We start from the raw sequence: 164,007 nt of genomic DNA on the forward strand, positions 1-164,007 counted from the left end.
TCGAAGTCGTCGCCGAACTCTTCCAGCGCCTCGAAGTACTGCTCGTCGTTGAGCAGCTGGTACTTCTCGAGGGTGGTCATGCCCGGGTCGATCACCACGTAGCTCTCGAAATAGAGCACGCGCTCGATGTCACGCAGGGTCATGTCCAGCAGCAGACCGATACGGGACGGCAGCGACTTCAGGAACCAGATGTGGGCGACCGGCGAAGCCAGTTCGATGTGGCCCATGCGCTCGCGGCGCACCTTGGCCAGGGCGACTTCCACGCCGCACTTCTCGCAGATCACGCCGCGGTGCTTGAGGCGCTTGTACTTTCCGCACAGGCACTCGTAGTCCTTGACCGGGCCAAAGATCTTGGCGCAGAACAGGCCGTCGCGCTCCGGCTTGAAGGTACGGTAGTTGATGGTCTCCGGCTTCTTCACTTCACCGAACGACCAGGAACGAATCATCTCGGGCGAGGCCAGACCGATACGGATGGCATCGAACTCTTCGAGTTGACCCTGGTTTTTCAACAGATTGAGCAAGTCTTTCAAGGCCTTTCCTCCTCACGGACCGGAGGCGACCGCCGCGCGGTCGCCTCATCTAGGGTCTCGTGTTATTCGGTTTCCAGTTCGATATCGATGCCGAGCGAGCGGATTTCCTTGATCAGTACGTTGAAGGACTCGGGCATGCCGGCCTCCATGCGGTGATCCCCGTCCACGATGTTCTTGTACATCTTGGTCCGGCCGTTCACATCGTCCGACTTCACCGTCAGCATTTCCTGCAGGGTGTAAGCCGCGCCATAGGCCTCCAGTGCCCAGACCTCCATCTCCCCGAAACGCTGACCACCGAACTGCGCCTTACCACCCAGCGGCTGCTGGGTAACCAGGCTGTAGGAACCGGTGGAACGAGCGTGCATCTTGTCGTCCACCAGGTGGTTCAGCTTGAGCATGTACATGTAGCCGACGGTGGTGGTGCGCTCGAAGGCATTGCCGGTGCGGCCGTCGTACAGACGCATCTGGCCGCTCTCCGGCAGATCGGCCAGCTTCAGCATAGCCTTGATCTCGCGCTCCTTGGCACCGTCGAACACCGGCGTGGCCATGGGGACACCGCCGCGCAGGTTCTTCGCCAGGTCGAGGATTTCCTGATCGCTCAGGTCGTCGAGCTTCTCCTGACGGCCACCGATCTCGTTGTAGATCTCGTGCAGGAAGCCACGCAGTTCGGCGACCTTGCGCTGCTCTTCGATCATCACGTTGATCTTCTCGCCCAGGCCCTTGGCCGCGAGGCCCAGGTGGGTTTCGAGGATCTGACCGACGTTCATCCGCGACGGTACGCCCAGCGGGTTCAGCACGATGTCCACCGGCGTACCGTTGGCGTCGTAGGGCATGTCTTCGACCGGCATGATCACCGAGACCACGCCCTTGTTACCGTGACGACCGGCCATCTTGTCGCCCGGCTGGATGCGGCGCTTGATGGCGAGGTAGACCTTGACGATCTTCAGTACGCCCGGCGCCAGGTCATCGCCCTGCTGCAGCTTGCGCTTCTTGTCTTCGAACTTGTCGTCCAGCAGCTGGCGACGGTCGGACAGGTAGGCCTGAGCCTTTTCCAGCTGCTCGTTGTGAGCATCTTCCGCCATGCGCAGCTTGAACCACTGACCGCGCTCGAGGCCGTTCAGGTATTCGTCGGTGATGACGGCACCCTTCTTGACCGCCGGACCGCCTTCGGCGACCTGACCGACCAGCGCCTGACGCAGACGCTCGAAGGTCGCGCCTTCGACGATGCGGAACTCTTCGTTCAGATCCTTGCGGATCTCGTCGAGCTGGGACTTCTCGATGGCCAGGGCGCGGGAGTCGCGCTCGACGCCGTCACGGGTGAAGACCTGGACGTCGATGACGGTACCCTTGGTGCCGGTGGGCACGCGCAGGGAGGTGTCCTTCACGTCGCTGGCCTTCTCGCCGAAGATGGCGCGCAGCAGCTTCTCTTCCGGGGTCAGCTGGGTTTCGCCCTTGGGCGTGACCTTGCCGACCAGGATGTCACCGGCACCGACCTCGGCACCGACGTAGACGATACCGGCCTCGTCCAGCTTGTTCAGCGCAGCCTCACCCACGTTCGGGATGTCGGAGGTGATCTCCTCCGGGCCGAGCTTGGTGTCACGGGCCACACAGGTCAGTTCCTGGATGTGGATGGTGGTGAAGCGGTCTTCCTGGACCACGCGCTCCGACAGACAGATGGAGTCTTCGAAGTTGAAGCCGTTCCAGGGCATGAAGGCCACGCGCATGTTCTGACCCAGTGCCAGCTCGCCCATGTCGGTCGAGGGGCCATCGGCCAGGATGTCGAACTTGGCCACCTGATCACCCTTGCTCACCAGCGGACGCTGGTTGATGCAGGTGTTCTGGTTGGAACGGGTGTACTTGGTCAGGTTGTAGATGTCGACGCCGGCTTCACCGGTCTCGACTTCGTCATCGTTGACGCGTACCACGATACGGCTGGCGTCGACCGAGTCGATCACGCCACCACGACGAGCCACGACGCAGACGCCGGAGTCACGGGCGACGTTGCGCTCCATGCCGGTACCCACCAGCGGCTTGTCCGAACGCAGGGTCGGCACGGCCTGACGCTGCATGTTGGAACCCATCAGCGCGCGGTTGGCGTCGTCGTGTTCGAGGAACGGAATCAGCGAGGCGGCGACGGAGACGACCTGCTTGGGCGAAACGTCCATCAGGGTGACGTCTTCGGGCGCCTTGACGGTGAATTCGTTCAGGTGACGCACGGCGACCAGCTCGTCGATCAGCCGGTTGTTCTCGTCCAGCCCTGCGGAGGCCTGGGCGATCACGTGGTTGGCTTCTTCGATGGCCGACAGGAAGACGATCTCGTCGGTGGCCACGCCGTCCTTGACCATGCGGTACGGGCTCTCGAGGAAGCCGTACTGGTTGGTGCGGGCATAGGCAGCCAGGGAGTTGATCAGACCGATGTTCGGACCTTCCGGCGTTTCGATCGGGCAGACCCGGCCGTAGTGCGTCGGGTGTACGTCACGGACTTCGAAGCCAGCGCGCTCACGGGTCAGACCGCCCGGGCCGAGTGCGGAGACGCGACGCTTGTGGGTGATCTCCGACAGCGGGTTGTTCTGGTCCATGAACTGGGACAGCTGGCTGGAACCGAAGAATTCCTTGATCGCGGCGGCCACCGGCTTGGCATTGATCAGGTCCTGTGGCATCAGGCCTTCGCTCTCGGCCATGGACAGGCGTTCCTTGACGGCACGCTCCACCCGCACCAGGCCCACGCGGAACTGGTTCTCGGCCATCTCGCCGACGCAACGGACACGACGGTTGCCCAGGTGGTCGATGTCGTCGACGATGCCCTTGCCGTTACGGATGTCGACCAGGGTCTTGAGCACGTCGACGATGTCTTCGCGGCTCAGCACGCCCGAGCCTTCGATGGCATCGCGACCGATACGGCGGTTGAACTTCATGCGGCCGACGGCGGACAGGTCGTAACGCTCGGCACTGAAGAACAGGTTGTTGAACAGGGTCTCGGCAGCTTCCTTGGTCGGCGGCTCGCCAGGGCGCATCATCCGGTAGATCTCGACCAGGGCTTCCAGCTGGTTGCCGGTGGAGTCGATCTTCAGGGTATCGGAGATGAACGGACCGCAGTCGATGTCGTTGGTGTACAGCGTCTCGAGCCGCACCACATTGGCCTTGGCCATCTTGGCCAGCATGTCCAGGGTCAGCTCGGTGTTGCACTCGGCGATGATCTCGCCGGTGGACGGGTGCACGATAGCCTTGGCGGTGGTACGGCCAATGACGTAATCGAAGGGCACCTCCAGCTCGGTGATACCGGATTTCTCCAGCTGGTTGATGTGGCGAGCGGTGACGCGACGGCCCTGCTCCACGATCACCTTGCCGGTGTTGTCCTTGATGTCGAAGCTGGCAATGTCGCCACGCAGGCGCTGGGGCACCAGTTCCAGATTCAGGGTTTCGCCCTTGATGTGGAAGACGTTGGTGTCATAGAAGGCGTCCAGCACTTCTTCGGTGCTGTAGCCGAGCGCACGCAGCAGTACCGAGGCCGGCAGCTTGCGGCGACGGTCGATACGGACGAAGACGGCGTCCTTGGGATCGAACTCGAAGTCCAGCCAGGAGCCGCGGTAGGGAATGATGCGCGCCGAGTACAGCAGCTTGCCCGAGCTGTGGGTCTTGCCGCGGTCGTGGTCGAAGAACACGCCCGGGCTGCGGTGCAGCTGGGACACGATGACGCGCTCGGTACCGTTGATGATGAAGGTACCGTTCTCGGTCATCAGGGGGATTTCCCCCATGTAGACTTCCTGCTCCTTGATGTCCTTGATCGCCTTGTTCGACGACTCGCGGTCGAAAATGATCAGGCGAACCTTGACCCGCAGCGGGACGGCGAAGGTCACGCCACGCAGGACGCATTCCTTCACATCGAAAGCCGGCTCGCCCAGGCGATAGCCGACGTATTCCAGGGCCGCGTTGCCGGAATAGCTGATAATCGGGAAAACGGACTTGAAGGCCGCATGCAGGCCGATATCGCGGAACTGGTCTTTGCCTGCGCCCGCCTGCAGGAATTCGCGGTACGAATCCAGTTGGATAGCCAGCAAATAGGGCACGTCCATGACGTGCGGCAACTTGCTAAAGTCCTTGCGGATACGTTTTTTCTCAGTGTATGAGTAAGCCATCAGCGTTCCCCAGCTTGGTCACCAGCTTGTTTGGCCTCTCCGACGGGAGCAGCCGGAAAATCGGGCAAACCCTTGGTCTGCCGCACCCCGAGAGCGAGGTGGATACCGCACGTTTTGCCGGGCGGATATGCTCGCCCTGTACAAAACGGCAAAAGGCCGGTGGCGTTCGCCACCAGCCATCAGCCGAACGTGAGACGTTGCGGCTGTAGACGCAAGAACCGAACTTACTTGAGCTCGACCTTGGCGCCTGCTTCTTCCAGAGACTTCTTGGCAGCCTCGGCTTCCTCTTTGGAAACGCCTTCCTTGACCACGCCCGGGGCGCCGTCAACGACAGCCTTGGCTTCTTTCAGGCCCAGGCCGGTCAGTTCACGAACGACCTTGATCACGTTCACTTTCTTCTCACCGGCTTCGGTCAGCATGATGGTGAACTCGGTCTGCTCTTCGACGACGGCAGCGGCAGCAGCCGGGCCAGCGGCAACGGCGGCAGCGGCGGTCACGCCGAACTTCTCTTCCATCGCCTTGATCAGTTCCACCACTTGCATGACGGACATTTCGGATACGGCGTTGATGATGTCTTCGTTGGTCAGAGCCATGACTCTAGATTCCTATAACAGGGTGCGGCGTCAGGCCGCAAATAATAAGAAAGACTTGCAGGAAACGCAGCACGCGCGATTAGGCGGCGGCAGCTTCCTTTTGGTCGCGAATGGCGGCGAGGGTACGAGCCAGCTTGCTGGTAGCGCCCTGGATAACGCTCATCAGCTGGGACACAGCTTCGTCGTAGGTCGGCAGAGTTGCCAATACGTCGATCTGGTTAGCCGGAATGAGCTTGCCTTCGAACGCGGCGGCCTTGATCTCGAACTTGTCCTGACCCTTGGCGAAATCTTTGAAGATACGGGCGGCAGCGCCCGGATGCTCCTGGGAGAACGCGATCAGGGTCGGGCCCTTGAAGGTGTCGTTGAGGACGTCGAAAGACGTACCTTCAACGGCACGACGCAGCAGGGTGTTACGTACGACACGCACATAGACACCGGCCGCGCGGGCCTCTTTACGGAGTCCGGTCATGGCACCCACAGTCACGCCACGGGCATCGGCCACGACAGCGGACAGGGCACCTTGGGCAGCCTCGTTGACTTCAGCGACGATAGCCTTCTTGTCTTCGAGTTTGATTGCCACGGGTTTAACTCCTGGATGTTACCGTTTCGCCCGATGGACTGGGCGGCGTTTTGGTGTCTGACTCGGTAACCGAATCGGGAGCACCATCTGCGTAGGCTAGGGTTTCCCCGGTTTAAGACCTGCGTCCCCTACGGTCTTGGACAGCCCCCGCCAGGCAGGGACCCCAATCTTGGCGCCGCGCCCGAGGGCACGGCGACTTGTAGCTTGCTTAGGCTTCCAGGGAAGCCTGGTCGATCTGCAGACCCGGGCCCATGGTGGAGCTCAGGGTGATGCGCTTGACGTAGATGCCCTTGGAGGTCGAAGGCTTCAGGCGCTTCAGGTCGGCCAGCAGGGCTTCGACGTTCTGCTTCAGCTTCACGGGCTCGAAATCGATCTTGCCAACGGAAGCGTGGATGATGCCGTTCTTGTCGGTACGGAAACGCACCTGACCAGCCTTGGCATTCTTGACGGCGGTAGCGACGTCCGGGGTCACGGTGCCAACCTTGGGGTTGGGCATCAGGCCGCGCGGGCCGAGCAGCTGGCCCAGCTGACCGACGACGCGCATGGCGTCCGGCGAAGCGATGACCACGTCGTAGTTCAGGTCGCCGGCTTTCATCTCGGCAGCCAGGTCGTCCATGCCGACTTTCTCGGCACCGGCAGCCAGAGCGGCTTCGGCGTTGGCACCCTGGGTGAACACGGCTACGCGAACCGACTTGCCAGTACCGTTGGGCAGCACGGTGGCGCCACGGACGACCTGGTCGGATTTACGCGGATCCACGCCCAGGTTCACGGAGACGTCGACCGACTCCTTGAACTTGATGGTGGACAGCTCGGCCAGCAGGGCCGCGGCTTCTTCGAAGCCGTACTGCTTGCCGGCCTGGATTTTTTCGGCGATCGACTTTTGACGCTTAGTGAGCTTGGCCATTACACGCCCTCCACATTCAGACCCATGCTACGAGCGGAACCGGCGATGGTGCGCACGGCGGCGTCCATATCGGCGGCGGTGAGATCGGCATTCTTGGTCTTGGCGATCTCTTCCAGCTGAGCGCGGGTGACGGTGCCCACTTTCTGGGTGTTCGGGCGAGCGGAACCGCTCTGGATGCCAGCGGCCTTCTTGAGCAGCACGGAAGCCGGGGTGCTCTTGATCTCGAAGGTGAAGCTGCGGTCGCTGTACACGGTGATGATCACCGGGGTGGGCAGACCGGGCTCCATGCCCTGGGTGCGGGCGTTGAACGCCTTGCAGAATTCCATGATGTTGACGCCGTGCTGACCCAGAGCCGGACCGACGGGCGGGCTCGGGTTGGCTTGGGCGGCCTTAACCTGCAGCTTGATGTAAGCCTGAATCTTCTTAGCCATGTGCTACTCCAATGATGGGTTCAGCGCCCCGCGGGGCTCCCCAATTACTTGCTATATCCCAGTGACGACAAAACCCCGCAGCCTGGGCTACGGGGTGAGGGATGCGGACAGCCTAGACCTTTTCGACCTGGCTGAACTCGAGCTCCACGGGGGTGGACCGACCAAAGATCAGTACCGCCACGTGAATACGGCTCTTTTCGTAATTCACTTCTTCGACGACGCCGTTGAAGTCAGCGAACGGACCGTCAACCACGCGAACCGTCTCGCCAGCCTCGAACAGGGTCTTCGGCTTGGGCTTGTCACTGCTATCGGAGACCCGACGCAGGATGGCGTCCGCCTCACGATCGGTGATGGGTGCCGGCTTGTCGGCAGTACCACCGATGAAGCCCATGACCCGAGGGGTATCCTTGACCAGGTGCCAGGTCCCTTCGTTCATTTCCATCTGCACCAGGACGTAGCCCGGGAAAAACTTACGCTCGCTCTTGCGCTTCTGGCCATTGCGCATTTCCACCACTTCTTCGGTGGGCACGAGAATGTCGCCGAACTGGTCTTCCATTTCGTGCAGCTTGACGCGCTCGATCAACGAACGCATGACATGCTTCTCGTAACCCGAGTAGGCATGCACGACGTACCAACGCTTAGCCACGGCGAACCCTTTCAACCAACAATCGTGGAAACCAGCCAACCGAGCAGGGAGTCGAGCCCCCACAACAACAAAGCCATCACGAGCACCACGGCGACCACGATGAGCGTGGTCTGGGTGGTCTCTTGCCGGGTAGGCCAGACAACCTTGCGAATCTCGGTACGGGCGTCTTTCAGCAAGCCGAAGAAGGCCTGCCCCTTGGCGGTCTGCAGTGCGACAAAGGCAGCGATGGCCGCCAGCACCAACAGACCTACCACTCGATACAGGATGGACTGAGCAGCGAAGTAATGATTGGCAACGACGCCGATCACCACCAGAACGACAACCACCAGCCACTTGAGCGCATCGAAGCGCGACTCTTTGGCTTCCGCCTTGATGCTCATTGCATGAATCCTGTAAGGAGTGCCAGATGGGAATCTGGCAGGCCAGGAGGGAATCGAACCCCCAACCTGCGGTTTTGGAGACCGCCGCTCTGCCAATTGAGCTACTGGCCTGTAACTTGAATCAGGCCGACCATTATGCCGGCCTGACAGCCCAAGATCAATCGATTACTCGATGATCTTGGCAACCACGCCGGCGCCGACGGTACGACCGCCTTCACGGATGGCGAAACGCAGACCGTCTTCCATCGCGATCGGAGCGATCAGGGTGACAACCATCTTGATGTTGTCGCCCGGCATTACCATCTCGACGCCTTCCGGCAGTTCGCAGTTACCGGTCACGTCGGTGGTCCGGAAGTAGAACTGCGGACGGTAGCCCTTGAAGAACGGGGTGTGACGACCACCTTCTTCCTTGGACAGCACATACACTTCGCACTCGAACTTGGTGTGCGGCTTGATGGTGCCCGGCTTGGCCAGAACCTGGCCACGCTCCACGTCTTCACGCTTGGTGCCACGCAGCAGCACGCCGACGTTCTCGCCAGCACGGCCTTCGTCCAGCAGCTTGCGGAACATTTCAACGCCGGTGCAGGTGGTCTTGACGGTGGCCTTGATGCCCACGATCTCGACTTCTTCCTGGACCTTGACGATGCCACGCTCGACGCGACCGGTCACCACGGTACCGCGACCGGAGATCGAGAACACGTCTTCGATCGGCATCAGGAACGGCTTGTCGATGGCACGCTCGGGCTCGGGGATGTACGAGTCCAGGGTCTCGACCAGCTTGCGCACGGCGGAGGTACCCATTTCGTTGTCGTCGTTGCCGTTCAGGGCCATCAGCGCGGAGCCGATGACGATCGGGGTGTCGTCGCCCGGGAAGTCGTAGGTGTTCAGCAGATCGCGAACTTCCATCTCGACCAGTTCCAGCAGCTCGGCGTCGTCGACCATGTCGGCCTTGTTCAGGAACACGACGATGTAGGGAACGCCTACCTGACGGGACAGCAGGATGTGCTCGCGGGTCTGCGGCATGGGGCCGTCAGCAGCCGAGCAAACCAGGATCGCGCCATCCATCTGGGCAGCACCGGTGATCATGTTCTTCACGTAGTCGGCGTGGCCGGGGCAGTCGACGTGCGCGTAGTGACGGATCGCCGAGTCGTACTCAACGTGGGAGGTGTTGATGGTGATACCGCGAGCCTTTTCTTCCGGCGCGTTATCGATCTGGTCGAAACCACGAGCGGAACCGCCCCAGGTGTCGGCACAGACTTTGGTCAGCGCAGCGGTCAGGGTGGTCTTGCCATGGTCAACGTGACCGATGGTGCCCACGTTCAGGTGCGGCTTGTTACGTTCAAACTTTTCTTTAGCCATCGACACTCTCTCCCTTCACGAATTGAGCAAAGCAATGCCGCCATTAAAACAAAGGCAGATATTTTCATATCTGCCTTTTAAGATGGAGCTCATGAGCGGATTTGAACCGCTGACCTCACCCTTACCAAGGGTGTGCTCTACCAACTGAGCTACATGAGCGAAACATTTGCCAGTCAAACTGGAGCGGGTAGCGGGAATCGAACCCGCATCATCAGCTTGGAAGGCTGAGGTTCTACCACTGAACTATACCCGCAGAGCCTAAGCGCTCTAGCAATCTGGTGGAGGGGGAAGGATTCGAACCTTCGAAGTCTGCGACGTCAGATTTACAGTCTGATCCCTTTGGCCACTCGGGAACCCCTCCAAAGTGAGGCGGCATTTTCTTCATCTGCCCTCCTCTTGTCAAGGATCTTTTTAAAATCTCCTTAACAATCAGTGCTTTCGCCTCGCACGCTGGCGTTATCAGCGAAAGCGGGCGCAGTTTATGCAACCTGCTGGAACTACGCAACCCCGGAATGCAAAAAAAGCTTAAAAAACAAAGGCCGCCTTGCGGCGGCCTGTGCCTGGAGGCTGGGGCTCCGGTTACAGCTGGGGGCCGGCCGCCAGGATGGCGTCGGACACGCCGGAGAACTTCTTGAAGTTCTCGACGAACTTGCCGGCCAGCTCGCGCGCTGCCGCGTCGTAGGCCGCACCGTCCTGCCAGGTATCACGAGGATTGAGCAGGACGGTGTCCACGCCCGGCACCGCGACCGGGACGTCGAGGTTGATCACCGGCACGTGGCGGGTCTCGGCACCGATCAGGGCACCGCTCTGGATGGCCGCGATCACCGCACGGGTGGTCGGGATGTTGAAGCGCTTGCCGACGCCGTAACCGCCGCCGGTCCAGCCGGTATTGACCAGATAGACCTTGGACCCAAAGCCCTGGATACGCTTGATCAGCAGATCGGCGTATTCGGCGGCCGGGCGCGGGAAGAAGGGAGCGCCGAAGCAGGTGGAGAAGGTGGACTTGATGCCCGGGCCGGAACCCATCTCGGTCGAGCCCACCAGGGCAGTGTAGCCGGACAGGAAGTGATAGGCCGCCTGCTCATTATTAAGGATGGATACCGGCGGGAGCACACCGGTGAGGTCGCAGGTCAGGAAGATGACCGCATTGGGCTCGCCACCCAGGTTGTGCTCGGCGCGCTTGTCGATCAGCTCGCGCGGGTAGGCGGCACGGCTGTTCTGGGTCAGGCTGTCGTCGGCGTAGTTGGGTTCACGGGTCTGCGGATCGAGGACCACGTTCTCCAGCACGGCACCGAACTGGATGGCCTTCCAGATGACCGGCTCGTTCTTCTCGGACAGGTCGATGCACTTGGCGTAGCAGCCGCCCTCCATGTTGAAGACGGTGCCCACGCCCCAGCCGTGCTCGTCATCACCGATGAGGTAGCGGCTCTGGTCGGCGGACAGGGTGGTCTTGCCGGTACCGGACAGACCGAAGAACAGGGTGACATCGCCCTCCTCGCCCACGTTGGCCGCGCAGTGCATCGGCAGCACGTCCTTTTCCGGCAGCAGGAAGTTCTGCACGGAGAACATGGCCTTCTTCATCTCGCCCGCGTAGCGCATGCCGGCGATGAGCACCTTGCGCGCCGCGAAGTTGATGATGACGGTACCGTCGGAATTGGTACCGTCCCGCTCCGGCTCGCAGACGAACTCCGGGGCGTTGAGGATTTCCCAGGCCGGCTTGGACTGGGGGTTGTACTCGGCCGGATTGATGAACAGGCAGCGGCCGAACAGGTTGTGCCAGGCGGTCTCGGTGCGCATGATGACGGGCAGGTAGTGCTCGACGTCGGCGCCTACATGCACGTGGGAGACGAAGTGATCACGCTCGTCCAGGTAGGCACTGACGCGCTCCCACAGAGGAGCGAACTTCTCCTCCGGGAAGGGCCGGTTGATCGGCCCCCAGTGAATGGCAGCGCGCGTGGAGGCTTCCTCGACGATGAAGCGGTCAACCGGCGAACGCCCCGTGCGATGCCCCGTCCTGACGACCAGCGAGCCGTTGGCGGCCAGCTCTCCTTCGCCACGTCGCAGGGACTCTTCCACTAACTGCGCGACGCTGATATCGGTATACACGTTGGCTTTCGTCATTTCGTTCCCCATGGCCCTGGGCCGTTCCTCATGCTTGTAGCTCTTACACGGCAGAACTACACGTTGCGGGATTATGCCAGAAAGCCTTCGGGCAATTGCAACGGCTAGTGGCGGGTATTTCCTGGGGTTTGCGTGCCGCCGCCCGCAAAAATCTGCGCGATATCGGCGGCGTCGAACACCTGCTGCTCATTGCAAAACTGACAATCGACCTGAATTTTCCCCTGCTGTTCATCGAGCAGGCTCTCGACGTCCGCCTGCCCCATGCTGACCAGGGCATTGGCGGCTCGATCGCGCGAACAGCTGCAGTTGAAGGCCACCCCCTGGCCGTCGAACAGGCGTACCGTTTCCTCGTGGAACAGGCGGTGCAGGATCACCGGGTTGTCGAGGCCCAGCAGCTCTTCCGCTGTCAAGGTATCGGCCAGGGTGACCACGTGCTCCCAGCTGTCCTGGCGGGCCTGGGCATCCTTGATGCGCGCCGGCGGAAGCTGCTGCAGCAGCAGGCCGCGGGCGCGACGGCCATCGGCATTCAGCCAGAAGCGGGTGGGCAGCTGCTCGGACGTAGCGAAATAGCCCGACAGGCATTCCGCCAGGTTGGCGCCCTCCAGGGGAACGATGCCCTGGTAACGCTGACCGTGGCGGGGATCTATGGTGAGGGTCAGGATGCCGTCCGGCATCAGCTCGTCCAGGGCTACCGAGGCCGCGATCGCCGCTTCGTCGTAGCGGGCGATACCGCGCACCTCGCGCTCGCTGGAGCACTCGACCATGAGCAGCGGGATGGGACCGCTGGAGCGCGCCTGCAGCACCAGCAGCCCTTCGAACTTCAGGGTGCCGCAGAGCAGGGCCGCCGCCGCCAGCATCTCGCCCAGCAACTGGGCCACCGGCTCCGGATAGGGATGCTTGGCGAGGACCTCGGCGTAGCTGCGATCCAGGGTGGCCAGCTCGCCGCGGACATCGGTTTCGTCGAACAGGAAGCGCTGGGTGAAATCGTGGGAAGTCATGAACTACCTATATAAGGAGGAAGACCGCGAAGGTCGACCGACGCGGCGCAGGCCGGGCCCGCGGGACGGGCCTGGCCGATGGAGGGATCCGGCGAGCGACGACGGATTCAGTCGTTGAACGGGTGGACGTACTCGCGGAACTGGTGGATCTGGCGGCGCTGCTTCTTGGTGGGGCGGCCGTCGGTCTGCAGGCCGAGATTGCCGGCCTTGCGGGCGGCCGTCGCCTGCTCACGGGCGGCGACGCTTTCGGGCGTCTCGGCATAGAGCTGCTGGGCCTCGGGCGCACCGCGCCGGTCCTGGGACAGGGCGACGATCACCACGGTCTTTTCGTCATGACCCTGGCGGATGGTAAGCACATCGCCGACGCGCGGTTCCTTGCTGGGCTTGCAGCGCTCGCCGCGGCACTGGACCTTGCCTCCCTCGAGGGCAGCCTTGGCCAGCGCACGGGTCTTGAAAAAACGTGCCGCCCATAGCCATTTATCAAGGCGCATCCGTTCTTCACTGTGATCTACTGCATGCATCGAATAAAAGGTCTCCTGTCGGGTCCTAGCCTCGTCTCAAGAACTCTAAACCATCAGACCGACGCTGCAAGCGCGCCTCTGGAGAGCCATGACCACATTCTTTCCTTCCGACCTTACCGGGCAGACCCGTTGTGCGGGCTGCCAGCAGTCGGAACCCCTGGGCTTCGACTTCGACTTTGCCTACCAACCCATCGTGGACCTGGGCAAGAGCGCGGTCTTCGCCCGGGAAGCCCTGGTTCGCGGACCGGGCGGCGAGGGCGCGCTGTCGGTGCTCAATCAGGTCACCGACAGCAACCGCTATCGCTTCGACCAGCTGTGCCGCACCAAGGCCATCGCCACCGCAGCGGCGCTGGGCATGCAGGAAAGTCTGTCGATCAACTTCCTGCCCAATGCCGTCTACCGTCCCGAGCTGTGTATCCGCAGCACCCTGGCTGCCGCTCGCGAACACGGCTTTCCCCTGGAGCGGCTGATCTTCGAAACGGTGGAGACGGAGCATGTGTCCAGTAACCACCTGACGCACATCCTGCGCGAGTATCAGCAATTCGGCTTCAAGACCGCCATCGACGACTTCGGCGCCGGGCATTCCGGCCTGACGCTGCTGGCCGACTTCCAGCCGGACCTGATCAAGCTCGACATGGCCCTCATCCGCGACATCGACCGCGACCGGGTGCGCCGTACCATCGTGCGCGGCGTGATCGCCATGTGCAGCGAGTTCGGCACCCAGGTCATCGCCGAGGGCGTGGAAACCGCTGCGGAACGCGATTGCCTGCGTGACCTCGGCATCGAGCTGATGCAGGGCTATCTGTTCGCCAAGCCAGCGTTCAAACAGCTCGTCGATCCGCAACATTTAGGCGGAGGCCATTGATTTCAAGGAGCAGCGATGAGCAAATCTGCCGAACCGGTCATCATCGGCCTGAGCGAGTGGGTGGCACTGCCTGAACTGGGCGTGGTGGGCCTGAGGGCCAAGATCGATACCGGCGCCAGTACCTCGGCGCTGCATGCGACGGAGGTCCAGCCGTTCATGCGCGGCAAGGAGCGCTGGGTGAGGTTCACCGTGCACCTTGGGACGCTCGTCCAGTCCCGCCATCGGCATTGCGAGGCGCCGCTGGTGGCGAAGAAGACCATCCGCAGCTCCAATGGCATCGCCCAGACCCGTTATGTCATCCGTACCCTGCTGGCCCTGGGCGAGTGCCAGTGGCCGGTGGAATTCACCCTGGCCTGCCGCAAGAGCATGCGCTATCGCATGCTGCTCGGGTCCAAGGCCTTGATCGATGGTGGCCTGCTGGTGAATCCGGCCGTCTCCTATGCGCAAGACAAACCCCAGTTGTCCCTTACTCCGGCCTCCGGTGCCCCATGAAAATCGCCGTTCTCTCGCGTAATCCCAATCTCTATTCCACCCGGCGCCTGGTCGAGGCCGGGGTCAGCCGTGGCCACGAGGTGGTCGTGGTCGACACCCTGCGCGCGTACATGAACATCGCCAGCCACAAGCCGCAGATCCACTACCGGGGCAAGCCCCTGGAGGGCTTCGATGCGGTCATCCCGCGGATCGGTGCCTCGGTGACCTTCTATGGTTGCGCGGTACTGCGCCAGTTCGAGATGCAGGGCGTCTTTCCGCTTAACGAGAGCGTGGCCATCAGCCGGTCGCGCGACAAGCTGCGTTCCCTGCAGCTGCTTTCACGCAAGGGCATCGGCCTGCCGGTGACCGGCTTCGCCCACTCGCCGGACGACGTGCCGGACCTCATCCAGATGGTCAACGGCGCGCCCCTGGTGATCAAGGTCCTCGAAGGCACCCAGGGTATCGGCGTGGTGCTGTGCGAGACCGAGAAGGCCGCGGAGTCGGTGATCGAGGCCTTCATGGGCCTGAAGCAGAACATCATGGTCCAGGAGTACATCCGCGAGGCGGGCGGCGCGGACATCCGCTGCTTCGTGGTCGGCGACAAGGTCATCGCCGCGATGAAGCGCCAGGCGGCGCCGGGCGAATTCCGTTCGAACCTGCACCGTGGCGGCACCGCCAGCCTGATCAAGATCACCCCCGAGGAACGCATGACCGCCCTGCGCGCCGCCCGCGCCATGGGCCTGAGCGTGGCCGGGGTGGACATCCTGAGATCCAATCACGGGCCGCTGGTGATGGAGGTCAATTCCTCGCCCGGCCTGGAAGGCATCGAGCAGACCACCGGCAAGGACGTGGCCGGGATCATCATCGAGTACCTGGAGAAGAACGCCGAGCCGGGGCTGACGCGGACCAAGGGCAAGGGTTGAGGTCATTCGGTGTTGGGCTTCGCTGCGCGCAGCCCAACCTACGCACTGGCCTTTAGGGTCCCTCTTATCGCGGCCATGCCGGTGCGCCGTAGCGACCGCTCCTACAGGTTCGATGCAACCCATGGCCGCGATAAGGTAGCGCTCAGCTCGCGCTACGGGGGAGCAGCAGACCCAGGGGCAGCAGCACCCGGGCCTCCACCCCTCCCCCTTCGCGGTTGCGCAGTTCGGCGCTGCCGCCGTGCTGCGCGGCGATGCGCTTGACGATGGCCAGGCCCAGCCCCGAACCGCTGACGGTACGGGCGCGGTTGCCACGGGTGAAGGGATTGAAGATCTCCTGCAGGTCCTTGGGATCGATGCCGGGGCCGCGGTCCATCACGCTGAGGGCGACATAGGGCGCGGTAGCGGATCCCGCGACCTGGCCCACCACTTCGATGCCGCCACCGCCGCCATGGCGCAGGGCGTTTTCCACCAGATTGGTCAGTAGCCGCTTGAAGGAGATGCGACGGACGGGCAGCGGCGGCAGGACGTCCAGCATCAGCCGCACCCGCTCGCTCTCCTGGTTGTAGGGCGCCACCACCTGGCGGGCCAGCTCGTTGATGTTGGTCAGCTCCTGGGGCTCGTCGCGGCCATCGCGGACGAAGGCGAGGAACTGGTCGAGGATGGCGTTCATGTCCTCGATGTCGCGGATCATGTCCTCCGCCTCTTCGCGCTCGGCCGGCGGCATCAGTTCGACGGCCAGGCGCAGCCGGGTCAGGGGCGTGCGCAGGTCGTGGGACACCCCGGCGAGCATGAGCTCGCGCTCCCGCCCGGCCTGCTCGACGTCCTCGGCCATCTGGTTGAAGGCGTGGTAGACGTCCTGGATCTCACTGGGCGCGTCCGTCTCCGGCAGCCGCACGCTGCGCCCCTTGCCCAGCTCGCGCGCGGCGATCACCAGGCGGCGCAGGGGCTGGTTGAGTTGCCGGACGAAGACCCAGGCGGCGCCCACCGAGAGCAGGCCGATGGCGAGGAACCAGCCGAGCACGCTCCAGATATGCTGCCCGCGCAGGGGATGGGCCATCAGCGGGATCTTGATCCAGTCAGGCCCCAGGCTCGGCGCCAGCACCCAGAGCGCCGGACCGTGCTGGACGCGAACCCGCACCTCGGTGTCCTCGCCCAGCTCCTGTTTCATCTGCCGTTCGAAGATCTCGCTGTAGGGCCAGTGGTACTCACCGGCCGGCACGGTTTCCGGCGATTCGTAGCGCAATCCCGCCGCCTGCGCGATGCGTGGCCGCTCGGCGTCCGGGGTGGCCCAGTAGGCCCTGAGGGTCAGCGCCGCGCCATGGCTGTACTGGCGGTCGACCAAGACGTCCTCGTTGAGCAGCAGGTAGACCAGGGTCAAGGCCTTGGAAAACAGTACCGCGAGCAGGACCATCCACAGCGAACGGGCGAAGAAACTCTGGGGAAACCAGCTGGGCGCCTTCATTGGCCGAACTTCCTGAGCCAAACGGCGCGAAAGCCATCACAACCTCCAGCGGTGCCGGGTCCAGATAGACAGCCAGACATGGAAATATTCGGATACATTTGCTCGTCCATTCTTTCCCTTCAACCTGGAGTTCTTTCGTGTCCGACATCTGCCAGACTGGCCTGGACATCGGCTTCGCCTCGCTCAGCTACGCCCAGATCGCCTTTCTCGGCGTGGTGCAGGGTATCACTGAGCTGCTCCCCATTTCGTCCACGGCGCACATGCGGGTGGTACCCGCCCTGCTCGGCTGGCGCGACCCCGGCTCCGCCTTCTCCGCGGCCATGCAGATGGCGGCCCTGGCGGCGGTGATCAGCTATTTCTGGCGCGACGTCAGCGGGGTGACCCGCGGCAGTCTCGCCGCGGTCCGCCAGCGCAACTTCGACAGCCCGGATTTCCTGCTGGCGGTGATGATCGTGCTGGCGACCATTCCCATCTGCATCGCCGGGTTGTTGCTGGCGCCTCTGCTCAATGCCTGTGACTCGCCGCTGCGCGGCCTCAGCGTGATCGGCTATGCCTGCCTGGGCATGGCGGTCCTGCTGGCACTGGCGGAGCGGATCTGCCGGCACAACAGGGACATCTCGCAGATGCGCCTGCGCGATGCCTTGATCGTGGGCATCGCCCAGGTCGGCGCGCTGATTCCGGGCGTGTCCCGTTCGGGCTCGACCCTGACCGCGGCCATGTTCCTCAATCTGCGTCGCGAGGAAGCCGCGCGCTTCTCCTTCCTGCTCGGCCTGCCGGCCATCGCCCTGGCGGGGCTCAAGGAGCTGGTGGTGCTCTGGCACGCACACATCCCGGCGCAGGCCTGGTCGCTGTTGCTGGTGGGGCTGGTGGTGGCGAGCCTGTCGGCCTTCGCCGCGATCTGGGGCCTGATGCGCTTTCTCGAACGCTTCTCGACCTGGCCCTTCATCATCTACCGGGCGCTACTGGGGATCTTCCTGCTGGTGGGCGTGCACCAGGGCCTGTTCGCCTGATACACGGCCGAGCCGGGGCAGGCGCCCCGGCCATCATCCGTCTTACTTGCCGGCGCCGTCCGGCACGAAGACGTAGCCCACGCCCCAGACGGTCTGGATGTAGCGCGGCTTGGACGGGTCGGGCTCGATCATCCGCCGCAGGCGCGAGATCTGGACGTCGATAGAGCGCTCCAGGGCATCCCACTCGCGGCCACGGGCCAGGTTCATCAGCTTGTCGCGGGTCAGCGGCTCGCGGGCGTGGTCGACCAGCGCCTTGAGCACGGCGAATTCGCCAGTGGTGAGCATGTGGGTCTCTTCGCCACGCTTGAGCTCCCGTGTGGCCAGGTGCAGGGCGTAGTCGCCGAAGGTCACCACCTCGTCGGTACCGGCGGGGGCGCCGGGTACCACCGGGGCCTGGCGCCGCAGCACGGCCTTGATACGGGCCACCAGCTCCAACGGGTTGAACGGCTTGGCCAGGTAGTCGTCGGCACCCTGGTCGAGACCCTGGATACGGCTGCCTTCGTCGCCCTTGGCGGTCAGCATGATGATGGGGATGCGATTGCCGCTCTCGCGTAGGCGAGCGCAGGCGGAGAGGCCGTCTTCACCCGGCATCATCAGGTCGAGGACGACCAGGTTGAAGACCTCGCGGGCCAGCAGACGGTCCATCTGCTCGGCGCTTTCGACGGTGCGGACGCGATAACCCTGTTCGGCCAGAAAGCGCTCCAAAAGGCGGCGCAGCCGGGCGTCGTCGTCGACGACCAGGATCTTTTCACCTTCTGGGGCAGCGGTGGTGCTCATAACGTCTCCTTGTGATCTAGCACTGGATTATGCCGTAGGCCATCCGACCGCGGCTTTGGGCCATTGTTAGCAGATTTTGCCCGGCGACGGGCGACGGTGGTGGCGCAGGAAGCGGCGGCGCGACCGGCTCGGGTATACTCCCGCCCGCTTTTTCTTGTGCCAGCCAGGAAGCCCGATGGATATCAATAGCCGTATCGCCGAGGAGCTCGGCGCCCGCCCGCAACAGGTCGCCGCCGCCGTGGCCCTGCTCGACGAAGGGTCCACCGTGCCCTTCATCGCCCGTTACCGCAAGGAAGTCACCGGCAGCCTGGACGACACCCAGCTGCGTCATCTCGAGGAACGGCTGCGCTATCTGCGCGAGCTGGAAGAGCGCCGCTCGGCGGTGCTGGCCAGCATCGAGGAACAGGGCAAGCTGACGCCCGAGCTGGCCCGCGAGATCAACCTGGCCGACACCAAGACCCGCCTGGAAGACCTCTACCTGCCCTACAAGCAGAAGCGCCGCACCAAGGGCCAGATCGCTCTGGAAGCTGGCCTCGGCCCGCTGGCCGAAGCGCTGCTGGGCGATCCGACGCTGACGCCGGAGACCGAGGCGGCCGCCTATGTCGATGCGGACAGGGGCGTGGCCGACGTCAAGGCCGCCCTGGAAGGCGCCAAGTACATCCTGATGGAGCGTTTCGCCGAGGACGCCGATCTGCTGGCACGCCTGCGTGGCGTGCTGCAGCAGGACGCCATCCTCAGCGCCCGCCTGATCCCCGGCAAGGAAACCGAAGGCGCCAAGTTCAGCGATTACTTCGAGCATGACGAAGCCTTCAAGGCGGTACCCTCGCACCGCGCCCTGGCGATCTTCCGCGGGCGCAACGAAGGCATCCTCAGCGCCGCGCTCAAGCTCGGCGAGGAAGGCCCGGGCATCGCCCATCCCTGCGAGGGACTGATCGCCGCGCACTTCGGCCTGAAAAACGAAGGTCGCGCCGCGGACAAGTGGCTGGCCGAGGTGGTGCGCTGGACCTGGAAGGTCAAGCTCTACACCTCCCTGGAAACCGACCTGCTCGGCGAGTTGCGCGAGAAGGCCGAGGAAGAGGCCATCGCGGTGTTCGCCCGCAACCTGCACGATCTGCTGCTGGCCGCCCCGGCCGGTCCGCGCACCACCCTGGCGCTGGACCCGGGTCTGCGTACCGGTTGCAAGGTGGCGGTGGTGGATGCCACCGGCAAGCTGCTGGCCACCGACACCGTCTACCCGCACGCACCGAAGAACCAGTGGGACCAGACCCTGGCCACCCTCGGCGTGCTCTGCACCAAGCACGGCGTCGACCTGATCGCCATCGGCAACGGCACCGCCAGCCGCGAGACCGACAAGCTGGCCGGCGAGCTGATCCGCAAGTATCCCGGCCTGGGCCTGACCAAGGTGATGGTCAGCGAGGCCGGCGCCTCGGTGTATTCCGCCTCGGAACTGGCCGCCCGGGAATTCCCCGAGCTGGACGTCTCCCTGCGCGGCGCCGTGTCCATCGCCCGTCGCCTGCAGGATCCGCTGGCCGAGCTGGTGAAGATCGAGCCCAAGTCCATCGGCGTCGGCCAGTACCAACACGATGTCTCCCAGCTCAAGCTCGCGCGCAGCCTGGACGCTGTGGTGGAAGACTGCGTGAACGCCGTGGGCGTGGATGTGAACACCGCCTCCGCCGCCCTGCTGGCGCGGATCTCCGGTCTGAACGCCACTTTGGCGCAGAACATCGTGCAGTTCCGCGATGCCAATGGCGCCTTCGCCACCCGTGACGCCCTGAAGAAGGTGCCGCGCCTGGGCGACAAGACCTTCGAGCAAGCCGCCGGCTTCCTGCGGGTGATGAGCGGCGCCAATCCGCTGGACGCCTCAGGGGTGCACCCGGAGACCTATCCGCTGGTGCAGCGCATCGCCGCCGACACCGGTCGCGATATCCGTTCGCTGATCGGCGACTCGGGCTTCCTCAAGCGCCTGGATCCGAAGAAATTCACCGACGAGAGCTTCGGCCTGCCGACGGTGACCGACATCCTCAAGGAACTGGACAAGCCTGGTCGTGACCCGCGCCCGGAGTTCAAGACCGCGGTGTTCCAGGATGGCGTGGAAAAGCTCTCCGACCTCAAGCCCGGCATGGTGCTCGAGGGCGTCATCACCAACGTCACCAACTTCGGTGCCTTCGTCGACATCGGCGTGCACCAGGATGGCCTGGTGCACATCAGCGCCCTGTCGGAGAAGTTCGTCAAGGATCCCTACGAGGTGGTCAAGGCCGGCGACATCGTCAAGGTCAAGGTGATGGAAGTGGATGTGCCGCGCAATCGCGTGGGCCTGTCCATGCGCATGGGCGATACTCCCGGCGAGAAGGTCGAGGGCAAGCCCGGCGGTCAGGCCCGCGCTGGCAGCGGCAAGTCCCGCGTCGACAAGGGCGCGCCGCGGCAGACGCAAGCGGCGCCGGCCAATAACGCCATGGCATCGCTGTTCGCCAATGCCAAGCAACTGAGGAAGTGAGCATGAGTGGTTCTCCCGTAGGTAAGGACAGCGCCTTCAGCAGTCTGCTGGGCATGACCATCCACAAGGCCGAGCAGGGCGAGTCCGAGGTGCGCATGAGCGTGCAGGACCAGCTGATCAACCTGCACGGCAAGCTGCATGGCGGCGCCCTCTTCTCGCTGATCGACACCGCCCTGGGCCAGGCCAGCCACAGCCTGTTCGACGGCCGGTCCGGTAGCGTGACCCTGGAGTGCAAGGTCAACTACGTGCGCGGCGTGAGCGAAGGCGAGCTGGTCTGCCATGCCCGGGTGATCCACCCGGGCCGCAAGACCCATGTGCTGGAAGCCAAGGTCCACCAGGGCGACAAACTGATCGCCCTGGCCCAGGCGACCTTCGCCTGTCTATGACCGGCCAGACCGGGTGGTGGCAAGGCGGCGCATATCGCCCTTTGCCATCGCCTGAGCTACGCTGGGAGACAACTGAGCGGGTTGCGGTCTGAGGCTTGAACCCGGACCGCGGCAGTGACTGCTGCGCCCGCGTCGGCCCTGGCCGACCACCCTCATATCAGTCGGTTTCTTCTACCCTGCCCGGGGCGAGTACCGCCAAAGGAAGTTAACTTGAGCGATATCCTGTCCCGCCGCCTGGCGCTGCTCGGCGCCGATTCCACCCTTCTGGCCGCTTGCCTGCACGGCATCGAACGCGAGGCCCTGCGCATCGACGCCCAGGGCGAGCTGTCCCAGCGCCCCCACCCGCGGACGCTGGGCTCGGCCCTGACCCACCCGCAGATCACCACGGACTATTCCGAGGCGCTGCTGGAATTCATCACCCCCACCGGCACCCAAACCCCCGAGGTGCTGGAAGCGCTGGACCGGGTGCACCGCGCCGCGGTGGCCCAGCTCGATGGCGAGCGGATCTGGAGCGGTTCGATGCCCTGCGCCCTGCCGGCCGAGGACCAGATCCCCATCGCCGACTACGGCAGCTCCAACATCGGCCGGCTCAAGCACGTCTATCGCCGCGGCCTGGCGCTGCGCTACAGCCGCACCATGCAGTGCATCGCCGGCATCCACTACAACTTCTCCTTGCCGGAAAAGGCCTGGGAGCTGTTGCGCCAGAGCGAAGGCGATGCGCGCGATGCCCGCGACTACCAGTCGGCGCGCTATATCGCCCTGATCCGCAACTTCCGCCGCTACAGCTGGCTGCTGATGTACCTGTTCGGCGCCTCGCCGGCGCTGGATGTCGGCTTCCTGCGGGGCCGGCCGCACCAGCTGCAGACCCTGGACGAGCGGACCCTGTACCTGCCCTATGCCACCAGCCTGCGCATGAGCGACCTGGGCTACCAGAGCAACGCCCAGGCCAGCCTGACGCCGGACTACAACGACCTGACCACCTACACCGAGAGCCTCAGGCGCGCGGTGGGCACGCCCTATCCGCCCTATGCGGAGATCGGTACCCACCAGGACGGCGAGTGGGTGCAGCTCAACACCAACATCCTGCAGATCGAGAACGAGTACTACGCCACCATCCGCCCGAAGCGGGTCACCCGTAGCGGCGAGCGGCCGGTGCAGGCGCTGATGGCCCGTGGCGTGCAGTACATCGAGGTGCGCTGCCTGGACATCGACCCCTTCCTGCCGCTGGGGATCGACACCACCACCGCCCTCTTCCTCGACGCCTTCCTGCTCTATTGCGCCCTGGAAGGCAGCCCGCCGCTCAACGGCGAGTGCAGCGAATGCACCGACAACTTCGCCAGCGTGGTCCGCGAGGGCCGCAAGCCGGGCCTGCGCCTGCAGCGCCATGGCGCCTCGGTGGCGATGATCGACTGGGCGGCGGAGCTGCTCGACCAGATCGAACGCTGCGCCGAGACCCTGGACGCCAGCCTGGGCGGCGACGCCCATCGCCAGGCGGTGGCGGTGCAGCGGCAGAAGTTCGCCGATGTCAGCCGCACCCCTTCGGCGCGGGTGCTGCAGGAATTGCGCGAGCATGGCGAGAGCTTCGCCGAATTCGGGCTGCGGCAGAGCGAGGCCCATGCGGCCTATTTCGCCAGCCATCCGCTGAGCGACGGCGAGCGGGAAGGCTACACCGAGATGGCCCGGCAGTCGCTGGAAGAGCAGGCGGAGATTGAGGCGGCGCCCCAGGGGGATTTCGATACCTTCGTGGCGGCGTATCAGGCGAGTATTTTGGCGACGATTGGGGTTTAGGGTGATGTAGGTTGGGTTGAGCGAGAGCGAAGCCCAACCCCAACATTGAGGTGCCAAGTGCTAAAGAGCTTGTTGGTGCCCTAGCTGATTATCGTGTTCTGCTGATGGCTTTTGTTTCGCCCACCCGGGCGACTCACTTTTGCCAATCGCGGCAAAAGTAACCAAAAACGCTGTCCCCACGCTTCGGCCCTACGCTTCGCTCCGGGTCCCCTCGCTCCGACGCCGCTCCGGGGGTACGGCACGAAGGGGCCTCCTGCCCCTCGCGCCTTGCTCGGCGTCCTGCCTCGCATTCCCCTCCGCGCCACCTACACTCGGCCTCACTGACGGGGACGGGGCGCCAGCCTGAGGCTTGGGTGTTCACAGGATCTGTAGCGTGGAAAACCGCATAGCGTTTTCCACTGGTGGGCACCGAAGCCATCAGTGGACAAGGCTTTGCCGTTGTCCACGCTACGAGTCGCTTCCTGCTCTTCGAGCAAAACTTTCAGGCTGGCGAATCGCCCCGTTCAGCAGGGCGAACGCCAGTGTCGTGGAGTGGGTCGAGCCGCATGGAGGCGGCGAGAGGCCTAACGGGCCATGGACGGCCCGTGTAGGCCGACCCCGGAGCGACGCTGGCGTGAGCGAAACGTAGCGCAGCGAAGTAACAGCCGTAGGCTGGCCCGAAGGGCGAGCAACGCGAGTCACCCGCAGCGAAGCGAAGGGCCGGATGGTCGGGGCAAGCGTTTTTGGTTACTTTTGTCCGGGGCGCGTAGCCGCGACTGGCAAAAGTGACTCGCCCGAGGGGGCGAAACAAGAACCATCCGAAACTCGGTAATCAGCCAGTGCAGCGATAAGCCAGAACCCAAGCGTTGGGCTTCGACGATAGAGCCGTCTCAGCCCAACCTACGTCCGAGTCCGCTTACAGGCTCTTCTCGAAGATCTTCGAGTTGCGCTGGTAGTTGTACAGCGACGCCCGCGCCGCCGGCAGGCGTTCCACGCCACTGGGTTCGAAACCCCGCTCGCGGAACCAGTGGGCGGTCTTGGTGGTGAGCACGAACAGGGTGCTCAGGCCACGCTCGCGAGCGCGCTGCTCGATACGTTCCAGCAGGGCATCACCGCGGCCGCCGTGGCGGTAGTCGGGATTCACCGCCAGGCAGGCCAGCTCACCCGCCGCCGAGTCGGCGATGGGATAGAGCGCCGCGCAGGCGATGATCAGGCCTTCGCGTTCGACGATGCTGAACTGCTCGATCTCCCGCTCCAGCACCTCGCGCGAGCGACGCACCAGGATGCCCTGCTCTTCCAGCGGGCGGATCAGTTCCATCAGGCCGCCGACGTCGGCGATGGTCGCCTCGCGCAGGGTTTCGAAGGGCTCCTGGGCCACCAGGGTGCCGCTGCCGGCGCGGGTGAAGAGTTCGGTGAGCAGGGCGCCGTCCTCGGCGTAGCCAACGACGTGGCAGCGCCGCACGCCGCCGCGGGTGGCCTGGGCGGCGGCGTCGAGCAGTTCGGCCTGGTAGGAACTGCCCAGACGCGCCAGATGGGTGGGGATCTGCTGCGGACCGATCTCGCGGATCAGGGCGCCGTGTTCGTCCAGCAGGCCCGGCTCGGCGCCATAGAGCACCAGCTTATCGGCGCCCAGGTCGATGGCGGCGCGCATGGCGACGTCTTCGCAGGCCAGGTTGAAGGTCTCGCCGGTGGGGGAATAGCCCAGCGGCGAGAGCAGCACGATGGTGCGTTCGTCGAGCAGCCGGCCGATGCCGCGCCGGTCGATGCGGCGGACTTCGCCGGTGTGGTGGAAGTCGACGCCGTCCTGCACGCCCACCGGGCGCGCGGTGACCAGGTTGCCGCTGGCGACCCGCAGCCGCGAGCCCTGCATGGGCGAGGCGGCCATGTCCATGGACAGCCGCGCCTCGATGGCGCTGCGCAGGCTGCCGACCGCGTCGATCACGGCTTCCAGGGTCGGGCCGTCGGTGATGCGCAGGTCGTTGTAGAAGCGCGGCTCGATGCCGCGGGCGGCCAGGCGCGATTCGATCTGCGGACGCGAGCCGTGCACCAGCACCAGACGCACGCCGAGGCTGTGCAGCAGGACCAGGTCGTGGACGATGTTGCCGAAGTTGGGATGGGCGACGCCATCGCCGGGCAGCATGACGACGAAGGTAGCGTCGCGGTGGGCATTGATGTAGGGCGAAGCGTGGCGGAGCCAGTTGACGTAGTCGTGCATCGAGACGAAGACCCTTGATGAGTAGGCGTGAGGGTGAACGGAGGCAGGCAGGGCGTTCAGCGTCGTCGCAGCACGGGGGTTCCTCGAAGCGGGGCGGATGGGCAGGTGGCGCTAGTAGACCAACGCGAGTTTACAAAAAGTCACGCCGGGCGACCGGGTCTATTCATCAGGTGGCCAGCGTTTCTGCCAGGCAATAATGGCCGATCAGCTGGCGCAGGAGCGCCACGGTGGGCTCGATCCGGTCCAACGCCAGGTGTTCCTCGGGCTGATGGGCGCAGCTGATGTCGCCGGGGCCGAGCACCAGCACCTCCTGGGTGATCGCCTGTAGATAGGGCGCCTCGGTGGCGAAGGCCACGGCATCGGCGCGGTGGCCGGTGAGACGCTCGGCCAGGCGCACCAGCTCGGCTTCGGCCGGCTGCTCGAAGGGCGGCACGGCGGGAAACAGCGGCTGGTAGTCGATCTTCACCCCGAAGCGCTCGGCGACGGGCAGCAGACGCCCGCGGATGACCTGGCGCAGGGCTTCCGGCTGCATGCCCGGCAAGGGGCGCAGGTCGAATTCCAGGGCGCACTGGCCGCAGATGCGGTTGGGATTGTCGCCCCCGTGGATGCACCCGAGGTTGAGGGTCGGCTGGGGTACCAGGAACAGCGGATTGCGGTACTCGCTCTGCCACTGGGCACGCAGGTCGAGCAGCTCGCCCATCACCGCCTGCATGGCCTCCAGGGCGCTGTGGCCCAGCGTCGGGTCGGAGGAATGGCCGCTCTGGCCGAGGATGTCGATGCGCTCCATGAGGATGCCCTTGTGCAGGCGGATCGGTCGCAGCCCGGTCGGCTCGCCGATCACCGCGGCGCGGCCCAGCGGTCGTCCGGCTTCGGCCAGGGCCCGGGCGCCGTCCATGGAGGATTCCTCGTCGCAGGTGGCGAGCACGATCAACGGCTGGCGCAACTGCCGGGGATCCAGCTGGCGCACCGCCTCCAGGATCAGGGCGAAGAAGCCCTTCATGTCGCAGCTGCCGAGGCCGTACCAGCGGTCGTCGGCGTCGCGCAGACGCAGGGGATCGGCCTGCCAGAGGGCGGCGTCATAGGGTACGGTATCGGTATGCCCAGCCAGCACCAGACCGCCCGGCCCGCTGCCCAGGGTGGCGATCAGGTTGAACTTGCCCGGGGTCACCTCCTGGGTCGCAGGCGAAGCCCAGGGCGCCGAACCAGCCGGCCAGGCGGGCGATGACCCCGGCGTTGGACTGGTCCAGCGCCGCCTGGGTGCAGCTCACCGAGCTTTCGGCGATGAGGGTGGCGAACAGAGCTTTCAGCGCGGGCACAGTCATGGATGTCTCCTGGTCACGGCTCCATCATGGCGCCATCCGTCCTGGGATGAAACCTTCATGCGCCCAGGGGCCGGGACGGGCTAAACTAGCGCCCACGTTCTCGCCGTCCGTCGTCATGACGCGCTCGGCACGGAGCCGGACCGTTCTCTTCCGGCGCCAGGATGCTCCAATGGCCAAAGAAACCGAAATCAAGCTGCGCGCCAGCGCGGCGACCCTCGATGCCCTGCGCGCTCACCCCTTGCTCAAGAAGCGTTGCAAGGACGGCTGGCAGCGCCACGAGCTGTCCAACTGCTATTACGACACCGACACCCGCGACCTGGCCCATGCCAAGGTGGCCCTGCGCGTGCGCCGCGACGGCGACCGCTACATCCAGACGCTCAAGAGTCGCGGCCAGAGCGTGGCCGGGCTGTCCGAGCGCAACGAATGGGAATGGCCGCTGAGCGATGCCACCTTGGACACCTCGCGGTTCGACGAAGGCTGCTGGCCCGCGGAGCTGGCCGACCTGGACCTGCGCCGGTTGCAGCCGGTGTTCGATACCGACTTCGTCCGCGACGCGGCGGAAATCGCCTGGGGCCGTGGCAAGGCGCGTACCATCATCGAGGTGGCCCTGGACCAGGGCGAGGTCCGCGCCGGCGAGCAGCGTGAAGCCATCACCGAGGTCGAGCTGGAACTGCGCCAGGGCGAGCCGGCGGCCCTGCTGGAGCTGGCCGAGCAACTGGCCGCCGAGCTGCCGTTGATGCCCTGCGACATCAGCAAGGCCGAGCGCGGCTATCGCCTGCACGATGCGGCGAGCTACACCCTCTATCTCGCCGCACCGGAGCTGGACGCCGAGACGCCCCTGGACGAGGCGGTCGCCCGGCTGGGCTGGCACCTGCTGGCCAGCAGTCAGCGGCTGGCCGAGCAGTATCGCTGGAACGGCCACTGGCGCCTGCTGGTGGACTGGGTGCACCAGCTGATCGACCTGCGCGCCCTGCTCGGCAGCCTCGGCCAGGCCGCGCCGCGCACCACTACCCGCGAGCTGCGGCAGACCCTCGACGAGCTGCTCGCCGACTGGCGGCCGCTGGCGGTGATCGGCCAGGACGACGAAGACGCCCGGCGCCAGGCGCCGCAGCGTTTCGCCAGCGAATTGGAGCAGCCGCGCTGGGGGCTGTTCTCACTGCGCGCCGCCCGCTGGCTGCAGACCCGCGGCTGGACCCAGGGCCGTACCGGCCGGGGCGAACGCCAGGGTACCACGCCCCTAGGCCAGTGGCTGCCGCGCCTGCTCGCCCAGGAGGCGGCCGAGCTGCCGCTGCTGCGCGCCGTCACCGAACCCGAGCTGATCGAGCAGCAGCTGCCACGCCTGGAACGGATGCAGGTCTGGCTGCACCTGGCGCGTGGCTCCCTGGACCTGCCGGAGGCCGACCGGCTGTATGGCGAGCTGGGCAAGCTGGCCCCCCTGAGCGCCCATGGCGACCTCGCCGGGGTGAGCGAGCAGGCCCGGCTGGTCTTCGTGCTGGCGCCCTGGAAAGCCCTGACCTGAGCTGCCGGACGGCAGGAACGATACCCTGGCCACGCCGTCCATCCTGATGGCACAAGGCCGCGAGCGATTCCGCAACGCAAAATCGCTATGCTGGAAAAAACGACCGCTCCAGCGTCCACGGGGGCGGTAGTGGCGTCGCCCGCGGACAGGCTGTCGAATCCGGGCGACCATCCTGTCTAGGAGTCCAGATGTCCGCCATAGCTTCCCCTTCCGCTGATCGTTGGCTCGACCTGGGCGACATCCTGCGCGAGCTGGTTGGCCAGCAGCGCATCGATCAGCAGACCGCCGAGCAGTGCCTGCTGCTGCGCCGCGGCTCGGCCAACCCGCAGCAGCATCCGCTGGAATTCCTCGCCGCGCAGAGCGTCGACGACCTCTCCCGGCCCGGGCGCAAGCTGGACCTGGACAGCCTGACCCGCTGGCTGGCGGAGTACTCGGGCCAGCCCTTCTACCGCATCGACCCACTCAAGGTAGACGTGGCCTCGGTCACTCCGCTGATGTCCTACGCCTTTGCCCAGCGCAACAAGATCCTCGCCGTGGCGGTGAGCCCGGACGAGGTGACGGTGGCCAGCGCCCAGCCCTTCGTGCACAGCTGGGAGAGCAACCTCACCCATGTGCTGCAGCGGCCGATCAAGCGCGTGGTGGCCAGCCCCGCCGACATCACCCGCTACACCCAGGAGTTCTTCCGCCTGGCGCGCTCGGTGACCGGCGCCTCGGCGGTGGAACAGAAGACCAGCGGCGTCGGCAACTTCGAGCAACTGGTCAACCTGGGCGCCAGCGATGGCGAGCCGGATGCCAACGACGCCCACATCGTCAACATCGTCGACTGGCTGTTCCAGTACGCCTTCCAGCAGCGCGCCAGCGATATCCACGTCGAGCCGCGCCGCGAGCAGGGCGCGGTGCGCTTTCGCATCGACGGGGTGCTGCACACCGTCTACCAGTTCCCGGCGCAGGTCACCCTGGCGGTGGTCAGCCGGATCAAGAACCTCGGGCGCATGAACGTCGCCGAGAAGCGCAAGCCCCAGGATGGCCGGATCAAGACGCGCATGGCCGGGGAAAAGGAGGTGGAGCTGCGCCTGTCGACCATGCCCACCGCCTTCGGCGAGAAGCTGGTGATGCGGATCTTCGACCCGGACGTGCTGCTCAAGAGCTTCGACCAGCTGGGCTTTTCCGCCGATGACCTGCGCCGCTGGGCCGGCATGACCGGGCAGCCCAACGGCATCATCCTGGTCACCGGCCCCACCGGCTCGGGCAAGACCACCACGCTGTACACCACCCTCAAGCAGCTGGCCACGCCCGAGGTGAACGTCTGCACCATCGAGGACCCCATCGAGATGGTGGAGGACTCCTTCAACCAGATGCAGGTGCAGCCCAACATCGAGGTGACCTTCGCCAGTGGCGTGCGGGCGCTGATGCGGCAGGACCCGGACATCATCATGATCGGCGAGATCCGCGACCTGGAGACTGCCGAGATGGCCATCCAGGCGGCGCTGACCGGCCACCTGGTGCTGTCCACCCTGCACACCAACGATGCCCCCAGCTCGGTGAGCCGGCTGATCGAACTGGGCGTGCCCTACTACCTGATCCGCGCCACCGTGCTGGGCGTCATGGCCCAGCGCCTGGTGCGGACCCTGTGCCCCGCCTGCAAGACGCCCACCGAGCTGGATCCGGCCGCCTGGCAGGAGCTGACCAAGCCCTGGAACGCGCCGCTGCCCACTGGCGCCATGCAGCCGGTGGGCTGCCCGGAATGTCGCGACACCGGCTACCGCGGTCGTGCCGGGGTATACGAAATCCTCACCCTCTCCGATAGTCTGCGTGAACTGATCACCGCGGATACCGACATCACTGCCCTGCGGCGTCAGGCGTTCAAGGAAGGCATGCGCAGCCTGCGACTGTCCGGCGCGCAAAAGCTCGCCGCCGGTTTCACCACTGTGGAAGAAGTCCTGCGCGTCACCCCCCAGAGCGAACGTTAGCGCCCCAGCAGCCCGCGAGCGGAACAAGGATAGCGAGCCGTGCAGACAACCGTCGTGACTCTTCCGGCCGTGGCGGCCGAGGACGCCGAACAGATCCATCGCCGCCAGGATATCCTGGCGGCCTATGGCCTGCTCGACGACCAGCCGGAGCCGGCCTTCGACGACCTGGTGGAGCTGGCCGCCACCCTGTGCGAGACGCCCATTGCCGCGGTCAATCTGCTCGGCGAACGGCAGCAGCTGTTCAAGGCCGAACGCGGCCTGGGCGTGGCGCAGATTCCCCTGACCCTGTCCTTCTGCCAGCACCTGCATGGGGCCCAGCAGGCGCAGCAGATCGAGGACCTCAGCCAGGACCCGCGCTTCAGCGACAACCCCCTGGTGACCGACCCAGCCGGCCTGAGGTTCTACGCCGGGGCACCGCTGCGCACCGCCGAGGGCATCTTTCTCGGCACCCTCTGTGTCCTCGACTGGCAGCCGCGGGAGCTGAGCACCGCGCGTCTCGACGGACTGGAACGCCTCGCCCGCCAGGTGCTGCGGCTGCTGGAGGCACGGGCGAAGCCGACCGCTGCTCCGGCGAATCGCCTCGACGACGCCCACTATCGCGCCCTGATGGACGTCAATCCGCAGATCATCTGGTTCGCGCGCCCCGACGGCAGCTTCGAGTACGCCAATCGCTACTGGTACCAATACAGTGGCCTGAGCCCCGCCAGCGCGGTCGCCGATCCCGACCTCTGGGCCGCTGCCATCCATCCCGAGCAGCGCCAGGAGCTGCTGCAGCGCTGGCGGGAAGTGCGCCAGCAACGCGTCGCCGGCAGCCTGGAACTGCAGCTGCGCGATGCCCAGGGCCACTATCGCTGGTTCGAAACCCGCACCATGCCCTTCACCAATGCCAGTGGCGAAATCGAACACTGGGTCGGCGTGGCCCAGGACATCGATAGCCGCAAGCGGGCGGAAACGGCGCTGCGGGAAAGCGAGGCCTTCGCCCACCTGCTGCTCGAATCGACCCATGAGGGTTTCTGCGCCCTGGATCGCGACGGCCGCGCCACCCTGTGCAACCGCGCCTTCCGGCAGATGCTCGGGCTGGCCGAGGAGCGCGACATCCTCGGCGAACGCCTGGACGCCCGCCTCAGTTCTGCGCGCAGCGACGACGGCGCCCGGGCCTTGCAACGCGCCGCCAGCGAGGGCACCACCCTGCATTTGTCCGCCGACGCCCTGCTGCGCGAAGACGGCAGCCTGCTGCCAGTGGAATGGCGCGCCCAGCCGCTCTGGCGCGACGGCGAGGTACAGGGTGCCATCTGCACCTTCGTCGACCTCAGCGAAAGGATCCGCAGCCATGATCGCCAGCGCTTCCTGCTGGAACTGGGCGACCTGCTGCACGGGGTGACCCATACCGGCGAAGTGGCCTCGGTGCTGGGCGACAGCCTGGGGCATCTGCTGGCGGTACAGCGCATCGGCTATGCCCGGGTCGGCCGCGACGGCAGTCTGACCATCGACAGCGACTGGCTCGAACAGGGCCGCACCCACCGCCTCAACCTGCCCAGCCTGGGGCACTGGCACACCTCGGCGGTGGAGGAATTGCGCCGCGGCATCATCGTCAGCGTGGAAGACAGTGCTCAGGACCAGCGCCTGGGCGAGATGCGCAGCCTGCTGCTGGAGCATGGCGTGCGCGCCGGCCTGGTGGTGCCCCTGCTCGCCGACGAAAAGCTGGTCGGCCTCTTGTTTCTCTACGCCGATACGCCGCGGCACTGGACCACCGGCGACGTGGCCCTGGTCCGCGAGGTCGCCGAGCGCATCCGCATCGTCATCGAGCGCACCGCGGCGGCCGACGCCCTGCGCCTGGCCGAGCAGCGCATCGCCCTGGCCATGGACGTCGCCGACCTGGGTGTCTGGGACTACGACATCGACCGTGACCTGATCAGCTGGGATACCCGCCTCGCCAATCTGGTCGGCGCCGCCGCGCGACGCAGCACCATGCGCGGCGCGGCCCTGCTGCGCGCCCTGCATCCCGCCGATGCCCCGCGGGTGCGCGCCTACGTGACCGCCGCCATCCAGGGCGGCGGCAATGCCTACGACCTGCGCCTGACCTTTCGGGTCCGCAGCTCGCGCCAGGACGAGCCGGTGTGGCTGAGCATCCGCGGGCGCGAACGCCTGGAACCCGGCGGCCAGCGCCGACTGGTGGGCATCGCCCGCGACATCACCCGTGAGCGGCACGACGCCGATCGCATCAGCGAGACCAATCGCCAGCTGCGCCAGCAGATCGAGGAGCGCCGCGAGGCGGAAGCCCGCCAGCACGCCCTCATCGAACTCGGCGACCGCCTGCGCGAAGGCGATCCGGAAAGTGCCGGGATGGCCGCCGCCCTGGAACTGGTCGGCGCCCGCCTGGGCCTGCGCCGGGTCGGCTATGCCCGGCTCGACGAAGGCCGCGGCACCTTCGTCCTGCAACAGGTCTGGACCCCCAACGGCAGCTTCGACCAGGCCCTGGCCTATCCGCTGCTGGCGCCGGACAGCCTGGGCCAGCAGGACGGCGAGCCGCCGCTGGTCATCGACGACGTCAGCCAGGACCCGCGCGCCCGGGCCAATGCCCAGCGCCTGCTCGACCTGGAGATCGCCGCCCTGGTGGACATCCCGCTCTACGAAGATGGCCGCCTGCGCGCCCTGTTCGTCGCCCATGACCAGCGCGCCCGGCTATGGACGGAAGGCGAGGTGCAGTTCCTGCGCGACGTCACCGACCGGCTCTGGTCGGCGATCTGCCGGCAGCGCTCCCAGGAGGCCCAGCGCGAGAGCGAGGGACGCTTCCGCCTGATGGCCGACAGCGCCCCGGTACTGATCTGGGCCTGCGATGCCGAGGGCCAGCTGCAATTCGTCAACCAGCGCTTCGCCAGCGAATTCGACCTGCACGATGCCGACCTGCACGGCCAGGGCTGGAGCGCCCTGCTGCCGGATGCCGAGTGCCCGGCCTTCGAAGGTGCCTTCCGCCAGGCCATCGCCACCCATAGCGCCCTGCGCGCCGAGGTGCGGGTGCGCAACGCCCAGGGCGAATGGCGCTGGCTGCGCCTGGAAGGTACGCCGCGGCTGGAGCTCGATGGTGAATTCCATGGCCTGGTGGGCTGTGGCGTGGACATCACCGAGGCGCGGCAGACCACCGACCAGCTGGAACAGCGCATCGCCGAACGCACCCAGGAGCTGGGCCACAGCCATGCGCGCCTGATCGCCGAGATCTACGAGCGCGAGCGCACCGAAGAGGCGCTGCGCCAGTCGCAGAAGATGGAAGCCATCGGCCAGCTCACCGGCGGCATCGCCCACGACTTCAACAACATGCTCACCGGCATCGTCGGCGCCCTCGACCTGATCCGCCTGCGCATCGCCAACGGCCGTACCCAGGACCTGGATCGCTATATCAACGCGGCGGTCAATTCGGCCGACCGCGCCGCGGCCCTCACCCATCGCCTGCTGGCCTTCGCCCGCCGGCAGACCCTCGATCCGCAGCCGGTGGACGTGCACCAGCTGGTCGAATCGCTGCAGGACCTGTTGGTGCGCACGGTGGGCGAGAACATCGTCCTGCGCCTGGAGCTCGCTCCCCTCGCCTGGCTCGCCCACAGCGATACCCACCAGCTGGAAAACGCCCTGCTCAACCTGGTGATCAACGGCCGCGACGCCATGCCGGCAGGAGGCGAGCTGTGCATCGCCATCGCCAACCTCAGCCTGGACCACGAGACGGCGGCCCGCGAATCCCTGGCGCCGGGCGACTATGTGCGGCTGAGCGTGGCCGATACCGGAACCGGCATGCCGCCGGAGGTCAAGGCCAAGGCCTTCGAGCCCTTCTTCACCACCAAGCCGGCCGGCCAGGGCACCGGACTCGGCCTGTCGATGATCTACGGCTTCGTCAAGCAGTCCGGTGGCACCGCGCGCATCGACACCGAACCGGGCCAGGGCACCACCATCAGCCTCTACCTGCCGCGGCACCCCGAGGTCGTCACGGCAACCAGCGACCAGCCGACGGCCAAGGTCGCGCCGCGGGCCGAGGCCGGGCAGACCGTCCTGGTGGTCGAGGATGAATATGCCGTGCGCATGATCGTGCTGGAAGTGCTCGCCGAACTGGGCTACACCGCTCTGGAAGCCGGCGATGCCGACAGTGCCCTGCCGATCATCGAGAGCGACCAACGCCTGGACCTGCTCATCAGCGATGTCGGCCTGCCCGGCATGAACGGCCGCCAGCTCGCCGAGATCGCCCGCGGTCGCCGGCCCGAGCTCAAGGTGCTGTTCATCACCGGCTATGCCAAGAACGCCAAGGTGCGCGGGGAATTCCTCGGCGAGAACATGGACATGCTGATCAAGCCCTTCGACATCGATGCCCTGGCGGAGCGCATCCACAGCATGATCCAGGGCTAGGCGAGCGCAGCGGCCTGGAACTCAGGAGGGGGCTTGGCCCTCTATAGGAAACCTCAAGAAGGAGATTTCATCCATGCGCCTGAAGAAGCTTGCTCTGGTTTCCCTGATCGGCCTGCCGCTGCTGGCCGCGACCACTGCCGCCAATGCGGATGCCCGGTTCTGGCGTCATGCCGCGACCCTGGGCGCGACCTCTGGTTCGTTCTATACCACCAGCCGTGACGACCATAAGATCGTCGCCGCCACCCAGGACGATGCCAGCTCCTATCTCGCCAGCAACGGCCAGATCCGCGGCCCCTACCTGGAAGCCGCCCTGCGCGACATGCGCGCCGCTCAGCCGGGCCTGCAGGCCAGCGACAGCGATCTGGCCATGCGTATCCTGACCCAGTAACGGCCAGGCATACCAAGAACCCCGCCGGTCATGCCGTGCGGGGTTCTTCGTTTCTGACCTCGCGAAGCGCGAGGGACGCCTTAGCTTTCGCTGGCCTGGCGATAGCCTTCGGCATCCAGCAGCTTCTCCAGCTCGGCCGCGTCCTGCGGCTTGAGCTTGAAGAACCAGGCGCCATAGGGCTCGCCGTTGACCTGCTCGGGCGCGTCGGCGAGGGCCTCGTTGATGGCGATGACTTCACCGCCCACCGGGGCATAGATGTCCGACGCGGCCTTGACCGACTCCACCACGCCCGCCTGCTCGCCGGCGCCGAGGGTCTTGCCGATCTCCGGCAGTTCGATGAAGACCACATCGCCCAGCGCCTCCTGGGCATGGTCGGAAATGCCGACGGTGACGCTACCATCGGCTTCCAGGCGCGCCCATTCGTGGCTGGCGGCATAACGCAGGTCGGCGGGAATCTGGCTCATGAGGGGTCCTCGGGCTGGCACGGTTAAAACCGAAGGGTAGCCTGCCAAGCCCGAGGACCGCCATCGTCAGCGCCGCTTAATTGGGCCCGATCCGCGTGCAGCTGGTGTTGTCGACGTACTTCTTCAGCGTCGCCCACTGCGGTCGATCCACGCCGTTGATGGGTTCCACCGCCAGGTTGTAGTTGGCCCAGCCTGGTCCGGCGGCCCAGTAGCTGGCCGGGATGCAGTTCTGCTTGAGGTAGGCCAGCATGTTGTCCATGGCCACCAGCCAGCGCGGATCGTCGTCCGGCACGCCGAATTCGCCGATATAGCCCTGCTTGCCGTTCTTCTTCAGCCAGTCGACGAAGGGCTTGACCCTGTTCACCCCGACCTGGGGATCGAAGCCGCTCATGTCCTTGCTGGCGTACTGGCCACCGCCGTCATTGTCGAAATAGACGTGGGCGGAAAAGATCAGCTTGTTGGCCGGATCCTTGAGCGCCAGCAGGGGGTCGTTCCACTGCGGCCAGCGGGCGGCGCTGGACCAGCCATTACCCTCGACGATGATGGGATGCACGTTGTCCACGGTGCGGATGCCATTGATGCCGTGCTGGGCAGCGGTCGGCCAGAAGGCCACGGCGTCGTGGGGCTCGTTCATGATGTCGTAGCCATAGAGCGCCGGATGCTTGCCGAAGCGGTAAGCCAGGCGGTAGGTCACGTCCCAGTAGTTGAAATAGGTGACCTTGCCGGCGCCGATCACCTCGCCGCGATAGCGGGCGTAGTTGTGCAGGTCGAGGATCACCTTGACGTCGTATTTCTGCGCGTAGTTGAGCGTCTGGGTGATCAGGGCGCCGTAGTCCGGGTCCAGCATCGCATTCAGCTTGGGCTGGATGCGTTCCCAGATGATCGGGAAGCGCACCAGCTTGATGCCCTTGGCGCTCCAGTCCTTGAAGTGCTGTTCGCTGGGGAAGACATAGTTGCGATTGTTCATGCCCGGGAGCACCTGGCTGGCGAAGCCGGCACCGGAGAAGTTGAGACCGACCAGTTCGACCGCCTGGGCCGAACCGAACAGCGCGCTGGTCAGGGCCAGGGTACCGGCGAGACGCAGCGAAAGATGGCGCAAGCGCCGGGTAAGGGATTGCATGACTGCACCTGTAGGAAAAGGATAGTCCCCGCCTTCCGCAACCTAGCGGACTCCTGGCGTGGGCGAGCTCGGGCGCCGCATCCTCCTGCGGCGCCGTTTGGTGCGACTTCGTCGTCATTGTTGACGCAGCTATCGGCGTCGACGCCCGCAGCTTTAGCCCCTATTCCCGTTCAAAAACAGTTAGTTACTGATTACTTCACGCCAGATTGCCGGCACTTTTTCACCAGGCTCGACACGCCTGAGCTAACACTTTGAATAAGCGGGACTTTCTGTATCCACGAAAAAACGACCGAAACGGTCAAGCGCACAAAGAGACCAGGCTTCTATCCCGGGTCATTTTGTAACCTTCCAGCCACCGGGCCCGCGGGAGCCTGGACCTTGCCCCGGTTCCAGGCTCGCCCGGAACGTTCTCCTTCACTCGGGCTCTACCCAGCGAGCCCCCGCGAGAGCCCTGCCATGCCCCTTAGCGTGTCCCCGTCGCTTCGCACCCTGAGCCTGACCCTGGCCGCCGCTGCGCTGCTGGGTTGCGGCGAGACCGCCCGTTTGCAGCAGGCAGCCGGCTATGGCCCCACGCCGACGCTGCCGGAGCCCCACGAGACCCTGGTGCCCACCATCAACGTGGCGCCCGCGGTGGGCTGGCCCGAGGGCGGACGACCCACCGCTGCGCCGGGTACCCAGGTCCAGGCCTTCGCCAGCGGCCTCGATCATCCGCGCTGGCTCTATGTGCTGCCCAATGGCGATGTCCTGGTGGCCGAAAGCAACGCACCCAGGCGCGACGGCTTTCCCGGCCTCAAGAACTGGATCGCCGGCCTGTTCATGAAGAAGGCCGGGGCCGCCGTCCCCAGCGCGGATCGCATCACCCTGCTCAGGGACGCCGACGGTGATGGCATCGCCGAAACCCGCAGCGTCTTCGCCGAGCATCTGCACTCGCCGTTCGGCATGGTGCTGGTGGGCAACGACTTCTACGTCGCCACCGCCGATGCCCTGGTGCGCTTCACCTACCGGCCGGGCGCTACCCGCCTGGAAGGCCAGCCGGTCACGGTCACCGAGCTGCCGGCGGGCATCAATCACCACTGGACCAAGAACGTCATCGCCAGTCGCGATGGCAAGAAGCTCTACCTGACCGTCGGCTCCAACAGCAACGTCGGCGAAAATGGCCTGGACATCGAGCAGGGCCGGGCCGCGATCTGGGAGCTGGACCGCGCCACTGGCCAGAAACGGCTGTTCGCCACCGGCCTGCGCAACCCCAACGGCCTGGACTGGGAGCCCACCACCGGCACGCTATGGACGGTGGTCAACGAGCGCGACGAGATCGGTAGCGACCTGGTCCCCGACTATGCCACCTCGGTGCAGGACGGCGGCTTCTACGGCTGGCCCTACAGCTACTGGGGTCAGACCGTGGACCGCCGGGTCCAGCCACCGCGACCGGACCTGGTGGCCAGGGCGCTCACCCCCGACTACGCCCTCGGCACCCATACCGCCTCCCTCGGCGTCGCCTTCGCCAGCGCCGATACCCAGTTGCCGGCAGCGTTCCGCCAGGGCCTGTTCGTCGGTCAGCACGGTTCCTGGAACCGTGATCCCAAGAGCGGCTACAAGGTCATCTTCGTGCCCTTCCAGAACGGCAGGCCCAGCGGGCCGCCGCGCGATCTGCTGACCGGCTTCCTCAACGCCAGGGAAGAAGCCCAGGGCCGCCCGGTCGGCGTGGTCAACGATGGTCGCGGCGCCCTGCTGGTGGCCGATGACGTCGGCAACATCGTCTGGCGGGTGAGCGCCCAGCGGCCCTGAGCGCCGCCTGCGTTAATCCGTCCTTAAGCGCCTCGGCCTAAGCTTGTTCCTGACCATCCCGGGGATGGTCACCGCTCTTGCCGAGGCAGGCCCGGAGCGGTAAAACCGATCCACCGCCTGGGAAACTCCGATGAGAATACTGCTGGCCGAAGACGACATGCTGCTGGGTGACGGGATCCGTGCCGGCCTGGCCCTGGAAGGCGACACGGTCGACTGGGTCACCGATGGCCAGGCCGCCCAGGCCGCGCTGGAAACCGATCCCTTCGACCTGGTGGTGCTCGACATCGGCTTGCCGCGCCGCTCGGGCCTGGAGGTGCTGGCTGCCCTGCGCAAGCGCGGCAATGCCACCCCCGTGCTGATCCTCACCGCGCGCGACAAGGTCACCGACCGGGTCACCGGCCTGGACACCGGCGCCGATGATTACCTGACCAAGCCCTTCGACCTCGACGAACTGCTCGCCCGGGTGCGTGCCCTGACCCGCCGCAGCACCGGCCGGGCCCAGCCGCAGCTGGAGCACAACGAGTTGCGCGTCGATCCGGCGACCCACCGGGTGACCCTGGCCGGCCAGCCGGTCGACCTGGCACCCCGGGAATACGCCCTGCTGCGCCTGCTGCTGGAGAACATGGGCAAGGTGCTCTCGCGCAACCGGCTGGAACAGGCCCTCTACGGCTGGGACGGCGACGTGGAGAGCAATGCCATCGAGGTCCATATCCATCACCTGCGACGCAAGCTCGGCAGTAGCCTGATCCGTACCGTGCGCGGCATCGGCTACGGGATCGACCAGCCCGAACGGCCCGCCTCGTGATCGACGGCCCGGCCAGTTCGCTGCGGCGGCGACTGCTGACCCTGCTGCTCTGCGGGATCTTCGCCTGCTGGCTGATCGCGGCCCTGGTGACCTACCAACTGGTCCTGCGCCAGGTGAATCGCCTGGCGGACGAGGACATGCTCGACTTCGGCTCGGCGGCGCTGCACCTGGCCACCCTGGGCGAGGCGGGCGACCAGGCCCTCTCGCCGGCCTCCCAGGCCCTGGAGCGCAGCCGCTCGGCCATCGCCGACCTGCCGCTGTTCAAACGGCGCAATGCCCTCGGCTATCTGCTGCAGGCGGGCGACCAGCGCCTCGGCACCGCGGGCCCGCCGGCCGGCCTGCTCGATCAGCCGCCCGGCTTCAGCAGCCTGCTGGCCGAGGGTCAGCACTGGCGCGTCCTGCGGCTAAGCAGTGGCGACGGGCGTATCTGGATCTACGAGAATCTCGCCGACCGCCGTGGCGCCACCCACCTGCTGCTCCTGGGCTCGCTGTTTCCCCTCGCCCTGGCCCTGCCGGTACTGGCCGCGCTCATCTGGTTCGGCGTGACCCGCGGCCTCGAGCCCCTGCGCCAGCTGGCCGCGCAGATCAAGCAGCGTTCCGCCCAGCGCCTGGAACCACTGCCGCTGAATCGGGTGCCGCTGGAAGCGGCGGTGCTGGTCGAAGAGATCAACGCCCTGCTGCAGCGCCTGGATGGCGCCCTGGAAGCCGAGCGCCGCCTGACCAGCGATGCCGCTCACGAGATTCGCACGCCGCTCGCCAGCCTGCTGACCCATACCCAGGTGGCCCTGAGATCCAGCGACCCCCAGGCCCATGCCCGCGGCCTGCTGCAGGTGCGGCGCAGCGCCGAACGCATCAGCCAGCTGATGGAGCAGATCCTGCTCCTGGCCCGCCTGGACAGCGGCGCCCTGCAGGAGCAGTTCGTACCCGTCCACCTGGGGCGCCTGGCCGCGGATACCCTCTCCGAACTGGCGCCGCTGGCCATCGACAAGAACATCGACCTGGTACTCGAGGACCAGGATGTCCAGCTGGCCGGCATTCCCACCTGGCTCGGCGTCCTGCTGACCAACCTGGTGGGCAACGCCATCCGCTATACCCCGGGCGACGGCCAGGTGCTGGTCAGGGTCGTGGCGGGTAGCCCCGGCCGGGTGCGGATCGAGGTCTGCGACAGCGGCCCCGGCGTCACGCCGCAGGAGCGGGCGATGATCTTCACCCGCTTCTACCGCAGCGAGAGCGCCGGGCAGAACGTCGGCAGCGGCCTGGGCCTGCCCATCGTCAAGCGCATCGTGGAAATCCATGGGGGCAGCCTGCAGCTGGGCGAGGGCCTGCAGGGACGTGGCCTGGGCGTGTACATCGAGCTGCCCGGCACGGCCTGAAGCCGACGCCTACGACCAAGGCCATCTTTTACCCGGGCCGGCCGAAGGCTTACAGTGACGGGATTCGCCACGCGCGAAGCGAAGTCCCGCTACCTGGAGAGCCCGGCCCATGTCCATGATCCTGTACCACACTCCCGCCTCGCCCTTCGGTCGCAAAGTCGTGGTGATGCTCCACGAGACGGACCTGATCGAGCAGGTGGAAGTGGAAATCGTCCAGCAGACGCCGCTCAATCCCAACCGCGACGTCCTGGATACCAACCCGGCCGGCAAGATCCCCGCCCTGCGCCTGGCCGATGGCACCTGCCTGCACGACAGCCGCGTCATCCTCGACTACCTGGATACCCTGCACGAGCGTGCGCCGCTCATCCCGCGCCAGGGCCCGGAGCGCTGGCGGCGGCTGACCCTGGCCTCGCTGTGCGACGCCATGATGGAAGCCGCGGTGCAGATTCGCTACGAAAGCTTCATGCGCCCGCCGGGCATGCAGTGGAAGCTCTGGCTGGACAACCAGCAGGAAAAGATCGCCCGGGCGCTGGACTATTTCGAGCGCGAGGCCATCGCCGAACTGGACGGAGACTTCGACGTCGCCAACCTGGGCATGGCCTGCCTGCTCGGCTACCTGGATTTCCGCATCCCCACCTGGGCCTGGCGCAGCGACTGCCCGCGCATCGCCGCCTGGTACGCCCGCATCGGCGAGCGCCCCTCGCTGCAGGCGACCCGCCCCTGAGCGACGGCTAAGCCTGCTGCCAGAGCCGTTCCAGATTACGAAAGCCCCACTCTTCCGGGTCTTCCCGGCGGACGATGCGCTCGCCGGCGGGCGCCCGGGCGAGATCCAGCAGCCGCTGCGGCAGGGGCGTGCGCGAGCGGGCGGAGAAGAACACCCGCACCTGCGGCGTGAGCAGACTGTCGGGATGCTGGTCGACGACCACCGCCAGCTGCTCGTTGCTCAGCCGCACCAGGGAGCCGATCGGGTAGATACCCAGGGTCTTGACGAAGGCCTGGAACACCTGGGGATCGAAGTGGCCCCGCCATTCCGCCATGCGCCGGATCGCCTCGGCCGGACTCCAGGCGGTCTTGTAGGGTCGGGTGGAAGAGACGGCATCGTAGACGTCACAGACGGCGGCGATCCGCGCCAGCAGGCTGATGTCCTGGCCGGCCAGGCCGTGGGGATAGCCGCTGCCGTCGAATTTCTCGTGATGGTGCTGGCAGACGTCGATGACCTCCGGCGCCGCGCCCCATTCCTGCAGCAGGGCGACGCCCTGCTCGGGATGCCGCCGCATCACCGCGAACTCGGCGTCGGTCAGCTTGCCGGGCTTGTTGAGCACCGCCAGCGGGGTCTTCATCTTGCCCACGTCATGCAGCAGGCCGGCCTTGCCGGCCAGCAACACCTGGTCCGCCGGCAGCTCCATCTGCCGCGCCACGGCGGTCATCAGGGCGCAGACCGACACGGAATGGATGTAGGTATACTCGTCGGCCGTACGCAGCCGCGTCAGGCTGATCAGGGCCGTGGGATGCCGCAGCACCGACGCCGAAATCTGCTCGACCACCGCCGCCACCTCGCTCAGCTCGATGGCCTGCCCCAGGCGCACGTCCTGGAACAGCCGCGCCACCTCCTGCTTGGCATGGGCACTCACGGCGGCGGCCTGCGCCAACTCCTGCAGGCAACCCGACGGCGAGCCCGCTATGCCGAGCGCCGGCGCGGGGGCATTGGCGGCCACGGGGGCGCTGGCAGTCGGGACCGCCGGTGCCGGCTCCGGTGCCGGCTCCGCTACCTGTGCGGGCGCGGGCGCGGGGTCCTGATCCCGCCCCTTGGTGACATCGATCCATACGGCGCTGACCGCACTGTCCTGGATCTTCTGCAGGTCGCGCGGCTCCTGGAGCAGAAAGCGCGCCTTCCAGAACGGATGGTCGATCCAGCTGCCCTCGAACCCGTGGATGTACATGCCGAGACAGACTTCGGCACTGGTAACCTTCTTGAGCATGGCGTTCACTTCGCAACGTACTGGCAGCAGCCACCCTGGAGCAGATGATCGCAAAATGCCATGTCACGCTAAAGACTATCGCCCCCCGTTCTAGACGAGAGAATCCATGCACCTCCTGACCGGTATCGCCGTCTCCTTCCTGCTCCTGCTGAATACCCTCGTCCTGATCGGCCCGCTGATGCTGTTCGCCCTGATCAAGCTGCTGCCCGTCACCTCGCTGCGGGACGCCTGCTCGCGACTGGTCACGGCCATCGCCGAGCTCTGGGCGGAAATCAACAAGCTCATCTTCGCCCGGCTGACGCCGACGCACTGGGACATCCGCGGCGCCGAGGTGCTCAGGCGCGACAGGTCCTACCTGGTCATCTGCAACCACCAGTCCTGGGTGGACATTCCCGCGCTCATCGAGACCTTCAATGGCAAGGTGCCCTACTTCAAGTTCTTCCTGAAGAAGGAGCTCATCTGGGTGCCCTTCCTCGGCCTGGCCTGGTGGGCGCTGGATTACCCCTTCATGAAGAGGTACACCCGGGCGCAACTTGCCCGCCGCCCGGAGCTCAAGGGTGCGGATCTCGCCATCACCCGCCGCGCCTGCGAAAAGTTTCGCCGCCACCCGGTGACCATCGTCAACTACCTGGAAGGCACCCGCTTCACCGCGGCCAAGCATGCCGAGCAGGGCTCGCCCTATCGCCACTTGCTCAAGCCCAAGGCCGGTGGCATGGCCTTCGTGCTCGCCGCCATGGGCGAGCAGCTGGACACCCTGCTGGACATCACCCTGGTCTATCCGGATGGACGGGTACCCGGCTTCTGGGACCTGCTCTGCGGGCGGGTGAAACGGGTTATCATCGACATCCGCGCGCGCACGCTGGATCCGGCGCGCTGGGCGGGTGACTACAGCGAGGATGCGGAATTTCGCGCCGGCTTCCAGCAGTGGGTCAGCGAGCTCTGGGCAGAAAAGGATCAGCGGATCGAGGCGCTGCTAGATTCCCGCCCGCGTTGAACGAGCGGGGCACCCTGCCGCCCGCCGACAGTCAGAGTGCGGGTAGTCGGCTGTCACGACAAGGACCAACCATGCCCACCCCGACGCTGGATTCCACCACGACCCGCTGGCTGCCCTGGCTGATCGCGGTCGCCTTCTTCATGCAATCGCTGGATGCGACCATCGTCAACACGGCCCTGCCGCGCATGGCCGCCGACCTCGGCGAGAATCCCCTGCGCATGCAGGGGGTGGTGATCGCCTACCTGCTCACCGTCGCCCTGCTGATCCCCGCCTCGGGCTGGATTTCCGACCGCTTCGGTAGCCGGCGCACCTTCTTCACCGCCATCGCCCTGTTCACCTTCGGCTCGCTGCTCTGCGCCCTGGCGCCGAGTCTCAACCTGCTGATCGCCGCCCGGGTGATCCAGGGCCTGGGGGGTTCCTTGATGCTGCCGGTGGGCCGCCTGGTGATCCTACGCGTCTATCCGCGCAGCGAGCTGGTGCGCGTCCTCAGCTTCATCACCATACCCGGCCTGATCGGCCCCCTGGCGGGTCCGGCGCTGGGCGGCTGGCTGGTGGAGGCCGTGTCCTGGCACTGGATCTTCCTGATCAACCTGCCGGTGGGCATCCTCGGCTGTCTGGCCACCCGCCGGCTGCTGCCGGACCTGCGCAGCCCGCTGCCGCAGCGTTTCGACGGCCTGGGCTTCCTGCTCTTCGGCACCTCCATGATCCTCATCAGCGTCGCCCTGGAAGGCCTCGGCGAACTGCACCTGCCCCATGTGCGGGTGGTCCTGCTGCTGATGGGCGGCATGGCCTGCATGGTCGCCTACTGGCTGCGCGCCCTGCACCACGACCAGCCGCTGTTCTCGCCCGAGTTGTTTCGCATCCGCAGCTTCGCGGTGGGGATCTTCGGCAACCTTTTCGCCCGCCTCGGCAGCGGCGCCCTGCCCTTCCTCATTCCGCTGCTGTTCCAGGTAGGCCTCGGCTACTCACCGGCCCAGGCCGGCCTGCTGATGATGCCCCTGGCCCTGTCGGCGATGCTGGCCAAGCCCATCGCCGGCCCGCTGATCGGACGCCTCGGCTATCGCCGCCTGCTGGTGGGCAATACCCTTCTGCTGGGCTGCCTGATCGCCAGTCTCGCCCTGCTGGGGCCATCCACCCCCTTCGTCTGGCTGCTCATCCACCTGGGCATCCTCGGCGCGGTGAACTCCATGCAATTCACCGCCATGAACACCATCACCCTCATCGACCTGCATGACCAGCAGGCCGCCAGTGGCAACAGCCTGCTGTCGGTGGTGATGCAACTGGCCATGAGCTTCGGCGTCGCCTGCGCCGCCGCGCTGCTCGGCGGTTTCCAGGATGACTACGGCGACGCCGAGGTGCTTTCCGCCTTCCGCGCCACCTTCCTTTGCGTCGGTGCCCTGTCGATGCTGGCCGCGGCCATCTTCCTGCAGGCGTCGCGCGAGACTGGTCGCCGGGTCAAGCCGCTGGCCAGCGAGCCCGAGAAGAGCGCTCAGAACGTGGAGTGACGAGGTCGCCCGCGGAGGGCACGACAGAAACGAAAAACCCCGGCCAAGCCGGGGTTTTTCGTGAGCTTCGGGCGACGCCAGGTGTCAGACGACCTGTACGTGCTCTGCCTGCATGCCCTTCTGGCCTTGCACGACTTCGAAGCTGACCTTCTGGCCTTCAGCCAGGGTCTTGAAACCTTTGCCTTCGATCGCGCGGAAGTGCACGAACACGTCCGGACCGCTCTCGGGAGTAATGAAGCCATAGCCTTTGGTTTCGTTGAACCACTTGACGGTACCGTTCTGACGATTCGACATGACGGGTGTTGCTCCTTGGAATAACAGGTTTGTTATAGACAGGTGCTGGCGCGGCAGTGCGTTGCATAGACCAGGCGCCCGGTACTGAGTTGCAAGGAGTAACAAGAATCGAGCAGCAAGGGGTGGACGGGGAGCCTACCGCCTCAGGTCACGATCGACGGCGACCCAAGCAAACACAGTTCTCGAACTCTACGCCATATTTTTCTGGAAAGCGATTACCCTCCGGAGGTCGAAATCGTTTTGGACAGAAGGCGTCGCGAAGCCGCCTGAAAGGTACTGTCGAGGGCTGTTTCGACCGCCCGGGCAGAGCCGGCGAGGCCGTTGCGCAGGCCCCTTCCCGTTGCCCCGGTCACCTCCGGCGACCGGCTGCAATGCACCTGCCCGGGCCCTGAAATCCACCTGCAAGGAATACCGATGAATCTGACCCCTGTGGAACTGCTGATCAGCGATTGCGATGGCGTACTGGTCGACAGCGAGATCCTGGCCGAGCGCGTCGTGCTCGACGGCCTGGCCGCCCATGCGCCCCGCGCCGAACTGGAAGCCCTGCTGCACGGGACCTTCGGCCTGACCACCAAGGACATCTTCGCGCTGGTCGAGCAGCGCTTCGGCATCACCTTGCCGCCCCAGCTGTTCAGCGAGCTGCGCGCCCAGGCGGAGCGCCTGATCGCCACCAGCGTCGAGCCCATTCCCGGGGTGAAACGCGCCCTGGAAAGCATCGACCTGCCCCTGGCGGTCGCCTCCAACAGCCTCAGGCACAGCGTCGAATCCTCGGTGGCACGGGCCGGCCTGGTGGAGCGGGTGGCGGGCAATATCTTCAGCGCCGACATGGTGGCCCAGCCCAAGCCGGCGCCGGATGTCTATCTGCTCGCGGCCAGCACCCTGGGCGTCGCGCCCGAGCGCTGCCTGGTGGTCGAGGACAGCGCGACCGGCGTGCGCGCGGCGCTGGCGGCCGGCATGAGGGTCGTCGGCTTCACCGGCGCCAGCCACATTCCACCGAGCCATGGCGACACCCTGCGCGCCCTGGGGGTGACCGCCCTGATCGCACACATGGACGAGCTACCCGGTACCGTCGCCAAGCTGCGGGCGGCGGCCAGCGGCAGGGCATGAAAAAAGGGGCCTCGCGGCCCCTTCTCTTCAAGCGTCAGCCAGGATCAGGACAGCACCGAGCCGGCCACCTTGGGCAGGGCCACCGGTGCCATGCCGGTCACGGCGTTCCAGGCCGGCTCACTCAGCTGGGTTTCCAGCAGTTGCCGGTGGATGGCCTCGCGGTGCTGTTGCAGCACGATGTCCAGCGCCCGGCTGGGCGCCAGTTCCACGTCGTCGAAGGTGACGATCTGGCCCGGCTCCATGGCCCGCTTGAGCACGCTGTGCTTGAGCAGCCCGATCGGCAGGTGATCCGGGCACTCGGCGATCTTCACGGCTTCGCCGCGCACGCTGTAGCCACCGATGCCGCGCTCGATGATATCGCCGGCCGCCATGGGCTTCTTCATGATGGCGGCGACGCTCAGGGTCGGCGTGGTGGAATTGTTCAGCAGGATCTTGCCACCGGCGATGACGCGGCGCAGGGTTTTGCCCACTTCCAGGGAGCAGAGGTGGAAGGGACGTACCAGCACGTAGTACGGGCCCTTGCCCAGCTTGAAGTACTCGATGGCGCCGGCCTGGTCTTCGTCATGGCGACCGACCACGAAGACACCACCGGCGGAGTAGCCACTGGGGATCACGTAGTCGACGATGGGCTTGCCCAGTTGCTCGGCCATCTGCGCGAGGATGTTGGCGCTGTCCTGCAGGTTGGTCGAATTCAAACCTTCCAGACCCTGACGGGTGATGGTGGCGCCGTAGTTGTTGCCGACCACCACCTGCTCGATCTGCACCTTGGTGCCATCGGTGAAGGACGTGGTCTGGTCGACGCTGGTGCCCTGGCGTGCGGACCAGTAGGCCATGTCTTCCGGCGTCGGGTTGTGGTTCAGGTAGCCCTTCATGTTGCCGTACACCAGCGGCTTGAAGCCCATCTGCACGGCCTCTTCGTGCAGCGCCGCCAGCGAACCCGGCTGGTCGCCCTCGGCCTCGGTCAGGAAGCCCTTGCCCGCCAGGTAGGAACCCGTCGTCACCTGCAGCTCGGCATTGATGGTGATCACCTTGATGCCCGCTTCGAAGGCGCGCTCGATGATCTCGGTGCCGTGGTAGGGGTCGCCGCTGCACTCCACCAGCAGATCGCAATGATCGATGAGGTCCGCCACCGACTGGGTGAGCGCCTCGGTCAGCGGATAGTCGGTGACCGTCGCGATGGGCCGGCGGGTCAGGACGCGGGTGACGGTCATGTCATCATAGTGGCGACTGATCAGCCGGGCCAGGCAACGCGAGATCATGCCGGTACCGACGATGCCGATACGAGTGACAGGGGTTTGGGAGGACATAGGATCGATTCCTTTCAAAGAGAATGTCGGTGGCGAGCGAAGCCACCATGCGAAGTGCCGATCCCAACTACGTGTCCGATCTCTTGCCACTGGAAACGGCTTCCAGCAGAAATTCTAATGACTGGGATCAATCTTTCCGTGCGACTCGAAGCCAAAGCAAAAATTCATGACTTCGCAACAGATAGCGACCAATGGCTGCAGATCGCTACTTTTTTCTTGGCCGTTCGTCGACAGCCTTCTTAACTCGTCGGTTCCGCGCGCTCCGTGCCCACCCCGCCGCGCGCCCAATAGCCGCGGCGAAACAGGTCACGCTCACCCAGGACCAGCAACAACACCAGGAAACCCAGCATGGCCACGCTGATGCTGACGATCAGCTCCAGCAGGCCGACCGGCTTGGGCAACAGGAAACTCAGCAGGGCCACCGCACTGCCGGCGCTGAACCAGCGCAGCAGCAGCGACAGGTGCAGCCCGCCCAGGGAGTGGCGATAGAGCGCCAGCGCCATGAATACGGCCTGCAGGAAGGCACCGGTGGTAAAGGAATAGGCCAGGCCCTGGGCGCCGAATGGCTTGTAGAGACAGGCATCCAGGGCCACGGTGATAAAGGAGCTGGCCAGGGTGGTGTAGAGGAAGGTCCGGGCGCGCTGTTGCGACAGCAGGGCCCGCCCCCACAGCAGGGCCAGGCCCATCCAGGGCAGGCCCAGGGCGTAGGCCACCACCAGGGTCGCGGTCGCCGCGCTCTGCTCGGCGCCAAAGGCGCCGCGCTCGAGCAGCACCTTGACCACCGGCTCCGAGTAGCTGAACAGCACCACCGATGCCGGCACCAGGAACAGCAGGGTGCCGAGCAGCGCCTTGCGCATCAGCACGCTGTACTTGTCGGCATTGCCCTCGTTCCAGCTGCGGGTCAGCTCGGGAAAGATCATTGCCAGGATGGACAGCGCATAGAGCGTGAGCGGAATGGTCACGATGCGGTAGGAGAAGGACAGCATGGTGATGTTGCCCTCCGCCAGCAGCGAGGCGAAGAAGCGCTCCGCCAGCATGCAGCCCTGCTGGGCGCCGGCGGCGAGCAGTACCGGGGCGAAGGTCAGGGCGAAGGGACTGCCCTCGGGCTTCTCGAAGGCGACCGAGCGCTGGCTGAGATAGCCCAGTCGCCGGTGCTGGATAACGATCAGCAGCACCTGGGGCAGCAGCATGCCGGTGAACAGCGCGATGCCGCTCGGCTGCAGGATGACGATGGCCAGGATGGCGCCCAGGTTGAGCATCAGCGTCCGGGTCATCGGCAGGATGAAGATGCGATCCAGGTTGAGCAGCGCGCCCTGGCAATAAAGGACGGCCTGGACGCAGATCAGCAGGGTGCCGACGGCGAAGACCAGCTTGCCGGTCTCGACCTGCTCATCGCTCCAGCCCGGCGCCAGGGCGTGCATCAGCCAAGGACTGGCCAGCACCCCGATCACCGACAGCAATAGGCCGAACAGGCCAATGCGCCAGTAGAGCCAGCGACCCACCTGCTCGTACTGGGCGTTGCAGTTGTCACGGATGCGCTGCAGATAGGGGATCATGGCGTCGCGCAGGGCGAGGCCGAAGAAACTTTCGAAGAACACCGGCAGGATGAGCGCGACGAAGATCAGGTCGGCCTCCCAGCTCACGCCGAATTGGCGGGCGATCAGCAGGTCGCGCAGGAATCCCAGCAGGAAGCTGGCCACGGTGATGGCCAGGATGATGAGTGTCGAACTCACGCCCGCACCTCGGTCGGCACGTATTGGCCACGCGTGGAAATAAGCGGATGACTGAAGATGGCAGGCATGGGCGGTCTCGTTCCGTGAGCCGGAGATAGTCCGGATAAAGGCGGGCAGAACTGCCCGTTTGGTCCAGACTCAGAGACCACCTTCCGCCTTTAAGTTTCCGGGGGCAATTTGAGCGACGCGCAAAAATGTCGAACGATTGGCAAAATGCCATGATGGGGTCGTGGTCAGCCGCCGAGCGGTCGCCCTTGCAATCCTGAGCCAGGCCTACTACTGTATATATAACCAGATACAGAATACGAGGTGACGCATGGCCGTCGAAGTGTTGTATCGCAGCAGCCGAGATCCGGAGCGCCTGTTCATGGATAAAGCCGAAGCCGATCGTCACGACAAGATGCTGGAGTTGGCGGAGTCGCTCGCCAGCGTACTGGACAAGGCCGTTCCCGGTCTTGCCGAGCAGCAGTGCGAAGACCTGGGCCTGTTCATGGCCCGCAACCGGGAGATCTTCGCCCGCGCCTTCCGCAACCAGCCCGATGCGCTGGGCGAGCTGGACCTCCCCAGCTAGCCGGAGGTGGCGACCCTCGGGTAGCCTGGGAAGAGATCTGAGCCGGAGAAAGCCTTTTGTCCCTTCCCATCATCTTCGATACCGATCCTGGCGTGGATGACGCCCAGGCCATCGCCCTGCTGTTCGCCGACCCCGCCTTCGAGGTGGTCGGCCTGACCACCACCTTCGGCAACGTCCCGGTCGCCACGGCCACGCGGAACGCCCTGCTGCTCACCGAGCTGGCCGGGCGCGACACGCCCGTGGCCGCCGGCGTGGCCGAGCCGCTGGTCAAGCCGGCCGGCAACCACGCCCTGCACGTGCATGGCCAGGATGGCCTGGGCAACCAGCAGCTGCCCGCGCCGAGTCAGACGCCCCACGCGGTGGATGCGGCGCGCTTCATCGTCGAGCAGACCCGCCTGCGGCCGGGCGAGATCACCCTGGTGGCGGTCGGGCCGCTGGGCAACCTGGCGCTCGCCCTGGCGCTGGATCCCACGGTCGCCCAGCGTGTGCGCCAGGTGGTGGTGATGGGCGGCGCCATCGTCGAGCCGGGCAATGTCACGCCGGTAGCGGAAGCCAACATCTTCTCCGATCCCCATGCCGCGGCGCGGGTATTCGCCGCGTCCTGGCCACTGACCCTAGTCGGCCTGGATGCCACCCACCGGGCCGTCCTCGACCCGCCACGCCTGCAGCGGATCGCCGCGCAGCAGGGCGCCTTGGGCCAAGTCCTGGCGCGGAGCTACGACTTCTATGCGGACTTCTACCGCAGCGTGAAGGACATCGACGGCTGCCATCCCCATGACAGCTGCGCCCTGGCCTACCTGCGCCGACCCGAGCTGTTCCACACCGCCCGTGGCCATCTCAGCGTGGGCACCGAGGGCCTGGCCGAAGGTCAGACCTTCTTCGCCCCCGAAGGGCGCCTCTATCAGGACGGCCGCTGGTCCGGCAATCCGCTGGCGACGGTCTGCCTGGGCATGGACGGCCCCGCCATGGTCGCCTGGATGGAAGAGGTGCTGACCGCCGGCAAGGCATGAGCCACGCCTGGCTTCACCGAGGCGTGCCGGAGCAGCCGCACCGGCGCCTGCCGTCGCGGCAAACCACCCGGCAAATCGCAGCCATGAAAAAGGCCCCGTGAGGGGCCTTCTTGCTCAGCCGGATCAGTTGACCTTGGGATCCAGTTCGCCGCGCGCATAGCGCTCGAACATGGCGTCCAGGGAGATCGGCTTGATCTTGGAGGCCTGGCCGGCGGTGCCGAAGGCTTCGTAGCGGGCGATGCAGACGTCACGCATGGCGGTCACGGTCTTGGCCAGGTACTTGCGCGGGTCGAATTCGCTGCGGTTCTTGGCCATGAACTCGCGGATGGCACCGGTGGAGGCCAGACGCAGGTCGGTGTCGATGTTGACCTTGCGCACGCCGTACTTGATGCCTTCGACGATCTCCTCGACCGGCACGCCGTAGGTTTCCTTGATGTCACCACCGTACTCGTTGATGATTTTCAGCCACTCCTGGGGCACCGAGCTGGAGCCGTGCATGACCAGGTGGGTATCCGGAATGCGCGCATGGATTTCCTTGATGCGCTGGATCGACAGGGTGTCCCCGGTCGGCGGCTTGGTGAACTTGTAGGCGCCGTGGCTGGTGCCGATGGCGATGGCCAGGGCGTCGACCTTGGTGGCCTTGACGAACTGCGCGGCTTCTTCCGGATCGGTCAGCAGCTGGCTGTGGTCCAGGGTGCCTTCGGCGCCCACGCCATCCTCTTCACCGGCCATGCCGGTTTCCAGGCTGCCCAGGCAACCCAGTTCGCCTTCCACGGACACGCCGCAGGCATGGGCGAAGGCCACGGTCTGCTGGGTGACGCGCACGTTGTAGTCATAGTCGGACGGGGTCTTGCCGTCGGCCTTGAGCGAGCCGTCCATCATCACCGAGGAGAAGCCCAGCTGGATGGAGCGCTGGCAGACGTCGGGGCTGGTGCCGTGGTCCTGGTGCATGACCACCGGGATGTGCGGGAATTCTTCCACGGCGGCCAGGATCAGGTGACGCAGGAAGGGAGCGCCGGCGTACTTGCGGGCACCGGCGGAGGCCTGGACGATGACCGGCGAATCGGTCTTATCGGCAGCTTCCATGATGGCGCGCATCTGCTCGAGGTTGTTGACGTTGAAGGCTGGGACGCCGTAGCCGAATTCGGCGGCGTGATCCAGCAGCTGACGCATGCTGACGAGTGCCATTGGTGATTATCTCCCTACAAAGGCGGTGGTGGCGCCAGCCTGCATGAGCGGCTGGCAGGGTTCAAGCGGCCGACCCCTGGCCGCCCTGGATTAATCGGTTCAGCTGACATTCGCCGCTTCACGGCGTCCGGCAGCCACGACCGATGAGGTCATTGTTGGCGATCCAGTAGACAAGTCCCTGGTCGCCGCGGATATGGAAGGCCACCAGCCCGTCGGTATAGGACTGGCCGTCGGTGGCGGGTTCGCGGTTGAGGTGACGGATCAGGCCATCGCCTTCCAGCTTGAGGTCGACGATGGACTGGCTGCGATCCACGTAGCGCCAATCGAAGGCCGCCTTGGAGTCGCAGACCCAGTGGGTCCAGCCACCGGTCTGCTGACCGGCGCAGCCGGCCAGCAGGGCGACGCTCAGCAGGCCGAGGAGCAGGCTAGGGCCTTTCACCGGGCGCAACCGCTGGCGGGTCGACCGGCGTTGGCGTTGCCGGTGAGCGTATCGACGCGCTCGCCATTCTGCGCCGTGGGCGTGGCCGCCGCGGCGGGCGGCGGCGCGAAGACCGCACAGGCCTGGTCGGCGGAGCCACCGGCGCAACCGGCCAAGGCGAGGACAGCGGAACAGACGAGCAGCGGCGTACGCATGGGGATCACTCCTGGGCGCGTTGCTGGAGGACTTCCACGGCCGGCAACACCTTGCCCTCAACGAATTCGAGGAAGGCGCCACCGCCGGTGGAAATGTAGGAGACCTGCTCGCCGATGCCGTACTTGTCGATGGCGGCCAGGGTGTCGCCACCGCCGGCGATGGAGAAGGCGTCGCTGTCGGCGATGGCCTTGGCCAGGGTGCGGGTGCCCTCGCCGAACTGGTCGAATTCGAAGACGCCCACCGGACCGTTCCAGAGGATGGTCTTGGCCGACTTCAGCAGGTCGGCGAATTGCTGGGCGCTGACCGGGCCGATGTCGAGGATCATGTCGTCGTCGGCCACGTCGTTGATCGACTTGGTGGTGGCCTGGGCGGTCTCGGCGAATTCCTTGGCGACCACCACGTCCACCGGCAGCGGCACGCTGACCTTGGCGGCGATGGCCTTGGCGGTGTCCACCAGGTCGGCTTCGTACAGCGACTTGCCGACCTTGTAGCCGGCCGCGGCGAGGAAGGTATTGGCGATGCCGCCGCCAACGATCAACTGGTCGCAGATCTGCGCCAGGGAGTTGAGCACGTCCAGCTTGGTGGAGACCTTGGAGCCGGCGACGATGGCCGCCATCGGGCGCGCCGGGTTGCCCAGCGCCTTGCCCAGGGCGTCCAGCTCGGCGGCCAGTAGCGGGCCGGCCGCGGCGACCTTGGCGAACTTGGCCACGCCATGGGTCGAGCCCTCGGCGCGGTGGGCGGTGCCGAAGGCGTCCATGACGAAGATGTCGCACAGGGCGGCGTATTTCTTCGCCAGCTCATCGGCGTTCTTCTTCTCGCCCGCGTTGAAGCGCACGTTCTCCAGCAGTACCAGCTGACCGGGCTCGACCTGGACACCGTCCAGGTAGTCCTTCACCAGCGGCACCTCGCGACCCAGGGCCTTGCCCAGGTAGGCGGCCACCGGCGCCAGGCTGTTTTCCTCGCTGAATTCGCCCTCGGTGGGACGGCCCAGGTGCGAGCAGACGATCACCGCGGCGCCCTTCTCCAGGGCCAGCTTGAGGGTCGGCAGGGCGGCGACCAGACGGGCGTCGCTCTTGATCTGGCCTTCCTTCACCGGGACGTTGAGGTCTTCGCGGATCAGGACGCGCTTACCCTTCAGATCGAGGTCGCTCATTTTCAACACGGACATACAGGCAATCCCTTAGTTGTGCTTGTTTCAGGTGGGCTTGGCGATGCGCAGCCAATGGCCGGCGACGTCGAGCATGCGGTTGGCGAAACCCCATTCATTGTCGAACCAGACCAGCAGGTTGACCAGCCGGGGGCCGGACACGCGGGTCTGGCTGCCATCGACGATGGCCGAATGGGGATCGTGGTTGAAATCGCAGGAAGCGTGGGGCAACTCGGTGTAGTCGATCAGCCCGGCCAGGGGGCCGTCCTGCGCGGCGTCGCGCAACAGGGTATTGAGGGCCGTCGCACTGGTGTCCTGGCCGACGATGCAGGTGATGTCGAGGCAGGAGACATTGACCGTGGGGACGCGCACGGCGCGCGCCTGGATGCGTCCGCCCAGTTCCGGCAGCAACCGCTCGATGCCCCGCGCCAGGCCGGTCGCCACCGGGATGATCGACTGGAACGCCGAGCGGGTCCGCCGCAGATCTTCGGCATGGTAGGCGTCGATCACGGGCTGGTCGTTCATGGCCGAGTGGATCGTGGTGATGGAGACGTATTCCAGACCCAGTGTCTCATGCAAAAGTTTCAGCACCGGGACACTGCAGTTGGTGGTACAGGACGCATTCGAGACCAGGGTCTCGTCACCGCGCAGGCTGTGCTGGTTGACGCCATAGACCACAGTGGCGTCCACGTCCGTCTCGCTGACCATGGGCTGGGAGAACAGCACTCGTGGCGCCCCGGCGGCGAGAAAGCGCCCCGCCTCGGCGCGGGTGCTGAAGGCGCCGGAGCACTCCAGCACCAGGTCGACGTCCAGCGCCGGCCAGTCCACCCGCTCCGGTTCGGCCTCGCGGCGAATCTCCAGCGCCTGGTCGCCGATGCGCAGTTGCTCGCCATCCAGCGCCACCCGCCCGGGAAAGCGGCCATGGGTGGAATCGAAGCGCGTCAGGTACTCGAGGCTGGGCCGGTCGGCCAGGTCGTTGAGGGCGACGATGGAAAGGTCCGTCGCCGCGCCACGCTCGTGCAGGGCACGCAGGACGCAGCGACCGATGCGACCGTAGCCATTGAGAGCGAGGCGATAGCGGGCAGAACTCATGCGGGGACGGACTCGAGCGCTAGCGAAAGGTCGATTATGCGGGCGTTCGGCGACGAATGGGAGTCGCCGCGGTAGCGAGCCTGCCGTTCTCACTACAAAAAGGTGCCCTCCTTGGCAGAGCCGAAAAATTTCTGCCGTCTGGCTTGGCGTCGCTGCGGTATTCGGCGCGGATCGCGGTCTGCGCTGGAAGGCCGGAGGTAGTCCTCGCCGCGCGAGGGCTACTCGGGTGCAGACCGCGATACCCGTGGTGTCGCCCATTCGGATCAGGCTTACAGGCTGATAGAGGGCGACCATGACCTGGATCAAAAACCCCACTTATTGTGCTGTAGAAAATAAAAAACACCATATGTAGTATCTTGGCCGAACTTGAGGCCCTAGTCGGACTCAAAGGAAAAGACCCACGCCACCCTGGTCAATGCCGGCTGGCGAGAGGCTTTTCCTTTGCGTTCGCCCCACTACGGACAGGAGTCAGCCATGACCATCACCATCTACAGCAAGCCCGCCTGCGTGCAGTGCAATGCCACCTATCGCGCCCTGGATCGCCAGGGGATCGCCTACCAGGTGGTGGACATCGAGCAGGATGCCCAGGCACGCCAGACCGTGGAATCCCTGGGCTATCGCCAGGTGCCGGTGGTGGTGGCCGGTGACGACCACTGGGCCGGCTTCCGCCCGGACAAGCTCGGCCAACTGGTGGCCTGAGGCCAGGGCCATGGGCGAGCTGCTGTATTTCTCCAGCACCTCGGAGAACACCCACAGATTCGTCGAGAAACTCGGCCTGCCGGCGCGGCGCATCCCCCAGGATCCCGCCGCCGAACCGCTCAAGGCCCGCGAGCCCTACATCCTGGTGCTGCCCACCTATGGTGGCGGCGGCAGCAAGGGCGCGGTGCCCAAGCCGGTCATCCACTTTCTCAACGATCCGCATAACCGCGCCCTGATCCGCGGCGTCATCGCCGCGGGCAACACCAACTTCGGCGAGGGCTACTGCCTGGGTGGACGCATCGTCGCCCAGAAATGCGCGGTGCCCCTGCTCTACCAATTCGAATTGCTCGGGACGACGGAGGACGTCGACCGGGTGCGCACGGGAGTGAACGACTTTTGGCAACGTCAGGCCTGACCCCGACCGGCAGCGAGGCGGATTACCACGCGCTCAATGCCATGCTCAATCTCTACGGTCCCAACGGTGAGTTGCAGTTGGACAAGGATCGCCAGGCGGCGCGCCAGTACTTCCTGCAGCACGTCAACCAGAACACCGTGTTCTTCCATAACCTGGACGAGAAACTCGGCTACCTGGTGGACAAGGGCTACTACGAGGCGGCGGTGCTGGAGCAATACGCCCCGGCCTTCGTCAAGGCGCTGTTCGAGCGCGCCTACGCCTACAAATTCCGCTTCCAGAGCTTCCTCGGCGCCTTCAAGTACTACACCAGCTACACCTTGAAGACCTTCGACGGCCAGCGCTACCTGGAACGCTATGAGGACCGGGTGTGCATGGTCGCCCTGAGCCTGGCGCGCGGTGACGAGCACCTGGCCGAGTCGCTGGTGGACGAGATGATCAGCGGGCGCTTCCAGCCGGCCACCCCGACCTTCCTTAACGCCGGCAAGCGCCAGCGCGGCGAGCTGGTGTCCTGCTTCCTGCTGCGCATCGAGGACAACATGGAGTCCATCGGCCGCGCGGTGAATTCGGCGCTGCAACTCTCCAAGCGCGGCGGCGGCGTGGCCTTCCTGCTGAGCAACGTGCGCGAGGTGGGAGCGCCGATCAAGCGCATCGAGAACCAGTCCTCCGGCATCATCCCGATCATGAAGCTCTTGGAAGACGCCTTCTCCTACGCCAACCAGCTGGGCTCGCGCCAGGGCGCCGGCGCTGTCTATCTCAATGCCCACCACCCGGACATCCTGAGATTCCTCGACACCAAGCGCGAGAATGCCGACGAGAAGATCCGCATCAAGACCCTCTCCCTCGGCGTGGTCATCCCGGACATCACCTTCGAGCTGGCCAAGCGCAACGCCGACATGTACCTGTTCTCGCCCTACGACGTGGAACGGGTCTATGGCGTACCCTTCGCCGACATTAGCGTCAGCGACAAGTACGCCGAGATGGTGGCCGATGCGCGCATCCGCAAGCGCAAGATCAACGCCCGGGAATTCTTCCAGACCCTGGCGGAGATCCAGTTCGAATCCGGCTATCCGTACCTGATGTTCGAAGACACGGTGAATCGCGCCAATCCCATCGCCGGGCGCATCAACATGAGCAACCTCTGCTCGGAGATCCTGCAGGTCAACACCCCCAGCCGCTTCGACGAAGACCTGGGCTACGAGCACATCGGGCAGGACATCTCCTGCAACCTGGGTTCGCTGAACATCGCCCGCACCATGGACTCGCCGAACCTGGGCCGCACCGTGGAAACCGCCATCCGCGGCCTCACCGCGGTCTCGGAGATGAGCGACATTCGCTGCGTGCCCTCGGTGGCCGCCGGCAACGCCGCCTCCCATGCCATCGGCCTGGGCCAGATGAATCTGCACGGCTACCTGGCCCGCGAGCGCATCCACTACGGCTCGGCGGAAGGCCTGGATTTCACCAACCTCTATTTCTACACCGTCACCTACCACGCGGTGCGTGCCTCGAATCGCCTGGCCATCGAGCGTGGCCAGAGCTTCCAGGGTTTCGCCGATTCCAAGTACGCCAGCGGCGAGTATTTCGACCAGTACGTTAACGGCGACTTCACTCCCCGCACCCCGCGGGTGGCCGAGCTGTTCGAGGCGGCCGGCATCCGCCTGCCGACTCGCGAGGACTGGCAGGAACTCAAGGCGTCGGTGATGCAGCACGGCCTGTTCAACCGCAACCTCCAGGCCATTCCGCCCACCGGTTCGATCTCCTACATCAACCATTCCACCTCAAGCATCCATCCCATCGTGGCCAAGGTGGAGATCCGCAAGGAAGGCAAGCTGGGCCGCGTCTACTACCCGGCGCCCTATCTCGCCGACGACAACCAGGAGTTCTACCAGGACGCCTACGAGATCGGCCCGGAAAAGATCATCGACACCTATGCCGAGGCCACCCGCCATGTCGACCAGGGGCTGTCACTGACGCTGTTCTTCCGCGACACCGCCACCACCCGCGACATCAACCGGGCGCAGATCTACGCCTGGAAGAAGGGCATCAAGACGCTCTATTACATCCGCCTGCGCCAGGCCGCCCTGGAAGGCACCGAGGTGCAGGGCTGCGTGTCCTGCAGCCTGTGAGGAAAAGGTCATGAATGCAGCTATGAACGCCCCGCGCCTGAATCGCATCAACGCCATCAACTGGAACCGCCTGCAGGACGAGAAAGACCTGGAGGTGTGGAATCGCCTGACCGGCAACTTCTGGCTGCCGGAAAAGATCCCGCTGTCCAACGACATCCCCTCCTGGGCGACCCTGACGCCCAAGGAGCAGCAGCTGACCATCCGCGTCTTCACCGGCCTGACCCTGCTGGACACCATCCAGAACGCGGTGGGCGCGCCGACCCTGCTGGCCGATGCCATCACCCCCCACGAGGAAGCGGTGATCGCCAACATCGGCTTCATGGAGGCGGTCCATGCGCGCTCCTACAGCTCGATCTTCTCCACCCTCTGCTCGACGCCGGACGTGGACGAGGCCTATCGCTGGAGCGAGGAGAATCCCTATCTGCAGGCCAAGGCCGACCTGATCCTCGCGCGCTACCACGCCGAGGACCCGCTGCTGCGCAAGGTGGCCAGCGTCTTCCTGGAATCCTTCCTCTTCTATTCGGGCTTCTACCTGCCGATGTACTGGTCCAGCCGCGCCAAGCTGACCAACACCGCCGACCTGATCCGCCTGATCATTCGCGACGAGGCGGTGCACGGCTACTACATCGGCTACAAATTCCAGCAGGCCCTGGCCAAGGAAAGCCCGGAGCGCCGTCAGCAGGTCAAGGACTTCGCCTACGAGCTGCTGCAGGACCTCTACGACAACGAGGTGGCCTACACCGAGGACCTCTACGACAGCGTGGGCTGGAGCGAGGACGTGAAGAAATTCCTTCACTACAACGCCAACAAGGCGCTGATGAACCTGGGTTTCGAGGCGCTGTTCCCCAGCAGCATGACCGACGTCAGCCCGGCGATCCTCGCCGCCCTGTCGCCCAGCGCCGACGAGAACCACGACTTCTTCTCCGGCTCGGGTTCGTCCTACGTCATCGGCAAGGCGGTGAGTACCGAGGACGAGGATTGGGATTTCTGAGCCAACCTCCTGCTCCGACCAGCCCCCTCTCCCCTTGGGAGAGGGTTGGGATGAGGGGGCCCCTCGCGACGAAGCCCTCAGTGGAAAAGGCTGCGCCGTTTTCCACGCTACGGCACTGAGCCGGCCGCCTGCTCCGACAAGCCCCCTCTCCCCTTGGGAGAGGGTTGGGGTGAGGGTGCCCCTCGAGACGAAGCCCCCAGTGGAAAAGGCTGCGCCGTTTTCCACGCTACGGCGCTGAGCCGGCCGCCTGCTCCGACACGCCCCCTCTCCCCTGGGAGAGGGTTGGGGTGAGGGGGCCCCTCGCGACGAAGCCCTCAGTGGAAAAGGCTGCGCCGTTTTCCACGCGACGGCACTGATTCTTGATGGCGCCCACTTCAGCGGTCCTGTCCGAAAACGGCCAGTCGCTCCCGCTTGGCGGTGCTAACCTGCCGCCATGAACGCCTTCCCCGACATTCCCGCCTTCGAACGTGCCCGCCTGGCGCGGGACCCGCGCTTCGACGGCCTGTTCTACACTGCGGTGCTCACCACCGGCATCTATTGCCGGCCGGTGTGCCCGGCCCAGCCACCGCGCCCGGAAAACGTTAGCTACTACCCCAGCGCCGCGGCCGCCGAAGCCGCCGGCTATCGCCCCTGCCTCAGGTGCCGCCCGGAACTCTCGCCCGCCGGTGGCCATTGGCAGCGCGGCGATGCCACCCTGGCCCGTGCCCTGCGCTTGATGGACGAAGGCCTGGATGAAGGCGGCCTGCCCGCCCTCGCCGCCCGCCTCGACCTCAGCGAACGCCAGCTGCGCCGGCTGTTCGTCGAGCGTCTGGGCGCCGCGCCCCTGGCGGTGCTGACTACCCGCCGGCTGCTGTTCGCCAAGCAACTGCTCAGCGAGACCCGGCTGCCCATCACCGAGGTGGCCCTGGCCGCCGGCTTCGGCAGTCTGAGACGCTTCAACGATGCCTTCCGCAGCGCCTATGGCCTGGCCCCCAGCCAGCTGCGCAAGGGCCAGGCTGTGGCCTCGCCGGTGCTGGTCCTGCGCCTGGCCTATCGACCGCCCTACGATTTCACCGCCCAGCTGGATTTCCTCCGCGGCCATGCCCTGCCCGGTGTCGAGGTGCTGGACGATTCGAGCTACGCCCGGGTGATAGGCACACCCGAACAGCCGGGCTGGCTGCGCGTCTCGGCCTGGGACGCCGACACGCCGGCACTGCGCCTGGAACTGCACGGCGCCGCCCCAGGCGAGTTGCAGGCCGCGGTGGCGCGTATTCGCCGCATGTTCGACCTGGACGCCGATCCCGAGGTCATCGCCCAGGGCCTCGCCGTCGATCCGACCCTGGCCGAGCTGGTGGCCCGGCGCCCCGGGCTGCGCCTGCCCAGTGGCTGGGACGGCTTCGAGATTGCCGTGCGCGCCGTCATCGGCCAGCAGGTCAGCGTGGTGGCCGCCACCACCATGACCGCCCGGGTGGTGCAGCGCTTCGGCCGCCCCTGGGGCGACCCCGGCCACGCGGCCGGTCGCCCACCGGAGGGCCTGCACCACTTCTTTCCCACGGTGGACGCCCTGGCCGATGCCGCTCTGGAAGAGCTCACCGGCCTCGGCCTGATCCGCGCCCGCGCCGGCACCCTGGGCACCGTGGCACGGGCACTGCGCGCCGGCGAGGTGGACTTCGACACCGGCCGCACCCTGGACGACTTCGCCCGCCGCTGGATCGCCCTCAAGGGCATAGGTCCCTGGACCGCCCAGTACATCGCCCTGCGCGCCCTCGCCCATCCCGACGCCTGCCCGGTGGAAGACCTGGTGCTGCAGAAAAGGCTGGCGCCACCCGGCGAACGTCTCACCGCCAAGGCGCTGTACGCCCGCGCCGAAGCCTGGCGGCCCTGGCGCGCCTATGGGGTCATGCAGGTCTGGCGCGAAGCCACCTGGAAGGCACCCGCCGAGGCGCCTGCCGAACCCGTCCCTACCCGCCTCGCCGAGGAGTCGCCGCGATGATCGCCTATTGCCTGCTGGACAGCCCCATCGGCCCCCTCACCCTGGCCGCCGACGACGACGGCCTGCGCCTGGTGGAGTTTCCTGAGAATCGCTACCTGGCCAAGCGCGATGCCAGCTGGGTCGCCGCCGAGCACCCCATCCTGCAGCGGGCCTGCCAGCAGCTCGGCGAGTATTTCAGCGGGCGTCGCCTGACCTTCGAGCTGCCCCTGGCGCCCCGCGGCACTCCCTTTCAGCTGGAAGTCTGGCAAGCCCTGGCGCGCATTCCCCATGGCCAGACCTGGAGCTACGGCCAGTTGGCCAGCCACCTGGGCCGGCCCCAGGCGATGCGGGCGGTGGGCGCCGCCAATGGCCGCAATCCGCTGCCCATCGTGCTGCCCTGCCACCGGGTGATAGGGGCATCCGGCGCCCTGACCGGCTTTGGCGGTGGCCTGCCGACCAAGCAGTTCCTGCTGGAGTTGGAAGGGGCGCTGCCGCGCAGCGTGGCGCTGTTCTGAAAGGGACGCTGGCAGCGCTACAGCGGTGAACGACCGCTATCGTGGCCATGCCGGTACGCCGTAGCCACCGCCCCTACGGAAACGTCGGTACGCATAGGAGAAGCCGCATCGGCGGACCGCCAGGGCGGCGAGCGCGCCTCGCGGCGACGACCAGAACCCATAACCAACGCCACGCGAAGGCGTGGCGTTGGTCGCTCAGGCGTGCGCTCAGTCCTCGAGCAGCTCGCCGGCCACCGCCAGGACGTTGTCCAGGGTGAAGCCGAAGTGCTCGAACAGCGCGGCCGCCGGGGCGGATTCACCGTAGGTGTGCATGCCGATGATGCGACCGTCGAGACCGACGTACTTGTACCAGAAGTCGGCGATACCGGCCTCGATGGCGATGCGCGCGCCAACTTCCACCGGCAGCACCTGCTGGCGGTACTCGGGGCTCTGGCGGTCGAAGACGCTGGTGCTGGGCATGGAGACCACCCGCACGTTGCGTCCTTCGGCGGTCAGGCGCTCGTAGGCCTGCACCGCCAGGCCGACTTCGGAGCCGGTGGCGATGAAGATCAGCTCGGGTTCGCCGATGCAGTCCTTGAGCACGTAGCCACCGCGAGCGGCATTGCCCAGGGTGGCTTCGTCGCGCACGCTGTGGGCCAGGTTCTGACGCGAGAAGATCAGCGCGCTGGGGCCGTCGCGACGCTCCAGGGCGGCGGTCCAGGCGATGGCGGATTCCACCGCGTCGGCCGGGCGCCAGGTGTCCAGGTTGGGGGTGTAGCGCAGCGAGGCCAACTGCTCCACCGGCTGGTGGGTGGGGCCGTCTTCGCCGAGACCGATGGAGTCGTGGGTGAAGACATAGAGCACCCGCTGCTTCATCAGCGCGGACATCCGCACCGCGTTGCGGGCGTATTCCATGAACATCAGGAAGGTGGCGCCGTAGGGCACCAGGCCGCCGTGCAGGGCGACGCCGTTCATGATGGCGCTCATGCCGAATTCACGCACGCCATAGTGGACGTAGTTGCCGCTGGCGTCTTCGGCGGTGACGCCCTTGGCGCCCTTCCACAGGGTCAGGTTGGAACCGGCCAGGTCGGCGGAGCCGCCGAGCAGCTCGGGCAGCAGCGGACCGAAGAATTGCAGGGCGTTCTGGCTGGCCTTGCGGCTGGCGATGGTCTCGCCCTTGGTGGCGACTTCCTGGATGAAGGCAGCGGCGCGCTCGGCGAAGTCGGCGGGCAGGTCACCGGCCATGCGGCGCTTGAACTCGGCGGCCAGTTCCGGATGGGCGGCGGCGTAGGCGGCGAAACGCTGGTTCCACTCGGCCTCGGCGGCGGCGCCGCGCTCCTTGGCGCTCCACTCGGCATAGATGTCGGCGGGAATCTCGAAGGGCGCATGGGACCAGCCGAGCAGTTCGCGGGCGGCCTGGATCTCGTCGTTGCCCAGCGGCGCGCCGTGGCACTCTTCCTTGCCCTGCTTGTGCGGCGCGCCGTAGCCGATCACCGTCTTGCAGCAGATCAGGGTGGGCTGGTCGCTCTTGCGCGCGGTGTCCAGGGCGGTCCTGATCTCGTCGGCGTCGTGGCCGTCGACGTTGCGGATCACCTGCCAGCCATAGCTCTCGAAGCGCTTGGGGGTGTCGTCGGTGAACCAGCCTTCGACCTCGCCATCGATGGAGATGCCGTTGTCGTCGTAGAAGGCGATCAGCTTGGACAGGCCCAGGGTGCCGGCCAGGGAGCAGGCCTCGTGGGAGACGCCTTCCATCATGCAACCGTCGCCGAGGAAGGCGTAGGTGTGGTGGTCGACGATCCGGTGGCCCTCGCGGTTGAACTGGGCGGCCATGACCTTCTCCGCCAGGGCGAAGCCCACGGCGTTGGCAATGCCCTGGCCCAGCGGCCCGGTGGTGGTCTCGATGCCCGGGGCATAGCCGTACTCGGGGTGGCCCGGGGTCTTGCTGTGCAACTGGCGGAAGTTCTTCAGGTCGTCGATGGACAGGTCGTAACCCGACAGGTGCAGCAACGAATAGATAAGCATGGAGCCATGGCCGTTGGACAGCACGAAGCGGTCACGGTCGGCCCATTGGGGATTGCCAGGGTTGTGCTTGAGCTGATCGTGCCAGAGCACTTCGGCGATGTCGGCCATGCCCATGGGGGCACCGGGGTGGCCGCTGTTGGCTTTTTGCACGGCATCCATGCTGAGGGCGCGGATGGCGTTGGCTCGATCACGACGGCTGGGCATTGCGGTGTCTCCTGGCAGAGGCAGAGCGAAGGGGCCATCATTCTGGCCCAGCCAGGGCACTTCCAGCAATCGACGTTGTCGGCTCAGCCGGCCGGGCAGGCCGTCCCGGGAGCGGCCACGAAGGCGCGGGCGACCGGCTCGATACGCTTGGCCAGCTGCGCCAGCGCCTGGCGATGGGCAGCGACGACCTCGGCATAGGAGGGGCCGGCCGGCTGCTGGATCCGGCTGCCACAGGTGAGTACCCGCTCGCCGCCGGGCTCGGCCAGGCGCAGCGTCCACAGCGCCTCCTGTTGCACCCCGCGCCCCGGCTGGGAGTCGAAGCGTTGCACATCCACCTTGATGCGCAGCACCGGGGCACCGCTGCCCCTGGGTGCATCGCCCAGGTCCAGGGTCCCCAGGTCCTGGGACAGGTCGGCGGACAGCGCACTGCGGATCTCGTCGGCCAGGGGCGCGATCCAGCGTTCGTTTTCCAGCAGGGCGATGTCGTCGCCCTGGCGGATCACCAGTTGCGGCTGGTCCACCTGCGGCGGTACCGACACGCCCTGCAGGGCGAAGCGAAAGGCCGCGGCACGCCCGGCCGCGTCCGGGCCGGCGGCGCTGGTCAGGGTGTGGTAGTTGAGCGGCGCCTTCGAGGAACAGGCGGCCAACAGCAGGGGCAGGGCCAGGCAGGTCAGGCGCTTCATTGCAGTTTTCCTTTGGCGGGATCGCGGGAGCCCGGCTCGAACTTGGGCGCGGGGTCGGTCACCAGGCCGCGGATCAGGGATTCCGGATGGCGGCCGAGGTAGTCGCCGAAGACGCGCAGGGAGCGCGCCATGCGCTGCATTTCCTCGAGCGTCTGGCTCAGGTTCTGCTGCACGGGCGAGTCGGCGCCGAGGCTCTGGCTGGCGCTGCCGGTGAGCTGCTGCACGCCCATCAGGGTGGTGGTCAGCTGCGGCAGGACGCCGGCGTTGAGTTGCTTGAGGGTCCCGCTGAGCTGGGCCAGGCTGGTGTCGAGGTTCTTGCCGATGGAGTCGAAGGGGATCTTGTCGATCTTGTTGACGATGCCGGCCATCTGCTCCTGCAGACGGTCGAAGCTGCCGGTGACGGTGGGGATGACCAGCGGCTGCGCCTTGGGATTGAAGGCCACCTTGGGCGCATTGGGAATGAAGTCGATGGAGATGTAGAGCTGCCCGGTGAGCAGGTTGCCGGTGCGGGCCTGGGCGCGCAGGCCGCGCGCCACCCAGCCGGCGAACAGCTTGCCGTCGCGGTCCTCGGCCTCGAGGCGCTTGCCGACCTCGCCGAGGCGTTGCGGATAGATCACCGCACCGACGATCAGCGAGAAATCGTCCTGCTGGTGGTCGTAATCCGGCGTCAGGGAAACCACCCGGCCGACGTTCAAACCGAGGAATTCCACCGGCGCGCCGGTGGCCAGGCCCCGCAGCGACTGCTGGAATCTCATGCGGATGTAGTGCGGCTCGCCGTCCGGCGGGGCCAGGGCGCTGGTCTGGTCGTCGAACAGGGTGAAATCCTGGTCTTCCTTGGCCTCCTGCGGATCCTTGGGCCATTCGGGGGTGACGAAGGCGATACCGCCCGCCACCACCGTGGCCAGGGACTGGGTATTGAGCTTGAGGCCGGCGGCGCTCAGCGAGACGTCGACCCCGCTGGCGTTCCAGAAGCGGCTGTTGGCGGTGACGAAGCGGTCGTAGGGCGAATCGATGAAGATCTGCGCACTGACGCCCTTGCCGTCCTGGTTGAGATGGAAGGACACCACCCGGCCGACCTGGATGCGCCGGTAATAGACCGGCGAACCCACGTCCAGCGAGCCGATGTCGTCGGCGGTGACGATGAACCTCTTGCCGGAGGCGCCATGGATCAGCGCCGGCGGCTGTTCCAGGCCACGGAAGTCACGCTGCGTCTCGGTGGAACTGCCGATGTCGGCGCCGATGAACGCGCCCGAGACCAGGGTATCCACCCCGGAGACGCCGTTCACGCCGAAGCGCGGCCGCACCACCCAGAAGCGCGCGTCCTTGGTGGCGAAGCCCTCGGCGGACTTTTCCAGGTCGATGGTGGTGATCACCCGATTGCGATCCGGCGCCAGCTGGATGTCGCTGACGGTGCCGATCACCACGTTCTTGTACTTCACCTGGGTCTTGCCGGCTTCCAGGCCCTCGGCGGTGAGAAAGGTCACCGTGATGCTCGGCCCGCGCGAAGCCCAGCTGTGCACCACCATGGACAGCCCGATCAGGGCCGCCACGATGGGCACCAGCCAGATCAGCGATACGCTCCAGCGACTGCGGCGTACCTCGGGGGTAGGCGCCAGGGCGTCGGGTTCATGCCTGTCCGTCATCGTTCACCTCTGCATCCCAGATCAAGCGGGGATCGAAACTCATCGCGGCGAGCATCGTCAGCACCACCACGAAACCAAAGAACACGATACCCAGGCGCGGCGCTGCCGAACTCAGGGCACCGAAATGCACCAGCGCCGAGACCAGGGCCACCACGATCACGTCGAGCATCGACCAGTAGCCGATCAGCTCGACGAAGCGATAGAGCCGGGCGCGCTGGGCGGTGGCCCAGTCGCTGCGCCTCTGGCAGCTCACCAGCAGGGTGCCGAGCACCAGGAACTTGATGGACGGCACCGCCACGCTGGCGATGAAGATGACCAGGGCGACGCCCCAGGAGCCGTTCTCCCAGAATTCGATCACCCCTTCGAGAATGGTGCTCTCCGTGCCGCGGCCCAGGGTACCGGTGAACATCACCGGCAGGGTATTGGCCGGGATATAGAGGATCAGCGCGGCGAGCAGGTAGGCCCAGGTCTTGGCGTAGACATTCGGCTTGCGCCGGTGCAGCGCCGAGCCGCAGCGCGGACAGCCGGCCTTGTGGCGGCGCGGCGCGCTGCAGACGTTGCCGCAGACATGGCACAGGCAGAGGCCGAGTTGGTCGGCCCGCGGCGGCAGCCGGGGCGCGCTCACGACTCGCGCTCCCCGACGGCATCCCACAGCGGATGCAGGTCGCGCTTGGCGATGATCAGCAGCACCACCATCAGCCCGATCATGCCGAACAGACCCAGGCCCACCACCACGTGCAGCAGGCCGGCCAGCTTGATCACCGCCACCAGGGCGCCGAGCACGAAGACCTCGATCATGCTCCAGGGGCGCAGGTAATGCAGGGTCACCATGGCCGTGGCGAAGCCCGGCGCGCGACGACCGGCCTGGGCGAAGCCGAGTACCCACAGCAGCAGCAGGATCTGCAGCAGCGGCACCACGAACAGGGTCATGGCCACCACCAGCGCCATGGGGCCGGCGAAGCCGCTGCTCATGGCAACCACCGATTCCAGCAGCGTCGCCTCGCTGTGCAGGCCGCGGAAGCTCAGCTGCAGGATGGGCCCGACGTTGGCGATGACGAACAGCACCGCCGCGGCGATCGCCAAGGCCAGCAAGCCCTGGATGTCCAGCCGACTGGCGCGGTAGAGCAAGGCGCCGCAGCGCAGGCAATGCGCCCGCTCGCCCGCGGCGAGCGGCTCCAGGCGATGCACCGAATCGCAGTGCTCGCAGATCACCAGGCGCGTACCGGCGGCGGGCGCGGAAGGGGATGATGGCTGGACGGACATGGGCCTACTCGGGTGGCGCTCCTGAAGGGGCTGCACGTTGGACGCGCGTGTCTCGCGGTCGTTACCGCACGACCGCGACGAGCGCAGGCCAAACGGCTCCGGCATCTTACCTTCCTCGACGAAGGTATGCGCGGGTCACCGCGCCGGACAAGTATCAAAACTTTTTGATGCTTTTCTTGCGAGGCCTGGGACGGGTCTCTAGACTAGCGCCCCATGAATCCGCTACGCGTGCCGGCGCTCGGCCAGGAACCAGGAGATACCCTCGCCGCCCTGTGCAAGGCCGGCGGCGATCCCCTGCGCCTGAACGTCCTGCGCGCCCTGCACAGCGCCTCCTTCGGCGTGCTGGAACTGGCGCAGATCTTCGCCACCGGCCAGTCCGGCATCAGCCATCACCTCAAGGTACTGGCCCAGGCCCAGCTGGTGGCCACCCGCCGCGAGGGCAACGCCATCTTCTACCGCCGCGCCCTGCCCCGTCTCGGCAGCCTCGGCGGCGCCCTGCACGCCGCCCTGCTCGAAGAGGTGGACGCCCTGGCCCTACCCAGCGCGGTGCAGACGCGGATCGGCGAGGTGCATGCCCAGCGCGCCGCGGTGAGTCGCGACTTCTTCGCCCGGGTAGCGGAAAAATTCCAGGCCCAGCAGGACCTCATCGCCAGCCTGCCGCAATACCGCGACGGCCTGCTCAGCCTGCTCGATGCCCTGGCCCTGGATCCCCGCGGCTGCGCCCTGGAAGTGGGGCCGGGCGACGGCGCCTTCCTGCCGGACCTGGCGCAGCGCTTCGCCCGGGTGGTGGCGGTGGACAACAGCCCGGCCATGCTCGAGCTGGCGCGCCAGCGCTGCCAGCGCGACGGCCTCGCGCAGGTCGAACTACACCTGGCCGACGCCCTCACCGAGCCGCTGCCGCAGGCCGACTGCGTGATCCTCAACATGGTCCTGCACCATCTCGCCGCCCCGGCGGAGGCCTTGCAGCGCCTGGCGCTGCGCGTGGCCCCGGGCGGCAGCCTGGTGATCACCGACCTCTGCCCCCACGACCAGACCTGGGCGCGCGCCGCCTGTGGCGATCTCTGGCTCGGCTTCGACCAGGACGAACTGGCGCGCTGGGCCCAGGCCGCCGGCCTGCAGGCGGGCGAAAGCCTCTACCTCGGCCTGCGCAACGGCTTTCAGATCCAGGTGCGCCAGTTCGCGCGCCCGGCTCAGGGAAACACCCCGTCATGAGGCCGAGCGGCCAATGGCGGGCGGACCGGACGCCCCCAGGCGTCATGTCCTGCAAGGAAACTGCTGTCTCGACCGGCCTGCGGGCCCCTACCCCTTGGTAATTTAGGAACCATTCGATGAGCGAATATTCCCTGTTCACCTCCGAGTCCGTCTCCGAAGGCCACCCGGACAAGATCGCCGACCAGATCTCCGATGCCGTGCTCGACGCCATCATCACCCAGGACAAGCATGCCCGCGTGGCCTGCGAGACCCTGGTCAAGACCGGCGTCGCCATCGTCGCCGGCGAAGTCACCACCTCCGCCTGGGTCGACCTGGAGCAACTGGTACGCGACGTCATCGTCGACATCGGCTACGACAGCTCCGACGTGGGCTTCGACGGCGCCACCTGCGGCATCGTCAACATCATCGGCAAGCAGTCGGTGGACATCGCCCAGGGCGTCGACCGCAGCAAGCCGGAAGACCAGGGCGCCGGTGACCAGGGCCTGATGTTCGGCTACGCCTGCAACGAGACCGACGTGCTGATGCCCGCGCCCATCACCTTCTCCCACCGCCTGGTGGAGCGCCAGGCCGAGGCGCGCAAGTCGGGCCTGCTGCCCTGGCTGCGTCCGGACGCCAAGTCCCAGGTGACCTGCCGCTACGACGGCGGCAAGGTGGTCGGCATCGACGCCATCGTGCTGTCCACCCAGCACAACCCCGAGGTCAAGTACGCCGACCTGCGCGAAGCCGTGATGGAGCTGATCGTCAAGCACGTCATCCCCGCCGAGCTGCTGCACAAGGACACCCAGTTCCACATCAACCCGACCGGCCAGTTCATCATCGGTGGCCCGGTGGGTGACTGCGGCCTGACCGGCCGCAAGATCATCGTCGACAGCTACGGCGGCATGGCCCGTCACGGCGGTGGCGCCTTCTCCGGCAAGGACCCGTCCAAGGTCGACCGCAGCGCCGCCTACGCCGGTCGCTACGTGGCCAAGAACATCGTCGCCGCCGGCCTCGCCGAGCGTTGCGAGATCCAGGTGTCCTACGCCATCGGCGTGGCCCAGCCCACCTCCATCTCGATCAACACCTTCGGCACCGCCAAGATCAGCGACGAGAAGATCGTGCAGCTGGTGCGCGAGCACTTCGACCTGCGCCCCTACGCCATCACCACCATGCTCGACCTGCTGCACCCGATGTACCGCGCCACCGCGGCCTATGGCCACTTCGGCCGCCATCCGCAGGAAGTCACCGTGGGCGACGACACCTTCACCACCTTCACCTGGGAACGTACCGACCGCGCCGCTGCCCTGCGCGCCGCCGCCGGCCTGTAAGCCACCTCCCGGCAAACAGCCCCGCCACCCCTGGTGCCGGGGCTTTTTTCTGGGTCTGCCAAAGCCATCCCGCCGGTTTCTTGCGCCAGTCCACAGCCTGGCACGGCCGATGCAACCTCTGGACGTCTGGCGGTCAGAATGCCTCGTCGTTTACAGGAGTCTGCTCATCCATGTGGCTGTTCATCACCAACTTCGGCGATTCCTCGGTGATGCTTCCCTGCGCCCTGCTGATCGCGCTCTGGTTGCTCGCCGGCCTGTCCGCGCGGGCAGCGCTGCTCTGGCTGCTGCTGTTTGGTGCGGCGAGTCTCCTCGTGGCCCTGTCCAAGGTCGCCTTCTTCGGCTGGGGCCTGGGCATTCCGCGCCTGGACTTCACCGGCTTCAGCGGGCATTCCATGCTGGTGGGCAGCGTACTGCCGGTGCTCGGCTGGCTGCTGGCCGGCCGCGCACGGCCATCGCTGCGGCTGACCGCCGCCGCCCTGGGTGCCGGCTGCGCGCTGCTCATCGCCGTGTCACGGGTGGTGCTGGGCTATCACTCGGTCTCGGAAGTGGTGACCGGCCTGCCCATCGGCTATGCCGCCAGCGGCAGCCTGCTCTGGCTGCTGCGTGGCCAGCAGGTGCTGCTCAAGCCACGCCAGGCCGCCCTGGGCGCGAGCCTGCTGCTGTTGCCGCTGCTCTTGCTGCATGGCACCAATGCGCCGACGCAACGGGTGCTGGAACGCCTGGCGGTGAAATTCGCCGACGAGCAGAACCCCTGGACCCGCGCCCACCAGCGCGCCGGGGTCGCACCGCTGCAGAACTGAGGCGTGACGCGCAGCGCACGCGAGTGGCGCGGCGCCTGGCTGGCGAATCGCGGAAGGCCTCCTAAACTGGCAGAAGCCCTCTCGAGCTCAGGGTGAACGTCTGGCCTTCCAGCATTTCCTATTGATGTCAGCCCTTGCCGCCGAGTCGTCCGCATGCGCTACTGCGTCTCCCTTTTCTGCTGCCTGGTGCTCCCAGTGCTACCGGCGTCGCACCTGGCCGCGGCGGAGTCCCTGCGGCTCTATACCTGGGAAGGCTACTTCAGCGAAACCCTGCTGCAGCGCTGGGCCAAGGCCAATCCGCCGGTGCAGGAAATCCATTTCGACAGCAGCGACGTGCGCGATGCCACCCTGGCACGTGGCGATGCCGATCTCGACCTGGTGGTGATCAACGAAGTCAGCGCCACCCGCCTCGGCCGGGACGGCCTGCTGACCCGCATCGATCCACGCCGCCTGGCCCACCTGGCCGAGCTCGATCCGCGCTGGCGCCAGAGTTGCGGCGACTACGCCGTGCCCTATGTCTGGGGCACCCTGGGCCTGCTCTATCGCAGCGACCGCCTGGCCAGCGCGCCCGACTCCTGGCAGGCCCTGCTGCAGCCCGAGCCGGCGCTGCAGGGACGCATCGCCATGCTCGAAGACCATGACGACCTGCTGGTGGCACCCCTGATCAGCCTGGGCGCCGCCATCAACAGCGACGACCCCGAGCTGCTCAAGCGCAGCTTCGCCCTGCTCAAGGCCCAGGCGCCGGCGGTACTCACCTATCAGTACGTGGTCAGCGCGCTGCACAATCCGGCCTACAGCGACCGCATCGACCTGGCGTTGGGCTACAGCGGCGACCAGCACCTGCTCAATGCGGCGACTCCCGGCCAGCCCTGGCGCTTCACCACGCCGCGCGAGGGCAGCCTGCTCTGGGTGGACTGCGTGGCGGTGCTCAGCAACTCCCCGCACCAGGCCGCCGCGCAGCGCTTCGTCGACTTCCTCAACGAGCCCCGCAACGCCCTGCTGGCCACCACGGAGCTGCACCTGGCGACGCCCAATGCCGGGGCCGTGCGGCTGCTGCCCGCGGAGCTGCGGCAGGACCCCAGCCTGTTTCCGCCCGCCGAGGTACTCGCTCGCAGCCAGATCTTCAGCGAAGGGCCGCCCGATACCTTCCAGACCCGGCAACGCATCGGTAGCGCCCTGGTAGGCCGGCATGAACCTGAATAGGCGCACCCTGCTGCTGATCCTGCCGGTGGCGCTGCTCTGCTGCCTGACCCTGGTCGCGCTGGGCTATGCGGTACAGCGCGAGGCGGTCATCGGCCTCGAGCGCTCCCGGCTCAACCATGACCTGGCGGCCCTGGAGACCACCTACCGCGAATACGACCATTTCAGCCGCAACCTGCTCTATGCGCTGTCCAACAGCGCGGCCCTGGGCAACTTCCTGCGGCAGACGGACGTGCCCTATCGCAACGAGGCCCTGGGCACCCAGCTGCAGCAGGCGGTCCAACAACTGGCCGGCGAGGACGCACCCAGCCGCATTTCCCTGACCATCGCCCGGCCCGACCTGAGCCTGGCCTACTACTACGAGCGCAGCGACGACCCCTTCGCCCAGTTGGGTACCGCCCAGCGCCAGCTGCTCGAACGCCTGGCCCGGGATCCCCGGGGCACCCTGGAACGTCGCGACTACCTGAGCGACGAGCAGGGGCGGTCCCTGCTGGTGGCAACCACCTCGCTGCTGCCCAGCACCAGCGGGCCACCGCTGCTCGGCCAGCGCGGCCTGGCGATGACCTTGCAGCTGGCGGTGAGTCCGGACCGGGTGGAAGCCCTGCGCCGGACCCTCGAGGACACCTATGGCGCGCCCCTGGAATTCAGCCGCACGCCGCCCGCCCAGACCAGCGGCTTCACGGCGGTCCAGCGCCTGGCGCCCGACCTCCATGTCCAGCTGACCCCGGACCCGCAGCGCCTGAACGCTCAGCTGCACCGCCTGGCCCTCCTCTATTTCGGCGGCGGCCTGTTGGTGACCCTCGCCTGCATCCTGATCCTGCTGGTGCTGATTCGGCGCTACATCACCCGGCCCATCGCGCGGCTCGACAGCCAGCTCACCGAGGTACTGGAAGGCCAGCGCCAGGCGCTGGACGATACCCGCGAGCCCGGCGAGATCGGTCACCTGGGCGCCAACATGAAGCGCCTGCACGACAGCAATCTCGCCATCCTGGCGCAATTGCGCACGGCCTTGCGTACCGATGCCCTCACCCAGATCGGCAATCGCCGCCACTTCCAGTTCATGGGTGAACTCTGGTTCGACGAGCGACCGGACGGTCGTACCATCGCGCTGCTGTACTTCGGCCTCGATCACTTCAAGTCGGTGAATGACCGATTCGGCCACGAGGTGGGCGACGAGCTGCTGCAGGCCGTGGCCCGGCAGGCGCAACGGGTGATAGACACCTACCGCGAACGCAACGAGCTGGTCTTCACCCGCCTGGCTGGCGATGAATTCGCCGTCCTGCTGCGCGGGCCGACGGCGGCCGCCGATGGCCTGGCCCTGGGTGACCAGCTGCAGCGCCTCTACGACAACGGCACCCTGGTCGGTGAACGGCGCTATGCCGTGACCCTCAGCCTCGGCCTGGCCGCCCCGGAAGCCCCCCTGGATCTGGCCGACCTGCTCGCCCAGGCCGATCTGGCGCTGGACCGCGCCAAGGGCGAAGGCGGTAATCGCCTGGTGCATTTCACCCCGGAGCTGGCGGCGCGCCAGCGGCGGCAGGATCAGCTGGACGAGCATCTGCGCCAGCTGAATCCAGACGAGGAATTCCACCTTGTCTACATGCCGGCGGTCGACAGCGCCGGCCAGGTCCGTTCCGCCGAGACCCTGGTGCGCTGGAATTCCCCGCGACTGGGCGCCGTGTCGCCGGCGGAGTTCATTCCCATCGCCGAGCGCCAGGGGCATTTCCGCTGGATCGATCGCTGGGTGGTGGACCAGGCCTGCCGGGAGTATCCGGCGTTGCAGGAGGTGCTCGGCGCCGACCTGGTGCTGTCCATCAACCTGTCGTCCGCGCAACTGGACCAGGCCGATATCGTGCCCTACCTGTGCGAGCGGGTCCGTCACCACAACGTCGATGCGGCACGCCTGGAGCTGGAGTTCACCGAGACCTTCGCCGCCGAACTCAACGAGCGGACCCTGGCGCTGCTGCATGAATTGCGCGCCGCCGGCTTTCGCGTGGCCATCGACGATTTCGGCGTGGGCTACACCTCCATCCAGCAGGTCACCGACTATCCCGCCGACACCATCAAGTTCGATCGGCTCATCGTCGAGCGCCTCAGCCAACCCGGCAACCAGGCCAGCCTGGAGGCCCTCGTCGCCTTCTGCCATGCCCGCGACGCCCAGGTCATCGCCGAAGGGGTGGATAGCGAGCTCAAGCGGGCCTGCCTGCAACAGGCTGGCTGTGACCTGCTGCAGGGCTTCCTGATCTGCCCGCCGCGGCGCCTGGACGAGCTGCGCGACTGGCAACGGCAACGCCAGGGCGATCCTAGCCGGGTCTAGCGCGGACGATCCGGTCGGGGGACTCCTCCCGCCGGATCGCCACACCCCGCAGGCGGCATCTTGGCCTAGAAGTCCAGCGACAGGCCCAGCCCGATCCCCTGCTGATGGCTATCGCCCGCGCCGGCATAGCTGTAGCCGCCCCTGAGGGTGAGCTCGGGGGTCAGCCGCTGCACCACGCCCAGGCTCAGGCGGGTGCGGTCGCTGTCGGGCTGGTAGCCGTCGAGGGTGTAGTCCAGCCCCGGCACGCTGTTCAGACTCATGGTCACGTCACGGGTACCGTCGGCGAATTCCCGCTCGCGCCCCAGGTCGGCGAACAGCGCCGTGGACGGGGTGAATTGCCAGCGGCCCTGCAGCCCCAGGCCCAGCCGCCGCGAGGTGCTCGACTGGTCAGCGAAGGCCAGGGCGGCGGCATCGTTGCCGCGCTCGCGGTAGCCATCCACCTGGACCCGGGCGTAGTCGGCGCTCAGGTAGGGGCTCAGGTGCCAGGGGCTGCTGGCCGCCGCCAGGTCGTACCCGAGGCGCGCCGAGAGGGCACGCAGGTCGCCATCGGTATCGCCACGCTCGCTGCGGGTGGTCGGGCCGAGGGCGAAGCGGCGGCTCAGGTCGTCGTAGTCCAGCCGGCCACCGGTGGCGGTGAGATCGCCCCAGAAGCGTTCGCCCTGGTATTGGGCGAAGGCGCTGAGCAGGTAGCTGTTCAGGCGATAGTCGGAATCGGCGGCGCCAGCCTCCAGATGCTGGCGCGAGACCCCAGCGGCGACGCCGATACGCCAGGCGTCGCTGAGCCGATAGCTGCCGCCCAGGTCCAGGCCATAGCCGTTGCCATCGCCGCCGGCGGTACTGCGCTGGTCGTCGACATCCAGCCGCCGCGCACCGGTATCCACATAGCCCTGCCAGCGCCCCACCGGCTGCCAGGCATGCCAGTCGCCCAGCCAACGCTGGTGCAGGCCATCCTGGTGCGATCTCAGGGAGGACTGCGCCATCTCCGGCAGCAAGGTGACCTCCCAGGGGGCGGCCAGCAGCGAATAGGCGTAGTCGGCGATCAGCCGCTGGCCGGTGATGGTCGGGTGGACGCGGTCGTTGAACAGCAGCTGGCTCGGGTCCGCAGCGGCGGCGCCCAGGCCGTAGGTGGTGTTGCGCGTGCAGTTGTCACCGCTGAAGCAGGTCCCGGTGAGATCCTGCCCGGTCGCCAGGCCGTAGCGCGCCGGATCGGCCACCACCTCGGCGAGCAGCTGCGGCACGTTCAGGCCGATGATCTCGGCATCGATGCCGGCGAGGCGGGCCACCAGTGCCTGGTTGTAGACCTGGCTCAAGGCCGAGCTGGCCGCCTGCTGCGGCGAGCCGGCCAGCGCCGGCGTCCGGCCGATGTCGGGCAACAGCCAGACCATCAAATAGCGCGCCCCGGCCTGTTGCAGGGCGGCGACGCCATCGCCCAGGCGATTGGCCGCCGCCGCGGCGCTGGCCGGCGAGGTGATCAGGCCTTGGAGGAAGTCGTTACCACCCCCGCTGATATAGAACAGGGTGTTGGGATCGAGGCGCAGCCCCTGGCTGGCGAGTCCGGGCAGGTAGCCGTCCCGGGTGCGCAGGGTCAGGCCGCTCACCGCCACCACCGAGCCATTGGTGGCCGTGATGGAATCGCGGATCTGCGCCGTGGTGTAGCCACCGGTAGCCCAGTTGTCGCCATCGGAGAGACCCAGCAGGCGATTGATCACCGCGGTCGAGGCGTCCAGGGTCCGGGCATCGAAACCCAGCTGCTGGCCGAGCAGGATCGACGACACCGGTCCGGTCACCGCGCCACCGGCGGCGCTGTAGCTGGGGCCGACCCGGTTGGTGAATCTGAGACTGGCACCGGTCACGCCGGTATCGGGAAATTGCCCGGCATCCAGCAGGCTGTCGCCGAACACGGTGAAGCCACTGTAGGGATTGGGAGCCGCCTGCACGGTTGCCGCGAGCGCCGTCGCCAGGGCGATAGCCAGCGGCAGGCGTTGCCTGAGAGAGAACGTCATGCCTGCACCTTGATTGTTGTTATCGGAGCACGCGTTGGGCGTGTCGTCTGAAGCTAGACGGTTTTTATGACGTTGTATCTGGTTGTGAACAAAAAAGTACGAGACGTTCGTGGCAGCGCTGAGAGATCTGGTCTAGAGGGGTTGCATGGCGACCGGGACGGCAGGCGTCGCTCGCGCGAGCCTGAAGGTCCGGCCATCTGCTCGAGCAGACGTGGGGAGAGCGCCAGGGGCTGGGCTGTTGAGCTTCGCTGCGCTCAACCCAACCTACGTACGCGAGCAATTTCCCCCTCTCCCCCTGGGAGAGGGCCGGGGTGAAGGAGGCCGCGCCAGGATATTCCGTGAGCCCATGGCTAGCGATCTATCGCGGCCATGGGCCGCTCCTACGTGCCCGCTGTGAGCGTCGGAGCGACCGCAGCGGCGGACCGCCATGGCCGCGCTAGAACGCTGTCGATGGAGGCACGCGGGCAACAAAAAAGCGCCCGAAGGCGCTTTCTTGCGTTACCGAAACGCGATCAGACCTTGGAACGCTCGAAGCGCTTGCGGTCGTTCTCGTTCAGGTACTTCTTGCGCAGGCGGATGGACTTCGGCGTCACTTCCACCAGCTCGTCGTCGGCGATGAATTCCAGCGCCTGCTCCAGGGTGAACTTGATCGGCGGCACCAGGGCGATGACTTCGTCCTTGCCCGAGGCGCGCATGTTGTCCAGCTTCTTGCCCTTGGTGGGGTTGAGCACCAGGTCGTTGTCACGGCTGTTGATGCCGCACAGCTGGCCTTCGTAGATCTCGTCGCCCGGAGCCAGGAACAGCTTGCCGCGGCTCTGCAGGGTTTCCAGCGAGTAGGTCAGGGCGGTACCGGTGGCCATGGACACCAGCACGCCGTTCTGACGGTTGCTCACTTCGCCGGCCTTGATCGGGCCGTAGTGGCTGAAGGTCGAGGTCAGGATGCCGCTGCCCGAGGTCAGGGTCAGGAAGTTGTTGCGGAAGCCGATCAGGCCACGCGCCGGGATGGTGTATTCCAGGCGAATACGGCCCTTGCCGTCGGGGATCATGTTGGTCAGATCGCCCTTGCGCAGACCCATCTGCTCCATCACCGAGCCCTGGTGCTGCTCTTCGATGTCGATGGTGACGTTCTCGTAGGGCTCCTGCTTCTCGCCGTCCTTCTCGATGATCACCACTTCCGGACGGCCTACGGCCATCTCGAAGCCTTCACGGCGCATGTTCTCGATCAGTACCGACAGGTGCAGCTCGCCACGGCCGGAGACCTTGAACTTCTCGGCGGACTCGCCCGGCTCGACGCGCAGGGCCACGTTGTGCAGCAGCTCCTTGTCCAGGCGGTCCTTGATGTTGCGGCTGGTGACGAACTTGCCTTCACGACCGGCGAACGGCGAGTCGTTGACCTGGAAGGTCATGCTCACGGTGGGCTGGTCGACGGTCAGCGGCGGGCGGGCCTCGACGTTCTGCGGGTCGCACAGGGTGTCGGAGATGAACAGCTCGTCCATGCCCGAGACGCAGACGATGTCGCCGGCTTCGGCTTCGGACACTTCCACGCGCTGCAGGCCGGAGTGGCCCATGATCTTGAGGATACGACCGTTGCGCTTGCTGCCGTCGTCGCTGATGGCCACCACCGGGGTGTTGGCCTTGATGCGGCCACGGGCGATGCGGCCGATACCGATCACGCCGAGGAAGCTGTTGTAGTCCAGCTGGGAGATCTGCATCTGGAAGGGACCGTTCACGTCGACCTGGGGCGCCGGAACGTGGTCGACGATGGCCTGGAACAGGGCATCCATGTTGTCGTCCATCTTCTCGTGGTCCATGCCGGCGATGCCGTTCAAGGCACTGGCGTAGACGATCGGGAAGTCCAGCTGCTCATCGGTGGCGCCGAGGTTGTCGAACAGGTCGAAGATCTGGTCGATGACCCAGTCCGGACGCGCGCCGGGACGGTCGATCTTGTTCACCACCACGATGGGACGCAGGCCGGCCTTGAAGGCCTTCTGGGTCACGAAACGGGTCTGCGGCATGGGGCCGTCCTGCGCGTCGACCACCAGCAGCACGGAGTCGACCATCGACATCACGCGCTCCACCTCGCCACCGAAGTCGGCGTGGCCGGGGGTGTCGACGATGTTGATGTTGTAGTCCTTCCACTTCAGCGCGGTGTTCTTGGCCAGGATGGTGATGCCACGCTCCTTTTCCTGGTCGTTGCTGTCCATCACCCGCTCGTTTTCCGCTTCTTTGCGGTCCAGGGTGCCGGACAGGCGCAGCAGCTTGTCGACGAGGGTGGTCTTGCCATGGTCGACGTGCGCGATGATGGCGATGTTGCGTAGATTCTCGATCACAGTGGTGTTCTCGGTATAGAAATGAAGGAGCTTCAGCCAGCAGGCTGACAGCTGGAGATTGCAAGCGCGCGAAACGCGGCCGGCCGTTACGGGACCGGACGGCTAGAAGAGGTCGGGAGGGCGGTGGCGGATACTGCCACCCAGCAGGCCCGGCTGCTTAGGCCGGACGATAAACGCGCACATTGGCGTACCCTTCGGTGAGCAGGTGATGGGCGTGCAGCCGGCTCATCACCCCGCGGTCGCAATAGAGGAGGTACTGGCGCTGCTCGTCCAGTTCCTTGAAACGGCTGTTCAGGGCGAAGAAGGGCATGACCTGCACCTCGTTGCCGGCAAGTTCCAGCGGCGCCTCTTCCTGGGCGTCGGGGTGGCGGATGTCCACCACGATCTGACCTGGCAAGGGCTGTGCCAGCTCCTCGACCTGCACGTCCTTGCCCAGCTCCTCGATCACCTTGTCGACGGTGATGAAGCGGGCGCGCGCCAGGGCGGCATCGAGCACCGCCAGGTCGAACTTGCCTTCCTCGTGCTCCACCCGCATGGCCTTGGCCTTGGTGGTGGGATTCACCGAGATGACGCCGCAGTACTCGGGCATGTGCTTGGCGAAGTCGGCGGTGCCGATGCGTTCGGCGGTGTCGATGATGTCCTGCTTGTGGCTGGCCAGCAGCGGGCGCAGCACCAGGGTATCGGTGGCCTTGTCGATCACCGCCAGGTTGGTCAGGGTCTGGCTGGAAACCTGGGAGACGGCCTCGCCGGTCACCAGCGCCTCGATCTGCAGCTGCTCGGCGATGCGGCTGGCGGCGCGCAGCATCATGCGCTTCAAGATCACGCCCATGTGGCTGTCGTCGCACTGGGTGAGGATCTGCCCTACCACTTCCTCGAAGGGCACGCTGATGAACAGCACGCGCTGGGAGCGACCGAATTTCTCCCACAGATAGTGCGCCACTTCCATCACGCCCAGTTCGTGGGCACGCCCGCCGAGATTGAAGAAGCAGAAGTGGCTGACCATGCCACGCCTCATCATCTGGTAGGCGGCCACGGTGGAATCGAAGCCACCGGACATCAGCACCAGCACCTGCTCCAGGGCACCCAGCGGATAGCCGCCCAGGCCCTCGTGATGCTCGTCGATGATGAACAGCCGCTGGTCGCGGATCTCCAGGCGAACGTTCACCTCGGGATTCTTCAGGGCGATGCCGGCGCCGCCACAGCGCTCGCGCAGGCCACCGCCGACGTAGCGCTCCACGTCCATCGAGGAAAAGTCATGCTTGCCGGCGCGCTTGCAGCGGACCGAGAACACCTTGCCGCGAACCCGCTCGCCGAAGTGGCGCTCGCAGAGCTCGAGGATGGTCTCGAAGTCGCCCAGCGGATACTCGTGCACCTCGAGGAATTGGCCGATGCCGGGGGTGCAGGCCAGGCGCTGCTTCATCTCCGCCAGCAGGCGCGGCTCGCTGACCGCGGTGTCCAGGGTGATGTTGTCCCAGACCCCTTCCACCTGGACGTCCGGATCCAGGTCGCGCAGCACGACACGAATGTTCTTCACCAGCTGGCGAATGAAATTCTTGCGCACCGGGCGACTCTTGATGGTGATTTCCGGAAAGACCTTGATGATGAGCTTCATGAACGGACGGCGGCGGGCGGGAAACGCAAAAGAAAAGGGCGAAGATCATACCTGAAATCCCGCGGCGACTCGAATTCAGCCGACAAAATCACTCCAGGCGCCATTAAGGTGCAAATCTAGATTTAAAAGCACCAAATTGGTGCGCTCATGCGGCATCGGCCAGCCTGAAAACGCCGCGAGAGACGCAAGGAAGCCACTCCTGCCCATTAAGGGGCACTGGCATACAACTTGCTCTCTTGTGAGGCAGCCGCCCCTGAGCCAGCATAGGGCGCTTTTCGTGGAACGCCGGTCACCGACCAGGCAGCACGGGAGCGCCCCTCAAGGGCACAGCTGATACCGGGAGTACCGCCAACCGCTCCCGGCCGAAATTCCTCTGGAGGAAACCATGTCGAAGGCTGTTCAACTGATCAAAGAAAACGACGTGAAGTGGGTAGACCTGCGCTTCACCGACACCAAAGGCAAGCAGCAACACGTCACCATGCCGGCGCGTGACGCGCTGGACGAAGACTTCTTCGCCCACGGCAAGATGTTCGACGGCTCCTCCATCGCCGGCTGGAAAGGCATCGAAGCCTCCGACATGATCCTGCTGCCCGACGACAGCACCGCCGTCCTGGATCCCTTCACCGAAGAGCCGACCCTGATCCTGGTCTGCGACATCATCGAACCCTCGACCATGCAGCCCTACGAGCGCGACCCCCGTGGTATCGCCAAGGCCGCCGAGGAGTACCTGAAGTCCACCGGCATCGGCGACACCGTATTCGTCGGCCCGGAGCCCGAGTTCTTCATCTTCGACGAAGTGAAGTTCAAGTCGGACATCTCCGGCTCCATGTTCAAGATCTTCTCCGAGCAGGCGTCCTGGAACACCGACGCTGACTTCGAGAGCGGCAACAAGGGTCACCGTCCGGGCGTCAAGGGCGGCTACTTCCCGGTTCCGCCGGTCGACCACGACCACGAAATCCGTACCGCCATGTGCAACGCCCTGGAAGAGATGGGCCTGGTCGTGGAAGTCCACCACCACGAAGTGGCGACCGCTGGCCAGAACGAGATCGGTGTGCAGTTCAACACCCTGGTCAAGAAGGCCGACGAGACCCAGACCCTGAAGTACGTCGTGCACAACGTGGCCGATGCCTACGGCAAGACCGCCACCTTCATGCCCAAGCCCCTGTACGGCGACAACGGCTCCGGCATGCACGTGCACATGTCCATCTCCAAGGATGGCAAGAACACCTTCGCCGGCGAAGGCTATGCCGGCCTGTCCGATACCGCCCTGTACTTCATCGGCGGCATCATCAAGCACGGCAAGGCCCTGAACGGCTTCACCAACCCGTCCACCAACAGCTACAAGCGTCTGGTGCCCGGCTTCGAAGCCCCGGTCATGCTGGCCTACTCGGCCCGTAACCGTTCCGCCTCCATCCGTATCCCCTATGTGTCGAGCCCGAAAGCCCGCCGCATCGAGGCCCGCTTCCCGGATCCGGCTGCCAACCCCTACCTGTGCTTCGCCGCGCTGCTGATGGCTGGCCTGGACGGCATCCAGAACAAGATTCACCCCGGCGATGCCGCCGACAAGAACCTGTACGATCTGCCGCCGGAAGAAGGCAAGAAGATCCCGCAGGTCTGCGGCAGCCTGAAGGAAGCCCTGGAAGCCCTGGACGCCGGTCGTGCGTTCCTGACCAAGGGCGGCGTCTTCACCGACGAGTTCATCGATGCCTACATCGAGCTGAAGTCCGAGGAAGAGATCAAGGTCCGTACCTTCGTGCACCCGCTGGAATACGACCTGTACTACAGCGTCTGATCCCGCTGCGGTAATGAAAGAGGCCTCCTTCGGGAGGCCTTTTCTTTGCGCGTGGAAAACCGCCGCGACCGACGCCACCGCGGAGAAGCCGAGCTGCCTACCTGAGCACCCGGCGCGCCTGCTACCCTTGATCCCCATCGCCCGGCCGAGATCCCGCCATGCCTCGCCTGCTTGCCTGCTGTCTGCTCTGCCTCGCCTGCTCCGCCCAGGCCGCGATCTACAAGTCGGTCGATGCCGAAGGCAACACGGTGTTCAGCGACCAGCCCTCGGCCAACGCCAAGCCCGTCCAGGTGGCGCCGACCAACACCGTGGACAATCCGCGCCCGGCCCCCACGACGCCCAGCGCCCCGGCAGCGACGGCACCTGCTGGCCCGGCCTTCAGCCGCCTGGAGGTCAACGTCCCCGACGACGAGGCCATCCGCGCCAACAACGGCACCTTCTCGGTAGGGGTGTCCGTGGAGCCGGCGCTGGGTCCCGGGCAGAACCTGCAACTGCTGGTGGACGGCGCGCCCTATGGCAATCCCGGCCAGAGCACCCGTTTCGGCGTGGCCAACCTGGAGCGCGGTGAGCACCGTTTCGCCGCCCAGGTGGTGTCCGGCAACGGCGAGGTGATCCAGACCAGCGCCGACAAGACCGTCACCGTGCAACGCATCAGCGTCAACAGCCCGGCCCGCTGATGCGTCCCGTGCTCGCCCTGCTGCTGCTCTGCCTGCTGCTGCCCGCCCAGGCGGCGGTCTACAGCTATGTCGACAAGGAAGGCAACCGCGTCTACACCGACCAGCCCCCCAAGGGCGTGAAGGCCGCCAAGGTGCCGGTGACCACCACCAACAACCTCAACCAGCGCGGCCAGCCGACCCTCAAGCTGAGCCCGACGCCGCCGGCGCCCGTCGCGAAGACGCCCAAGGCCGCGCCTTTCCGCTACCAGATGCTGCGCATCCTGGTCCCCGAACCCGACGCCACGGTGATTGACCAGCAGGGGCAGCTCATCGTCAGCCTGGTCAGCGAGCCGGAGCTGCAACCGGGTCACAGCTACCGGCTGTTGCTCGACGACAAGGAAGCCGGCGTCGGCCGCAGCCCGGTGTTCCCCCTCGGCAACCTGGACCGCGGCACCCATAGCCTGGTGGCGGAAATCCTCGCCGCCGACGGCAGCGTGCTGGAGCGCACCCCGGCCCAGCCCTTCCACCTGCGGCGCCCCTCCCTGGAGCAGAAGCGCCAGGCGCATCCCTGCGCGGGCCAGGACTGGGGCAAACGACCGGAATGTCCGCTGGACATGAAACCGCCCGAAGCCAAGAAATCCTGGCTACCCTTCCTGTAGCGCACCCTAATGGTGCGCTTTTCGCGCGCGCACCATCTTGATACAAATCCGCTGGAGCCTTCGGCGTCGCGCGGCGGCTGTTAGTGCACGTTGCAGCTATCTGCCCTAACTCGGGGCGTCTTGGTTTGCTTCTTGCATTTTCCTATCGTCCCTATAGCGCTGTGGCCTCTCATGCCTACCGACGTCATCCACCGACTCCTGCTCGACAACCTCACGACCGCGGTCATCCTGCTGGATGCGGAGCTGCGCCTGGAGTACATGAACCCAGCGGCGGAGATGCTGCTGGCCATCAGCGGTCAGCGCAGCCACGGCCAGTTCATCAGCGAACTCTTCACCGAATCGCCGGAAGCCCTGCAGGCGCTGCGCCAGGCGGTGGACCATGCCCACCCCTTCACCAAGCGCGAGGCCTTGCTGGTCTCCACCTCGGGCAACAGCCTGACGGTGGACTACGCCGTGACGCCGATCCTCGACCGCCACAACACCCTGCTGCTGCTGGAGGTCCATCCGCGCGACCGCCTGCTGCGCATCACCAAGGAAGAGGCGCAGCTGTCCAAGCAGGAAACCACCAAGCTGCTGGTGCGCGGCCTGGCCCACGAGATCAAAAATCCCCTCGGCGGTATCCGCGGCGCGGCGCAGCTGCTGGCCCGCGAGCTGCCGGAAGAGGCGCTCAAGGACTACACCAACGTCATCATCGAGGAAGCGGATCGGCTGCGGAACCTGGTCGACCGCATGCTCGGCTCCAATAAGCTGCCGAAGCTGGCCATCACCAACGTCCACGAGGTCCTCGAACGGGTCTGCAGCCTGGTGGAAGCGGAGAGCCAGGGGCTGATCAACCTGGTGCGCGACTACGATCCGAGCATTCCCGATCTGATGATCGACCGCGAGCAGATGATCCAGGCGGTGCTCAACATCGTGCGCAACGCCATGCAGGCCATCTCCCAGCAGAACGAGCTGCGCCTGGGCCGGGTCACCCTGAGAACCCGCACCCTGCGCCAGTTCACCATCGGCCACCACCGTCATCGCCTGGTGTGCAAGGTGGAGATCACCGACAACGGTCCGGGCATTCCCCAGGATCTGCAGGAAACCATCTTCTACCCCATGGTCAGCGGCCGTCCCGACGGCACCGGCCTGGGGCTCGCCATTACCCAGAACATCATCACCCAGCACCAGGGCCTGATCGAGTGTGAAAGCCATCCCGGCCACACCGCCTTCAGCATCTTCCTGCCGCTGGAATAACGAGGAGCACGCATGAGCCGTTCGGAGACCGTCTGGATCGTCGACGACGACCGTTCCATCCGCTGGGTCCTGGAAAAAGCCCTGCAACAGGAGGGCATGACCACCGTCGCCTTCGACAGCGCCGACAGCGTCATGACCCGCCTCGGTCGCCAGCAGCCGGACGTGGTGATCTCGGACATCCGCATGCCCGGCACCAGCGGCCTGGACCTGCTGTCGCGGATCCGCGAGATGCACCCGCGCCTGCCGATGATCATCATGACCGCCCATTCCGACCTGGACAGCGCCGTGGCGTCCTACCAGGGCGGCGCCTTCGAGTACCTGCCCAAGCCCTTCGACGTCGACGAGGCCGTGGCCCTGGTCAAGCGCGCCGGGCAGCACGCCCAGGAGCAACAGGGCTTCGCCGAGCCGGCGCACCTGACCCGCACCCCCGAGATCATCGGCGAGGCGCCGGCGATGCAGGAGGTGTTCCGCGCCATCGGCCGGCTCTCGCACTCCAACATCACCGTACTGATCAACGGCGAATCCGGTACCGGCAAGGAGCTGGTCGCCCACGCCTTGCATCGCCACAGTCCGCGCGCCGCGGCGCCCTTCATCGCCCTGAACATGGCCGCCATCCCCAAGGACCTGATGGAATCCGAGCTGTTCGGCCACGAGAAAGGTGCCTTCACCGGCGCCGCCGCCCAGCGCCGCGGCCGCTTCGAGCAGGCCGACGGCGGCACCCTGTTCCTCGACGAGATCGGCGACATGCCGGCCGACACCCAGACCCGCCTGCTGCGGGTGCTAGCCGATGGCGAGTTCTATCGGGTCGGCGGCCACACCCCGGTCAAGGTGGACGTGCGCATCATCGCCGCCACCCACCAGAACCTCGAAGGCCTGGTGCGCGAGGGCAAGTTCCGCGAAGACCTGTTCCACCGCCTCAACGTCATCCGCATCCACATCCCGCGGCTGGCCGATCGCCGCGAGGACATCCCCGCCCTCGCCCGCCACTTCCTCGCCCGCGCGGCCCAGGAGCTGGCCGTGGAGCCCAAGACCCTGCGCGGCGAGACCGAGGAATACATGAAGGGCCTGCCCTGGCAGGGCAACGTGCGCCAACTGGAGAACACCTGCCGCTGGATCACGGTGATGGCCTCCAGCCGCGAGGTGCTGATCGACGACCTGCCGCCGGAGCTGCTCAACCAGCCCCAGGACGCCGCCCCCGCCGCCAACTGGGAACAGGCCCTGCGCCAGTGGGCCGACCAGGCCCTCACCCGCGGCCAGTCTAGCCTGCTGGACAATGCCGTGCCGGCCTTCGAACGCATCATGATCGAGACCGCCCTCAAGCACACCGCCGGCCGCCGCCGCGACGCGGCCGTCTTGCTGGGTTGGGGACGCAACACCCTGACGCGCAAGATCAAGGAATTGGGCATGAAGGTAGACGGGCCGGATGAGGAGGGGGAGGACTGAGGGTTCTTTACGGGGCCGTAGGTTGGGCTGAGCGAGAGTGAGGCCCAACGCTTTGTACTATTGGTGCCCTAGCCGGTTACCGAGTTTTGCTGGTACTTCTTGTTTCGCTCTCCCGAGCGACTCACTTTTGCCAGTCGCGGCAAAAGTAAGCAAAAACGCTTGCCCCGACCATCCGGCCTTCCGCTCCGCTCCAGGTCCGCTCACACCAGCGCCGTTCCGGGGTCGGTCCAGATGGGCCGTCCATGGCCCACTGGACCTCTCGCCGCATCCATGCGGCTCGACCCACTCCACGACACTGGCGCTCGCCCTCCTGAACGGGGCAATTCGCCAGCCTGAAAGTTTCGGTTGAAGAACCCGTAGCGTGGACAACGGCGAAGCCTTGTCCACAGGGATCGGCGTTATGCGCCAGTGGAAAACGCTGCGCGGTTTTCCACGCTACAAGAGAAAGTAAATACCGAAGCCTCAGGCTGGCGCCTCCGTCCCCGTCAGTGAGGCCGAGTGTAGGGGTCGCGGAGGGGGATGCGAGGCAGGACGCCGAGCAAGGCGCGAGGGGCAGGAAGCCCCTTCGTGCCGTGCCCCTGGAGCGGCACCGGAGCGAGGGAACCCGGAGCGTAGCGGAGGGCCGAACTGTTGGGGTGCGCTTTCTTTTGCTTACTTTTCTTTGCGCAAACAAAGAAAAGTAAGTCGCCGGCCAGGCGAAACCAGAGACCTCCACAAACTACGATAAGCAGCTAGGGCAGCAATAAACCCAGATAAGCGCTAACTACGTTGGGCTTCGCTAAGGCTCAACCCAACCTACAAAGTCGCCCAAAACCACTCAACTCAAAACTTGGCACACCTCCTGCAATGTCTTAGGTAACTACCCTTTTGGGGACCTCGGTACAGGCAGGCTGGGGAATCCCCTCTTTTCTTCTTGAGGCCATCACTCCGCGTGATGGCCTCTTTTTTTGCGCCGGGAAAACCTGAAAACCCCATCCCAGAGCGGTTTGCAACCCAAAGGAGCACCCTGCTCGCAAGGTGGGAGAGCGAACAGGGCCCGTTCCATCACAAGCAAAGCCACGTTCAGCCCTGGTGCACATCCGCGCGCTTTGCCTGATAACGGGGCATTCTAGGGCGCCAGCGGGACCTCGACCTTGAGCACCCAGTTTTCGCCGTCCTCTATCAAGTGATCGCTGGCCTGCAAGGCACCGCCGACGCCGACCAGCAATACCTTCAGGTCCTGGCCATCCTGACGCACCGTCCAGGAAAAGCTGCCACCCGGTCGCACCACCCGACCCTGGCGCTCGCCACCATCCCACTTCGCTCGCGGCAGGCGCAGGCTGAGCGCACCCTCGGGGCGATAGCGTTCGTAGAACAGCGAGCGGTCGGCGGTGATCAACAATTCGAAGCGGGTTGGGTCCTGCTGCGCGTCCACCCCCAGGATGACCGGGCGGCGGGCCTCGGCCGACCAGGGATCGGGATGGGTGCGCTGGTACACCAGTTGGCCGATGATCATGCCGAACAGGCCGGCGCCCAGCGCCGCCGAGGCCAGCCAAAGCGTCAGGCGCTGGCGCTGGGCGCGCCATTCGGCCTTGAGCAGTTGCGGATCTTCCACTCGCGCCAGTTCGTCCTGGCGCGCCCGGTGTTCGCGCAGCAGCCAATCGACCAAGCGACGGCCGAGACTCATCGCCCTACCCCGCTCGCGACGGCGCGGCGGCCGCGCAGTACCATAGACGCTTTGCCAGGCGCCCTGCCCTTCATGTTCGACATCATCCTCTACCAACCGGAAATTCCGCCCAATACCGGCAACGTCATTCGCCTGTGCGCCATCACCGGCTGCCGCCTGCACCTGATCGAGCCGCTGGGCTTCGCGCTGGACGACAAGAAATTGCGCCGCGCCGGCCTGGACTACCACGAATGGTCCACGGTGCGGACCCACGCCAGTCTTGCGGCCTGTATAGCAGATTTGCAGCCGCCCCGACTGCTGGCCTTCACCACCAAAGCCAGCCATCCCTTCACCGAGATCGCCTATGCGCCGGGCGATGCCCTGCTGTTCGGTCCGGAAAGTCGTGGCCTGCCCGCCGAGGTGCTGGAATCCCTGCCGCCCGAGCAGCGGCTGCGCCTGCCGATGCTGCCCAACCGCCGCAGCCTCAACCTGTCCAACACCGTGGCGGTGGCGGTCTACGAAGGCTGGCGGCAACTGGGCTTCGCCGCACCGCCTGGCTGACCGCCAGAACCTTCCCGCCAGACGCGCCGTCCCATGACCTACAGGCACATCGCCAGACAGTCACGTGAGGCGCACCATGAGCAAGATCGGCAAACCCAGGGTTGAACGCTACGACGCGCCTTCCGGTGGCTGGGGCTCGGCGCGCTCGGTGACCGAGATCGTGCTGCGCGAACGGGTGCCGCTCAAATCCGGCGCCCTGCTGGCCAAGCAGAACAAGCATGGTGGCTTCGCCTGCGTGAGCTGCGCCTGGGCCAAGCCGGGCAAGCCGCATCCGCTGGAGTTCTGCGAGAACGGCGCCAAAGCCACCGCCTGGGAAGTCACCAGCAAGAGATGCGGCCCGGAATTCTTCGCCCAGCATTCGCTGAGCGAATTGCGCGGCTGGCGCGACTATGACCTGGAAGAGGTCGGCCGCCTGACCCATCCGCTGCGCTATGACGCCGCCAGCGACCGTTACCGGCCGGTGAGCTGGGCCGAGGCCTTCGCCGACATCGGCGCCGAACTCAAGGCGCTGGATCCGGACTCGGTGATCTTCTATGCCTCCGGCCGCGCCGCGCTGGAAACCTCCTACCTCTATCAGCTCTATGCCCGCCTGTACGGTACCAATAACCTGCCGGACAGCTCCAACATGTGCCACGAGAGCACCTCGGTGGCGCTGCCCAAGAGCATCGGCGTGACCGTGGGCACCGTCACCCTGAATGATTTCGACCAGGCCGACTGCCTGCTGTTCTTCGGCCAGAATCCCGGCAGCAACAGTCCGCGGATGCTGCACGACCTGCAGGAGGCGCGTAAACGCGGCGCGCCCATCATCACCTTCAACCCCTTGCGCGAGCGCGGCCTGGAAACCTTCGTCAATCCGCAATCGCCGGTGGAAATGCTCACCGACCACCCCACCCAGATCAGCACCCAGTATCACCAGCTCAAGCCCGGTGGTGACATCGCCGCCCTGGCCGGCATGTGCAAGGCGCTGCTGGCCGCCGATGACGAGGCTCGCGAGCAAGGCCGCCCGGCGGTGCTCGACCACGCCTTCATCGCCGAGCACTGCCATGGTTTCGCCGATTTCTGCGAATGGCTGCAGCGCCAGGAATGGCCGCAGCTGGAGCGGCAGTCGGGCCTGACCCGCAGCGCCCTGGAAGCGGCAGCGGCCGTCTATGGTCGCTGCCAGAAGGTCATCGGCATCTACGGCATGGGCCTTACCCAGCACCGCCATGGGGTGGAGACCATCCAGATGCTGGCCAACCTGCTGCTCCTGCGCGGCAACATCGGCAAGCCCGGCGCTGGCATCTGCCCGGTACGTGGCCATTCCAACGTCCAGGGCCAGCGTACCGTAGGTATCACCGAGAAGCCCGAGCTGGCGCCGCTGGACCAGCTTGCCGAGCGTTTCAACTTCACTCCGCCGCAGGATAAGGGCCGCAATACCGTGGAAGCCTGTGAAGGCATCCTCGACGGCTCGGTGAGGGCCTTCATCGGCCTCGGTGGCAACTTCCTGCGCGCCATCCCCGAGACCAGCCTGATGGAGCCAGCCTGGCGGACCCTGCGTCTGTCGGTGCAGATCGCCACCAAGCTCAATCGCAATCACCTGGTGCCAGCGGACAAGACCTACCTGCTGCCCTGCCTCGGCCGGACCGAGATCGATCGCCAGCATGGCGTGGAACAGGCCCACAGCACCGAGGACAGCACCGGCTGCGTCCATGGCTGGCGCGGTGCGGCCGAGCCGCCGGAAGGTGACCTGCTGTCCGAACCGGCCATCGTCGCCGGCCTGGCCAAGGCCACCCTGCCGGAAAACCCCAAGGTGACCTGGGACGCCTGGGTGGCCGACTACGGCCTGATCCGCGACGAGATCGCCCGCTCCTTCCCGGAGATCTTCCACGACTTCAATGCGCGGCTCTGGGAGGTGGGTGGCTTCCACCGGCCGCTGCCCGCCGCCAAGCGCGAATGGAAGACCGAGACCGGCAAGGCCAATCTCATCGTGCCGCGCAGTTTGGAAGAAGACCCGGACATGCCCGCCAGTGGGCGCGACGTCCTGACCCTGATGACGCTGCGCAGCAACGACCAGTTCAACACCACCATCTACGGCTACCACGACCGTTTCCGCGGCGTGAAGGGCACCCGCGCGGTGCTGCTGATGAATCGCAACGACATCGAACGCCTGGGCCTGGCCGAAGGCGACAAGGTGCAGGTATCGACGGTGGCCGACGACGGCGTACGCCGTGAGGTGGGTCCGCTGCGGGTCACGCCCTATAACATCCCGGAAGGCGCCTGCGGCGGCTATTACCCCGAATGCAACGCCCTGATCCCGCTCTGGCACCACGCCGAAGGCAGCAAGGTCCCGGCGGCCAAGGCCATTCCGGTGCGGCTGAACAAGCTGATCGCGGCGAACGACGGTAGCTTCCCGGTGGAGCCGGAGGGGTATGGGGCGAAGTACTAGGGCTGGCTGTAGTCTCGCTTGGACGAGTCCACAGCCTGCCTGTTGGGCTTCGCTGCGCTCAACCCAACCTACGATGAGCTTTCGTAGGTTGGGTTGAGACAGCTCCATCGTCGCAGCCCAACAGGTACACGAATGTCGGGCTTCGCTGCATTCAGCTCAGCCCGACGTTCCCTCACCCAATAGTCATCAGACTCGCATTTCCCCCCGCTGCCGCGGTGTTCACGCTCAGGGCGCGCTCGATGAGCAGGCGCTCCAGCGGGATGGCGGATTCGCCGCGGGCCAGGCCCTGGACGCCGACAATGGGGCCGTTGCGCTTGGCCACCTGCTGGCATACCTGGCGCAACTGGTCGGAATCGCCATGGTGCAGGACGGCTTCGAAAGCGACCTCGTCCTTGCGCCAGTCGGCGGCGCTCTGCACCCGCGCCCGTACCGCCTGCGGCAGGCGATTGAGGGTGGCCTTGTGGCCCTCCTCGACCAGGGCGGTGCTGCCCACCGCCATGACCGCCGCCAGTTGCAGCAGCAGGTCGCTTTCGTCGGCCGCCAGGCACAGCACTCGGCTGCGCGGCAGCAGGCTGTAGCTGTTGCGCTCGCCGGTCGGGCCGGGCAGCAGACGGGTCAGGCCGCTCAAGGATTCCTCGGCGAAGCTCAGGCAGGCCTGCTCCAGCTCGCCCAGGCCTTGCTGCTTGGCCCAGTCCTGCAGGGCGCCCAGGGGGTTGCCGGCCTGCTGGCGCAGGGCGTCACGCACCTGCCATTCCGTCTCGCCGGTGCTGCCCTTGGCCAGGGCCACGGCCGGATCTCCATCGGGACGGGTGCTGAGCAGGCGATAGAGGTACAGCGGGCCGCCCGCCTTGGGGCCGGTACCCGAGAGGCCTTCGCCACCGAAGGGCTGTACCCCGACCACGGCGCCGACCATGTTGCGGTTGACGTAGAGGTTGCCGGCATGGGCGCGCTCCACCACCTTGGCGATGGTCTCGTCGATGCGGGTATGGACGCCGAAGGTCAGGCCGTAGCCGGTGGCGTTGATCTGGTCGATGACCTTGTCCAGGTCCTTGCGGGCGTAGCGCACCACGTGCAGCACCGGACCGAAGACCTCGCGTCCCAGCTCGGCCAGGCTCTCCAGCTCGATCAGGGTGGGCATGACGAAGGTGCCGCGGTGGATGGCATCGCCTTCCACGCGACCGCCCTGGTGCACCCGGCGGCCTTTGCCTTTCAGGGTCTGGACGTGCTTGTCGATGGTGGCCTTGGCCTCGCCGTCGATGACCGGGCCGATGTCGATGGCCAGGTTCTCCGGATTACCCAGCCGGCATTCGGCCATGGCGCCCTTGAGCATCTCCAGCACCCGGTCGGCCACGTCGTCCTGCACGCAGAGCACGCGCAGGGCCGAGCAGCGCTGGCCAGCGCTGTCGAAGGCGGAGGCGACCACATCGGTGACCACCTGCTCGGCCAGCGCCGAGGAGTCGACGATCATGGCGTTCTGGCCGCCGGTCTCGGCGATCAGCGGGATCGGCCGGCCCTGGGCGTCCAGGCGCCCGGCGATGTTGCGCGCCAGGATCTGCGCCACCTCGGTAGAGCCGGTAAACATCACGCCCTTGACCCGCACGTCGTTGACCAGGGCGGCGCCGATGGTGGAACCCTCGCCAGGCAGCAACTGCAGCACGCCTTCGGGGATGCCGGCTTCCAGCAGCAGGCGCACGGCCTGGGCGGCGATCAGCGGGGTCTGCTCGGCCGGCTTGGCCAGCACGGTGTTGCCGGCGGACAGGGCCGCGGCGATCTGGCCGCTGAAGATGGCCAGGGGGAAATTCCAGGGGCTGATGCAGACCACCGGGCCCAGCGGGCGGTGGCTGTCATTGGCGAAGTCGCGACGCACCAGGGCGGCGTAGTAGCGCAGGAAGTCCACAGCCTCGCGTACCTCGGCGATGGCGTTGGCGTAGGTCTTGCCCGCTTCGCGCACCAGCAGGCCCATCAGCGGCTGGATCTGCGCCTCCATCAGCTCGGCGGCGCGATCCAGGGCGGCGGCGCGCTGCTCGGGCGGAGTGGACTGCCAGATCGGCGCGGCGGCCAGGGCTTCTTCCAAAGCGATGTCGACGTCGGCACGGGTAGCGTTGCTCACCTGGCCGACGCGGTCGCGGCGATCCGCCGGATTGAGCACCGGCTGGGGAATCGCCGGCTCACTGGCGCGGCCCAGCAGCGGACGAGCCTCCCAGGCGGTGTTGCCACTGGCCAGCAGGGCCGCCGACAACGAACCCAGGCGGTGTTCGCTGGACAGGTCGAGACCGCTGGAATTGCGGCGCTCGGCGCCGTACAGAGCGCTCGGATGGGGAATGCGCGGGTGCGGCAGACCGATGGCGCCTTCACTGGTGGACTGCTGCTCGATCTGCACCACCGGATCGGCGACCAGTTCGTCGAGGGAGATGGAGTGGTCGGCGATGCGATTGACGAAGGAGGTGTTGGCGCCGTTTTCCAGCAGGCGGCGGACCAGGTAGGCCAGCAGCGTCTCGTGGGTGCCCACCGGGGCGTAGATGCGGCACGGCCGCGCCAGCTTGCCGTCCTTGACGCTACCTACCACCTGCTCGTAGAGCGGCTCGCCCATGCCGTGCAGGCACTGGAATTCGTACTGGCCGGGGTAGTAGTTCTGCCCGCCCAGCTGGTAGATGGCCGCCAGGGTATGGGCGTTGTGGGTGGCGAATTGCGGATAGATGGATTCCGGCGCCGCCAGCAGCTTGCGCGCGCAGGCCAGGTAGGCCACGTCGGTGTAGACCTTGCGGGTGTAGACCGGATAGCCCTCCAGGCCTTCGACCTGGGCACGTTTGATCTCGCTGTCCCAGTAGGCGCCCTTGACCAGGCGGATCATCAGGCGGCGACGGCTGCGCCGGGCCAGGTCGATCAGGTAGTCGATCACCAGCGGGCAGCGCTTCTGGTAGGCCTGGATGACGAAGCCGATGCCATTCCAGCCGGCCAGTTGCGGCTCGAAGGACAGGCGCTCCAGCAGGTCCAGGGAGATTTCCAGGCGATCGGCTTCCTCGGCATCGATGTTCAGGCCGATGTCGTAGCGCTTGGCGAGCAGGGTCAGCTCCAGCAGGCGCGGATAGAGTTCGCTCATCACCCGGTCGTACTGGGCGCGGCTGTAGCGCGGATGCAAGGCCGAGAGCTTGATGGAGATGCCCGGGCCTTCGTAGATGCCGCGGCCATGGGAAGCCTTGCCGATCGAGTGGATGGCCTGCTCGTAGGAGGCCAGGTAGCGGCGGGCATCGGCTTCGGTGAGGGCCGCTTCGCCGAGCATGTCGTAGCTGTAGCGGAAGCCCTTCGCCTCGAACTTGCTGGCGTTGGCCAGGGCCTCGGCGATGGTCTCGCCGGTGACGAACTGCTCGCCCATCAGGCGCATGGCCATGTCCACGCCCTTGCGGATCACCGGCTCGCCGCTCTTGCCGATCAGGCGGTTGAGCGAGCTGGTGAGGCCGGCCTCGTTGTGGGTCGAGACCAGGCGGCCGGTCAGCAGCAGGCCCCAGGTGGCGGCGTTGACGAACAGCGAGGGGCTGTTGCCCAGGTGCGGCTGCCAGTTGCCGGTGCTGATCTTGTCGCGGATCAGGGCATCGCGGGTGCCCTTGTCGGGGATGCGCAGCAGGGCTTCGGCCAGGCACATCAGGGCGACGCCTTCCTGGGACGACAGGGAGAACTCGCGGAGCAGACTCTGCACCATTCCGGAGCGCCCGGTTGCACCCTTGGCGTTGCGCAGCTTCTCGGCGATGCGATGGGCCAGCTCATGGGTGGCCTTGGCCTGGGCCGCGGGCAAGCGCGCCTGTTCCAGCAGCAGTGGCAGCAGCTCTTCTTCCGGACGGCGATAGGCCGCGGTGATGGCCGAGCGCAGCACCGACTGCGGCAGGATGCTCTCGGCGAATTCCAGGAACGGCTGATAGACCGGATCGGCCAGGGCCTCGACGGCTTCGTTGTCGCCCTCGGCCAGGCGCTGGGCGATGCCCTGCAGATCGGCCAGGGTCGCGCCGCTTTCCAGGGTTTCCAGGTAGGTGAAGATGGCCTGCTTGATCAGCCAGTGCGGGGTCCGGTCGATCCGGCGCGCGGCTTCCTTGAGGCGATCGCGGGTGGCTTCGTCGAGCTTTACGCCCAGGGTGGTAGTGGTGGCCATGCGCAGGTCCTCAAGCAAGAAGGCGTCGAAAGTCGGCGCAGCTTAGCGCCGCTCGAAAGAAAAGTGCAACCAAGTGCAACCCATAGCACTCTACCGCCGATCCGGTTGCACCAGGACGGGAGTAACAGATCGCAAAACTATGCAGAGATCAGGCCAAGGGTTGCGACTCGGTTGAACCACGCCAGGCGGCCTGCCGGGCGCCCGGCCAGCCAGGGGCGCGAATCGTTAGCCAGGCAAGTGTTACCCGGCGCCACACCCGGGCAGCGCTCCCTATTGCAGCGAAGGAAAATGCGGCAGCACGAATTCGCCCAATTCCTGGACCACTTCGCTGGCTGGGCGCCGCGAGGGTCTCAGGTTGAGGGCCAGGTGGTTGACGCCGGCGTCCTGTAACTGGCCGAGGTAGTCCACCAGCGCGCGGCGCCCGCAGGAGAGGCCGGCATGGATGGGCCTGGGCGGCTGGGCGGGATCGCTGGCCAGTTCGAAGAACAAGCCCTGGGCGAAGGGCTTGAACAGTTCACGCCCGCCGATCTCGTCGAGCGCTTCGCGCCAGACCCGGGTCAGCGCCGGCACGTGCTCGACGGGTACGAAGTAGTAGAACCAGCCATCGGCCTTGGCGGCGATCCAGTCCACCGTCTGCCGACTGCGCCCGGTGACCAGCGCCGGGATGCGACCGTGCACCGGTTTGGGCACCAGGTCCGCCACGCCCTGCAGGTCCCCGAAGCGCCGGAATTCGCCAAGGGGGAAAGGGGTCTCGCCGGCCAGGCGGAACATCTCGAAGGCATCGCGAAAGCGCTCGCCACGGCGTTCGAATTCGTTCTCCAGGCCGAAGGCCGGGTATTCCACCGGCCGGTCACCCGAGGCCACGCCCAGCACCAGCCGGCCGTCGCTGAGCTGATCGACCGAGGCCGCCATCTTGGCCAGGTGCAGAGGATGCCGCAGGGTGATGACCGCACTGCCGGTGGCCAGGGTCAGGTGCTGGGTGATACCGGCCAGGTAGCCGAGATAGGTGAAGGGCTCGAACACCTGGCCGGCGTCGTTGAAACCGGGATCGTAGAAGGGCACGTCGCGCGCCCAGAGCGCGGCGAAGCCCAGCTGATCGGCCAGCCGCGCCAGCCGGGCATGGTCGCGCAGGGTCGGCAGGGGATCATCGGGATAGCCCTCCAATGGCAACAGGAAACCCAGGGTCAGGCGCCCCGGCGCGAACAGCCGGGAGAAGCCGGGATGCTGGAGAAAGGCACGGCGACGATCCGTGGTGGACATGGGGATTCCTTGCCGGATGAGAACTACGGGTGACCTTCTATGGAGTCTAGCGCCCTTCCAGGGTTCGTCTGGGCTGCATGAGGTGCGCCCGTCCACGGATTGGCTACCCGGGCGAGCGGACCGCGGGTGCCAGGCCCTGGACCTGCAACCGCGGCCAGCGCGCGAGCCAGCCCTTGCTCGCCAAGCGCTGGCGAAAGGCCTCGGGGCGCGGACGCCAGGGATTGAGCGTGAGGTGCAGGGCGAAGAGCCCGGCCTGGGCGAAGGGGCTGATCACCTCGACCTGGCCAGTATCCGTCAGGCGAGCGGCCAGTGACGTCTCCACCTCTACCCAGAATCGCATGGCATCCAGGCTACTAGCGTAGGGGGCGTCATCATTGCGCCTGTGCATTCGCGCCTGATTCTTCACCGACCAGAGCCACCCCGGCGCCTTGAGCGTCAATTCGGCCTCGAGCGCTCGATCGCGCTCGGGCCGGCAATCGGCCGGATCGAAATAGATGACGTCCAGGTCCGCCAGCGACGTCGACCGGGCATAGCCGTGTAACCGATCCCAGACCAGGTTGCGCACGAAGCCGGCCGCCAGCCAGGCATCCGGGAGGCGCAGCTCGGCGAGGATCCGTAGCAGGTGCAGGCGCTCGGTATCCGCCGCCAGCCAGGATTCCAGTGGGGAAAGCAGCGTGGTCATGGCCCGACCAATCAGTCTAAAACGATAAAAATGACCGCCTGGACCCGTTTTCGCAACGTCCATCGGCGTTGATCGCAATAACGGTTATTCCATTCAAGTTTGCCTCGGGGCCGTCGAAACGGTGACGGCTTCGCTTTGACTACCGGCGAGGCCAACAGGACGTGGTGACTGGTCAGGATCTGACCGCCGGCGAGCCTTCATTCCCGAAGACGGCCCCGCACCTCGAAGCTTGCCACTGCCCGTGCCACCCGAGGTGTAGATGTTCCGCAACCTGTCGCTCACGCTCAAGCTGTCATTGCTGCCGGCGGCCGCCCTGCTGGGCCTGCTGCTCTACGTCGCCTACACCTCCGCCCAGCTGGCCGGTAACGACCAACGCCTCGACCAACTGGAAAACCACAGTTATCCGCTGCTGGAAAAGGCCGATGCCGTGCTCTTCCAGTTTTCCCGCCTGCCCGGCCTGTTCAACAGCGCCGTGACCGCCAGCGAGCTGGAAACCCTGGGCGAGGCCCGCAAGGTCGTCGGCGAGATCGACAGTCGCCTGCAGGAAATGGCCGATCTCACCCGGCAGAGCCCGGCGCGCGGTGAAGAGATCACGCGCTGGCGCGAGGGCATCCATCGCTACGGGGACAATGCCCTGAGCGCCTCGGAGCAACTGATCAAGGGCAGCGGCTCCTTCGATACCCTGCGCCCCAGCCTCGACCGCATGGCCTCGGACCTCGCGGCCGCCCAGGCCCTGGGCACCACCCTGCGCAGCCATGCCTATACCGATTTCCAGCACACCCTGGCCCAGGCCCGCGACGAGAACGCCAACACCACGCGGGTCGGCATCTGGCTGAGCCTGCTGCTGGTGGTGCTGCTCGCCGGAGCCGCCGTCCTGACCATCCGCAGCGTGCTGGGCAGCGTGCGCGAGGTGATCACCTCGCTACGCGCCATCGCCCAGGGCGACGGCGACCTGACCCGCCGCCTGCAGGTCGGCTCGCGGGATGAGATCGGCCAGATGACCGCACTGTTCAACGTCTTCCTCGACCGCTTGCAGGACACCATCAAGTCCATCATCGACGCCGCCCACCCCCTGGGCCAGGTGTCCGCCGAGCTCTACCGCCTGACCCAGACGGTGGAAAACAACGCGCGCTCCCAGCACGGCCATACCGATTCCATCGGCCGTGACATCCAGACCATGAACAGCAATCTGCACGAGGTGGCCACGCGCTCGCGCGAAGCCGCCGACCAGGCCGCAGCGGCCGCCGAGCAGTCCGCCGCCGCTCGCACCAGCATCGGCCAGCTGTCGCGCAACATGGGTGAGCTGGACGACAGCGTGCGGCAATCGGCGGAGTCAATGCAGCAGCTGGAACAGGAAACCCGCCAGGTCGGCCTGGTGCTGGACGTGATCAAGTCCATCGCCGAGCAGACCAACCTGCTGGCGCTCAATGCCGCCATCGAGGCCGCGCGCGCCGGCGAGCAGGGACGTGGCTTCGCCGTGGTCGCCGACGAGGTCCGCAACCTGGCGCAGAAGACCGCGCGTTCCACCGCCGAGATCCAGGAGATCATCGAGCGGCTGCAGGGCAATGCCCAGCGCGTGCTGCTGGCCATGCAGGGCAACAATACCAAGGCCCAGGCCAGTGCCAGCAGCTCCAATGCCGCGACCGAGATGCTCGAAGGCATCGCCCAGGCCGTGGCGCGCATCAACGACTACAACGCTCAGATCGCCCTGCTCACCCGCGAGCAACTGAGCCTCTCCGACTCGATCAGCAGCGATACCCATCGCCTGCAGAGCGATACCCAGTCCAGTGCGGACAGCACCACCGCCACCGCCCGCATGGGCGAGCAGCTGGTGGTGGTCGACACCGATCTACGGCAGGCGACCTCGCGCTTCCGCATCTAGCCATCCGCGTACCGATTCTCCCCATACCAAGAAACCCCTTAGGAGCACTTCCATGGCTTTTGCACGTCTGCTCGCCTTCGGCGCAGCCCTCAGCTGCGCGGGATCCGCGCTCGCCCTCGACCAGGGTGACTACCGTTTCAACGGCTTCGGCACCGCCGGCATCACCCACCTGGGTGGCGAAGACGATGGCCGCAGCTTCGGCATCCAGGGCCAGACCAACGACCATTGGCGCGGCGACCAGCTGAGCAAGCTGGGCGGACAATTCCAATACGGCCTGACCGACAAGCTGGACGCCACCCTCCAGGTCACCGCCAAGCCCGAGCAGGACAGCTGGAAGGCCAACCTGGAATGGGCCTACCTCGCGTTCCATGCCACCGACAACCTGACCTTCCGCGCCGGCCGCCTGCGCACCCCGGTGTTCATGTATTCCGAGACCCTCGACGTGGGGCTCACCTACCCCTGGCTGCGCCTGCCCGACGAGGTCTACAGCCAGGTCCAGGTCTCCAACTACGAAGGCGCCGACGCCCTCTGGAGCCTGCCGACCAGCCTCGGCACCCTGAACTTCCAGGTCAGCGGCGGCCAGGCGGTCAATCGCAACTACTTCGTCAACGACGACCTCTACGACATCGACTACAAGCGCATCGCCGCCGCCAACGTCAGCCTGGCGACCAACGACTACGGCACCGTGCGCCTGGCCTACACCGAGTCCAGCATCGACCTGCACTATCCGCTGCTGACCCTGGACGACCAGAAGGGCAAGTTCACCTCCCTCGGCTACCAGTACGACAACGGCACCTGGCTGACCAGCAACGAATGGACCCGCCGCGTCATCGAGGGCGACAACCAGGGCAGCAGCAACGCCTTCTACCTGATGGCCGGCCGCCGCTTCGGCGACTTCCTGGCCCACGTGACCTACTCGCAGCTGGACGAAGAGCGCGCCGGCCGCCAGAGCTCCTGGACCTACGGCCTGAACTACAACATCACCCCCAGCCTGGTGCTCAAGAGCGAATACAAGCGCGTCGACACCACCGGCGGCTACAACGGCACCTTCGTCAAGACCGACAACGAGAGCATCGCCAACGCCATCTACGACCGCACGGGTGGTCGCTTCGGCGCGCCGGCCCGCAACTTCGACGGCGACATCATCAGCATCGGCCTCGACTTCATCTTCTAAGGAATCCGCCCATGAGTTCTTTCCGCCTGCTCACCGGCGCCGCCCTGCTGCTCGGCGCCAGCCTGGTTCACGCCGAAGTCGCCGTGATCGTCAATCCGGGCGCGGCCAAGACGCCCAGCCAGGATGAAGTCGCCAACATCTTCCTGGGCAAGGACAAGTCCCTCAAGGGCGTCGACCAGAAGGACTGGTCGGCGACCAAGGAGACCTTCTATGCCAAGGTCGCCAACAAGAACGAGGCCCAGCTGAAGTCCTATTGGTCCGGCCTGGTGTTCACCGGCAAGGGCCAGCCGCTGCCCAGCGTGGCCGGCGACGCCGCCGTGGTCGCCCAGGTGGCCGGCGAAGCCGATGCCATCGGCTACGTGGACAAGGCCGCGGTGACCGACAAGGTGAAGGTGCTCTTCACCCTGCAGTGATCCGCGCAGCGCCATGAAAAAAGCCGTCTTGCGACGGCTTTTTTCGTTTCCGCGAGGACCTCAGGCGACCGAGGCGATGCGGTTCCCGGCGCTGGCCTTCTCGACCTTGATGGCGACGAACTTGGACGTGGGCGTAAAGCTGCCCTCGCCGTAGCTCTCCAGGGGCACCAGCGGATTGGTCTCCGGGTAGTAGCCGGCGGCCTGGCCGACCGGGATGTCGAACGGCAGCGCGGTGAAGCCGCGGACGCGGCGCTCGAGGCCGTCGTCCCAGAGGGCGACCAGATCCACCTTCTCGCCGGCGGCCACGCACAGGCGATCCAGATCGGCCTGGTTGACGAAGACCACGTCGCGCTGGCCCTTCACGCCGCGATAGCGGTCGTCGAGGCTGTAGATGGTGGTGTTGTACTGGTCGTGGGACCTCATGGTCTGCAGGATCAGGTCCGGCTTGATGCCCTGGCGACGGACCGCGTCCGGCAAGAGGTCGTGCAGCAGCGCATTGGCGGCGAAGTTGGCCTTGCCGGTGGCGGTGTTCCACTCCCGGCGCCCGGCCTTGTTGCCCAGGTAGAAGCCACCGGGCGCTTGCAGCCGGGCATTGAAGTCCTGGAAGCCGGGGATGACGTCGGCGATCAGGTCGCGGATGCGGTCGTAGTCCTCGATCAGCCAGTCCCAGTCCACCGGATGGTTGCCCAGGGTGGCCTTGGCCAGGCCGGCGACGATGGCCGGCTCGGACTTCATCTGCGTCGACAGCGGCTTCAGGATGCCCGCCGAGGCGTGCACCATGCTGAAGCTGTCTTCCACGGTGATGGCCTGCTTGCCGCCCTTCTGCACGTCCATCTCGGTGCGGCCCAGGCAGGGCAGGATCAGCGCCTGCTGGCCGGTCACCAGGTGGCTGCGGTTGAGCTTGGTGGCGATGTGCACGGTCAGGCGGCACTTGCGCAGCGCCTTGTGGGTGCGCGGGGTGTCCGGGGTGGCCTGGGCGAAGTTGCCGCCCAGCCCGATGAACACCTTGGCCTGGCCCTGCTCCATGGCTGCGATGGCCTCCACGGTGTTGTGGCCGCGGTTGCGCGGCGGCTCGAAGGCGAAGCGCTTGGCCAGGGCGTCGCTGAGCCAGGCCGGGGCCTTCTCGTCGATGCCCATGGTGCGGTCGCCCTGGACGTTGCTGTGGCCGCGCACCGGGCAGAGACCAGCGCCGGGCTTGCCGATGTTGCCGCAGAGCAGCTGCAGGTTGGCGATTTCCTGCACCGTGGCCACCGAGTGGCGGTGCTGGGTGACGCCCATGGCCCAGCAGATGATGACCTTCTCGGCCTTCACGTACATGCGCGCGGCCTGCTCGATCTCGTGCAGCGACAGCCCCGACTGGCGCTCGATCAGCTCCCAGGAGGTGGCGTCGACCTGCGCCAGGTAGTCGTCCACGCCCAGGGTGTGGGCGGCGATGAAGTCGTGGTCAAAGACCCGCTTGGCGCCCTTGGCGGCCGCCTCGCGCTCCCATTGCAGCAGATACTTGGCGATGCCGCGCAGGGCCGCCATGTCGCCACCCAGGGCCGGGCGGAAATAGGCGGTGTTGGTCGGCCGCGAATCGTTGGTGAGCATTTCCAGCGGACTTTGCGGGTGCTGGAAGCGCTCCAGGCCGCGCTCCTTGAGCGGGTTGAAGCAGACCACCTGGGCACCGCGCTTCACCGCGTTGCGCAGGGTCTCGATCATGCGCGGGTGGTTGGTGCCGGGGTTCTGGCCGATGACGAAGATGGCGTCGGCCTCGTCCAGGTCGTGATAGGTCACGGTGCCCTTGCCGACGCCGATGCTGCGGCCCAGGCCCACGCCACTGGCCTCGTGGCACATGTTCGAGCAGTCGGGGAAGTTGTTGGTGCCATAGGCACGCACGAACAGCTGATAGAGGAAGGCCGCCTCGTTGCTGGCGCGGCCGGAGGTGTAGAACTCGGCCTCGTCGGGACTGGCCAGGACCTTGAGTTCCTTGGCGATCAGCGCGAAGGCGGCGTCCCAGGCGATGGGCACGTAGCGATCGGTGGCCGCTTCATAGCGCAGCGGCTCGGTCAGCCGGCCCTGGTACTCGAGCCAGTAGTCGCTCTGCTCCAGCAGCGAGGTCACACTGTGGCGGGCGAAGAAGCTGGCGTCGACGCGGCGCTTGGTGGCTTCCCAGTTGACCGCCTTGGCGCCGTTCTCGCAGAACTTCACCAGGCCGTTTTCCGGTGCCTCGCCCCAGGCGCAGCCGGGGCAGTCGAAGCCGTGGTCCTGGTTGGTCTTGAGCAGCGTACGCAGGTTCTTGAAGGCGTTGCCGCTGTCGAGCCAGAAGTGCACCACGCTCTTCAGGGCGCCCCAGCCGGCGGCGGGGCCTTGATAGGGTTTGAAGGACTGCTGAGGTTTGTTCATGGCGATTCCCGTGGGATCAAGGGGCCACCGGTGCCGGGGCATAGACCCGCGGCGGCGACCGGTGTGGCAGGTGGATCAGGTTGAGACGATGGCGGCGCGCCCATTCCACGGCCAGCCCGGTGGGGGCCGACAGGGTGATGAGGGTGGCGAGCCCGGCGCGCACCGCCTTGTGGATGAGTTCGAGGCTGCAGCGGCTGGTGACCACCACGCAGCCTTCGCGCACCGGCTGGCGCTGGCGCAGCAGGGCGCCGATGAGCTTGTCCAGGGCGTTGTGCCGGCCGATGTCCTCGCGGCACAGGGTCAGTTCGCCCTGGCCGTCGATGAACAGCGCGGCATGCACCGCGCCGCTGCGCTGGCCCAGGTCCTGGGCGGCATCGATACGCTGGCGCAGGTCGTGCAGGTGGGCGGCCGGCGGCAGCGGCACCTTGCGCAGCCGATCCAGTTGCGGCAGCGCCTGCTCCAGGGCCTCGACCCCGCACAGGCCGCAACCGCTGGTGCCGGCCAGCTGGCGGCGCTGCTGCTTGAGCGCCCAGAAGGTACGGCTGCTGATCTCGACGTCGACATTCAGGGCTTCGCCGACGCGCCGCACCTGGATGCCATAGATGTCGTCGATGGCGTCGACGATGCCGGCGCTGAGGCTGAAACCGACCACGTAGTCTTCCACGTCGGCCGGCGTCGCCATCATCACCGCATGGCTAATGCCGTTGTAGGCGATGGCCAGCGCCACCTCTTCGGCCAGTGGCTGCTCGCCGCGCACGGCAGGCTGCTCCAGCTCGGCGAAGGCATAGCCGGCGGGCAGCGGGGCGACGGGATCTGGCGAATCCTGGGACATGGCGGAAAACGACCTGCGGCGGTTTGACACAGATCAAAGATTAACCAGCAGGCCCCAGGGCGTCTAATCGCTATGCCCAATGTCTTGATAAGCTCTATCTATCACTCTCGGCATAGAGCGCCTTGATCGCCTGGAAGCAGGCATCGGCGACCGCCAGTCGGGGTTCGGTCCGACGAATGAGCAGCCCCAGGGGGGTCAGGGTGCGGGCGGTAGCGATGGGAATCAACCGGGCATGGGGCGTCAGGCGGTCGAAGCCGCCCGCGAGAGGCACCACGGCGCAGCACAGCCCGGCGTTGACCGCCTGCAGCAGCAGGTAGACGGCATCGGTCTCCAGCACCGGCTGGGGCGTCAGCCCGAGACTGCGAAAGCCATGATCCACCGACTGGCGGAAATGCATGGCGCCGGTGAGCAGGCCCAGCGGCAACCCGGCCACCGCCTGCCAATCCAGCGCCGTCTGGTCGAAGGTGAAATGGCGCTCGTCATAGAGCAGGCCCATGCGGGTCTCGGTCAGGGTGAGACTATCGAAACGCGCCGGGTCCAGGTGCTCCAAGTAGGAGATACCTAGCTCCAGGCGATTGCTGGCCACCGCCTCGAGGATGCGCTCGGTGCTGAGTACCTGCAGCTGGAAATGCAGCTTGGGGTGCAGCTGGCGCAGGTGCTGGAGCAGCGGCATGGGGTCGAAGCTGGCCAGCGGTACCAGGCCGACCCTCAGGGTCCCCACCAGCTGTCCCTGGAAGGCCTGGGCCTCGGCATAGAGGCCGTCGTGGGCGGCCATCAGGGTGCGGGCCCAGGCGAGGATGCGCTGACCGGCCTCGGTGAAGCCCTCGAAACGCTGGCCGCGCCGCACCAGCTCCACGCCCAGCTCGTCCTCCAGGCCGCGCAGGCGCATGGACAGGGTCGGCTGGGTCACATGGCAGCGCGCCGCCGCCTGGCCGAAGTGGCGCGTCTCGTCCAGGGCGATGAGAAAGCGCAGCTGCTTGATATCCACTGGTTACCTCCGGTCGCTCTGCCCCCTCGCCCCCTGGGAGAGGGCGGGGGTGAGGGTGGCAGTCACTGCGGCAGTCGTCACTGCGGCAGTATCTCCCGATAATCCCGCACCGCGTCGAACTCCTCGCTGTCCTTGGGTCCGCGGCGGCTGTCCGGCTCATGGATCGCCAGCAGGTGAGCGACCCCGTAGTCGCGGGCGCTGCGCAGGATCGGCAGATTGTCGTCGATGAACAGGGTGCGCGCCGGATCGAAGGCGAAGTCGGCCTGCAGGGCGTGCCAGAATTGCTGCTCTTCCTTGGGGAAACCGTAGTCGTGGGAGCTGATCAGCCGGTCGAAATAAGGCGCCAGCTCGATACGCTCCAGCTTCAGCGACAGGGAATCGCGATGGGCATTGGTGATCAGCGCCACCCGCTTGCCGGCACGCTGCAGCGCGGCCAGGAAGGTATCGGCGTCCGGCCGCAGGGCGATCAGGTGGGCGATCTCTTCCTTGAGCTCGCGCATGGAAAAGCCCAGCTCGGCGCTCCAGAAGTCCAGGCAGTACCACGTCAACTTGCCCTGGTGGCTGAGGAACAGCGGCTCCAGCTCGGCCTTGGCCAGCGCCAGGGACTGGCCATGGCGCTCGGCATAGCGTTGCGGCAGGTACTCCAGCCAGAAATGGTTGTCGAAGTGCAGGTCGAGCAAGGTGCCGTCCATGTCCAGCAACACGGTGTCGATACGGCTCCAGTCGAGAGGGGTCATGGTGACTCCGGATCATATAACAGGCGGGTTATCATACCCGTCCGCCCAGCCCAGGAGCCGTCCATGCGCCAGAAACCCACTGTCCTCGCCCGGCAGATCGTGGCCAAGAGCCGTCTGTTCACCGTCGAGGAGATGCAGCTGCGCTTCGCCAACGGCGAGGAGCGCACCTACGAGCGCCTGGCCAACAAGGGCACCGGCCATGGCGCGGTGATGGTGGTGGCCCTGCAGGACGCCACCCGCGCCCTGCTCATCGAGGAATACTGCGGCGGCGTGGAAGACTACGAGCTGTCGCTGCCCAAGGGGCTGGTGGAGCCGGGCGAAGAGATCCTCGACGCCGCCAATCGCGAACTCAAGGAAGAAGCCGGCTTCGGCGCCCATCGGCTGGAATACCTCACCGCCCTGTCGCTGAGCCCCGGCTACATGAGCCAGCGCATCCACGTGGTGCTGGCGCGTGACCTCTATCCCGAGCGCCTGCCGGGGGACGAACCCGAACCCATCGAGGTCAGCAGCGTCGACCTGCGCGAGCTGTCGCAACTGGTGCAGGATCCGCGCTTTTCCGAAGGCCGCGCCCTGGCCGCCCTTTACCTGGTGCGCGACCTGCTCACCCAACGCGGAGAATTGCCGGCATGATGGCTCCCGTTTCCATCACCGCGCCCCTGGTGCTCAACGTCATCGACCTGGTGCGCCAGGCCGGCGCGGCCACCCTGCCCTTCTGGCGGCAGAACGTGGCGGTGCGGCAGAAGAGCGACGACTCGCCGGTGACCGCTGCCGACCTCGCCGCCCACCGGGTACTGGCCGAGGGCTTGGCGCGCCTGACGCCGGACGTGCCGGTGCTGTCGGAAGAGGCCTGTGACATCCCCTTCGCGGCGCGCAGCGCCTGGGACGTCTGGTGGGTGGTCGACCCCCTGGATGGCACCAAGGAATTCATCGATGGCAGCGAGGAATTTACCGTCAACGTGGCCCTGGTCGAGCGTGGCCAGGTGATCTTCGGCGTGGTCGGCATCCCGACCCGGGACGTCTGCTTCAGCGGCGGACGCGAACTGGGCGCCTTCCGCATCCAGGGCGAGGATGGCATCGAGATCGGCGTACGCAGCCAGCCGGAAGAGGCGTTCACGGTGGTCGCCAGTCGCCGTCACAGTAGCCCGACCCAGCAGCGGCTGCTGGAGGAACTGGGCAATACGGTAGGCGAACCCAAGCTGGTCAGCGTCGGCAGCTCGCTCAAGTTCTGCCTACTCGCCGAGGGCAAAGCCGACTTCTATCCGCGCCTGGCGCCCACCTCCCAGTGGGACACCGCCGCCGCCCAGGGCGTGCTGGAAGGCGCCGGCGGCGAAGTGCTGACCCTGGACGGCCAGCCGCTCACCTACGAGATGCGCGAGTCCTTCCTCAATCCGCACTTCCTCGCCCTGCCTCGTGACGCGTCCTGGCGGCAGCAGGTGCTGGCGCTCGCCGGTTCGGCCGACGAGGTCTGAGGCTAGATCCGCTGATCGACGGCCGTCGCCCCGCGACGGCTACCCCGCTTCGGTAACCGCTCACCGCTCACACAGGCTCGCGGACAACTTCGACTTGACAGCGTGTTTTTGTGATCACATATTTCATCTCACATAACAAGAAGGAGCCGGTCATGCCCGACGCCCCTATTGCCTTTCCAGCCCTGCGCCAGGTAGCTCGGGCCACGCTGCAGGAACAGGTCTATCGCCAGCTGCGCGAGGCCTTGATGAGCGGTCGCTTCCAACCCGGCCAGAAGCTCACCATTCGCGGCCTGGCCGAAGCCCTGGGCTCCAGCCCCATGCCGGTACGGGAGGCGCTGCAGCGGCTGAGCGCCGAAAACGCCTTCGAGGTCTCGGGTACCGCCCGGCTGCGGGTACCGATGATGACGGTGGCCCGCCTACGCGAGATCCGCGATGCCCGGGTAGCCCTGGAAGGACTGCTGGCGGAACGCTGTATCCAGCGCCTGGAGGTCGGCGATCTCGCGCAGATCGAGGACATCTACCAAGCGATGCAGCAGGCCGTGGATAGCCAGGACGTACCACGCTACCTCTGGACCAATTTCGCGTTCCACCGGCGCATCTACGCAGTGGCCCGTGCCGAACTGATCGTCGCCGCGGTGGAGACCTTCTGGCTGCACATGGGCCCCTGCTTTGCCCTGGTGGCACCCGAGCCGGCCCACCTCGACCGCTCCATGGAAGCCCACGCGCGCATCCTCGCGGCCCTGGAAGCCCGCGATGGCGCCGCGGCCCGGGCCGCGGTAGCGGACGACATCATGCAGGCGGCCGACTCCCTCGGGCGCCTGCTGGCCCAGCGCGAACAGTCCCAGACCCACGGAGGCAAACGCGCATGAGCGTACTTAATCGACTCCTTCCCTACCCCAACCTGCGGGTACTGATCTCCGGCGGTGCCGCTGGCATCGGCGAAGCCCTGGCCGTGGCCTACCTCGAGGCCGGCGCCCAGGTCCATGTCTGCGACGTCAGCGAGAGCGCCCTGGCGGCCTTTCGCGAACGTCACCCCACCGCCCTCGCCACCCGCGCCGATGTCGCCGTGGCTGGCGACGTCGCCCAGGTCTTCGCCGTGCAGCGCGACCGCTGGAACGGCCTCGACGTACTGGTCAACAATGCCGGCATTGCCGGCCCCACCGCCGGGATCGACGAGATCGACGAAGCCGACTGGCAGCGCACCCTGGACATCAACCTCACCGCCCAGTACCGCTTTGCTCACCACGCCGTGCCCCTGCTGCGGGAGTCGCCCCACGGCCACCTGTTGCAGATCGCCTCCGTGGCCGGGCGCCTGGGCTACGCCTGGCGTACCCCCTACGCCGCGACTAAGTGGGCCATCGTCGGCATGATGAAGTCCCTGGCCGCCGAACTGGGCGCCGCCGATATCCGCGTCAACGCCCTGCTCCCGGGCATCGTCGAGGGGCCACGCATGGATGGCGTGATCTGCGCCCGTGCCGAGCAGCTCGGCCTGCCGGAAGCCGAGATGCGCGAGGAGTACCTGAAGAAGATTTCCCTGGGACGCATGGTGACTGCCGAGGATGTCGCCGCCATGGCGCTGTTCCTCTGTTCGCCAGCGGCACGCAACGTCACCGGCCAGGCGATCAGCGTGGACGGCAACGTCGAATACCTCTGAAGCCCCAGCGTTTCCACAACAACAAGCACAGGAAACCCGCGTCATGGCCCAAACTCGCCCCATCATCATCACCTGCGCCGTCACCGGTGCCATCCATACCCCATCCATGTCGCCGCATCTGCCGGTCACTCCCGAGCAGATCGCCGAGGCCGCCCTGGGTGCTGCGGCGGCCGGCGCCGCCATCGTCCACCTGCATGCCCGCGATCCCGAGGATGGCCGACCGGTGCAGGATCCGCAGCTGTTCCGGCGTTTCCTGCCGCGCATCAAGCGGGAAAGCGACGTCATCATCAATCTCACTACCGGCGGCGCGCCGACCATGGGCGTGGAGGAACGCCTGCAACCGGCTCTGCAACTCAAACCGGAGCTGGCGTCGCTGAACATGGGTTCGATGAACTTCGGTCTCTACGAGATGCTCGGTCGCTTCAAGGACTTCCAGCACGCGTGGGAACGTCCCTACCTCGAGGAGAGTGACGACCGTATCTTCCGCAACACCTTCCGCGACATCGCCCATATCCTCGAAGCCTGTCGTGAGAACCACACCCGCTTCGAGATCGAGTGCTACGACATCGGCCACCTCTACACGGCCGCCCACTTCCTTGAGCGCGGGTTGCTGCCGCGCCCCCTGTTCATCCAGTCGGTGTTAGGCCTGCGCGGTGGCATCGGTGGTCATCCCGAGGACCTGATGCAGATGCGCCGCACCGCCGATCGCCTGTTCGGCGCGGACTATCTCTGGTCGGTGCTCGGCGCCGGGCGCAACCAGATACCGCTGGCGACCATGGGCCTGGCCATGGGGGGCAATGCTCGGGTGGGTCTCGAGGACTCGCTGTGGGACGGCCCCGGCAAGCTGGCTGCTTCCAATGCCGACCAGGTCCGGCGCATCCGCACGGTGGTCGAAGCCCTCGGCGGCCGCGTCGCCAGCCCCGACGAAGCCCGTGAACTGCTGGGGCTGAAGGGACGCAACGCCGTCGACTTCTAGCCCGCCCATCAGACCGCGCTTCCCGCAAAACAACAACAGAGAGGGAAACATCATGCGTATCGAGATCGTTGCCGACCTCAAGACCACGCTTGGCGAAGGGCCGCTGTGGGACGTGGAACAGCAGCGCCTGTACTGGCTGGACAGCTTCGACGGCCGCATCCTGCGCTGCACCGCCGACGGCCGCGAACTGCGTGCCTGGGACGTTGGCCAGAAGATCGGCTCCATGGCCCTGCGGCGCGATGGCGACCGCGCCCTGGTGGCGCTGCAGGACGGCGTGCATGACCTGGACCTGGCCAGCGGCGAGCTGACCCTCATCCACGCCCCCGAGCCGCACCTGCCACACAATCGCCTCAACGACGGCAAGGTGGATCGCCAGGGACGCTTCGTCTTCGGCTCCATGGACACCCGCGAGGAAAGCGCCTCGGGCCGGCTCTACCGGCTGGACCCGGACCTGTCGCTGCACGTCCTCGACGAGGGCATCATCTGCTCCAATGGCCCCTGTTGGAGCCCGGACGGCCGTACGCTCTACTTCACTGACACCTGGACCGGCGAGCAGTGGGCCTACGCCTACGACGCCGCCACCGGCGCGGTCGGCCCGCGCCGGACCCGCAATCGCATCGACACCTCAGGCGGCGGCGCCGCGGATGGCGCCACCGTGGATGCCGAGGGCTACCTCTGGCAGGCGCTGGTATATGCCGGCCAGCTGGTGCGCTACGCCCCGGACGGCGAGGTTGACCGGATCATCGAGATGCCGGTGAAGAAGGTCACCAGCGTCATGTTCGGCGGACCCGAGTTGGACGTCCTCTACGTTACTTCCATGGCCCGGCCGCCACTGCCGCGCTTTCCGGGTGACGGCCCATTGCGTGGTGCGCTGTTTGCCGTCCACGGCCTGGGCATTCGCGGCCTAGCGGAGCGACGCTTCGCCGCCTGACGCCCCACCCACCGCTTCCAAACCCTGCAGGTTCTGACAGGGCGCCGAGCTGGCGCCTGGAGCACTCTCATGCCTACCGCACACAAGGTTTCGCTGCGCCAGATCCATCGCTATTCCTGGGTTTCTCTGCTGGTCTGCTGGCTAATCTGGATTCTCAACGCCTATGACCGCGAGATCGTCCTGCGCCTGGGACCGACCATTTCCCAGCACTTCGACCTCAGCCCCGACGACTGGGGCACCATCGCCACCCTGATCATGCTGGCCTTGGCCCTGCTGGACATTCCGGGGGCGATGTGGAGCGATCGCTATGGCGCCGGCTGGAAGCGTGCACGATTCCAGGTCCCCCTGGTGCTGGGCTACACCGCCCTCTCCTTCCTCTCCGGCTTCAAGGCCCTGAGCCACGGCCTGACCAGCTTCGTCGCCCTGCGCATCGGCGTGAACCTGGGCGCCGGCTGGGGTGAACCGGTCGGCGTGAGCAACACCGCGGAATGGTGGCCGGCGGAGCGTCGCGGCTTTGCCCTCGGTGCCCACCACACCGGCTATCCAATCGGTGCACTGCTCAGCGGTCTGGTGGCCAGCTTCGTGCTCAGCACCTTCGGCGAAGACAACTGGCGCTACGTGTTCTTCTTCGCCTTCATCGTTGCCATCCCGCTGATGCTGTTCTGGTCACGCTACTCCACGGCGGAGCGCATCACCGCCCTCTACGTGGACATCGCCGCCAAGGGCCTGACTCCGCCCGAGCTCACGCCGAGCGGCCAGGTCGCCAAGGGCCATGCATGGCGAACCTTCACCGCGACCCTTGGCAACCGCAACATTGCCCTCACCGCCGGCAACACCCTCCTGACCCAGGTGGTGTACATGGGTATCAATATCGTCCTGCCAGCGTACCTGTACAACATCGCCCAGCTGTCGCTGGCCGAGTCCGCCGGGCTCAGCGTGGTGTTCGCCCTCACCGGCATCCTCGGCCAACTGATCTGGCCGACCCTCTCCGATATCATCGGGCGCAAGATCACCCTGATCATCTGCGGCCTGTGGATGGCCGCCAGTGTCGGCGCCTTTTACTTCGCCAGCAGCATCACCCTGATCATCCTGGTGCAACTGCTGTTCGGCCTGGTGGCCAACGCCGTCTGGCCGATCTACTACGCAGTCGCCTCGGATGCTGCCTTGCCGTCGGCCACCTCCACCGCCAACGGCATCATCACCACGGCCATGTTCATCGGCGGCGGCATCGCGCCAGTACTGATGGGCTGGCTGATCAGCGCGGGCGGCGGCTGGAGCAGCCTCGGCGGCTACGTCTCCTGTTTCTTTCTGATGGCCGGTTGCGCCTTGGGGGGCGTGTTCCTGCAATTGGGCACCCAGGCCCCCGCCAGGCCTGAAGCGACGCAGGGGAGCATCGCGCTTCCCTGAAGCTATCCGCGTGAATAGTCCCTGGACCTCGTCTAGGCCACCACCCGCGCCAGCTCCGGCACATCGCCGGACAAGCCCAGGGCACGGCGGACGAACAGCGCCTTGGCCTCGAAATGGCGATCCACCTGCTTGAGCGCGGCGTTGCGCAGCCAGCGCAGCGGCAGGCGGTCGTCCTGGAACAGCCGCTGGAAGCCCTCCATGGCCGCCATCATCGCCAGGTTGTGCGGCATACGGCGGCGTTCGTAGCGTTCCAGCACTCGCTGCTCGGCGATGGATTCACCGCGCGCCTGGGCATGACGCAATTCCTCGGCCAGCACCGCGGCGTCGAGAAAGCCCAGGTTGACGCCCTGGCCGGCCAGCGGATGGATGACGTGGGCGGCATCGCCGATCAGCGCCAGGCCGGGTTCCACGTAGCGCTTGGCGTGCCGCTGGCGCAACGGGATGCACAGCCGCGTGTCGCTGCATTCCACCTGACCCAGACGCTGTTCGAAAGCCTCGCCCAGGGCCTGGCAGAAGGTGGCGTCGTCCATGGCCATCAGCCGCTCGCCCTGCTTGGGCGTGCAGGACCAGACGATGGAGCACCAGTGGGTATCGCCGCCGCGGTCCAGCGGCAGGAAAGCCAGGGGGCCGTCGTCGGTGAATCTCTGCCAGGCGGTGCGCTGGTGCGACTCGGCGCAGCGCACGCTGGTAACGATGGCGTGGTGCAGGTAATCCCACTCGCGGGTCTCCAGCCCGGCCAGGCGGCGCACCGCCGAGGTGGCGCCATCGGCGGCCACCACCAGTGGCGCGCGGATCTGCCGATCCCCGGCCAGTTGCACCAGCCACTGGTCGCCGGAGCGGCGCAGCAATTCCAGCCGTGCCTCCGGCAGGAGCAGGACGTTGGCCGCGGCCAGGCGCTCGAGCAGGGCATCCTGCACCACGCGATTCTCGACGATGTGGCCGAGCACCTCGGCATGCACGCTGGCCGCATCGAAGTGCACGGCGCCGGTGCCGGAGCCGTCCCAGACGTGCATGGCCTGGTAGGGGCTGACACGCCGCGCCAGGATGCCGTCCCAGACACCGAGGCGCTGCAGGATGCGCTGGCTGGCCAGCGACAGGGCGCTGACCCGGGGTTCGAAGGGCAGGTCGCTCTCGACCGCCCCGGGGGTAAGCGGGCCGCGGTCGAGCAGCACCACCGACAGGCCGCTGTCGGCCAGGGCCAGGGCCAGGGCGCTGCCAACCATGCCGGCACCGACGATCACCAGATCCGCATGGGTCAGCATGCTCGTTTCTCCTCGCAGGTCAGGGACGGGTACCCAGGCCCATGGCCTGGCGGGCGAAGGCACTCTTGGCCGGCGGGCACAGCTCCAGGCCGACCAGGCCCAGGTTGCGTCCGGCACTCAGCCAGGGCCGGCTGTTGGAAAACAGCCGGGTGATGCGATCGGAAAAGCCGATGGTCAGTTGCTGGTCCAGGCGCTGGCGCTGCAGATAGTCCTGCAGGACGGCGAAGTCGCCGGGCGCCGTGGCGCTCTCCAGCAGGCATTCGGCCAGGCTGTCGACGTCGCGCAGCGACAGGTTGAAGCCCTGGCCGGCGATGGGATGCAGGCTGTGGGCGGCGTTACCCAGCACCACCAGGTGGGGACGCACCTGCTCGGCGGCCTCCAGCAGGGTCAGCGGATAGGCATGCCGGATACCGACCTGGGTGAAGCTGCCCAGCCGATAGCCCACCGCCTGCTGCAGTTCGGCGAGGAACACGGCCTCCGGCGCCTGCTGCAGCCGCAGGGCCTCGCCGTCGGGCTGGGTCCAGACCAGGGCGCTGCGCTGCCCCGGCAGGGGCAACAGCGCCAGGGGACCATGGGGCGTGAAGCGCTCGAAGGCGCGCCCGCCATGGCCGAGGTTGGTGGAGACGTTGGCGATCAGCGCGGTCTGCTCGTAGAGCGTACGGCGCACCTCGATGCCCAAGGACTCGCGCAACGCCGAGCGGCCGCCATCGGCGACCACTGCCAGGCCGCACTCCAGGGTCGCGCCGTCGTCCAGTTCCAGGCGATAGCCGTCGGCCAGGGCGGTCAGCTGGCGCACCTCGGCCGGGCAGCGCCAGTCCACCACCTCGCGATCCAGCGCCTGCCAGAGCACCTGGCCGATCCAGGCGTTCTCCACCACATAGCCCAGCGCCGGCAGGTTCTCGTCGCGGGCGAGCAACCGGGTCACGCCGAAGCGGCCCTGGTCGGACACCTGGATCTCGCCGATCGCCTCGGCATGCTCGGCCAGGGCGTCCCAAACGCCCAGCCGCTGGTAGATCAGTCGCGAGCCGTAGGACAGCGCCGAGGAGCGGGCGTCGTAGCTGGGCTGGTAGGTATCGCCGGGAGCGAAGGGCTCCACCAGCAGGATGCGCCAGCCGCGCGCCTTGGCGCCGGCCTGCAGGGCCAGCGCCAGGCTGGCACCCACCAGGCCGCCACCGATGATGGCGATATCAGGACGTTGCATGAGCGTTCTCCCGGCGGTCGCGCGCGGCCGCCATCAAGCCTTCGATCTCCGCGGCCGCCTTGGGCAGGCCGGCGGTCAGCACCTCGCAACCGCTGCGCGTCACCAGCACTTCGTCCTCGATGCGGATGCCCAGGCCGCGCCATTTGCGCGGTACCTCGGCATCCGCCGGGATGTACAGGCCGGGCTCCACGGTCAATACCATGCCCGGTTCCAGCATCCGCCACTGGTCGCCGATGCGGTATTCGCCGACATCGTGCACATCCAGTCCGAGCCAATGGCCGGCGCGGTGCATGTAGAAGTCACGGCAGGCGCCGGTGTCGATCAGTTCCTCCAGCTCGCCCTGGAGCAGACCCAGGGCCAGCAGCCCCGCGGTGATCACCCTGACCGTGGCCTCGTGGGGTTCGTTCCAGTGGCGTCCCGGCGCCACGCAGGCGATGGCGGCCTGGTTGGCCTCCAGCACGATGTCGTACAGCTGCCGCTGCTCGGGCGAGAAACGGCCATTGACCGGAAAGGTGCGGGTCACGTCGCTGGCATAGCAGTCCAGCTCGCAACCGGCATCGATCAACACCAGCTCGCCGTCACGCAGGGGGGCATCGTTGGCCTGGTAGTGCATGACGCAGGCATTGGCACCGGCCGCGACGATGGAGCCATAGGCCGCCAGCCGTGCCCCACCCTGGCGGAAGCAGTAGTCCAGCTCCGCCTCCAGGTGATATTCGCGCAGGCCCGGGCGGCAAGCCTGCATGGCGCGCAGGTGGGCGGCGCAGGTCAGCTCGGCGGCGGCCTTGAGCAGCCGCACCTCGGCGGCCGACTTGTACAGCCGGCTGTCGTGCAGCAGGGTATCCAGCGCCAGGAGCTCCCGCGGCGGCGAGGCGCCCTGGTCGGCCTTGGCGCGGATCAGCTCGATCCAGTTGAGCAGTTGCCGCTCGAATTCCGGGTGGGCACCCATGGCGTAGTAGACCCGCTCGCGACCTTCCAGCAGGCCGGGCAGGATGTCGTCCAGGTCGCCGATGGGAAAGGCGTCGTCCGCGCCATAGTCGGCCAGTGCTCCTTCCTGGCCGGCGCGCCGGCCTTCCCAGCGCTCCAGCTCGGCGTCCCGCTCGCGGCAGAACAGCAAGTATTCGCCATGGGCGCGACCCGGAATCAGCACGGCCAGGGCCTCGGGCTCGGGAAAGCCGGTGAGGTACTGGAAATCGCTGTCCTGGCGGTAGGGCTGCTCGATGTCGCGATTGCGCAGGCACACCGGCGCGGCCGGCAGCAAGGCGATGCCGCCATGGCCGATCTCGGCCATCAGCGCGCGCCGGCGCCGGGCGAATTCAGCCTTGTGGATCCGCGGCATGGCCGCTCAGTGCACCACGGGAGCCGGTTCGGGAATGGGGCCGCGACCGTACTCGCCATAGAGCAGCAGGGGCGCCACGCGCAGGTACTCGGTGACTTCCATGAAGTCGTTCTCGCCCTCTTCGCCTTCCTCGGCCGGCTCCTGGATCTGGGCAATGGCGGCCAGGTCCTCGAGCACCTCGCGGGCCTCCCCGGAGACCTCGCCGGTACGCCCCGAGAGACCGAAGCCGGCCAGGAAGCCCTGGCACCACTGGCCGAGGGCCGCGGTACGCTCGGCGAGAGGGACTTCGTCCGGCGGCAGCAGCAGCACCAGGGCCACCTGCTGGCCGGCGAATTCCTGCTGCACCATGCCGAGCAGCCCCGAGAGCGCCGCCTGCAGGCGCTCGCTCGGCGCCCCGCCGAGCAGCTCGCTGGCCGCGGCCAGCCAGTCGTTCTCGTCGAAGCCCGCGCCGCCACAGACCCGCCCGAGCAGGTGACCGTGGAGTTCGGCGGGCGAGACCGGCAGGGCGGCCTCGGCGAGCAGGGTGGCGAAGGCGGCGTAGGCGGATGCTGAGCTGGACATGGCGTCGAGGTGAGGCGCTGGCTAGAATGAAGCCTTATCCTACGCGCTGACCCCGCCGGCGGCCAATCTCGTTGCACCCTTCTGGAGCTGTAGCCCTCATGCGCGAGTCTCGCGACACGCCCCTCGACGCCGATCTGGACGCCCTCGGTGACCGTGTGGAGCGCCTGCTCCTGCGCCTCGAAGAGCTCCAGCGGCAGAATCAGCAATTGCGCCACAGCGAGCGCAGCTGGCGCCAGGAGCGCGCCGAACTGATCGAGAAGAACGAATTGGCCAGATCGAAGGTCGAAGCGATGATTTTACGCCTGAAAGCCTTGGAGCAGGACTCATGAGCATCGAGACCGTGACCGTCCAGATACTGGAAAAGGAATATCGCATCAGTTGTCCCGCCGACGAGCGTGCCAACCTGGAGAGCACCGCGCGCTACCTGGACGGCAAGATGCGCGAGATCCGCGCCAGCGGCAAGGTCATCGGCGCCGACCGCGTGGCCGTGATGGCCGCCCTCAACATCACCCACGAATTGCTGCATCGCCAGGATGACGTCAGCCTGGAGGTGAGCAGCACCCGCGAGCGGGTCAGGGACCTGCTGGATCGCGTTGATCGCGCCCTGATCACCGAACACGACACCACCGCCTGACCGTCCAGCCGGCCGCCCGGCGCGGTGGCCGGGGATAGCCGGGGGTTTGCATCCCGGCTCAGGGGCGTATACTGGAGCTACTCTCTGGTGTGTGCGCCAGTCGGTCATGTCCCCGAGCCGATAAGCAACACCCCGGGGGTTGCTCGTAAGACTGGTGTGCATGTCCGCTACGGCGGAAAGCCTAAAGGTCTACGACTTCTCCCACCTTGAACCAAGGGTTCAAGGGCTACACCGGCAGCGGCATTCCGGAGAGCTCATTTCTTCCATGACCACCCCCTCCTCCCCCGATCTCAGTCGGCCCGCGCTGCGCAAGCTGCTGCGCCAGCGACGTCGCACCCTCACCCCCGTTCAGCAACGCCAGGCCGCCCGCCAGCTCTATCGGCGACTCGCCCAGCACCCGCTGTTTCGGCGTGCCCGGCATATCGCCTTCTATCTGCCCAGCGATGGCGAGATCGATCCACGCCCGCTGCTCGAAGCCGCCCAGCGGCGGGGCAAGGCCACCTACCTGCCGGTACTCTCCCGCTGGCCGCGCACGGCGATGATCTTTCAACGGGTCGGCCGCGGCGAGCCCTGGGTCCGCAATAGATTCGGCATCGCCGAGCCGCGCCCGGACCGGCGCCTGGGGCGGTCGACCTGGGCCCTGGATCTCATCCTGATGCCACTGGTGGGCTTCGACCCCCAGGGCGGACGCCTGGGCATGGGCAAGGGCTTTTACGATCGCAACCTGGCCTATCTGGCCCGCCGGCGGCAGTGGCACAGCCCGCGGCTGATCGGCTGTGCCCACGAGTGTCAGAAGGTGGAGCGCCTGGCGCTGGCGGCCTGGGACGTGCCCATGGCGGCCGTGGTGAGCGATGGCGGCTGGTACGGCCAGCGCGCGGGGAGGGGCTAGCGCACCGGCGGTGTTTCGCTGGTGTAGCGCGCGTATTGCTGCTGGCTCTGGCGCTGCTCCCAGAAGCTCTGGGTATACCCGGTGGTGACGACACCCAGGGTGAAGATCAGGACCAGCACCCACAACAGATCAGGTTTGCGTTTCATCGAATTGGGCCACCCCCTTGCTGGCACCTTTGGGCAGGACAGGACGTCGCCCTGTTATGCTCAGCGCGTACGGTCAGACTTCATCCGGAATGCGCGGCATTCTGCGACAAGCGGTCGCCCCTTGCAATCGACCAGACCCTTTCCTGGAAGCTCCCGGGCTTCCATTCGTCAGGAGACGAAACGTGGCCTGCTGGCTGTTGAAATCCGAGCCGGATGAGTTCTCGCTGCACGACCTGCAACGCCTGGGACAGGCGCGCTGGGACGGCGTGCGCAATTACCAGGCGCGCAACTTCCTGCGCGCCATGGCACCCGACGAGCTGTTCTTCTTCCATCATTCGAGTTGCGCCGAACCGGGCATCGCCGGCATCGGCCGGATCGTCGGCGCGGCCTTCGCCGACCCGACCGCGCTGGACCCCGAGAGTCCCTACCATGCGCCCAAGGCCAGCGCCGACAGCAATCCCTGGACCGCACGCCAGGTCGCCTTCGTCGAGGCCTTTCCCCGGGTGCTGACCTTGCCGCGCCTGCGCGAGCTGCCGGCACTCGCCGACTTCGCCCTGCTGCGCAAGGGCAACCGGCTCTCGGTGATGCCGGTCGGCCCGGCGGAATGGGCAGCGATCATCAGCGCCGCCCGCGTCAGGGCTGGATGATCAGGTTGTTGAACAGCAGGTCTTCCACCAGGGGCTTACCCTCCTCCTGGTTGACCACGCTCTGCACCTGCTTGAGCGCTTCCTGGCGCAGCTTCTCGCGGGCCTCGACCCCCGCCAGGGTCTCGTCGGTCTGCTGGGCGAACAGCATCACCAGCTGGTTGCGGATCAGCGGCTCGTGGAACTCGACCCTTTCCTTGGCCTCCTTGCCGGTCATCATCAGGGCGATGTCGGCCTTGTAGTACTTGAGCTTGGGGCCACTGCCGTAGTTGCCGACCAACGCGGGGGTCAGGTTGTAGAACTCGGTCTTGGGGGCCTCCCCTTCCTTCTTCTCGTCCTTTTTCTCCTCGGCCCAGGCATGCAGCGCCAGGCAGAAGGACAACAAAATGGCAGCGACAGCTTTCACGGCGATTCCTCGAGGGTGGATGGCTGCAGCATAGCCAGCGGGGCTCAAGGGGTCACCTCGAACCTGAGGGTTCCGATCACCTGGCCGACGTCCGTCACCACCTGCACCTGCCAACGGCCGCTCACGTCGCCGGGGAAGTTCTGCTTGTGGGTCCAGGCGCGATAGCCCGCCTCGCGGCCGCCGCTGATATCCAGGGGAATACGATCGACTTCCTGACCGGCATGGCGCCAGACGTGATAGATGCGCTCGTTGAGGCCGCGCGGCGCGTTGATGGCGGTGAAGGCATAGAGTCCCTGGGCGCGCAGCTGGGTGACGCTCAGGCTCTTGACCGCATCGCCCGGCTGGCGCTTGAGGCTGTCGAAGTTGGTGCTCATGCCCATGTCGGTCAGCCACAGGGTGGCCGGCGGCACCCAGGCGCGGCCCAGCCAGCCGAAGGCGCCGATGGCCAGGCACAGGCCCAGCAGGCCCAGCCAGCGCCAGCCCAGGCGCACCCGGAAGGCCACCGCCAGGCTGGGAAAGGACAGCAGCACGGCGACGCCCAGGGCCAGTTCGTAGCTCTGGGTGGTGGTCAGGTGCAGGATGATCGGCAGCGCGGTGAGCAGCACCGCGAACAGGGTCACCGTGTGGTAGCTGAGGAACACCCAGCGCCGCGGCGCCAGGGCCTTGTAGTACAGCGGATCGATGATGGACACCAGGGCGGCGGCGCCGAGCAGTCCGGTGAACAGCGCCTGGCCGCTGTTCCAGGCCGTGGTGATGGCGAAGAACGGCAGGCAGAAGAACAGGCTTTCCTGGTGGATCAGCTGGGTGGCATAGCGCAGCAGCGGCGGCGGGAGTTCCCAGCCGAAGCGCCGACTGACCCAGCCGCGGAGCACGTTTTCCAGCATCAGCCAGACCCAGCTCGCCAGCATCACCACCGCCATCACCGGAGCGAAGCCCTTCTGCCGGTCCACCAGCAGGAAGCTGCAGATCCCCGAGATGAAGCCGGCCAGGGCGATGAGGCGGGGGTAACGCTCGAACAGCGCGGTGACCAGGGTCAGGACGCGGGAATACAGGACTTTCCAGGCAGGCATGGTGACTCGCGAAAAACGGCGGCGAAGACGCGCCACCCTAGGCCCGCAACCCGCGCAGATCAAGGGGAAACCCGGCGCTCGCCGCCACAGGGCGGAAAAGCCTGTACCGGCTGTCATATCCTTGTAATATTCGAAAACGAACCCGGAATGTTCGTTTTCGATTAATACCTATAACAATATCGAGGCTCCCATGCTTGGAATCTTCGCCCCCGCGGCGCATCGCCCGCCGCTGCCCGCCGATCGCATCGACCCCGTCTACCGCCGTCTCCGCTGGCAGATCTTCGCCGGGATCTTCATCGGCTACGCCGGCTACTATCTGCTACGCAAGAACTTCTCACTGGCCATGCCCTACCTGGTGGAGCAAGGCTACAGTCGCGGCGAGCTGGGGGTGGCGCTCTCGGCGGTGGCCATCGCCTACGGCCTGTCAAAGTTCCTCATGGGCCTGGTCTCGGACCGCTCCAATCCCCGTTACTTCCTGCCCGCCGGCCTGGTGCTTTCGGCGCTGGTGATGCTGCTGTTCGGATTCGCGCCCTGGGCCACGTCCAGCGTCACCGTCATGTTCGTGCTGCTGTTCCTCAATGGCTGGTTCCAGGGCATGGGCTGGCCGCCCAGCGGTCGCACCATGGTGCACTGGTGGTCGCAGAAGGAGCGTGGCGGCGTGGTCTCGGTGTGGAACGTCGCCCACAACGTCGGCGGCGGCCTGATCGGTCCGCTGTTCCTGCTCGGCCTGTTCTGGTTCAACGACTGGCACTCGGCCTTCTACGTCCCGGCGGTGGTGGCCCTGGCCGTGGCGGTATTCGCCTTCGTCGCCATGAGAGACACGCCGCAGTCCTGCGGCCTGCCGTCGGTGGAGCACTGGAAGCAGGACTTCCCCGAGGGCTACAGCGAAGGCCACGAGCGCGAATTCTCCACCAAGGAGATCTTCGTCGAGTACGTGCTGAAGAATCGCCTGCTCTGGTACATCGCCCTGGCCAACGTCTTCGTCTACCTGCTGCGCTATGGCGTGCTCGACTGGGCGCCCACCTACCTCAAGGAAGCCAAGCACTTCTCGGTGGACAAGACGTCCTGGGCCTACTTCTTCTACGAGTGGGCGGGCATCCCCGGCACCCTGCTCTGCGGGTGGCTCTCGGACAAGCTGTTCCGCGGCAATCGCGGCGCCACCGGCGTGGTCTTCATGCTCGGCGTGCTGGTCGCCACCCTGGTCTACTGGCTGAACCCGGAAGGCAACCCTGGCGTCGACCTGGCCGCCCTGGTCAGTATCGGCTTCCTGATCTACGGCCCGGTGATGCTGATCGGCCTGCAGGCACTGGAGCTGGTACCCAAGAAAGCCGCCGGTACCGCCGCGGGCTTCACCGGACTGTTCGGCTACCTGGGCGGCTCGGTGGCGGCCAACGCCCTGGTCGGCTACACCGTGGACCACTTCGGCTGGGACGGTGGCTTCATGCTGCTGATCGGCTCCTGCGTGCTGGCCATCGTCTTCCTGGCGCTGACCCTGAGGCATACCGGGATGGTGGCCAAGGCGAGACGCTGAGCCTGGCGGCAACCCCTAGGGTGGATGACGGCGCAGCCTCATCCACCGGGGCTCAAGGTGGAACAAGGTGGAAAACGCTGCGCGGTTTTCCACGCTACAGTCCGGCTGATCGCGGCCCTGGACCGCTCCTAGGATTTAGGCCAGCTGTCGGAGCGGCCGCAGCGGCGGACCTCCATCGCCGCGATTGCCGCTGCTGGCCAGGCTTCCTCACCCCAGCCCCCTCCCAGAGGGAGAGGGGGTGGTCAAGAATGGTGACTGGATGCGTCGCACGGCTGACGGTGCGGCCTCAGCCACCGGCAGCAACCCTGGCAGCACTCGTAGCCTGGATGACGGCACAGCCTCATCCGGGACCAAGCAGGGTGCCAACGGGTGGAAAACGCTGCGCGGTTTTCCACCCTACCTCACTGGGGCCGCTCAGCGCCGGCTGGTGCGGGTGCTGACGTCGACCCAGACGGCCAGGACCAGGATGCCGCCCTTGACGATCATCTGCCAGTAGCTGTCCACGTCGAGCATCGACATGCCGTTGTCCAGGCTGGCGATCACCAGGGCGCCGAGCAGGGCGCCGTAGACGGTGCCCGAGCCGCCGCGCATGGAGGTGCCGCCGATGAAGCAGGCGGCGATGGCGTCCAGTTCGCCCATGGTACCGGCCGACGGCGAGCCGGCGGCCAGGCGGGCGGTGTTGACCAGGCCGGCCAGGGCGCACATCACCCCCATGAGGCCGAAGATACCCAGCTTGATCGCCTGGACGTTGATACCCGAGAGCCGGGTGGCTTCCAGGTTGCTGCCCACCGCGTAGATGCGCCGGCCGAACACCGTCTGGCTGGTGATGTAGCTGAACACCCCGAGCAGCACCAGCAGGATCAGCACCGGCACCGGAATGCCGTCGTAGCGGTTGAGGGTCTGGATGAAGGCCACCAGCACCACGCCGATCACCACCACCCGCAGCACATCGCGCCACAGCGGCGCCAGGCTCAGGTCCAGCGCCTTGCGCTTGCTGCGCTGGCGCCAGGTGAGCACGACGGCCACGGCGAACAGCACGCAGCCCAGCACCACGCCCACCAGCGGCGGCAGGTAGCCCTGGCCGAGGTAGACCAGTTCCGGCGACACCGGGGCGACGGTGACGCCGCCGGTGAGGCCGAGCAGCACGCCGCGAAAGGCCAGCATGCCGCCAAGACCGACGATGAACGACGGTATCCCGCGATAGGCGCTCAGGTAGCCGTTGACCAGGCCGATCAGCAGGCCACCGGCGGCCACCGCCAGCAAGGTGATCGGCAGCGGCACGTGGTAGGTGACGTCGAGTATCGCCGCCACCCCGCCGAGCAGGCCGAGTTGCGAGCCCACCGAGAGGTCGATCTCGCCGGCGATGATCACCAGCACCATGCCGCAGGCGAGGATACCGGTGATGGACATCTGCCGCAGCAGGTTGGACAGGTTGCGCGGGGTGACGAAGCCGCCCTCGGTCTGCCAGCTGAAGAACAGCCAGATCAGGGCCACGGCGATCAGCAGGGCGAGCATCTTGTAACGGGTGAACAGCTGTTTCACGGCGTGCATCAGAAGTGCTCCCGGGCTTGGGCGACCGCCCGTTCGGTGGTGCCCAGGGCGGCGGCCAGTACCCGCTCCTGGGTCAGATTCTCGTTGGGGAAATCGCCGCGCAGCCGGCCTTCGCCGAGCACCAGTACCCGATCGGAGACGCCGAGCACCTCGGCCAGCTCCGAGGAGACCATGACGATGGCCACGCCCTCGGCGGCCAGCAGGCCGATCAGGCGATAGATCTCGAACTTGGCGCCGACGTCGACGCCGCGGGTGGGTTCATCGAGGATCAGCACCTTGGGCCGGGCCAGCAGCATCTTGGAGAGCACCGCCTTCTGCTGGTTACCCCCGGAAAGACCGGTGATGGGCAGGAAGGGGCTGCTGGTCTTGAGTTGCAGCCGGGCGATCTCGGTATCGATGCAGGACAGTTCCGCCTCGCCGTCGATGCGACTGAGATGGGCGAAGCGGTCCAGCACCGTGAGGGTGATGTTCGAGCCCACGCCCAGGTCGGGGATGATGCCCTGGCGCTTGCGATCCTCCGGCACCAGGCAGAGGCCGGCGCGGATGGATTTCAGCGGGGTGCGGGTGTCGATGCGCTGGCCATTGAGCCAGACCTCGCCCTCGTAGCGGCCGTCGTAGGCACCGAAGATGGCCGAGACCAGCTCGGTGCGCCCGGCGCCCACCAGCCCGGCGATGCCGAGGATCTCGCCGCTGCGCACCGCGAAGGAGACGTCGTCGACGCGCTTGCGCTGGGGGTTGTCGACATCCAGGCAGGTGAAGTGGCGCGCCTCGAAGATTACCTCGCCGATCTCGTGGGGGATCTGCGGATAGAGGTTGGTCATGGCGCGGCCGACCATCTGGGTGATGATGCGGTCGATGTCCATCTCGGCCATGGGCGTGGTGGCGATGTGCTTGCCATCGCGGATCACCGTGATGGTGTCGCAGATGGCCGCCACCTCGTCGAGCTTGTGCGAGATGTAGACGCAGGCGACGCCTTGCGCCTTGAGGTCGCGGATGATGTCCAGCAGCACGGCGATCTCGGAGGTGGTGAGCGCCGAGGTCGGTTCGTCGAGGATCAACAGCCGGGCGTTCTTGTTCAGCGCCTTGGCGATCTCCACCAGTTGCTGCAGGCCGCCGCCGTACTGGGACACCGGCAGGGCCACGTTCATGTCCGGCACCTTGAGCCGGCGCATCAGCTCGGCCGAGCGCTGCAGCATGGTGGGGTAGTCCAGCCGCCCGCCGAAGCGGCGTGGCTCGTGGCCCATGAAGATGTTCTCGGCCACCGACAGATCGGGGACCAGGGTCAGTTCCTGGTGGATGATGACGATGCCGGCCGCTTCGGACTCGGCGATGGAATGGGCCTCCAGGGGCCGCCCGTCCCAACGGATCTCGCCTTCCCAGGTACCGTGGGGATAGACCGCCGAGAGCACCTTCATCAGGGTGGACTTGCCGGCGCCGTTCTCGCCGCACAGCCCTACGCATTCGCCCGGACGCACCTTGAGATCGATGCCATCCAGTGCCCGCACCCCGCCAAAGCTCTTGGCGATGCCGTGCATTTCCAGCAGATAGTCGGCCATGGCCGCTCCTCGCCCAGAAGCCGCCCGACGCCAGGCGTCAGGCGGCCAGCCGGTGGCCAGTGGTTATTTGCCGTCGATCTGGGCCTGGGTGTAGAAGCCATCCTTGACCAGCAGGTCGACGTTGGCCTTGGTCAGCTCGGTCGGCGTGAGCAGCAGGGTATCGACCTTCTTGGTGCCGTTGTCGTAGCTGGAGTTGAAGCCCGGCTTCTCGCCGCGCACCAGCTGCACCGACAACTTGGCCGCCTCGGAGGCGATCAGCTTGAGCGGCTTGTAGACGGTCATGGTCTGGGTGCCGGCGATCACCCGCTTGATGGCGGCGAGGTCGGCATCCTGGCCGGACACGGCGACCTTGCCGGCCAGCTTCTGCGCCGCCAGGGCCTGGATGGCGCCACCGGCGGTGGCATCGTTGGAGGCGACGATGCCATCGATCTTGTTGTCGTTGGCGGTCAGGGCGTTCTCGACGATGGCCAGGGCCTCGGTCGGGTTCCACTCCTTGACCCACTGCTGGCCGACGACCTTGACGTCGCCCTTGTCGATGGCCGGCTGCAGGACCTTCATCTGGCCCTGGCGGAGGATCTTGGCGTTGTTGTCGGTGGGAGCGCCGCCGAGCAGGAAGAAGTTGCCCTTGGGCTGGGCCTTGAGCACGCCGCCGGCCTGCATCTCGCCGACCTTCTCGTTGTCGAAGGAGATGTAGGCGTCGATGTCGGCATTGAGGATCAGGCGGTCGTAGGAGATCACCTTGACCCCGGCCTTCTTGGCCTCGGCCACCACGTTGTTCAGCACCGTGGCGTTGAAGGGCACGATGACGATGGCGTCCACCCCGCGCGAGATCAGGTTCTCGATCTGCGACAGCTGGCGCTGCTCGTTGGCGTCGGCGGATTGCACATAGACCTTGGCGCCGAGTTGCTCGGCGGCGGCGACGAAGTAGTCGCGGTCACGGGCCCAGCGCTCCAGGCGCAGGTCGTCGATGGAAAAACCGATCTTGGGATGCTGGGCGTCGGCCTGGGCGAAACCGGTGGTGCAGAGGGCGAGCAGACCTGCGAGCAGGGTGGTCTTGAAGTTCATGATTGCGTCCTTCGTTATTGTTGTTGTGGAGCGATGGAACGGCTCTGAGTGTAACGATTCAGCTCGGTTGCACAAGCGGGCCTGGCCAGCTTTTTTGCGCAGGCCCGCGCAGGGTCATCAGCGATACAGATAGCGATTGACGATGCCTTCGAGCAACTCCTGGCGTCCGCTCACCGGCTGGGGCGCCAGGCCCTGGCTGAAGGTGTGTTCGGCGAGCTGTTCCAGGCTCAGCTGGCCACCCAGGATGCGCTGGCCGAGGGCCTGGTCCCAACCGGCGTAGCGCTCGGCCTTGAAGGTGCCCAGCGGGTCGTCCTGCAACAGCGCCGCGGCGCGCTCCAGGGACAGCGCCAGGGTGTCCATGGCCGCCACGTGGCCGTGGAACAGGTCGACGTCGTCCAGGCTCTGGCGGCGGACCTTGGCGTCGAAGTTGAAGCCGCCGCGGGTGAAGCCGCCACCCTTGAGGATCTCGTAGATGGCCAGGGTCAGCTCTTCCACGCTGTTGGGGAACTGGTCGGTGTCCCAGCCGTTCTGCGGATCGCCGCGGTTGGCGTCGATGCTGCCGAACACGCCCAGGGCCACGGCACTGGCGATCTCGTGCTGGAAGCTATGGCCGGCCAGGGTGGCATGGTTGGCCTCGATGTTGACCTTGATCTCCTTCTCCAGCCCGAATTGCTGCAGGAAGCCGAAGACGGTGGCCACGTCGTAGTCGTACTGGTGCTTGGTCGGCTCCTGGGGCTTGGGCTCGATCAGCAGGTCGCCCTGGAAGCCAATGCGGTGCTTGTGCTCCACCACCATCCGCATGAAGCGACCCAGTTGCTCGCGCTCGCGCTTGAGGTCGGTGTTGAGCAGCGTCTCGTAGCCTTCGCGACCGCCCCAGAGTACGTAGTTCTCGCCGCCCAGGCGGTGGGTGGCGTTCATCGCCGTGCAGACCTGGGTGGCGGCACAGGCGAAGATTTCGGGATTGGGGTTGCTGGCGGCGCCGGCGGCGTAGCGCGGATGGCTGAAGCAGTTGGCGGTGCCCCACAGCAGCTTGACGCCGGTCTCGCTTTGATGGCGCTCCAGCTCATCGACCAGGCGGGCGAAGTTCTCGCGGTATTCGGTAAAGTTGGCGCCCTCGGGGGCGACATCGGTGTCGTGGAAGCAGTAGTAGTCGACGCCCAGCTTGCTGAAGAATTCGAAGGCGGCGGCAGCCTTGGCGCGGGCCTGGTCGAGGGGCTCGCCGGCGGCCTGCCAGGGGCGCTGGAAGGTGCCCTGGCCAAAGACATCGCTACCCGGCCAGACGAAGGTGTGCCAGTAGCAGACGGCCATGCGCAGGTGCTCGCGCATCGGCTTGCCGAGTACCAGGCGGTCGGCTTCATAGTGACGGAAGGCGAGCGGGGAATCGCTGTCGGGACCGGCGTAGCGGACCTTGTCGACATTCGGGAAATAAGCCATCGCGTTGTCCTTGTTCTTATCGTTCGCACCCGGCACGGCGTGCCGGCTTGCCCTGATGGTAGCGCCGCCACCTGGGCTGCCTATTGTGAAAATCACCAGAGCCGAGTGCGATTTTGCCGCTTGAGAGGCCGGCGACGGGGTCGTAGTCTGGAGGCCCGCCCCGCGCGTCCCGCCGGAAGCCCGCCATGCCCAGCCAGCCGCCCGTCCACCGCGTCGCCCTGCTGTTCAACGGCAGCAAGATCTATGACCGGGGCATCCTCGCCGGCATCGGCAACTACCTGAGCGGTACCCGGGCGCGCTGGGACCTGTTCCTCGAGGAAGACTTCCTCTGCCGCCTCAAGGGCATCGAGCGCTGGCAGGGCGATGGCATCATCGCCGACTTCGACGATCCGGCGGTAAGCGCCGCTCTGGCCCACAGCGCGCTGCCGGTGGTGGCTGTGGGTGGCTCCTATGCGGCGGCGGCCAGCTATCCAGCGGGCATTCCCTATGTAGCCACCGACAACGCCGCCCTGGTGCGACTGGCCTACGACCACCTGATCGAATCGGGGCTGACCCGCTTCGCCTGCTTCAGCCTGCCGGCCGCCGACACCAATCGCTGGGCCGGCGAACGCGAGGCGGCCTTCGCCGCCCTGCTCCGCCGCGACGGCCTGCCGGTGGAGATCTATCGTGGCCTGGAGACCAGCGCACCGCTGTGGGATACCGCCGTGGACCAGCTGATCGCCTGGCTGGAGGCGCTGCCCAAGCCGGTGGGCATTCTCGCTGTCACCGATGCCCGGGCGCGGCAACTGCTGCAGGCCTGCCTTACCGCCGGCATCCCGGTACCGGAACAGGTGGCGCTGGTCGGCATCGACAACGACCCCCTGGCGCGCACCCTGACCCGGGTACCCCTGACCTCGGTGATCCAGGGTACCGAGGCCATCGGCCGCGAGGCGGCGCGGCTGCTGCACCAGCGGCTGCACGGGGTGGAGCTGGGGGCGCCGCGGGTGCTGATCCCGCCGGAAGGCATCAATGTCCAGGCCTCCAGCCGGCACCAGGCGGTGCGTCATCCCCAGGTGATGCGCGCCCTGCATTTCATCCGCCAATACGCCTGCCAGGGCATCAAGACCGCCCAGGTGGCCAGCTACGTGGGCATCTCCCGTTCGGCGCTGGAGGCCTCCTTCCGCCGCGAACTGGGCCGCAGCCTGCACGACGAGATCCTCGGCTTCAAACTGGCCGCGGCGGCCCAGGCCCTGCAGGAGGGCGCGCCCAGCCTGGCGGACGTCGCCCGCCGCTGCGGCTTCACCTCGGCGCAGTACCTGCACGCGGTGTTCCGTCGCGAATTCGGCTGCACACCCCGGCAGTACCAGCTGAACCCCAGACCCCTGGCGAGCGCCCATGAAAAAGCCCGTCCGGAGACGGGCTTTCAGGCAACGACTGCGGCTTATTTGCCGACGGTCTGACCCAGGAACCAGGCACGCTCTTCGGCCTGGTCGATCCACTCTTCCAGCAGGCTGGTGGTGGAGACGTCATTGGCGTCGTCGGTCAGGGTGTGGGTGGTGCGCATGTAAGCAGCCAGCGACTGGTTGTCGTCATGCAGCTCGGTCAGCATCTGGTCGGCCGACAGGTCGGTGGCGTCGCTGCTGGCCAGGCGCTTGAGCTGCACCATCTGCTCCAGGGAGCGTACGGTGGGCTGGCCGATCTTGCGGGCGCGCTCGGCGATCAGGTCGGTGATGCCATACAGCTGGGTGGCTTGCTCTTCCAGCAGCAGGTGGTAGTCGCGGAAGTGCGAGCCCTTCATGTGCCAGTGGTAGTTCTTGGTCTTGATGTACAGCGCGAAGACATCGGACAACAGCACGGCCAGGGCTTCGCCTACCGCCTGCTGGTTCTGCAGGGTGGCGTCTTCGCCCTGATGGGCCTTCTGCTTGACGCTGGAAACGGTCTTGAGTTCTTGCTTGGCATTGGCAACGGCCATGAGAGATCTCCTGTCATCGGACGTAAGGGAAAGGGGGGTTCGCCAGGAAGCGGCGAACAGCAACGTCTGTAGAAATCGACCGCACCGGGCGAAAAATCGTTCATCGAATCTGCATATCGCCACCATGGGCAAGACGAATGGTCGCCAGGGTTGCGATTGCGTTTCATTGCCCGCCCTAGAGGCTGCGCCGGACCACGACCGCTTCGCTTGTAGCTAGCCCTGTAGGTAAAACCGTTTGTCAGTTCCAGCGGCAAACCGATCCCGCGGCAGAACCGTCGCTCATCCGCCCCGGTCACCTAAAAGGCAAGGCACACGAAAGGTCGACGAGAGTTCTCCGTCGGCCACGACAAGGTTCTGCACACAGGTACAAGCGTATGACGACGCCCTTCGATCCCGCCCAGGGACACTCCTCGCAGACCAAGGACGGTTCCACGGCAGAGGCCCATCTGCACGACTTGAAAGAGGTCGCCCGAGACACGGTGCAAGACGCCAAGCAGGAAGGTGCCGCGCACTATGAACACTACCGCGACACCGCCGCCGACCAGCTCGGCGCCATCGCCCAAAGTGCCCAGGCGGCCGCTGACGAACTGGAAGACAAGGACACCCTGGGGCTGGCGCACTATGTCAGCGACATGGCGCAGAGCCTGACCGGCCTGGCCGAGGATCTGCGCGGCAAGAGCGCCGAACAGTTGCTGCACCAGGCCGGTACCCTGGCGCGGGACAATCCGGCGCTGTTCCTCACTGGCAGCATCGCCATCGGCTTCGGCCTGTCGCGTTTCCTCAAGGCGTCCAGCCAGCCCGACACCGGCAGCAACACGCGCCTCAGCGACGCGGACCAGGTGCCCTCGCTGACCACGCCCTCGGTAGCGGCGGAAAACGAGTTGGCGGAGCCGGCGGCCGGTGCCGACGTCATCCACACCAATGCCATCCCCAAGGGTGCGGACGTCCATACGCCGACCACCACCCGTAGCGGCGACCCCATCGGCGGCGCGGCGATCAATCCGGCCCGTAGTGACAGCACCCTCAACACCGGCACCTCATCCAGCCAGTTGGATCGACCCACCCTGAGCGGAGGCAAGCAGCCATGATCAACGAGAATCCCACTCCGCGTCCCACCGAGGGCGATACCTCGGTGGTCGGCCTGGTCAAGCAGCTGGTCCACGAGGTACCGGCGCTGTTCACCAAGGAGCTGGCGCTGGCCAAGGCCGAACTGGGTGAATCCCTACGCACCACCAAGGCCGGCGTTGCTGGCGTAGCGGCCGGTGCCATCGTGCTGCTGGCCGGCTTCATCGTGCTGCTGATGGGTGTCGTCTATTTCCTCTCCCAGTACCTCACGCCCTAGGCCGCCGCCCTGCTGGTGGGCGCGGTGGTCATGGTGATCGGCTTCATCATGCTGCAGTCGGGCAAGAAGCAGTTCGAGCCGTCCCACTTCACCCCTGACCGCACCGTCAACAGCCTGCAGAAGGACAAGGACGCCGTACGGAGAGCCGCACAATGAGCATCACCGATCAGATCGACGCGGAGTCCCGCAAGAATCCCGAAGAGCTCGAGCGCGAGATCGACCAGAAGCGCGAGCGCATCGAAGACCTGGTGGGCGCGCTGGAAAGCCGCCTGTCGCCCGGCCAGTTGTTCGACCAGGCGCTCTCCTATACCAAGGGCCACAGTGGTGAATTCGCCCACAACCTGGGCACTACCCTCAAGGCCAATCCGGTGCCCGCGGTGCTGACCTCGGTCGGCTTGCTGTGGCTGGCGCTCGGGCAGAATCGCACGCCGGCACCGGCCACGGCGGGCAGTCCGCTGAAGGACAAGCTGGCGGGCGCCCTGGATTCGGTGACCAGCAGCGCTGGCAATACCCGCGACTCGCTGAACCGGGGCAGCCACGATGTCCGTGACAAGGTGACCGGCCTGGGCGAGACCGTCTCGGCCAAGGCCTCCCAGACCGGCGAGCGGCTGAGCGATACCGCCGCCCAGGCCAAGGACACCCTGACCGACCAGGCGCAGCAACTCAAGGGCACCTTCGATACCCTGTTGCGTGAACAACCCCTGGTGGTCGGCGCGCTCGGCATCGCCCTGGGCGCCCTGCTCGGCGCCGCGCTGCCGCGAACCCAGACCGAGGATCGCGCCCTCGGCAAGCACAGCGACAAGCTGACCGCCAAGGCCAAGCAGGTGGCCAGCAGTGGCTATGAGCAGGTCAAGGCGGCTGGACAGGATGTGGCGAAGGAAGCGCGTCAGGCCAGTCCTGACAATGGCAGCCAGCAGGCGGGCGTAGGGACCGCCCCCAAAAACCTGGGTAACGATCCCGATGCCGGAGTCGAGTCCATGGCGGGTTCGCCGAGGGCAGGCACCGGCAGTACCCTCGGGGCCACTCAGGCAACCGCGGGCATGAATGTCGGCCGTACCGCAGCCAACGGTAATACCCCTGGCGCGGTAGGTGACGAGAGTGGCATGGCCACCCCACCGCGCAACTTCTAGCCAGGCCGGACCGCCGGGGTCAGCCACTGACTCCGGCCCATGAAGCAAAGGCGCCCGGGTCTGCACCAGGGCGCCTTTGCTCGTTTCAGTGCCGCCTCAGTAACCCGGATCCGGATTTTCCTTGGGCTGCTCGGGTCGCTTGCTGTTCTGCGGGCGCTGCTCTTCGCCGCCCTGGTTGAGTTCCTTGTGGGTTTCACCGACCTTGCCGGCGTTTTCCGGCTTGTGGTCGAGATCTTCGCGCTTGGCCATGATTCTCACCTCTTGTGGTTGAACTCGTTAGGCAACGGGACAGGGCCAGGGTGCCCCGCCCGGCTGGATCAACGGGTAGGTGGTGCCATGAACTCGGGTCCTACCGGATCCTTGACGCGTTCGGCGAGGATGGCATCGATGGCCGCCAAATCCTCGCTGTTCAGCCGCCAGCCGAAGGCTTCGTCCAGGCCCTGCAACTGCTCGGGCTTGCGCGCTCCCCAGAGGGCGATGGTCGACCCCTGGTCGAGAATCCAGCGGATGGCCAGGGCCAGCATCGACTTGCCGTGGCGTTCGCGGGCAAAGGCGGTCAGCGCCTCGACCGCGGCCAGATACTGGGCGAAGCGCGGCGCCTGGAACTTGGGATCGCCCTGGCGCAGGTCGTCGCCCTCGAAGCGGGTGTCGGCGTTCATCCGTCCGGACAGCAGGCCACGGCAGAGGGCGCCATAGGCCAGCACCACCAGGCCGTGACGCTGGGCATAGGGCAGCACGTCGGCCTCGATGGCGCGCTCGAAGAGGTTATAGGGCGGCTGCACAGTGGAAGGATTGGCGAACTGGCGGAAGGCCTCCAGTTGCTCGGGTGAATAGTTGCTCACGCCGATGGCGAGGATCTTGCCTTTCTGCCGCAGCCGCTCCAGCTCCCGGGCGGTTTCCTCGTGGGGCACCTGGGGATCGGGCCAGTGCACCTGATAGAGGTCGATGCGATCGGTGCGCAGGCGGCGCAGGGAGTCCTCCACCTCCTGGCGGATGCGCGCAGCGCTGGCGTTGCGACGCACCTGTTCGTCCGGCCATTCCAGGGCGACCTTGGTGGCGATCACCGCCTGGTCGCGGATGCCTTCCAGGGCCTTGCCGACAATCTCCTCGGAGCGACCGAAGCCATACACCGGCGCGGTGTCGATCAGGTTGATGCCACCTTGCACGGCGCCACGGATGGTCTCGATGGAGCGGGCTTCGTCGGTACCACCCCACATCCAGCCACCGATGGCCCAGGTACCGAGGCCGATGCGGGAAACGGGGGTATCGATACCCGGGATGCGCAGGGTTTCACTCATGGGGATCTCCAGGCGAGGACGCCAGTCGGTAGGGTTAGCCTTGTGAGGCTAATTCAAAAGGCGTTGAATGGGGCTCAACGAACTCTTGACCCCTAGAGCCTGTTCAAAGGCTCGCGAGCTAGAGCCAAACAAGGCCTAGGCGGCCCCACGAAAATGCCTGAGGAAGCGGATCGGACTCGCGCGGGAGTTTACGGGTAGTAAATGAGCATTCCGACGGGGCTGGCCTTCCAGGGCGTTTTCAACGCCGTTTGGCCGACGCGCAGCAGACTTTGAACAGGCTCTTATCGCGCGAGGATTGTGCATGCCGACCCTGAATCGCGGTGAACTGGCCGACCTCAACGTCTTCGTCGCCCTGGTCCGCCGGCGCAGTTTCCGCCAGGCCGCCATCGAACTGGGCGTCACCACCTCGGCATTGAGCCATGCCTTGCGCCAACTGGAGACCCGCCTGGGGGTCAAGCTGCTCAATCGCACCAGCCGTTCGGTGGTGCCGACCCTGGCCGGCGCGGCGCTGGCGGAAAAGCTCGAACAGGGCTTCGCCCTCATCGGCGAGGCCCTGGGCGAACTGGATCTGCACCGCGACGCCCCGGTGGGCCGGCTACGCCTGAGCGTACCGCGGGATGCGGCGCGGCTGCTGGTCACCCCTACCCTGCCGCGGCTGCTGGCGGACTATCCGCAACTGCAACTGGACATCAGCGTCGAGGACCGCCCGGTGGACATCGTCGCCGACGGCCTCGATGCCGGTATCCGCTACGGTGACACCGTGCCCCAGGACATGGTCGCCCTGCCGCTCACCGACGAACTGCGCTGGGTGGTGGTGGGTGCCCCCGCCTACCTGGCGCGCCACGGGCGCCCGGAGCAACCCGAAGACCTGGCCCGCCATCACTGCATACGCCTGCGGCTGGGCAGCGGCGCCCTCTATCGCTGGGAACTGGGCAGCGGCGCCACGACGCGGGTGGTCGACGTACCCGGCCCGCTCACCGTCAACGAGACCGAGACCTCGATCCAGGCCGCCCTGGATGGCCTCGGGTTGGCCTATTGCCTGGAATGGCGGGTGGCTGGGGAGCTGCGCGACGGCCGTCTGGAACAGGTCTTGCCGGCCTGGGCCTCGCCCGGCGCGCCGCTGTGCATCTACTACCCCAGCCGGCGCCAGCCGCCACCGGGGCTGCGCCAGCTGATCGAGGCGCTGCGGCAGACCTGGGCCGAACGCCATCCCTGACGGGAGCGAACCAACCGGCGTACCCGCGGGTCCCCTGACGACGCCCGTCGTTTCCGTGACCGAGGAGCCGCTCTTGCCCGACGCCACCACCGCCCCGTCCGATCTGCCGCTGCCCGTGGAGCGCGAACTCAGCCCCCGGGCCCTGCTCACCGGCGCGCTGCTGGGCATCCTGTTGACCCCGGCCAACGTCTATGCCGGCCTCAAGATCGGCTGGTCGTTCAACATGTCGATCATCGCCCTGCTGGTGAGCTACGGCCTCTGGCACCGCCTGGGACGACGCCTGCAGCAACCGGGCTGGACGCTGCACGAGAGCAACATCAACCAGACCGTGGCCTCGGCGGCGGCCAGCATCGTCTCCGGCGGCCTGGTGGCGCCCATCCCGGCCTATACCCTGCTGACCGGTCAGGAGCTGCCCACCCTGCCGCTGATGGGCTGGGTATTCGCCGTGAGCTTTCTCGGCATCTGGGTGGCCTGGTATCTCCGGCCCTTGCTGCTGGCCGATGCCAGCCTGAAGTTTCCCGAGGGCCTGGCCACCCTGGAGGCACTGCGCCAGGTCTATGCCAGTGGCGCCGAGGCGCTGGCCCGGCTGCGGGTGCTGCTGGGCGCCCTGGCGCTGTCGGCGGCGGTCAAGCTGGTGGATACCTTCGCCTGGACCCTGCCCCGGGCCGCGCCCTCGGCGGCCCTAGAACGGTTGACCTTCAGCTTCGATCCCTCGCTGCTGCTGCTCGGCTTCGGCGGCATCATCGGCCTGCGGGTCGGGCTTTCCCTGCTGCTGGGTACCTTGCTGGCCTGGGCGGGCCTCGCGCCCTGGCTGCTGGCCCGCGGGATCGCCGCCTTGCCCGCCGATGCCAGCGGCCCGCAGTACGGGGTGCTGGTGCAGTGGCTGCTGTGGCCGGGGGTGAGCCTGATGGTCAGTGCCACCCTGGCCTCGCTGGCGGTACGCCTGCTCACCCTGCCCCGCGGTGAGCGCCGCCGCCAGGGCTGGCGCCGTCCCCGGGCCTGGCCACTGGTCCTGCTGCTGGTGGCGAGCCTGCTGGTGGTGCTGCTGCAGGTGCGCCTGTTCGGCATAGCGCCCTGGCTCGCCCTGATCGCCATCCCCCTGGCGATCTTCCTCGCCGCCATGGCCGCGCGGGTGGTCGGCGCCACCGGCATCCCACCCATAGGTGCCATCGGCCAGCTATCGCAGCTGACCTTCGGCCTGGCCGCCCCGGGCCAGGTCAACATCAACCTGATGGGCGCCAACACCGCCGGCGGCGCGGCGGGCCAGAGCACCGACCTGATGAACGACTTCAAGGTGGGCAAGGCCATCGGCGCCACCCCGGCCAAGCAGGTAGTCGCCCAGTGCCTTGGCATCGCCCTGGGCGCGGTAACCGGGGTGCTCACCTACCGGCTGCTGATTCCCGATCCCCAGGCGCTGCTGCTCAGCGCCGCCTGGCCGGCCCCGGCGGTGGCCCAGTGGAAGGCGGTGGCGGAAACCCTGACCCAGGGCCTGGGCGCGCTGGACACGGCGATGCGCCTGGGCATCCTGCTCGGCGCCCTGGCCGGCTTGCTGCTGGGCCTGGCCGAGGCGCTGCTCGCTCCACGCCGGGCATTCTGGCTGCCCAGCTCGGCGGCGCTGGGGCTGGCCTTCATCCTACCGGCCTCGGTGTCCTTGATGATGACCCTGGGCGCCCTTCTCACCGCCCTGGTGCGTTGGCGGGCACCAGGCCTGGCCGAGCGCTTCGCCCTGGCCGCCGCCGCCGGCCTGATCGCCGGGGAAAGTCTGGCGGGGGTCGGCGCGGCCTTCTGGCAGATGCTCATCACTTGAAGTGCGGCATCTTGTCAACTGGACAATAATTTCCAGACGTAATGACCCGAACCTTTCATCAACCTTTCAAATCCAGTAATTTCGCGGGTTTTGGTCCAATTCAGCTTGCCAGCACCGTTTTGCAACACATAAGGTTACAAACAGTGCGACCCACCCACAGAGGTCCGGGCGCCTCGCGCGAGCTGTCTCCATAACAAACCCAATCCGAGCTAGCAGTCATGGCCACCACGTCGAAAGCCAAATCCGTGTTCCGCGTCGTCAGCGGAAACTTCCTCGAAATGTACGACTTCATGGTGTATGGCTTCTATGCCACGGCCATCGCCAAGACGTTCTTCCCCGGCGACAACGAACTCGCCTCCCTGATGCTGTCGCTGGCCACCTTCGGTGCCGGCTTCCTGATGCGGCCACTGGGTGCGGTCTTCCTGGGTGCCTACATCGACCGGCACGGTCGTCGTCACGGCCTGATCGTGACCCTGGCGCTGATGGCCCTGGGTACCCTGCTGATCGCCGTGGTGCCCGGCTATGCCACCCTGGGCGTCGCCGCGCCGCTGCTGGTGCTGCTCGGTCGCCTGCTGCAAGGCTTCTCCGCCGGCGTCGAGCTGGGCGGCGTGTCCGTCTACCTGTCGGAAATCGCCACCCCCGGTCGCAAGGGCTTCTTCGTCTCCTGGCAGTCCGCCAGCCAGCAGGTCGCGGTGGTCTTCGCCGGCGTGCTGGGTGCCCTGCTCAACCACTGGCTGTCGCCCGCCGAGATGGGTGAATGGGGCTGGCGCATCCCCTTCCTGATCGGCTGCCTGATCGTGCCCTTCCTGTTCATCATCCGCCGCTCCCTGGAAGAGAGCCCGGAGTTCGAGGCGCGCAAGCATCGCCCGACCTTCGGCGAGACGATGACCTCCATCGGCCAGAACTTCGGCGTGGTCCTGGCCGGCGTGGCCATGGTCTCCATGACCACCGCCTCCTTCTACCTGATCACCGCCTACACCCCCACCTTCGGCAAGCACGAGCTGCACCTGACCGACCTGGACAGCCTGATCGTCACCGCCTGCGTGGGTATCTCCAACTTCATCTGGCTGCCGGTGATGGGCGCCCTGAGCGACCGCGTCGGCCGTCGCCCGCTGCTGATCTTCGCCACGGTGCTGGCCATCCTCACCGCCTACCCGGCAATGATCTGGCTGACCCACGCGCCGGGCTTCTCCCGCCTGCTGATGGTCGAGCTGTGGCTGTCCTTCCTCTATGGCACCTACAACGGTGGCATGGTGGTGGCCCTGACCGAGGTGATGCCGGCCCATGTGCGCACCACCGGTTTCTCCCTGGCCTACAGCCTGGCCACCGCGACCTTCGGCGGCTTCACCCCGATGGTCTGCACTTGGTTGATCCAGGAGACCGGCAACAAGGCCGCCCCCGGCATGTGGCTGACCCTGGCCGCCGTGCTCGGCCTGGTCGCGACCCTGACCCTGTTCAAGGGCAACGCCGAGCCGCGCTTCAAGACCGTCACCGCCTGATAGGCCTGTCGCAGAGCGGCAGGTCCTGCCGCTCTCGCGCCTCCCCAGGTCGCTCCTCGCATCGAACTGTCATGACCTTTTGTTATGGTCTAGACCAGCTGACCGCATACCGCGGTCGCCGTGCCGGAGCCCGCCGATGCCCATCCTTCCCCGCCTTCTCGCTGGCCTGGCCGGTGGCCTGCTCAGCCTCGCCGCTACCGCCACCGAGCTGACCCACTGGCCGGCCGACGCCGCCCGCCAGCTCGACGCCCTGATCGCCGCCAATGCCAACCAGGGCAACTACGCGGTGTTCGACATGGACAACACCAGCTATCGCTACGACCTGGAGGAGGCCCTGCTGCCCTTCCTGGAGATGAAGGGCGTGCTGACCCGCGAGACCCTCGATCCCTCGCTCAAGCTGATCCCCTTCAAGGACGTCGGCGGCCACCAGGAAAGCCTCAACAGCTACTACTACCGGCTGTGCGAGATCGACGACCTGGTCTGCTACCCCTGGGTCGCCCAGGTGTTTTCCGGCTTCACCCTCAAGCAGCTCAAAGGCTACGTCGACGAGCTGATGGCCTATGGCAAGCCGATCCCCGCCACCTACTATGGCAAGGACGACAAGGTCGAGACGGTGGAGATCAATCCGCCCAAGCCCTTCACCGGCCAGCAGGAGCTCTATCACAAGCTGATGGAGAACGGCATCGAGGTCTATGTGATCAGCGCCGCCCATGAGGAGCTGGTGCGCATGGTGGCGTCCGACCCGCGCTACGGCTACGGCGTGAAGCCGGAGAACGTCATCGGCGTCACCACCCTGCTCAAGGACCCCGCCAGCGGCGCCCTGACCACCGCCCGCAAGCAGATCGCCGAGGGCAAGTACGATTCCCAGGCCAACCTCAAGCTGCAGGTCACGCCCTACCTCTGGACTCCGGCCACCTGGTTCGCCGGCAAGTACGCCGCCATCCTCACCTACATAGACCCCTGGAAGAAGCCCATCCTGGTCGGCGGCGACACCCCGGTCAGCGACGGCCCCATGCTGTTCCAGGGCGTGGACGGCGCCAAGGGCGGCATCCACCTGTGGATCGACCGCAAGTCCAAGTACCGCACCCAGATCGAGGCGATGATGAAGAGCAACGCCGAGGGCCAGGCCAAGGCCGGGGTGGCGGTGAATGCGGACAAGCACTGGGTGATCGTCAAACCCGAGGATATCCAGTAGGCCGCCGGCGATCGGGCGGGCTAGACTGGAAACTCCTTCTGCCCGCCCTGGAGCCCGCCATGGAACACCTGGTCCTGACCGTCATCGCCCCCGATCGCTCCGGTCTGGTGGAAGCCCTGGCCGACTGCGTGGCCGCCCAGGGCGGCAACTGGCTGGAAAGCCGCATGGCCCACCTGGCGGGCCAGTTCGCCGGCATCCTCTCGGTGGAAGTGGAACCGGAATTGCGCAATGGCCTGGTGGAAACCCTGCAGCAGCTGGCCATTCCCGGCCTGCGCATCCTGGTCGGCGAACCCGGCCAGCCGGCACCGGTAGGTGCCCCCCTGGTGCAGCTGGACCTGCTGGGCAACGACCGGGTCGGCATCGTCCGCGACATCACCCGGGCGCTGCACCAGGTCGGGGTCAACGTCGAACGCCTGTCCACCGAGACCCGCCCGGCGCCCATGAGCAGCGAGGTGCTGTTCCATGCCACCGCCCTGCTGGCGCTCCCGGCCGAGCTCGAACTCGAGGCCCTGCAGGCGCACCTGGAAACCCTCACCGATGACCTGATGGTGGAGCTCAGGCTCTATCGCCACGGGCATGACTAGGCCTTAGCTTCGGCCCTTCTCCAGCCGTCGCCGGATGCCCTCGGGGACATCGTCCGGCAACGGCATCCGCCCGTCCGCCGGCAGGGCTTCCAGGCCGGCTTCATCCAGCAGCACCAGGACCTCCTCCTTGAGGCGACCTAGGGCGAAGGCCTGCCAGGCCTCGCGTACCGAGGGGAAGAGCTCCAGTTCGTAGTCGAAGGTGCGGATCGGTCGCCGGCTTTCCAGGGCCGCGCGCAAGAGCGGCTGGGCATGGGGATGACGCAGCTGGTGCAGGAAGGCCTCGCGCAGTTCCAGGCGATCCTCCTGGGTCAGCCGCGGCAGCGGCAGGTAGCGCTCGGGATCTTCCAGCTCTTCGCGCTCTTCCAGACTGAGATCGTCCGGATCGAGCAGGCGCAGGGCGCCGCTTTCAAGGTCGAGGAAGTGGGTGCCCCGCTCCCGGCTGTCCAGAGCGGCAGCCAGCAGATCGAGGTCGAGGGTGAGGGGGCGCATGGCAGGACTCCGGCACAGGCGAACAGAAGCAAAAAGAATTCCTCGCTTCTATTACGACCCCAGAGCCTGTTCAAAGGCTCGCGAGCTAGGGACAAACAAGGCGAAGAGGCCTGAGGAAGCGCAGTTTACGCGTGGTAAATGAGCATTCCGCAGGCCTCTTCAACGCCGTTTGGCCGACGCGCAGCAGACTTTGAACAGGCTCTGGCACTGGAGCCGGCGCTCAGCCCCTCCGCTGATAGGGAAAGAAGCGCCGCTCGCGCAGGTCGTGTTCGATCTGCTCCAGGCTCTTGCCCTTGGTCTCCGGTACCAGGCGCCAGATGAACAGCAGCGCCACCAGGGAAATCCCAGCATAGAGCCAGAAGGTATGGGCGGCGCCCAGCTTGGTCACCAGGCTCAGGGTGGTGAGGGTCACCAGCAGGTCGAAGCCCCAGTGGCTGAAGGCACCGACGCTGGCGCCCTTGCCGCGCACGAACAGCGGATAGACCTCGGCATTGATCAGCCAGATGCAGACGCCGAAGCCGCCGCAGTTGAGCATCAGGTAGGCGGCCAGGCAGGCCACCACCGTCCAGCGCTCGACATCGGTCTGGGGACCGGCGCCCTGGAACAGGTAGCCCATGATCGCCAGGGCGATGATGGAGCCAGGAATCAGCGTCAGCAGGTAGCGGCGGCGACCGATGCGGTCCACCAGGAAGCTGCCGACCACGGTCATGATCACCACCAGGATGGTGCTGCAGCCGGTGGCCAGCACCGCGGTCTGGTCGGAGAAACCGGCCTGGGTGAGGATGGTGGGTGCGTAGTAGATCAGGGCGTTGTTGCCGGTGATCTGCGAGAACATGGCGATGCCGGCGCCCACCAGCAGCGCCGGGCGGACCCAGGGCGAGAAGAGGTCGCTCCAACTGCCTTCCGGCGCGTTGCTGACGGTCTTGATCTCGGCCAGCTCGGCCTGGGCCGCGGCCTTGCCGCCACGAACCCGTTCCAGCACGGCCAGGGCATCGCCCTCGCGGCCCTTGACCAGCAGCCAGCGCGGACTTTCCGGCAGTACCGCCATGCCGGCCAGCAGGATCAGCGCCGGCACCAAGCCGAGGCCGAACATCCAGCGCCAGTGCTCGTCGAGGGCGAAGCCGGTGAAGTAGGCCACGGTGATGCCGAACACCACCATGAACTGGAACAGCACCACCAGCTTGCCACGGTGCTCCGGCGGCGCCACCTCGGCGATGTACACCGGAATGATCTGGGTAGAGCTGCCGGCCGACAGGCCGAGCAGGAAGCGCGACAGAATCAGCAGGGTGACGTTGGGCGACAGCGCCGAGAGCACCGAGCCGAGGGCGAACACCAGGGCCACGCCGATGATGGTCTTGCGCCGGCCGAGGCGGTCGGAGATCGGGCCGGTGCCGAGGCAGCCGAACAGGGCGCCGAAGATGATGGCGCCGGTCACCAGTTGCTTGACGGTGTCGTCCATGGCGAATTCCCGGCCGAGGCCGAGCAGGGCGACGCCGATGATGCCGGTGTCGTAGCCGAACAGCAGGCCACCGAGGGCGGCGATCACGGCGATGAGTACGACCAGCCCCTTGCGCGGGGTGGCCGCCACGGGTGCGGCGAGCGAGGGTGATGAAGCGAGCATGGGGGAAATCCTTTCTTGTTTTGCCAGGGCAAGGATCGCAGCGGCGACCCGGTCCACCAGCACGGGCGGGCCGTGGCCAGGATGGCCCAGGAAAAACGCCGGTGTCCTCGGGAGAGAAACGTTAGGTGAATCGTTTCACCTAACGATACCCGGGGTGACGGGAGTTGAGAGGTGTGTCACGAACAGGGCGTCATCGCCGCTCAGCTGCCGATGGTCAATTCCTGGAAGCGCCGCTCCGGCAAGGCGGCCGCGCCCTGTCCCTGGCGCAGCGCCTGGTCGCTCAGGCGTTCGACGAGAAAGTCGATGAACACCTTCAGCTTCGGCGGCAGATGGCGGGTCGCGGGATAGAGCAGCCAGGCGCCCCCGTAGTAGTGCGGCAGGAAGGTCCACTCCGGCAGGACCTGGATGACCTCGCCGCGGGCCAGCGCCGCCTGGGCGGTGAAGAACGGCAGGCTGCCGATGCCGATATGGTTGAGCACCGCGTCCAGTCGCACGCCCGTGTGGTTGGCGGCGTAGCGACCGCGCACCGTGACGTGGACCACCTTGCTGCCCTGGCGGAATTTCCAGCGCGAATCGGACGGCTCCTCGGCCAGGTAGATGCAACTGTGCTGCGCCAGATCGCGCGGGTGCGTGGGCTGGCCGTGCTCGGCCAGGTACTGGGGCGTGGCGCACAGCAGGTGCTCGATGGTGAGCAGCTGGCGGCCGACCAAGCCGGGCGGCGGTCGATCGGTGATGCGGATCGCCAGATCGACGTTCTCGTCGATCAGGTCGACGTAGCGGTCCTCCAGCAGCAGCTGCACGTCCACCGCCGGGTAGCGACGCAGGAAGTCGGCCATGTGCGGATGGATCACCGTGCTGCCCACCGCCTTGGGCACCGACAACCGCACGATACCGGCGGGCGCCTGGTTGAACTGGCCGCTGACCTCCAGCACCGCCCGCGCGGCACCGACCATGTCGCTGCAGCGTCGATAGACCTCCTCGCCCGCTTCCGACAGGCGCAGCTTGCGCGTGCTGCGATTGAGTAGACGGGTGCCCAGGGCCTTCTCCAGGCGCGCCACGCTACGGCTGGTGGACGAGGGGGTCAGGCCCAGCTGACGGGCCGCCGCAGAGAAGCTGCCGCTCTCCACGACCCGCACGAAGATGGCCATCTCGCTGAGCAGCGGCAGGGGAAGACTTATGCTCACAGCGCAAAATTCCTTTGGAGGGTGGGTGGATTATCACCCTCTTGTACGATCTTTAGAATGAGGTCGTTTCTCGTTTTCTAGGTAGTAGACGTATGACCGAACGCCTGTATTTCCTGAGCGACAGCCTGATCGCCGAGGTCGAGGTCCACGCCTGCAGCGCCGCGGAGGACGGCTATGTCATCGAATTGCGCGCCACGCCCTTCCATCCCCAGGGCGGTGGCCAGCCCAGCGATACCGGCTGGATCGGCACGGCCGAGGTCACCCGGGTGATCCAGGATGGCGAGCGCATCCTGCATTTCGCCAACCGTCCCCTCGCCCCCGGTCGCGTGCTGGCGCGGGTCGACGAGGGCCGCCGCCAGTTGCACTCGCGGCTGCATTCCGCCGGGCACCTGCTTGGCCATATCGGCGAGACCTATGGCTGGAAGCCGGTGAAGGCCCATCACTGGCCGGGTGAAGGCAAGATCGAATTCGTACCTGGCCTGGAGCCGCGTCCCCTGGACACCCAGGACCTGCAGGCGCACTTCGACGCCCTGGTGGAAGAAGACCTGCCGCTGCACGTCGAGGTGCACCCCGATGGCCAACGCCAGGTGAGCTTCGGCGAGGGCGTCGCGCGCTATGCCTGCGGCGGCACCCACGTGCGCTCCTCCCGTGGCGTCGGGGCGCTGAGCGCCCTGGGCCTCAAGGAAAAGAAGGGGCGCCTGCTGGTGAGCTACGACATGGCTGGCGCCTGATCAACCGCCCACCTCACCGCAGAAAGGAAGCGCCATGCTGCTCGAACTCGACGCTCTCGACACCGAGAGCCTGCTCCGTCTCACCGATGAACGCCTGCTAGCCGTCCGCGTCCGGCACTTCGTGCCCCGCCCCCTGGCCGACGAGCTCGGCCAGCAAATCCTCGGCAACGGCTTCGCCACCTACACCAACGCGCCCAGCATCGGCCGCATCGGCATGGCCTTCTACGAGGCGGAAAACCAGCGCGCGCAGATGGACGACTACTTCGCCAGCGTCGCCAACAACCTGGAGGAATTGCGCCGGCGCTGTCGTCCCTACCTCAACCCCATCGATCTGGTGCGTTGCACCCTCGACGAGGTCTGGCCCGGTGGTGCCCGGCTGCAGACCCTCTGGGGACGCAAGATGTACGTCGGTCTTTCGCGGGTGGTGAAGCCGGGCGTGCGCTTTCTCGCTCACCACGACATCTTCGCCAAGGACGCGCCGGGCAGCGAAGAGGCCGAGAGCCTGACGACGCAACTGGCCTGCAACGTCTACCTGACCATGCCCAGTGTCGGCGGCGAGCTGCAGCTCTGGTCGGAGGAGCTGTCCCCGGACGCCTTCGACGCCCTGCGCGGCGACAGCTATGGCATCGAGCCCGACCGCCTGGGACCGCCCTGCCTGACCATCCGCCCCGAGCCGGGCGATCTGATCCTGTTCAATTCCCGCCGCATGCACGCCGTGACCCCCGGCAACGACCAGCCACGCCTGTCGCTGTCGTGTTTCGTCGGTTATCGCGGGGTCGCCGAACCCCTGACGTACTGGAGCTGACATGTCCCCCTACCTGAGCGAATTCCTCGCCTTGGCGACCATCCATTTCCTCGCGGTGCTGGCACCCGGTCCGGACTTCGCCGTGACCGTGCGCCAGAGCGTGAGATTCGGCCGGCTGATCGGGCTGTGCACCGCCCTGGGCATCGGCGCCGGCATCTCGGTGCACGTGCTCTATACCCTGCTCGGCATCGGCGCCCTGATGCACACCACCCCCTGGCTGCTGGACGCGGCCAAGGTGCTGGGCGGCGCCTACATCCTCTGGCTGGGTTTCAACCTGATCCGCAGCAAGCCCACCGCCGCCCCGCTGGACGACAGCCAGTGGCAGGCCGCCGACCTGGAACGCCAGGCGCCGGGCAAGGCCTTCCTCACCGGTTTCCTGACCAACGCTACCAATCCCAAGGCCACCCTGTTCTTCCTGGCCATCTTCACCACCGTGGTCAGCGCCGAGACGCCGCTGGCCGTGCAGGGCCTCTACGGCCTGTGGATGTGCGCGGTCAACGCCGGCTGGTTCGCCCTGGTCAGCCTGCTGTTCTCCAGCCCCCGCGTTCGCCAGACCTTCCTGCGCCTGGGCCACTGGTTCGAGCGAACCATGGGCCTGGTGCTGGTTTTCTTCGCCGGTCGACTGCTGTTGTCGGCGCTTTGACGTCAGCTACCCCTGTTATTCCTGGAGGTCCGCCATGCCTTACGTCCACCGCGCTCCCGCTGGTATTCCCACGGAAAAGTTCGTCGTCCGCCTGCCCGACGGCATGCGTGAACGCATCGCCGCCGTGGCCCGTACCCATCGCCACAGCATGAACACCGAGATCGTCGCCTGGCTGGAACGCAGCCTGGTGCAGGACGGCGTGCTGGAACAGGGTCATGTCGATCAGGATGACGACCTGCTCAACGCCAGCGAGCAGCTCCTGCTGCAGCGCTTCCGCCAGCTCAACGAGCGGCAGCAGAAGGCGCTGATCTCGGTGCTGGAGCTGGAGCTGCCGGTACCCCTGGCCAACCGCGAAACCGCCTGACCGCGAGCGGCGTCGTTCGGGAAAGGGGCCGGTCGTCGGATCGGGGCCGCCCGCCACGGGCGGCCCTGACGTGCGGCTTTCAAGTAACCAGCGGGACGGCCGATGAAGAGGCACCTCGAACCTCTTCCCGGTACTGTCATGTCTGTTTCCAAAGCATCCTGGCTGAGCAACCTCGGCATCTCCAAGAAGCTCGCGCTAGGCTTCGGCGCCCTGCTGGTCATGGTGACGGTGGTGGCCCTGTTCGGCTATCTCACCGCCAACACCCTGATCGAGCGCATCAACAAGACGCGCTACAGCGGCCAGTTGAAGGCGGACATCCTCACGGTCCGGATCGATGAGAAGGCCTACCTGCTCGATCCCGGCGCCGCCACCGTCGCCAAGCAGCAAGCCACCCTGGCCCGCGTGTCGGAAGACATCGCCCAGGGCTTCACCCTGCTGACCAACCCGGCCAATGTCGCCATCCTGGGCAATGTCCAACAGGAGATGAAGACCTATCAGGAGCGCTTCGCCGCCCTGCAGCAGGCCAACCAGACCAGTGCCGAGGCGCAGAAGGAACTGACCCGGGTCTCCGACAACGTCACCGAGACCTTCGACAAGCTGTTCGAGCTGGTCTTCACGCCAGGGGGCGGCTACAGCACCGCCGACCTCAAGGCGGTGGCCCAGATGAAGGTGCAGATGGTCGGCATTCGCCTGGCAATCCGCCGCTACCTTGGCACTCCCGACGAGAGCAAGGCCCAGGCGGCGCTCAAGGTCATCGACGACCTGCTCGCGACCCTGGCCTCCACCCGGCAGCAGATCGATGGCGACACCGCCGCGCGCCTCTACAGCGCGACCCAGGACGTGACCCGCTATCGCGCCTTCTTCGAGTCCATCACCGCCCAGGGCCGGCAGGCCCAGGCCGCCGTCGGCAGCCTGCAGGAGCAGGGCAACAAGCTGGTGCAACTGCTCGACCAATTGAGCGAGGGCCAGCTCAAGTCCGCCGCCGCCGAGCGCCAGGCGGCCCTGCTGAAACTCTTGCTCAGCAGCCTGATCGCCCTGCTGGTCGGCGTCGCCGCCGCCTGGCTGATCACTCGCCAGATCACCCAGCCGCTGGCCACCGCCATGGGCATGCTCAAGCGCGTCGCCGCGGGCGACCTTACCCTGCGCAGCACGGTGAACCGGCGCGACGAGCTGGGCGAATTGCAGCGCACCACCCAGGCCATGGCCGACGACCTGCGCCAGCTGGTCGGCGGCATCGCCAGCGGCGTCGGCCAGCTCAGCAGCGCGGCCGACGAGCTTTCCGCCTTCGGGATCCAGACCAGCCGCGGCGTCACCCAGCAGCGCGACGAGATGCACCAGGTGGCCACCGCCATGAACGAGATGGCGGCCACCGTGCACAACGTGGCGCAGAACACCGCCAATGCCTCGAGCGCCGCCCAGACCGCCGACGGCATGGCCCGCGAGGGCAGCCGTACGGTCAAGCGTGCGGCCCAGGAGATCACCCTGGCCGCGGAAGAGGTCCAGGGCCTCGGCGCCGCCATGGAACGTCTGGATGCCGCCAGCGGCCGTATCGGCAGTGTCATCGACGTTATCAAGGGGATCGCCGAGCAGACCAACTTGCTGGCGCTCAACGCCGCCATCGAAGCCGCCCGCGCCGGTGAGCAGGGCCGCGGCTTCGCCGTGGTGGCCGACGAGGTGCGCTCCCTAGCGCAGCGGACCCAGGAGTCCACCCAGGAGATCGGCCAGCTCATCGCCACCCTGCAACAAGGCACCACGGAAGCCAGCGAGCGGATGCAGGCCAGCCGCGACCGGACGCTGGGCACCGTGACCCTGGCGCAGGACGCCGAACGCGCCCTGGACGCCATCTACCAGACGGTGGCGGACATCCAGAGCCTCAACCAGCAGATCGCCACCGCCGTGGAAGAGCAGAGCCTGGTGGCCGAGGAGATCAACGGCAACGTGGTCAAGGTCAGTGGCCTCGCCGAGGAATCGGCCAACGCCAACGCCCATGCCGCGGCCTCGGTCAACGAGCTGGCGCGCCTGGGCGGCGACCTCCAGCAGATGGTCGCGCGCTTCCGCGTCTGAGCAGGAGGTCTGGCGTAGCCGGATTCAGGCGCGAGGATCCAGCATCCGGCCCTGGATGCCGTCGCCGATCACCAGGAAATGGCCGCCCGCCACATGGTGCAGGGTGCGCAGGCGGTCCTGGCCGGCGAAGTCCCAGTGGCCGTCACGGAACACGCGGGTGTCGGCCTGGGCGGCGACCACCTCGCCGAGGAAAAGATCGTAGCCCTGCTGGTTGTGCGCCTCCGGCAGCAACCGGCATTCCAGCCAGGCCACGCACCCGGCTACCCGCGGTGCCGTCACCTGCTCGCCCGCCAGGGTCTCGATGCCATAGGCGCCGAACTTGTCCACCTCGCGCCCGGTGGTGTTGCCCACCGTCTGCACCAGATCCACCTGGGCGACGCAGGGTACGTTGAGCACGAAGTTGCCCTCGCCCTCCAGCAATTCGCGAGTCCAGGTCTGCTTGTCCAGCACCACCGCCACCTTGCACGGCTCGAAATCCACCGCCATGGCCCAGGCGGCGGCCATGACGTTGCGCTGGCCGCCATGGGCAGCGCTGACCAGCACCGTGGGGCCGTGGTTGAGCAGGCGATAGGCCTTGGCCAGGGGAACGGGGGCGAGCGTGGTGGACATGCTTGGACTCCTTGCAACAGGGGGATCAGACTAGGGTAATGACTGCCATTCGACGCCAACTGGACAAAAAGTTGCCGCTTTTTGCCCTAGGCGGCAAACGCACCGGGGCATCCAGGGTCTATCGCCCACTCCCCGCCCGGGACCGACAAGAAAATCGCGTTAAGGAAGACCTCATGCGCTCTCGCCCAGCCTTCTTCGCCCTGCTGCTGTCCGCCTGCTGTCTCGGTCTACCGCTGGCCCAGGCCCAGCCCACCCCGGTGGCGACTGCCCATAGCGCCCAGCCGCTACTCTCCAGTTCCATCAACGACTTCAGCAACGAGGACTGGGATCGCGGCGTGCTGCGCCGGGTCGCCGGCCTGACCATTCCGGCCACCCCGGCCAACGTCGAGGGCTTCATCAGCGGCCGCCAGGTCCAGCTGGGTGACGGCCAGTGGCGCGCCATCACCGAGGTGCAGCGCGTTGGCGACAACCTGGCGGTGTTCGTCGAGGGCGAGCCGCTGGACGCCGAGGCCGTCGGCTATCCGCGGCGCCTGGTGGTGGACGACGCCCCGGGGACCGGGCGCCACCTGCAACGCCTGCCCGGGCGCTTCAACACCCCTATCAACGACTTCACCAACCAGGACTGGCTCAAGGGCATCTACCGCAAGGCGGCCGGCGTCTCCATCCCGGTCACCGAGCGCAACCGCGAGGAATTCAAACCCGGCGCCATCGTCCGCCTGGCCGACGGCCAGGACTACGCCGTCACCCACGTCAGCGAATTCGGCCGCAGCATGGGCGTCTTTCTCGACAGCCCGACGCTGCCCGGCGAGAAGTACGGCTATCCGCGCCAGCTGACCTTCGTCGCTCCCGCGCCCAAGCCCTGAGACCGGAAGGGGCGGCGCTGGTAAAATCCTCCGCCCAGCGTCGTCACCCCTCGGTCCGCCATGTCCAAGCTCAATCCCCGCCAGGCCGAAGCCGTGGCCTACATCAGCGGCCCCCTGCTGGTGCTGGCCGGCGCCGGCTCCGGCAAGACCAGCGTCATCACCCGCAAGATCGCCTACCTGGTGCAGCAGTGCGGCATCCGCGCCCAGTACATCTGCGCCGTGACCTTCACCAACAAGGCGGCGCGGGAGATGAAGGCGCGGGTCGCCAGCCTGCTCAAGGCCGGCGAAGGCCGCGGCCTGACCGTCTCCACCTTCCACAACCTCGGGCTGAACATCATCCGCCGCGAGTACGTGCACCTGGGCTACAAGCCGGGCTTCTCCATCTTCGACGAGGGCGACATCAAGGCGCTGCTCACCGACATCATGCAGAAGGAGTACCAGGGCGACGACGGCCTGGACGAGATCAAGAACTACATCGGCAACTGGAAGAACGACCTCATCCTGCCGGAAGAGGCCCTGGAAAAGGCGCGCACGCCCAAGGAGCAGACCGCCGCGGTGGTCTACCTGCACTACCAGCGCACCCTCAAGGCCTACAACGCGGTCGACTTCGACGACCTCATCCTGATGCCGGTGAAGCTGTTCCAGGAACACCCCGAGGTGCTGGAGCGCTGGCGCAATCGCATCCGCTACATGCTGGTGGACGAATACCAGGACACCAACACCAGCCAGTACCTGCTGGTAAAGATGCTGGTGCAGGAGCGCGCCCAGTTCACCGTGGTGGGCGACGACGACCAGTCGATCTACGCCTGGCGCGGCGCGCGGCCGGAAAACCTGATGCAGCTCAAGGACGACTTCCCCTCGCTCAAGGTGGTGATGCTGGAGCAGAACTACCGTTCCACCAGCCGCATCCTCAAGTGCGCCAACGTGCTCATCGCCAACAATCCCCACGTGTTCGAGAAGCAGCTGTGGAGCGAGATGGGCCACGGCGATCCAATCCGGGTGCTGCGCTGCAAGAACGAGGACGGCGAGGCCGAGCGCATCGCCCTGGAGATCCTCACCCTGCACCTCAAGACCCAGCGGCCCTACGCGGACTTCGCCATCCTCTATCGCGGCAACCACCAGGCCAAGCTGATGGAGCTCAAGCTCCAGCACCACCAGATTCCCTATCGACTCTCCGGCGGCACCAGCTTCTTCGCCCGCCAGGAGGTCAAGGACGTGATGTCCTACCTGCGCCTGCTGGTGAATCCGGACGACGACAACGCCTTCCTGCGGGTGATCAACGTGCCGCGCCGGGAGATCGGCTCTACCACCCTGGAAAAGCTCGGCAACTATGCCGGCAGCCGCGACCTCTCCATGTACGCCGCCGCCGACGAGATTGGCCTCGGCGAACACCTGGACGCCCGCTTCACCGAGCGCCTGGCGCGCTTCAAGCGCTGGATGGACGGGGTGCGCCAGAACTGCGCCGGCGAAGATCCCATCGGCGCCCTGCGCAGCATGGTGATGGACATCGACTACGAGAACTGGATTCGGCAGAACGCCAGCTCCGACAAGGTCGCCGACTTCCGCATGGGTAACGTCTGGTTCCTCATGGATGCGCTGAAGAACATCCTGGAAAAGGATGAGGACGGCCAGCTGACCATCGAGGACGCCATCGCCAAGCTGGTCCTGCGTGACATGCTCGAACGTCAACAGGAGGAAGAGGAAGGCGCCGACGGGGTGCAGATGATGACCCTGCACGCCTCCAAGGGCCTGGAATTTCCCTATGTGTTCATCATGGGCATGGAGGAGGAGATCCTGCCGCACCGCTCCAGCATCGAGGCCGACACCATTGAAGAGGAGCGCCGCCTGGCCTACGTGGGCATCACCCGCGCGCGCCAGACCCTGGCATTCACCTACGCCACCCGGCGCAAGCAGTACGGCGAGCTGATCGACTGCACCCCCAGCCGCTTCCTCGACGAGTTGCCGCCCGAGGACCTGCAGTGGGAAGGCCTTGAAGAAGCGCCTCAGGAACAGAAGGCCGCCCGCGGCAATGACGCCCTGGCAGCGATGCGGGCGATGTTGAAGCGGGGGTGAAGACCTCCGCTGGCGCTTACCCTCACCCCAACCCTCTCCCGGAGGGAGAGGGGGCTAGCGCGTGCCGCCGCGAGCCGAGGCATCTCGCCTTAGGCTTCGTCGTAAGGCCACTGGCTACGCGACCAACCCACCACACCGATCAGTCCCCTCTCCCTCCGGGAGAGGGCTAGGGTTAGGGCCCGCTTCACGCCGGACTAGCCTCTGCTTGGCACTCCCCCTCACCCCCAGCCCCTCCCCCAAGGGAGAGGGGAGCATCAACAGCGCCTGCCACGTCGCAGCTCCAGGTGACTGCCAACGTCCACTCCACGCCGTCCCCTCTCCCCTAGGAAGGGCGCCTGCTCCTTCCCGCTTCAAGTACCTACCAACGCCCCCCACGCCGATCCACCCCCTCACCTAGGAAGTACGGCGCCTACTACCTCCCGCTTCAGGGACCTACCAACACCCACCCCCACGCCGATCCACCCCCTCTCCCTCCGGGAGAGGGCTGGGGTGAGGGCAAACCCCGCTCCAGACCAGCCAGGCACAAGCCCCCAAAACGACAACGCCCCCGCTACCTGTCAGGCAGCGGGGGCGGTGCAGTTGTCGCTCCGCCTTACTTGGCGAAGCTGGTCACCATGTCGAAGATCGGCTTGGGACGCTTGAGGTCATACATCATCCCGAAGTGCCGCTCGTGGACCACCGGGTTGTTCGGCTCGTCGAGCAATTCGTAGACGTTGATCTCGGCCACCACGTCCTTGTAGCTGGTGTTGAGCACCGTGAGCATCTGCTTGACGCTGTCGTAGCAGGCCTGGTCGCCGGCGCGACCGCCGTCGGTGTTGCCCTGGTAGACGTTGCCGCAGTTCATCTCGTTGAAGAACACCTTGGTCTTGTACTTGGTGGCCATGGCGCGCATCTGCCCCAGGTACATGTCCATCCAGTAACCCTTGTCGTCGAAGTAGGGGTAGTAGTGGAAGCTCACGTAGTCGAAGTTGAAGCCCGACGCCTTGGCCTGGTCGAGGAACCACATGGCGCCATTGCGATCACCCGGGCAGCGTGAGGTGGCGGTCTTGTCGTCCGAGTTGCAGGCCATCACGTTGATGGTGGTCTTGAGGTTGGCGCCCAGCTCGTCCGAGGCCTGCTTGATGCCGCGGTAGATGCCGACCAGGACGTTGATGCGGTCCTGCGCACCGGCCTTGGCATAGTCCTGCTCGTTGCCGACCTCCCAGATCTTGATGTCCTTGGCGTAGCGCTTGGCCAGGGTGTAGGCCTGTGCCTGGCTCAGCTTGTGGGTGATCACCGGCCGCAGGGTGATGTTGTACTTGCGTGCCAGGGTCACCAGCCGATCCAGCCGGTCGAAGTTGGTCACCAGGTACTCGCCGGAACGATAGGTGCGCAGGTTGCGCGCCGCCAGCAACTGCAGACGGGCTTCCATCTCCGCATCCGGATAGGCGTCGCTGTTGTCGTGACCCACCACCCCCAGCGGGATGTTGGCATAGCCGGTCAGGGGCGCCGAGGAGACGGTACCGGACTGCACCGGCTGGACCACGTTCTGCACCGGTTGCGCACTGGCCACCGGCGTGGTCGTGGTGCTGCCCTGGGCCAGGGCCGTGCTCACCTTCTTGTCGAAGGCGGTCTTGTCGTCACCCGCGCTGCTACGCATGATCTCCAGCGGCAGGTTGGCGCGCGAGGTCACGCCATTGGCCAGGCGACTGGTCCAGTAGGCGCTGCCACTGCTGTCGGCGCTCCGTCCGAAGAGGGTCTGGTAGACCTGGTTGACCAAGGCTGCGCCGCTCAGGGAGCCATAGAGCGCGGTGGATTCGCTGTTGGCGGCGAAGGTGGCCGCCAGTTGCTCGACGCTCATATCGCTCGCCAGGCGCGAGGCCCAGTAGTTCAGGCCGCCGGCATCGGCCGCCCGCCCGTAGTAGGCCAGGTAGAGCTGTTCGACGGTGGTCAGCTTGGACGAGGTCGTGGCGTTGGCGGCGGTTCCGGTGGTAGCCGTAGTGCCTCCCGTGCTCGCGCCGGTCCCCGTAGCGCCCCCGGTAGTACCGGTGCCGGTCGCAGGCGTGGCGCCAGTGGTGGTACCCGAGGTGGTGCCGGTAGTACCCGTGCCGCCGGTGTTGCCCGCGGTCGCCCCGCCGGTAGCGGTCTCGGTCTTGGCCGGGGTCGTGGCGGTCGGGGTCACCTGCGGGCCGATGCCGCTGCAGCTGTCCTTGTCGAGGTACTTGGCGAGTACCGCCCACTGCGGACGGTCCTTGCCGTTGATCGGCTCGACCGCCTGGTTGTAGGTACCCCAGCCCGGGCCGGCGGCCCAGTAGGTGGCCGGAATGCAGTTCTGCTTCAGGTAGGCCAGCATGGCGTCGAGGATCGGCAACCAGCGCGCATCCGTATCCGGTACGCCGAAGCCGCCGATGAAGCCGCGCTTGTTGTTGGTCTTGAGCCAGGAGACGAAGGGCTTGAGGCGGTCGACGCCATAGCTCGATGCCAGGCTCGCCACGTTCAGATTGGTATCGAAGAAGGCCTGGGCCATGAAGACCAGGTTGTTGGCCGGGTCGGTCAGCTTGAGCAGGGCATCGTTCCACTGCGGCCAGCGGGTGGTATCGGCCCAGCCGTTGCCCTCGATGAAGATCGGATGGGTCGAATCGGCCACGCGCACGCCGTTGATGCCGTACTGGGCGGCGGTCGGCCAGTTGCTCACGGCGTCGTGGGGCTCGTTCATGATGTCGTACCCGTACAGCGCGGCATGGGTGCCCCAGCGCTGGGCGACACGGGTCATGAGATTCTGGAAGGCCTCGTAGGGCACTTCGCCCGCGCCGATGACCTTGCCCTGGTAGCGGGCGTAGTTGTGCAGATCGAGGATGACCTTGACGCCGTACTTCTGGGCATAGCCCAGGGTGCGATCGATCAGGCCGGCGTAGGTGGGATCGAGATTGACCCCCATGGACGGTTGCAGGCGCTCCCAGAGGATGGGGAAGCGCACCAGTTTCACGCCCTTGGCGCTCCACTGCTGGAAATGGCTTTCGGCCGGGAAGATGAAGTTGCGGTCGTTGACACCGGGCAGTACCTGGGCGGCGAAGGTGGCGCCGGAGAAGTTGAGACCGACCAGGTCAACGGCCTGGGCGGAGGTGGCGAGCGAAGCGGTAGCGAACAGGGCAGGCAAGAGCAGCGCCTGACGCGGCAGGCGGCGAGAGATAGAGCTAAGGATTGTCATGCAAAGGAACCAGATAGGCCGAGGTGCGCGATTCGATCCGTGCATCCCACCTCGGTACAGCAGGAAAACTGCCGGAGAAGATCGTTTCCCCGACACCTGCAAAGCCTAGTGCAAGCGGTAGACCAATAAGAACCCGTGCCATCATCGAGCAGGGGTGAACGCGGCGTTTTGCCAGATGTACGGTGCCGATGATGGCACTTTAGCTACCGTCTATCGGTGACCGCCTGGTCACGCGCGGGACCGATCAAGGCTCAGAGTCAGGCTCGCCCGCTTTCTGGCGCCTCAGGGTGCCCCGGCATAGCGCCGGATCAACGCCATGACCGGTTTTGGTCGATCCAGGTCGTACATCAGGCCGAAGTGCCGCTCGTGGGGAACCGGATGGGTCGGCTCGTCGAGCAATTCGTAGACGTTGATCTCCCGGACCACGTCGCGGTAACGGCCATTGAGTTCGGACAGGATGGCCTCGAGGCTGTCGTGGCAGCCACGGTCACCGGGCCGGCCGCCATCGGTGCTGCCGCTGTAGATCTCGCCGCAGTTGACCTCGTTGAAGAAGATCCGGGTCCGGTACTTTTCCGCCATGGCGCGCATCTGGCCCAGGTAGAGGTCCATCCAGCGGCCACGGTCGTGGTAGTGCGGGTAGTAGTGGAAGCTGATGTGGTCGAAGTCGAAGCCGGCGGCCTTGGCCTGGTCGAGGAACCACAGGGAGCCCTGCGGCTGGTTGGGGCAACGCGCCTTGGGGCCGGTGTCGTGGGGGTTGCAGGACATCACGTTGATGGTGGTCTCGAGGCCGGCGCCCAGTTCGTCGGACGCCCGGCGGATGCCCCGGTAGATGTCCACCAGCCGGCTGATGCGAATCCCGGCGCCGACCCGGGAATAATCCTGTTCGTTGCCGATCTCCCAGATCTTGATGTCCTGGGCGTAGCGCTTGGCCAGAGCATAGGCCTGCGCCTGGGTCAGCTGCTGGGTGATCACCGGCCTCAGGGTGATGCGGTATTGGCGGGCCAGGGCCACCAGGCGATCCAGCCGCGGCAGGTCGAGCAGCAGGAATTCGCCGGAGCGATAGCTGCGCAGGTTGTAGCGGTCGAGCAGCTGCAGCCGCCGCTCCATCTGCGCATCGGGATAGGCGGCGTTGTTGTCGTGGCCGACCACGCCCAGGGGGATATAGGGCAACTCGGGCAGGGCCACGGGCTCGGCGGCCCGCGCCGCGCCCATCCACAGCAGGCCCAGCGCCAGGCCTAGGCCGAACCGTCGCGAAAGGCTTCGCATCTCAGGCTTCCTTGCAGAGTGATGGCAGCGGCGGAGCATGGCAAAGCGCCGCCAGGGCCTCAACACCAGGGCGAGCCAGGCTGCGACGCCCCGCACATCTGCTCGGGTTACAGTAGGTGTCCAGGCACTTGGCCGAGGAAAGCTCCATGCCCACTACCCTGCTCGTCGCCCAGGCCTGCAATGCGCGCTGGTCCAATCACCGGCTGCTCGCGGCCTGTGCCGAGCTACCGGCCGCTGCCCTGCAGGCCGCTCAGCCGGCGGCCTTCTTCGGCTCGCTCTGGGCCTTGCTCACCCACCTGCTGGATGTCGACGGCTTCTACCTGGACGCCCTGTATGGGCAGTCTCGGCCCTATCGCGATCAGCCCTGGCCGGACCTGGCCACGCTGAGCGCGGCCCAGGCCGCCAGCGACCAGCGGCTGATCGCCCTGTGTCGCGCGCTCGAACCGGCGCGGCTGACCCAACTCATCACCCTTCCCCGCGCCACCGGCCCGGTGCGAGAACGGGTCGACCGAACCCTGCAACACCTCTTCGTCCACCAGTTGCACCACCGCGGCCAGGCCCACGCCCTGCTCCTGGCCAGCGGTGTGGCGCCGCCGCAGCTGGACGAGTTCTTCCTCGCCCAGGACGAACCCCTGCGCCGGGCGGAGTTGGCAGCCTTGGGAATCGATGAAGAGATGTTGTGGGAAATCGCGCCGTAGGTTGGGTTGAGCGCAGCGAAGCCCAACAGCCCTTGCCTCGGCGGGGCGGCAGTGTTGGGCTTCGACGATGAAACCGTCTCAGCCCAACCTACGGACTCGAGCGTCCACTCGGACAGCCCCTCTCCCTCCGGGAGAGGGTTGGGGTAAACACCGACTTCAACGTGGAAAAGGCTGCGCCGTTTTCCACCCTACGCGGACGGAGGAACTCGAGCGCCAACTCGGACAGCCCCCTCTCCCTGCGGGAGAGGGTTGGGGTGAGGGCGCCCTTGGCCACGAGGCTCTCAGCGAAAAGGGCTACGCCCAGACTCCGGATCTAGCAAAGATCCTGTAGGAGCGGCCCATGGCCGCGATGGGACGGCGCCGATGAAGCCGAACCCCTGCTCGAACAGCCCCCTCTCCCTCCGGGAGAGGGTTGGGGTAAGGGCCGCCCCAGACACCGACTTCAACGTGGAAAAGGCTGCGCCGTTTTCCACCCCACACGGACAGAGGAACTCGAGCGCCAACTCGAACAGCCCCCTCTCCCTCCGGGAGAGGGTTGGGGTGAGGGCACCCTTGGCACCGACTCCAGGTGGAAAAACTGCGCCGTTTTCCACCCTACGAGTTCGTGACGCAGATGCTCAGAAATTCGCCGGCGTGGTCGCGCTGATGAGCCGGGCCGGGGCCTCGAAGGGATTGCGGAAGCGATGCGGGCGGCTGCTTTCGAAGTAGTAGCTGTCGCCCGGTTCGAGGATGTGCACCTCACCCCCCACGGTCAGCTCCAGGCGGCCCTCCACCACCAGGCCGGCCTCCTCGCCTTCGTGGGCGTACATCTCTTCACCGGTGTCGGCACCCGGCGGATAGGTCTCGTCGAGAAAGGCCAGGGCGCGGCTGGGATGGGCGCGGCCGACCAGGCGCATGCGCACGGTCTGGGCACCGCTGGCGATGTCGATGAGTTCATTGGCGCGATAGACCACCTGGGTCGGGGCATCCTGTTCCAGGTCCAGGGAAAAGAATTCCACCAGGGACATGGGAATGCCGGCCAGCACCTTCTTCAACGAGCTGATGGAGGGGCTGACGCTGTTCTTCTCGATCATCGAGATGGTGCTGTTGGTCACCCCGGCACGCTTGGCGAGTTCGCGCTGGGACAGGCCCTTGAGGGTACGGATGGTTTGCAGGCGGGCACCGACGTCCAAGGTGGAAAAGACTCCTCGAGCAGGCGGGTGAGACGTGGCCAGGCCACGCGCTGAAGGCGTGCCGCGGCACGGTGTTCGGCATCATGGCAACGCTGTTCGAGATTTACAACACCGCGACGGACGTGCGGAGGGCGGGCCCTGCCAGCCTACCCGTGGCCGCCCGCACGACCGGCGCCAGACTCAGTCGCGATAACTGCGCGGCACCCGCTTGAGATTGCACAGCAACTGGTAGGGAATGGTGTCGCAGCGTTCGGCCAGGTTGGCGACGGAGACCTGCTTCCCCCAGAATTCGACCTGGCTTCCCACCCCGGCCTGGGGATGATCGCTGAGGTCGACGGTGAGCATGTCCATGGAGACGCGGCCGATCAACTGGCCGGGACGGCCCTCGATGGCCACCGGGGTCCCATTGGGCGCATGGCGCGGATAGCCGTCGGCGTAGCCCAGGGCGACCACCCCGACCCGAGTCGGCCCCGAGGTAACGAAGCGGGCGCCATAGCCCACCGGCTCGCCGGCCGGCAATTCGCGTACGGCGATCACCCGGGAGGTCAGGGTCATCACCGGCTGCAGTCGTTCGGCGGCGGCCTGGGGCGCAGTGAAGGGCGAGACGCCGTAGAGCATCAGCCCCGGTCGTACCCAGTCGCCGGCCGCCTGGGGCCAGCTCAGGGTCGCCGGCGAATTGCGCAGGCTGGTGGGGCCCGGCAGGCCCTCGGTGGCCGCGCGAAAGGTGGCGATCTGGGCCGCGGTGGCCGGGCTGTCCGGTTCATCGGCGCGGGCGAAGTGGGTCAGCTTGACGATGCCGCTGACCTTGCCGCTGGCCAGCAGGCGCCGGTAGGCGGCCGCGTAGTCCTGGGGAAAGAAGCCGACCCGGTGCATGCCCGAATCCAGCTTCAGCCAGACCTGCAGCGGTCGCGCCAGGGTGGCCCGCTCCAGGGCCTCCAGTTGCCAGTCGGCGTGGATCACCGTCCAGAGATCGTGTTCGGCGATCAGCGGCAATTCGTCGGCGGTAAAGAAGCCTTCCAGCAAGAGGATGGGCGCGCGGATACCTGCAGCGCGCAGCTCCAGGGCCTCCTCGATGCAGGCCACGGCGAAGCCATCGGCCTCGGGCGCCAGGGCGCTGGCCACCGCTACCGCGCCATGGCCATAGGCATCGGCCTTGATCACCGCCAGGGCGCGGGCGTCGGCGAGTTCACGGGCCAGGCGGTAGTTGTGGCGCAGGGCGGCAAGGTCGATGACGGCGTGGGCGGGACGCATGGGAGGTCTCGGCAAGGAAGATATAGGGAGGGTCTGCAGCACCCTCACCCCGGCCCTCTCCCAGGGGGAGAGGGGGAACAGCGGTCTTACGCCTTCACCGCGGCGATGACGTTCATCTCCACCAGGATGTCCGGCTTGGCCAGCTTGGCTTCCACGGTGGTGCGACCCGGGGTGGCGCCCTGGGCGACCCATTCGTCCCAGGCGCGGTTCATGCCCTCGAAGTGTAGGGCGATGTCGCGCAGGAAGATGGTCACCACCAGGATGTGCTGCTTGTCGCTGCCGGCCTCGGCGAGGAATTTGTCGACGTTGGCCAGGGTCTCGCGGGTCTGCTGGTAGATGTCGCCGGAAAAGTCGTCGGCCAGCTGGCCGGCGAGATAGACGGTGCCGTTGTGGATGTTGATTTCGCTGAGGCGGCGATCAGTGTGCAGACGCTGTACGGGCATTGCGCGGGGACTCCTGGTTGGCGGAATAGCGGGAGATGTCGAGACCCTCGGCGCTGATCTGCGGGCGCTTGCGGGCGATCAGGTCGGCCAGCAGGCGACCGGAGCCGCAGGCCATGGTCCAGCCCAGCGTCCCGTGCCCGGTGTTGAGGAACAGGTTGCGATAGCGGGTGGCACCGACGATGGGGGTCCCGTCCGGGGTGGTGGGTCGCAGGCCGGTCCAGAAACTGGCCCGGGCGAGGTCGCCACCGCGAGGATAGAGATCCCCGGTGATCATTTCCAGGGTCGCGCGGCGCCGCGGATCCAGGCTCAGGTCGAAGCCGCAGATCTCGGCCATGCCGCCGACGCGGATGCGATCGTCGAAGCGGGTGATGGCGACCTTGTAGGTCTCGTCGAGGATGGTCGAGGTCGGCGCCATGCTGGCATCGACGATGGGCACCGTCAGCGAATAGCCCTTGAGCGGATAGACCGGGGCGCGGATGCCCAAGGGCGCCAGCAGCTGGGGCGTGTAGCTGCCCAGGGCCAGCACATAGTGATCGGCGGTAAGCAACTCGCCGTCGACCTTGACACCGTCGATCCGGTCGCCACTGGCGCTGAGTTGCTGGATCTGGGCACCGAAGCGGAATTCCACGCCCAGGCGGCGGGCTTCCTCGGCCAGGCGATTGGTGAACAGGAAGCAGTCGCCGGTCTGGTCGTTGGGCAGGCGCAGGCCACCGGCCAGCTTGTGCTTGACCGCCGCCAGCGCCGGTTCGACCCGGGCCACGCCGTCGCGGTCGAGCAGTTCGAAGGGCACGCCGGAGCGCTCCAGCACGGCGATGTCCTTGGCTGCGGCGTCCACCTGCTGCTGGGTACGGAAGATCTGGGTGGTGCCCAGCTGGCGGCCTTCGTAGGCGATGCCGGTGTCCTGGCGCAGCTCGTCGAGGCAGTCGCGACTGTATTCGGACAGTCGCACCATGCGCTCCTTGTTGACCGCATAGCGGGCCGCGGTGCAGTTGCGCAGCATCTGCGCCATCCACAGGTACTGGCTGGCATCGCCGGTCAGGCGAATGGCCAGGGGCGCGTGCTTCTGGAACAGCCACTTAAGCGCCTTGAGCGGCACGCCGGGCGCGGCCCAGGGCGAGGCATAGCCAGGCGAGACCTGACCGGCATTGGCATGGCTGGTCTCCAAGGCGGGACCGGCCTGGCGATCGACCACGACCACCTCGAACCCCTGGCGGGCCAGATAGTAGGCGCTGGTGGTGCCGATGACGCCACTTCCCAAAACCAGTACACGCATCGCTAGCTCCTGGCCGGCGAGAGGATTTCGCCGGCTTTCGTCGGAATGAAGGTAGATACGGCAAGTATAGAAAGCCGCTCGCAGTGCTAATCACTGAAGAATTGCCTATATTCGGAGTAATTTTCCGGCAAAGCCTCCTTCGGCAGAGACCCCCGCGATGCGTACCCATCACCAGGCTCGACGCGAGCTCGACAAGATCGACCGCAATATCCTGCGCATCCTCCAGGAAGATGGGCGCATCTCCTTCACCGAGCTGGGCGAACGGGTGGGCCTGTCCACCACCCCCTGCACCGAGCGGGTCCGCCGCCTGGAGCGCGAGGGCATCATCCAGGGCTACAACGCCCGCCTCAATCCGCAGCATCTCAAGGCCGGCTTGCTGGTGTTCGTCGAGCTGAGCCTCGACTACAAGTCCGGCGACACCTTCGAGGAATTCCGCCGCGCCGTGCTCAAGCTGCCCCAGGTGCTGGAATGCCATCTGGTCTCGGGCGAGTTCGACTACCTGGTCAAGGCGCGCATCTCGGAAATGGCCTCCTATCGCAAGCTGCTCGGCGACATCCTGCTCAAGCTGCCCCATGTGCGCGAATCCAAGAGCTACATCGTGATGGAAGAGATCAAGGAGACCCTGAGCCTGCCGGTGCCGGATTGAGGCTTTTCGCCACGCGCCCGACGCGGTAGGGTCCCGCATCGCCCGAAGTGAAGCCGTTCATGTCTGCCCACGCCCCCTCCTACTACGCCGCCACCGCCAACCAGACGCTGAGCTTCCCGCCCCTCGAGGGTAAGGTCCAGGCCGATGTCTGTGTGGTCGGTGGGGGCTTTTCCGGGCTCAACACCGCCCTGGAACTGGCCGAGCGCGGCGCCAGCGTGGTGCTGCTGGAGGCGCGGCGCATCGGCTGGGGCGCCAGCGGGCGCAACGGCGGCCAGTTGATCCGCGGCGTCGGCCACGACGTCGAGCAGTTCGAGCCGGTGATCGGTGCCGAGGGCGTGCGCGAGTTGAAACGCCTGGGCTTCGAGGCGGTGGACCTGGTGCGCCAGCGCATCGCCCGGCACGGCATCGCCTGTGATCTCAGCTGGGGCTTCGCTGACCTGGCCAACAAGCCGCGCCATTGGCAGCACCTGCAGGAGGAGCACGCCGCCCTCCAGGCCCTGGGCTACCCTCATCCGCTACGCCTGGTACCCCAGGCCCAGTTGGCCGAGGTGATCGGTTCCGCGCGCTACGCAGGGGCCCTGGTGGACGAAGGCTCCGGCCACCTGCATCCGCTCAACCTGGCCTTGGGCGAGGCCGCCGCGGCCAGGGCGCTGGGCGTACGACTCTTCGAAGGCAGTCACGTTACCCGCCTGGAATACGGCCCCAAGGTACGGGTGCATACCACCCGTGGCCGGGTGAGCGCCGAAACCCTGGTGCTCTGCTGCAACGCCTATCTCGACGACCTGCAACCCGAGCTGTCCGCGCAGATATTGCCCGCGGGCAGCTACGTGATCGCCACCGAGCCGCTATCCGCCGAGCGCGCCGCGCGGCTGCTGCCGGGCAACCGGGCGGTCTGCGACCAGAACGTGGCGGTGGACTATTTCCGCCTCTCCGCCGACCGCCGGCTGCTGTTCGGCGGCGCCTGCCACTATTCCGGACGGGACCCCAAGGACATCGCCGGCTACATGAGGCCGAAGATGCTGGAGGTCTTCCCGGAGCTGGCCGATGTCCGGGTCGACTATGCCTGGGGCGGCATGATCGGCATCGGCGCCAATCGCCTGCCGCAGATCGGCCGGCTGCGCGAGCACCCCAACGTCTTCCATGCCCAGGCCTATGCCGGCCACGGGGTCAATGCCACCCACTTGGCCGGCCACCTGCTGGCCGAGGCCATCCTGGCGCAGTCGGCCGGCTTCGACCTTTTCGCCCAGGTGCCCCACGCGCGCTTCCCCGGCGGTCGCCATCTGCGGTCGCCGCTGCTGGCCCTGGGCATGCTCTGGTACCGCCTGAAGGACCTGCTGTGATCCGCCTGGTCATCCCCCTGCTGCTGGCGCTGCTCACCGGCTGCGCCACGCCGATCCCACGCACCGCCTCCCAGGTGCTGCCGGCCGCCGGCACCGCCCTGGATAGCCAGGTGCGCCAGGCCGGCGCCGCCCACCCCGGCCTGTCGGGACTGCGCCTGCTGGAAACCAGCACCGACGCCTTCACCGCCCGCGCCGAGCTGATCCGCAAGGCCCAGCGCAGCCTGGACATCCAGTACTACATCGTCCACGACGGCCTGACCACGCGGCTGCTGGTCAACGAACTGCTCAAGGCGGCGGATCGCGGCGTGCGCATCCGCTTCCTCATCGACGACACCAGCAGCGACGGCAATGACTACCAGATCGCCGTGCTGGCCGCCCATCCCAATGTGCAGATCCGCGTTTTCAATCCGCTGCACCTGGGCCGCAGCACCGGCCCGACCCGGGCGCTGGGCCGGCTGGTGGATCTCAACCACCAGCACCGCCGCATGCACAACAAGCTGTGGCTGGCCGACGACAGCGTGGCCATCGTCGGTGGCCGCAACCTGGGCGACGAGTACTTCGACGCCCGTCCGGAGATGAACTTCACTGATCTCGATCTGCTCGCCGCCGGTCCGGTGGCGCGTCAGTTGGGCACCAGCTTCGACCAGTACTGGAACAGTCCGCTGAGCCAGCCGGCCCGGCGCCTGCGCTGGTTCGCACCCTCGGCCCAGGCCCTGGTGCGGTTGCGCGCGCGTCTGCACCACTATCTCGACAGCGAACGCACCCAGGACCTGGCGCTGTACAACCGCCTGCGCCGCTACGCCACCGCGCCCCAGCTCGACGGTTGGCTGCAGGAACTGACCTGGGCCCACGCCCAGGCACTCTGGGACGCGCCACGCAAGGTGCTGGCCGACGACGAGCCGGACTGGCAGCTGCTGCTCACTCATCAGTTGCAACCGACCCTGGACGGTGCCCAGCACGAGCTGCTGTTGGTGTCCTCCTATTTCGTACCGATGAATCAGGGCGTCGCCTACCTGGGTGGCCTGGCCGCCCGCGGGGTGGATGTCAGGGTGCTGACCAACGCCCTGGAAGCCACCGACGTGCCCGCCGTGCATGCCGGCTACGCGCCTTATCGCGCGGCGCTGCTGGCCGAGGGCGTCAGGCTCTACGAACTGCGCGCCCGCCCGGACCAGCAGAGGTCCGCCCTGCCCTACAGCTTCGGCGCCTCCGAATCGAGCCTGCACACCAAGGCGATGGCCATCGACGGGCGCTGGTCCTTCATCGGCTCCTTCAACTTCGATCCGCGTTCGGTGCTGTGGAACACCGAGGTCGGCATCCTGGTGGACAGCCCCGCGCTCACCGGTCGCCTGCGCCAGCTGATGCTGCAGGGCATGGACCCCAGCGTCTCCTATGCCGTCAAACGCGTCGAAGACCGCGGCCAGGTGCACTTGGAGTGGCTCACCGAGCGCGATGGCCAACCCAGGGTGCTGCATCACGAACCCGGCAGCGCCTGGCGCCGCTTCAACGCCTGGGTGGTCAAGGCGGTGGGGCTGGAGCGGATGCTCTAGGCTTCGCCCTCTCCCCAACCCTCTCCCAGGAGGAGAGGGGGTTAGCTCGTAGGTTGGGTTGATACGGCCTCATCGTCGAAGCCCAATAACCCACGCCATGGCAATCCTGTTGGGCTTCGCTGGCGCTCAACCCAACCTACGCACTTCCGCGGCACCTTAGGTTGGGTTGAGACGGCTCCATCGTCGAAGCCCAACAACCAGCGCCCTGCCAACCCAGTTGGGCTTCGCTGGCGCTCAACCCAACCTACGCACTTCCGCGGCACCGTAGGTTGGGTTGAGACGGCTCCATCGTCGAAGCCCAACAACTAGCGCCGTGCCCACCCCGTTGGGCTTCGCTGGCGCTCAACCTAACCTACGCAACTCCTCGGCATCGTAGGTTGGGTTGAGACGGCTCCACCGTCGAAGCCCAACAACTAGCGCCCTGCCAACCCCGTTAGGCTTCGCTGGCGCTCAACCCAACCTACGCAACTCTTCGGCATCGTAGGTTGGGCTGAGACGGCTCCACCGTCGAAGCCCAACAACCAGCACCGCGCCAGACCTGTTGGGCTTCGCTG

General features: G+C 66.6%; 138 protein-coding genes, 4 tRNA genes, 1 other RNA gene and 3 pseudogenes (1 of these 146 running past the window's edge). 75 read left to right on the forward strand and 71 right to left on the reverse strand.

The genetic code is table 11. From position 1 onward, the window contains the following. The 16 genes from rpoC to ACYJP6_RS09215 form a co-directional block, all read right to left on the reverse strand. On the reverse strand, positions 1 to 530 hold the 5' portion of the coding sequence (gene rpoC, locus ACYJP6_RS09140; protein WP_017641871.1) for a DNA-directed RNA polymerase subunit beta'. The gene continues 3,670 nt to the left of window position 1, outside the view; only the first 530 of its 4,200 coding nucleotides appear in the window; the start codon lies at positions 528 to 530; the stop codon falls past the left edge of the window. Between the two features lie 62 nt (positions 531 to 592). Next, entirely contained in the window at positions 593 to 4,666 is a 4,074-nt protein-coding gene (gene rpoB, locus ACYJP6_RS09145; RefSeq protein WP_459474698.1) for a DNA-directed RNA polymerase subunit beta, read from the reverse strand. A gap of 224 nt (positions 4,667 to 4,890) precedes the next feature. Beyond that, positions 4,891 to 5,259, reverse strand: coding sequence for a 50S ribosomal protein L7/L12 (rplL, locus tag ACYJP6_RS09150; RefSeq protein WP_059232158.1), 369 nt, complete (start codon positions 5,257 to 5,259; stop codon positions 4,891 to 4,893). 79 nt (positions 5,260 to 5,338) lie between these two features. Then, positions 5,339 to 5,839, reverse strand: coding sequence for a 50S ribosomal protein L10 (rplJ, locus tag ACYJP6_RS09155; RefSeq protein WP_017641868.1), 501 nt, complete (start codon positions 5,837 to 5,839; stop codon positions 5,339 to 5,341). Between the two features lie 208 nt (positions 5,840 to 6,047). Further along, entirely contained in the window at positions 6,048 to 6,743 is a 696-nt protein-coding gene (gene rplA / locus ACYJP6_RS09160; protein WP_459474699.1) for a 50S ribosomal protein L1, read from the reverse strand. Beyond that, the gene (gene rplK / locus ACYJP6_RS09165; protein WP_145013123.1) at positions 6,743 to 7,174 is read right to left on the reverse strand and encodes a 50S ribosomal protein L11; all 432 of its coding nucleotides are present in this window, start codon (positions 7,172 to 7,174) and stop codon (positions 6,743 to 6,745) included. The genes rplA and rplK overlap by 1 nt, the downstream gene beginning before the upstream one ends. Before the next feature lie 112 nt (positions 7,175 to 7,286). Next, positions 7,287 to 7,820 carry a transcription termination/antitermination protein NusG gene (gene nusG / locus ACYJP6_RS09170; RefSeq protein ID WP_007163096.1) on the reverse strand — a complete coding sequence of 178 codons (534 nt, stop codon included), beginning with the start codon at positions 7,818 to 7,820 and terminating at the stop codon, positions 7,287 to 7,289. Between the two features lie 11 nt (positions 7,821 to 7,831). Beyond that, the gene (gene secE, locus ACYJP6_RS09175) at positions 7,832 to 8,200 is read right to left on the reverse strand and encodes a preprotein translocase subunit SecE (RefSeq protein WP_059316468.1); all 369 of its coding nucleotides are present in this window, start codon (positions 8,198 to 8,200) and stop codon (positions 7,832 to 7,834) included. A 35-nt stretch (positions 8,201 to 8,235) separates the two neighbouring features. Then, positions 8,236 to 8,311, reverse strand: a tRNA-Trp gene (locus tag ACYJP6_RS09180). Positions 8,312 to 8,365: 54 nt separating this feature from the next. Then, positions 8,366 to 9,559 carry an elongation factor Tu gene (gene tuf / locus ACYJP6_RS09185; RefSeq protein ID WP_459474696.1) on the reverse strand — a complete coding sequence of 398 codons (1,194 nt, stop codon included), beginning with the start codon at positions 9,557 to 9,559 and terminating at the stop codon, positions 8,366 to 8,368. Between the two features lie 83 nt (positions 9,560 to 9,642). After that, positions 9,643 to 9,718: transfer RNA gene (locus tag ACYJP6_RS09190), tRNA-Thr, on the reverse strand. A 20-nt stretch (positions 9,719 to 9,738) separates the two neighbouring features. Then, a tRNA-Gly gene (locus ACYJP6_RS09195) sits at positions 9,739 to 9,812 on the reverse strand. Between the two features lie 23 nt (positions 9,813 to 9,835). Then, a tRNA-Tyr gene (locus ACYJP6_RS09200) sits at positions 9,836 to 9,920 on the reverse strand. Between the two features lie 218 nt (positions 9,921 to 10,138). Then, positions 10,139 to 11,680, reverse strand: coding sequence for a phosphoenolpyruvate carboxykinase (locus ACYJP6_RS09205; RefSeq protein ID WP_459474700.1), 1,542 nt, complete (start codon positions 11,678 to 11,680; stop codon positions 10,139 to 10,141). Positions 11,681 to 11,784: 104 nt separating this feature from the next. Continuing rightward, positions 11,785 to 12,678 carry an Hsp33 family molecular chaperone HslO gene (hslO, locus tag ACYJP6_RS09210; protein ID WP_459474701.1) on the reverse strand — a complete coding sequence of 298 codons (894 nt, stop codon included), beginning with the start codon at positions 12,676 to 12,678 and terminating at the stop codon, positions 11,785 to 11,787. Between the two features lie 107 nt (positions 12,679 to 12,785). After that, positions 12,786 to 13,169 (reverse strand): RNA-binding S4 domain-containing protein, encoded by a 384-nt coding sequence (locus ACYJP6_RS09215; RefSeq protein WP_459474815.1) that lies wholly within the window; start codon positions 13,167 to 13,169, stop codon positions 12,786 to 12,788. Positions 13,170 to 13,287: 118 nt separating this feature from the next. Here ACYJP6_RS09215 and rimA point away from each other — a divergent pair, with 118 nt between their 5' ends. The 3 genes from rimA to rimK are packed head-to-tail and all read left to right on the forward strand — an operon-like array spanning position 13,288 to position 15,458. Continuing rightward, complete coding sequence (gene rimA / locus ACYJP6_RS09220) at positions 13,288 to 14,064, forward strand: S6 modification regulatory phosphodiesterase RimA (RefSeq protein WP_459474702.1); 777 nt, start codon at positions 13,288 to 13,290, stop codon at positions 14,062 to 14,064. A 15-nt stretch (positions 14,065 to 14,079) separates the two neighbouring features. Further along, the gene (rimB, locus tag ACYJP6_RS09225; protein WP_459474703.1) at positions 14,080 to 14,556 is read left to right on the forward strand and encodes a retropepsin-like aspartic endopeptidase RimB; all 477 of its coding nucleotides are present in this window, start codon (positions 14,080 to 14,082) and stop codon (positions 14,554 to 14,556) included. Next, on the forward strand, positions 14,553 to 15,458 hold the full coding sequence (rimK, locus tag ACYJP6_RS09230) for a 30S ribosomal protein S6--L-glutamate ligase (RefSeq protein WP_027598254.1): 906 nt from the start codon (positions 14,553 to 14,555) through the stop codon (positions 15,456 to 15,458). The genes rimB and rimK overlap by 4 nt, the downstream gene beginning before the upstream one ends. 142 nt (positions 15,459 to 15,600) lie before the next feature. Here the strand turns inward: rimK and ACYJP6_RS09235 are convergent, their stop codons facing one another. Beyond that, the gene (locus ACYJP6_RS09235) at positions 15,601 to 16,920 is read right to left on the reverse strand and encodes an ATP-binding protein (protein ID WP_145013087.1); all 1,320 of its coding nucleotides are present in this window, start codon (positions 16,918 to 16,920) and stop codon (positions 15,601 to 15,603) included. Between the two features lie 137 nt (positions 16,921 to 17,057). On the opposite strand from ACYJP6_RS09235, the gene ACYJP6_RS09240 reads away from it, so the two are divergent. Continuing rightward, entirely contained in the window at positions 17,058 to 17,930 is an 873-nt protein-coding gene (locus ACYJP6_RS09240; protein WP_145013089.1) for an undecaprenyl-diphosphate phosphatase, read from the forward strand. Between the two features lie 42 nt (positions 17,931 to 17,972). On the opposite strand, the gene ompR is transcribed toward ACYJP6_RS09240, so the two are convergent. Next, positions 17,973 to 18,707, reverse strand: a complete 735-nt coding sequence (ompR, locus tag ACYJP6_RS09245) for an osmolarity response regulator transcription factor OmpR (protein WP_140218984.1) — start codon at positions 18,705 to 18,707, stop codon at positions 17,973 to 17,975. A 175-nt stretch (positions 18,708 to 18,882) separates the two neighbouring features. On the opposite strand from ompR, the gene ACYJP6_RS09250 reads away from it, so the two are divergent. The 3 genes from ACYJP6_RS09250 (at position 18,883) to gshA (ending at position 23,375) form a co-directional block, all read left to right on the forward strand. Further along, positions 18,883 to 21,201, forward strand: a complete 2,319-nt coding sequence (locus tag ACYJP6_RS09250; RefSeq protein WP_459474704.1) for a Tex family protein — start codon at positions 18,883 to 18,885, stop codon at positions 21,199 to 21,201. A gap of 2 nt (positions 21,202 to 21,203) precedes the next feature. Further along, positions 21,204 to 21,587, forward strand: a complete 384-nt coding sequence (locus ACYJP6_RS09255; protein WP_459474705.1) for a PaaI family thioesterase — start codon at positions 21,204 to 21,206, stop codon at positions 21,585 to 21,587. Between the two features lie 210 nt (positions 21,588 to 21,797). After that, positions 21,798 to 23,375: a glutamate--cysteine ligase gene (gshA, locus tag ACYJP6_RS09260; RefSeq protein WP_459474706.1), complete on the forward strand. Its 1,578-nt coding sequence runs from the start codon at positions 21,798 to 21,800 to the stop codon at positions 23,373 to 23,375. A gap of 895 nt (positions 23,376 to 24,270) precedes the next feature. Here gshA and argA read toward each other — a convergent pair. Both argA and argE read right to left on the reverse strand, forming a co-directional pair. Further along, entirely contained in the window at positions 24,271 to 25,569 is a 1,299-nt protein-coding gene (argA, locus tag ACYJP6_RS09265) for an amino-acid N-acetyltransferase (RefSeq protein WP_459474707.1), read from the reverse strand. A 166-nt stretch (positions 25,570 to 25,735) separates the two neighbouring features. Next, positions 25,736 to 26,891: pseudogene (gene argE, locus ACYJP6_RS09270) on the reverse strand (acetylornithine deacetylase). Between the two features lie 169 nt (positions 26,892 to 27,060). Between argE and ACYJP6_RS09275 the strand changes: the two are divergent. The 4 genes from ACYJP6_RS09275 (at position 27,061) to ACYJP6_RS09290 (ending at position 35,154) form a co-directional block, all read left to right on the forward strand. Beyond that, complete coding sequence (locus tag ACYJP6_RS09275; protein ID WP_459474708.1) at positions 27,061 to 28,410, forward strand: CYTH domain-containing protein; 1,350 nt, start codon at positions 27,061 to 27,063, stop codon at positions 28,408 to 28,410. 188 nt (positions 28,411 to 28,598) lie between these two features. Continuing rightward, positions 28,599 to 30,380 carry a GspE/PulE family protein gene (locus ACYJP6_RS09280; protein ID WP_459474709.1) on the forward strand — a complete coding sequence of 594 codons (1,782 nt, stop codon included), beginning with the start codon at positions 28,599 to 28,601 and terminating at the stop codon, positions 30,378 to 30,380. A 39-nt stretch (positions 30,381 to 30,419) separates the two neighbouring features. Then, positions 30,420 to 34,766: a PAS domain S-box protein gene (locus ACYJP6_RS09285; RefSeq protein ID WP_459474710.1), complete on the forward strand. Its 4,347-nt coding sequence runs from the start codon at positions 30,420 to 30,422 to the stop codon at positions 34,764 to 34,766. A gap of 73 nt (positions 34,767 to 34,839) precedes the next feature. Then, complete coding sequence (locus ACYJP6_RS09290; protein ID WP_058761514.1) at positions 34,840 to 35,154, forward strand: DUF2388 domain-containing protein; 315 nt, start codon at positions 34,840 to 34,842, stop codon at positions 35,152 to 35,154. 80 nt (positions 35,155 to 35,234) lie between these two features. Here the strand turns inward: ACYJP6_RS09290 and gcvH are convergent, their stop codons facing one another. After that, positions 35,235 to 35,618 carry a glycine cleavage system protein GcvH gene (gene gcvH / locus ACYJP6_RS09295; RefSeq protein ID WP_459474711.1) on the reverse strand — a complete coding sequence of 128 codons (384 nt, stop codon included), beginning with the start codon at positions 35,616 to 35,618 and terminating at the stop codon, positions 35,235 to 35,237. A gap of 76 nt (positions 35,619 to 35,694) precedes the next feature. After that, the gene (locus ACYJP6_RS09300; RefSeq protein WP_459474712.1) at positions 35,695 to 36,738 is read right to left on the reverse strand and encodes a glycoside hydrolase family 5 protein; all 1,044 of its coding nucleotides are present in this window, start codon (positions 36,736 to 36,738) and stop codon (positions 35,695 to 35,697) included. Between the two features lie 456 nt (positions 36,739 to 37,194). Between ACYJP6_RS09300 and ACYJP6_RS09305 the strand changes: the two genes are divergently transcribed. The 4 genes from ACYJP6_RS09305 to ACYJP6_RS09320 all read left to right on the forward strand — a co-directional run bounded on the left by ACYJP6_RS09305 (position 37,195) and on the right by ACYJP6_RS09320 (position 41,425). Beyond that, positions 37,195 to 38,523: a PQQ-dependent sugar dehydrogenase gene (locus ACYJP6_RS09305; protein WP_459474713.1), complete on the forward strand. Its 1,329-nt coding sequence runs from the start codon at positions 37,195 to 37,197 to the stop codon at positions 38,521 to 38,523. 130 nt (positions 38,524 to 38,653) lie between these two features. Next, on the forward strand, positions 38,654 to 39,328 hold the full coding sequence (locus tag ACYJP6_RS09310) for a response regulator (RefSeq protein WP_459474714.1): 675 nt from the start codon (positions 38,654 to 38,656) through the stop codon (positions 39,326 to 39,328). Then, the gene (locus ACYJP6_RS09315) at positions 39,325 to 40,701 is read left to right on the forward strand and encodes a sensor histidine kinase (protein ID WP_459474715.1); all 1,377 of its coding nucleotides are present in this window, start codon (positions 39,325 to 39,327) and stop codon (positions 40,699 to 40,701) included. The genes ACYJP6_RS09310 and ACYJP6_RS09315 overlap by 4 nt, the downstream gene beginning before the upstream one ends. A gap of 109 nt (positions 40,702 to 40,810) precedes the next feature. Next, entirely contained in the window at positions 40,811 to 41,425 is a 615-nt protein-coding gene (locus tag ACYJP6_RS09320) for a glutathione S-transferase family protein (RefSeq protein ID WP_459474716.1), read from the forward strand. 7 nt (positions 41,426 to 41,432) lie between these two features. Here the strand turns inward: ACYJP6_RS09320 and ACYJP6_RS09325 are convergent, their stop codons facing one another. Then, the gene (locus ACYJP6_RS09325) at positions 41,433 to 42,680 is read right to left on the reverse strand and encodes an HD-GYP domain-containing protein (RefSeq protein WP_459474717.1); all 1,248 of its coding nucleotides are present in this window, start codon (positions 42,678 to 42,680) and stop codon (positions 41,433 to 41,435) included. A 106-nt stretch (positions 42,681 to 42,786) separates the two neighbouring features. Here ACYJP6_RS09325 and ACYJP6_RS09330 point away from each other — a divergent pair, with 106 nt between their 5' ends. Both ACYJP6_RS09330 and mdtD read left to right on the forward strand, forming a co-directional pair. Next, positions 42,787 to 43,674 (forward strand): acyltransferase, encoded by an 888-nt coding sequence (locus tag ACYJP6_RS09330; protein ID WP_459474718.1) that lies wholly within the window; start codon positions 42,787 to 42,789, stop codon positions 43,672 to 43,674. 71 nt (positions 43,675 to 43,745) lie between these two features. Next, positions 43,746 to 45,179: a multidrug transporter subunit MdtD gene (mdtD, locus tag ACYJP6_RS09335; RefSeq protein ID WP_459474719.1), complete on the forward strand. Its 1,434-nt coding sequence runs from the start codon at positions 43,746 to 43,748 to the stop codon at positions 45,177 to 45,179. 84 nt (positions 45,180 to 45,263) lie between these two features. Here the strand turns inward: mdtD and ACYJP6_RS09340 are convergent, their stop codons facing one another. Then, the gene (locus ACYJP6_RS09340) at positions 45,264 to 45,473 is read right to left on the reverse strand and encodes a cold-shock protein (RefSeq protein WP_145011660.1); all 210 of its coding nucleotides are present in this window, start codon (positions 45,471 to 45,473) and stop codon (positions 45,264 to 45,266) included. Positions 45,474 to 45,887: 414 nt separating this feature from the next. On the opposite strand from ACYJP6_RS09340, the gene ACYJP6_RS09345 reads away from it, so the two are divergent. Next, positions 45,888 to 46,580, forward strand: coding sequence for an HAD family hydrolase (locus ACYJP6_RS09345; protein ID WP_459474720.1), 693 nt, complete (start codon positions 45,888 to 45,890; stop codon positions 46,578 to 46,580). Positions 46,581 to 46,624: 44 nt separating this feature from the next. Here ACYJP6_RS09345 and ACYJP6_RS09350 read toward each other — a convergent pair whose 3' ends face one another. Together ACYJP6_RS09350 and ACYJP6_RS09355 are read right to left on the reverse strand one after the other, a co-directional pair. After that, positions 46,625 to 47,839, reverse strand: a complete 1,215-nt coding sequence (locus ACYJP6_RS09350) for an NAD(P)-dependent oxidoreductase (protein ID WP_459474816.1) — start codon at positions 47,837 to 47,839, stop codon at positions 46,625 to 46,627. 287 nt (positions 47,840 to 48,126) lie between these two features. Continuing rightward, positions 48,127 to 49,620 (reverse strand): lipid II flippase MurJ, encoded by a 1,494-nt coding sequence (locus ACYJP6_RS09355; RefSeq protein WP_459474721.1) that lies wholly within the window; start codon positions 49,618 to 49,620, stop codon positions 48,127 to 48,129. 316 nt (positions 49,621 to 49,936) lie between these two features. Here ACYJP6_RS09355 and ACYJP6_RS09360 point away from each other — a divergent pair, with 316 nt between their 5' ends. Then, positions 49,937 to 50,191 carry a YebG family protein gene (locus tag ACYJP6_RS09360; protein ID WP_145011648.1) on the forward strand — a complete coding sequence of 85 codons (255 nt, stop codon included), beginning with the start codon at positions 49,937 to 49,939 and terminating at the stop codon, positions 50,189 to 50,191. Between the two features lie 56 nt (positions 50,192 to 50,247). Then, positions 50,248 to 51,201, forward strand: coding sequence for a nucleoside hydrolase (locus ACYJP6_RS09365; RefSeq protein WP_459474722.1), 954 nt, complete (start codon positions 50,248 to 50,250; stop codon positions 51,199 to 51,201). Between the two features lie 123 nt (positions 51,202 to 51,324). Here ACYJP6_RS09365 and fba read toward each other — a convergent pair whose 3' ends face one another. From fba to epd, 5 genes are all read right to left on the reverse strand, one after another. After that, a complete protein-coding gene (gene fba, locus ACYJP6_RS09370) occupies positions 51,325 to 52,389 on the reverse strand; it encodes a class II fructose-bisphosphate aldolase (protein WP_145011642.1) in 1,065 nt (354 codons plus the stop codon). Between the two features lie 118 nt (positions 52,390 to 52,507). Continuing rightward, positions 52,508 to 52,828, reverse strand: coding sequence for an MliC family protein (locus ACYJP6_RS09375; protein ID WP_459474723.1), 321 nt, complete (start codon positions 52,826 to 52,828; stop codon positions 52,508 to 52,510). Next, positions 52,825 to 53,022 carry a hypothetical protein gene (locus ACYJP6_RS09380; protein ID WP_459474724.1) on the reverse strand — a complete coding sequence of 66 codons (198 nt, stop codon included), beginning with the start codon at positions 53,020 to 53,022 and terminating at the stop codon, positions 52,825 to 52,827. Before ACYJP6_RS09380 ends, ACYJP6_RS09375 begins: the two co-directional genes overlap by 4 nt. A gap of 5 nt (positions 53,023 to 53,027) precedes the next feature. Beyond that, entirely contained in the window at positions 53,028 to 54,191 is a 1,164-nt protein-coding gene (locus ACYJP6_RS09385) for a phosphoglycerate kinase (RefSeq protein ID WP_459474725.1), read from the reverse strand. A 27-nt stretch (positions 54,192 to 54,218) separates the two neighbouring features. Beyond that, entirely contained in the window at positions 54,219 to 55,262 is a 1,044-nt protein-coding gene (gene epd, locus ACYJP6_RS09390) for an erythrose-4-phosphate dehydrogenase (protein WP_459474726.1), read from the reverse strand. Between the two features lie 474 nt (positions 55,263 to 55,736). Here epd and nrdH point away from each other — a divergent pair, with 474 nt between their 5' ends. From nrdH to ACYJP6_RS09420, 6 genes are all read left to right on the forward strand, one after another. Next, positions 55,737 to 55,961, forward strand: a complete 225-nt coding sequence (gene nrdH, locus ACYJP6_RS09395) for a glutaredoxin-like protein NrdH (RefSeq protein WP_058761494.1) — start codon at positions 55,737 to 55,739, stop codon at positions 55,959 to 55,961. Between the two features lie 10 nt (positions 55,962 to 55,971). After that, positions 55,972 to 56,376 (forward strand): class Ib ribonucleoside-diphosphate reductase assembly flavoprotein NrdI, encoded by a 405-nt coding sequence (gene nrdI, locus ACYJP6_RS09400; protein WP_027598230.1) that lies wholly within the window; start codon positions 55,972 to 55,974, stop codon positions 56,374 to 56,376. Further along, on the forward strand, positions 56,358 to 58,499 hold the full coding sequence (nrdE, locus tag ACYJP6_RS09405) for a class 1b ribonucleoside-diphosphate reductase subunit alpha (protein WP_459474727.1): 2,142 nt from the start codon (positions 56,358 to 56,360) through the stop codon (positions 58,497 to 58,499). The genes nrdI and nrdE overlap by 19 nt, the downstream gene beginning before the upstream one ends. Positions 58,500 to 58,509: 10 nt before the next feature. Then, on the forward strand, positions 58,510 to 59,490 hold the full coding sequence (gene nrdF / locus ACYJP6_RS09410; RefSeq protein ID WP_459474728.1) for a class 1b ribonucleoside-diphosphate reductase subunit beta: 981 nt from the start codon (positions 58,510 to 58,512) through the stop codon (positions 59,488 to 59,490). Positions 59,491 to 59,923: 433 nt separating this feature from the next. Beyond that, the gene (locus ACYJP6_RS09415; protein WP_459474729.1) at positions 59,924 to 61,462 is read left to right on the forward strand and encodes an AlkA N-terminal domain-containing protein; all 1,539 of its coding nucleotides are present in this window, start codon (positions 59,924 to 59,926) and stop codon (positions 61,460 to 61,462) included. Further along, positions 61,459 to 61,956: a methylated-DNA--[protein]-cysteine S-methyltransferase gene (locus ACYJP6_RS09420; RefSeq protein ID WP_459474730.1), complete on the forward strand. Its 498-nt coding sequence runs from the start codon at positions 61,459 to 61,461 to the stop codon at positions 61,954 to 61,956. Before ACYJP6_RS09415 ends, ACYJP6_RS09420 begins: the two co-directional genes overlap by 4 nt. Before the next feature lie 207 nt (positions 61,957 to 62,163). On the opposite strand, the gene tkt is transcribed toward ACYJP6_RS09420, so the two are convergent. The 5 genes from tkt to ACYJP6_RS09445 all read right to left on the reverse strand — a co-directional run bounded on the left by tkt (position 62,164) and on the right by ACYJP6_RS09445 (position 67,750). Continuing rightward, on the reverse strand, positions 62,164 to 64,161 hold the full coding sequence (gene tkt / locus ACYJP6_RS09425; RefSeq protein WP_459474732.1) for a transketolase: 1,998 nt from the start codon (positions 64,159 to 64,161) through the stop codon (positions 62,164 to 62,166). An 83-nt stretch (positions 64,162 to 64,244) separates the two neighbouring features. Then, entirely contained in the window at positions 64,245 to 64,844 is a 600-nt protein-coding gene (locus ACYJP6_RS09430) for a PqiC family protein (protein WP_459474733.1), read from the reverse strand. Continuing rightward, on the reverse strand, positions 64,841 to 66,487 hold the full coding sequence (locus ACYJP6_RS09435) for a PqiB family protein (RefSeq protein ID WP_459474734.1): 1,647 nt from the start codon (positions 66,485 to 66,487) through the stop codon (positions 64,841 to 64,843). Before ACYJP6_RS09435 ends, ACYJP6_RS09430 begins: the two co-directional genes overlap by 4 nt. Next, complete coding sequence (locus tag ACYJP6_RS09440; protein ID WP_459474735.1) at positions 66,471 to 67,112, reverse strand: paraquat-inducible protein A; 642 nt, start codon at positions 67,110 to 67,112, stop codon at positions 66,471 to 66,473. Before ACYJP6_RS09440 ends, ACYJP6_RS09435 begins: the two co-directional genes overlap by 17 nt. Continuing rightward, the gene (locus ACYJP6_RS09445) at positions 67,109 to 67,750 is read right to left on the reverse strand and encodes a paraquat-inducible protein A (RefSeq protein ID WP_459474736.1); all 642 of its coding nucleotides are present in this window, start codon (positions 67,748 to 67,750) and stop codon (positions 67,109 to 67,111) included. Before ACYJP6_RS09445 ends, ACYJP6_RS09440 begins: the two co-directional genes overlap by 4 nt. A gap of 213 nt (positions 67,751 to 67,963) precedes the next feature. Here ACYJP6_RS09445 and ACYJP6_RS09450 point away from each other — a divergent pair, with 213 nt between their 5' ends. The 5 genes from ACYJP6_RS09450 to ACYJP6_RS09470 all read left to right on the forward strand — a co-directional run bounded on the left by ACYJP6_RS09450 (position 67,964) and on the right by ACYJP6_RS09470 (position 74,583). Next, positions 67,964 to 68,962, forward strand: coding sequence for an ArsR/SmtB family transcription factor (locus tag ACYJP6_RS09450; RefSeq protein WP_459474737.1), 999 nt, complete (start codon positions 67,964 to 67,966; stop codon positions 68,960 to 68,962). Between the two features lie 116 nt (positions 68,963 to 69,078). Then, positions 69,079 to 70,269 carry a methionine adenosyltransferase gene (metK, locus tag ACYJP6_RS09455; protein ID WP_278440299.1) on the forward strand — a complete coding sequence of 397 codons (1,191 nt, stop codon included), beginning with the start codon at positions 69,079 to 69,081 and terminating at the stop codon, positions 70,267 to 70,269. A 170-nt stretch (positions 70,270 to 70,439) separates the two neighbouring features. Next, the gene (locus tag ACYJP6_RS09460; RefSeq protein ID WP_459474738.1) at positions 70,440 to 71,069 is read left to right on the forward strand and encodes a phosphatase PAP2 family protein; all 630 of its coding nucleotides are present in this window, start codon (positions 70,440 to 70,442) and stop codon (positions 71,067 to 71,069) included. Positions 71,070 to 71,222: 153 nt separating this feature from the next. After that, the gene (locus ACYJP6_RS09465; protein ID WP_459474739.1) at positions 71,223 to 72,272 is read left to right on the forward strand and encodes a polyamine ABC transporter substrate-binding protein; all 1,050 of its coding nucleotides are present in this window, start codon (positions 71,223 to 71,225) and stop codon (positions 72,270 to 72,272) included. After that, complete coding sequence (locus ACYJP6_RS09470; protein ID WP_459474740.1) at positions 72,259 to 74,583, forward strand: putative bifunctional diguanylate cyclase/phosphodiesterase; 2,325 nt, start codon at positions 72,259 to 72,261, stop codon at positions 74,581 to 74,583. Before ACYJP6_RS09465 ends, ACYJP6_RS09470 begins: the two co-directional genes overlap by 14 nt. A gap of 65 nt (positions 74,584 to 74,648) precedes the next feature. Here ACYJP6_RS09470 and ACYJP6_RS09475 read toward each other — a convergent pair whose 3' ends face one another. The 3 genes from ACYJP6_RS09475 to thiI all read right to left on the reverse strand — a co-directional run bounded on the left by ACYJP6_RS09475 (position 74,649) and on the right by thiI (position 80,528). Next, entirely contained in the window at positions 74,649 to 76,586 is a 1,938-nt protein-coding gene (locus ACYJP6_RS09475; protein WP_459474741.1) for an autotransporter domain-containing protein, read from the reverse strand. A gap of 512 nt (positions 76,587 to 77,098) precedes the next feature. After that, positions 77,099 to 78,916, reverse strand: a complete 1,818-nt coding sequence (typA, locus tag ACYJP6_RS09480; RefSeq protein WP_459474742.1) for a translational GTPase TypA — start codon at positions 78,914 to 78,916, stop codon at positions 77,099 to 77,101. 157 nt (positions 78,917 to 79,073) lie between these two features. Then, positions 79,074 to 80,528 carry a tRNA uracil 4-sulfurtransferase ThiI gene (gene thiI / locus ACYJP6_RS09485; protein ID WP_459474743.1) on the reverse strand — a complete coding sequence of 485 codons (1,455 nt, stop codon included), beginning with the start codon at positions 80,526 to 80,528 and terminating at the stop codon, positions 79,074 to 79,076. A gap of 385 nt (positions 80,529 to 80,913) precedes the next feature. On the opposite strand from thiI, the gene glnA reads away from it, so the two are divergent. The 5 genes from glnA (at position 80,914) to ntrC (ending at position 86,314) form a co-directional block, all read left to right on the forward strand. Continuing rightward, on the forward strand, positions 80,914 to 82,320 hold the full coding sequence (glnA, locus tag ACYJP6_RS09490; RefSeq protein WP_007161312.1) for a glutamate--ammonia ligase: 1,407 nt from the start codon (positions 80,914 to 80,916) through the stop codon (positions 82,318 to 82,320). A 158-nt stretch (positions 82,321 to 82,478) separates the two neighbouring features. Further along, positions 82,479 to 82,997, forward strand: coding sequence for a DUF4124 domain-containing protein (locus ACYJP6_RS09495; protein ID WP_459474744.1), 519 nt, complete (start codon positions 82,479 to 82,481; stop codon positions 82,995 to 82,997). Continuing rightward, the gene (locus tag ACYJP6_RS09500; protein WP_459474745.1) at positions 82,997 to 83,635 is read left to right on the forward strand and encodes a DUF4124 domain-containing protein; all 639 of its coding nucleotides are present in this window, start codon (positions 82,997 to 82,999) and stop codon (positions 83,633 to 83,635) included. The genes ACYJP6_RS09495 and ACYJP6_RS09500 overlap by 1 nt, the downstream gene beginning before the upstream one ends. Positions 83,636 to 83,806: 171 nt before the next feature. Then, positions 83,807 to 84,871 (forward strand): nitrogen regulation protein NR(II), encoded by a 1,065-nt coding sequence (gene glnL, locus ACYJP6_RS09505; RefSeq protein ID WP_145011572.1) that lies wholly within the window; start codon positions 83,807 to 83,809, stop codon positions 84,869 to 84,871. Positions 84,872 to 84,883: 12 nt separating this feature from the next. Continuing rightward, positions 84,884 to 86,314, forward strand: a complete 1,431-nt coding sequence (ntrC, locus tag ACYJP6_RS09510) for a nitrogen regulation protein NR(I) (protein ID WP_459474746.1) — start codon at positions 84,884 to 84,886, stop codon at positions 86,312 to 86,314. A gap of 1,108 nt (positions 86,315 to 87,422) precedes the next feature. Here the strand turns inward: ntrC and ACYJP6_RS09515 are convergent. Further along, entirely contained in the window at positions 87,423 to 87,980 is a 558-nt protein-coding gene (locus tag ACYJP6_RS09515; RefSeq protein WP_459474747.1) for a hypothetical protein, read from the reverse strand. 72 nt (positions 87,981 to 88,052) lie between these two features. On the opposite strand from ACYJP6_RS09515, the gene ACYJP6_RS09520 reads away from it, so the two are divergent. Next, positions 88,053 to 88,520, forward strand: coding sequence for a tRNA (cytidine(34)-2'-O)-methyltransferase (locus tag ACYJP6_RS09520; protein WP_058761468.1), 468 nt, complete (start codon positions 88,053 to 88,055; stop codon positions 88,518 to 88,520). Positions 88,521 to 88,605: 85 nt separating this feature from the next. Next, positions 88,606 to 90,945, forward strand: a complete 2,340-nt coding sequence (locus tag ACYJP6_RS09525; RefSeq protein ID WP_459474817.1) for an FdhF/YdeP family oxidoreductase — start codon at positions 88,606 to 88,608, stop codon at positions 90,943 to 90,945. 172 nt (positions 90,946 to 91,117) lie between these two features. Here the strand turns inward: ACYJP6_RS09525 and putA are convergent, their stop codons facing one another. From putA to ACYJP6_RS09540, 3 genes are all read right to left on the reverse strand, one after another. Further along, on the reverse strand, positions 91,118 to 95,086 hold the full coding sequence (gene putA / locus ACYJP6_RS09530; protein ID WP_459474749.1) for a trifunctional transcriptional regulator/proline dehydrogenase/L-glutamate gamma-semialdehyde dehydrogenase: 3,969 nt from the start codon (positions 95,084 to 95,086) through the stop codon (positions 91,118 to 91,120). 270 nt (positions 95,087 to 95,356) lie between these two features. Further along, positions 95,357 to 96,346, reverse strand: coding sequence for an LLM class oxidoreductase (locus ACYJP6_RS09535; RefSeq protein ID WP_459474750.1), 990 nt, complete (start codon positions 96,344 to 96,346; stop codon positions 95,357 to 95,359). Between the two features lie 103 nt (positions 96,347 to 96,449). Beyond that, a complete protein-coding gene (locus ACYJP6_RS09540; protein ID WP_459474751.1) occupies positions 96,450 to 97,028 on the reverse strand; it encodes a nucleotidyltransferase family protein in 579 nt (192 codons plus the stop codon). Between the two features lie 259 nt (positions 97,029 to 97,287). Here ACYJP6_RS09540 and ACYJP6_RS09545 point away from each other — a divergent pair, with 259 nt between their 5' ends. Genes ACYJP6_RS09545 through ACYJP6_RS09555 form a run of 3 tightly spaced genes read left to right on the forward strand, consistent with a single transcriptional unit; the run spans position 97,288 to position 100,497 of the window. After that, positions 97,288 to 98,910, forward strand: coding sequence for a methyl-accepting chemotaxis protein (locus ACYJP6_RS09545; RefSeq protein WP_459474752.1), 1,623 nt, complete (start codon positions 97,288 to 97,290; stop codon positions 98,908 to 98,910). 52 nt (positions 98,911 to 98,962) lie between these two features. Further along, complete coding sequence (locus tag ACYJP6_RS09550; protein ID WP_459474753.1) at positions 98,963 to 100,084, forward strand: hypothetical protein; 1,122 nt, start codon at positions 98,963 to 98,965, stop codon at positions 100,082 to 100,084. A gap of 11 nt (positions 100,085 to 100,095) precedes the next feature. Further along, entirely contained in the window at positions 100,096 to 100,497 is a 402-nt protein-coding gene (locus ACYJP6_RS09555; RefSeq protein ID WP_459474754.1) for a phosphate ABC transporter substrate-binding protein, read from the forward strand. Positions 100,498 to 100,557: 60 nt separating this feature from the next. On the opposite strand, the gene ACYJP6_RS09560 is transcribed toward ACYJP6_RS09555, so the two are convergent. The 4 genes from ACYJP6_RS09560 to yrfG form a co-directional block, all read right to left on the reverse strand. Next, positions 100,558 to 102,882, reverse strand: a complete 2,325-nt coding sequence (locus ACYJP6_RS09560; RefSeq protein ID WP_459474755.1) for an FdhF/YdeP family oxidoreductase — start codon at positions 102,880 to 102,882, stop codon at positions 100,558 to 100,560. Positions 102,883 to 102,898: 16 nt separating this feature from the next. Continuing rightward, a complete protein-coding gene (gene fdhD, locus ACYJP6_RS09565; protein WP_058772265.1) occupies positions 102,899 to 103,714 on the reverse strand; it encodes a formate dehydrogenase accessory sulfurtransferase FdhD in 816 nt (271 codons plus the stop codon). Between the two features lie 94 nt (positions 103,715 to 103,808). Then, the gene (locus tag ACYJP6_RS09570; RefSeq protein ID WP_459474756.1) at positions 103,809 to 104,702 is read right to left on the reverse strand and encodes a LysR family transcriptional regulator; all 894 of its coding nucleotides are present in this window, start codon (positions 104,700 to 104,702) and stop codon (positions 103,809 to 103,811) included. Between the two features lie 77 nt (positions 104,703 to 104,779). Then, on the reverse strand, positions 104,780 to 105,439 hold the full coding sequence (gene yrfG / locus ACYJP6_RS09575) for a GMP/IMP nucleotidase (protein ID WP_459474757.1): 660 nt from the start codon (positions 105,437 to 105,439) through the stop codon (positions 104,780 to 104,782). Between the two features lie 63 nt (positions 105,440 to 105,502). Here yrfG and nudE point away from each other — a divergent pair, with 63 nt between their 5' ends. From nudE to ACYJP6_RS09610, 7 genes are all read left to right on the forward strand, one after another. After that, positions 105,503 to 106,069, forward strand: coding sequence for an ADP compounds hydrolase NudE (gene nudE, locus ACYJP6_RS09580; protein ID WP_459474758.1), 567 nt, complete (start codon positions 105,503 to 105,505; stop codon positions 106,067 to 106,069). Then, on the forward strand, positions 106,066 to 106,908 hold the full coding sequence (gene cysQ, locus ACYJP6_RS09585; protein WP_459474759.1) for a 3'(2'),5'-bisphosphate nucleotidase CysQ: 843 nt from the start codon (positions 106,066 to 106,068) through the stop codon (positions 106,906 to 106,908). The genes nudE and cysQ overlap by 4 nt, the downstream gene beginning before the upstream one ends. Positions 106,909 to 107,060: 152 nt before the next feature. Continuing rightward, positions 107,061 to 107,777 carry a GntR family transcriptional regulator gene (locus ACYJP6_RS09590; protein WP_459474760.1) on the forward strand — a complete coding sequence of 239 codons (717 nt, stop codon included), beginning with the start codon at positions 107,061 to 107,063 and terminating at the stop codon, positions 107,775 to 107,777. After that, positions 107,774 to 108,562, forward strand: a complete 789-nt coding sequence (locus ACYJP6_RS09595; RefSeq protein WP_459474761.1) for an SDR family oxidoreductase — start codon at positions 107,774 to 107,776, stop codon at positions 108,560 to 108,562. The genes ACYJP6_RS09590 and ACYJP6_RS09595 overlap by 4 nt, the downstream gene beginning before the upstream one ends. A gap of 43 nt (positions 108,563 to 108,605) precedes the next feature. Continuing rightward, on the forward strand, positions 108,606 to 109,538 hold the full coding sequence (locus ACYJP6_RS09600; protein WP_459474762.1) for a beta-keto acid cleavage family enzyme: 933 nt from the start codon (positions 108,606 to 108,608) through the stop codon (positions 109,536 to 109,538). 52 nt (positions 109,539 to 109,590) lie between these two features. Next, complete coding sequence (locus ACYJP6_RS09605; protein ID WP_459474763.1) at positions 109,591 to 110,469, forward strand: SMP-30/gluconolactonase/LRE family protein; 879 nt, start codon at positions 109,591 to 109,593, stop codon at positions 110,467 to 110,469. Positions 110,470 to 110,538: 69 nt separating this feature from the next. Beyond that, a complete protein-coding gene (locus tag ACYJP6_RS09610; protein ID WP_459474764.1) occupies positions 110,539 to 111,876 on the forward strand; it encodes an MFS transporter in 1,338 nt (445 codons plus the stop codon). A 32-nt stretch (positions 111,877 to 111,908) separates the two neighbouring features. Here the strand turns inward: ACYJP6_RS09610 and ACYJP6_RS09615 are convergent, their stop codons facing one another. Genes ACYJP6_RS09615 through ACYJP6_RS09630 form a run of 4 tightly spaced genes read right to left on the reverse strand, consistent with a single transcriptional unit; the run spans position 111,909 to position 116,236 of the window. Next, positions 111,909 to 113,138: a 2-octaprenyl-3-methyl-6-methoxy-1,4-benzoquinol hydroxylase gene (locus ACYJP6_RS09615; protein WP_459474765.1), complete on the reverse strand. Its 1,230-nt coding sequence runs from the start codon at positions 113,136 to 113,138 to the stop codon at positions 111,909 to 111,911. A 19-nt stretch (positions 113,139 to 113,157) separates the two neighbouring features. Next, a complete protein-coding gene (gene ubiH / locus ACYJP6_RS09620; RefSeq protein WP_459474766.1) occupies positions 113,158 to 114,339 on the reverse strand; it encodes a 2-octaprenyl-6-methoxyphenyl hydroxylase in 1,182 nt (393 codons plus the stop codon). Next, positions 114,326 to 115,675: a Xaa-Pro aminopeptidase gene (pepP, locus tag ACYJP6_RS09625; RefSeq protein WP_459474767.1), complete on the reverse strand. Its 1,350-nt coding sequence runs from the start codon at positions 115,673 to 115,675 to the stop codon at positions 114,326 to 114,328. The genes ubiH and pepP overlap by 14 nt, the downstream gene beginning before the upstream one ends. Before the next feature lie 6 nt (positions 115,676 to 115,681). Then, positions 115,682 to 116,236: a UPF0149 family protein gene (locus ACYJP6_RS09630; RefSeq protein ID WP_459474768.1), complete on the reverse strand. Its 555-nt coding sequence runs from the start codon at positions 116,234 to 116,236 to the stop codon at positions 115,682 to 115,684. A gap of 98 nt (positions 116,237 to 116,334) precedes the next feature. Between ACYJP6_RS09630 and ACYJP6_RS09635 the strand changes: the two genes are divergently transcribed. From ACYJP6_RS09635 to ACYJP6_RS09650, 4 genes are all read left to right on the forward strand, one after another. After that, a complete protein-coding gene (locus ACYJP6_RS09635) occupies positions 116,335 to 116,565 on the forward strand; it encodes a TIGR02449 family protein (protein ID WP_459474769.1) in 231 nt (76 codons plus the stop codon). After that, a complete protein-coding gene (locus ACYJP6_RS09640; protein WP_145011514.1) occupies positions 116,562 to 116,870 on the forward strand; it encodes a cell division protein ZapA in 309 nt (102 codons plus the stop codon). The genes ACYJP6_RS09635 and ACYJP6_RS09640 overlap by 4 nt, the downstream gene beginning before the upstream one ends. Before the next feature lie 78 nt (positions 116,871 to 116,948). Next, a non-coding RNA gene (gene ssrS / locus ACYJP6_RS09645) (6S RNA) lies at positions 116,949 to 117,126 on the forward strand. A 9-nt stretch (positions 117,127 to 117,135) separates the two neighbouring features. Further along, positions 117,136 to 117,759: a 5-formyltetrahydrofolate cyclo-ligase gene (locus ACYJP6_RS09650; protein WP_459474770.1), complete on the forward strand. Its 624-nt coding sequence runs from the start codon at positions 117,136 to 117,138 to the stop codon at positions 117,757 to 117,759. Here the strand turns inward: ACYJP6_RS09650 and ACYJP6_RS09655 are convergent. Continuing rightward, entirely contained in the window at positions 117,756 to 117,905 is a 150-nt protein-coding gene (locus ACYJP6_RS09655; protein WP_459474771.1) for a hypothetical protein, read from the reverse strand. The two genes, ACYJP6_RS09650 and ACYJP6_RS09655, sit on opposite strands and share 4 nt — an antisense overlap. Before the next feature lie 182 nt (positions 117,906 to 118,087). Here ACYJP6_RS09655 and ACYJP6_RS09660 point away from each other — a divergent pair, with 182 nt between their 5' ends. Then, positions 118,088 to 118,552, forward strand: a complete 465-nt coding sequence (locus tag ACYJP6_RS09660; protein ID WP_459474772.1) for an EVE domain-containing protein — start codon at positions 118,088 to 118,090, stop codon at positions 118,550 to 118,552. On the opposite strand, the gene ACYJP6_RS09665 is transcribed toward ACYJP6_RS09660, so the two are convergent. Both ACYJP6_RS09665 and ACYJP6_RS09670 read right to left on the reverse strand, forming a co-directional pair. Then, the gene (locus ACYJP6_RS09665; RefSeq protein WP_459474773.1) at positions 118,539 to 118,955 is read right to left on the reverse strand and encodes a flagellar basal body-associated protein FliL; all 417 of its coding nucleotides are present in this window, start codon (positions 118,953 to 118,955) and stop codon (positions 118,539 to 118,541) included. The genes ACYJP6_RS09660 and ACYJP6_RS09665 overlap by 14 nt on opposite strands. 44 nt (positions 118,956 to 118,999) lie before the next feature. Continuing rightward, positions 119,000 to 120,025, reverse strand: coding sequence for a DUF5924 family protein (locus ACYJP6_RS09670; RefSeq protein ID WP_459474774.1), 1,026 nt, complete (start codon positions 120,023 to 120,025; stop codon positions 119,000 to 119,002). Positions 120,026 to 120,215: 190 nt separating this feature from the next. Here ACYJP6_RS09670 and glpT point away from each other — a divergent pair, with 190 nt between their 5' ends. Continuing rightward, a complete protein-coding gene (gene glpT, locus ACYJP6_RS09675) occupies positions 120,216 to 121,556 on the forward strand; it encodes a glycerol-3-phosphate transporter (protein ID WP_459474775.1) in 1,341 nt (446 codons plus the stop codon). A gap of 414 nt (positions 121,557 to 121,970) precedes the next feature. Here glpT and ACYJP6_RS09680 read toward each other — a convergent pair whose 3' ends face one another. From ACYJP6_RS09680 to xylA, 4 genes are all read right to left on the reverse strand, one after another. Further along, on the reverse strand, positions 121,971 to 123,107 hold the full coding sequence (locus ACYJP6_RS09680) for a sugar ABC transporter permease (protein ID WP_459474776.1): 1,137 nt from the start codon (positions 123,105 to 123,107) through the stop codon (positions 121,971 to 121,973). Then, entirely contained in the window at positions 123,107 to 124,663 is a 1,557-nt protein-coding gene (gene xylG, locus ACYJP6_RS09685; protein WP_459474777.1) for a D-xylose ABC transporter ATP-binding protein, read from the reverse strand. The genes ACYJP6_RS09680 and xylG overlap by 1 nt, the downstream gene beginning before the upstream one ends. Before the next feature lie 63 nt (positions 124,664 to 124,726). Then, positions 124,727 to 125,728 (reverse strand): D-xylose ABC transporter substrate-binding protein, encoded by a 1,002-nt coding sequence (gene xylF / locus ACYJP6_RS09690; RefSeq protein ID WP_459474778.1) that lies wholly within the window; start codon positions 125,726 to 125,728, stop codon positions 124,727 to 124,729. A 117-nt stretch (positions 125,729 to 125,845) separates the two neighbouring features. Continuing rightward, on the reverse strand, positions 125,846 to 127,162 hold the full coding sequence (gene xylA, locus ACYJP6_RS09695) for a xylose isomerase (protein ID WP_459474779.1): 1,317 nt from the start codon (positions 127,160 to 127,162) through the stop codon (positions 125,846 to 125,848). A 185-nt stretch (positions 127,163 to 127,347) separates the two neighbouring features. On the opposite strand from xylA, the gene ACYJP6_RS09700 reads away from it, so the two are divergent. After that, on the forward strand, positions 127,348 to 128,601 hold the full coding sequence (locus ACYJP6_RS09700; protein ID WP_459474780.1) for a XylR family transcriptional regulator: 1,254 nt from the start codon (positions 127,348 to 127,350) through the stop codon (positions 128,599 to 128,601). On the opposite strand, the gene ACYJP6_RS09705 is transcribed toward ACYJP6_RS09700, so the two are convergent. Continuing rightward, complete coding sequence (locus ACYJP6_RS09705; protein WP_017639603.1) at positions 128,583 to 129,113, reverse strand: Dps family protein; 531 nt, start codon at positions 129,111 to 129,113, stop codon at positions 128,583 to 128,585. The genes ACYJP6_RS09700 and ACYJP6_RS09705 overlap by 19 nt on opposite strands. A gap of 374 nt (positions 129,114 to 129,487) precedes the next feature. Between ACYJP6_RS09705 and ACYJP6_RS09710 the strand changes: the two genes are divergently transcribed. The 3 genes and pseudogenes from ACYJP6_RS09710 (at position 129,488) to ACYJP6_RS09720 (ending at position 131,585) form a co-directional block, all read left to right on the forward strand. Beyond that, complete coding sequence (locus ACYJP6_RS09710) at positions 129,488 to 130,201, forward strand: hypothetical protein (RefSeq protein ID WP_459474781.1); 714 nt, start codon at positions 129,488 to 129,490, stop codon at positions 130,199 to 130,201. Continuing rightward, positions 130,198 to 130,611 (forward strand): annotated as a pseudogene (locus ACYJP6_RS09715) (phage holin family protein). The gene ACYJP6_RS09710 and the pseudogene ACYJP6_RS09715 overlap by 4 nt, the downstream one beginning before the upstream one ends. Then, the gene (locus ACYJP6_RS09720) at positions 130,608 to 131,585 is read left to right on the forward strand and encodes a DUF3618 domain-containing protein (RefSeq protein ID WP_459474782.1); all 978 of its coding nucleotides are present in this window, start codon (positions 130,608 to 130,610) and stop codon (positions 131,583 to 131,585) included. The pseudogene ACYJP6_RS09715 and the gene ACYJP6_RS09720 overlap by 4 nt, the downstream one beginning before the upstream one ends. 96 nt (positions 131,586 to 131,681) lie before the next feature. On the opposite strand, the gene ACYJP6_RS09725 is transcribed toward ACYJP6_RS09720, so the two are convergent. After that, positions 131,682 to 131,834, reverse strand: coding sequence for a hypothetical protein (locus ACYJP6_RS09725; RefSeq protein ID WP_007159839.1), 153 nt, complete (start codon positions 131,832 to 131,834; stop codon positions 131,682 to 131,684). A 68-nt stretch (positions 131,835 to 131,902) separates the two neighbouring features. Beyond that, a complete protein-coding gene (locus ACYJP6_RS09730; protein WP_459474783.1) occupies positions 131,903 to 132,883 on the reverse strand; it encodes an aldo/keto reductase in 981 nt (326 codons plus the stop codon). Positions 132,884 to 133,184: 301 nt separating this feature from the next. On the opposite strand from ACYJP6_RS09730, the gene ACYJP6_RS09735 reads away from it, so the two are divergent. The 5 genes from ACYJP6_RS09735 to ACYJP6_RS09755 all read left to right on the forward strand — a co-directional run bounded on the left by ACYJP6_RS09735 (position 133,185) and on the right by ACYJP6_RS09755 (position 139,184). After that, a complete protein-coding gene (locus ACYJP6_RS09735; RefSeq protein ID WP_459474784.1) occupies positions 133,185 to 134,099 on the forward strand; it encodes a LysR family transcriptional regulator in 915 nt (304 codons plus the stop codon). 73 nt (positions 134,100 to 134,172) lie between these two features. Next, positions 134,173 to 135,906 carry an OPT/YSL family transporter gene (locus ACYJP6_RS09740; protein ID WP_459474785.1) on the forward strand — a complete coding sequence of 578 codons (1,734 nt, stop codon included), beginning with the start codon at positions 134,173 to 134,175 and terminating at the stop codon, positions 135,904 to 135,906. 218 nt (positions 135,907 to 136,124) lie between these two features. Next, positions 136,125 to 137,405: a tricarballylate/proton symporter TcuC gene (tcuC, locus tag ACYJP6_RS09745; protein WP_459474786.1), complete on the forward strand. Its 1,281-nt coding sequence runs from the start codon at positions 136,125 to 136,127 to the stop codon at positions 137,403 to 137,405. Positions 137,406 to 137,541: 136 nt separating this feature from the next. After that, the gene (locus ACYJP6_RS09750) at positions 137,542 to 138,600 is read left to right on the forward strand and encodes an HAD family hydrolase (protein ID WP_459474787.1); all 1,059 of its coding nucleotides are present in this window, start codon (positions 137,542 to 137,544) and stop codon (positions 138,598 to 138,600) included. A gap of 59 nt (positions 138,601 to 138,659) precedes the next feature. After that, a complete protein-coding gene (locus ACYJP6_RS09755) occupies positions 138,660 to 139,184 on the forward strand; it encodes a glycine cleavage system transcriptional repressor (RefSeq protein WP_459474788.1) in 525 nt (174 codons plus the stop codon). A gap of 3 nt (positions 139,185 to 139,187) precedes the next feature. Here ACYJP6_RS09755 and ACYJP6_RS09760 read toward each other — a convergent pair whose 3' ends face one another. The 3 genes from ACYJP6_RS09760 to ACYJP6_RS09770 form a co-directional block, all read right to left on the reverse strand. After that, entirely contained in the window at positions 139,188 to 139,673 is a 486-nt protein-coding gene (locus tag ACYJP6_RS09760; protein WP_459474789.1) for a UPF0158 family protein, read from the reverse strand. A gap of 220 nt (positions 139,674 to 139,893) precedes the next feature. After that, complete coding sequence (locus ACYJP6_RS09765) at positions 139,894 to 141,294, reverse strand: sugar porter family MFS transporter (RefSeq protein ID WP_459474790.1); 1,401 nt, start codon at positions 141,292 to 141,294, stop codon at positions 139,894 to 139,896. Positions 141,295 to 141,494: 200 nt separating this feature from the next. Then, complete coding sequence (locus ACYJP6_RS09770) at positions 141,495 to 142,478, reverse strand: LysR family transcriptional regulator (protein ID WP_145011451.1); 984 nt, start codon at positions 142,476 to 142,478, stop codon at positions 141,495 to 141,497. Between the two features lie 92 nt (positions 142,479 to 142,570). On the opposite strand from ACYJP6_RS09770, the gene ACYJP6_RS09775 reads away from it, so the two are divergent. The 6 genes and pseudogenes from ACYJP6_RS09775 (at position 142,571) to ACYJP6_RS09800 (ending at position 147,085) form a co-directional block, all read left to right on the forward strand. After that, positions 142,571 to 143,209 carry an alanyl-tRNA editing protein gene (locus tag ACYJP6_RS09775; RefSeq protein WP_459474791.1) on the forward strand — a complete coding sequence of 213 codons (639 nt, stop codon included), beginning with the start codon at positions 142,571 to 142,573 and terminating at the stop codon, positions 143,207 to 143,209. A 34-nt stretch (positions 143,210 to 143,243) separates the two neighbouring features. Further along, positions 143,244 to 144,014: a 2OG-Fe(II) oxygenase gene (locus tag ACYJP6_RS09780; RefSeq protein ID WP_459474792.1), complete on the forward strand. Its 771-nt coding sequence runs from the start codon at positions 143,244 to 143,246 to the stop codon at positions 144,012 to 144,014. A gap of 1 nt (position 144,015) precedes the next feature. Next, complete coding sequence (locus ACYJP6_RS09785) at positions 144,016 to 144,657, forward strand: LysE family translocator (protein ID WP_145011443.1); 642 nt, start codon at positions 144,016 to 144,018, stop codon at positions 144,655 to 144,657. Between the two features lie 34 nt (positions 144,658 to 144,691). After that, complete coding sequence (locus ACYJP6_RS09790) at positions 144,692 to 145,021, forward strand: Arc family DNA-binding protein (protein ID WP_145011440.1); 330 nt, start codon at positions 144,692 to 144,694, stop codon at positions 145,019 to 145,021. A 219-nt stretch (positions 145,022 to 145,240) separates the two neighbouring features. Beyond that, a pseudogene (locus ACYJP6_RS09795) lies at positions 145,241 to 146,230 on the forward strand (methyl-accepting chemotaxis protein); the annotation flags it as partial. Positions 146,231 to 146,350: 120 nt separating this feature from the next. Next, entirely contained in the window at positions 146,351 to 147,085 is a 735-nt protein-coding gene (locus ACYJP6_RS09800) for a methyl-accepting chemotaxis protein (protein WP_459474818.1), read from the forward strand. Positions 147,086 to 147,109: 24 nt separating this feature from the next. On the opposite strand, the gene ACYJP6_RS09805 is transcribed toward ACYJP6_RS09800, so the two are convergent. After that, positions 147,110 to 147,694 (reverse strand): flavin reductase family protein, encoded by a 585-nt coding sequence (locus tag ACYJP6_RS09805; RefSeq protein WP_459474793.1) that lies wholly within the window; start codon positions 147,692 to 147,694, stop codon positions 147,110 to 147,112. A 173-nt stretch (positions 147,695 to 147,867) separates the two neighbouring features. Here ACYJP6_RS09805 and ACYJP6_RS09810 point away from each other — a divergent pair, with 173 nt between their 5' ends. Both ACYJP6_RS09810 and rep read left to right on the forward strand, forming a co-directional pair. Beyond that, positions 147,868 to 148,557 carry a hypothetical protein gene (locus ACYJP6_RS09810; RefSeq protein WP_459474794.1) on the forward strand — a complete coding sequence of 230 codons (690 nt, stop codon included), beginning with the start codon at positions 147,868 to 147,870 and terminating at the stop codon, positions 148,555 to 148,557. Positions 148,558 to 148,617: 60 nt separating this feature from the next. Next, entirely contained in the window at positions 148,618 to 150,630 is a 2,013-nt protein-coding gene (gene rep / locus ACYJP6_RS09815; RefSeq protein WP_459474795.1) for a DNA helicase Rep, read from the forward strand. A 592-nt stretch (positions 150,631 to 151,222) separates the two neighbouring features. Here the strand turns inward: rep and ACYJP6_RS09820 are convergent. Continuing rightward, positions 151,223 to 153,766 (reverse strand): cellulase family glycosylhydrolase, encoded by a 2,544-nt coding sequence (locus ACYJP6_RS09820; RefSeq protein WP_459474796.1) that lies wholly within the window; start codon positions 153,764 to 153,766, stop codon positions 151,223 to 151,225. Positions 153,767 to 154,099: 333 nt separating this feature from the next. After that, positions 154,100 to 155,083, reverse strand: a complete 984-nt coding sequence (locus ACYJP6_RS09825; RefSeq protein WP_459474797.1) for a hypothetical protein — start codon at positions 155,081 to 155,083, stop codon at positions 154,100 to 154,102. 146 nt (positions 155,084 to 155,229) lie between these two features. Between ACYJP6_RS09825 and ACYJP6_RS09830 the strand changes: the two genes are divergently transcribed. Beyond that, positions 155,230 to 155,781, forward strand: a complete 552-nt coding sequence (locus tag ACYJP6_RS09830; RefSeq protein WP_459474798.1) for a DinB family protein — start codon at positions 155,230 to 155,232, stop codon at positions 155,779 to 155,781. Positions 155,782 to 156,398: 617 nt separating this feature from the next. Here the strand turns inward: ACYJP6_RS09830 and ACYJP6_RS09835 are convergent. From ACYJP6_RS09835 to dadA, 4 genes are all read right to left on the reverse strand, one after another. Next, entirely contained in the window at positions 156,399 to 156,953 is a 555-nt protein-coding gene (locus ACYJP6_RS09835) for a cupin domain-containing protein (protein ID WP_459474799.1), read from the reverse strand. 180 nt (positions 156,954 to 157,133) lie between these two features. After that, positions 157,134 to 158,204 (reverse strand): alanine racemase, encoded by a 1,071-nt coding sequence (gene alr, locus ACYJP6_RS09840; RefSeq protein WP_459474800.1) that lies wholly within the window; start codon positions 158,202 to 158,204, stop codon positions 157,134 to 157,136. Between the two features lie 86 nt (positions 158,205 to 158,290). Further along, the gene (locus tag ACYJP6_RS09845; protein ID WP_058761624.1) at positions 158,291 to 158,647 is read right to left on the reverse strand and encodes a RidA family protein; all 357 of its coding nucleotides are present in this window, start codon (positions 158,645 to 158,647) and stop codon (positions 158,291 to 158,293) included. After that, positions 158,622 to 159,920 carry a D-amino acid dehydrogenase gene (dadA, locus tag ACYJP6_RS09850; RefSeq protein ID WP_459474801.1) on the reverse strand — a complete coding sequence of 433 codons (1,299 nt, stop codon included), beginning with the start codon at positions 159,918 to 159,920 and terminating at the stop codon, positions 158,622 to 158,624. Before dadA ends, ACYJP6_RS09845 begins: the two co-directional genes overlap by 26 nt. 157 nt (positions 159,921 to 160,077) lie before the next feature. Here dadA and ACYJP6_RS09855 point away from each other — a divergent pair, with 157 nt between their 5' ends. The 3 genes from ACYJP6_RS09855 to ACYJP6_RS09865 are packed head-to-tail and all read left to right on the forward strand — an operon-like array spanning position 160,078 to position 163,453. Further along, positions 160,078 to 160,566: an Lrp/AsnC ligand binding domain-containing protein gene (locus ACYJP6_RS09855; RefSeq protein ID WP_058785672.1), complete on the forward strand. Its 489-nt coding sequence runs from the start codon at positions 160,078 to 160,080 to the stop codon at positions 160,564 to 160,566. Positions 160,567 to 160,625: 59 nt separating this feature from the next. Then, positions 160,626 to 161,906 carry an NAD(P)/FAD-dependent oxidoreductase gene (locus ACYJP6_RS09860; protein ID WP_459474802.1) on the forward strand — a complete coding sequence of 427 codons (1,281 nt, stop codon included), beginning with the start codon at positions 160,626 to 160,628 and terminating at the stop codon, positions 161,904 to 161,906. Continuing rightward, complete coding sequence (locus tag ACYJP6_RS09865) at positions 161,903 to 163,453, forward strand: phospholipase D-like domain-containing protein (RefSeq protein WP_459474803.1); 1,551 nt, start codon at positions 161,903 to 161,905, stop codon at positions 163,451 to 163,453. The genes ACYJP6_RS09860 and ACYJP6_RS09865 overlap by 4 nt, the downstream gene beginning before the upstream one ends. The last annotated feature ends 554 nt before the right edge of the window (positions 163,454 to 164,007 follow it).

Source organism: Pseudomonas sp. No.117, assembly GCF_054558395.1.

Bases quoted from the DNA above. Each gene is read 5' to 3' on its own strand.
- rpoB (WP_459474698.1), bottom strand. From the start codon at position 4,666: ATGGCTTACTCATACACTGAGAAAAAACGTATCCGCAAGGACTTTAGC.
- rplL (WP_059232158.1), bottom strand. From the start codon at position 5,259: ATGGCTCTGACCAACGAAGACATCATCAACGCCGTATCCGAAATGTCC.
- rplA (WP_459474699.1), bottom strand. From the start codon at position 6,743: ATGGCCAAGCTCACTAAGCGTCAAAAGTCGATCGCCGAAAAAATCCAG.
- rplK (WP_145013123.1), bottom strand. From the start codon at position 7,174: ATGGCTAAGAAGATTCAGGCTTACATCAAGCTGCAGGTTAAGGCCGCC.
- secE (WP_059316468.1), bottom strand. From the start codon at position 8,200: ATGAGCATCAAGGCGGAAGCCAAAGAGTCGCGCTTCGATGCGCTCAAG.
- tuf (WP_459474696.1), bottom strand. From the start codon at position 9,559: ATGGCTAAAGAAAAGTTTGAACGTAACAAGCCGCACCTGAACGTGGGC.
- ACYJP6_RS09205 (WP_459474700.1), bottom strand. From the start codon at position 11,680: ATGACGAAAGCCAACGTGTATACCGATATCAGCGTCGCGCAGTTAGTG.
- hslO (WP_459474701.1), bottom strand. From the start codon at position 12,678: ATGACTTCCCACGATTTCACCCAGCGCTTCCTGTTCGACGAAACCGAT.
- ACYJP6_RS09215 (WP_459474815.1), bottom strand. From the start codon at position 13,169: ATGCGCCTTGATAAATGGCTATGGGCGGCACGTTTTTTCAAGACCCGT.
- rimA (WP_459474702.1), top strand. From the start codon at position 13,288: ATGACCACATTCTTTCCTTCCGACCTTACCGGGCAGACCCGTTGTGCG.
- rimB (WP_459474703.1), top strand. From the start codon at position 14,080: ATGAGCAAATCTGCCGAACCGGTCATCATCGGCCTGAGCGAGTGGGTG.
- rimK (WP_027598254.1), top strand. From the start codon at position 14,553: ATGAAAATCGCCGTTCTCTCGCGTAATCCCAATCTCTATTCCACCCGG.
- ACYJP6_RS09235 (WP_145013087.1), bottom strand. From the start codon at position 16,920: ATGAAGGCGCCCAGCTGGTTTCCCCAGAGTTTCTTCGCCCGTTCGCTG.
- ompR (WP_140218984.1), bottom strand. From the start codon at position 18,707: ATGAGCACCACCGCTGCCCCAGAAGGTGAAAAGATCCTGGTCGTCGAC.
- ACYJP6_RS09250 (WP_459474704.1), top strand. From the start codon at position 18,883: ATGGATATCAATAGCCGTATCGCCGAGGAGCTCGGCGCCCGCCCGCAA.
- ACYJP6_RS09255 (WP_459474705.1), top strand. From the start codon at position 21,204: ATGAGTGGTTCTCCCGTAGGTAAGGACAGCGCCTTCAGCAGTCTGCTG.
- argA (WP_459474707.1), bottom strand. From the start codon at position 25,569: ATGCACGACTACGTCAACTGGCTCCGCCACGCTTCGCCCTACATCAAT.
- ACYJP6_RS09275 (WP_459474708.1), top strand. From the start codon at position 27,061: ATGGCCAAAGAAACCGAAATCAAGCTGCGCGCCAGCGCGGCGACCCTC.
- ACYJP6_RS09280 (WP_459474709.1), top strand. From the start codon at position 28,599: ATGTCCGCCATAGCTTCCCCTTCCGCTGATCGTTGGCTCGACCTGGGC.
- ACYJP6_RS09290 (WP_058761514.1), top strand. From the start codon at position 34,840: ATGCGCCTGAAGAAGCTTGCTCTGGTTTCCCTGATCGGCCTGCCGCTG.
- gcvH (WP_459474711.1), bottom strand. From the start codon at position 35,618: ATGAGCCAGATTCCCGCCGACCTGCGTTATGCCGCCAGCCACGAATGG.
- ACYJP6_RS09300 (WP_459474712.1), bottom strand. From the start codon at position 36,738: ATGCAATCCCTTACCCGGCGCTTGCGCCATCTTTCGCTGCGTCTCGCC.
- ACYJP6_RS09305 (WP_459474713.1), top strand. From the start codon at position 37,195: ATGCCCCTTAGCGTGTCCCCGTCGCTTCGCACCCTGAGCCTGACCCTG.
- ACYJP6_RS09310 (WP_459474714.1), top strand. From the start codon at position 38,654: ATGAGAATACTGCTGGCCGAAGACGACATGCTGCTGGGTGACGGGATC.
- ACYJP6_RS09320 (WP_459474716.1), top strand. From the start codon at position 40,811: ATGTCCATGATCCTGTACCACACTCCCGCCTCGCCCTTCGGTCGCAAA.
- ACYJP6_RS09325 (WP_459474717.1), bottom strand. From the start codon at position 42,680: ATGCTCAAGAAGGTTACCAGTGCCGAAGTCTGTCTCGGCATGTACATC.
- ACYJP6_RS09330 (WP_459474718.1), top strand. From the start codon at position 42,787: ATGCACCTCCTGACCGGTATCGCCGTCTCCTTCCTGCTCCTGCTGAAT.
- mdtD (WP_459474719.1), top strand. From the start codon at position 43,746: ATGCCCACCCCGACGCTGGATTCCACCACGACCCGCTGGCTGCCCTGG.
- ACYJP6_RS09340 (WP_145011660.1), bottom strand. From the start codon at position 45,473: ATGTCGAATCGTCAGAACGGTACCGTCAAGTGGTTCAACGAAACCAAA.
- ACYJP6_RS09345 (WP_459474720.1), top strand. From the start codon at position 45,888: ATGAATCTGACCCCTGTGGAACTGCTGATCAGCGATTGCGATGGCGTA.
- ACYJP6_RS09350 (WP_459474816.1), bottom strand. From the start codon at position 47,839: ATGATCTCGCGTTGCCTGGCCCGGCTGATCAGTCGCCACTATGATGAC.
- ACYJP6_RS09360 (WP_145011648.1), top strand. From the start codon at position 49,937: ATGGCCGTCGAAGTGTTGTATCGCAGCAGCCGAGATCCGGAGCGCCTG.
- fba (WP_145011642.1), bottom strand. From the start codon at position 52,389: ATGGCACTCGTCAGCATGCGTCAGCTGCTGGATCACGCCGCCGAATTC.
- ACYJP6_RS09380 (WP_459474724.1), bottom strand. From the start codon at position 53,022: ATGCGTACGCCGCTGCTCGTCTGTTCCGCTGTCCTCGCCTTGGCCGGT.
- ACYJP6_RS09385 (WP_459474725.1), bottom strand. From the start codon at position 54,191: ATGTCCGTGTTGAAAATGAGCGACCTCGATCTGAAGGGTAAGCGCGTC.
- epd (WP_459474726.1), bottom strand. From the start codon at position 55,262: ATGAGTTCTGCCCGCTATCGCCTCGCTCTCAATGGCTACGGTCGCATC.
- nrdH (WP_058761494.1), top strand. From the start codon at position 55,737: ATGACCATCACCATCTACAGCAAGCCCGCCTGCGTGCAGTGCAATGCC.
- nrdI (WP_027598230.1), top strand. From the start codon at position 55,972: ATGGGCGAGCTGCTGTATTTCTCCAGCACCTCGGAGAACACCCACAGA.
- nrdF (WP_459474728.1), top strand. From the start codon at position 58,510: ATGAATGCAGCTATGAACGCCCCGCGCCTGAATCGCATCAACGCCATC.
- ACYJP6_RS09415 (WP_459474729.1), top strand. From the start codon at position 59,924: ATGAACGCCTTCCCCGACATTCCCGCCTTCGAACGTGCCCGCCTGGCG.
- ACYJP6_RS09420 (WP_459474730.1), top strand. From the start codon at position 61,459: ATGATCGCCTATTGCCTGCTGGACAGCCCCATCGGCCCCCTCACCCTG.
- tkt (WP_459474732.1), bottom strand. From the start codon at position 64,161: ATGCCCAGCCGTCGTGATCGAGCCAACGCCATCCGCGCCCTCAGCATG.
- ACYJP6_RS09430 (WP_459474733.1), bottom strand. From the start codon at position 64,844: ATGAAGCGCCTGACCTGCCTGGCCCTGCCCCTGCTGTTGGCCGCCTGT.
- ACYJP6_RS09435 (WP_459474734.1), bottom strand. From the start codon at position 66,487: ATGACGGACAGGCATGAACCCGACGCCCTGGCGCCTACCCCCGAGGTA.
- ACYJP6_RS09445 (WP_459474736.1), bottom strand. From the start codon at position 67,750: ATGTCCGTCCAGCCATCATCCCCTTCCGCGCCCGCCGCCGGTACGCGC.
- ACYJP6_RS09450 (WP_459474737.1), top strand. From the start codon at position 67,964: ATGAATCCGCTACGCGTGCCGGCGCTCGGCCAGGAACCAGGAGATACC.
- metK (WP_278440299.1), top strand. From the start codon at position 69,079: ATGAGCGAATATTCCCTGTTCACCTCCGAGTCCGTCTCCGAAGGCCAC.
- ACYJP6_RS09460 (WP_459474738.1), top strand. From the start codon at position 70,440: ATGTGGCTGTTCATCACCAACTTCGGCGATTCCTCGGTGATGCTTCCC.
- ACYJP6_RS09465 (WP_459474739.1), top strand. From the start codon at position 71,223: ATGCGCTACTGCGTCTCCCTTTTCTGCTGCCTGGTGCTCCCAGTGCTA.
- ACYJP6_RS09470 (WP_459474740.1), top strand. From the start codon at position 72,259: ATGAACCTGAATAGGCGCACCCTGCTGCTGATCCTGCCGGTGGCGCTG.
- ACYJP6_RS09475 (WP_459474741.1), bottom strand. From the start codon at position 76,586: ATGACGTTCTCTCTCAGGCAACGCCTGCCGCTGGCTATCGCCCTGGCG.
- thiI (WP_459474743.1), bottom strand. From the start codon at position 80,528: ATGAAGCTCATCATCAAGGTCTTTCCGGAAATCACCATCAAGAGTCGC.
- glnA (WP_007161312.1), top strand. From the start codon at position 80,914: ATGTCGAAGGCTGTTCAACTGATCAAAGAAAACGACGTGAAGTGGGTA.
- ACYJP6_RS09495 (WP_459474744.1), top strand. From the start codon at position 82,479: ATGCCTCGCCTGCTTGCCTGCTGTCTGCTCTGCCTCGCCTGCTCCGCC.
- ACYJP6_RS09500 (WP_459474745.1), top strand. From the start codon at position 82,997: ATGCGTCCCGTGCTCGCCCTGCTGCTGCTCTGCCTGCTGCTGCCCGCC.
- glnL (WP_145011572.1), top strand. From the start codon at position 83,807: ATGCCTACCGACGTCATCCACCGACTCCTGCTCGACAACCTCACGACC.
- ntrC (WP_459474746.1), top strand. From the start codon at position 84,884: ATGAGCCGTTCGGAGACCGTCTGGATCGTCGACGACGACCGTTCCATC.
- ACYJP6_RS09515 (WP_459474747.1), bottom strand. From the start codon at position 87,980: ATGAGTCTCGGCCGTCGCTTGGTCGATTGGCTGCTGCGCGAACACCGG.
- ACYJP6_RS09520 (WP_058761468.1), top strand. From the start codon at position 88,053: ATGTTCGACATCATCCTCTACCAACCGGAAATTCCGCCCAATACCGGC.
- putA (WP_459474749.1), bottom strand. From the start codon at position 95,086: ATGGCCACCACTACCACCCTGGGCGTAAAGCTCGACGAAGCCACCCGC.
- ACYJP6_RS09535 (WP_459474750.1), bottom strand. From the start codon at position 96,346: ATGTCCACCACGGATCGTCGCCGTGCCTTTCTCCAGCATCCCGGCTTC.
- ACYJP6_RS09540 (WP_459474751.1), bottom strand. From the start codon at position 97,028: ATGACCACGCTGCTTTCCCCACTGGAATCCTGGCTGGCGGCGGATACC.
- ACYJP6_RS09545 (WP_459474752.1), top strand. From the start codon at position 97,288: ATGTTCCGCAACCTGTCGCTCACGCTCAAGCTGTCATTGCTGCCGGCG.
- ACYJP6_RS09550 (WP_459474753.1), top strand. From the start codon at position 98,963: ATGGCTTTTGCACGTCTGCTCGCCTTCGGCGCAGCCCTCAGCTGCGCG.
- ACYJP6_RS09555 (WP_459474754.1), top strand. From the start codon at position 100,096: ATGAGTTCTTTCCGCCTGCTCACCGGCGCCGCCCTGCTGCTCGGCGCC.
- ACYJP6_RS09560 (WP_459474755.1), bottom strand. From the start codon at position 102,882: ATGAACAAACCTCAGCAGTCCTTCAAACCCTATCAAGGCCCCGCCGCC.
- fdhD (WP_058772265.1), bottom strand. From the start codon at position 103,714: ATGTCCCAGGATTCGCCAGATCCCGTCGCCCCGCTGCCCGCCGGCTAT.
- yrfG (WP_459474757.1), bottom strand. From the start codon at position 105,439: ATGACCCCTCTCGACTGGAGCCGTATCGACACCGTGTTGCTGGACATG.
- nudE (WP_459474758.1), top strand. From the start codon at position 105,503: ATGCGCCAGAAACCCACTGTCCTCGCCCGGCAGATCGTGGCCAAGAGC.
- cysQ (WP_459474759.1), top strand. From the start codon at position 106,066: ATGATGGCTCCCGTTTCCATCACCGCGCCCCTGGTGCTCAACGTCATC.
- ACYJP6_RS09590 (WP_459474760.1), top strand. From the start codon at position 107,061: ATGCCCGACGCCCCTATTGCCTTTCCAGCCCTGCGCCAGGTAGCTCGG.
- ACYJP6_RS09595 (WP_459474761.1), top strand. From the start codon at position 107,774: ATGAGCGTACTTAATCGACTCCTTCCCTACCCCAACCTGCGGGTACTG.
- ACYJP6_RS09600 (WP_459474762.1), top strand. From the start codon at position 108,606: ATGGCCCAAACTCGCCCCATCATCATCACCTGCGCCGTCACCGGTGCC.
- ACYJP6_RS09605 (WP_459474763.1), top strand. From the start codon at position 109,591: ATGCGTATCGAGATCGTTGCCGACCTCAAGACCACGCTTGGCGAAGGG.
- ACYJP6_RS09610 (WP_459474764.1), top strand. From the start codon at position 110,539: ATGCCTACCGCACACAAGGTTTCGCTGCGCCAGATCCATCGCTATTCC.
- ACYJP6_RS09615 (WP_459474765.1), bottom strand. From the start codon at position 113,138: ATGCTGACCCATGCGGATCTGGTGATCGTCGGTGCCGGCATGGTTGGC.
- ubiH (WP_459474766.1), bottom strand. From the start codon at position 114,339: ATGCAACGTCCTGATATCGCCATCATCGGTGGCGGCCTGGTGGGTGCC.
- pepP (WP_459474767.1), bottom strand. From the start codon at position 115,675: ATGCCGCGGATCCACAAGGCTGAATTCGCCCGGCGCCGGCGCGCGCTG.
- ACYJP6_RS09630 (WP_459474768.1), bottom strand. From the start codon at position 116,236: ATGTCCAGCTCAGCATCCGCCTACGCCGCCTTCGCCACCCTGCTCGCC.
- ACYJP6_RS09635 (WP_459474769.1), top strand. From the start codon at position 116,335: ATGCGCGAGTCTCGCGACACGCCCCTCGACGCCGATCTGGACGCCCTC.
- ACYJP6_RS09640 (WP_145011514.1), top strand. From the start codon at position 116,562: ATGAGCATCGAGACCGTGACCGTCCAGATACTGGAAAAGGAATATCGC.
- ACYJP6_RS09650 (WP_459474770.1), top strand. From the start codon at position 117,136: ATGACCACCCCCTCCTCCCCCGATCTCAGTCGGCCCGCGCTGCGCAAG.
- ACYJP6_RS09655 (WP_459474771.1), bottom strand. From the start codon at position 117,905: ATGAAACGCAAACCTGATCTGTTGTGGGTGCTGGTCCTGATCTTCACC.
- ACYJP6_RS09670 (WP_459474774.1), bottom strand. From the start codon at position 120,025: ATGCCTGCCTGGAAAGTCCTGTATTCCCGCGTCCTGACCCTGGTCACC.
- glpT (WP_459474775.1), top strand. From the start codon at position 120,216: ATGCTTGGAATCTTCGCCCCCGCGGCGCATCGCCCGCCGCTGCCCGCC.
- ACYJP6_RS09680 (WP_459474776.1), bottom strand. From the start codon at position 123,107: ATGCACGCCGTGAAACAGCTGTTCACCCGTTACAAGATGCTCGCCCTG.
- xylG (WP_459474777.1), bottom strand. From the start codon at position 124,663: ATGGCCGACTATCTGCTGGAAATGCACGGCATCGCCAAGAGCTTTGGC.
- xylF (WP_459474778.1), bottom strand. From the start codon at position 125,728: ATGAACTTCAAGACCACCCTGCTCGCAGGTCTGCTCGCCCTCTGCACC.
- xylA (WP_459474779.1), bottom strand. From the start codon at position 127,162: ATGGCTTATTTCCCGAATGTCGACAAGGTCCGCTACGCCGGTCCCGAC.
- ACYJP6_RS09700 (WP_459474780.1), top strand. From the start codon at position 127,348: ATGCCCAGCCAGCCGCCCGTCCACCGCGTCGCCCTGCTGTTCAACGGC.
- ACYJP6_RS09705 (WP_017639603.1), bottom strand. From the start codon at position 129,113: ATGGCCGTTGCCAATGCCAAGCAAGAACTCAAGACCGTTTCCAGCGTC.
- ACYJP6_RS09710 (WP_459474781.1), top strand. From the start codon at position 129,488: ATGACGACGCCCTTCGATCCCGCCCAGGGACACTCCTCGCAGACCAAG.
- ACYJP6_RS09720 (WP_459474782.1), top strand. From the start codon at position 130,608: ATGAGCATCACCGATCAGATCGACGCGGAGTCCCGCAAGAATCCCGAA.
- ACYJP6_RS09725 (WP_007159839.1), bottom strand. From the start codon at position 131,834: ATGGCCAAGCGCGAAGATCTCGACCACAAGCCGGAAAACGCCGGCAAG.
- ACYJP6_RS09730 (WP_459474783.1), bottom strand. From the start codon at position 132,883: ATGAGTGAAACCCTGCGCATCCCGGGTATCGATACCCCCGTTTCCCGC.
- ACYJP6_RS09735 (WP_459474784.1), top strand. From the start codon at position 133,185: ATGCCGACCCTGAATCGCGGTGAACTGGCCGACCTCAACGTCTTCGTC.
- tcuC (WP_459474786.1), top strand. From the start codon at position 136,125: ATGGCCACCACGTCGAAAGCCAAATCCGTGTTCCGCGTCGTCAGCGGA.
- ACYJP6_RS09750 (WP_459474787.1), top strand. From the start codon at position 137,542: ATGCCCATCCTTCCCCGCCTTCTCGCTGGCCTGGCCGGTGGCCTGCTC.
- ACYJP6_RS09755 (WP_459474788.1), top strand. From the start codon at position 138,660: ATGGAACACCTGGTCCTGACCGTCATCGCCCCCGATCGCTCCGGTCTG.
- ACYJP6_RS09760 (WP_459474789.1), bottom strand. From the start codon at position 139,673: ATGCGCCCCCTCACCCTCGACCTCGATCTGCTGGCTGCCGCTCTGGAC.
- ACYJP6_RS09765 (WP_459474790.1), bottom strand. From the start codon at position 141,294: ATGCTCGCTTCATCACCCTCGCTCGCCGCACCCGTGGCGGCCACCCCG.
- ACYJP6_RS09775 (WP_459474791.1), top strand. From the start codon at position 142,571: ATGACCGAACGCCTGTATTTCCTGAGCGACAGCCTGATCGCCGAGGTC.
- ACYJP6_RS09780 (WP_459474792.1), top strand. From the start codon at position 143,244: ATGCTGCTCGAACTCGACGCTCTCGACACCGAGAGCCTGCTCCGTCTC.
- ACYJP6_RS09785 (WP_145011443.1), top strand. From the start codon at position 144,016: ATGTCCCCCTACCTGAGCGAATTCCTCGCCTTGGCGACCATCCATTTC.
- ACYJP6_RS09790 (WP_145011440.1), top strand. From the start codon at position 144,692: ATGCCTTACGTCCACCGCGCTCCCGCTGGTATTCCCACGGAAAAGTTC.
- ACYJP6_RS09800 (WP_459474818.1), top strand. From the start codon at position 146,351: ATGCACCAGGTGGCCACCGCCATGAACGAGATGGCGGCCACCGTGCAC.
- ACYJP6_RS09805 (WP_459474793.1), bottom strand. From the start codon at position 147,694: ATGTCCACCACGCTCGCCCCCGTTCCCCTGGCCAAGGCCTATCGCCTG.
- ACYJP6_RS09810 (WP_459474794.1), top strand. From the start codon at position 147,868: ATGCGCTCTCGCCCAGCCTTCTTCGCCCTGCTGCTGTCCGCCTGCTGT.
- rep (WP_459474795.1), top strand. From the start codon at position 148,618: ATGTCCAAGCTCAATCCCCGCCAGGCCGAAGCCGTGGCCTACATCAGC.
- ACYJP6_RS09825 (WP_459474797.1), bottom strand. From the start codon at position 155,083: ATGCGAAGCCTTTCGCGACGGTTCGGCCTAGGCCTGGCGCTGGGCCTG.
- ACYJP6_RS09830 (WP_459474798.1), top strand. From the start codon at position 155,230: ATGCCCACTACCCTGCTCGTCGCCCAGGCCTGCAATGCGCGCTGGTCC.
- alr (WP_459474800.1), bottom strand. From the start codon at position 158,204: ATGCGTCCCGCCCACGCCGTCATCGACCTTGCCGCCCTGCGCCACAAC.
- ACYJP6_RS09845 (WP_058761624.1), bottom strand. From the start codon at position 158,647: ATGCCCGTACAGCGTCTGCACACTGATCGCCGCCTCAGCGAAATCAAC.
- dadA (WP_459474801.1), bottom strand. From the start codon at position 159,920: ATGCGTGTACTGGTTTTGGGAAGTGGCGTCATCGGCACCACCAGCGCC.
- ACYJP6_RS09855 (WP_058785672.1), top strand. From the start codon at position 160,078: ATGCGTACCCATCACCAGGCTCGACGCGAGCTCGACAAGATCGACCGC.
- ACYJP6_RS09860 (WP_459474802.1), top strand. From the start codon at position 160,626: ATGTCTGCCCACGCCCCCTCCTACTACGCCGCCACCGCCAACCAGACG.